The 214467-nt window shown below is 65.9% G+C and carries 182 protein-coding genes, 8 tRNA genes, 3 pseudogenes and 1 riboswitch; of the genes and pseudogenes, 128 read left to right on the forward strand and 65 right to left on the reverse strand.

The genetic code is table 11. The annotated features are described in order from the left end of the window. Positions 1 to 626: 626 nt before the first annotated feature. The 6 genes from J7I79_RS15715 to recN are packed head-to-tail and all read left to right on the forward strand — an operon-like array spanning position 627 to position 7287. On the forward strand, positions 627 to 2411 hold the full coding sequence (locus J7I79_RS15715; protein ID WP_251042870.1) for a hypothetical protein: 1785 nt from the start codon (positions 627 to 629) through the stop codon (positions 2409 to 2411). Between the two features lie 6 nt (positions 2412 to 2417). Then, on the forward strand, positions 2418 to 3410 hold the full coding sequence (locus tag J7I79_RS15720; protein ID WP_214954745.1) for an HAD-IIA family hydrolase: 993 nt from the start codon (positions 2418 to 2420) through the stop codon (positions 3408 to 3410). A gap of 22 nt (positions 3411 to 3432) precedes the next feature. Next, complete coding sequence (locus J7I79_RS15725; protein WP_214954747.1) at positions 3433 to 3693, forward strand: hypothetical protein; 261 nt, start codon at positions 3433 to 3435, stop codon at positions 3691 to 3693. 2 nt (positions 3694 to 3695) lie between these two features. Then, positions 3696 to 4508, forward strand: a complete 813-nt coding sequence (locus J7I79_RS15730) for a TlyA family RNA methyltransferase (protein ID WP_214954749.1) — start codon at positions 3696 to 3698, stop codon at positions 4506 to 4508. A gap of 13 nt (positions 4509 to 4521) precedes the next feature. Further along, positions 4522 to 5544: an NAD kinase gene (locus tag J7I79_RS15735; protein WP_214954751.1), complete on the forward strand. Its 1023-nt coding sequence runs from the start codon at positions 4522 to 4524 to the stop codon at positions 5542 to 5544. Between the two features lie 3 nt (positions 5545 to 5547). Then, positions 5548 to 7287: a DNA repair protein RecN gene (gene recN, locus J7I79_RS15740; RefSeq protein ID WP_214954753.1), complete on the forward strand. Its 1740-nt coding sequence runs from the start codon at positions 5548 to 5550 to the stop codon at positions 7285 to 7287. A gap of 23 nt (positions 7288 to 7310) precedes the next feature. Here the strand turns inward: recN and J7I79_RS15745 are convergent, their stop codons facing one another. Next, positions 7311 to 7829, reverse strand: a complete 519-nt coding sequence (locus J7I79_RS15745) for a DUF2867 domain-containing protein (RefSeq protein ID WP_311380594.1) — start codon at positions 7827 to 7829, stop codon at positions 7311 to 7313. Between the two features lie 78 nt (positions 7830 to 7907). On the opposite strand from J7I79_RS15745, the gene J7I79_RS15750 reads away from it, so the two are divergent. Genes J7I79_RS15750 through J7I79_RS15765 form a run of 4 tightly spaced genes read left to right on the forward strand, consistent with a single transcriptional unit; the run spans position 7908 to position 11958 of the window. Next, on the forward strand, positions 7908 to 9701 hold the full coding sequence (locus J7I79_RS15750) for a CTP synthase (RefSeq protein ID WP_214954757.1): 1794 nt from the start codon (positions 7908 to 7910) through the stop codon (positions 9699 to 9701). Positions 9702 to 9728: 27 nt separating this feature from the next. Next, the gene (locus J7I79_RS15755; protein ID WP_214954759.1) at positions 9729 to 10391 is read left to right on the forward strand and encodes an NUDIX hydrolase; all 663 of its coding nucleotides are present in this window, start codon (positions 9729 to 9731) and stop codon (positions 10389 to 10391) included. Further along, the gene (gene xerD, locus J7I79_RS15760) at positions 10391 to 11443 is read left to right on the forward strand and encodes a site-specific tyrosine recombinase XerD (RefSeq protein WP_285291467.1); all 1053 of its coding nucleotides are present in this window, start codon (positions 10391 to 10393) and stop codon (positions 11441 to 11443) included. The genes J7I79_RS15755 and xerD overlap by 1 nt, the downstream gene beginning before the upstream one ends. A 23-nt stretch (positions 11444 to 11466) precedes the next feature. Beyond that, a complete protein-coding gene (locus J7I79_RS15765) occupies positions 11467 to 11958 on the forward strand; it encodes an 8-oxo-dGTP diphosphatase (RefSeq protein ID WP_214954761.1) in 492 nt (163 codons plus the stop codon). 125 nt (positions 11959 to 12083) lie between these two features. On the opposite strand, the gene J7I79_RS15770 is transcribed toward J7I79_RS15765, so the two are convergent. From J7I79_RS15770 to J7I79_RS15785, 4 genes are all read right to left on the reverse strand, one after another. Further along, the gene (locus tag J7I79_RS15770; protein WP_214954763.1) at positions 12084 to 13223 is read right to left on the reverse strand and encodes a bifunctional 2-methylcitrate synthase/citrate synthase; all 1140 of its coding nucleotides are present in this window, start codon (positions 13221 to 13223) and stop codon (positions 12084 to 12086) included. 65 nt (positions 13224 to 13288) lie between these two features. Then, positions 13289 to 14194: a methylisocitrate lyase gene (prpB, locus tag J7I79_RS15775; RefSeq protein WP_214954765.1), complete on the reverse strand. Its 906-nt coding sequence runs from the start codon at positions 14192 to 14194 to the stop codon at positions 13289 to 13291. Further along, positions 14194 to 15714: an MmgE/PrpD family protein gene (locus J7I79_RS15780; protein ID WP_214954766.1), complete on the reverse strand. Its 1521-nt coding sequence runs from the start codon at positions 15712 to 15714 to the stop codon at positions 14194 to 14196. Before J7I79_RS15780 ends, prpB begins: the two co-directional genes overlap by 1 nt. Positions 15715 to 15724: 10 nt before the next feature. Beyond that, on the reverse strand, positions 15725 to 16366 hold the full coding sequence (locus J7I79_RS15785) for a GntR family transcriptional regulator (RefSeq protein ID WP_214954768.1): 642 nt from the start codon (positions 16364 to 16366) through the stop codon (positions 15725 to 15727). A gap of 175 nt (positions 16367 to 16541) precedes the next feature. Here J7I79_RS15785 and J7I79_RS15790 point away from each other — a divergent pair, with 175 nt between their 5' ends. Next, complete coding sequence (locus J7I79_RS15790; RefSeq protein WP_214954769.1) at positions 16542 to 18443, forward strand: AMP-binding protein; 1902 nt, start codon at positions 16542 to 16544, stop codon at positions 18441 to 18443. Between the two features lie 41 nt (positions 18444 to 18484). Here the strand turns inward: J7I79_RS15790 and J7I79_RS15795 are convergent, their stop codons facing one another. Both J7I79_RS15795 and J7I79_RS15800 read right to left on the reverse strand, forming a co-directional pair. Beyond that, positions 18485 to 19195, reverse strand: a complete 711-nt coding sequence (locus J7I79_RS15795; protein ID WP_104175451.1) for a response regulator — start codon at positions 19193 to 19195, stop codon at positions 18485 to 18487. After that, positions 19192 to 20880: a sensor histidine kinase gene (locus J7I79_RS15800; protein ID WP_251042871.1), complete on the reverse strand. Its 1689-nt coding sequence runs from the start codon at positions 20878 to 20880 to the stop codon at positions 19192 to 19194. The genes J7I79_RS15795 and J7I79_RS15800 overlap by 4 nt, the downstream gene beginning before the upstream one ends. Before the next feature lie 140 nt (positions 20881 to 21020). On the opposite strand from J7I79_RS15800, the gene J7I79_RS15805 reads away from it, so the two are divergent. The 10 genes from J7I79_RS15805 to J7I79_RS15850 all read left to right on the forward strand — a co-directional run bounded on the left by J7I79_RS15805 (position 21021) and on the right by J7I79_RS15850 (position 30745). Next, the gene (locus J7I79_RS15805; RefSeq protein ID WP_214954771.1) at positions 21021 to 22364 is read left to right on the forward strand and encodes a cation:dicarboxylate symporter family transporter; all 1344 of its coding nucleotides are present in this window, start codon (positions 21021 to 21023) and stop codon (positions 22362 to 22364) included. A 232-nt stretch (positions 22365 to 22596) separates the two neighbouring features. After that, positions 22597 to 23496, forward strand: coding sequence for a ParA family protein (locus J7I79_RS15810; protein ID WP_028271698.1), 900 nt, complete (start codon positions 22597 to 22599; stop codon positions 23494 to 23496). A 71-nt stretch (positions 23497 to 23567) separates the two neighbouring features. Further along, positions 23568 to 24410 (forward strand): ScpA family protein, encoded by an 843-nt coding sequence (locus J7I79_RS15815; RefSeq protein WP_251042882.1) that lies wholly within the window; start codon positions 23568 to 23570, stop codon positions 24408 to 24410. Then, the gene (locus tag J7I79_RS15820; RefSeq protein WP_311380595.1) at positions 24407 to 25081 is read left to right on the forward strand and encodes an SMC-Scp complex subunit ScpB; all 675 of its coding nucleotides are present in this window, start codon (positions 24407 to 24409) and stop codon (positions 25079 to 25081) included. Before J7I79_RS15815 ends, J7I79_RS15820 begins: the two co-directional genes overlap by 4 nt. Positions 25082 to 25190: 109 nt before the next feature. Further along, positions 25191 to 26384 carry a pseudouridine synthase gene (locus J7I79_RS15825; RefSeq protein WP_214954773.1) on the forward strand — a complete coding sequence of 398 codons (1194 nt, stop codon included), beginning with the start codon at positions 25191 to 25193 and terminating at the stop codon, positions 26382 to 26384. 3 nt (positions 26385 to 26387) lie between these two features. After that, positions 26388 to 27497, forward strand: a complete 1110-nt coding sequence (locus J7I79_RS15830; protein WP_214954775.1) for a prephenate dehydrogenase — start codon at positions 26388 to 26390, stop codon at positions 27495 to 27497. Beyond that, positions 27497 to 28210: a (d)CMP kinase gene (cmk, locus tag J7I79_RS15835; RefSeq protein WP_214954777.1), complete on the forward strand. Its 714-nt coding sequence runs from the start codon at positions 27497 to 27499 to the stop codon at positions 28208 to 28210. The genes J7I79_RS15830 and cmk overlap by 1 nt, the downstream gene beginning before the upstream one ends. A gap of 64 nt (positions 28211 to 28274) precedes the next feature. Further along, positions 28275 to 28958, forward strand: coding sequence for a 1-acyl-sn-glycerol-3-phosphate acyltransferase (locus tag J7I79_RS15840; RefSeq protein ID WP_214955040.1), 684 nt, complete (start codon positions 28275 to 28277; stop codon positions 28956 to 28958). Between the two features lie 10 nt (positions 28959 to 28968). Beyond that, positions 28969 to 30519, forward strand: coding sequence for a ribosome biogenesis GTPase Der (gene der / locus J7I79_RS15845; protein WP_104175457.1), 1551 nt, complete (start codon positions 28969 to 28971; stop codon positions 30517 to 30519). A 149-nt stretch (positions 30520 to 30668) separates the two neighbouring features. After that, positions 30669 to 30745 (forward strand) — tRNA-Pro (locus J7I79_RS15850). An 89-nt stretch (positions 30746 to 30834) separates the two neighbouring features. Here J7I79_RS15850 and J7I79_RS15855 read toward each other — a convergent pair. Then, complete coding sequence (locus J7I79_RS15855; protein ID WP_214954779.1) at positions 30835 to 31725, reverse strand: Fpg/Nei family DNA glycosylase; 891 nt, start codon at positions 31723 to 31725, stop codon at positions 30835 to 30837. Positions 31726 to 31872: 147 nt separating this feature from the next. Here J7I79_RS15855 and gcvH point away from each other — a divergent pair, with 147 nt between their 5' ends. The 5 genes from gcvH to J7I79_RS15880 all read left to right on the forward strand — a co-directional run bounded on the left by gcvH (position 31873) and on the right by J7I79_RS15880 (position 34951). Continuing rightward, positions 31873 to 32259, forward strand: a complete 387-nt coding sequence (gene gcvH, locus J7I79_RS15860; protein ID WP_104175459.1) for a glycine cleavage system protein GcvH — start codon at positions 31873 to 31875, stop codon at positions 32257 to 32259. 134 nt (positions 32260 to 32393) lie between these two features. Beyond that, a complete protein-coding gene (locus J7I79_RS15865; RefSeq protein ID WP_104175460.1) occupies positions 32394 to 32870 on the forward strand; it encodes an FHA domain-containing protein in 477 nt (158 codons plus the stop codon). 23 nt (positions 32871 to 32893) lie between these two features. Next, complete coding sequence (locus J7I79_RS15870) at positions 32894 to 33610, forward strand: MerR family transcriptional regulator (protein WP_214955041.1); 717 nt, start codon at positions 32894 to 32896, stop codon at positions 33608 to 33610. Continuing rightward, positions 33610 to 34113, forward strand: a complete 504-nt coding sequence (locus J7I79_RS15875; RefSeq protein ID WP_214954781.1) for a bifunctional nuclease family protein — start codon at positions 33610 to 33612, stop codon at positions 34111 to 34113. The genes J7I79_RS15870 and J7I79_RS15875 overlap by 1 nt, the downstream gene beginning before the upstream one ends. Before the next feature lie 241 nt (positions 34114 to 34354). Then, positions 34355 to 34951: a MerR family transcriptional regulator gene (locus J7I79_RS15880; RefSeq protein WP_214954784.1), complete on the forward strand. Its 597-nt coding sequence runs from the start codon at positions 34355 to 34357 to the stop codon at positions 34949 to 34951. A 106-nt stretch (positions 34952 to 35057) separates the two neighbouring features. On the opposite strand, the gene J7I79_RS15885 is transcribed toward J7I79_RS15880, so the two are convergent. Next, positions 35058 to 35894, reverse strand: a complete 837-nt coding sequence (locus J7I79_RS15885; RefSeq protein WP_214954786.1) for a ParA family protein — start codon at positions 35892 to 35894, stop codon at positions 35058 to 35060. 312 nt (positions 35895 to 36206) lie between these two features. Between J7I79_RS15885 and J7I79_RS15890 the strand changes: the two genes are divergently transcribed. Further along, positions 36207 to 39602: a pyruvate carboxylase gene (locus J7I79_RS15890; RefSeq protein WP_214954788.1), complete on the forward strand. Its 3396-nt coding sequence runs from the start codon at positions 36207 to 36209 to the stop codon at positions 39600 to 39602. A gap of 119 nt (positions 39603 to 39721) precedes the next feature. On the opposite strand, the gene J7I79_RS15895 is transcribed toward J7I79_RS15890, so the two are convergent. Further along, positions 39722 to 41560, reverse strand: a complete 1839-nt coding sequence (locus J7I79_RS15895; RefSeq protein WP_214954791.1) for a long-chain fatty acid--CoA ligase — start codon at positions 41558 to 41560, stop codon at positions 39722 to 39724. 225 nt (positions 41561 to 41785) lie between these two features. Between J7I79_RS15895 and J7I79_RS15900 the strand changes: the two genes are divergently transcribed. Continuing rightward, positions 41786 to 42877 (forward strand): ROK family glucokinase, encoded by a 1092-nt coding sequence (locus J7I79_RS15900; protein WP_214954793.1) that lies wholly within the window; start codon positions 41786 to 41788, stop codon positions 42875 to 42877. Between the two features lie 3 nt (positions 42878 to 42880). Here J7I79_RS15900 and J7I79_RS15905 read toward each other — a convergent pair whose 3' ends face one another. From J7I79_RS15905 to J7I79_RS15915, 3 genes are read right to left on the reverse strand one after another with little or no spacing between them, the layout of a single operon-like run. Next, a complete protein-coding gene (locus J7I79_RS15905) occupies positions 42881 to 43405 on the reverse strand; it encodes a hypothetical protein (RefSeq protein ID WP_214954795.1) in 525 nt (174 codons plus the stop codon). Then, a complete protein-coding gene (locus J7I79_RS15910) occupies positions 43405 to 44199 on the reverse strand; it encodes a carboxylesterase (protein WP_214954797.1) in 795 nt (264 codons plus the stop codon). The genes J7I79_RS15905 and J7I79_RS15910 overlap by 1 nt, the downstream gene beginning before the upstream one ends. Then, the gene (locus J7I79_RS15915) at positions 44196 to 44984 is read right to left on the reverse strand and encodes a carboxylesterase (protein WP_214954799.1); all 789 of its coding nucleotides are present in this window, start codon (positions 44982 to 44984) and stop codon (positions 44196 to 44198) included. The genes J7I79_RS15910 and J7I79_RS15915 overlap by 4 nt, the downstream gene beginning before the upstream one ends. Positions 44985 to 45095: 111 nt before the next feature. On the opposite strand from J7I79_RS15915, the gene J7I79_RS15920 reads away from it, so the two are divergent. Both J7I79_RS15920 and J7I79_RS15925 read left to right on the forward strand, forming a co-directional pair. After that, a complete protein-coding gene (locus J7I79_RS15920; RefSeq protein ID WP_214954801.1) occupies positions 45096 to 45839 on the forward strand; it encodes a 1-acyl-sn-glycerol-3-phosphate acyltransferase in 744 nt (247 codons plus the stop codon). 106 nt (positions 45840 to 45945) lie between these two features. Then, positions 45946 to 47337 carry a class II 3-deoxy-7-phosphoheptulonate synthase gene (locus tag J7I79_RS15925; RefSeq protein ID WP_214954802.1) on the forward strand — a complete coding sequence of 464 codons (1392 nt, stop codon included), beginning with the start codon at positions 45946 to 45948 and terminating at the stop codon, positions 47335 to 47337. A 71-nt stretch (positions 47338 to 47408) separates the two neighbouring features. Here the strand turns inward: J7I79_RS15925 and pknB are convergent, their stop codons facing one another. Together pknB and J7I79_RS15935 are read right to left on the reverse strand one after the other, a co-directional pair. After that, positions 47409 to 49529, reverse strand: a complete 2121-nt coding sequence (gene pknB, locus J7I79_RS15930) for a Stk1 family PASTA domain-containing Ser/Thr kinase (RefSeq protein WP_214954804.1) — start codon at positions 49527 to 49529, stop codon at positions 47409 to 47411. Between the two features lie 102 nt (positions 49530 to 49631). Then, a complete protein-coding gene (locus J7I79_RS15935) occupies positions 49632 to 50990 on the reverse strand; it encodes a lytic transglycosylase domain-containing protein (RefSeq protein WP_214954806.1) in 1359 nt (452 codons plus the stop codon). A 246-nt stretch (positions 50991 to 51236) separates the two neighbouring features. Between J7I79_RS15935 and J7I79_RS15940 the strand changes: the two genes are divergently transcribed. After that, the gene (locus J7I79_RS15940) at positions 51237 to 51590 is read left to right on the forward strand and encodes an Rv2175c family DNA-binding protein (protein ID WP_214954808.1); all 354 of its coding nucleotides are present in this window, start codon (positions 51237 to 51239) and stop codon (positions 51588 to 51590) included. Between the two features lie 54 nt (positions 51591 to 51644). Here the strand turns inward: J7I79_RS15940 and J7I79_RS15945 are convergent, their stop codons facing one another. Continuing rightward, the gene (locus tag J7I79_RS15945) at positions 51645 to 52739 is read right to left on the reverse strand and encodes a polyprenyl synthetase family protein (protein WP_214954810.1); all 1095 of its coding nucleotides are present in this window, start codon (positions 52737 to 52739) and stop codon (positions 51645 to 51647) included. Continuing rightward, on the reverse strand, positions 52736 to 53266 hold the full coding sequence (locus J7I79_RS15950; protein WP_214954812.1) for a hypothetical protein: 531 nt from the start codon (positions 53264 to 53266) through the stop codon (positions 52736 to 52738). Before J7I79_RS15950 ends, J7I79_RS15945 begins: the two co-directional genes overlap by 4 nt. A gap of 74 nt (positions 53267 to 53340) precedes the next feature. Between J7I79_RS15950 and dinB the strand changes: the two genes are divergently transcribed. The 23 genes from dinB (at position 53341) to dnaE (ending at position 80501) form a co-directional block, all read left to right on the forward strand. Beyond that, positions 53341 to 54567 carry a DNA polymerase IV gene (gene dinB, locus J7I79_RS15955; protein ID WP_214954818.1) on the forward strand — a complete coding sequence of 409 codons (1227 nt, stop codon included), beginning with the start codon at positions 53341 to 53343 and terminating at the stop codon, positions 54565 to 54567. Between the two features lie 315 nt (positions 54568 to 54882). Beyond that, positions 54883 to 55254 (forward strand): DUF3040 domain-containing protein, encoded by a 372-nt coding sequence (locus J7I79_RS15960; RefSeq protein WP_214954820.1) that lies wholly within the window; start codon positions 54883 to 54885, stop codon positions 55252 to 55254. Between the two features lie 373 nt (positions 55255 to 55627). Continuing rightward, the gene (gene mraZ / locus J7I79_RS15965; RefSeq protein WP_028271726.1) at positions 55628 to 56056 is read left to right on the forward strand and encodes a division/cell wall cluster transcriptional repressor MraZ; all 429 of its coding nucleotides are present in this window, start codon (positions 55628 to 55630) and stop codon (positions 56054 to 56056) included. Positions 56057 to 56223: 167 nt separating this feature from the next. After that, complete coding sequence (rsmH, locus tag J7I79_RS15970) at positions 56224 to 57222, forward strand: 16S rRNA (cytosine(1402)-N(4))-methyltransferase RsmH (protein WP_214954822.1); 999 nt, start codon at positions 56224 to 56226, stop codon at positions 57220 to 57222. After that, a complete protein-coding gene (locus J7I79_RS15975; protein ID WP_214954823.1) occupies positions 57219 to 57890 on the forward strand; it encodes a hypothetical protein in 672 nt (223 codons plus the stop codon). Before rsmH ends, J7I79_RS15975 begins: the two co-directional genes overlap by 4 nt. 43 nt (positions 57891 to 57933) lie before the next feature. Beyond that, on the forward strand, positions 57934 to 59736 hold the full coding sequence (locus J7I79_RS15980) for a penicillin-binding protein 2 (protein ID WP_214954825.1): 1803 nt from the start codon (positions 57934 to 57936) through the stop codon (positions 59734 to 59736). 77 nt (positions 59737 to 59813) lie between these two features. Further along, positions 59814 to 61466, forward strand: coding sequence for a UDP-N-acetylmuramoyl-L-alanyl-D-glutamate--2,6-diaminopimelate ligase (locus J7I79_RS15985; RefSeq protein WP_214954827.1), 1653 nt, complete (start codon positions 59814 to 59816; stop codon positions 61464 to 61466). A 6-nt stretch (positions 61467 to 61472) separates the two neighbouring features. Then, entirely contained in the window at positions 61473 to 62948 is a 1476-nt protein-coding gene (gene murF, locus J7I79_RS15990) for a UDP-N-acetylmuramoyl-tripeptide--D-alanyl-D-alanine ligase (protein WP_214954829.1), read from the forward strand. Next, a complete protein-coding gene (gene mraY / locus J7I79_RS15995; RefSeq protein WP_104175483.1) occupies positions 62945 to 64054 on the forward strand; it encodes a phospho-N-acetylmuramoyl-pentapeptide-transferase in 1110 nt (369 codons plus the stop codon). The genes murF and mraY overlap by 4 nt, the downstream gene beginning before the upstream one ends. After that, positions 64036 to 65637: a UDP-N-acetylmuramoyl-L-alanine--D-glutamate ligase gene (gene murD, locus J7I79_RS16000; protein ID WP_214954831.1), complete on the forward strand. Its 1602-nt coding sequence runs from the start codon at positions 64036 to 64038 to the stop codon at positions 65635 to 65637. The genes mraY and murD overlap by 19 nt, the downstream gene beginning before the upstream one ends. A 2-nt stretch (positions 65638 to 65639) precedes the next feature. Then, entirely contained in the window at positions 65640 to 67013 is a 1374-nt protein-coding gene (gene ftsW / locus J7I79_RS16005) for a putative lipid II flippase FtsW (protein WP_214954833.1), read from the forward strand. Positions 67014 to 67019: 6 nt separating this feature from the next. Then, a complete protein-coding gene (gene murG, locus J7I79_RS16010) occupies positions 67020 to 68120 on the forward strand; it encodes an undecaprenyldiphospho-muramoylpentapeptide beta-N-acetylglucosaminyltransferase (RefSeq protein WP_214954835.1) in 1101 nt (366 codons plus the stop codon). Next, the gene (gene murC, locus J7I79_RS16015) at positions 68117 to 69520 is read left to right on the forward strand and encodes a UDP-N-acetylmuramate--L-alanine ligase (protein ID WP_214954837.1); all 1404 of its coding nucleotides are present in this window, start codon (positions 68117 to 68119) and stop codon (positions 69518 to 69520) included. Before murG ends, murC begins: the two co-directional genes overlap by 4 nt. Then, positions 69513 to 70376 (forward strand): FtsQ-type POTRA domain-containing protein, encoded by an 864-nt coding sequence (locus J7I79_RS16020; RefSeq protein ID WP_214954839.1) that lies wholly within the window; start codon positions 69513 to 69515, stop codon positions 70374 to 70376. The genes murC and J7I79_RS16020 overlap by 8 nt, the downstream gene beginning before the upstream one ends. A gap of 274 nt (positions 70377 to 70650) precedes the next feature. Beyond that, the gene (gene ftsZ / locus J7I79_RS16025) at positions 70651 to 71874 is read left to right on the forward strand and encodes a cell division protein FtsZ (RefSeq protein ID WP_104175489.1); all 1224 of its coding nucleotides are present in this window, start codon (positions 70651 to 70653) and stop codon (positions 71872 to 71874) included. A gap of 46 nt (positions 71875 to 71920) precedes the next feature. Continuing rightward, positions 71921 to 72640 (forward strand): polyphenol oxidase family protein, encoded by a 720-nt coding sequence (locus J7I79_RS16030; protein WP_214954841.1) that lies wholly within the window; start codon positions 71921 to 71923, stop codon positions 72638 to 72640. Next, positions 72637 to 73383, forward strand: coding sequence for a YggS family pyridoxal phosphate-dependent enzyme (locus J7I79_RS16035; protein WP_214954843.1), 747 nt, complete (start codon positions 72637 to 72639; stop codon positions 73381 to 73383). The genes J7I79_RS16030 and J7I79_RS16035 overlap by 4 nt, the downstream gene beginning before the upstream one ends. An 88-nt stretch (positions 73384 to 73471) precedes the next feature. Continuing rightward, positions 73472 to 74008, forward strand: a complete 537-nt coding sequence (locus J7I79_RS16040) for a cell division protein SepF (RefSeq protein WP_214954845.1) — start codon at positions 73472 to 73474, stop codon at positions 74006 to 74008. A 119-nt stretch (positions 74009 to 74127) separates the two neighbouring features. After that, positions 74128 to 74415 carry a YggT family protein gene (locus J7I79_RS16045; protein ID WP_104175493.1) on the forward strand — a complete coding sequence of 96 codons (288 nt, stop codon included), beginning with the start codon at positions 74128 to 74130 and terminating at the stop codon, positions 74413 to 74415. 174 nt (positions 74416 to 74589) lie between these two features. Further along, positions 74590 to 75288, forward strand: a complete 699-nt coding sequence (locus tag J7I79_RS16050; RefSeq protein WP_104175494.1) for a DivIVA domain-containing protein — start codon at positions 74590 to 74592, stop codon at positions 75286 to 75288. Positions 75289 to 75421: 133 nt separating this feature from the next. After that, positions 75422 to 75988 carry a signal peptidase II gene (gene lspA / locus J7I79_RS16055; RefSeq protein WP_214954847.1) on the forward strand — a complete coding sequence of 189 codons (567 nt, stop codon included), beginning with the start codon at positions 75422 to 75424 and terminating at the stop codon, positions 75986 to 75988. Further along, positions 75981 to 76907 (forward strand): RluA family pseudouridine synthase, encoded by a 927-nt coding sequence (locus tag J7I79_RS16060; RefSeq protein WP_214954849.1) that lies wholly within the window; start codon positions 75981 to 75983, stop codon positions 76905 to 76907. Before lspA ends, J7I79_RS16060 begins: the two co-directional genes overlap by 8 nt. Positions 76908 to 76943: 36 nt before the next feature. After that, positions 76944 to 80501: a DNA polymerase III subunit alpha gene (gene dnaE / locus J7I79_RS16065; RefSeq protein ID WP_104175497.1), complete on the forward strand. Its 3558-nt coding sequence runs from the start codon at positions 76944 to 76946 to the stop codon at positions 80499 to 80501. 12 nt (positions 80502 to 80513) lie between these two features. On the opposite strand, the gene J7I79_RS16070 is transcribed toward dnaE, so the two are convergent. Next, the gene (locus tag J7I79_RS16070; protein ID WP_251042894.1) at positions 80514 to 80972 is read right to left on the reverse strand and encodes a flavin reductase family protein; all 459 of its coding nucleotides are present in this window, start codon (positions 80970 to 80972) and stop codon (positions 80514 to 80516) included. A 182-nt stretch (positions 80973 to 81154) separates the two neighbouring features. Here J7I79_RS16070 and J7I79_RS16075 point away from each other — a divergent pair, with 182 nt between their 5' ends. From J7I79_RS16075 to nrdR, 3 genes are all read left to right on the forward strand, one after another. Then, positions 81155 to 81799 carry a hypothetical protein gene (locus J7I79_RS16075; RefSeq protein WP_214954851.1) on the forward strand — a complete coding sequence of 215 codons (645 nt, stop codon included), beginning with the start codon at positions 81155 to 81157 and terminating at the stop codon, positions 81797 to 81799. A 95-nt stretch (positions 81800 to 81894) separates the two neighbouring features. Continuing rightward, complete coding sequence (gene hisD / locus J7I79_RS16080) at positions 81895 to 83271, forward strand: histidinol dehydrogenase (RefSeq protein ID WP_214954853.1); 1377 nt, start codon at positions 81895 to 81897, stop codon at positions 83269 to 83271. Positions 83272 to 83380: 109 nt separating this feature from the next. Next, a complete protein-coding gene (gene nrdR, locus J7I79_RS16085; RefSeq protein WP_104175501.1) occupies positions 83381 to 83875 on the forward strand; it encodes a transcriptional regulator NrdR in 495 nt (164 codons plus the stop codon). Positions 83876 to 83944: 69 nt separating this feature from the next. Here the strand turns inward: nrdR and J7I79_RS16090 are convergent, their stop codons facing one another. The 3 genes from J7I79_RS16090 to map form a co-directional block, all read right to left on the reverse strand. After that, positions 83945 to 84703 carry an SDR family oxidoreductase gene (locus J7I79_RS16090; RefSeq protein ID WP_214954856.1) on the reverse strand — a complete coding sequence of 253 codons (759 nt, stop codon included), beginning with the start codon at positions 84701 to 84703 and terminating at the stop codon, positions 83945 to 83947. Between the two features lie 16 nt (positions 84704 to 84719). Next, positions 84720 to 85523 (reverse strand): polyphosphate--glucose phosphotransferase, encoded by an 804-nt coding sequence (gene ppgK / locus J7I79_RS16095; RefSeq protein ID WP_104175503.1) that lies wholly within the window; start codon positions 85521 to 85523, stop codon positions 84720 to 84722. Between the two features lie 73 nt (positions 85524 to 85596). After that, positions 85597 to 86475: a type I methionyl aminopeptidase gene (map, locus tag J7I79_RS16100; RefSeq protein ID WP_214954858.1), complete on the reverse strand. Its 879-nt coding sequence runs from the start codon at positions 86473 to 86475 to the stop codon at positions 85597 to 85599. A gap of 125 nt (positions 86476 to 86600) precedes the next feature. Between map and J7I79_RS16105 the strand changes: the two genes are divergently transcribed. Beyond that, on the forward strand, positions 86601 to 86765 hold the full coding sequence (locus tag J7I79_RS16105) for an SPOR domain-containing protein (RefSeq protein ID WP_214954860.1): 165 nt from the start codon (positions 86601 to 86603) through the stop codon (positions 86763 to 86765). A 64-nt stretch (positions 86766 to 86829) separates the two neighbouring features. Here J7I79_RS16105 and panB read toward each other — a convergent pair whose 3' ends face one another. Then, positions 86830 to 87735, reverse strand: a complete 906-nt coding sequence (gene panB / locus J7I79_RS16110) for a 3-methyl-2-oxobutanoate hydroxymethyltransferase (protein ID WP_214954862.1) — start codon at positions 87733 to 87735, stop codon at positions 86830 to 86832. 289 nt (positions 87736 to 88024) lie between these two features. Between panB and glnA (J7I79_RS16115) the strand changes: the two genes are divergently transcribed. The 5 genes from glnA (J7I79_RS16115) to J7I79_RS16135 all read left to right on the forward strand — a co-directional run bounded on the left by glnA (J7I79_RS16115) (position 88025) and on the right by J7I79_RS16135 (position 95767). Continuing rightward, positions 88025 to 89365: a type I glutamate--ammonia ligase gene (gene glnA, locus J7I79_RS16115; protein ID WP_104175506.1), complete on the forward strand. Its 1341-nt coding sequence runs from the start codon at positions 88025 to 88027 to the stop codon at positions 89363 to 89365. Between the two features lie 9 nt (positions 89366 to 89374). Further along, entirely contained in the window at positions 89375 to 92386 is a 3012-nt protein-coding gene (locus J7I79_RS16120) for a bifunctional [glutamine synthetase] adenylyltransferase/[glutamine synthetase]-adenylyl-L-tyrosine phosphorylase (RefSeq protein WP_214954864.1), read from the forward strand. A gap of 72 nt (positions 92387 to 92458) precedes the next feature. Next, entirely contained in the window at positions 92459 to 92878 is a 420-nt protein-coding gene (locus J7I79_RS16125) for a VOC family protein (RefSeq protein WP_214954866.1), read from the forward strand. A gap of 100 nt (positions 92879 to 92978) precedes the next feature. Further along, positions 92979 to 93503: a GNAT family N-acetyltransferase gene (locus J7I79_RS16130; protein WP_214954868.1), complete on the forward strand. Its 525-nt coding sequence runs from the start codon at positions 92979 to 92981 to the stop codon at positions 93501 to 93503. 452 nt (positions 93504 to 93955) lie between these two features. After that, on the forward strand, positions 93956 to 95767 hold the full coding sequence (locus J7I79_RS16135) for an S-layer homology domain-containing protein (RefSeq protein ID WP_214954870.1): 1812 nt from the start codon (positions 93956 to 93958) through the stop codon (positions 95765 to 95767). A 132-nt stretch (positions 95768 to 95899) separates the two neighbouring features. Here J7I79_RS16135 and glnA (J7I79_RS16140) read toward each other — a convergent pair whose 3' ends face one another. Then, complete coding sequence (gene glnA, locus J7I79_RS16140; protein ID WP_214954872.1) at positions 95900 to 97324, reverse strand: type I glutamate--ammonia ligase; 1425 nt, start codon at positions 97322 to 97324, stop codon at positions 95900 to 95902. Positions 97325 to 97609: 285 nt separating this feature from the next. Between glnA (J7I79_RS16140) and J7I79_RS16145 the strand changes: the two genes are divergently transcribed. Continuing rightward, entirely contained in the window at positions 97610 to 98047 is a 438-nt protein-coding gene (locus J7I79_RS16145; RefSeq protein WP_214954874.1) for an RDD family protein, read from the forward strand. A gap of 57 nt (positions 98048 to 98104) precedes the next feature. Here the strand turns inward: J7I79_RS16145 and J7I79_RS16150 are convergent, their stop codons facing one another. The 4 genes from J7I79_RS16150 to lipB all read right to left on the reverse strand — a co-directional run bounded on the left by J7I79_RS16150 (position 98105) and on the right by lipB (position 101102). Then, positions 98105 to 98467 carry a DUF3817 domain-containing protein gene (locus J7I79_RS16150; protein ID WP_396020206.1) on the reverse strand — a complete coding sequence of 121 codons (363 nt, stop codon included), beginning with the start codon at positions 98465 to 98467 and terminating at the stop codon, positions 98105 to 98107. A 108-nt stretch (positions 98468 to 98575) separates the two neighbouring features. Continuing rightward, positions 98576 to 99340, reverse strand: a complete 765-nt coding sequence (locus J7I79_RS16155) for a DUF4191 domain-containing protein (RefSeq protein ID WP_214954876.1) — start codon at positions 99338 to 99340, stop codon at positions 98576 to 98578. Between the two features lie 89 nt (positions 99341 to 99429). After that, a complete protein-coding gene (gene lipA, locus J7I79_RS16160) occupies positions 99430 to 100437 on the reverse strand; it encodes a lipoyl synthase (RefSeq protein WP_214954884.1) in 1008 nt (335 codons plus the stop codon). Then, positions 100434 to 101102 carry a lipoyl(octanoyl) transferase LipB gene (gene lipB, locus J7I79_RS16165; RefSeq protein ID WP_214954886.1) on the reverse strand — a complete coding sequence of 223 codons (669 nt, stop codon included), beginning with the start codon at positions 101100 to 101102 and terminating at the stop codon, positions 100434 to 100436. The genes lipA and lipB overlap by 4 nt, the downstream gene beginning before the upstream one ends. A gap of 131 nt (positions 101103 to 101233) precedes the next feature. On the opposite strand from lipB, the gene J7I79_RS16170 reads away from it, so the two are divergent. Then, on the forward strand, positions 101234 to 102913 hold the full coding sequence (locus J7I79_RS16170) for a serine/threonine-protein kinase (protein WP_214954888.1): 1680 nt from the start codon (positions 101234 to 101236) through the stop codon (positions 102911 to 102913). Positions 102914 to 102918: 5 nt separating this feature from the next. Here J7I79_RS16170 and J7I79_RS16175 read toward each other — a convergent pair whose 3' ends face one another. Next, positions 102919 to 103818, reverse strand: a complete 900-nt coding sequence (locus tag J7I79_RS16175; protein ID WP_214954890.1) for a TIGR01777 family oxidoreductase — start codon at positions 103816 to 103818, stop codon at positions 102919 to 102921. 73 nt (positions 103819 to 103891) lie between these two features. On the opposite strand from J7I79_RS16175, the gene J7I79_RS16180 reads away from it, so the two are divergent. Next, a complete protein-coding gene (locus J7I79_RS16180) occupies positions 103892 to 107443 on the forward strand; it encodes a S41 family peptidase (protein ID WP_214954892.1) in 3552 nt (1183 codons plus the stop codon). 108 nt (positions 107444 to 107551) lie between these two features. Here J7I79_RS16180 and J7I79_RS16185 read toward each other — a convergent pair whose 3' ends face one another. After that, a complete protein-coding gene (locus tag J7I79_RS16185; protein ID WP_214954895.1) occupies positions 107552 to 107983 on the reverse strand; it encodes an OsmC family protein in 432 nt (143 codons plus the stop codon). A gap of 132 nt (positions 107984 to 108115) precedes the next feature. On the opposite strand from J7I79_RS16185, the gene J7I79_RS16190 reads away from it, so the two are divergent. Further along, positions 108116 to 108505: a VOC family protein gene (locus J7I79_RS16190; RefSeq protein WP_104176332.1), complete on the forward strand. Its 390-nt coding sequence runs from the start codon at positions 108116 to 108118 to the stop codon at positions 108503 to 108505. Between the two features lie 93 nt (positions 108506 to 108598). Here the strand turns inward: J7I79_RS16190 and J7I79_RS16195 are convergent, their stop codons facing one another. The 4 genes from J7I79_RS16195 to J7I79_RS16210 form a co-directional block, all read right to left on the reverse strand. Then, positions 108599 to 108949 (reverse strand): hypothetical protein, encoded by a 351-nt coding sequence (locus J7I79_RS16195; protein ID WP_104176324.1) that lies wholly within the window; start codon positions 108947 to 108949, stop codon positions 108599 to 108601. Positions 108950 to 109098: 149 nt separating this feature from the next. Next, on the reverse strand, positions 109099 to 110814 hold the full coding sequence (gene sucB, locus J7I79_RS16200) for a 2-oxoglutarate dehydrogenase, E2 component, dihydrolipoamide succinyltransferase (protein ID WP_214954897.1): 1716 nt from the start codon (positions 110812 to 110814) through the stop codon (positions 109099 to 109101). A 126-nt stretch (positions 110815 to 110940) separates the two neighbouring features. Then, positions 110941 to 112323 (reverse strand): dihydrolipoyl dehydrogenase, encoded by a 1383-nt coding sequence (gene lpdA, locus J7I79_RS16205; protein ID WP_104176326.1) that lies wholly within the window; start codon positions 112321 to 112323, stop codon positions 110941 to 110943. A 251-nt stretch (positions 112324 to 112574) separates the two neighbouring features. Beyond that, a complete protein-coding gene (locus tag J7I79_RS16210; RefSeq protein ID WP_214954899.1) occupies positions 112575 to 114101 on the reverse strand; it encodes a leucyl aminopeptidase in 1527 nt (508 codons plus the stop codon). A 357-nt stretch (positions 114102 to 114458) separates the two neighbouring features. Here J7I79_RS16210 and J7I79_RS16215 point away from each other — a divergent pair, with 357 nt between their 5' ends. The 4 genes from J7I79_RS16215 to J7I79_RS16230 all read left to right on the forward strand — a co-directional run bounded on the left by J7I79_RS16215 (position 114459) and on the right by J7I79_RS16230 (position 119761). Continuing rightward, positions 114459 to 115397: a proteasome assembly chaperone family protein gene (locus J7I79_RS16215; RefSeq protein WP_214954901.1), complete on the forward strand. Its 939-nt coding sequence runs from the start codon at positions 114459 to 114461 to the stop codon at positions 115395 to 115397. A gap of 51 nt (positions 115398 to 115448) precedes the next feature. Next, positions 115449 to 116780, forward strand: a complete 1332-nt coding sequence (locus tag J7I79_RS16220) for a nitrate/nitrite transporter (RefSeq protein WP_214954903.1) — start codon at positions 115449 to 115451, stop codon at positions 116778 to 116780. Positions 116781 to 116850: 70 nt separating this feature from the next. Next, on the forward strand, positions 116851 to 118134 hold the full coding sequence (locus J7I79_RS16225) for a DUF4192 family protein (RefSeq protein WP_214954905.1): 1284 nt from the start codon (positions 116851 to 116853) through the stop codon (positions 118132 to 118134). Positions 118135 to 118441: 307 nt separating this feature from the next. Further along, positions 118442 to 119761 carry an RNA polymerase sigma factor gene (locus J7I79_RS16230; protein ID WP_214954907.1) on the forward strand — a complete coding sequence of 440 codons (1320 nt, stop codon included), beginning with the start codon at positions 118442 to 118444 and terminating at the stop codon, positions 119759 to 119761. Between the two features lie 174 nt (positions 119762 to 119935). Here J7I79_RS16230 and J7I79_RS16235 read toward each other — a convergent pair whose 3' ends face one another. Continuing rightward, on the reverse strand, positions 119936 to 120157 hold the full coding sequence (locus J7I79_RS16235; RefSeq protein WP_104174969.1) for a hypothetical protein: 222 nt from the start codon (positions 120155 to 120157) through the stop codon (positions 119936 to 119938). 257 nt (positions 120158 to 120414) lie between these two features. Between J7I79_RS16235 and J7I79_RS16240 the strand changes: the two genes are divergently transcribed. Then, entirely contained in the window at positions 120415 to 122523 is a 2109-nt protein-coding gene (locus J7I79_RS16240) for a type IIA DNA topoisomerase subunit B (RefSeq protein WP_214954909.1), read from the forward strand. A 56-nt stretch (positions 122524 to 122579) separates the two neighbouring features. Here the strand turns inward: J7I79_RS16240 and J7I79_RS16245 are convergent, their stop codons facing one another. Together J7I79_RS16245 and J7I79_RS16250 are read right to left on the reverse strand one after the other, a co-directional pair. Beyond that, positions 122580 to 123596 carry a M56 family metallopeptidase gene (locus J7I79_RS16245; protein ID WP_214954911.1) on the reverse strand — a complete coding sequence of 339 codons (1017 nt, stop codon included), beginning with the start codon at positions 123594 to 123596 and terminating at the stop codon, positions 122580 to 122582. A gap of 6 nt (positions 123597 to 123602) precedes the next feature. Next, positions 123603 to 123989, reverse strand: a complete 387-nt coding sequence (locus tag J7I79_RS16250; protein ID WP_104174966.1) for a BlaI/MecI/CopY family transcriptional regulator — start codon at positions 123987 to 123989, stop codon at positions 123603 to 123605. A gap of 275 nt (positions 123990 to 124264) precedes the next feature. Here J7I79_RS16250 and J7I79_RS16255 point away from each other — a divergent pair, with 275 nt between their 5' ends. Genes J7I79_RS16255 through J7I79_RS16270 form a run of 4 tightly spaced genes read left to right on the forward strand, consistent with a single transcriptional unit; the run spans position 124265 to position 131656 of the window. After that, positions 124265 to 125866, forward strand: coding sequence for a cytochrome ubiquinol oxidase subunit I (locus J7I79_RS16255; protein ID WP_214954913.1), 1602 nt, complete (start codon positions 124265 to 124267; stop codon positions 125864 to 125866). A gap of 18 nt (positions 125867 to 125884) precedes the next feature. After that, complete coding sequence (cydB, locus tag J7I79_RS16260) at positions 125885 to 126934, forward strand: cytochrome d ubiquinol oxidase subunit II (protein WP_214954914.1); 1050 nt, start codon at positions 125885 to 125887, stop codon at positions 126932 to 126934. Between the two features lie 6 nt (positions 126935 to 126940). Further along, positions 126941 to 130597 (forward strand): thiol reductant ABC exporter subunit CydD, encoded by a 3657-nt coding sequence (gene cydD, locus J7I79_RS16265; RefSeq protein WP_214954916.1) that lies wholly within the window; start codon positions 126941 to 126943, stop codon positions 130595 to 130597. A 9-nt stretch (positions 130598 to 130606) separates the two neighbouring features. Then, the gene (locus J7I79_RS16270) at positions 130607 to 131656 is read left to right on the forward strand and encodes a GNAT family N-acetyltransferase (RefSeq protein WP_214954918.1); all 1050 of its coding nucleotides are present in this window, start codon (positions 130607 to 130609) and stop codon (positions 131654 to 131656) included. Positions 131657 to 131674: 18 nt separating this feature from the next. Here the strand turns inward: J7I79_RS16270 and J7I79_RS16275 are convergent, their stop codons facing one another. Both J7I79_RS16275 and J7I79_RS16280 read right to left on the reverse strand, forming a co-directional pair. After that, on the reverse strand, positions 131675 to 132193 hold the full coding sequence (locus J7I79_RS16275; RefSeq protein ID WP_214954920.1) for a DinB family protein: 519 nt from the start codon (positions 132191 to 132193) through the stop codon (positions 131675 to 131677). 9 nt (positions 132194 to 132202) lie between these two features. Beyond that, complete coding sequence (locus tag J7I79_RS16280) at positions 132203 to 134704, reverse strand: DNA topoisomerase (ATP-hydrolyzing) subunit A (RefSeq protein WP_214954922.1); 2502 nt, start codon at positions 134702 to 134704, stop codon at positions 132203 to 132205. Between the two features lie 54 nt (positions 134705 to 134758). On the opposite strand from J7I79_RS16280, the gene J7I79_RS16285 reads away from it, so the two are divergent. The 4 genes from J7I79_RS16285 (at position 134759) to J7I79_RS16300 (ending at position 140230) form a co-directional block, all read left to right on the forward strand. Beyond that, a complete protein-coding gene (locus tag J7I79_RS16285) occupies positions 134759 to 137449 on the forward strand; it encodes a GNAT family N-acetyltransferase (RefSeq protein ID WP_214954924.1) in 2691 nt (896 codons plus the stop codon). 85 nt (positions 137450 to 137534) lie between these two features. After that, a complete protein-coding gene (locus J7I79_RS16290; RefSeq protein ID WP_104174958.1) occupies positions 137535 to 138275 on the forward strand; it encodes a DUF5998 family protein in 741 nt (246 codons plus the stop codon). 1 nt (position 138276) lies between these two features. Beyond that, entirely contained in the window at positions 138277 to 139515 is a 1239-nt protein-coding gene (locus tag J7I79_RS16295; RefSeq protein WP_214954926.1) for an alkaline phosphatase family protein, read from the forward strand. Next, the gene (locus J7I79_RS16300) at positions 139508 to 140230 is read left to right on the forward strand and encodes a thymidine kinase (protein ID WP_214954928.1); all 723 of its coding nucleotides are present in this window, start codon (positions 139508 to 139510) and stop codon (positions 140228 to 140230) included. The genes J7I79_RS16295 and J7I79_RS16300 overlap by 8 nt, the downstream gene beginning before the upstream one ends. A gap of 23 nt (positions 140231 to 140253) precedes the next feature. On the opposite strand, the gene sepH is transcribed toward J7I79_RS16300, so the two are convergent. Further along, complete coding sequence (sepH, locus tag J7I79_RS16305) at positions 140254 to 141702, reverse strand: septation protein SepH (RefSeq protein WP_214954930.1); 1449 nt, start codon at positions 141700 to 141702, stop codon at positions 140254 to 140256. 366 nt (positions 141703 to 142068) lie between these two features. Between sepH and J7I79_RS16310 the strand changes: the two genes are divergently transcribed. Continuing rightward, entirely contained in the window at positions 142069 to 142368 is a 300-nt protein-coding gene (locus tag J7I79_RS16310; RefSeq protein WP_214954932.1) for a DUF4193 domain-containing protein, read from the forward strand. Positions 142369 to 142423: 55 nt separating this feature from the next. Here the strand turns inward: J7I79_RS16310 and J7I79_RS16315 are convergent, their stop codons facing one another. Continuing rightward, positions 142424 to 142912 (reverse strand): DUF3093 domain-containing protein, encoded by a 489-nt coding sequence (locus J7I79_RS16315; protein WP_214954934.1) that lies wholly within the window; start codon positions 142910 to 142912, stop codon positions 142424 to 142426. A gap of 107 nt (positions 142913 to 143019) precedes the next feature. Here J7I79_RS16315 and dut point away from each other — a divergent pair, with 107 nt between their 5' ends. The 4 genes from dut to J7I79_RS16335 all read left to right on the forward strand — a co-directional run bounded on the left by dut (position 143020) and on the right by J7I79_RS16335 (position 145528). Beyond that, complete coding sequence (dut, locus tag J7I79_RS16320) at positions 143020 to 143550, forward strand: dUTP diphosphatase (protein WP_214954936.1); 531 nt, start codon at positions 143020 to 143022, stop codon at positions 143548 to 143550. 112 nt (positions 143551 to 143662) lie between these two features. Then, positions 143663 to 144370: a DUF3710 domain-containing protein gene (locus tag J7I79_RS16325; protein ID WP_214954938.1), complete on the forward strand. Its 708-nt coding sequence runs from the start codon at positions 143663 to 143665 to the stop codon at positions 144368 to 144370. Continuing rightward, positions 144363 to 144755 (forward strand): hypothetical protein, encoded by a 393-nt coding sequence (locus J7I79_RS16330; protein ID WP_214954940.1) that lies wholly within the window; start codon positions 144363 to 144365, stop codon positions 144753 to 144755. The genes J7I79_RS16325 and J7I79_RS16330 overlap by 8 nt, the downstream gene beginning before the upstream one ends. Next, complete coding sequence (locus J7I79_RS16335; RefSeq protein WP_214954941.1) at positions 144752 to 145528, forward strand: DUF3159 domain-containing protein; 777 nt, start codon at positions 144752 to 144754, stop codon at positions 145526 to 145528. The genes J7I79_RS16330 and J7I79_RS16335 overlap by 4 nt, the downstream gene beginning before the upstream one ends. Here the strand turns inward: J7I79_RS16335 and J7I79_RS16340 are convergent. After that, positions 145525 to 146292, reverse strand: a complete 768-nt coding sequence (locus tag J7I79_RS16340) for a TrkA family potassium uptake protein (protein ID WP_214954942.1) — start codon at positions 146290 to 146292, stop codon at positions 145525 to 145527. The genes J7I79_RS16335 and J7I79_RS16340 overlap by 4 nt on opposite strands. Continuing rightward, positions 146293 to 146964: a TrkA family potassium uptake protein gene (locus J7I79_RS16345; protein ID WP_104174975.1), complete on the reverse strand. Its 672-nt coding sequence runs from the start codon at positions 146962 to 146964 to the stop codon at positions 146293 to 146295. A gap of 156 nt (positions 146965 to 147120) precedes the next feature. Here J7I79_RS16345 and J7I79_RS16350 point away from each other — a divergent pair, with 156 nt between their 5' ends. From J7I79_RS16350 to J7I79_RS16405, 12 genes are all read left to right on the forward strand, one after another. Then, positions 147121 to 149097, forward strand: a complete 1977-nt coding sequence (locus J7I79_RS16350) for an APC family permease (protein ID WP_214954944.1) — start codon at positions 147121 to 147123, stop codon at positions 149095 to 149097. Then, a complete protein-coding gene (locus tag J7I79_RS16355) occupies positions 149094 to 150479 on the forward strand; it encodes a class I SAM-dependent RNA methyltransferase (RefSeq protein WP_214954946.1) in 1386 nt (461 codons plus the stop codon). Before J7I79_RS16350 ends, J7I79_RS16355 begins: the two co-directional genes overlap by 4 nt. Before the next feature lie 154 nt (positions 150480 to 150633). Continuing rightward, the gene (gene acnA, locus J7I79_RS16360; protein ID WP_214954949.1) at positions 150634 to 153444 is read left to right on the forward strand and encodes an aconitate hydratase AcnA; all 2811 of its coding nucleotides are present in this window, start codon (positions 150634 to 150636) and stop codon (positions 153442 to 153444) included. A gap of 148 nt (positions 153445 to 153592) precedes the next feature. Beyond that, positions 153593 to 155566: a 1-deoxy-D-xylulose-5-phosphate synthase gene (dxs, locus tag J7I79_RS16365; RefSeq protein ID WP_214954951.1), complete on the forward strand. Its 1974-nt coding sequence runs from the start codon at positions 153593 to 153595 to the stop codon at positions 155564 to 155566. After that, complete coding sequence (locus J7I79_RS16370) at positions 155563 to 156123, forward strand: DUF402 domain-containing protein (RefSeq protein WP_214954953.1); 561 nt, start codon at positions 155563 to 155565, stop codon at positions 156121 to 156123. The genes dxs and J7I79_RS16370 overlap by 4 nt, the downstream gene beginning before the upstream one ends. Further along, positions 156120 to 156680 (forward strand): hypothetical protein, encoded by a 561-nt coding sequence (locus J7I79_RS16375; protein ID WP_214954955.1) that lies wholly within the window; start codon positions 156120 to 156122, stop codon positions 156678 to 156680. Before J7I79_RS16370 ends, J7I79_RS16375 begins: the two co-directional genes overlap by 4 nt. Before the next feature lie 34 nt (positions 156681 to 156714). Beyond that, a complete protein-coding gene (locus J7I79_RS16380) occupies positions 156715 to 156933 on the forward strand; it encodes a hypothetical protein (protein ID WP_104174943.1) in 219 nt (72 codons plus the stop codon). Between the two features lie 74 nt (positions 156934 to 157007). Then, a complete protein-coding gene (locus J7I79_RS16385; protein WP_214954957.1) occupies positions 157008 to 157985 on the forward strand; it encodes an aldo/keto reductase in 978 nt (325 codons plus the stop codon). Then, positions 157985 to 159040: a nucleoside hydrolase gene (locus J7I79_RS16390; RefSeq protein WP_214954959.1), complete on the forward strand. Its 1056-nt coding sequence runs from the start codon at positions 157985 to 157987 to the stop codon at positions 159038 to 159040. The genes J7I79_RS16385 and J7I79_RS16390 overlap by 1 nt, the downstream gene beginning before the upstream one ends. 120 nt (positions 159041 to 159160) lie before the next feature. After that, positions 159161 to 159982, forward strand: coding sequence for an ECF transporter S component (locus J7I79_RS16395; protein ID WP_214954961.1), 822 nt, complete (start codon positions 159161 to 159163; stop codon positions 159980 to 159982). A 4-nt stretch (positions 159983 to 159986) separates the two neighbouring features. After that, the gene (locus J7I79_RS16400) at positions 159987 to 160775 is read left to right on the forward strand and encodes an energy-coupling factor transporter transmembrane component T (protein WP_214954962.1); all 789 of its coding nucleotides are present in this window, start codon (positions 159987 to 159989) and stop codon (positions 160773 to 160775) included. Then, positions 160772 to 162319, forward strand: coding sequence for an ABC transporter ATP-binding protein (locus tag J7I79_RS16405; RefSeq protein WP_214954964.1), 1548 nt, complete (start codon positions 160772 to 160774; stop codon positions 162317 to 162319). The genes J7I79_RS16400 and J7I79_RS16405 overlap by 4 nt, the downstream gene beginning before the upstream one ends. Before the next feature lie 95 nt (positions 162320 to 162414). On the opposite strand, the gene J7I79_RS16410 is transcribed toward J7I79_RS16405, so the two are convergent. The 9 genes from J7I79_RS16410 to J7I79_RS16450 all read right to left on the reverse strand — a co-directional run bounded on the left by J7I79_RS16410 (position 162415) and on the right by J7I79_RS16450 (position 172701). Continuing rightward, positions 162415 to 164586 (reverse strand): 3-hydroxyacyl-CoA dehydrogenase NAD-binding domain-containing protein, encoded by a 2172-nt coding sequence (locus J7I79_RS16410; RefSeq protein ID WP_214954966.1) that lies wholly within the window; start codon positions 164584 to 164586, stop codon positions 162415 to 162417. Beyond that, complete coding sequence (locus tag J7I79_RS16415) at positions 164583 to 165920, reverse strand: acetyl-CoA C-acyltransferase (RefSeq protein WP_311380597.1); 1338 nt, start codon at positions 165918 to 165920, stop codon at positions 164583 to 164585. Before J7I79_RS16415 ends, J7I79_RS16410 begins: the two co-directional genes overlap by 4 nt. Positions 165921 to 166107: 187 nt before the next feature. Then, entirely contained in the window at positions 166108 to 167439 is a 1332-nt protein-coding gene (locus J7I79_RS16420) for an HRDC domain-containing protein (RefSeq protein ID WP_214954973.1), read from the reverse strand. A gap of 57 nt (positions 167440 to 167496) precedes the next feature. Continuing rightward, positions 167497 to 168147, reverse strand: a complete 651-nt coding sequence (locus tag J7I79_RS16425) for a DUF3000 domain-containing protein (RefSeq protein WP_214954975.1) — start codon at positions 168145 to 168147, stop codon at positions 167497 to 167499. 61 nt (positions 168148 to 168208) lie between these two features. Next, positions 168209 to 169297 (reverse strand): low specificity L-threonine aldolase, encoded by a 1089-nt coding sequence (locus J7I79_RS16430; RefSeq protein WP_214955047.1) that lies wholly within the window; start codon positions 169295 to 169297, stop codon positions 168209 to 168211. Positions 169298 to 169334: 37 nt separating this feature from the next. Further along, positions 169335 to 170060 carry an SDR family oxidoreductase gene (locus tag J7I79_RS16435; RefSeq protein WP_214954977.1) on the reverse strand — a complete coding sequence of 242 codons (726 nt, stop codon included), beginning with the start codon at positions 170058 to 170060 and terminating at the stop codon, positions 169335 to 169337. Then, positions 170057 to 171472, reverse strand: a complete 1416-nt coding sequence (locus J7I79_RS16440) for a DUF6421 family protein (protein ID WP_214954979.1) — start codon at positions 171470 to 171472, stop codon at positions 170057 to 170059. Before J7I79_RS16440 ends, J7I79_RS16435 begins: the two co-directional genes overlap by 4 nt. A gap of 234 nt (positions 171473 to 171706) precedes the next feature. Beyond that, positions 171707 to 172195, reverse strand: a complete 489-nt coding sequence (gene msrB, locus J7I79_RS16445; RefSeq protein WP_214954981.1) for a peptide-methionine (R)-S-oxide reductase MsrB — start codon at positions 172193 to 172195, stop codon at positions 171707 to 171709. A gap of 14 nt (positions 172196 to 172209) precedes the next feature. Then, positions 172210 to 172701: a hypothetical protein gene (locus J7I79_RS16450; protein ID WP_214954983.1), complete on the reverse strand. Its 492-nt coding sequence runs from the start codon at positions 172699 to 172701 to the stop codon at positions 172210 to 172212. A gap of 76 nt (positions 172702 to 172777) precedes the next feature. On the opposite strand from J7I79_RS16450, the gene J7I79_RS16455 reads away from it, so the two are divergent. Further along, positions 172778 to 174148, forward strand: coding sequence for an alpha/beta hydrolase family protein (locus J7I79_RS16455; protein ID WP_396020207.1), 1371 nt, complete (start codon positions 172778 to 172780; stop codon positions 174146 to 174148). Here the strand turns inward: J7I79_RS16455 and ybaK are convergent. Genes ybaK through J7I79_RS16470 form a run of 3 tightly spaced genes read right to left on the reverse strand, consistent with a single transcriptional unit; the run spans position 174132 to position 176049 of the window. Next, positions 174132 to 174644 carry a Cys-tRNA(Pro) deacylase gene (gene ybaK / locus J7I79_RS16460; protein WP_214954985.1) on the reverse strand — a complete coding sequence of 171 codons (513 nt, stop codon included), beginning with the start codon at positions 174642 to 174644 and terminating at the stop codon, positions 174132 to 174134. The genes J7I79_RS16455 and ybaK overlap by 17 nt on opposite strands. A gap of 21 nt (positions 174645 to 174665) precedes the next feature. Continuing rightward, the gene (locus J7I79_RS16465) at positions 174666 to 175127 is read right to left on the reverse strand and encodes a SufE family protein (protein ID WP_214954987.1); all 462 of its coding nucleotides are present in this window, start codon (positions 175125 to 175127) and stop codon (positions 174666 to 174668) included. A gap of 10 nt (positions 175128 to 175137) precedes the next feature. Further along, positions 175138 to 176049: a sulfurtransferase gene (locus J7I79_RS16470; RefSeq protein WP_214954989.1), complete on the reverse strand. Its 912-nt coding sequence runs from the start codon at positions 176047 to 176049 to the stop codon at positions 175138 to 175140. A gap of 219 nt (positions 176050 to 176268) precedes the next feature. On the opposite strand from J7I79_RS16470, the gene zapE reads away from it, so the two are divergent. After that, the gene (zapE, locus tag J7I79_RS16475) at positions 176269 to 177306 is read left to right on the forward strand and encodes a cell division protein ZapE (protein WP_214954991.1); all 1038 of its coding nucleotides are present in this window, start codon (positions 176269 to 176271) and stop codon (positions 177304 to 177306) included. A 104-nt stretch (positions 177307 to 177410) separates the two neighbouring features. Here zapE and J7I79_RS16480 read toward each other — a convergent pair whose 3' ends face one another. The 6 genes from J7I79_RS16480 to J7I79_RS16505 all read right to left on the reverse strand — a co-directional run bounded on the left by J7I79_RS16480 (position 177411) and on the right by J7I79_RS16505 (position 178436). After that, positions 177411 to 177677, reverse strand: a complete 267-nt coding sequence (locus tag J7I79_RS16480) for an antitoxin (RefSeq protein WP_214954993.1) — start codon at positions 177675 to 177677, stop codon at positions 177411 to 177413. Positions 177678 to 177863: 186 nt separating this feature from the next. Continuing rightward, positions 177864 to 177935 (reverse strand) — tRNA-Val (locus J7I79_RS16485). A gap of 65 nt (positions 177936 to 178000) precedes the next feature. Then, a tRNA-Gly gene (locus J7I79_RS16490) sits at positions 178001 to 178073 on the reverse strand. Positions 178074 to 178130: 57 nt separating this feature from the next. Then, positions 178131 to 178205, reverse strand: a tRNA-Val gene (locus J7I79_RS16495). A 41-nt stretch (positions 178206 to 178246) separates the two neighbouring features. Then, a tRNA-Cys gene (locus tag J7I79_RS16500) sits at positions 178247 to 178317 on the reverse strand. Positions 178318 to 178363: 46 nt separating this feature from the next. Next, positions 178364 to 178436 (reverse strand) — tRNA-Gly (locus J7I79_RS16505). Between the two features lie 284 nt (positions 178437 to 178720). Between J7I79_RS16505 and J7I79_RS16510 the strand changes: the two genes are divergently transcribed. The 14 genes from J7I79_RS16510 (at position 178721) to hisF (ending at position 189915) form a co-directional block, all read left to right on the forward strand. Further along, a tRNA-Val gene (locus J7I79_RS16510) sits at positions 178721 to 178795 on the forward strand. Positions 178796 to 178911: 116 nt separating this feature from the next. Continuing rightward, positions 178912 to 179793 carry a PD-(D/E)XK nuclease family protein gene (locus tag J7I79_RS16515; RefSeq protein ID WP_214954995.1) on the forward strand — a complete coding sequence of 294 codons (882 nt, stop codon included), beginning with the start codon at positions 178912 to 178914 and terminating at the stop codon, positions 179791 to 179793. Between the two features lie 55 nt (positions 179794 to 179848). Then, positions 179849 to 180436 (forward strand): peptide deformylase, encoded by a 588-nt coding sequence (def, locus tag J7I79_RS16520; RefSeq protein WP_214954997.1) that lies wholly within the window; start codon positions 179849 to 179851, stop codon positions 180434 to 180436. Further along, positions 180433 to 181353, forward strand: coding sequence for a methionyl-tRNA formyltransferase (fmt, locus tag J7I79_RS16525; RefSeq protein ID WP_214954999.1), 921 nt, complete (start codon positions 180433 to 180435; stop codon positions 181351 to 181353). The genes def and fmt overlap by 4 nt, the downstream gene beginning before the upstream one ends. Then, positions 181350 to 182954 carry an RsmB/NOP family class I SAM-dependent RNA methyltransferase gene (locus tag J7I79_RS16530; protein WP_214955001.1) on the forward strand — a complete coding sequence of 535 codons (1605 nt, stop codon included), beginning with the start codon at positions 181350 to 181352 and terminating at the stop codon, positions 182952 to 182954. Before fmt ends, J7I79_RS16530 begins: the two co-directional genes overlap by 4 nt. A gap of 30 nt (positions 182955 to 182984) precedes the next feature. Continuing rightward, positions 182985 to 183677, forward strand: coding sequence for a ribulose-phosphate 3-epimerase (gene rpe / locus J7I79_RS16535; protein WP_104174919.1), 693 nt, complete (start codon positions 182985 to 182987; stop codon positions 183675 to 183677). A gap of 58 nt (positions 183678 to 183735) precedes the next feature. Beyond that, positions 183736 to 183890, forward strand: a riboswitch (FMN riboswitch). Positions 183891 to 184006: 116 nt separating this feature from the next. Beyond that, positions 184007 to 185155, forward strand: coding sequence for a bifunctional diaminohydroxyphosphoribosylaminopyrimidine deaminase/5-amino-6-(5-phosphoribosylamino)uracil reductase RibD (gene ribD / locus J7I79_RS16540; protein ID WP_214955049.1), 1149 nt, complete (start codon positions 184007 to 184009; stop codon positions 185153 to 185155). Next, positions 185155 to 185811 carry a riboflavin synthase gene (locus tag J7I79_RS16545; RefSeq protein WP_214955003.1) on the forward strand — a complete coding sequence of 219 codons (657 nt, stop codon included), beginning with the start codon at positions 185155 to 185157 and terminating at the stop codon, positions 185809 to 185811. Before ribD ends, J7I79_RS16545 begins: the two co-directional genes overlap by 1 nt. Beyond that, entirely contained in the window at positions 185808 to 186533 is a 726-nt protein-coding gene (ribB, locus tag J7I79_RS16550; protein ID WP_251042878.1) for a 3,4-dihydroxy-2-butanone-4-phosphate synthase, read from the forward strand. The genes J7I79_RS16545 and ribB overlap by 4 nt, the downstream gene beginning before the upstream one ends. Beyond that, a complete protein-coding gene (gene ribA, locus J7I79_RS16555) occupies positions 186530 to 187243 on the forward strand; it encodes a GTP cyclohydrolase II (protein ID WP_214955005.1) in 714 nt (237 codons plus the stop codon). The genes ribB and ribA overlap by 4 nt, the downstream gene beginning before the upstream one ends. Positions 187244 to 187304: 61 nt before the next feature. Further along, positions 187305 to 187790, forward strand: a complete 486-nt coding sequence (gene ribH, locus J7I79_RS16560; protein ID WP_214955006.1) for a 6,7-dimethyl-8-ribityllumazine synthase — start codon at positions 187305 to 187307, stop codon at positions 187788 to 187790. A gap of 106 nt (positions 187791 to 187896) precedes the next feature. Continuing rightward, positions 187897 to 188160: a phosphoribosyl-ATP diphosphatase gene (locus tag J7I79_RS16565; protein WP_028270786.1), complete on the forward strand. Its 264-nt coding sequence runs from the start codon at positions 187897 to 187899 to the stop codon at positions 188158 to 188160. Positions 188161 to 188219: 59 nt separating this feature from the next. Then, positions 188220 to 189080 carry an ATP phosphoribosyltransferase gene (gene hisG, locus J7I79_RS16570; protein ID WP_214955008.1) on the forward strand — a complete coding sequence of 287 codons (861 nt, stop codon included), beginning with the start codon at positions 188220 to 188222 and terminating at the stop codon, positions 189078 to 189080. A gap of 58 nt (positions 189081 to 189138) precedes the next feature. Then, the gene (hisF, locus tag J7I79_RS16575) at positions 189139 to 189915 is read left to right on the forward strand and encodes an imidazole glycerol phosphate synthase subunit HisF (RefSeq protein WP_104174912.1); all 777 of its coding nucleotides are present in this window, start codon (positions 189139 to 189141) and stop codon (positions 189913 to 189915) included. A 93-nt stretch (positions 189916 to 190008) separates the two neighbouring features. Here the strand turns inward: hisF and J7I79_RS16580 are convergent, their stop codons facing one another. Next, positions 190009 to 190653: a TIGR03085 family metal-binding protein gene (locus J7I79_RS16580; RefSeq protein ID WP_214955054.1), complete on the reverse strand. Its 645-nt coding sequence runs from the start codon at positions 190651 to 190653 to the stop codon at positions 190009 to 190011. 100 nt (positions 190654 to 190753) lie between these two features. Between J7I79_RS16580 and hisI the strand changes: the two genes are divergently transcribed. The 11 genes from hisI to pyk all read left to right on the forward strand — a co-directional run bounded on the left by hisI (position 190754) and on the right by pyk (position 206087). Beyond that, a complete protein-coding gene (gene hisI / locus J7I79_RS16585; protein WP_214955010.1) occupies positions 190754 to 191227 on the forward strand; it encodes a phosphoribosyl-AMP cyclohydrolase in 474 nt (157 codons plus the stop codon). Between the two features lie 86 nt (positions 191228 to 191313). Beyond that, positions 191314 to 192921 carry an anthranilate synthase component I gene (locus J7I79_RS16590; RefSeq protein WP_214955012.1) on the forward strand — a complete coding sequence of 536 codons (1608 nt, stop codon included), beginning with the start codon at positions 191314 to 191316 and terminating at the stop codon, positions 192919 to 192921. Beyond that, the gene (locus J7I79_RS16595) at positions 192921 to 193583 is read left to right on the forward strand and encodes a Trp biosynthesis-associated membrane protein (RefSeq protein WP_251042879.1); all 663 of its coding nucleotides are present in this window, start codon (positions 192921 to 192923) and stop codon (positions 193581 to 193583) included. The genes J7I79_RS16590 and J7I79_RS16595 overlap by 1 nt, the downstream gene beginning before the upstream one ends. A 79-nt stretch (positions 193584 to 193662) precedes the next feature. Further along, positions 193663 to 193950 (forward strand): HGxxPAAW family protein, encoded by a 288-nt coding sequence (locus J7I79_RS16600; protein WP_104174908.1) that lies wholly within the window; start codon positions 193663 to 193665, stop codon positions 193948 to 193950. A 2-nt stretch (positions 193951 to 193952) separates the two neighbouring features. Further along, positions 193953 to 194771: an indole-3-glycerol phosphate synthase TrpC gene (gene trpC / locus J7I79_RS16605; RefSeq protein ID WP_214955014.1), complete on the forward strand. Its 819-nt coding sequence runs from the start codon at positions 193953 to 193955 to the stop codon at positions 194769 to 194771. Positions 194772 to 194855: 84 nt separating this feature from the next. Continuing rightward, positions 194856 to 196187, forward strand: coding sequence for a tryptophan synthase subunit beta (gene trpB / locus J7I79_RS16610; protein ID WP_214955016.1), 1332 nt, complete (start codon positions 194856 to 194858; stop codon positions 196185 to 196187). Then, a complete protein-coding gene (gene trpA, locus J7I79_RS16615) occupies positions 196184 to 197002 on the forward strand; it encodes a tryptophan synthase subunit alpha (protein WP_181038921.1) in 819 nt (272 codons plus the stop codon). Before trpB ends, trpA begins: the two co-directional genes overlap by 4 nt. 3 nt (positions 197003 to 197005) lie before the next feature. Further along, a complete protein-coding gene (gene lgt / locus J7I79_RS16620) occupies positions 197006 to 198193 on the forward strand; it encodes a prolipoprotein diacylglyceryl transferase (protein WP_214955018.1) in 1188 nt (395 codons plus the stop codon). A 263-nt stretch (positions 198194 to 198456) separates the two neighbouring features. Continuing rightward, on the forward strand, positions 198457 to 203073 hold the full coding sequence (gene gltB / locus J7I79_RS16625; protein ID WP_214955020.1) for a glutamate synthase large subunit: 4617 nt from the start codon (positions 198457 to 198459) through the stop codon (positions 203071 to 203073). Next, positions 203066 to 204523: a glutamate synthase subunit beta gene (locus J7I79_RS16630; RefSeq protein WP_214955022.1), complete on the forward strand. Its 1458-nt coding sequence runs from the start codon at positions 203066 to 203068 to the stop codon at positions 204521 to 204523. The genes gltB and J7I79_RS16630 overlap by 8 nt, the downstream gene beginning before the upstream one ends. 73 nt (positions 204524 to 204596) lie before the next feature. Further along, positions 204597 to 206087: a pyruvate kinase gene (gene pyk, locus J7I79_RS16635; RefSeq protein WP_214955023.1), complete on the forward strand. Its 1491-nt coding sequence runs from the start codon at positions 204597 to 204599 to the stop codon at positions 206085 to 206087. Between the two features lie 131 nt (positions 206088 to 206218). On the opposite strand, the gene J7I79_RS16640 is transcribed toward pyk, so the two are convergent. Then, the gene (locus J7I79_RS16640) at positions 206219 to 206824 is read right to left on the reverse strand and encodes an ANTAR domain-containing response regulator (protein ID WP_104174901.1); all 606 of its coding nucleotides are present in this window, start codon (positions 206822 to 206824) and stop codon (positions 206219 to 206221) included. A gap of 207 nt (positions 206825 to 207031) precedes the next feature. Here J7I79_RS16640 and J7I79_RS16645 point away from each other — a divergent pair. Continuing rightward, positions 207032 to 207113: transfer RNA gene (locus J7I79_RS16645), tRNA-Leu, on the forward strand. Between the two features lie 735 nt (positions 207114 to 207848). Here J7I79_RS16645 and J7I79_RS16650 read toward each other — a convergent pair. Beyond that, positions 207849 to 208880: a DUF4192 domain-containing protein gene (locus J7I79_RS16650; protein WP_214955025.1), complete on the reverse strand. Its 1032-nt coding sequence runs from the start codon at positions 208878 to 208880 to the stop codon at positions 207849 to 207851. A 758-nt stretch (positions 208881 to 209638) separates the two neighbouring features. Between J7I79_RS16650 and J7I79_RS24975 the strand changes: the two are divergent. Continuing rightward, positions 209639 to 209839 (forward strand): annotated as a pseudogene (locus J7I79_RS24975) (AAA family ATPase); the annotation flags it as partial. Between the two features lie 191 nt (positions 209840 to 210030). Here J7I79_RS24975 and J7I79_RS16660 read toward each other — a convergent pair. Continuing rightward, positions 210031 to 210412 (reverse strand): annotated as a pseudogene (locus J7I79_RS16660) (recombinase family protein); the annotation flags it as partial. Between the two features lie 155 nt (positions 210413 to 210567). On the opposite strand from J7I79_RS16660, the pseudogene J7I79_RS24980 reads away from it, so the two are divergent. Continuing rightward, a pseudogene (locus J7I79_RS24980) lies at positions 210568 to 210826 on the forward strand (DUF4193 family protein); the annotation flags it as partial. Positions 210827 to 210840: 14 nt separating this feature from the next. Here the strand turns inward: J7I79_RS24980 and J7I79_RS16670 are convergent. Further along, positions 210841 to 211749 carry a hypothetical protein gene (locus J7I79_RS16670; protein ID WP_214955030.1) on the reverse strand — a complete coding sequence of 303 codons (909 nt, stop codon included), beginning with the start codon at positions 211747 to 211749 and terminating at the stop codon, positions 210841 to 210843. Between the two features lie 1034 nt (positions 211750 to 212783). Here J7I79_RS16670 and J7I79_RS16675 point away from each other — a divergent pair. Further along, positions 212784 to 213881 (forward strand): ATP-binding protein, encoded by a 1098-nt coding sequence (locus J7I79_RS16675; protein WP_214955032.1) that lies wholly within the window; start codon positions 212784 to 212786, stop codon positions 213879 to 213881. The last annotated feature ends 586 nt before the right edge of the window (positions 213882 to 214467 follow it).

The raw sequence follows: 214467 nt of genomic DNA on the forward strand, positions 1-214467 counted from the left end.
AACCACCCCCACACCGGCCCACCCCCACACCGGCCCACCACCAAAAACCCGAACAGCCAGGACCCCCTCCCACATCCTGCACCCTATCGGGCAACCCTCTCCCACATCCTGCACCGAAAACCCCAACCCTCTCCCACATCCTGCACCGAAAACCCCAACCCGCTCTCACTCCCTGCACAGGCCGGCCGGGCAGCCAAGCCCCACACCGCCGTCGTCATTCAACGGAAACCGAGAGAGCGTCCGCGATTCTCCCGCGAAAAGTGAGCGGGCATCCGGGATTTTCCCGTGAAAAGTGAGAGAGCGTCGCCCTGAGATTTAGCTGGGATCCGGGAACCCGTTCCTCCATTGCACTGGCGCGCGCCTCGGTCCAGTGTCCCCAGGTTTCGTGCACCAGACCGAAGGAAGAACCGGCTCGCTACTGAGCTGGATTCGTTGGCCTTGTGAGGCTTGACACGAGAGTGCCTTGCGGGGCCGGGACGGTTAGTTCGTGAGCGGCGACTCGCCTAGAATTGCATGAGATGTACGGACTTGGAAGCGCTTTATTTCGGGTTGCGTAGGAAAACGAAACACGGATAAGAGCGGCTGCGATTGCGCCAGTGGTCGGCTCACAACAGGAGGAATCCAACATGGCTGAGCACAACGGCGGAAATCGAAGCGGCAAAGATCGCGGCAGTTACGGAGGCGGGCGGCCTTCAGGTGGCGGCCCGTTCCGGGCATCAAATAATTCAGGTGGCGATCCCCGCGGATTCCGCGCCAAGGATGACCGTGGCGAGCGTCCGTCGCGCGAGGGGACAGGGGATCGTAAGCCGTTTGGTGAGCGTCCGTCCCGTGAGGGTGGCGGCGATCGTGACCGTAAGCCGTTTGGTGCGGGGGATCGGGATCGTAAGCCGTTTGGTGCCGGTGACCGGGATCGTAAGCCGTTTGGTGCCGGTGACCGGGATCGTAAGCCGTTTGGTGCGGGCGACCGTGACCGTAAGCCGTTTGGTGCGGGGGATCGGGATCGTAAGCCGTTTGGTGAGCGTCCGTCCCGTGAGGGTGGCGGCGACCGTGACCGTAAACCGTTTGGTGCGGGAGACCGGGATCGTAAGCCGTTCGGTGACCGCCCGTCCCGTGAGGGCGGAGCAGAGCGTCGCAGCTTTGGTGCGGGGGACCGCGACCGCAAGCCGTACGGTGACCGTCCGCGCCGTGAAGGCGACGGCGAACGGCGCACCTTTGGCGGCGGTGACAACCGCAAGCCTTTCGGTGACCGCCGGGAACGCGCCCCCCGGAGCTTTGACCGTGGCGAATCAGGTCCCCGCGAGTTCGGCCGCGACCGTCCCGAGGACCGTCCCACCCGTGTCCCGAACGCGCGCGACCTGCGCAGCGCCAATCGTCCTGACCGTGAGCGTTCTCCCGAGATCGACGATGACGTCACGGGCCAGGAGCTGGACCGCGCTACCAAACACGAGATCAAGACCCTCGAAGCCAAGAGCGCGGAGTGGGTTGCGCGCCACCTGGTAATGGCCGGACGCCTCATCGACGAAGAACCGGAACTCGCGTTCCAGCACGCCCTTGCTGCCAGCCGCCGTGGCGGACGACTGTCTGCAGTCCGCGAAGCCGTAGGCCTGACCGCCTACGCCGCGGGCCACTACGGCGAAGCCCTGCGGGAATTCCGCACGTACCGCCGGATCAGCGGCTCCAACGTGCACCTGCCTGTCATGGCCGACTGCGAGCGGGGCCTGGGCCGTCCCGACCGCGCCCTCGACGTCGCACGCTCCGAGGAAGCCAACGACCTCGACGCACCCGGCAAGGTTGAGTTAGCCATCGTGGCCGCCGGTGCCCGCACGGACCTTGGCCAGCTGGATGCTGCCGTGGCCGAACTGGAAATCGCCCAGCTGGACATCAACCGCGCCTTCTCCTACAGCCCGCGTCTCTTCCGCGCCTACGCGGATGCCCTTACAGCTGCAGGCCGCGAACAGGAAGCCGGGAAGTGGCAGCGCCAGGCCGTTGTTGCGGAGAATGCGCTCGGTCTCGGAGGCGACGAGGAACCCGACATCATCGACCTTGGCTGGGACGAGGAAGAGGAAGCCCGCGAGGAGGAAGCACGGCGCCGCCTGCTCGCCGAGCAGAAGGCTGACAGCGCTCCCGCCCCCTCCGCGGCCGTTCAGGACGCAACTCAGGCAGCCGTTGTCGAGGCCGCCGCGTCCGACGCCGCCGCTCTCGATGAAGGTTCCGACGATGCCGAGTCCGATTACTTTGAGTCCGACGACGCTGAATCGGACGAGGACTCCGTGGAGGAAGACGAGTTCGAGGCCCGCAGCACCGATGAAGCCAGCACCGATGAAGCCGGCACCGACGAAGCAGGTACCGACGAAGGCGCCCCCGGTGCCGGCGATACGGATTCCGCACAGTCGGACAGCCAGAAGGAATAGCCGCGCATGAGCGCTGATTCATTGATCTCAAGGTTCGATGCCCTGCTGTCGGACCTCGACGGTGTTGTCTATGCCGGCCCCCACGCGATTCCGGGTGCCGTGGAGGCACTCCGCCACCTGGCCGGAATCGACGTAGGGCTTGGCTACGTGACCAACAACGCCTCCCGGACACCCGCGCAAGTGGCGGCGCACCTGCGAGATCTTGGCGCTCCCGCTGAAGACGAACAGGTTGTCAGTTCGTCGCAGGCCGCCGGCGAGCTGCTGGCCGGGCTCCTCCCTGCAGGGGCCCGGGTGCTGGTAACAGGCAGCCCGGCGTTGGCGCACGAGGTGGAGCTGGTGGGGCTGACCCCGGTTCACAGCGCAAAGGAAAATCCGGTGGCCGTGGTCCAGGGTTTCAATCCTGAGATCGGCTGGAAAGACCTCGCCGAAGCCTCGTACGTCATTGCCGGCGGCGCCCTCTGGGTGGCCACCAACACGGACATGTCCATCCCGCAGGCCCGCGGCATCGCTCCGGGCAACGGAACGCTGGTGGCTGCCGTGGCGGCGGCCACCGGGCAGCGGCCGCTGGTTGCCGGAAAACCCGAGGCCCCGCTGTTCCGCACCGCCGCCAAGAGGCTCAATTCCGAGCGGCCGCTCGTTGTCGGCGACAGGCTGGACACCGACATCCTCGGCGGGAACAACGCCGGGTTCGCCACCGTGGCGGTGCTCACCGGCGTCGACACCCGAGAGTCGATTCTCGCCGCCCGCACGGCCGAGCGGCCTGACTACCTCATCAATGACCTCAGCGATCTGTACCGCCCGTACCCCGTTGTAGAGGAGCACGACGGCGGCACGTTCCGTTGCGGTGCGGCCTCCGCCGTCGTACGGGGGGAAGCAGTCCACATCAGCGGAGTTCCGGGGGACCTGGACTCGTGGCGTGCGGCCTGCTCGGCGTGGTGGACAGCCAATCCGCAGGCAGCCGCTCCTCTGGCGCCGGCCGTCGACTGGCTGACGCACTAAGCCGACTCACTAGACTGGGAATATGACCGAGCCGAACAATTTTCCGGAAACGGACTCAGATCGGGCTGGGGTCAGCTGGCCTGCAGCTCCGACTGGCAACGGCGAGCCGGCCGGCCACAACACGGGCGCACTCCAGGACGCCACAGTTGCCGCTGTGCTGGGCCGCCTGGCCGACATTCCGGAGCTGCCCGTTGGCGGGCACGCGGAGGCCTATTCGGCACTACACGATGCACTGCTGGACGCCCTGAACGAAGACGACCCGTCGGCTGCGGGTGACGACTGAGGATGGCCAGGCTGGACCAAATGCTCGTCACCCGGGGACTGGCGAGATCACGCACCCATGCCGCGCGACTGATTGCCGAAGGCAAAGTCAGCTCGGACGGCACCGTTTTCGCAAAAGCCTCCACCCAGGTGGACGACCTCACACCCCTGGACATCGCCGACGACGGTCAGGACACCTACGTCAGCCGGGCCGGCCACAAACTGGCCGGGGCATTGGACGCCTTCCCGGAAATCACCGCGGAAGGAAAACGCTGCCTGGACGCCGGTGCCTCCACCGGCGGCTTCACGGAAGTCCTGCTTAGGCGCGGCGCGGAACACGTGGTCGCTGTCGACGTCGGGCATGGCCAGCTGGTTCCCCAGCTCAGGAACGACGCACGCGTGTCGGTGCACGAAGGCCTCAACGTGCGCTACATGACGCCGGATGAAATCGGCGGCCCGGCCGCGCTGACCGTCGCAGACCTGTCGTTCATCTCGCTGACCCTGGTCCTGGAGCCGCTCGCGGCATGCACGCATCCCGGCGGCGACCTGGTGCTGATGGTGAAGCCGCAGTTTGAGATCGGCAAGGACCGCCTGGGCCGCACCGGCGTGGTGAATTCCGAGCGCGAACGCCGGATGGCGGTGGAGAAAGTCGCCAATGCGGCGCTGGACGCCGGACTCGATCTGCACGGCCTCGCGGCAAGCCCGCTGCCGGGCCAGGACGGAAACGTCGAATACTTCCTGTGGATAAAGCGCAGGATCACCACAGTCTTGCCTAAGATCGAAGAGCGGGACGCAGCCGTTGCTGCGTTGCTCGGAACAATCTGGCCGAACCACTAGAAAGCGGAACCCGATGAGCAGGCGTGTACTGGTCCTTGCCCACACCGGCCGCGAGGAATCATTGAAGGCTGCCTGGGAGGCGTGCATCCAGCTGCATGCCTCAGGCATTGTCCCTGTGATGCAAAAATCCGAGCTCGAGGACATGGAGGCGCTTTTCGGCAGGCTCGAAGACCCCGTGGAGATCCTCCACGACCATATCCAGCTGCCCGACGTCGAACTGGTCATGGTCCTCGGCGGGGACGGCACCATCCTCCGCGCCGCCGAACTCGTCAGGGAAGTGGACGTGCCTCTTCTGGGCGTCAACCTTGGGCATGTGGGTTTCCTCGCTGAAAGCGAACGGGCCGACCTTGCCCAGACCGTCGAATGGATCGCGAGCCGCGACTACACCGTGGAAGAACGGATGACCATCGATGTCCAGGTCTGGGTCAGGGGACAGAAAATCTGGCACACGTGGGCCCTGAACGAGGCCGCCATCGAGAAGGGCAACCGCGAACGGATGCTCGAGGTGGTCACCGAAGTCGATGAGCGCCCGCTTTCGTCATTCGGCTGCGACGGCGTGGTGATGGCAACGCCCACCGGTTCAACCGCCTATGCCTTCTCCGCCGGCGGCCCGGTGGTGTGGCCGGAAGTCGAAGCCCTGGTGATCGTTCCCATCAGCGCCCACGCGCTGTTCGCCAAGCCGCTGGTGGTCTCGCCCCGTTCCCGGCTGGCCGTGGAGGTCCTGAACCGGACCGATGCCCAGGGTGTCCTGTGGTGTGACGGCCGCCGTTCGGTGGACCTCCCGCCGGGCGCCCGCGTCGAAGTGACCCGCTCGGCCACGCCGGTCAGGCTGGCGCGGACGCACCAGACACCGTTTTCGGCGAGGCTGGTCCGTAAATTCCAGCTCCCCATCCACGGCTGGCGCGGGCCCATGCCGCAGGCAGAGTCCGTCCATACCGGGCCCGTACCCATCATCCGTACCCCCAGGCCCATGATGCCGCCTACGGGTCCCCGGCCCGCCGGGACGTCCGAGACTGATCCGACGACTGCGAAGTGAACCATGCTTGAAGAACTGAGAATCCGCGACCTCGGCGTCATCACCGACGCAACCCTCCCGCTCGGCCCGGGCCTCAGCGTGGTGACCGGTGAGACCGGTGCCGGCAAGACCATGGTGGTCACCGCCGTCGGACTCCTTTTGGGTGCCCGGTCGGATGCGGGCGCTGTGCGGAGCGGCGCGAAAAGCGCCTCCGCGGAGGCCGTGCTCAAACTCGACGCCGGACACGTGGCCGTCGTACGCGCGCTGGAAGCGGGTGCGGAGGTGGAGGAGTTCGACGGCGGCGCTGAACTGATCCTTGCCCGCCGCCTAGGTGCGGATGGACGCAGCCGTGCGTACCTTGGCGGCCGCGCCGCCCCCGTGGGGGTCCTTGCTGAGATCGGCGAAAGCCTGGTGGTGGTCCATGGCCAGTCGGACCAGATCAGGCTGAAGGGGGCGCTTGCCCAGCGCGGTGCCCTGGACAAGTTTGCCGGCGACACCCTGGCAGGCCCGCTGGGTACATACCAGGCCCTGTTCAGCCACTGGAAAGCCAGCCAGGCGGAGCTGGACACGCTGCGGGGCGCAGCACGGGACAGGTTGCGGGAAGCAGAGTCGCTGGAGATCGCGCTGGCTGAAATCGATGAGGTGGACCCGCAGCCGGGCGAGGACGAGTCGCTCAAGGCGGAGGCCGTGAAACTGGCCAACGTCGAAGAACTCAGGATTGCGGCAAACACCGCGCACCAGGCGCTCATCGCGGAGGACTACGGTGATGAGGGCGACGCCACCACCTTGGTGGACTCTGCTAAGCGGACCCTGGAACATGTGGCTGAGCACGACGCCGAACTCGGCGCGGCAGCTGCCCGCCTGGCCGAGGTGGGCTTCCTGCTGAACGACATCGCCACGGAACTGGCGAGCTACCAGGCAGGGCTGGACTCAGAGGGTCCGGAGCGGCTGGCGGAAATCGAGGACCGGCGCGCCGCCCTGGCCAAGCTGGTCCGCAAGTATGCCCCAAGCATCGACGAGGTCCTGGTGTGGGCGGAGAACGCTCGCGTCCGGTTCGACGAACTGCAGGACGACTCCACCCGGATCGAGGCGCTGGACGCGGAGGTCGCCCGGACCGAGGCGGAACTGAAGAAGCAGGCCGCCGCCATCAGCAAGGTCCGTGGCAAGGCCGCCAAGGATCTCTCCGCACGGGTCAGCGCCGAACTGAAGGCGCTGGCCATGGCCGACGCGACCCTGGTGATCACCATCGAGCCCGCCGCCCAGCTGATGCCGTACGGCGCGGACGAGATCTCGTTCCTGCTCCAGCCACACTCCGGTGCGCCGGCCCGTCCGCTGGGCAAGGGCGCCTCCGGCGGTGAACTGTCCCGCGTGATGCTGGCCATCGAGGTGGTGCTCGCCGCAGTGGATCCGGTGCCCACCTTCGTGTTCGACGAAGTGGACGCCGGAGTGGGCGGACGGGCCGCCGTCGAGATCGGCCGCCGGCTGGCCATGCTGGCTCAGCATGTGCAGGTCCTGGTGGTCACGCACCTGCCTCAGGTCGCGGCGTTCGCGGACCAGCACATCACCGTCACCAAAACATCGGTCAGGGGGGCCGACGGCGGCACCGCCACCGGGTTCACCTCCAGCGACGTGCGGCTGCTCGATGGCCCCGAAAGGGTCAAGGAGCTCGCCCGGATGCTTGCCGGCCAGGAGGATTCCGAGACAGCCCAGGCGCACGCCCAGGAGCTCCTGGACGACGCCAAGCTGCTGCCCCAGCGGGCCTGAGGGCGGGAAGTGGGAGGCGCGGCCTAGGGATGCTGCAGGCGGCCCGCCGCCCGGACCATCATCGCGTGCACCACCACGGGGTGCAGCACGCGGACCGGCGCGAAGTACAGCCGGCCCCGCCAGCCCTTGAGCCGCACCGTGGTGGTGACCCGAAGGAGCCGGGCTCCGGCGTCGAACGCCACCCCGCAGCGGAAGTCCAGGTGCTTGTCGTCGGCGCTGATGAGCGCCTCCTCGCCGCGGACATCCGAGACGGCGAAGACACCCTGCGGGGTCCTGTTGATTCCGACCAGGCCCACCAAGGCCTGGCGCAGGCCCATCAGGGCCGTCACCCATGCCGGCATTGACGTCGGCGAGAAGAGCGTCTCCGCCCAGACCCGCGGATCGGAAGGGCACCCTGCCGGTACTGGGACAACAATCACATCGGCATAGTCCGGGACCGGGATTGAGTCGAGCGCGAGGGACCTGAAGACGGGGCGGGGGCCCGCCCGGGCCAGGTCCTGCGGGTGTTCCGGGGTTTCGCCGGACAGATCCTCGGTGGTCACCCCTTGATCGTAGGGGGACGGCACGGGAGACTGAAGCATTTGGGGAATCCGATTTTCGACCCGTGGAAGGCTCAATTGATGATAGGCTCGAATTCCGTGGTGCAGCGATCAAATTCCCGTGTAAATTCCCGGTTCCCGGGCTCGTCCAAGACGACCAAACACATCTTCGTCACCGGCGGTGTGGCGTCCTCGCTAGGCAAGGGACTGACGGCTTCGAGCCTCGGACACCTGCTGCGGGCACGCGGTTTGTCTGTAACTATGCAAAAGCTCGATCCTTACCTGAACGTGGATCCGGGCACGATGAACCCCTTCCAGCACGGCGAAGTCTTCGTGACTGACGACGGTGCCGAAACGGACCTCGACGTCGGCCACTACGAGCGCTTCCTCGATGAGAACCTCGAGGGCTCGGCCAATGTGACCACCGGCCAGGTCTACTCCACGGTCATCGCCAAGGAACGCCGCGGTGAGTACCTCGGCGACACCGTCCAGGTCATTCCTCACATCACCGATGAAATCAAGCGCCGCATGCGCCTGCCCGCCGAGGGCAAGAACGCCCCGGACGTCATCATCACCGAGATCGGCGGCACCGTAGGCGACATCGAGTCGCAGCCGTTCCTAGAATCCGCCCGCCAGGTGCGCCAGGACATCGGCCGCGGAAATGTCTTCTTCCTGCACGTCTCCCTCGTGCCGTACATTGGCCCGTCGCAGGAACTGAAGACCAAGCCGACGCAGCACTCCGTTGCCGCCTTGCGCTCCATCGGCATCCAGCCGGAGGCGATCGTGATCCGTTCGGACCGCGAAGTCCCGCAGCCGATGCGCGACAAGATCGGCCGCATGTGCGACGTCGACATCGACGCTGTCATCGGCTGCCCGGATGCCCCGAGCATCTACGACATCCCGAAGACCCTGCACACGCAGGGCCTGGATTCCTACATCGTCCGTGCCCTTGATCTTCCGTTCAAGGATGTTGACTGGACCAGCTGGGACAAGTTGCTCGAAGCGGTCCACAACCCCAAGCACGAGGTTGAAGTCGCCCTGGTCGGCAAGTACATCGACCTGCCGGACGCCTACCTGTCGGTCACTGAGGCCCTGCGTGCCGGCGGGTTCGCCAACGACACCAAGGTCAAGATCCGCTGGGTCCCGTCGGACGAGTGCGAAACCCACGAGGGAGCGGTCAACTCACTCTTCGGCGTTGACGCCATCTGCGTGCCCGGCGGGTTCGGCATCCGCGGCCTCGAAGGCAAACTTGGCGCGCTGAAGTTCGCCCGCGAAACCAAGCTGCCGGTCCTGGGCCTGTGCCTGGGCCTGCAGTGCATGGTCATTGAGTACGCCCGGAACGTGGTGGGACTCGAAGGCGCATCGTCCAGCGAATTCGAACCGGACTCCAAGTACCCGGTTATCGCCACTATGGAAGAGCAGCTGGACATCGTCGACGGCAAGGGCGACCTTGGCGGCACCATGCGCCTTGGCCTCTACGAAGCCAAGCTCGACGAAGGTTCCGTGATCGCCGAGACCTACGGCAAGACCACCGTCAGCGAACGGCACCGTCACCGCTACGAAGTCAACAACAAGTACCGTGACCAGATCGCGTCGAAGGGCCTCGTGTTCTCCGGAACATCCCCGGATGGCAAGCTCGTGGAGTACGTGGAGCTTCCCCGTGAAGTCCACCCGTACTATGTGGCCACCCAGGCGCACCCGGAGCTCAGCTCCCGGCCCACCCGGCCGCACCCGCTGTTCGCGGGCCTGGTCAAGGCCGCCCTGGACCACCAGAAGGGCGGGGACGTCCTTCCCGCCGCCAAGGGTGCGGCAACAACCAGTGCGGAAACACCGGCTGAGACCGGCGGCACTGCCCGCAAGGTCTCGGCCAAGTAAACACCAACTAAATCAAAGGACGGCGCGATGCCCGGTATGCCTGAAACCCCCAATGCTGCACGGCAGGTTTCGGATGCGCCGAGCCCGCGCCGTCTTTTGTCGTCCCGGAAGGTGTACGAAGGACGCATCTGGGACGTTGTCAGCGACAGCTTCCAGCTCAGTGAACACGGCGACGAACTGGTCCGTGACTACATCGACCACCCGGGGGCGGTGGCCGTCCTGCCGATGAATGACGCCGGCGAGGTGCTCCTGATGAAGCAGTACCGGCATCCCGTGGGCATGGACCTGTGGGAGATCCCGGCCGGGCTGCTGGACGTCGAGGGCGAGGACTTCGTAGTGGGCGCCGCTCGCGAGCTTGCTGAGGAAGCGGACCTGGTGGCCGGGACCTGGAACGTGCTGGCGGACTTCTTCAACTCACCGGGATCCTCCAGTGAGGCGATCCGTATTTACCTGGCCCGGGGTCTGAGCGACGTGCCCGGTCACGAACTCCACGTCCGCACGGATGAGGAAGCCGAGATCGAACTGCACTGGACGCCTTTGGACGAAGCGGTGGCGGCCGTCCTGGCGGGCAGGCTGCACAACCCGTCCGCCGTCGTCGGAATTCTTGCCGCGGCGGCTGCCCGTGCCGACGGCTTCGAGCATCTGCGTCCGGCAAACGCCCCCTGGCCCGCCCATCCTAGCCAGCGTTGATGGGCAGCACCGTCACTCCCGCGCCGGAACGTACCGGTGCCGAGAACACACTGGCGGAACGTCCCGTTGCCCCGGCTTCGATAGCCGCACCTGCGCACACCCAGCCTGACCGGCCGCGCAATGCCATTGACCGCGCCGTCAACGACTATCTCCAGCACATGGGCGTGGAGCGCGGGCTCGCAGCGAACACGCTCTCCGCCTACCGCCGGGACCTGGCCCGCTACGCAAACTACCTCGCCGCGTGCGGCCCTGAGCGCCCCGGCGAGGTCACCCGCCGGCACGTCACCGGGTTCGTGCAGGCACTCTCCGACGGCTCCGACGGCGGGACAGCCCTCGGCGTCAGGTCCGCTGCAAGGACCGTGGTGGCGGTCCGCGGCCTGCACAAGTTCTGGGCTCTGGAAGGAATCACGACGGCGGATCCCGCCAGCGATGTCCACCCGCCGATGCCCGGCAAGCGGCTGCCCAGGGCAATCAGCGTCGACGAGGTCACCCGGATCCTCGAAGCGGCCGGCACGGACACGGCAACAGGCCTGAGGGACCGGGCCCTGCTCGAATTCCTCTACTCCACCGGCGCACGCATCAGCGAGGCGGTGGGCCTGGACGTCGACGATATTTCGCTGCAGCCGGACCAGGCCGGCCCGGCGATCGTCAGGCTGTTCGGCAAGGGGTCCAAGGAACGCCTGGTGCCCCTTGGTTCCTACGGCGCACGTGCCCTTGACGCCTACCTGGTGCGCGGACGGCCGCTGCTCGCCGCCAAGGGCAAGGGCACGCCGGCGCTGTTCCTGAACGCCCGCGGCGGGCGCATCAGCAGGCAAAGCGCCTGGACCATCCTCAAAGCCGCGGCGGACAAGGCCAGCATCACCAAGGACGTTTCCCCCCACACCCTCCGCCACTCCTTTGCCACGCACCTGCTGGAAGGCGGGGCGGATGTCCGGGTGGTCCAGGAGCTCCTGGGACACGCCTCGGTCACAACCACGCAGGTCTACACGCTGGTCACGGCCGATACCCTGCGCGAGATTTACGCCGCGGCCCACCCGCGGGCGCTTGGCTGAAATCCCGGGTTAGTCTGGTTGCCATGACCTCGACCCCCGTCACCCTCTGTTTCCTGCTCCGCGATCGTCGAGACGGTGGAACAGAGGTCCTGCTCGGCCTCAAGAAGACCGGATTCGGCCGTGGCAAGATCGTTGGGCTGGGCGGTCATGTGGAGCCGGGGGAGAGCCACGCCGAAGCCGCCTGCCGGGAAGTCCAGGAAGAGGCCGGGGTGACGGTGCTGGAGCGGGACCTGCGCCCTGCCGGCGTCGTGGAATTCGTATTTCCCGCCCGCCCCGAATGGAATATGCATACCACCCTGTTCACAACCCGCCGCTGGCAGGGGGAGCCGTCCGAAAGCCTTGAGATCGCGCCCAAGTGGTTTGATGTGCTCGCTCTGCCGGTGGAGCGCATGTGGCAGGACGCCGACCACTGGCTACCGCCGGTCCTGGAAGGCGGCACAGTGGACATCGTGGTCACACTCAACCCCGACAACGAAACGGTGGCGTCTTCGGTGAGTGTTTTGCGCAATCTCTAACCGGCCGCTGCTCCCGGGGTGAGGTTCCTGGATGTGGTGAACAGCGACGCATTACGACGGCGGGCCGGCCACCTGTGAAGGTGACCGGCCTGCCGTCGAACGTGCTGTGCTTGCCGAAAACAGTTTTACGAAAGGTGCCGTTCGTCCTCGCCGTTGTACTCGCTCAACGGACGGATGAGTGAGTTGGCATCGAGCTGTTCCATGATGTGCGCGGTCCAGCCGGTGATGCGGCTGGCAACGAACAGGGGAGTGAAGGTATCAGTGTCGAAGCCCATGAGGTGGTACGTGGGGCCGGTGGGGTAGTCGAGGTTCGGCTTGATTCCCTTGGCCTCGTCCATGGCGGTCTCCAGCCCGTTGTAGAGGCCCAGGAGTTCCGGACGGCCGTAGTGGGCGATCATCTTGTCCAGCGCGGCTTTCATGGTGGGGACGCGCGAGTCGCCGTGCTTGTAGACACGGTGGCCGAAACCCATGACCTTCTTCTTCTGGGCCAGGGCATCCTCCATCCACGCCTTCGCCCGGGCGGCGGCGTCCTCCAGGGATTCCTCCGGCCGGATGCCGATCTCGTCGAAGGTGTGCATCACGGCTTCGTTGGCGCCGCCGTGGAGCGTTCCCTTAAGAGCGCCAATGGCGCCGGTCACGGCCGAATGCAGGTCCGACAGGGTGGACGTGATCACGCGGGCCGTGAACGTGGAAGCGTTGAAGGAGTGCTCCGCGTACAAAATCATGGAGACATTAAAGGCGTCGACCACTTCGGGGACGGCCTCCTCGCCGAACGTCATCCAGAGGAAATTGGCGTCGTACCCCAGGTCATCGCGGGGCTCAACCAGGTCCTGGCCGTGGCGGCGGCGCTGGTCGTAGGCCACGACGGCGGGCATCGCGGCGAACAGATCCATGGCCTTGGCCAGGTTGGCTTCGCGCGAGGAGTCCTCGGCGAGTGGGTGCCGTGCGCCCATGACCGATGCTGCTGTCCGGCAGACATCCATCGGGTGGGAGGTGGTGGGCAGGGCGTCGATCACCTGTTTGACCACCGGATCCAGGGCGCGTCCGGCGCGTTCCTTTGCCGTGAACTCGGCTAGCTGCTCCGGCGTGGGCAGTTCGCCGTTCCAGAGCAGGTAGGCCACTTCCTCGAAGCTGCACCTGGCGGCCAGTTCCTGGACGGGGTAGCCGCGGTAGAGCAGCGAGTTCGTGTCTGAATTGACCTTGGACACCGCGGTGTAGTCCACCACGACGCCGGCGAGGCCCTTTTTGATCTCATTTTCAGCCATGCTGAAACTCCTTCGTTCCTTGTGCCTGTGGGCCGGCCGAAGCCGGAAGTCCGGGATGGTTGGGGTCAGTGGGTACCTGGAATCTTGAAATTGAAGACTCCAGTGTCAAAGCGGTTGTAGGCTTCGTAATCCACAAGGTCGTACAGCCGCGCACGGGTCAGCATGCTCTCTACCTGTGCCTCCTGGGTGCCGTCGGACCTGATCGATTCCAGAGTACGCTCCGCGGCGCCCATGGCACTACGGAGCAGCGTGACCGGATAGATGACCATGTTGACGCCGACGCCCTGGAGCTGGTCGACCGTGAACAGATCGCTCTTGCCGAACTCGGTCATGTTGGCCAGGATCGGTACATCCACTGCATCACGGATGGCTTGGAATTCGCTGAGATCCTTCATGGCCTCCGGGAAGATGGCGTCCGCCCCGGCCTCGACGAGTGCCTTGGCGCGCTCCTGTGCCGCTTCCAGCCCGTCCGTGGCGCGGATATCCGTCCGGGCCATGATCAGGAAGTTGGGGTCGCGCCGGGCATCCGCCGCGGCGCGGATGCGCTTGGCGGCGGTGTCCAGGTCCACCACGTTCTTGCCGTCGAGGTGGCCGCACCGTTTGGGGTTGAACTGGTCCTCGATGTGGCAGCCGGCCAGGCCGGCGTTTTCGAGTTCCTGGACGCTGCGGGCAACGTTCATGGGCTCGCCGAAGCCGGTGTCGGCGTCCACGATGGAGGGCAGGTCGGTCATCCGGGCGATCTGCCCGGCCCGGGTTGCCACCTCGGTGAGCGTGGTCAGGCCGATGTCCGGCAGGCCGAGGTCGTTGGCCAGGACCGCGCCGGAAATGTAGACACCGGCGAAGCCTTTCTCCTCGATCAGCCGGGCCGAGAGCGGGTTGAACGCGCCGGGGAACTGCTGGATGGTCCCGGACGCCAGGAGCTCGCGGAACCGGATCCGCTTCTGTTCCGGAGTGACCTTCGAGTACAGCATCAGAAGAGTCCCTTCGGTGCTGCTGCGAGGTCGATGACGCCGTCGGCTGCCGTGATGTTGAGCTGGTCCAGCTCGCCGGCGGCCAGTTCCGGGAGCCGGGCTGCGGCGGCGAGGAACCGTTCGATCTCCTCTTCCGCCACCAGCCCCGCGGCAAGTGTCCGGAATTTGTCGACGTACTGTTCCCGGGCGAACGGCCTGGCACCGAGCGGGTGGGCGTCGGCAACGGCGATCTCGTCAGTGATGACCGTGCCGTCGTTGAGCGTGATCTCCACGGAACCGCCGAAGGCCTTTTCTGCGATGTCCAGGGAGTGATAGCGGCGGGTCCATTCCGGGTCCTCGACCGTGGTGACCTTGTGCCACAGCTCAACGGTGTCCGGCCGGGCTGCGCGTTCCGGAGCGTAAGAGTCCACATGGTGCCAGGCGCCGTCCTGCAGTGCGACCGTGAAGATGTACGGGATCGAGTGGTCCAGCGTCTCGCGGCTGGCCGTGGGGCTGTACTTCTGCGGGTCGTTCGCGCCCGAGCCGATCACGTAGTGGGTGTGGTGGCTGGTTTTGATCAGCACCGACTTCACGTTGGCGGGGTCGGTCACCTCGGGGTGTTCGCCGTGGAGCTTCCGCGCCAGGTCGATCCACGCCTGCGCCTGGTACTCGGCGGAGTGTTCCTTCGTGTAGGTGTCCAGGATGGCACGCTTGGCCTCGCCGGGCGTGGGCAGCGGCACCATGTAGGACGCGTCGGGTCCGTCCAGCATCCAGGCGATGACGCCATCTTCACCTTCGTAGATCGGAACAGGGGAGGTCTGGCCGCGCATGGAGCGGTCCACAGCCTCGACGGCCATCTTCCCGGCGAAGGCCGGGGCGTGGGCCTTCCAGGTGGAGATCTCGCCCTTGCGGGACTGGCGGGTTGCGGTGGTGGTGTGCAGCGCCTGGCCTACGGACTGGAAGATGGTCTCCACATCGAGGCCCAGCAGGGTGCCGATGCCGGCGGCGGCGGACGGGCCGAGGTGGGCCACGTGGTCGATCTTGTGCTTGTGCAGGCAGATGGCCTTGACCAGGTTCACCTGGATTTCGTAGCCGGTGGCGATGCCGCGGACCAGGTCCGCTCCGCTGGAGCCGACGTGCTGGGCGACGGCCAGGAGGGGCGGGATGTTGTCGCCCGGGTGGGAGTAGTCCGCTGCCAGGAAGGTGTCGTGGTAGTCGAGCTCGCGGACAGCGACGCCGTTGGCCCAGGCTGCCCACTCAGGGGATACCCGCTCCTCGATGCCGAAGACCTTGGATCCCTGGCCGCCGGTGGTGGGTCCGTGCGTCAGTGCCTGGGCGCGCGCTGCAACGATGGGCGCGCGGTTCAAGGAGGCGATGGCCACCGAGGCGTTGTCGATCACGCGGTTGATCACCATGTCGGTGACCTCGTCGGAAACGGCGACAGGATCGGCCGCGACCTTCGCGATCTTGTAGGCGAGCTGGTCCTCGCGCGGCAGGTTTTCCTCGCTCTTGTAAACGCGGACGTGGTGTTCCTTGACCATGGTGCTCCTTTTAGTGAGGTGTATGCGCAACTTTGACGTGGGAAAGACTTCGGTGCAGGTGAAGAGTGGTGGCAGCCTGGGCCAGGCGTGGATTACGTGCGGCGATCGCTTCTGCAATGGCGGCATGCTCGGCGGCTGCGGCCGTGAGCCGCTGCGCGTCGTCGGCGGCCAGCCTGCGGACACGGACCAGGTGCACCCGCAGGCTGCGCATCGCCTGGGCGAGGTAGGCGTTGGATATTGCCGCATCGATGGCAGCGTCGAGCCGGCCCACGAGCTCGTAGTAGGCGTGGCGGGCGGGGTCGTTGCCGTTGATCAGTGCCGGGGCCTGTAGCAGTTCGAGACGGAGTTGCTCGAAGGTCGCGGCGTCGCCGCGCTCGGCGGCCAGCGCCGCCGCCTTTCCTTCGAGGGTTTCGCGCAGTTCGAACAGTTCGTCGATGTCCTCCAGCGAAATATCGGTGACGACGACGCCGCGGCTTCCCGCCGTCGTTGTCAGGCCTTCTGCGGTAAGCCGGCTCAGGGCCTCCCGAAGGGGAGTGCGCGAGATGCCGAGCCGTGCCGACTGCTCCACTTCCGCGAGCACCGTTCCGGGCAGGAGGCGCCATTCGATGATGTCGTCGCGGAGGGCCGCGTAGGCCTTATCGCTGGCGCGCATCACTGCCTCCTTCATTGGTTGACGATCATCAGTGTATACACAGGAGGCTCATTTGCCCAGCAAAAGCCACACCTCCGCTAATTTCATCCGTCCTGTGTATACAAAGAGTCTTGTGCGTCCCGCAGCGCACGGCTAGCATGGGCGTCATCACAATGTCGTGGACGGGATGCATCTCATGGTTACCAGGAGTTATCAGGACACTTATGCACAGAGCCTGGAGGAGCCGGATGAATTCTGGCTGGATGCGGCCGGAAAGATCTCGTGGGCAAGGCCTCCGCAGCAGGCCCTGGATTCCAGCCGGGCACCGCTTTACAGCTGGTTTCCGGACGGCGTCCTGAACACTTCCTACAACGCCCTCGACCGCCACGTGGCAGCCGGGCGGGGCGAACAGGATGCGCTCATATACGACTCCGCCATGCTCGGGACCCGGCGCCGCTACAGTTATGCGGAGCTCACCGGACTGGTGGCCCGCTTTGCCGGTGTGCTGCGCAGCCAGGGCGTGGGCAAAGGGGACCGGGTGGTCATCTATATGCCAATGATTCCCGAAGCCGCCATCGCCATGCTGGCAACGGCGCGGCTTGGTGCGGTCCATTCTGTGGTCTTCGGCGGTTTCGCGCCCAAGGAGCTCGCTGCCCGTATTCGGGACGCCGCGCCATCCGTGTTGGTCACGGCGGCCGGCGGAATCGAACCTTCGCGACGGATCGAGTACCTGCCCGCAGTGGAGGAAGCCATCCGCCTGGCCGGAGCCCCCGGGCTCCCCGTGATTGTCACGGCGCGGGATGGATTTGCCTCCGCAGCGTCGGACTACGCCGGCTGGCTGGACTGGGAAACGGAGATGGCGGCCGCAGTGCCGGCAGCGCCGGTCGACGTCAAGGCCACAGATCCGCTCTACATCCTCTACACGTCCGGAACCACAGGCACTCCCAAGGGAGTGGTGCGGGACAACGGCGGCCATGCCGTAGCGCTCAGCTGGACCATGGAAAACGTCTACGACATCGGGCCCGGAGACGTTATGTGGACCGCTTCCGACGTCGGCTGGGTGGTGGGGCACTCCTACATCGTCTACGGCCCGCTGCTGGCCGGCGCCACTACTGTCCTCTACGAAGGGAAACCGGTGGGCACGCCTGATGCTGGTTCCTTCTGGCGGGTGATCCAGGATCACAAGGTCAATGTCCTTTTCACCGCGCCTACCGCGCTCCGTGCCATCCGGAAGGCCGACCCTGGCGCGACTCTGTTGGGGGACTATGACATCTCCAGCCTCCGGACACTCTTCGCAGCGGGGGAACGGCTCGACACGGATACCTTCCACTGGGCCTCACAGGCACTGGGCGTCCCCGTGGTGGACCACTGGTGGCAGACCGAGACGGGCTGGGCCATCTGCGCCAACCCACGGGGACTGGAAGAGCTGCCGATCAAGGCAGGATCGCCGAGCGTTCCAATGCCGGGGTTCAAACTCAACATCGTCGACGGACTGGGGGAGGGCGTCGGAGCCGGGACTGAAGGAAACATAGTGCTTGGGCTGCCGCTGCCGCCCGGTACGTTGACCACCCTCTGGGGCAACGACGAACGCTACGTCTCCTCCTACCTGCAGGCGTTCGAGGGGAGCTATGCCACAGGTGACTCCGGTTACCGGGACGAGGACGGCTACGTCTTCGTGATGGGCCGCACTGACGACATCATCAATGTGGCGGGACACCGGTTGTCCACCGGCGCCATGGAGCAGGTCCTCGGCCAGCACCCCGCGGTGGCCGAGTGCGCGGTGATCGGCCTCTCGGATCCGCTGAAGGGCCAGCGGCCCAGCGGATACGTAGTGCTCAAGGCGGGCGTGGACGTGCCCGAGGACATTCTGGTCAAGGACCTGATCGCGCTGGTCCGCCGGGACATCGGGGCGGTTGCGGACTTCAAGCACGTGGCAGTGGTGGAGGCCCTGCCCAAAACCCGTTCGGGCAAGATCCTCCGCAAGACCATGCGGCAGATCGCCGACGGCGAGGAGTACGTGGTGCCGTCCACGATTGAGGACGCCGGGGTCATCGACCAGCTGATCGGGACCCTTCGCCCCGCCGGCCCCCGGAAGTAACAGGCGGGATCAGCCCTGCGCCCGCCGGCAGTGTCCGGACGTCAGCCCCGGTTCCAGCGATACTCGTTCTCCGGCCTGCCCGGCGCGCCGTACCGGGCGGTCCGGGAGACGGTTCCGGCGTCCGCCAGGTATTCGAGGTAGCGCCGGGCGGTCACGCGGGACATCCCCAGGGCGTCCATCACCTCCGTGGCCGAAACTGCGTCCTGCTGCTGCTTCATGAACTCCTTCACGGCGTCGAGGGTCGACGTAGACAGGCCCTTAGGCAGCGGCAGCTCGCTCGGGGCCCGCAGGCTCGCGAAAGCCTGGTCAACGTCGCTCTGTGAGGCCCCGGACCTGGCCCCTCCCGAGCCGGCGCCGAGCTGCTCCCGGAACTGCTGGTAGCTGGCCAGCTTGTCCGCAAACGTGGCGTAGGTGAACGGCTTGATGAGGTACTGGACAACGCCAATCGACACGGCGCTGCGCACGATGTTGAGTTCGCGAACGGCCGTAATGGCAATAATGTCGGCCAGCAGTCCTGAAGCCCGCATCCGCCGGGCAATGTCCAGGCCATGGAGATCGGGAAGGTTCATGTCCAGCAGGACCAGCTCCACCGGGTTGCCGGCGGCCGAGAATTCTGCCAGCAGACGCAGCGCCGATTGACCGTCGGGGGCCGTACCGGCCAGGGAAAAGCCTTTGAGCCTCCCCACGTAGGCGCCGTGCGCCGCCGCTGCCACGGGTTCATCCTCAACGACGAGGACTCTGATATCGCTCATAAAAGCTCCTTGGTGGTCCCGGTTGTTGTGCCGGCCGCTGCGCCTGGTGGGGCGTCGGAGGCGGTGCGTGAACCGGTGGCGGCGGGGAGGTGAATGTGGAAATGCGCCCCGCGGGGATTCGTGATGGTCATGGTGCCGCCGAGCCGGTGGACCGCCTGCCGCACCAGCGCCAGGCCGAGCCCCCGTCCGTACTTGCCGGGCGCCTTTGTGCTGAAACCGTATCGGAACACGTCATCCACCGCATCGGGGTCGATTCCGCGGCCGGAGTCCTCCACGGTGATATCCACGCCCCGGACGCCCGTATCCACCGACAATTCGACCCACTTGGGGGCCGGGGCATCGGCTGCAGCGTCAATGGCGTTGTCCAGCAGGTTGCCGAGGATGGTCACCAGGTCCTGCACGGCCACGCCGGCAGTCCCGGCCGTACTGTTCGCCTGCAGGCCAAGTTCGACGCCGCGCTCGTGCGCTTCTGCCGCCTTGCCCATGACGAGGGCGCTCAGGACCGGTTCCTCCATGGAGCCCACCATCTCGTCGGTGAGCTGCTGGCTGAGCTCCAGGTCCTTGGTGGCAAAATCCAGGGCTTCGTCCGCCCGCCCCAGTTCCATCAGCGAAACGATTGTGTGTAGCCGGTTGGCGTGCTCATGGGTCTGGGCCCGCAGGGCGTCGGAAAGAGTGCGCATGGTTTCCAGTTCGCTGCCCAGGGACTCGATCTCCGTACGGTCGCGGATGGTTGCGACCGTGCCAAACACCGCCGGGCGCTGCCGGCCGGCAGAGGATGCGGGTCCCACCGCGGGCCCCTGGTTGATCACCAGGACCCGGGGTCCGGCCAAATGGATTTCATCCAGCACGGTCCTCCCGGATTCGAACAGGTCCTTCAGGCTGGTTGCCAGTGGGAGGTCACTGATCAGGACGGCGTCGGCAGAGTCGACCCCCGAGGAGCGCGGGGCCAGCCCCAGGAGTTCAGCGGCCTTGTCGTTGTACATCACCACACGGCCCTTGGGATCGATGAGGATGACCCCTTCCCGGACGGAGTGCAGGACAGACTCGTAGTACGCGAACAGCTGGGCGAGCTGTTCGGGCCCCCAGCCCCGGGTGACATTGCGCAGGTAGCGGCCCAGCAGCCAGGACGCCACGGAGCCTCCCACCAGGAGCGCAAACGCAATCGCCAGGATCGCCGGCAGCCGGCCGGCGAGGGCAACATCCACTGTATTTACCGTCACTCCGGCGGCCACCAGGGCCTTCACGTTTCCCGATGCGTCCTTGACGGGTGCGATGGTGCGTACGGACGGCCCCAGCGTGCCGGCCGTGATTTCGGTGAACACCTGGCCGTTCAAGGCGGCATCAATGGAGCCGATATAGGGCTTGCCGATTTCCTCGTCCCGCGGGTGGGTCCACCTGGTCCGGTCGGGAGCCATGATGGTGATGAAATCCGCGTCGGCGTCGCCCATGACTTCCAGCGCGTAAGGCTGAAGCAGAGCGGACGGGTCGGCCGAGCCGGCGGCCTGCAGCACGAGGGGATTGTCGGCAATGGCCGTAGCAATGCCGGACATGCGCCGTCCTGCCTCGTTGTAGGCATGGTCCCGGGCATCAATGAAGGTGGCCGTCCCTACTGTTGCGGTCAGCGCGAGCATGAACAGCAAATGCGCCACGAACAGCCGGCGCGCGATGCTCCACTTATGCCTCATTCCAACCTTTCATGACCAATATGAACGCAACGGTGAGCCAGGTCACGCCATGCCCAATGATGGATATCACACCGGACGGACGTGAAGAGCCCAGAGAATGTGCCGCAACGTCTTCCAGATTATCCATAAGGAGACACATCATGGCTTCTCAACGAGGAGAGTCAGCCGCGCCTGTGAAAGCAAAGCGCAAGGGACTCGACAAGTCGCACTACCTCTACATCGCCGTCATCGTCGCCGTCATCCTCGGTGCAGTGATCGGATTGCTGTTCCCGGAGGTCGGCAAGTCACTGAAGCCGCTGGGCGACGGCTTCATCAAGCTGATCAAGATGATGATCGCCCCCATCATTTTCTGCACCATCGTGCTCGGCATCGGTTCCATCGCCAAGGCTGCCACCGTAGGCAAAGTCGGCGGCCTGGCCCTGGGCTACTTCATCCTGATGTCCACCTTCGCCCTGGCCATCGGCCTGGTCGTAGGCAACCTCATCCACCCGGGCGAAGGGCTTAACCTGACCCCGTACGATCCCAACAAGAAGGCGGCCACGGACAGCACCGTCGACTTCCTGCTTGGCATCATCCCGGGCGACATTCCGGTGCTCCCCACACTCCTGGCCGCCATTCTGGTCGGCTTCGCCCTCCAGAAGATGGGCCCCCAGGGTGCACCCATCCTCAAAGCCATCGGGCACGGACAGGCACTGGTCTTCCGCATCCTCATCATGATCATGTGGCTTGCTCCCGTCGGCGCCTTCGGTGCGATCGCGGCGGTCGTCGGTGCCACCGGCTTCCAGGCAATCGTGAGCATGTTCACCCTCATGATCGCCTTCTACATCACCTGTGCACTGTTCATCGTCGTGATCCTGGGCGGACTGCTGCAGGTTGTGGCAGGGGTCAACATCTTCCGGCTCATGAAGTACCTGGCCCGGGAGTACCTGCTGATCTTCTCCACCTCATCCTCCGAGGCTGCGCTGCCCCGCCTGATCGCCAAGCTGGAACACCTGGGTGTCTCCAAGCCGGTTGTCGGCGTCACGGTTCCCACGGGCTACTCGTTCAACCTCGACGGAACCGCCATCTACCTGACCATGGCGTCCCTGTTCGTGGCCAACGCCATGGGCACCCCGCTGGACCTGGGCGCCCAGGTTTCCCTGCTGGTCTTCATGATCATCGCCTCCAAGGGCGCCGCCGGTGTCACCGGCGCCGGCCTGGCAACCCTGGCGGCCGGCCTCCAGGCCCATGCACCGCAGCTGCTGGGCGGCGTGGGCATGATCGTCGGAATCGACCGGTTCATGTCCGAGGCCCGCGCCCTGACCAACTTCACCGGTAACGCGGTGGCCACGGTCCTGATCGGCACCTGGGTCAAGGAGATCGACGGCGGCCAGGTGGAACGTGTCCTGTCCGGCGAAGAGCCCTTCGACGAGCAGACCATGATCGCAGGCCATCACGTCGCCGAACCGGAAGCCCCGGCCAGGCCGGTTGCCGCGAACGCCTGAGCCGGTACCTGAGCCAGAACCGAACCGCCCGTGCAGGGTCATCCTGCACGGGCGGTTTTTCGTGCCCGCGGCATCAACCTTCGACCTTTACCAGAAGGTAAAGGCTCAATCAAGGGCGCGTGTCAAGTTCCGTTGAATCACGGTTGCGGCGCTGTAACCTTGGGTGGAAGAACCATCGGCGCTGAACATTCAGCGGCAGGACATCAACGTCATCGAAAGTGTGGATAGATACGTGAGCAGCGAACAGGGTTCCGCAACTCTGGAAGGCACCGAACTCGACCTGGAAGACGCCGTCATGGGTCCCACCGGGCGCCCCTACCGCGAATTTCCCGAGCCTGCGCCGCTGTCGTCCCACGGCCCCGCCCGTGTGATCGCCATGGTGAACCAGAAGGGTGGAGTGGGTAAAACGACTTCCACCATCAATCTGGCCGCCGCGCTCGCCGAATACGGCCGCCGTGTCCTGCTGGTGGATTTCGACCCCCAAGGGGCGCTGTCCGCCGGTCTCGGGACGAATCCGCATGAACTGGACCTGACGGTCTACAACGTCCTGATGGACCGCAAAGTGGACATCCGCGACGCCATCCAGCACACCGGCGTCGAGAATGTTGACCTGTTGCCGGCCAACATTGACCTCTCCGCCGCGGAAGTGCAGCTGGTCAACGAGGTCGCGCGTGAACAGGTGCTGGACCGTGCCTTGAAGAAGGTCGAGGATGATTACGACGTCGTCCTGATCGACTGCCAGCCGTCGCTTGGCCTGCTGACGGTCAACGCTCTCACAGCCGCCCACGGCGTCATCATCCCGCTGATCTGCGAATTCTTTGCCCTGCGCGCTGTCGCGCTGCTGGTGGAAACCATCGACAAAGTCCAGGACCGGCTGAACCCCAGGCTGCAGGTGGACGGGGTGCTTGCCACGATGTACGACGCCCGCACACTGCACAGCCGCGAGGTCATCAGCAGGCTGGTGGAGGCGTTCGGGGACAAGGTCTTCGAGACCGTTATCAAGCGCTCCATTAAGTTTGCCGACGCAACAGTGGCCGCGGAACCGATCACCAGCTACGCCGCCAACCACATCGGCGCCGACGCCTACCGCCGCCTGGCCAAAGAGCTGATTTCGCGCGGCGGCGCGCCCTAGCCAAGGCTGTGGCACTGGCAGGCACCCAGCTCGCTCCCACCCGCCTCCAGGCAGAGCCGGAGGCAGGGCCGCTGGCGGATTCTCCGGCAGACCCGGCGGCGGTGCCGGCGAAAAAACCCGGCTTCGAAGTCAGGCTTGCCAACTTTACGGGTCCCTTTGACCTGCTGCTCGGCCTGATCACCAAGCACCAGCTGGACATTACGGAAGTGGCCCTGGCCACTGTGACCGATGAATTCATCAAGTACATCAAGAACCTGCAGCAGCTGGGCGAGGAATGGGCGCTCGACGAGGCCAGCGAATTCCTGGTGATCGCAGCTACCCTCCTGGACCTCAAGGCCGCCCGGCTCCTGCCGGCGGGCGAGGTTGAGGACGATGAGGACATCGCCTTGCTCGAGGCGCGGGACCTCCTCTTCGCCCGGTTGCTCCAATACAAGGCCTTCAAGCACGTGGCCGGACTGATCAATTCCACCCTGGAGCTCGAAGCCCGCAGCTACCCGCGCCAGGTGGCCCTGGAAAACCACTTCGCCGCACTGCTGCCGGAACTGGTGTGGCGCCATACGCCGGGGCAGTTCGCCGCCTTGGCGGAAGCCGCCCTGAAACCCAGGGAAGCCGCCCCGACCCAGATCGGCCTGGCACACCTCCACGGCAGCGCCGTCAGCGTCAAGGAGCAGGCCGAAATCCTTGGACTGAAGCTCCAGCAGGGAAGGCCGCTGTCCTTCCGCGCGCTGATCGCCGACGCGGAATCCACGCTCGTCATCGTGGCCCGTTTCCTGGCCCTCCTGGAAATGTTCAGGGACAAGGTGGTCGCGTTCGACCAGCTCCTGCCGCTGGGCGACCTCACGGTGCACTGGACGGCAGCGGATGATGAATGGAGCAGCCAACATCTCAGCGAGGAATACGAGGAACAGCCGTGAGCGCTACGTCGCCGGATCCAACCACCAGCGGGGACGGGGAGAGCGGACTGAATGTGGCCGATCTCCCCGGCGGCGCACGCGCCGCCATCGAAGCGGTGCTGATGGTGATTGACCAGCCGGCCACTGCCACGGAGCTCGCCGCCGGGCTGAACTTGACGGTCGACGCCGTCGAGAAGCTGCTCGCGGAACTTCAGCGCGAGTATAACGGCTATACTGTTAATGCCCCGGACACGGACGTTGCCAGCGATGCTGGCCACAAATCCAGCCCCCGGGGTTTTGAATTGCGGAATATCGCCGGAGGCTGGCGCATCTATTCCCGCACGGAGTTCGCCGACGTCGTCGGCGGGTTCGTGCTGGAGGGACAGACAGCCAGGCTGACGCAGGCGGCGTTGGAAACGCTCGCCGTCATCGCATACCGCCAGCCCGTATCAAGGGCCAGGGTGTCTGCAATTCGAGGAGTTAACGTTGACTCTGTCGTGCGGACGCTGATGCAGCGGGGACTGATCGAAGACTCGGGAACCGATCCCGAGTCCGGAGCCATCCTTTACCGCACGACGTCGTATTTCCTGGAACGCATGGGAATCGGCTCGGTGGCTGAGTTGCCGCAGCTTTCACCCCATCTTCCGGGGCTTGAAGGCATCGACGAGTTCTACGACGCCGGAAGAATGTAGGCAGTATCCCTGCCTGCGCACAAGTATCCACCAGGGCGGACTTAATCCGCCCGGCTGGCCAGTGTTGTCGGGAGACAACCTCGCCGGCCAACATAACGAAGGACGGGTCATGACACAGGCGGGACGCCAGGGTTCACCACGTAACAGTTCGGGACGCAACAGCGCCGGACAAAACAAAGCCGGACGCAATCCGGCGCAGGGCGGCAGTCGTGCAGGCGGTGCCGGCTACAAGGGCGGCGGCGACCGTCCCTTCAAGCACCCCAAGCCTCGGGAAGAGGCCTTCATCGATCCGGACCTGCAGGGTCCGGCCGGCGAACCGGCAGACCGCCCGGTATCCGGTGACTGGAAGCAGGGCAAGCCTGCAGCCCGGAAGCCCGGTTCACGCAAGCCCGGCGCCGGCAAGGTGCCCGGCACTCCCGGAGCCCTCAAGCCCAAGCCGCGGTCCGCTGCGGCCAAGACATTCGGTACGCGCGCATTCGGCGGCGAACGGTTCGGCCAGAACCTCGGAGCCGTCCGTAAGCCTTCGCGCAAGCGCGGACCCCGCGGCGATGTTCCGCAGTCTGAAATGCACGATGCCGACGGCATCCGCCTGCAGAAGGTCATGGCCTCCGCCGGCGTCGCTTCACGCCGCGTCTGCGAGGAAATGATCTCCGAAGGCCGCGTTGAAGTGGACGGCAAGGTGGTCACCGAACTCGGCGTCCGCGTCGATCCCAAGACTGCCGTGATCCACGTTGACGGCCTGCGCATCCAGCTGGACGAAAACATGGTCTACATGGTGTTCAACAAGCCCAAGGGCGTTGTGTCCACCATGGAAGATCCGGACGGCCGTCCGTGCATCAGCGATTTCGTCCGCAACAGCCACGGCGAACGCCTCTTCCACGTGGGACGCCTCGACGTCGCCACCGAGGGACTACTGCTGTTGACCAACGACGGCGAACTCGCCAACCGTTTGACGCACCCGTCCTACGAGGTGCCCAAGACCTACCTGGTCCAGGTGCGCGGCCCGTTCCCGCAGGGAATCGGCGCGCAGCTGAAGTCAGGCGTTGAACTCGAGGACGGATTCGCGTCGGTGGACTCGTTCAAGCTGGTGGACTCCACACCGGGCCACGTGCTGATCGAGGTTGTGCTGCACTCCGGCAAGAACCGCATCGTACGCCGCCTCTTCGACGCCGTCGGCTTCCCTGTCCTGCGGCTCGTGCGGGTCAAGGTGGGTCCCATCGGCCTGGGAGACCAGCGCCAGGGGAGCATCCGCAACCTCGGCAAGCAGGAAGTCGGCCACCTGCTGGCATCCGTAGGGCTATAGCGCATGTCAGCCTTTCGTACCCACGGCCGCGGGCACCTGAACGGCCCGGCGGTGGTTATCGGAACGGGACTGCTGGGAACCAGCATCGGCCTCGGACTCCGGGGGCGCGGCTTGTCCGTGTTCCTGTCCGATCCGTCACCCACCAACCAGGCGGTCGCCGTCGATATCGGGGCAGGCCTTCCCTTGTCGCGCCTTGGAGACGAACAGCCTGAACTCGTTGTGGTGGCCGCGCCGCCGGACGTAACAGCTGACGTGGTGGAACGGTCGCTGGCCGACTACCCGGCGGCAACCGTCGTGGACATCGCCAGCGTCAAGGCCGGTATCCTGGCCGACCTGCGCGGTCGCGGCGTGGACCTTTCCCGCTACGTGGGGACGCATCCGATGGCCGGCCGGGAAAAGTCCGGACCTGTGGCGGCCCGTGGCGAACTGTTCACTTCCATGCCGTGGGTGGTGTGCCCGTCGGAGGAAACGTCGCCCGGCGCACTGCAGGCCGCCCGTGCCCTGGCGACGGATCTCGGTGCCATGGTCACCCAGTTCGGCGCCGAGGAACACGACCAGGCTGTGGCACTCGTGTCGCACCTTCCCCAGGTCATGTCCTCCCTCGTTGCCAGCCGGCTGCAGGGTACGCCCATACACGCCTTGTCGCTTGCCGGCAACGGCCTGCGCGATGTCACGCGGATCGCGGCCAGCGATCCCACGCTGTGGGTCCAGATCCTTGGCGGGAACGCGGCGCAGCTGGTCGACATCCTGCACGGGGTCCGCGAGGACCTCAATCGGCTGATCGGGACCCTCGAAGATCCCACGGCACCGGGCGCCCGCCTTGACCTGGCGCAGCTGATCAGCGAGGGCAACGCCGGGCAGTCCCGCATTCCGGGCAAGCACGGCGGCCCCCCGCAGGCGTACTCATGGCTGACCGTCCTCGTGGACGACCGGCCGGGGCAGATCGCCCGCCTCCTGACGGAGATCGGCGAGATCGGGGTCAACCTCGAGGACCTGCGGCTGGACCATTCCTCCGGGCAGAATGTAGGAATGGTGGAACTGTCGGTTTTGCCCAACAAGCATGATCTGCTGATCGAAGCACTCAACGACCGTGGATGGCGGGTACTGCAGTAATGACACAGGAACTCATCGATACCGTACCCATGCTCCGTCAAGGCAGGCCGTTGGTTGTTGCCATCGACGGCCCTTCGGGGTCCGGAAAATCAAGCGTCAGCCGCGAAGTGGCACGCCGCCTGCGCCTCGCGTACCTGGACACGGGCGCCATGTATCGTGCCCTGACCTGGTACTGCCTGGAGCAGGGCATTGACCTGAACGATGCCGCCGCCATCGAGCAGGCTTCCGAAGACCTGCCGCTGGAAGTCAGCACCACCCCGACCGAGGAATACGTACGGGTCGGCGGAACAGACGTCACCCTGGCCATCCGGGAACCGGCCATCTCCTCGGCCGTCAGTGCCATCGCCACCACCCTCGGTGCGCGAAAGGAACTGGTGCGCCGGCAGCGTGAGCTGATCGAGATCCACCACCGCCGCATCGTGGTGGAAGGTCGCGACATCACTACCGTCGTCGCGCCCGGGGCAGAAGTCCGCATGCTGCTGACTGCCAGCGAGGAGGCCAGGCTTCGCCGCCGGGGCGTCCAACTGGGCGGCACGCAGACCGCAGAACAGCTGGCGGCCCAGGTCACCCAGCGCGATGCCAAGGACTCCACCGTAGTGAACTTCACCACAGCGGCGGACGGCGTTGTCACCTTGGATTCTTCGGATCTTGACTTCGACGGCACAGTTGACGCGGCCTTGGGCATAGTCAACAAGGTCGTTAATCGTGACTGACGCCGCAGGGCACGCGCCCCGCTCTTTCCCGGCGGGCGCTTGCGTCCTTCCGGGCGCCTGGACCATGGCCTGGAGCCGGCCCGTCGGCTGGTTCCTCGACCACGTTGTCTACCGGACAACTGTCCGCGGACGGGAGAACGTTCCAACGGCGGGTCCCGTGATCTTCGCAGGGAACCACATCAGTTTCCTGGACGGGCCGGTGATGTTCGGCGCCTCACCGCGCCCCATGCACATCCTGGTCAAGAAGGAAATGTTCAAGGGCTTCCTGGGGCAGGTGCTCAAGGCCTCGGGCCAGCTGCCGGTAGACCGGTCCGGTGACCGTGCCGCACTGCAGATAAGCAAGTGCGCGCTCGACGCCGGCCGCTGCGTCGGCATCCTCCCGGAAGGAACCCGGGGGAGCGGCGAGGCATCCACTATCAACAACGGGGTGGCCTGGCTCGCGCTGAACTCCGGCGCGACGGTGGTTCCGGTTGCCATCCTGGGCACCAGGATCGCCGGTGAGCACCTCGACGCAGTTCCCCGGCCCGGCCGGAGACTGCACGTCAGTTTCGGCGAGGCCGTAGCAGTGGTCCGCAGGCCCGGCGAGACAGGCCGTGTTTCAATGGACAGGGCGGGAAATGAGATCCGCGCTGCTCTGGCGCGGCATGTCCAGCAAACGATTCAACTCAGCGGGCAGCCTTTGCCCGGCGCGGATTCCCCGCAAGAACGTCATGAAGAAGTAGCCGGGACGCCGGCAGATCACCACTAAGGAAAGTGCAATGAGCGATACGACTCAAGCCTCCGGCAAATTTGGCGCCGGCGAAGACGAATACACGCCCACCGGCACGGACCAGGTGGCAGAGCATCTTGCTGCCCTGGACGATGACGAGGCCGAGCTTCGTGCTGCCTCCCTCCGGGCAGGCCTGGACGACTACGAACTGGACGAGGAAGACGCCGCCCTCCTGAGCGGCGAATATGACGACCACGACTTCGACGGCCCGGTTAAACTGGATCCCGTCCTGGCGATCATCGGCCGGCCCAACGTGGGTAAGTCCACCCTGGTGAACCGTATCCTCGGACGCCGCGAAGCCGTCGTGGAGGATACCCCCGGCGTCACGCGTGACCGTGTTATGTACTCGGCCACCTGGAACGGGCGGAACTTCACCGTCGTCGACACCGGCGGCTGGGAGCACGATGCCCGCGGCATCCACGCCCGCGTAGCCGAACAGGCCGAGATGGCCGTGGAGCTTGCCGACGCCGTGCTGTTCGTCGTTGACTCCGCCGTCGGCGCCACCGCCACGGACGAAGCCGTCGTGAAGATGCTCCGCAAGAGCAAGAAGCCGGTCATCATGGTGGCCAACAAGGTGGACGACTTTGCCCAGGAAGCCGATTCGGCAACCCTGTGGGGCCTCGGCTTCGGCGAGCCGTACCCGGTGTCCGCACTGCACGGCCGGGGCGTCGCCGACCTCCTGGACCACGTTATGGACACCCTGCCTGAGTTCTCGACGATTGAAGGCCTGGAGCGCTCCGGCGGTCCGCGCCGCATCGCCCTGATCGGGCGTCCCAACGTGGGCAAATCGTCGCTGCTGAACAAGCTGGCCGGCTCCGAGCGCGTTGTGGTGGACAACACCGCCGGCACCACGCGCGACCCGGTCGATGAGTTCATCGAGCTTGGCGGGCGCACTTGGCGCTTCGTGGATACCGCTGGTATCCGCCGCCGCCAGCACATGGCACAGGGCGCTGACTTCTATGCCTCGCTGCGTACCCAGAGCGCCCTGGAAAAGGCGGAGGTCGCCGTCGTACTCCTCGCCGTGGACGAAGTGCTCAGCGAGCAGGACGTACGCATCCTGCAGCTTGCCATCGAATCCGGCCGCGCACTGGTTCTCGCATTCAACAAGTGGGACCTGCTGGACGACGAACGCCGCAGTTACCTCGAGCGTGAAATTGAACAGGACCTGGCCCACGTGGCCTGGGCGCCGAGGGTCAACATTTCGGCACTGACCGGCTGGCATAAGGACCGTTTGGTTCCTGCCTTGGATACGGCACTGGAAAGCTGGGACAAGCGCATCCCCACAGGCCGCCTGAACGCGTTCCTCGGCGAACTGGTGGCGGCTCACCCGCACCCGGTCCGCGGCGGCAAGCAGCCCCGCATCCTTTTCGGCACCCAGGCTTCCAGCCGTCCGCCCAAGTTTGTGCTGTTCACCACCGGTTTCCTGGATCCGGGATACCGTCGTTTCATCACCCGTCGCCTCCGCGAAACCTTCGGTTTCGAGGGCACCCCCATTGAGGTCAACATGCGTGTCCGCGAAAAGCGGGGCAAGAAGCGTTAATTCCGACACACCTTGCCCGTGACACCCACAAAGTGTCACGAGCACCCTCCGGAATCGTGTAAGCTTTTGGAGGTGGTTCGGCCGGACTGCTGAGGTGAAAATCCCGGGGAAACCCGAGAGTAAACCGAGGCGGAGAACGGCGGAACTAACGGGCTGTAGCGCAGCTTGGTAGCGCACTTGACTGGGGGTCAAGGGGTCGCAGGTTCAAATCCTGTCAGCCCGACCAAAGAAACCGCTCCACCGCAGGGAAGAATCCCGGCGGCGGGGCGGTTTTTCTTTCTGCCGGTTTTTGGCGCCCCTTGCCTTTGTGCGGCGCTACTTCAGGAAACGGGAGGTCCGCCGGTCGGCCAGGATCTTGCCTCCGGTCTGGCATGTAGGGCAGTACTGCAGGGCCCTGTCGGCAAAAGACACTTCCCGGACCGTGTCCCCGCAGACGGGGCAGGGCTGCCCGGTCCGGCCGTGGACCCGCATGGTGCTCCGCTTTGCATCCTTCAGTTCGTTTGGCGCCTTTCCCACGGCGTCTGTTACGGCCGCCCCCAGGATACTGTGAACGGCGTCGTACAGGACGCGGACATTGTCCGGATCCAACGACTTTGCGATGGCGAAGGGCGAGATCCGGGCAGCGTGGAGGATTTCGTCGCTGTAGGCGTTGCCGATCCCCGCAATCACCCCCTGATTGCGTAACAGTCCCTTAATCTGCTGGGTGCTGGCGGAAAGAATTTCGGCGAACGCACCCAGGCCGAACGAATCGCCCAACGGATCGGGACCCAGGCTGGCCACCCCCGGGATATCCGTCGGATCCCTGACCACGTAAAGCGCAAGACTCTTCTTTGTGCCGGCCTCGGTCAGGTCGATTCCGAGATGGGTTTCGCCGCTGTCGGTTTCCGGGCTGTTCCTGGCGAATTCCAGCCGCGCGGCGATATACCCCTTGCCCCGCGGCAGCACGGCATTCGAGGGCGATTCCGTGTACCGCAGCCAGCCGGCCTTGGCCAGATGGAACGCCAGGTAGATTCCGCCGGTATCCAGGATGATGAACTTCCCCTGGCGCTGGACGTCGGTGATGGTCCGGCCTCCCAACGCCGTGTACGGCGGGTCCGCCGTCTTGAGGACCGCAAACGAGACGATCTGGATTTTCGTCAGCACGGCTCCGCGAAGCTGGGTGCCCAGGAAAGCGCTCAGCCCGGCCACTTCGGGAAGTTCTGGCATGTCACCACTGTGCCACAAGGGTCCGACGGGGCGCTCCCTGCCGCGGCAGTTGATATGCATATACTTTCAGCGGCGGCTTGTTCTGCAGACCTCCGATGACATTGCTGATTGACCGATATTCCTGGTTGACCCGATGAAAGGCCCCTGATGAGCAACATTCCCGAAGACCTGTCCTACACTGCCGAACACGAGTGGGTTACCGCGCCGAACGCTGACGGCGTGGTGCGCGTGGGCATCACCGATTTTGCCCAGGACGCGCTGGGTGACGTCGTCTACGCCCAGATGCCCGAAGTCGGCACGAAGGTAACCGCGAACGACGTCGTGGGCGAGGTGGAGTCCACCAAGAGCGTGAGCGACATTTATGCCCCCGTGACTGGCGAAATCGTTGCCCGGAACGAAGCGCTGGACACCGATTCGGCGCTCATTAACAGCGATCCCTACGGCGAGGGCTGGCTGATTGAAGTCAAGCTTGCAGAGGCTGATGCAGTGGAGTCCCTGCTCAGTGCATCGGAGTACGAACAACAGGTAGGCTAAAGACAACTGGCATGGCGGTCCGGCTGTTAAGCAATTGACAGCCGGACGACACGCCGATTACCGGATCAGCCAGGCTTTTCCGGAGGGTACGCGTTGTTTGCAGGGGGACATCTGCAACGGAAGAGGAGGAATCCATGGTTGGTCACGAGAAGAACCACAGCAGTGGTGATTACGGCACGGGCGGAGTGAAGGCTTCGGAGACCACCTCGATCCACCTCACGCCAATTCGTGACGAGCCGATCATTGAGCCCAGGCTGTCCCGGGAGGAACGGGTTGCCGTCGAGGCGCTTCCGTTCGGTTCGGCACTCCTGGTTGCCCACAGCGGACCCAATGCGGGCGCGCGTTTCCTGCTGGACTCGGACGTCACCACGGCCGGCCGCCACCCGGACGCGGACATCTTCCTTGACGACGTCACGGTGTCCCGCCGCCACGTCGAATTCCGCCGGACTGCCCGCAGCTTCGAGGTCGTTGACACCGGCAGCCTCAACGGCACCTACGTCAACCACGACCGCGTGGACAGCGTGGAACTCAAGTCCGGGAATGAAGTCCAGATCGGCAAGTTCCGGCTCACTTTCTACCTCAGCCCTGCCCGCGCAGCAGGCAACGTCTGATCCCGGGGTAGTTGCCTGTGGTACTGGCACAACCGGAACGGCGCGGACCCCAGGTCCTGAACATAGGGGAAGTACTCGCGCAGCTGAGCGACGACTTTCCCGGAATGACCGCGTCCAAAATCAGGTTCCTTGAAGAAAAAGGCCTGATTAACCCGCAACGCACGCCCGCCGGCTACCGGCAGTACGCGGACACCGATGTTGAGCGGCTTCGATTCGTCCTTGCCCTCCAGCGGGACCAGTATCTTCCGCTGAAGGTCATCAAGGACTATCTCGACGCCATCGACCGCGGCGAACGCCCGGAGAACCTGCCGCCTGGCGTCACGGTGTCGCCCCGGATCGTTTCCGACGAGCTCGCCACCGAACTCCAGAACAAAGTGCGCAGGCTGAGCGAGGACCAATTGCGGGCCGAGTCCGGCGCCAGCGTGCCGCTGCTGCAGTCCCTGCTGGACTTCGGCCTGATCGGCCACGTCAACGGGAAGTTCGACGAGCACGCCCTGCAGGTGGCACGCGCGTGCGTGCAGTTGGAAAGCCACGGCCTCGAACCCCGTCACCTTCGGCCGTTCCAGGCGGCCGCGGAACGGGAATTCGGGCTGGTGGAGCGGGCTGTCGCGCCGCTCACCTCGCGCAAGGACGCTGCGTCCCATGCCCGGGCCGCTGAGGCAGCCCGGGAAATCAGTGATCTGTGCCTGACGCTGCACCGTGCCCTGGTGCAGGACCGTATATCGCGAATGGACATCTGATGATTGAAGTGGAGATCGTGGGTGTGAGGATCGAGCTGCCCTCGAACCAGCCGCTGGTGCTGCTGCGGGAGATCCACGGAGAAAGGCACGTGCCCATCTGGATTGGCACCCCCGAGGCCAGCGCGATTGCGCTGGCCCAGCAGGGTGTGGTGCCGCCGCGGCCCATGACACACGACCTTCTGATCGACGTCGTCGAGTCGCTGGGTCACTCGATCGTCAGCGTGAACATCGTTGCTGTTGAAGACAACATCTTCTACGGCCAGCTGCAGTTTGAAGACGGCACCGCCGTGAGTTCCCGGGCCTCTGACGCCCTGGCTTTGGCGTTGCGGGCCAAATGCCGCATCTGGTGCGCGGACTCGGTCATGGATGAAGCCGGTGTCCGGATTACCGAACACGACGAAGGCGAGGACACCGAGCCCGGTCCCACCGTGGACGAGGAGCGCGAACTGCGGCGCTTCCGGGAGTTCCTGGACGACGTTGAACCGGAAGACTTCGACGGCTGAGATCACATTAAGGTTGAAGTTGAGCCTGAAAGTTTCGACACGCCCCCGAAATGGGGCCAACGTCTTTGACCTTGGGGCGTGGCAGGCCTAACGTCGAAGGTATCAAGTTCCCATTGCATACAACAGCCGCGCAAGTCACACTGGAATGTGCAGCCCCGGCTGAATTACACGGATGAATTTCAAATCTGTGATCGCTGTTGCTGCGACTTCCTTAGGGGAGCATACGACGAGGAGGGTCCACGTGAGTCCGAAAGGCGAAGCAGGCGAGCTAAAGCAGGCTTCAACGGCAGGCGTAGCCCTGCCGGCGAGTGGTGCCCAGGGCCTCCTCTTCACGGAAGACCTCCCCGTCCTGGACGAGGATGCAGGTTACCGCGGACCGACCGCCTGCAAGGCCGCAGGCATCACCTACCGCCAGCTCGACTACTGGGCCCGCACGGGCCTCGTTGAGCCTGCCGTGCGCGGTGCCGCCGGCTCCGGCTCGCAGCGTCTCTACGGATTCCGAGACATTCTGGTGTTGAAAGTGGTCAAGCGGCTCCTGGATACCGGCGTCTCGCTGCAGCAGATCCGTTCCGCGGTGGAGCATCTGCGCGAACGTGGCGTTGAAGACCTCGCCCAGATCACCCTGATGAGCGACGGCGCAAGCGTTTACGAGTGCACGTCCGCGGATGAGGTCATCGACCTGGTCCAGGGTGGCCAGGGCGTCTTCGGGATTGCCGTCGGCCGCGTGTGGCGCGAAGTGGAAGGCAGCCTCGCGGCGCTTCCCAGCGAGCATGTCGTCGAGCAGTCCTTCCCGGATGATGAACTCAGCAAGCGCAGGGCCGCCCGCAAGATCGGCTGACCGGAGCAGCCGGGCTGGATGTCAGGTCAACACGGGACCAACAGAAAAGGCCGTCTTCCATCAGGAAGGCGGCCTTTTCTGTGCTTAGACGGAACGCGGAAGCGCGCTACCGCAGGCTGCGTTCCCGGGCTGCCCCGGTGGAATCCGCGCCGTTGGAGGCCAGGAGGTTATCGAGCAGGGTGTTGAACAGGCTGGCGGCGTTCTTGGCGGAATCACCCGGCCAGTGATGAACAGAATGGGCGGCGCCCTGGATCTGCTGCCAGTTTGCCTGCTCCGGAATGTGCGGGGTCAGCAGCAGTTCACCGAACATGGACTGCATCTCGGCCAGGCGGAAGGCGTGCTCGGAGGAACCGGTGCGGACACGGTTCGCGATGATCCCGGCAGGGGAGAGGTTCGGGGCGAACTCCTGGCGGAAGAGCTGGATGGCGCGCATGGTGCGCTCAGTGCCGGCGACCGAAAACAATCCCGGTTCGGCGACGAGGGCCACCTTGCTGCTGGCCGACCACGCCATCCGGGTCAGGCCGTTCAGCGAGGGCGGGCAGTCGACCAGGATCAGCTGGTACTTGTCCGTGCCGGCCAGGACTGCCGAGAGCCTGCGCAGGTCCCGGCGGCCGAGGTCCGGGCGGTCGTAAATGCCGGTGTATGCGGAACCGAGGGCCACGTCCAGGACGGCGGGCCGGGCTCCGTTGTAGTTTTCGCGGGCCACCCAGCTGCTCGTGACGACGTTCTCCGCCAGGCGGGCCCGGCGCGGTGACTTGAGCATCCTGCCGATATCCAGTTGGTCATCGGGCTGGACGCCCAGTGCGGTGCTGGCGTCCGCATGGGGATCAAGGTCCACCACGAGAGTGGGGATGCCGGCGGCCAGGGCCGCAGATGCCAATCCGGTGGTGACGGAAGTTTTGCCGACCCCGCCTTTGAGGCTGCTGATGCTGACTACTTGCACTTGAAAAACCAATACCTAACGCCGGTTGCCGTGTTGGGGTAGTGCCGGCTCCGGCTTGCCCGGAGCGGAGGGCGGGCTTGCGCCACCCCCAACTCATCATATGTTGCCGCGCCGGTGAATCCCGTTTCATTGGGCGTGTGTGTGCGGCGCATCCGGCGGGACCCCGAACGCCGCTGCCTCCCCGGCGTGCCTATTCCCGCCCGCATGACGGATAATTCTGTGATGGTCGACACAATGATTTGTGTTTCCCCGCGCACGTCTTACACACTGTGACCACTTACCGATACACCCGCGCAATGATGCAGGAGAAGTATGTTTTCCAAGATTCTGGTGGCTAACCGCGGCGAGATCGCGATCCGCGCCTTCCGTGCCGGCTACGAGCTGGGCGCCAAAACTGTAGCCGTGTTCCCCAACGAGGACCGTAACTCCATCCACCGCCAGAAGGCTGATGAAGCGTACCTGATCGGCGAAGAGGGCCACCCCGTCCGCGCCTATCTCGACGTGGACGAAGTGGTGCGGGTGGCCAAGGAATCCGGGGCCGACGCAATCTACCCCGGTTACGGCTTCCTCTCGGAGAACCCGGACTTGGCCCGCGCCGCAAAAGCAGCGGGCATTACCTTCGTCGGCCCGCCGGCCGAGGTGCTTGAGCTGGCCGGCAACAAGGTTGCCGCCCTGAAGGCCGCCCGCGAAGCCGGCGTGCCCGTCCTCAAGTCCAGCGAGCCGTCCAAGGACGTGGACGAACTGATCGCCGCGGCGGACGAAATCGGCTTCCCCATCTTCGCCAAGGCCGTCGCTGGCGGCGGTGGCCGCGGCATGCGCCGCGTGGACACCCGGGATGCCCTGCCCGAGGCGCTGCAGGCCGCCATGCGCGAAGCCGACGCTGCGTTCGGGGACCCCACCATGTTCCTGGAGCAGGCAGTCCTGCGCCCCCGCCACATCGAAGTCCAGATCCTGGCCGACGCCGATGGCAACATCATGCACCTCTTCGAGCGCGACTGTTCCATCCAGCGCCGCCACCAGAAGGTCATTGAGATCGCGCCGGCACCCAACCTGGACGAAGGCATCCGCCAGGCGCTCTACCGCGATGCCGTGAAGTTCGCCAAGGCGCTCAACTACGTCAACGCCGGTACGGTGGAATTCCTCGTGGACACCGTCGGGGAACGCGCCGGCCAGCATGTGTTCATTGAGATGAACCCGCGTATCCAGGTGGAGCACACCGTCACCGAGGAAGTAACGGACGTGGACCTGGTCCAGGCGCAGCTGCGCATCGCTTCGGGCGAGACGCTCGCGGACCTGGGTCTCTCCCAGGAAACCGTCCAGCTCAAGGGTGCGGCGCTGCAGTGCCGCATCACCACCGAGGACCCGGCCAACGGCTTCCGGCCCGACGTCGGGAAGATCACCGGCTACCGCTCGGCCGGCGGCGCCGGTGTAAGGCTCGACGGCGGCACCGTCTACTCGGGTGCCGAGATCAGCCCGCACTTCGACTCGATGCTGGTCAAGCTGACCTGCCGCGGCCGCAACTACCCCGCAGCTGTGGCGCGGGCCCGGCGTGCCCTGGCGGAGTTCCGCATCCGCGGTGTGTCCACCAACATTTCCTTCCTCCAGGCCGTCCTGGACGACAAGGACTTCGTCGCGGGCGATGTGGCGACGAGCTTCATTGACGAGCGCCCCGAGCTGCTCAAGGCCCGCGTCTCCGCGGACCGCGGCACCAAACTGCTGACCTGGCTGGCAGAGGTCACCGTCAACAAGCCCAACGGCGAACTCACGGTCCACTCGAACCCCGCTGCGAAGCTGCCCGCCGTGGGGGACACCCCCGCCCCCAAGGGTTCGCGCCAGCGGCTGCTCGAGTTGGGTCCCGAGGGCTTCGCCAAGGCCCTGCGCGAGCAGACTGCCGTGGCCGTCACGGACACCACGTTCCGCGACGCCCACCAGTCGCTGCTGGCCACCCGCGTCCGCACCCGCGACCTCGTCGCGGCGGGCCCCGCCGTCTCCGCGCTGCTCCCTGAGCTGCTCTCCGTGGAGGCCTGGGGCGGAGCCACGTACGACGTCGCCCTGCGGTTCCTCGGCGAGGATCCCTGGGACCGGCTCGCAGCCCTCCGGAAGGCTCTGCCCAACATCTGTCTGCAGATGCTGCTCCGCGGCCGGAACACCGTGGGCTACACACCGTACCCGGAGGAGGTCACCGAGGCCTTCGTCAACGAGGCCGCAGCCACCGGAATCGACATCTTCCGGATCTTCGACGCCCTGAACGACGTCAACCAGATGGCTCCGGCCATCCGGGCGGTGCGGGCCACCGGCACCGCCGTCGCCGAAGTCGCCCTCTGCTACACCGGCGACATGCTCGATCCCGACGAAAAGCTCTACACGCTGGACTACTACCTGGAGCTGGCACAAAAGATCGTCGACGCCGGCGCGCACATCCTGGCAATCAAGGACATGGCGGGCCTGCTGCGCCCTGCGGCCGCTGCGAAGCTTGTCGCGGCCTTGCGGGACCGTTTCGACCTCCCGGTCCACCTGCACACCCACGACACGGCAGGCGGGCAGCTGGCCACGCTCCTGGCGGCTGTGGATGCAGGAGTGGACGCAGTGGACGTCGCGTCGGCGTCCCTGGCCGGCACCACCAGCCAGCCCTCTGCATCCGCCCTGGTTGCCGCCCTGGCCCACACCCCGCGCGACACCGGCCTGGGCCTTGCCAAGGTCAGCTCGCTGGAACCTTACTGGGAGGCCGTGCGGCGTGTCTACGCCCCGTTCGAGTCGGGCCTGCCGGGTCCCACCGGCCGCGTCTACCAGCACGAGATCCCCGGCGGCCAGCTCTCCAACCTGCGGCAGCAGGCCATGGCCCTTGGCCTCGGCGAACGCTTCGAGGCCATCGAGGACATGTACACGGCAGCCGACCGCATCCTGGGCCGGCTCGTGAAGGTCACGCCGTCCTCCAAGGTGGTGGGTGACCTCGCCCTGCACCTGGTGGGCCTCAACGCCGACCCCGCCGACTTCAACGAGAACCCGCAGAACTACGACATCCCGGACTCCGTCATCGGGTTCCTGTCCGGCGAACTCGGCGATCCTCCCGGAGGCTGGCCCGAGCCGTTCCGCACCAAGGCCCTCCAGGGCCGCAGCATCAAAGTACGCGACGCCGATCTGAGCGCCGAGGACAGCGCCGCCCTGAAGGGTGATTCCAAGACCCGTCAGCAGACCCTCAACCGGCTGCTCTTCGAAGGTCCCACCAAGGATTACCTGAAGAGCGTGGAGACCTACGGCAACCTCTCGGTCCTGGACACCCGCGACTACCTGTTCGGGCTCCAGCGCGGAGCGGAACACGAGATCGAACTCGAGAAGGGCGTGCGCCTGATCGCCTCCCTCGAAGCCGTTTCGGAACCGGACGAGAAGGGCATGCGCACCGTGATGTGCACGCTCAACGGGCAGTCCCGGCCGGTTGTGGTCCGCGACCGCTCCGTTGTCAGCAACGTCAAGGCCGCTGAAAAAGCGGACCCGACGCAGCCGGGCCACGTCGCCGCGCCGTTCGCCGGTGCCGTCACCCTGACGGTCAAGGTGGGCGACGCCGTCAACGCCGGCGATACGGTCGCCACCATCGAGGCCATGAAAATGGAGGCCTCCATCACGACGCCGGCGGCCGGCACGGTTTCCCGGCTGGCGGTATCCGCCGTGGAACAGGTCCAGGGCGGAGACCTGCTGCTCGTGGTCGAATAGGCCAGTGGAGTAAGCCACAAACGGAAAGGCCTCCCGGCGAATGCCGGGAGGCCTTTCCGTTTAATGACCGTCCCGGCAATCGCCGGGACGGTCATATGCAGCCAGTGCTAGCGCTGGATCTAGTGCTGTCCTGACGGCTCGGCACGGGCCGGGCGGGGTGCAGCGTACATGTCCACGATGACCGATTCGAAGTCCTTCATCACCTGGGCCCGCTTGACCTTCATTGACGGGGTCAGGTGGCCGGATGCCTCGGTGAAGTCGGACGGCACGATCCGGAACGACTTGATGGCCTCGGCCTGGGACACGGACTGGTTGGCGTGCGTGATCAGGTCCTGGACTGCAGCCTTGACCACGGGATGGTCCGCCGCTGCTGCAAGGGTGGTGCTGCCAGGCAGCCCGTGGCGCTGCAGCCAACCCGGCAGGGCTTCCTCGTCCAACGTCACCAACGCGCCGATGAACGGCCTGTTGTCTCCCACCACGAGGACCTGCGACACGAGAGCGTCAGCCCGGATCTGGTCTTCCAGCAGGGCAGGCACCACGTTCTTGCCGCTGGCCGTTACGATGATTTCCTTCTTGCGGCCCGTGATGGTCAGGAAGCCGTCACTGTCCATTTGGCCGATGTCGCCGGTGCGGAACCAGCCGTCCACGAAGGTGTCGGCCGCGAGGTCGTCACGCTTGTAGTAGCCGCGCATTACGCAGACGCCCTTGGCGAGGATCTCGCCGTCGTCGGCTATCTTCACCGCATTCCCGGGCAGCGGGGCACCTACCGTTCCGATCCTGATCAGCTGGGGAGTGTTCACCGTGATCGGGGCCGTGGTTTCGGTCAGGCCATAGCCTTCGAGGATCTGCATGCCGATGCCCTGGAAGAAGTGCCCCAGGCGTTCGCCCAGGGGTCCGCCGCCGGACACGGCGTGGGCCACCTCGCCACCCATGGCCGCGCGCAGCTTGCTGTAGACGAGCTTGTCGAAGAGCGCATGCCGGAGCTTGAGGCCGAATCCCACAGAGCCGGCCTGCCGGGCACGCGAGTAAGCGATGGCGGTGTCGGCCGCCTTGTGGAAAATGGCCCCCTTGCCGCCGTCCTCGGCCTTCGTCAGGGCGGAGTTGTAGACCTTTTCGAACACCCGCGGCACCGCCAGGATAAACGTCGGTTTATAGCTCTGCAGGTCCGGCAGGAGGTGCTTGATGTCCGGCGTGTGGGCCACGGTGACACCGGCAGCCACGGCCAGGACCGAGATGAAGCGGGCGAACACGTGGGCCAGCGGCAGGAACATAATGGTCCTGGCTTGCTCATGGACGATACCGGACAGCGAAGTGGCCAGGGCGTTCTCGGAAAGCTCCACGAAGTTGCCGTGCGTCAGTTCGCAGCCCTTGGGCCGGCCCGTGGTGCCCGAGGTGTAGATGATCGTGGCGACGTCAGAGAGCGAAGCCAGGCTCCTGCGTGCTTCCAGGTCTTCGTCGCTGACGGCCGTACCGGCGGCGCGCAGTTCCTCCAGGCCTGCACCATCAAGCTGCCAGACGTGGGCAAGCGAAGAGAGTCCTTCGGATGTGGCGGCCTGCCGGATGATGTCCTCGTGGTGCGCTGACTCGCCAAAGGCGGCGACTGCACCAGAGTCGCCCAGGTTCCAGGCCACCTGAGTGGGTGAGGACGTCTCGTAGATGGGAACGGAGATGCCGCCGGCGAACCAGATGGCGAAGTCCACCAGTGCCCACTCGTACCGCGTGCGGGACATGATGCCAACGCGGTCCCCGGCTGCGACGCCGCTGGCGATGAGGCCCTTGGCGAGGACGCGGACGTCTGCGAGGAAGTCGGTGGCGGAAATATCCTGCCACTGCCCGGCGGCATCGAGACGCGAATACAGGGACGGGTTCGAGGCCTTGGCGGCTTGCCGTAGCACCAGGTCGGTGATGTTGGTTTCCGGGGGTACTTTGACCAAGGGCGGAACACTGAATTCGCGCACGATAGCTCCTTTGTTATCCATAGACCCGCAGGGGGTACTGCTAACACTAGTACGCCCGTTGCGGAGGTGTGTTCTGATTAACCTACTGGCGAGTAACTTTACGGTTAAGTGCAGGAATCCCGCCAGTCCGGCCCGCCTGGAGCCATCCCTGGAGCCCTGACGGGAGCGTTTCGCGCATGGCCGGCAGCGCTGGAAAACAGGGGCCGGGCAATAGAATGGGGAACCATGCACACACCTTCGCCCGGCGACCTGCCCAGACCCTACCGACGGACAGCCGCCTGGCGGCGGAGGAAGCCTTCCGCGCAGGATTCGCTCTCTGCAAGCCAGAGCTTCCGCGAGCACCTCCGGCTGGGCCGCAAGGGGTTGGCGATCGGCGTAGACATCGGGGGAACCAAGGTTGCCGCCGGCGTGGTGGATGCCGACGGCCGGATCCTCAGCCAGGCCAGGCGTTCCACGCCCGGAAACGATCCCCGGGCAGTGGAACAGGTGATCGTGGAACTCGTGGAGGAATTGGGCCGCGGCCACCGCATCTGGTCGGTGGGAATCGGCGCGGCCGGCTGGATGGACCTCGACGGCGGGACGGTGCTGTTCAGCCCGCACCTCGCCTGGCGCAACGAACCGCTGCGGGAAAACCTCCAGCGCCTGCTGCGCCGGCCGGTCCTGCTGACCAACGACGCCGATGCTGCCGCGTGGGCGGAGTGGCGCTTCGGTGCAGGGCAGGGACAGAACAGGCTCGTCTGCATCACACTAGGCACCGGGATCGGGGGTGCCATGGTGATGGACGGCAGGGTGGAACGCGGACGGTTTGGCGTCGCGGGTGAGTTCGGCCACCAGATCATCATGCCCGGCGGGCACCGGTGCGAATGCGGAAACCGCGGCTGCTGGGAACAGTACGCGTCCGGAAACGCCCTGGGCCGCGAAGCCCGTGAGCTTGCGGCTGCCAATTCACCCGTGGCGCAGGAACTCCTGAGAGCCGTGGACGGGCAGGTGGACCGGATCACCGGGGCCATCGTGACGGATCTGGCCAAGGCAGGGGACCCCACATCGAGGGAATTGCTGGAAGACGTCGGGGGGTGGCTGGGCCTAGGCCTTGCCAACCTCGCGGCCGCGCTGGATCCCGGAAAGTTCGTGATCGGCGGGGGCCTCTGCGATGCGGGAGAACTGCTGGCGGCGCCGGCACGCAAGGCCTTTGCCCGGAACCTGACCGGGCGCGGGTTCCGGCCGGCGGCGGAGATTGCACTGGCAGCACTCGGGCCCAACGCCGGACTGATCGGCGCCGCGGACCTGTCGCGGGTCAGCAGCCGGATGCACGGCTAAACGCTAAACCCGGGCGCCGTCGTCGTGATCGTCCTTTTCCTGCGGCAGCTGCATGATCAGGTAGATCACTGACAGGACGAACGCTGCGACAATGCCCAAAATGGCCATCAGCGGCGCCGACCGCCAAAACATGGCGGCGAGCACCAGGGCCACGGGTCCGCCCACCGCCCCCAGCCAGGCCAGCATGGTCAGGGGATTTGTTCCGGCCAGGCTTGGCGGTTCCTCGGGCACGAACGGGTCGTCGTCGTCCGCTTCATAGTCCCGAGGCCCGGTGCCCGCCGCCGCGTGGTCCGAGTGGGGGAGCGGTTCATGGGAAGCGGCCTGGCGTTCCGACGCCGAGGGCTCCGTCGGGGCGGCGCCGGACAGCCCCAGCGGATCGAAGTCGCGGAACGGCCGTCTGGACGGGGCGCTGCCCTCTCCGGCCGGAGCCTCCGGGTCGCGGCCTTCGAGCCGCGAGACCAGATCCAGCCAGACGGCGTCGTCCTGGTTCGCGCTCTGGTCCGAGGAATTGGAGTCGGATCTGGTCATCAGCCGTGTCCTTCAGGGCTAGCGGGGGTAGCGTCCACGTGTCCCGGTACCACTCTGCGGATGAATTCCGCGGTCCCGCGGAAAATCTCCTCGGCATCATTGTCCAGGGTGGCCACGTGGTAGCTGTTTTCCAAGGCGCTGAGCTCCAGCGGGGCGTTGGTGAGGCCACGGCGCAGCGCCACAATGCTGGAGTCCGACACCACATGGTCGACCGTAGAGCGGAACACCCGCACGGGTGAGGTGATCAGGGGCAGCAGCCGCAGGGTGTCCTTGAACATCTTGTTGAGTTCGTGGGCCGCCGCCACCGGTGTCCGCGGGTAGGCGCCCTCGTCCATGTCCGGCTTCAGGATGTCGTTCGCAATGGCGGGAGTGCTTTTCATCACCAGCTTCAGGATGCCGGCGAGGGGGGCGCGGGGATCGTCGATGACCAGGCCCGGGTTGACCACGATTGTCCCCGCCACAGGACGCCGGGCGGCCACCCTCAGGGCGAGGGCCCCGCCCATGGACAGGCCGGCCGTGAAGACGTGGTCGCATTCGGCCTCAAGCTCCAGGTAGGCAGCGTCGAAAGCGGCATGCCAGTCCTGCCAGCGGGTCCTCGCAAGTTCCTGCCAGCTGGTGCCGTGTCCTGGCAGGAGCGGCATCCGCACGGCAAAGCCGGCGTCGGCCAGGGATTGGGCCCAGGCCCGCACGCCGTGCGGGCTCCCGGTGAAGCCATGGGAAACGGCCACGCCAACCGACGGGCCGTCGCCGGTAAACGGGCTGCGAAAGGGGCTGTGGTCGGCGGCGATGCTCATGATGTCTCCGAGGATACGTGGTGCGGCGCGTGCTCATGGAAAAAGCGGGTCGAATTCTCGAAAATCACCGGCGCATCGTTGTCCAGCGTGGCGACGTGTCCGCTGTTTGGCAGCGGGATGACGGCAAGGTCGGCTGACCCCAGCCGCCGCCTGATCATCGCCAGGGACGACGGCGGCACAACGTCGTCGTTGTCCGATTTTAAGACCAGGACCGGAGCGGTCACGCGCGGCAGTCCGCGGCGGGCGGCAGCAAACAGCTTCTTCAGTTGGTGGACGGCAGCGAGCGGTGTCTGTGAATAGTCACCATCCTCAGTCGTGGCCGCGGTGGGGTTGGCCTCCACAATCGGCAGGGTGGTCCGCTGGAAGTACTTCAGGATGCCGATGATCCGTACCCTGCGGTCGTAGAAGCTGAGCCCGGGGTTGACCACGGCCACTCCGGCAACGGGGTGGCGGGACGCCGTCCGCAGGGCGACGGCGCCTCCCATTGACAGCCCTGCGACGTAGCAGGCCTCAGTCCGGCCCGCCAGCTCAACGTAGGCGGCATCGAAGGCTCCGGCCCATTCCCGCCAGCCGGAACGGGCCAGCTCGCGCCAGTCGGTCCCATGCCCGGGCAGGAGGGGGACGGAGACCGCAAACCCCTGCTCGGCCAGGTGCAGGGCCCACGGCATGACGCTGAGGGGACTCCCGGTGAAGCCGTGGCAAATGGCAATGCCAATCCTGGCATTCCTGCCATGGCCGGGGTAACTGAAAGCGGCAGGCATCGACGGTTTGCTGCTTTCTCTCATATGCCCATCGTGTCACTCTTCGCCACAAATCTCACTAGAGTAGGGTTGCATTGAAGGCCTGGCCGGACCCGACGGAGGGCCGGTCAGACGCCCTCCGGAGAGGTACGCCACGTGTTTTATTGGTTCATGAAGACGTTCGTTCTGGGACCGGTGCTCAAGCTCCTGTTCCGGCCCTGGGTCAAGGGGCTCGACAACGTCCCCGCCGAAGGCGCAGCCATCCTGGCTTCCAACCATCTGTCCTTCTCCGACTCCATCTTTATGCCCCTTATGGTGCCGCGCCCCGTGATTTTTTTGGCGAAGTCCGAGTACTTCACCGGCAAGGGCCTCAAAGGCAGGCTGACGGCCCTCTTTTTCCGGCTGACGAACCAGCTGCCCATGGACCGTTCCGGAGGAGCGGCCTCCGCCGCTTCGCTCAACGCCGGAATGGACGTCCTCACGCACGGCTCGCTGCTTGGCATTTATCCGGAAGGAACCCGAAGCCCCGACTCGAGGCTTTACCGAGGAAAGGTCGGCGTGGCGAAACTCGCCCTACAGGCCAGGGTTCCGGTGATCCCCGTAGCAATGATCGGAACGGACAAGGTCCAGCCCATCGGGAAACGGATGCCGAGCATCCGGCGCATCGGCATGATCTTCGGTGAACCGCTGGACTTCAGCCGCTATTACGGCATGGAGGAAGACCGCCTGATCCAGCGGTCCGTCACGGACGAAATCATGTACGAACTCATGCGCCTGTCCGGGCAGGAGTACGTGGACGAATACGCGGCGGTGGTCAAACTGCGGCTGGCGGGCAAACCCACTGAGGGCTCAGGCGGTTCCGGCGGCGGCAGCGGCCCCGCGGAACCCGGGAAAGCATGACGCCGGTTCAGTGACGCTTGTTCCCGTACCCCGGTTCTGTGACGCCTGTTTGGGACGAATGACGGTTACGGTGCGGAAACCCGGATCCGGGAACTAGTCTTGTAGTGTGACTGAGCTATCTGCAAAACCTGCCTCCCTGCTGACCAGTACCGCCCAGAGCGGTGCCGCCAACTATCCGGGACTGGACCACTGGCGGGAACTGCCGGTCTCCCAGCAGCCCAGCTGGCAAAACAAAGAGGTCTTTGACGCGTCCGTGAAGGAACTTTCCGTCCTTCCGCCGCTTGTCTTCGCCGGCGAAGTGGACATCCTGCGTGAACGGCTCGCCGCTGCTGCGCAAGGCAAGGCCTTCCTGCTCCAGGGCGGGGACTGCGCGGAAACGTTCGAGGCAGCGACCGCTGACAAGATCAGCGCGCGGGTCAAGACCATCCTGCAGATGGCCGTCGTCCTCACCTACGGCGCGGCGATGCCCGTCATCAAAATGGGCCGCATGGCCGGACAGTTCGCGAAGCCGCGCTCCTCCAACGACGAAACGCGCGACGGCGTGACGCTCCCCGCCTACCGCGGCGACATCGTCAACGGCTACGACTTCACCCCGGAATCCCGCGCCCACGACGCCGGCCGGATGCTGAAGGCGTACCACACGTCCGCCTCCACGCTGAACCTCATCCGTGCCTTCACCCAGGGCGGATTCGCGGACCTCCGCCTGGTGCACCAGTGGAACAAGGGCTTCACCGAAAACCCGGCCCACGCCCGCTACGAGTCGCTGGCGCGGGACATCGACCGTGCCATCAAGTTCATGGCGTCCTGCGGTGCGGACTTCGAGGCCCTCAAGCGCGTGGAGTTCTACGCCAGCCACGAAGCGCTGCTGCTGGACTACGAACGCGCACTGACCCGCATCGACTCCCGCACGGGACTTCCGTACGACACCTCGGCGCACTTCCTCTGGATCGGGGAACGCACCCGCGAGCTCGACAACGCCCACGTCGATTTCCTCTCCCGCGTCCGCAACCCGATCGGCGTCAAGCTCGGCCCCTCGACGTCCGGCGACGACGCCCTGCGGCTGATCGACAAGCTGGATCCGAACCGCGAACCGGGCCGGCTCACCTTCATCACCCGGATGGGCGCGGGCAACATCCGCGAGAAGCTCCCCGCCATCGTCGAAAAGGTCACCGCCTCCGGCGCGCAGGTCCTCTGGGTTACCGATCCCATGCACGGGAACACGGTCACCTCGCCCAACGGCTACAAGACGCGCAACTTCGACGACGTCATTGACGAAGTGCGCGGCTTCTTCGAGGTCCACCACTCGCTGGGCACCATTCCGGGCGGCCTGCACGTCGAGATGACGGGTGACGACGTCGCAGAGTGCCTCGGCGGCGCCGACCCCATCGACCAGGAAGCATTCCTGGACCGCTACGAATCGGTCTGCGATCCGCGCCTGAACCACATGCAGTCCCTGGAAATGGCCTTCCTCGTCGCAGGGGCACTGTCCAAGCGCTGACCCCGCACCGGTTGACAGAAAAAAGCTCCGCCCGGCTTCACCAGCCGGGCGGAGCTTTTTCGTGGGTGGAACTAGACGACGGTGAGGGTTACGACGGAGCCCTCAGGCACCTGGGTGTTCACCGGATCCTGGTCCCGCACTGTTCCAAAGAAGCCGCCCAGGATGTTGTTCACCCGGACTTCGAAGCCGAGCTTCTCCAGCGCCTTGCGGGCATCATTGGCCTGTTTACCGATGTAGCTGGGGACATCCACGAGCTTGGGGCCCTTGGACACCGTGAGCGTAACGGACTCGCCGCGCGTCAGTGCGCCGGAAGACGGCTCCTGGGCTACTACAGCACCCTTGGGGACCTTCTTGTCGTTGACCGTTTCGGGCGAGATGACGGCCTTCAGGCCGGCGGCCTCAATCGCTTTGACCGCGGCACCCTGCTCCTGCCCGCGCACGTCAGGCACAGGTATGGGCTCGGGTCCCTTGGAGACGGTCAGGCTGACGGGCGTACCGCGCCGGGCGGGAGTGCCGGCCGCAGGATCCTGGGCAAGGACGGTGCCTGCGGGCTCAGTTTCGCTGAAGGTCTCGGTTACGGTGCCCAGCGCCATCTCGGCGCCGTTGAGCTCGTTCTTTGCCTCGTCCAGGGACTTGCCGCTCATTCCGGGCAGGGGAAACAGCTGGGGACCTTTGGAAACGAAGAGTGATACCGGCTGGAACTTGCGGATTTCCCGCCCCGCCTCAGGTTCGGTGCCCACCACGAGCCCGGCCCGGATGTCGTCGTCGAAAACATCCTTGGTGGTGGACTGGAATCCGGCGGTCCCCAGCAGCTGCTGGGCTTCCGCCACTGTCTTGTTGGCGACCCGGGGAATCGTCCCGGGGGAGCCGGGCCCCATACCGAAGAACCAGCCTGCGCCCGTTGCCAGCAGCGCCGCGATCACCAGGATGATGATCCAGAGGAGGCCCCGACGGCGGGGGTTGCCTTCGCGGAGCGACCGGACCGGCGTTGACGCTGCCTTTGACTGCGCCCTCGCCGCGTCGCGGTCAAGCTTGCGCTGTGCCCGTTTGCTCATCGGGGACGCGATGTCCGGTTCGTCCTCGGCATCCCCGAAAGTGGCTTCCGGCTCAGCCGGGGCCGCCAGGGCACCGAACTGGCCCGGGTGCCGCGGTGACGACGAGAGTACCGTGGTGGGATTGCTCTGGCGCGAGATGATTTCTGTTGGATGCTGTCCGGCGGACAGGACCTCTGTTTGGTCCTGATGTGCCGTGGGCGGCGACCCGCTAGGCGGGTGTGCAGGCGGGCGCAGCCCGGCCGGTGAATGGGCGACGGCGGCGATCGCGGCCGGTGGCTGAAGATCCAGTTCCGCATCGGTGAGGTTGGTACGGATGTGCCTTAGCTCCGACAGGAGCGCGTTGCCGTCCACCGGGCGCTGCTCGGGGTCCCTCGCCGTGCACCACTGCACCAGCTCGTCCACTTCGGCAGCCAGCCCCGGCACGTTGGCCGAAGGGGCTTCCACCGAGGAATTCACGTGTTGGTAGGCCACCTGGATGGGGACTTCGCCGTCGAACGGCTGCTTGCCCGTGATCATTTCGTACAGCATGATGCCCACCGAGTAGATGTCGCTGCGGGCATCCGCCGTCCTGCCAAGCACCAGCTCCGGCGACAGGTATGCCACCGTGCCGATCAGGGCTCCTGTGCTCGTTGAGGTGGTGACCGCCCGGGCCAGGCCGAAGTCACCCAGTTTGATGCGCCCGTCATCGGCGATCAGGACATTTTCCGGTTTGATGTCCCGGTGGATCAGGCCGGCTGCGTGGGCCGACCCCAGCCCTTCCACCACGGGGTCGATCAGGGCCAGGGCAAGGCGGGGAGACAGCGCGCCTTTCTCCCTGATCACGTCGCGGAGGGTGTGGCCCTTGATGTACTCCATCACCAGATAGGCGGTCGGTCCGTCGGAGCCTTGGTCCAGGACGCCAACGACATGAGGGTGGGACAGCTTGGCCGCGGCCTTGGCTTCCCGGCCCAGCCTGTCCAGGAAGTTACCGTCGTTCACCAGGTGCGGATGAAGGACCTTCAGTGCAACGTCGCGCTCGAGCCGCTGGTCCGTTGCGAGGTAAACGGTGGACATTCCGCCGCGCGCCAGTCTGGACTGGACCCGGTAACGGTTGTCCACCAGCGTTCCAACGAGGGAGTCCGACACTTTTTCCTGCACCCTACGATCCTAAGTGCTACACGGAAACGGGCCCGAATCGACATGCAATCCGGACCCGTATCGTTACCCACCCGGCACGCCTTTGACGCGTGCCGGAACGGATCAGCTGAAGTTCTTCTTGTGTGCCTTGATCGCAGCGACGTAGGACTTGGTGTCTTCGTACATGCCGTACTTGCTGACCGAGTACTGGCCCTGGTAGTACCCGGCGATGGCGTGGTCCATGTCCTTGCTGGTGCTGATCAGCTGGCGGATGATGGCCACCCCCGCCGTTGCATTGTCATACGGATCGAGCAGGTTCAGCTTGCGGCCCACCAGGTCTGATGCCCATTCGCCCGACGTCGGGATGACCTGCATGGTGCCAATCGCGTTGGCCGGTGAAACGGCGCGCTGGTCGAAACCGGACTCTTGGTACGCGAACGCCAGGGCGAGCGAGGGATCCACGCCCATCCGCCGTGCGGTGTCCGCGACGATCGACTTCATCTGTTCCCGGCTGGGCACGGGGGATGCGTTGAGCAGGGCCTTGTTCTGGTTGGCGGACGAGACCACAGCCGCGGGGTAGGTGAACCCTAGGAACGAACCCGGCACCAGGGGAGTGACGCTGGCGGCGGGCTGGATCGAGGCTCCGGGGATGACTAGCTTGTTCCCCGGGTAGATCATGCTGGACATGGTCAGCTTGTTCGCGGACAGGATGTCTGACAGCTTGACGCCGTGTTTTGCGGCAATGGCGGACAGCGTGTCGCCGGACTTGACCGTGTAGGAGCCGGAACTGGCGGCCGGTGCCGGGGCCTGCGCCGGAGCCGGTGCGGGGTTGGCGGCCGGTGCCGGGGCCGCGGACTGGCCGCTGCCGATCTTGACCTTCTGTCCCGGGTAGATGATGGAGCTCACGTTGAGGCCGTTCCAGCTCAACACTTCCGACAGCTTGACGCCGTGCCGTGCGGCGATGGCGCCCAGGGTGTCGCCGGATTTGACGGTGTAGACGCTGCCGCCGGTGCTGGCTGTGGCTGCCGCGGGGGCAGCAGGCTTGGCCGCGGGGGTGGAGGGGGCCGCAGCCGAACCGGTCAGCTTGATCTTCTGCCCCGGATAGATGACGGAGTTCGGCTGCAGGTTGTTCAGCTTCAGGACCGCGTAGGTGTCCAGGCCGTAGCGGCCCGCGATGCTGCTGATGGTGTCGCCGCGCGCAATGGTGTACTCGCCCTGCGCCGCGGGCTGGGCGGGGCGCAGGGAGCTGGGAAGGGACGTGGAAACCGACGCCGCAGGGATGACGCCTGACTTCAGTGCCGCTTCCTGGGCCTGCATGGCCGCAGCGAGCGTTGCGGGCACGGTCCGCGGGCGGGATTCGGCCGTTGCGGGCTGGGCCATGGCCAGTGAGGACAGGACGACTGCCGGGAGGGCGGCCGTAGTTGCCGCAATCACAGGCAGGCTCGGCCTGGGGTGCTGCTTTGGCGATCGGGGCGTCGTCATGGGGATGATCCTCTTCTCAGCGGCGAGTGCTGTCGGTCAGGCAGGCCTGTGTTACGAATGATACTAGTGTTACTAAAGTTAGTGTTGGTGCAAATGTGATCTATGTGAATCTCTCACGAATTACCGATTAGCACAAGAATTGTCGGGCATTGTCCATATGCCTTTTTTCGGAGTGTCGGTTTGCCGGTTCAGGCCGCCGCTTCCCGCTGACTAGGCGCAATAGCGCTTCCGTGGCAATCTTGTTCCGTGAGTACTGTAGAAAGCCTTGTAGGCGAATGGCTGCCGCTGCCCGACGTTGCAGAATTGATGAACGTTTCCATCACTAAGGTCCATGGATTGCTGGACGAAAAGGCGCTGGTCGCGCTCAGGGTCGGCGACCGTCGAATCCGCTCGGTGCCCGTCGACTTTATGCAGGACGGCCATCCGGTGGAAAGCCTCAAGGGGACCATCGTCGTCCTGTCGGATGCCGGCTACTCCGATGAGGAACTGATTACGTGGCTTTTCACTCCGGATGAATCGCTGCGGGGCCGGCCTATTGACGCACTGCGTGAAGGCCGCAAGACGGAAATCCGCCGCAGGGCACAGTCCCTCGCCTGGTAGTACTCTCCAGGATCCCCGCTAAGTCCCGATGAGCGCCGGGCCGCGCCGCTGAATTCAGGCGGCGCGGCTGACGGTTGCCTCGGCCAGCCTCCGCAAGGCCGTCTTGGGCAGGTCTTCCAGCGGCAGCAGGTCGAGTTCCGTGAATGCTGCACGACCGAATTCCTCAATCAGTACTTCAGTTGCCTGGAGTGCCCCGCAGTCCACAATGATGCGCCGGATTTCCTCCACGTCCGCATCCGAGAGGTCCGGGCTTCCGAGCTTGGCGTCAAGGAAACGGGATTCTTCCGGTGCCGCCTGGTCGAGGGCGAAGGCCACCAGGACCGTGCGCTTGCCTTCCCGGAGATCATCGCCCGCGGGCTTGCCGGTCGTGACGGGATCGCCGAATACTCCCAGGACGTCGTCCCGGAGCTGGAAGGCTTCGCCGAGGGGCAGGGCAAACGCCGAGTAGCCGCGGAGCAGTTCATCGGAGGCGCCTGCAAGCGCACCGCCCAGGGCAAGCGGGTGCTCTGTGGAATATTTTGCCGACTTGAACCGGATGATGGACTGGGCGCGGCTGACCGCTCCGGCGCGGTCGCGCATGGGTCCCGCGACCTCTTCCAGAATGTCCAGGTACTGGCCCGCCATCACTTCTGCCCGCATCAGGTTAAAGATCAGCCGTGCCTGGCTTCCCGAAGCCGCCGCCTCGCCGATGTCCGTGAACGTCTCCTCGCTGAACGAGAGGCACAAGTCCCCGGTCAGGATGGCGGCGGCATGACCGAAGCGTTCACTGTCCAGGGCCCAGCCCTGGGCTTCATGCAGCTGGCTGAAGCGGCGGTGCACACTGGGGCCTCCGCGCCGTGTGTCCGAACGGTCAATGATGTCATCGTGGATCAGTGCCGCCGCCTGGAACAGCTCCAGCGCCGATCCCGCAGTGATCACCTCGGTGGCCGCCGCATCCCCGCCGGCACCGCGCCAGCCCCAGTAGCACATGAGTGCCCGCAGCCGTTTGCCTCCGGTGACCAGATTGGAGATGGAGCCCATCAGCGGATCGATGTCCTGGGATATGGCGGACATCACGGATTGGCGGGTGGCCAGGAAGTCGTTGAGCTTGCCGGCGACGGCGGCCACGAACGCTGTCTGCTCGAGGCGCAGCTGCTCCGCGACCGTCACTTGTCGGACTCGGCTGCGACGTTGGCGCCAATCGTGAACGTGGAGACCCCGCCGGTCTCCACCACTGCTATGTTCACGGTTTCGTTGTCACCACGGAGGAAGTCCTTTGACGCCACTGCGCCCACATTCTCCCCGGGAACAGCCTTGAAGCCCTGGGCTTCCAGCTCCTTCGTATAGAAAGCCACGACGGCGGCAGCCGGGGAGGTGATGCTTCCCACCAGGGCTGCGGTCGCCGGAGTGGACGTCTTGTCGAAGCTGCTCGAGACCACCTTTGACCCGGGCATGACCGGCAGCAGTTTTTCCGGGAAGCCGGAGACGAGCGCGCCGACGGTTGCTGTGGTTCCGGGTGACGCCGAAGGGCTCGCCGGTGCAGTGGTGGATGCCTGTTCAGTGACGGAAGCTGAAGCGCTGGCCGTCCCCGAGGCCTTGGCGCCGGGATCGGCCGGGGTGCATGCCGCCAGGGCCAGCACGGCGCCGGCCATGATCACGGCACAGCCCGCAGGCTTGAGCTTTCCAATTACCTTCACAGAAACTGTCCTCCTGGTGTTGACGCCGGATTCAGCCTCCAGTTTAGTCAGTCCCACGGCATAGGATTGTAGGCGTGGGGTCGGAACAGGATAAACAGAAGCTCGAAGCGACCCTCAGGGAGCTCCGTCGAAGCAGCATCCTGCATGTGGACATGGACGCTTTTTTCGTCTCGGTGGAACTCCGGAGCCGTCCGGGCCTGCGTGGAAAACCGGTGATCGTCGGTTACCCGGCGGAGCGGTCGGTTGTCCTGTCCGCCTCCTATGAAGCCCGGGCCTTCGGGGTGAAGTCCGCGATGCCCATGGCGGTCGCGGCGCGCATGTGCCCCTCGGCAATCATCATCGAACCCCGGCACAAGCTCTACTATGAGGTTTCCGCGCAGCTGATGGCGATCTTCGGGTCCATCACGGACCTCGTGGAGCCCCTCAGCGTCGACGAAGCCTTCCTCGACGTCGGCGGGGCCATCCGGCGGCTGGGAAGTCCGCGCGAGATCGGCGAGATTATCCGCCGGCGCGTGCTGGGCGAGCTCGGCATCACCGCATCCGTCGGCATAGCTGCCAGCAAATTTGTGGCCAAGATAGCCTCCACCCGCTGCAAGCCGGACGGACTCCTGCTCATCGCGCCCGATGAGACAGTTGCCTACCTGCACAGTCTTCCGGTCAACGCGCTCTGGGGCGTCGGAGCCAAGACAGTAGAGGTATTGGCGCGTATGGGAATCCGGACTGTGGCGGATGTGGCCGCGACGCCGCCGGCCTCGCTGAAGAAATCGCTGGGGGCCTCCGGCGAGCACGTCTATAGGCTTTCGTGGGGGATTGACCCCCGGCCGGTGACTCCGGTCCGCCTGGAGAAGAGCATAGGTGCCGAGGAAACGTTCGCTGTGGATACGGCCGATGACGTGCTCCTGCACCGGGAGCTGCTGCGTTTGTCGCACCGGACGGCCGAGCGGCTCCGAAGCACAGGAATGGTTGCCAGGACCATCTCACTCAAACTCCGCTACGCCGATTTCTCCACCATCACACGCAGCAGGACCGTGCACGCCCCGGTTGACAGTGCTCAGCTGATCTATGCCGTTACCGTTCAGCTCCTCGAATCGCTGGGCACGCGGCCCATGACAGTCCGCCTTGTCGGAGTGAGGGCGGAGCAGCTCGAGGATGCCGCCCACACTTCACTGCAGCTCAGCCTGGACCGCCGCGATGACAATTGGCGAGCGGCGGAACAGGCCCTGGACAGGGTGGCTGAGAAGTTCGGCTCGAAATCGGTGCTTCCGGCGCGGCTGCTGAACCCGCTCAACACCGCCGACTGAGCGGGGTACCCGCCCCCGGAAGGGTTTCCGGGAGGCATTCCGGGCTCCCCGGCGGACAATGCCCCTGTGCCCCCGCCCGGCCCCGCCCGCAGCGTCTTTCAGAACAGGGCACAACAAACTATCCTTAGATATACGTAGATTTCGAACGTCTGGAATTACTGAACAGCCAGCTGCATCAGTCCGTCGTCCGAATGCGTGGATCCCGGGTCCTCCGGTATACGGTGGCCGGGAACCTCCTGCGCATGCCGGACGTTATCGGATTGAGAACCAGAGGCCACGGCACGTCCGGACGTTGGCCGACTTAAGGAGGTCGTGATGCCGCTCTCGGAGCACGAACAGAAGTTGCTCGAGCAGCTGGAGAAGCAGCTGCACGAGGACGATCCAAAGTTTGCCAACTCAATGGGATCGGATCCGGGCCGCAACTGGTCCACGCGCCATATCGTGATGGGCGTGCTGGCCACCCTGGCCGGTGTTCTCCTCCTGCTGGTGGGCGTATCACTTCAGAGCATTTTTGTTGGTGTCCTCGGTTTCATTGTGATGGGAGCCGGAGTCTATTTCGCAACGATGCGTAGTTCCGCCGCCGGGAAAGGGAAATCCTCCGGCGCCAAGAAAACCGGCAAGGGGCGCAGTTCATTCATGAGCGGCCTTGAGGAACGCTGGGACGAACGCCGCCGCGGCGAACCGTGACAGCCGTTCGCTAACGCTCCACTTCGCACCACCCTGCCTCCGGCAGGCGCGCATGAAGACCCGCCCCGGCGGGTCTTTTGCTTTTAAACGCCGACAATCCGGGGCGGCGTTCCCGGAGGCCCATCGTGGTGGGTGCGGACTCCTGCCGTCGTCCTCCCAGGGGACGTCCGTGTGCGCCACTCAACGCCATAACCCCTCCACTTTCCACCACGCCCCCGGACCCCTGTATTTCCGGGGGATTATTCGTCCAATCCCGGGATGAATCTTTCGTGTCGCGTTGACTGTGGAGCGATGTGGAGTAAAGTGGAGCGAGTAAGAGGGTAGTGGCAGCACAGGGGACGTGCAGCTCCTGACGACAGACAGGCGGGTGGCCATGTTTCTTGGCACTCACTCGCCGCGTTTGGACGAAAAGGGGCGGATCATCCTCCCAGCGAAGTTCCGTGAGGAACTTGCCAGCGGACTGGTACTCACAAGGGGCCAGGAACGTTGCATCTACGTCTTCAGTGAGCGGGAATTCGAACGGATTCACGAGCAAATGCGGGAGGCGCCCATCTCCTCCAAGCAGACTCGTGACTACATCCGGGTTTTCCTCTCTGGAGCCTCGGACGAGGTACCTGACAAGCAGGGGCGCGTGACTATTCCTCCCGCACTCCGGGCATATGCAGGTCTTGGCAGGGAGCTTGCCGTCATTGGCGCCGGCTCCCGGGCGGAGATCTGGGATGCCCAGGCCTGGAATGAGTACCTGGCGGAGAAGGAAACCTCCTTCTCCGAAACCGACGACGCCATCCCGGGAATCTTCTGAAGCCCGGAGGCGACGACGGAAGCGCTTCTTGAACGAGATCTCCAGCCGCCCATCCGAACGTTTTCCTGGCTCACTTCCCCGGAGCCAGGCGGACGCTGGGATAGGCGCGGATGGGGATCTGGCTTAAGAAACACCCCCGAGGCACAACGGCAAGAAAGGACAACGGTATGAGCGATCCCAACCAGCCAAAACCCACGTCCGAACGCCATGTACCGGTCCTCAAGGACCGGTGCATCAATTTGTTGGCCCCGGGTATCGAGGCAGCACGCCAACGCGGCGACAGCCCCGTGGTCATCGATGCAACCCTCGGGATGGGCGGCCACTCCGAAGCCCTGCTCCAGCGGTTCCCGGACGTACACCTGATCGGAATCGACCGCGACGAGGAAGCGCTGGCCCTCGCCGGCGAGCGTTTGAAAGCCTTCACCGGCCGGACTGACCTGGTGCACGCTGTCTACGACGAAATCCCCGATGTTCTCCGGGAGCTTGGCGTCACCGAGGTCCACGGCGTGCTCATGGACCTGGGGGTTTCCTCCCTGCAGCTCGACGAGCGTGAGCGCGGGTTTGCCTACTCCTTTGATGCGCCCCTGGATATGCGCATGGACACGAGCCGGGGACAGACGGCCGCGGACGTGGTGAACAACTACAGCGAAGAGGATCTGGTCCGCATCATCCGCAAATGGGGTGAGGAGAAGTTTGCCGGGAGAATTGCGAACCGCATAGTGGCGGCGCGCGAGGCGAAGCCTTTCGCCACCACGGGTGAACTCGTTGACACCATTCGCGCCGTTGTCCCGTCAGGGGCGGCAAAGACCGGCGGACACCCGGCCAAGCGGACCTTCCAGGCACTGCGGATCGAAGTCAACGAAGAACTCGATGTGTTGGAGCGCGCGGTGCCTGCTGCCGTGGACGCCCTGGCCATGGGAGGCCGCGTGGTGGTCATGTCGTACCACTCGCTGGAAGACAAGATCGTCAAGAAGGTCTTCCAGGCCGGCTCAAAGTCGTCGGCGCCGCTGGGCTTCCCGGTGGAGCTGGAAGAGCATAAGGCCGAACTCAAGACCTTGACCAAGGGCACCGAGGTGCCCACTGCCGACGAAATCGCCGAAAACCCACGCGCAGCGTCCGCCAGGTTGCGCGCAGTTGAACGAATCAGAGCCAGGAGGGCCGCATGAGCACCGCCGCTGCCAAGAACTTCCCAGCCGTGTCCGGCACGGCGGCCCGTGCCCTCACGGGGCTCAAGCCTGACGGAGGTTCCGAACGGAAGCTGCGGACGCCGCTGTCGGTAGTCCGCTCCACGCCGCGCAAGCGCCGGGCCCCCTTCGTTGTGCTCTGCTTCGCCCTGCTGGCTGTTGCTCTGATGGCTGTCCTGGTCCTGAACATCTCCGTCTCCACTGCCCAGTACCAGTTGGTGCAGTTGCGGAGCGACCAGTCCACGCTGACGAAACAGAACCAGGACCTGACTCAGCAGGTCCAGAACTTCGATGCTCCGCAGAACCTGGCTGCCAAGGCCGCAGAATTGGGCATGGTTGCTTCCACCGGCAAGGGCCAGATCGACCTGTCCACGTTGACGGTCAGCGGCACCCCCAAACCGGCGGCCAAGGGTGACAAGCCGGGCGCCGTCATTGCAGCGCCCGCTGTCGCCGGACAGCTCACTGTCGTCCCGCCCGCCACCACCAAGGATCCGCTGGCTGCCCGCAAACCGGCGGAAGCTGAGGCCGCTAAACAGCCCGCACCAGCGGCACCGGCGGCAGCAGCCCCGGCCGCCGCTGCGCCAAAGCCCGCGGTTGATCTCCACGGAGGTTCCGTTCCGGCGCCGAAGCAAAAGACGCCGGGACAGTAACTGACAGGACTGACCACCAGCACGCAACCAGCAAGGACTCATCGTGGCGCAGAGCACGGGCAAGAAGACAACCGCAAAAGTGCCCAACGCCACCAGGAGGCTCCGCCTCGGACTGGGCATGATGCTGGCACTGTTGCTTGTGGTTGGCGGCAAGCTGTTCATGGTCCAGGGGCTGGACATCGGCGGGATGGCTGAGGCGGCACTGAACAACCGCCTGACCCCGATCGAGCTCCCTGCCGAACGTGGCAGCATCCTGGACGCGAACGGGACGGTCCTGGCCGACAGCGTGATCCGTTACAACGTGGTGGTGGATCAGCGGGTCAACACCAAGACCGAGTCGTTCAGGCGACTGGACACCGTCGGTGAGAAGGAAGAGCTCGTTACTGTCTCCAGGGACAAGGGCATCGAGGAGCTGGCTGCTGTCCTGGGACAGAATCCCGAGGACATCAAGGACGCCCTGACGGGGGAGAAGCCCTATTACATCGTGGCGAAGGACCTCAAGCCCGACATGGAGGACCGGATCTCCAAGCTCCAGATCCCGGGAATAGTCACCGTCGGCACCAGCAAGCGCGTTTACCCGAACGGCTCAGTGGCCGGCGGGATCGTCGGATTCCTGCAGGACGGAGCCAGCGGCCAGGCGGGACTGGAACAGACCCAGGACGAAGTCCTCAAGGGAACTCCCGGCAAGCGGCTTTTTGAAATTGGCGCCGACGGCCTGCGCATCCCGGTGGGCGTGGACGAGCTGACTCCGGCCGTCAACGGCAAGGACATCAGGCTTACCCTCAATTCGGACCTCCAATACTTCGCGCAGCAGGCCATCCAGAGCCAGTCGGACAAGCTGAGCGCCGAATGGGGCGTCATCATCGTCCAGGACATCAAGACCGGCAACATCATCGCCATGGCGGACACCAACGCCCCGGATCCCAACGACCCCGGCAAGGTGGCTGCCAAGGACCGTGGCGTCCGTTCGGTGACTGCCGCCTACGAGCCCGGCTCGGTGGAAAAGATGATCACGGCGGCCGCCGTGATCGAAGAGGGCAAGTCCAGCCCGCTCGACCATTTCACGATCCCGTCATCCCTTGTAGTGGACGGCCAGGTCTTCACGGACTCCTTCGACCATGGCACCGAGGAACGGACGCTGGCCGGAATCCTTGGCTGGTCCATGAACACCGGAACTGTCATGGCGGGTTCGCGCCTCACCAAGGAACAGCGCCACGACTGGCTGCAGAAGTTCGGCATCGGCGAGGCACCCGACATCGGGCTGCCCGCCGAAGCCGGCGGCATCCTCACCCCGGCCGATCAGTGGGACGGCCGGCAGGAGTACACCGTCCTGTTCGGACAGGGGGTCTCGCAATCCACGCTGCAGACCGTCCGCGCGTACCAGTCCATTGCCAACGGCGGCGTGATGCTCCAGCCGCGCCTGATTGACAGCTACATCAACCCCGATGGAACCGAGGAAAAGGTCCCCGCGAAGGAAAGCCGTCAGGTCGTGTCTCCGGAGACCGCGAAGCAGGTGCGGGACATCCTGGAGAGCGCCGTGACCGAGGGCCAGATCAAGGACGCGGCCATTGACGGGTACCGCGTCGGGGCCAAGACCGGAACGTCCGAATCACCGTGCGACGACGGCAAGTCCGGGTACTGCGGGTACACGGCGTCCATGGTGGGGATGGCGCCGATGGACGATCCTCGGTTTATTGTTGAAGTTGTCCTGCAGCGCCCCAAAGGCAGCATCTACGGAATCACCAACGGTCCGGTGTTCCGCTCGGTGATGAGCCAGGTTCTGCGGACTTACAACGTTCCGCCATCAACGGGCGAGCCGGTCAGGCTGCCCCAGTACGTCAAGTAGCACGTCCACAACATCGCACGCATCAGGGGAACTTCCCCTACGCCCGGTGTGATCCACTAGCACCAACGGAGATCCACTTGTCAGAGCACCATGCCCCAGGCAGCACCGACGCGACGAACGGCACGGAATCCGGTTCCGGCTTCCGGCCGACGGCCGTTGCCGCGGTGCCCCTGGGCACCATCGGCGAGTCTGTCGGCGTCGTAGTTCCCGGGGCCTCCAGCTCCATACCCGTCACCGGCATTTCGCTGAACTCGCGAACGGTGCAGCCGGGCGACCTGTACGTCGCGCTGCCCGGCGCAGCCCGGCACGGGGCGGACTTCGTATCCCAGGCCGTCTCGGCGGGGGCGGTTGCGGTCGTGACGGACGACGACGGCGCGCGGCTCCTCGCGCTGTCTGCAGACACTCCCGTGCCGGTTCTGGTGGTTAACCAGCCCCGCAGCGCCGTCGGCGGCCTCGCGGCGCTGATCTACCAGAGCCGCCCGGAAACGGGCGCCGCTCCGTCACTGTTCGGCGTCACCGGCACCAACGGCAAGACCACCACCACCTACTTCATCAACGCGCTGCTTCAGGCGCTGGGCCGCAAGACCGGGCTGATCGGCACCATCGAGATCGTGGCCGGCGGCCAGCCGATTCCCAGCCTGCTCACAACGCCCGAATCCACGGACATCCACGCCCTGCTGGCGCTCATGCGCGAACGCGGCCTGGACGCTGCCTCCATGGAGGTTTCCTCGCACGCAGTGTCGTTCCACCGGGTGGACGGGGTGCAGTTCGACGTCGCCGGCTTCACCAACCTGACCCAGGACCACCTGGACCTCCACGGCACCATGGAGGACTATTTCCAGACCAAGGCGGAGCTGTTCACACCACTCCGCGCCAGGTCAGCGGTCATCACCATCGACGACGAATGGGGCAGACGCCTCGCGGCCGGCGCAGCCATTCCGGTCACCACCCTGGCCACGGCCGAAGGCACCGACCCGTCAGCATCTGCCGCCGACTGGACCGTCACTGCCACCGCACCGCGGGGGCTTGGCACTGAATTCCGGCTGAGCCACCGTGACGGCACGGAACTGCGTGTCCATACGGGCCTGCCCGGGGGCTTCAACGTCTCCAACGCGGCCCTCGCGACCCTTATGGTGCTGGCCAGCGGAGTCGACGCTGAAACGCTGCAGTCAGTGCTCGACTCGGCCGATCCGTTCACCGTAGCCGTACCCGGACGCATGCAGCTTGTTTCCACGGCACCGGCCGCCGTCGTCGACTTTGCCCACAACCCGGACGCCCTCCAGCGTGCGCTGGAAGCCGTGCGCTCACCGGAGCCCGGCTCGAGGGTGATCGTGGTCTTCGGGGCCACAGGGCAGCGGGACCAGGGCAAGCGGCCGGCCATGGGGGCCATCGCCGCGCGCCTTGCGGACGTGGTCATCGTCAGCGACGACGACCCCCACGACGAGGACGCCGCTGCCATCCGTGCCGACGTCCTGGCGGGCGCCCGGCACGCCCAGGAAACCGAAGGCCTCGGATGCACGATCCTTGAGTCGTACCCGCGCGACGCAGCCATCCGGCAAGCCGTTGACATGGCCGATCAGCGGGACACGATCCTCGTGGCCGGACGCGGCCACGAGGTCTGGCAGGAAGTCAAAGGCGTCAATCTGGCGCTCGACGACAGGGTGGAGCTCCGCGAGGCCTTGACAGACCGCGGATTCACCGTTCTGAATGACGAGCGGATAGAGTCCTAGACCGAGATGATTGCACTTACTGCGGCGGAAATTGCCGAAATTACAGACGGCCGACTTGCCGCCCTCCCGACCATCACGCCCGTCGCGGTGGTCACGGATTCCCGGGAGGCCACGGAGGGATCCCTCTATGTGGCCAAGCCCGGCGAGACCGCTGACGGCCACGACTTCATCGGTGCGGCCTTTGAACGCGGCGCTGTCCTTGCCCTGGTGGAACGTGACGTTCACGACGATTCCGGAAACCCATATCCCACCATCGTGGTGAAGGACGCTGTCCTCGCTATGGGCGCACTGGCTGCCGAACACGTCCGCCGGATCCGGGCCCGCCGTGAGGCCGAGGGCTCCGGCTTCACCGTTATTGGCATCACCGGATCCGCCGGCAAGACCACCACCAAGGACCTGCTCGCCGGAATCCTCGCCGCGGAAGGCAACACCGTTTCGCCCCAGGGCTCCTACAACGGCGAGGTGGGTGTACCGCTGACCGTTTTCAAGGCCGGATTCGACACCCGATACCTGGTGATCGAGATGGGTGCCACCGGGATCGGCCACATCCGCTATCTCGCGGACATGGTCCGGCCCCGGATCGGCGTGGTCCTGGGCATCGGAACCGCCCATGCCGGTGAATTCGGCGGAGTGGACAACATCGCCGTTGCCAAGGGGGAACTGATCGAGGCCCTCCCTGAAAGCGGAACCGCGGTCATCAACCTCGATGACGGCCGCGTTGCCGGAATGACGGGCAGGACTACCGCCAACGTGCTGGGCTTCTCCGCGCAGGCCGCCGAAGACATCCCGGACGCCGGGCTTCGCGCCACGCACGTGGAAACGAACGCAACCGGAAACCCGGAGTTTGAACTCTTCTTCCCGGATGAGGCCGCGGGGTATCAGGTCCGCAGCCGCCTCATCGGCGCGCACCACGTGACCAACCTCCTGGCAGCGGCCGGAGCGGCCTATGCGGCGGGGGTCCCGGGGGAGCGGATCGCGGCTTCCCTCAGCGCCCAGTCGGCCGCCAGCCGCTGGCGGATGGAACGCACGGAGCGCGCGGACGGCGTCACCATCATCAATGACGCCTACAACGCCAACCCCGAATCAATGCGGGCCGCCCTGCGGACGCTGGCCGACCTCGGCCGCGGCCGCCGCACCTGGGCGGTGCTCGGGGCCATGCTGGAACTGGGCTCCGATTCCATCCGGGAGCACATGGCCGTCGGCACCCAAGTGGTCAGGCTCAACATCTCCCGTCTCGTCGTGGTCGGCCGCGAGGCGCGTTCACTCTACGTCTCGGCCGTCAACGAAGGCTCCTGGGGAGACGAATGCGTCTTCACCGAGACCGCGGACGAGGCCTTTGACCTCCTCCAAAACGAGCTTGAACCCGGCGACCTGGTCCTCTTCAAGTCCTCCAACAGTGTTGGGCTGAGGCATTTAGGGGATCGGATAGCATTACCTCCACAAACCCAAGCAACCGCCACTGAAGGGAGCGAGTCGCTGTGATTGCACTGCTCATCGGCGCTGGCCTGGCCCTGCTGTTTGCCTTGGTGGGAACCCCGCTGTTTATCCGTCTCCTCGTCCGGAAGAGCTACGGCCAGTTCATCCGCGACGACGGCCCCACGTCGCACCACACCAAGCGCGGCACGCCGACCATGGGCGGCACAGTCGTCGTGTTTGCGGTACTGCTGAGCTACGCGCTGACGCACCTCATCATGTGGATGATGAACCCGCGGTCGCCCGGGCCGTCCGCCTCCGCCCTGCTCCTCCTGTTCCTGATGGTGGGCATGGGGCTGGTGGGGTTCCTGGACGACTTCATCAAGATCTCCAAGCAGCGCAGCCTCGGCCTGGACGCCAAGGCCAAACTGATACTCCAGGCAGCCGTCGGCATCATTTTCGCCGTGATGGCCCTGAACTTTCCGGATGAGAATGGCCTGACGCCGGCATCCACGCAGATCTCCCTGGTACGGGACATCCCGTGGCTGAACCTCGCCTTCGGCGGGACCGTCCTCGGTGCCATCCTGTTCGTCCTGTGGTCCAACCTGATCGTCACGGCGGCCACCAACGGCGTGAACCTGACCGACGGCCTGGACGGGCTCGCGGCCGGAGCTTCGGTCATGGTGTTCGGCGCGTACACGCTGATGGGAATCTGGCAGAGCAACCAGGCCTGCGGCTCTCCGCGGCAGGCCGGCGGCGGCTGCTACACCGTCCGCGACCCGCTGGACCTCGCGCTCCTTGCAGCCATCCTCAGCGCAGCGCTGGTGGGCTTCCTGTGGTGGAACACGTCGCCGGCCAAGATCTTCATGGGCGACACCGGTTCGCTGGCCATCGGCGGCGCGGTCGCCGGTTTCGCGATCCTGTCCCGGACCGAACTGCTGCTCGCCTTCATCGGCGGCCTCTTCGTCCTCATCACGCTGTCGGTGATCATCCAGGTGGGCTACTTCAAGATCACCAAGGGCAAGCGTTTCTTCAAAATGGCTCCGCTACAGCACCATTTTGAACTCAAGGGCTGGGCGGAAGTCACCGTTGTGGTCCGGTTCTGGATCCTCGGCGGCCTCTTCGTCGCCGCGGGCCTCGGTATCTTCTACGCAGAATGGGTGGTCCTGCTGTGAGCAGTCCTATACCTTCACCGCTGGCAACATCGCCCCGGCTCGATAACCTGGTGAGCTGGGACTCGGACTGGGCCGGACTCCGGGTCGTCGTGACGGGAATAGGCGTCTCCGGGTTCGCCGCCGCAGACACCCTGATCGAACTCGGCGCCCGGGTTGTGGTGGTTGACGCCGCCACCAGTCCCATCGCCAAGGCCCAGGCGGACACCCTGAAAATCGTCGGTGCCGTGGATGTCCTGCTCGGCGAGGACGCGGTGCACTCCATGCCGAAGATCGACGGCCAGAAACCGGAACTCATTGTGACCTCCCCGGGTTGGCGCCCGGACCAGGCCCTGCTCGCGCTGGCTGCACGGACCCATATCCCCGTCTGGGGCGACGTGGAACTCGCCTGGCGCGTGCGTGAGCGGGAGGGCCGCAAGACCGCGGACTGGCTGACCATCACCGGAACGAACGGGAAGACCACAACCGTTGGCCTGACCGAATCCATGCTGCAGGCCGCCGGGCTCAAAGCCATCGCCGTCGGCAACGTGGGAACGCCCATCCTGGACGCCCTGCGTGACCCGGTGGAGTACGACGTCCTCGCCGTGGAGCTTTCGAGCTTCCAGCTGCACTGGAGCCACTCCGTCTCACCGGTCGCCAGCGTCTGCCTCAACGTCGCTGAGGACCACGTGGACTGGCACGGCTCCTACACTTCGTACCTCGCCGACAAGGCGAAGGTCTACGAACGGACCCAAAAGGCCTGCATCTACAACGCCGAGCAGATCGAAACCGAACGCATGGTGGAGAACGCGGATGTCGTGGAAGGATGCCGGGCCGTGGGCTTCACCACCGTGACGCCCGCCATCAGCATGCTCGGGGTGGTTGAAGGCCTCCTGGTGGACCGGGCCTTCATCCCCGGACGCAAGGACAGCGCTGCCGAACTTGCCGCCATGGCGGACCTCGGCCCGGTGGCACCGCGCCACATGGTGGCCAACGCCCTTGCCGCAGCGGCCCTGGTCCGGGCCTACGACGTGGAGCCGCAGGCCGTCCGGCAGGGTCTGAAGAACTACATCCCGGGAGCCCATCGCATCCAGCTCGTCGCCCGCCACAACGATGTGCTGTGGGTCAACGACTCCAAAGCCACGAATCCGCACGCCGCGGCGGCGTCGCTGTCCGCTTTCAGCAACGTCATCTGGATCGCAGGCGGCCTCTCCAAGGGTGTGAGCTATGACGAACTTGTCAAGGACCAGGCCCCGCGGCTCAAGGCCGTAGTCCTGATCGGAGCGGACACCGCTGCGCTCACGGATGCCCTCAAGCGACACGCACCGGATGTCCCCGTTATCGGACGCGCCAAGGGCGACACTGAAAATGTGCAGTCTGCCGACGCGGCCGGTGCCGGCGCAGTGCCCTCGCCGATCTACGGGGAAACTGTGATGGCCCAGGCCGTTGCCGCTGCCGCACAGCTGGCCTCTCCGGGGGACACTGTGCTCCTGGCCCCGGCGGCTGCTTCCATGGATCAGTTCTCTTCCTACGCTCACCGTGGGGACGCCTTCATTGAAGCTGTCCGCGGGCTCGTGGAAGGGCAGGCTCAGACCGGCGAGGAGTAACAATGGTCAGCACGCCCACCCGTGCCCCGGCTGCCAAACAGCGGGGCGCAACGCGGCCCCCGGCGTCGTCGCGGACAGCCAGGACGGCCGGGTCCAAGCCAAAGGTTCAGGCGTCCGGGAGTGCCGGGAAGGGCCATGTGCCCCCGCTGGCGAAACTCCGCAGCGGGTACCGGAGCTTCTGGGCAAAGCTGGAAGGAACCGGAAAGTCACGCAACGGTTCCACTTACTACCTCATCCTTGGCTCCACCCTCGCGCTCACGGCCATCGGCATCATGATGGTGCTTTCCGCGTCCAGCGTTGAAGCCATTGCCGCCGGCGAGTCACCGTACACGGCCGCGCTCAAGCAGGGCATGTTCGCCGCCATCGGGGTTTTCCTGATGTTCGTGCTTTCGCGCGTCAATGTTGTCTGGCTCAAACGGCTCGCCTGGCCGGGGATCGCCGGGGCCTATGTCCTCCTGGTCCTTGTGCTCCTGATCGGTACGAGCACGAACGGCAACCAGAACTGGATTGAGTTCGGCGGCATCACCTTCCAGCCCTCAGAGGCGGCCAAACTGGCGCTGGCACTCTGGATGGCCACGGTCCTTGCAGTGAAGGCCAAGCTGCTCCACCGCTGGCAGCACGTGGTGGTCCCGGTCCTTCCCATAGCCGCCGGCATCATCGGGCTGGTCCTGGCAGGAAACGACCTCGGCACAGGCATGATCATCATGATGATCATGGCCGCCGCACTGTTCTTTGCCGGTGTTCCGCTGTACATGTTCGGCATTGCGGCTTTGGTCGCCGTGGCCGGCGCCGGGTTCATGGCCGTGACCAGTTCCAACCGGATGTGCCGCATCACGTCCTGGTGGACCGGAAACTCCTGTGGCGAAGGGATCGATGCCAACTACCAGTCAACCAACGGGCTATACGGCCTGGCCTCCGGCGGCTGGCTGGGCGTCGGCCTTGGCCAGAGCCGGCAGAAGTACAGCTGGATCCCCGAAGCCCACAACGACTTCATCTTCGCGATCATCGGCGAGGAACTCGGCCTCGTGGGCACCGTCGTCGTGCTCATTCTCTTCGCCATCCTAGGTGCTGCGATCTACCGCGTGGTGGTGGCGCAGGAGGATCTGTTCCACCGCGTCCTTGCCGGGACCATCATGGTGTGGCTCCTGGGCCAGGCCACCGTCAACATGTCCGTGGTCACGGGCCTCGTGCCCGTCATCGGCGTGCCGCTCCCATTCATTTCCTACGGCGGATCGGCCCTGCTGATGTCGCTGTGTGCCGTCGGCGTAGTGTTGTCGTTGGCACGGGCACAGATGGCGCCAGGCGTCCAGCCCAAACGGATGCTCAAGTTCCGCACCAAGGGCGGACGCCCACACTCCACACGAAAGCGTAAATAGCACTTAATGAATGCCGAGTCATTGTCAGTAGTCCTCGCCGGCGGCGGAACGGCGGGGCACATCAGTCCCCTCCTGGCTATAGCGGCCGCGTTGCGGGCAGTGCGCCCGGAGGTGCGCCTCCTGGCTGTGGGAACGCCCAGCGGGATGGAGACCAGACTGGTTCCTGCGGCCGGCCTGGAACTGGCCACCATCAGCCGTGTGCCGTTTCCGCGCAAGCCATCCCTGGATCTGCTGCGGCTCCCGGGACGGCTGTCCGGTGCGGTCAGGCAGGCCGGAAAAATCCTCGACGACGCTGAAGCCGACGTCCTGGTGGGCGTCGGCGGCTACGTGTGCACACCGCTCTACATCGCCGCCTGGCGGCGCAGCATCCCCATAGTTATCCATGAAGCCAACACCCGAGCCGGCCTGGCCAACAAGGTAGGCGCCCGCTTCAGCCGCCACGTTGCCGTTGCCTTCGCCGGCACGAAACTCCGCGGGGCCAGGCACGTCGGCATGCCGATGCGCAGGGAAGTCGCCGCGCTGGACCGCGCCGCCGCACGGCAGGCGGCACGTGAGCTGCTGGGGCTGGACCAGGACAGGCCAACGCTCATTGTCACCGGCGGCTCATCCGGTGCGCAGAGCATCAACCGGACGATCGCGGCGTCCGTGGAAGCCCTGGCCGCGGCAGGTGTCCAGACCCTCCATATCACCGGCAAAGGCAAGACAGTCCCCGACGCCGATGGCAAGCCCCTCGCCGCGGACGGCTACCGCCAAGTGGAGTATGTCGACGGCATGGAGAACATCTACGCGGCGGCCGACCTCCTGCTGGGCCGTGCGGGCGCGGCCACGGTCTGCGAGACCGCTGCCGTGGGGGTTCCTGCGGTCTTCGTTCCGCTCCCGATCGGCAACGGCGAGCAGGCCCTGAACGCCGCCGGCCCCGTAGCGGCGGGCGGGGCGCTGGTCGTGGACGACGCAGCGTTCACACCCGAATGGGTCAGCAAAGTGATCGTCCCCCTGCTGTCCGATCCGGCCCGGCTGGCCACGATGGCGTCGAAGTCCGAAGCCCTGGGTATCCGAAATGCCGATCGCCAAATGGCTGATCTTGTCCTGGAAGCAGTAAGCAAATGACCACATCCACCGGCGGCTCCGGTACGAGGAGCCAGGAATCCCTGGGCCGCGTGCACTTCATCGGCATTGGCGGCGTGGGCATGTCCGCCGTGGCCCGGATCATGGTGGCCCGCGGTATCCCGGTCACCGGCTCCGATGCCAAAGACCTGCCCGTCATGGCCGACCTGGCTGCCGCCGGTGCCGGCATCTTCGTGGGCTATGAGGCCGGAAACCTGGGAACCGCCCAGACGGTAGTGGCCGGCTCTGCCATCCGCGCCGACAACCCTGAGCTCCAGGCCGCGCATGCCGCCGGGCTGCCGGTGCTCCACCGCTCGGAGGCCCTCGCGGCAACCATGGCGGACGACCGCGTGGTCACGGTGGCCGGAACACACGGCAAATCGACCACGACGTCGATGATCACGGTCCTGCTGCAGGGTGCCGGCCAGGATCCCACTTTTGCCATCGGCGCCAACGTCCCGGCGCTGGGCGTCAATGCCGCCAGCGGCACGTCGGACATCTTTGTTGCCGAGGCTGACGAATCCGACGGATCGTTCCTCAACTACCGTCCGCGGATTGCCGTGGTCACCAATGTGGAACCCGACCACCTGGACTACTACGGCACCGCCGAAGCCGTGTATGCCTCGTTTGACCGCTTTACCGAACTCCTGCCAGACGACGGCGTCCTTGTGGCCTGCGCCGATGATTCCGGCGCCCGTGCCCTCGCTGAGCGAACCATTGCCCGGGGCAACACCAGGGTGGTGCTCTACGGCACCGCCGAGGATTCGCAGCTGCGGCTGCACGACGGCGGACCCGGCGATGTTTGGGTATCCACTCCTGCGGGGAAGTTTGCGCTGGAGCTCCAGGTCCCCGGCCGGCACAATGCGCTCAACGCTGCAGCAGCATTCGCCGTGGCGCTGGAGCTCGGCGTCGCGCCAGAAGCGGCATCGGCTGCACTGGCGGGTTTCTCCGGTGCGTCACGCCGTTTTGAGTTCAAGGGTGAGGGGCGGGGCGTGCGGGTCTATGACGATTATGCGCACCACCCTACGGAGGTCCGGGCGGCGCTGGCCGGGGCACGGTCCGTGGCAGGGAACCACAAGGTGCACGTGCTGTTCCAGCCGCACCTGTTTTCCCGCACCCGCGAGTTCGCGGCCGACTTTGCCGAAGCTCTCAACACAGCAGACACCGCCCTGGTCCTGGACATCTATCCGGCCCGGGAAGACCCGATTCCGGGCGTCAGCAGCCAACTGATCGGGGACCGGCTGTCCGGCGGCGGGCGGCTCGTTTCCGCCGAAGACGCAGTCCGTGCCATCGTGGCGGACGCGGCCCCTGGCGACATTGTGCTCACGGCCGGCGCCGGTGACGTCACGGCCTACGGCCCGCTGATTGTGGAGGCCCTACGGGCAGAGGCGCCCGGTGGCTAGCACCCGCCGGCCGAATTACAAGACCAGTGGCACGGTGTCGAAAGGAAAAGCCGATCCGGGCAGCGGACGCGCGGACGTGATCTCCGCGTCCAAGGCCGCGCCCGCCGCCGAAGCCGCGGCTCCTGCCGCTCCCGATAACGTCCTGTCCTTTCCGGAGCCCAAAGGCAAACGGATCCGCCGCAACATCATCCTTGCTGCGTGCATCGCAGCGGCGCTGGTCGCGGGCATGCTCGCAGCGGCCGTCTACTCGCCCGTGTTCGCCGTGCAGACCGTCTCGGTGGACGGCACCAAAATGCTGACGCCCGAGCAGGTGCAGGGGGCGCTGGAACCGCTGCACGGCAAGCCGCTGCCCCAGGTGCACGACGACGAAGTCAGGCAGCTGCTTGAGCCCCTTGTCCAGGTCAAGGAAGTGACCACGGAGGCGCGGCCGCCGTCGGTGCTGGTGGTCCACATCCGCGAACGCACACCGGTGGCCCTGGTGAAGCAAGGGGAAGTCTTCCAGCTGGTCGACGTCGACGGCGTGCAGCTTGGCACCACCGCGGATCCCGCCAGCATCCAGCTGCCGGTGATCGACGGCGGGGCAGGAGTGATCGGCAAGGATCTCTTCAAGGCCATCACGGGAGTACTGGCCGCACTGCCTGCCGATGTGCTCGCGAAGCTGTCCGATGCCTCCGCGAAGTCCGTGGACGCGGTCGAACTCAAACTGGTGGACGGACAGACAATTGTCTGGGGCAATGCGGGGGAGAAGGAGCTCAAGGCGAAGGTGCTCGAAGCCCTGCTTAAGGCGCCCGCGGACCCGAAAAACCCCGTGCAGGTCTACGATGTCAGCGTGCCGCGGCATCCCGTGACACGATAGTGGACGAAATCCCGGGATTAGCACCGGGGCGGGCATTCAGGCGCGCTGTGCAACCAGCCGGCCGGCAGCAGTGGTCCACGGCGATTTCCGCTCTATTTAGCGGGTATTCCCACGACACGCGGTGCCGGTCATTGAATGTCTCAGGCATAGGAAATAGCGTCACAGCATGAGTTACTTGACATAACTATAACCCTCAAGTCGAAGGTTAAGGTTAGAACTTTCAAGCAAGACTCCATCAGTTTTCGCAATAGGACACGAACAAGGGACACGTAACGTGGCAGCTCCGCAGAATTACTTGGCCGTCATCAAGGTCGTCGGCATCGGCGGCGGTGGCGTGAACGCAGTCAACCGCATGATCGAGGTCGGTCTTCGCGGTGTCGAATTCATCGCAATCAACACCGATGCCCAGGCCCTTCTGATGAGTGACGCAGACGTCAAACTTGACGTCGGACGCGAGCTGACCCGGGGTCTTGGCGCAGGCGCGAACCCCGAAGTGGGCAAGCAGGCGGCAGAAGACCACGCTGACGAGATCGAAGAGGTCATCCGCGGCGCGGACATGGTCTTCGTGACGGCCGGCGAGGGCGGCGGCACCGGCACGGGTGGCGCCCCTGTGGTTGCCCGCATTGCGCGCTCCCTCGGCGCCCTCACCATCGGTGTCGTCACCCGCCCGTTCACCTTCGAGGGCCGCCGTCGTGCCGGTTCCGCCGAGGCGGGCATCGACGCCCTCCGCGACGAAGTCGACACCCTGATCGTGATCCCCAACGACCGCCTGCTGTCCATCAGCGACCGCAACGTCTCTGTCCTGGATGCATTCCGCTCCGCTGACCAGGTCCTGCTGTCCGGTGTCCAGGGCATCACCGACCTGATCACCACCCCGGGCCTGATCAACCTCGACTTCGCGGACGTCAAGTCCGTGATGCAGGGTGCAGGCTCCGCGCTGATGGGCATCGGCTCGGCGCGGGGAGAGGACCGGGCAGTCAAGGCCGCGGAACTCGCCATCGCGTCACCCCTCCTGGAAGCATCGATCGACGGCGCCCACGGCGTCCTGCTGTCCATCCAGGGCGGCTCGGACCTCGGCCTCTTCGAGATCAACGAGGCGGCCCGCCTGGTGCAGGAAGTTGCCCACCCGGAGGCCAACATCATCTTCGGCGCCGTCATCGACGACGCCCTCGGCGACGAGGCCCGCGTGACCGTGATCGCAGCGGGCTTCGACGACGTCAAGGCGACGTCGCCCTCCATGGACCAGTCACTGCCGCAGGCCGCCCCCCAGCGTCCCGCCGCGCCCGCCTCCGCTCCTGCGCCCGCGCAGGCGCCGGCACAGCATGTCCAGCCCGTGCACGCCGGCATCGGGGCGTCAGGCCTGAGCAACTGGGGCCAGCAGCGCCCCTCCGCCGTCCCCGCCGACTCGGGATTCGACGTCGACCTTCCGTCCGTCGTGGAGCCGGATCTTTCCGGCAGCCGCTCGGATGACCTGGACGTCCCCGACTTCCTGAAGTAAAAATCGGCTGGACGCTTTGTCAGCTAGTCAGTTAGCGGTGTTTTGATTGTTTTGGTGGCGAACCGAGGTCCGGCCTGGCGTCTGGGTGGCATTCACCGACGCCGGAGCCGGCAACCTCGCCCTGCATGTGGGCGACGATCCGGCTGAAGTGCGTCGCCGGCGGGAACTCCTTGAAGCGGAGGTTGGCCTGGCGGCAGGCAGCTTCCAGTACATGAACCAGGTGCACGGCAATGCCGTGGCCTATATTGGCGCCACGGCAGGCAGCACCGCCGCAGGCAGTCCGACGGCAGGCGGCCCCACTGCGGACGCGATGGTGTCCGCCGGACGTCCGCTTGCCGTGATGGTGGCGGACTGCGTACCCGTGGTCCTTGCCGGAGAAACATCCGGGGGACGCCCGGTCCTGGGCGTGGCCCATGCGGGCCGGCCGGGTGTTGCCGGCGGCGTGATCCCCGCAACCTTGGCGCGCATGCGTGCCGAGGGGGCTGAAGGCATCCGGGCCTGGATCGGTCCGTCGATCTGCGGGTCCTGCTACGAGGTGCCGGAAGGCATGCGTGCGGACGTGGCGGCGGCCGTACCGGCAACCTGGGCCACAACATCATGGGGCACTCCCGGCCTTGATCTTCCGGCGGGGGCACGCAGCCAGCTGGAAGCCGACGGCGTCACCGTGGAGTACTCCGGACCGTGCACCCTCGAAAACGAGGAGCTGTTCTCCTATCGCGGCAACCCGGACACCGGACGGTTCGCCGGGCTGGTCTGGACCACATGAGCGAGCACCGCGACGTGACGGCGGCAGACGACCCGCGCCTGCTCGAACTCCAGGGGCGCCTGGCCATGGTCCGGCACCGAATTTCCGCCGCCACGGACGCCTCCGGCCGGCACGGCAACCCGCCGGAACTGATCGTAGTGACCAAATTCCACCCCGCCGATGACGTGCGGCGGCTGGCAGCCCTGGGTGTCACTGATATGGGGGAGAACAGGGACCAGGAAGCGTCAGACAAGGCAGCCCGGCTCAGCGACCTTGGGCTCCGGTGGCATTTTGTCGGCCAGCTGCAGAGCAACAAGGCCAAGTCCGTGGTGCGGTATGCCCACGCCATCCATTCCGTGGACCGGCCGCAGCTGGCAGCAGCACTCGCCCGATCCATCGTCACGGAGCAGGACCGGACCGGCCGGGACCCGCTCGAATGCTTCATCCAGGTGAGCCTGGATGACGACGCCGGCAGCCACCGCGGCGGCGCGAGCCGCTTGGACGTGCCGGCACTGGCGGACCAGCTGGCCGGATCGCAGGGGCTTGTGCTTGCCGGCCTGATGGCAGTGGCTCCGCTCGGTTCCGATCCGGATGCTGCCTTCGGCAGGCTGGCCGAAATTTCGGCGCAGCTGCTGAAGGACCACCCCTCTGCTTCCGGCATTTCCGCGGGCATGAGCCAGGACCTCGAATCCGCCGTCAGGGCAGGTGCGACACACCTGAGGATTGGCTCGGATATATTGGGTTCGCGTCCTGCGTTGCGGTAGCGTCAAAGCATTGGAAGAGAATGGCGGGGATTCCAATACTGTCAAGTCAACTCAGCGGCCCGCTTACGGACACGATTAGGAGTCGACCATGGCTGGCGCTCTGCGCAAGACAATGATCTATCTTGGGCTCGCCGATGGCGATGAACACTACGAGTCTGAGCACCACACACCGCATAGGGACGAGGACGATTCAATGGAGCATGACCGCGAGGAACGCCGGGCACCGGCGCCCGTCCGCGAGGTCGCCCGGGAGACTCCGACTCCACACGCCGCCGAAGAGGAATATCGCGCACCTGTGACACCTATCAAGCGCGCGGCCTCGAGCCGCGAAGAGACCACCGGACTCCGCCAGATCACCACGATCCACCCGCGGTCCTACAACGATGCCAAGCTGATCGGCGAAAGCTTCCGTGACGGCATCCCCGTCATCATGAACGTCACGGACATGGGAGAGGCCGACGCCAAGCGTTTGGTCGATTTCTCGGCCGGGCTCGTGTTTGGCCTCCGCGGCAGCATCGAGCGGGTCACGAACAAGGTCTTCCTGTTGTCGCCGTCGTACGTAGAGGTCATCGGTGACGACAAGAAGGTCAGCGAGACCCAGGCCAGTTTCTTCAACCAGAGCTAGCACCGGACTTACGCGGATGCCAGACAGGACACCTGTCTGGCATCTGTGCTGAAATAGATAAGAGAACGTCAACAGGGCACTTCGGTATCCGGAATGAACATGGAGATATGAGTTAAGTCATGGGAATTGTTTTCGGACTTGTCTATCTCGCTTTGTTATTCGTATTTGTGGCTTTGATCATCCGTTTGGTCTTCGACTGGGTGCAGATGTTTGCACGTGAGTGGAGGCCGCGCGGCGCCGCCCTGGTGGCTGCCCACACTGTCTACTCCGTCACAGATCCGCCCCTGAAGGTGCTGAGGCGCCTTATTCCGCCCTTGCGGCTGGGCGGCATTTCGCTGGATCTAGGGTTTTTGCTGTTGTTCATCGCTATCAGCGTGGCTATGGCAATCGTGAGGTCTTTCGCGTAATTTTCATAACAGCTTGCGGCGCAGTAACAGGGCGGGAAACCGTCATCCACAGCATCGCGTAGAAACTCCGGTTTGACACCTCAGTGTTGAATTAGAGGAACCAGACCATATTTAGGTACCGTAGTTTTGACGGCCGGAAGGCCTACTGACTAACTAGACCAACGAGGTGACCAGATGGCTTTGACGCCAGAAGACGTTGTCAACAAGCGCTTTCAGCCGACCAAGTTCCGCGAAGGCTACGACCAGGATGAAGTTGACGACTTCCTGGACGAAATCGTCGTCGAACTGCGCCGCCTGAACCAGGAGAACGACGAGCTTCGCAAGAAGCTTGCCGAGGGTGGCTCCGGCACGCCTGCCAGCTCCGCAGTAGCGGCGCCGGTAGTGGAAAAGGTCCCTGCACCGGTCAAGGCCGAAAAGGACGAGACCCGGGCCAAGGCGGAAGCCGAGGCCAAGGCCGCTGAAGCCAAGAAGAAGGCTCCCGAGCCGGCAACCGCTCTTGCAGCAGTTCCCGCCGCGGCATCCCCTGCTGTGGCTAACCCGACGGCCGAGTCGGCTGCCGGTCTCCTCGCCATGGCACAGCAGATGCACGACAAGCACGTCGCCGACGGCCAGCAGCAGAAGGACAAGATCATCGCCGAAGCGCAGATCGAAGCCAGCAGCCTGGTCAACGACGCGCAGGAGAAGTCCCGCAAGATCCTCGGCGCCCTGGAACAGCAGCGGTCCGTCCTGGAGCGCAAGGTGGAGCAGCTGCGCGGCTTCGAGCGCGACTACCGTTCACGCCTGAAGGCCTACATCGAAGGCCAGCTCCGCGACCTGGACGCCCGCGGTTCCGTAGCGGCCCCTGAGGTCGGCGACGGCAGCCCCGCCGTTTAGCAAGTATTCTGAAAGCCGGTGGCTGAGGACTCCTCGGCCACCGGCTTTTGCCATTAACCGCCACCGGTGCGACCACCGGCCGGCATGAGCACCTTCCTTCCAGTCCCGGGACTGGCTCCTGAATGAAAGCTTTATGACAGACGAAACAGCATCTGCCGCAGCGCAGCCGACACCGACGCAAGCCCGGCCGCGAAAGGCGGCCCTGCTCACGCTCTTCGCCGGCTTCGCCGTTTTCGCCTACGTTTTCGATCAGCTCACCAAACTCTGGGTCACCAGCACCATGGTGGAGGGGGAGCGGACACCGGTGCTGCCCCCGCTGCTGCACTGGTACTACATCCGGAACTCGGGTGCCGCGTTTTCCATCGGCGAGAATGTCACCTGGGTGTTCACCATCATCATGGCCGGCGTTTCGATCGCCATTCTCTTCCAGCTGCGCAAGCTCGGATCCGCCTGGTGGGCCCTGGCCCTCGGCCTGCTCCTGGGCGGCGCGCTGGGAAACCTCACGGACCGGCTGTTCCGCGAACCGTCGTTCGCCATGGGCCATGTGGTGGACTTTATCCAGCTGCCCAATTTCGCCATCTTCAATATTGCCGATTCGGCTGTTGTCTCCGCCGTCGTGATCATCTGCCTGCTGACGCTCCGGGGAATTTCCCTTGACGGTTCACGGCTCCAGAAACCGGCGGAGGACCCCAATGCCTGAGAAACTCACTGTTCCTGAAGAGCTGGCCGGCACGCGCGTTGATGCGGGGCTCGCCCGGCTGATGGGCATCTCCCGTTCGCAGGCGGCAACGCTGATCGCCGAAGGAAACGTCAGCTCCGGCGGGAAAGCCGTGGGCAAGTCCCTGAAGCTCGCCTCCGGCACCGTGCTGGATGTTGTTGTTCCCGAACGGCGGGACCCCCTGGAAGTCGTGGAGGAAGTTGTGGAAGGCCTTAAGGTACTGCTGGACGACGAGGACTTCGTGGTCATCGACAAGCCGGTGGGTGTGGCCGCGCATCCGTCCCCGGGCTGGGTGGGACCCACCGTTGTGGGCGGCCTCGCCGGGCTGGGGTACCGGATCTCGACGTCGGGCGCACCGGAACGTGCGGGCATTGTGCACCGCCTCGACGTCGGCACATCCGGGGTCATGGTGGTGGCCAAGTCGGAACGGGCCTACACGGCGCTCAAACGCGCATTCAAGGACCGCACGGTGGACAAGGTGTACCACGCAGTGGTCCAGGGACTCCCGGATCCCCTCGCGGGCACCATCGATGCACCCATCGGCCGTCATCCCGGCCATGACTGGCGCTTCGCCGTCCTCGAAGACGGCCGCGATTCCGTGACCCACTACGAAGTCATGGAGGCCTTCGGCAAGGCATCGCTCGTGGAAGTCCACCTGGAAACCGGCCGGACCCACCAGATCCGCGTGCACTTCTCCGCCCTGCGGCACCCGTGTGCGGGAGACCTGACGTACGGGGCGGACCCGCGCCTGGCCGCCACGCTGGGACTGACCCGGCAATGGCTGCACGCCAGGCAGCTCGGCTTCGACAGTCCCCGGACCGGGGAACGGGTGACAGTGACCAGCGAATACCCCCAGGACCTGGCCTACGCACTGGAGATTCTTGCCTCCGGGCAGGCCTGAGCCGGAACTGTCGCCGCTCGGCACTAGAATGGTCCGGTGACTTCCAGCAACGACTCGTTTGTCCATCTCCACAACCACACCGAGTACTCGATGCTGGACGGCGCCGCCCGGCTCGGAGAGCTCTTCGATGAAACCGAGCGGCTGGGCATGCCCGCCCTGGCCACTACGGACCATGGCTATCTCTTCGGCGCCTTCGATTTCTGGAAGAGGGCCACAGACAAGGGCATCCGGCCGATCATCGGCGTCGAAGCCTATGTGACTCCCGGAACCGCCCGCGGTGACAAGAGCCGGGTCCGCTGGGGCGAGGAAAGCCAGCGCAAGGACGACGTCTCCGGCGGTGGTTCCTACACCCACATGACCCTGCTGAGTTATAACAACGTGGGCATGCGGAACCTGTTCCGCGCCTCGTCGATCGCGTCATTGGATTCGGTCTTCGGCAAATGGCCCCGGCTGGACCGCGAGCTGCTGAACACATACTCGGAAGGGCTCATCGCCACCACCGGCTGCCCGTCCGGTGAAGTCCAGACCCGGCTGCGGCTCGGCCAGTACCGCGAAGCGCTTGAGGCTGCTTCTGAGTTCCGCGACATCTTTGGCGCGGAGAACTACTTCTGCGAGCTCATGGACCACGGCCTGGATATCGAGCGGCGTGTCACCGGCGACCTGCTGCGCCTGGCCAAGGACCTGAACCTGCCGCTGGTGGCCACCAACGACCTGCACTACACGCACGAGCACGATGCGAAGGCGCACGAGGCCCTGTTGGCCATTCAGTCGGGTTCCACCCTCCTGGAGCCGACCTACGACAACGGCGGTTCACGCTTTGCCTTCTCGGGCAGCGGCTACTACCTGAAGTCACCGCAGGAAATGCGCGAACTTTTCCGCGACCACCCGGAGGCGTGCGACAACACGCTCCTGATCGCCGAGCGCTGCGAAGTTTCATTCAACACCGGTGCCAATTACATGCCCCGGTTCCCCTGCCCGGAGGGGGAGGACGAGACGTCCTGGCTGGTCAAGGAAGTGGACAAGGGACTCCAGTACCGCTACCCCCAGGGCATCCCGGACAAGGTCCGCACGCAGGCCGACTATGAGTTGGAAGTCATTACCTCCATGGGCTTCCCGGGCTACTTCCTCGTGGTTGCCGACTTCATCAACTGGGCAAAGAACAACGGCATCCGCGTTGGTCCCGGACGTGGCTCGGGTGCAGGCTCCATGGTGGCGTATGCCATGCGCATCACCGACCTTGATCCGCTACACCACGGCCTGATCTTCGAGCGGTTCCTCAACCCGGACCGCGTCTCCATGCCTGACTTCGACGTCGACTTCGATGACCGGCGCCGCTCCGAAGTGATTGACTACGTCACGCGCAAATACGGCGACGAACGTGTCGCGATGATCGTCACCTACGGCACCATCAAGACCAAGCAGGCACTCAAGGACTCATCGCGTGTGCTGGGCTACCCTTTCAGCATGGGCGAGACGCTGACCAAGGCGCTGCCACCGGCCGTGATGGCCAAGGACATCCCGCTGGCCGACATCCAGAACAAGGAAGCCAAGCGATACAGCGAAGCCGGTGACTTCCGCCAGCTCATCAGCACTGACCCCGAGGCTGCCAAGGTTTTCGAGACGGCACTGGGCATTGAGGGCCTGAAGCGGCAATGGGGCGTCCACGCCGCTGGTGTCATCATGTCTTCGGACCCCATCATCGACGTGATTCCGATCATGCGCCGCTTCCAGGACGGCCAGGTCATCACGCAGTTCGACTATCCGACGTCCGAAGGCCTCGGCCTGATCAAGATGGACTTCCTCGGCCTGCGGAACCTGACGATCATTTCGGATGCCCTGGAAAACATCAAAATGAACCGCGGCATCGACCTGGACCTCGAAACCCTGGAACTTGACGACACCGCGTCCTACGAGCTCCTCGCCCGTGGTGACACCCTGGGCGTGTTCCAGCTCGACGGCGGCCCCATGCGTTCGCTGCTCAAGCTCATGAAGCCTGACAACTTCGAAGACATCTCCGCGGTGCTGGCCCTCTACCGGCCGGGGCCCATGGGCGCCAACGCGCACACCGACTACGCGCTGCGCAAGAACAAAATCCAGGAGGTCATCCCGATCCACCCGGAACTCGAGGAACCGCTCTCCGAGATCCTCGGTGGCACCTACGGCCTGATCGTGTACCAGGAGCAGGTCATGGCCGTGGCGCAGAAACTCGCCGGCTATACGCTCGGCCAGGCCGACATCCTGCGCCGCGCCATGGGCAAGAAGAAGAAATCCGAGCTGGACAAGCAGTTCGCCGGCTTCTCGCAGGGCATGCAGGACAACGGCTACTCCATGGCCGCCGTCAAGACCCTCTGGGACATCCTGCTCCCGTTCTCCGACTACGCCTTCAACAAGGCGCACTCGGCCGCCTACGGCGTGATCTCCTACTGGACCGCGTATCTGAAGGCCCACTACGCGCCGGAGTACATGGCTGCCCTGCTTACCTCGGTGGGCGACGACAAGGACAAGTCGGCGATCTACCTCAACGAATGCCGGCGGATGGGCATCACGGTGCTGCCGCCCGACGTCAACGAGTCAGCCCTCAACTTCACCCCTGTGGGCAACGACATCCGCTTCGGGATGGGCGCCATCCGCAACGTCGGCGTGAACGCCGTCGAGGCGATGGTGGCGGCGCGCGAAAAGGAAGGCGCCTATACGTCCTTCAAGGACTACCTCATGAAGGTCCCTGCGGTGGTCTGCAACAAGCGAACGATTGAATCATTGATCAAAGCCGGAGCGTTCGACTCCCTGAACCACCACAGGCGTGCGCTGGCCATGATCCATGAAGAAGCGATCGACTCCGTCATCACGCTCAAGCGCAACGAGGCGATCGGGCAGTTCGACCTGTTCGCCGGTTTTGACGAAGCCGAATCCGAGGCGTCCCTGAGCATCGAGATCCCCGACCTCCCCGAGTGGGAGAAGAAGGACAAGCTCTCGTTTGAACGCGACATGCTCGGGCTCTACGTCTCGGACCACCCGCTGCAGGGGCTCGAAGGCCTCCTGAGCCAGCACGCGGACCAGTCCATCACCTCGGTCATCGCGGAGGACGGCCCGCACGACGGCGCCATCATCACCATTGCGGGCATGATCACCTCGCTGAGCCGACGGATCGCAAAGGCCAGCGGCAACGCCTATGCCCGGGCGGAGATCGAAGACCTGGGTGGCTCAATTGAGGTCATGTTCTTCGGCCAGGTGTACGGTCCTATCGCGTCCGTGCTGGCCGAAGACCTGGTCGTCGTGGTCAAGGGCCGGCTGCAGCGCCGCGACGACGGCGCCGTCGCGCTGAACTGCATGGAACTGTCCGTGCCGGACCTCAGCGAAGGCCTGAACGGCCCCGTGGTCATCACCATGCAGACGCACAAGGCCACCGAGGCCGTGGTGACGGAACTCGGTGACGTGCTCCGGACCCACCGCGGCAATTCGGAGGTCAGGCTGCACCTGCAGGGCGACACCCGCGTGGAAGTCATGGCCCTGCCGGTGCACCTGAGGGTCAACCCCAGCCCGTCACTTTTCGGCGACCTGAAGGTGCTCCTCGGCCCGACCTGCCTGGACAACTGAGGCCGCGGGGACCTAGATTTCGTAGTCGAGCGGGACGGGCTGGCTGTAGGAGCCCGAGTGATAGAGCAGCGGCGAGCCGTCCTCGCCCACCTGGCCCTCCACGACCTCCACCACCACAACGGCGTTGTTCTCAAAGGAGAGGCGCATCTGGATCTTGCCGATCAGCCAGCCGGCTACGTCTTTGAGGATGGGCACTTCGTGCGGTCCGAGCTCCCAGTGGTCACCCTCGAACCGGTTCTTGGTGCGGGCGAAGCGGTCGGCGAGTTCCTGGTTCTCCAGCCCGAGCATGTGGACGCCGATGTGGGTGGTGTTGGCCACCGCGGGCCATGAACTGGAGCTGCGGGCCATGTTGAATGTGAAGCGCGGCGGCTGCGCGGACAGCGATGCCACGGAGGTGGCCGTGAAGCCGTACGGGACGCCGTTGTAGTTCACCGTGATAATTGCCACGCCGGCCGCGTGCCGGCGGAACATCTCCTTGAACGTGCCTTCGAAGGCTGCGTTGTCTGAGGTCACTGTGATCTAACTCCCTGCCAAAAACTGTTGTTTGTTGCGTCCTGCATGCCAGCGTATGGGCGCGCCCTGAAGTGGCCGTCACTTATTTACCCGCCGCGTCATTTGTATAACCACGGTGAACGTTTGTTAATGTTTGTTTCATGACACAGCCACCAGGCAACGGCCCGGTTCCACAGAATCCGAGGCATTCCAGGGATACCGGCAGCCCACCCGCTTATGGTGAACTTTACCGCGCTGAGGGAGATTCGGATTTCGGCGGGAGCGGCCGGACGGCCTGGTCCGGCGAGGAGTCCGGTCCCGGAAACGGGGAACCGGCGGCGTGGCGGCGGCCCGCAATCATTGCCGCTGCCGGGCTTCCGGTGGGACTTCTGTGGTGGCTGCTGGCGCCGGGCGGCCTAAACCTCTTGACCCGCGACCCCGCCCTGGCCACCGGCACGAATGCCGAAGGATGGCTGCCGCGGGACCTGGTGCTGGCCGGCATGTTCCTGCTGGCCGGCTGCCTGACGGGATTCCTCCTCAACGGGAAGCGAACCGGCGCTCCGGCGCCCGGAACCGTGGTTCTCGCCGTGATCGGCGGGGCGCTTGGCGCCGTCATCGCCTGGCAGGCCGGCGTGCTGGCAGGGCAATGGTGGGGCCCGGCCGAGGATACTGCCCCGAACGTCAGCATCGCCTTCTCACTTCGTTCTTACGCCGTCCTGGCAGTATGGCCGGCAGCCGTGGCCATCTCAGTGTTTGTGGTGAACCTGCTCAGCCTCCTGGGCAAACCGCCGGTACAGGACAACTAGCCCGCCCGCTGGCGGGGGAGGCCGCCGGTTAGGAGCCTGACCCACGCGGACTTAACACTGAACAAAGCTCTCCCCGCGGCACGTAAAATGGGCTGGTGACCACTTCCCCGGACAGCCCCGCACAGACCACCACGACGGCCATCAGTTACCGCACCATTGATTTGCGCGGCCAGCGGCTCTCCCTGGCCGGGCTCCGCGCTGCCGTTCCCCGGGCCCGGCACCAGACCATGGCGGACGCCGAGCAGAAAGTCTCGGACATCATCACCGCGGTCCGCACCCGGGGCTTCGCTGCGCTGAGCGAGTTCGCGAAGGCGTTCGACGGCGTCGAGCAGGAACACCCCAGGGTGCCTGCCGCCGCGCTGCGCGCGGCACTGGAGAACCTCGACCCCGCAGTCCGGGCCGCCCTGGAAGAATCCATCAACCGCGCGCGCAGGTTCGCCGACAGCCAGCGGCCGGCAAACATCGACGTCGAACTGGGCGAAGGCGCCGTCGTCAGCCAGAACTGGGTGCCGGTGGGCCGCGTGGGGCTTTACGTCCCCGGCGGCCTGGCGGTCTACCCGTCGTCGGTCATTATGAACGTAGTCCCCGCGCTGGCGGCCGGGGTTGCATCCATTGCCTTGGCGTCGCCGCCCCAGAAGGACTTCGGCGGACTCCCGCACCCCACCATCCTGGCTGCTGCTGCGCTGCTTGGCATCGAGGAGGTGTACGCCATCGGGGGCGCCCAGGCCATCGCGGCGTTCGCCTACGGTGTTCCCGCGGAGGACCCGGAGGCAGCCCTGGATCCGGTGGATGTGGTGACCGGGCCGGGCAACATATTCGTGGCCACGGCCAAGCGGCTCGTCAAGGGTGTGGTCGGCATCGATTCCGAGGCAGGCACCACGGAAATCGCCATCCTGGCGGACAGCGGGGCCCGTCCGTCGCTGGTCGCCGCTGACCTTATCAGCCAGGCTGAACACGACCCGAAGGCGGCGTCGGTCCTCATCACCGATTCCGAAGCCCTCGCCGAGGCCGTCCGCGGGGAACTCGAGGTGCAGGCGGGACTCACCAAGCACTCCGACCGGGTGCGGGAGGCCTTGTCGGGCCCGCAGTCGGGCGTGGTGCTGGTGGACGACCTGGAACAGGGAATCGCCGCCTGTGATGCCTACGCCGCGGAGCACCTCGAGATTATGACGGCGGATGCACCGGCCGTTGCGGCACGCATCCGCAACGCGGGAGCGATCTTCGTGGGGGACTACAGCCCCGTGAGCCTGGGGGATTACTGCGCCGGCTCCAACCACGTGCTGCCCACCAGCGGCACGGCTGCTTTCTCCTCCGGCCTGAACGTCACCACGTTCCTTCGCGCCATCCAGGTGGTCAACTACAGCAAGTCGGCCCTCGAAAAGGTCAGCGGGCACATCGTCAGCCTCTCCGGGGCAGAGGACCTTCCGGCCCACGGCGAGGCCGTTACGGCACGGTTCGCCGGCGACGCCTAACCACTACATGTAGTAATTACAGGCTTGTTATTCAGCTACATCTAGTCGTAAACTGAGGTTGGAAGAATGTATTCCGGCCAATCGAAGTTCGGCAGGGGAAGGAAACAACGTGTATTGTCCGTTTTGCCGCAACCCTGATTCCCGCGTCGTGGACAGCCGGATGGCCGACGACGGTTCCGCCATTCGCCGCCGCCGCCAGTGCCCGGAATGCGGCCGCCGGTTCACTACGGTGGAAACCACCAGCCTCACCGTCATCAAGCGCTCCGGCGTCGGCGAACCATTTAGCCGGAGCAAGGTGATCAATGGGGTCCGGAAAGCGTGCCAGGGCCGGCCCGTGACCGAAGACGACCTCGCCATGCTGGCGCAGGAGGTCGAAGAAACCATCCGGGCCTCCGGCGCCGCGGAAATCGACGCCCACGAGGTGGGCCTGGCCATCCTCAGCCCGCTCCAGAAACTGGACGAAGTCGCGTACCTCCGCTTTGCGAGTGTGTACCAGGCATTCGAATCCCTGGAGGACTTTGAGACGGCCATCTCCATCCTTCGCCATGAAGCGGAAGTTGAGGCGAAGGCCAAGGGCCAGAACTCCGAGAAGAGCCCGCTCTAGACTCCGGTGGTGGCAACGGAGGGGAAGCCGACGCCACCACCGGCACCACCCCAGAGGGAACGGACGCGGTCAGCGGCCGCCGGCAACAGGCAGTACGGCTCCCGTAACGTAGCCGGCTTCGCCTGACAACAGCCACATCACCGCCGCCGCCACCTCATCAGGCTCAGCGGCACGGCCCATGGGGATCGTCGGATTCAGGCGTTCCACCCGGTCAGGCATTCCCGCCGCCGCGTGCAGCCCGGTGTTGGTGCTTCCGGGCGCGACGCTGTTGACGCGGATTCCCTGCGCGGCGACCTCCGAGGCCAGACCGACGGTCAGCACATCCACGGCTCCCTTGGACGCGGCGTAGTGCGCCCAGGTGCCCGGAGACCCGGCCTTTGTGGCGGTGGATGATATGTTCACGATGGACCCGCCGGGCCCGCCCGTGCCGGTGCTGAGTCTTCGCACGGCTTCCTGGCAGACGTAGATGAGGCCGGAGACGTTGACGTCCATGACGCGGCGGACGGTGGCCGCCGGCACGTCCGCGAGATTACCGATCAGGTTGCCCGTGATACCGGCATTATTAATGACGGCGGTAACGGGGCCCAAGCCGGCGGCCCGGTCAAACATCGATCCAACGGCAGCCGGATCGCTGACATCTGCCTGGTGGGCCAGCGCATCCCCGCCGCACCCACGGATTTCCCGCACCACGGACGCGGCACCGGCGGCGTCGGCGGAGTAGTTGACCAGCACGGCGTATCCGGCTTCCGCCGCGCGGAGGGCGATCGCGGCGCCGATTCCCCGGCTTGCCCCGGTGACAATGGCAACACCCCTGCCTGCGGCAGCCACGGAACCGGCGCCCGGCCTATTTGGCCAGTTTGTGCGTCAGCGCGACCTCGATCGCGGCGCCGACAATCCCGGCGTCGTTCTTCAGTTCGGCCGGCACAATCGGCGTACGCAGTTTCATGTGCGGCAGGTACTCGTCGGCGCGCTTGGAAATGCCGCCGCCGACGATGAACAGTTCAGGGGAGAAGAGGAACTCGACGTGGGAGAAGTAGCGCTGCAGGAGCACGCTGTATTCGGTCCAGCTCAGGCCGTCCCGCTCACGGGCCACGGCGGACGCCTTGCTCTCCGCATCAAAACCGTCAATTTCGAGGTGTCCGAGTTCGGCGTTCGGGACCAGCTTGCCGTTGAAGATGAAGGCGGAGCCGATGCCTGTTCCGAGCGTAATGACGAGGACCGTGCCCGAGACGCCCTCTCCGGCGCCGTAGCGGGCTTCGGCGAGGCCGGCGGCGTCGGCGTCGTTGATGACCTCGACCGGGCGGCCCAGGCGCTTCGTCAGCAGGGCGTCAATGTCCGTGTTGAGCCAGGACTTGTCCACGTTGGCTGCAGAGTGAACCACACCGTGCTGGATGATGCCCGGGAAGGTCACGCCGATCGGGGAATCCAGGGCAGGAGCGTCCGGCCGTGCGTTGAGCTCCTCGACGACCGTGGCCACCGTTTCGGCAACGGACTCCGGCGTGGCTGGCTGCGGCGTAGGAACGCGGAAGCGGTCCCCTACGAGCTTGCCCTTCTTGAGGTCGACAATGCCGCCCTTGATTCCGGTGCCGCCGATGTCAATGCCGATCAGCGGGGCGTTCTTGGTTGACTTGTCGTCCTTCTTGGCCAATGTGATTCCGTTCGTGGCTGGTGTCGGGCAATGGGCGTAGCGGGTAAAGGTGCCGGTGGTGCCGGCCGGGAAATCAGGGCAGAGTCAGGATTTCGGCGCCCGACTCGGTGACGAGCAGGGTGTGCTCGAACTGGGCCGTGCGCTTGCGGTCCCGGGTCACCACGGTCCAGTCGTCAGCCCACATGTCCCACTCGACCGTTCCCAGCGTCAGCATCGGTTCAATGGTGAACACCATGCCCGCTTCCATGACCGTGTTGTACGCGGGAGCTGCGTCATAATGCGGAATGATCAGGCCGGTATGAAACGCCTCGCCAACACCGTGGCCGGTGAAATCCCGGACAACACCGTAGCCGAAACGTTTGGCGTAGGACTGGATGGCGCGGCCGATGACGTTTATTTCTCGCCCTGGAGCAACAGCTTTGATGGCGCGGTTGAGCGATTCCTGGGTGCGCTCCACGAGGAGCCGCGATTCTTCGTCGACGTCGCCTACCAGGAAGGTGAAGTTGGTGTCGCCATGGACGCCGCCGATGAAGGCGGTGATGTCGATGTTCAGGATGTCGCCGTCCTGGACCACCGTGGTGTCGGGTATGCCGTGGCAGATCACTTCGTTCAGGGACGAGCACAGCGATTTGGGGAAGCCCCGGTAGCCCAGGGTCGAGGGATACGCGTGGTGGTCGAGCAGGAACTCGTGGCCGATCCTGTCCAGCTGGTCCGTCGTGACGCCGGGCCGGATGTGTTTGCCAACCTCCACGATGGCCTGGGCCGCGATCCGGCTGGCGACCCTGATCTTCTCGATGGTCTCGGCGGACTTTACTTCCGAGCCGGTGAACTTCTCCGGACCAGGCTTGCCCACGTACTCGGGGCGGGGAATTGATGCCGGGACCGGCAGCTGCGGGCTGACGGTTCCGGGGACCAGCGTGCCGGTGGGTGCAGTCGAGGCAAGAGAAGGCATAGATTGATCATATAAGGCGGCATGGAAGCCCATGTAACGGAAAGTCCCATCGGAACCCGATGGAGTTTTACGTTACGTGGATCACTCTCGGCAGGCAGGGAGCCTGCAGAATGCGAGGAGCAGCGATGACCGAATACTGGTACAACGTCAAAACCCACGAGGTGGAAGAAGACGCCATGTCCGACTGGACCCAGCTGATCGGACCGTACAAGACGCGCGTGGAAGCCGAGCATGCGCTGGAGAAAGTCAAGGCACGCAATGAAGCCTGGGAAAAGGGCGACGAGGACTAGGCTGCGCTAGCAGCCCGCACCGCACCCCGAAACGCCGGCCATACGGGTGGAAGGGGCCGGAGGCTTAGAACGAGTGCTCGGGGCCGGGGAACTGGCCCGTCCGGACGTCGTCGCCATACGCCTTCGCCGCGTTGCTCAGCGACGTGCGCAGGTCGGCATACTGCTTGACGAACTTGGCCATCTTGCCGCCGCGAAGCCCGGCCATGTCCTGCCAGACCAACACCTGGCCCGTGGTGGTGTTGCCGGCACCGATGCCGACGGTCGGAACGGAAATTGCAGCGTCGACGGCGGCGGCGGTGGCGGCCGGAACCATCTCCATCAGCACGCTGAAGGCACCGGCGTCAGCGAGGGCCACGGCGTCGTCAATAAGCCGCTGTGCATCGTCGCCGCGGCCCTGGACCCGGTAACCGCCCAGGGAATGCTCGCTCTGCGGCGTGAAACCGATGTGCGCCATGACCGGAATGCCGGCCTGGACCATGGCCCGGACGGTGTCCGCATAAAACTTGCCGCCTTCAATCTTCACGGCATGCGCGAGGCCTTCCTTCAGGAAGCGGACGCCGGTGGCGACTGCCTGCTCGGCTGACACCTCGTAGCTTCCAAAGGGAAGGTCCGCGACCACCAGGGCCCGCTTGGCCGACCGTGCAACGGCCCGGCATAGCGGCAGCAGCTCGTCCACGGTGACCGGGAGGCTGGTTTCGTTGCCGAAGACGTTGTTGGAGGCGGAGTCGCCGACCAGGAGCACCTCGATGCCCGCTTCGTCGAAGATCTCGGCCGTGTACTGCTCGTAGGCCGTGAGCATCGCAAAGTGCTCACCGTTTTCCTTGGCCTGCTGCAGGTGGTGGGTCCGGATTCGGGCCACCGGCTTCCTGCCTGTGGCCGGCGTCGTTGCAGCCGGCTGGGCGGGGCCGTTGCCGTAGGGAGCAGGTACTTCAGCGGACATGCTGGAATCGGAACTGTTGCTTGTGGCCATGGCTAGAGCGTAATGCGGTACTGTGCGTCCTAGCTACCGGGCGGCCTGCCGTTGCCGGTGAATCGCGTCACAAATTGGTGTCCTGACGGCTCCTTGTCGCCGTCCCGAGGGGCCGCCGCGGGGCAATTGGCCGGTGATACGGGACCCTGTGCGTGTTAATGCTGTGTTACGCGGACCTCCGGCTCCAACATTCAGCGGGAATGCTTAGTAAAGTGAATCGTGAGCTGCCGCCGGCTCTAAGGAATACGGACCCGGGGCTTCAAAAAGTTGATCCGGAGAAGAGGCCATAATGGACCGCCAGCAAGAGTTTGTCCTGCGGACGATCGAAGAGCGCGACGTGCGGTTCGTGCGTCTGTGGTTCACGGATGTCGTGGGTTCACTCAAGTCTGTTGCGCTTGCCCCTGCCGAAGTCGAGGGTGCCTTCGAAGAGGGCCTGGGCTTTGACGGCTCCGCGATTGAGGGCCTGGCCCGCGTGTTCGAATCGGACATGCTGGCGCAGCCGGATCCCTCGACGTTCCAGATCCTGCCGTGGCGCGGGGAAACGGAACAGACCTCGCGTATGTACTGCGACATTCTGACGCCCGACGGCGAGCCCTCGGCCGCCGACCCCCGCAACGTGCTCAAGCGCACCCTGGCAAAAGCCGCGGACATGGGCTTTACCTGCTACACGCATCCCGAGATCGAGTTCTACCTGCTGAAGTCGCAGGAGCCCGGTCCGGACGGTTCGCCCATCCCCGTGGATGAGGGCGGCTACTTCGACCACGTCCCGGGCGGCGTCGCGCAGGATTTCCGGCGCACCGCAGTCACCATGCTGGAGTCCGTGGGCATCTCCGTGGAGTTCAGCCACCATGAAGCCGGGCCCGGCCAGAACGAGATCGACCTCCGTTACGCCGACGCCCTGCAGACCGCGGACAACATCATGACGTTCCGCACCGTCATCAAGGAAGTGGCCCTGCAGCAGGGCACGTACGCCACCTTCATGCCCAAGCCGTTCACGGCCCACCCGGGCTCCGGCATGCACACGCACTTCTCGCTCTTCGAAGGCGACACCAACGCCTTCTACGAAGCCGGTGCGGAGTTCCAGCTGTCCAAGACGGCCAAGCAGTTCATCGCGGGCATCCTCAAGCACGCCCCCGAATTCACGGCCGTGACCAACCAGTTCGTGAACTCCTACAAGCGGCTCTGGGGCGGCGGCGAAGCCCCGAGTTACCTGAGCTGGGGCCACAACAACCGCTCCGCACTGGTGCGCGTCCCGCTGTACAAGCCGGGCAAGGGCCAGTCCGCCCGCATCGAGTACCGCGGCATCGACTCCGCAGCCAACCCCTACCTCGCCTACGCCGTGCTGCTTGGCGCCGGACTCAAGGGCATCGAAGAAGGCTACGAGATCCCCGCCGCAGCCGAAGACGACATCTGGTCGCTGAGCTCGGCCGAGCGCCGCGCCATGGGCCACGATCCGCTGCCCGCCAGCCTGCACGACGCCATCCGGGCCATGGAGGATTCCGAGCTCATGCCGCAGATCCTCGGTGAGCAGGTCTTTGAGTACTTCCTGCGCAACAAACGCGCCGAATGGCAGGACTACCGTCTCCAGGTCACGCCCTACGAGCTGCAGCGTAATCTCGGCATCCTTTAGGCGGCAGCGGTGAGCCTTGCCCGTCGCCTCATCTCCGCCGGTTTCAGTGACCTGGAAAAGGGGGAGCGGTTCCTTGCTGCCCGCGAACTGGAAGGAATCGACCAGGAGGCACTGTTCGCGGGCTTCCACCTGGCCGCCAGCCCGGACACTGCGTTGCAGTCGCTGGTGCGCCTGATCGAAAAGCATCCCGACCTACGGAAGCTCGCGGCGGCGGACATCGATACGAGCGAGCCGCTGTACCGAGTGCTGGGGGCCTCCGAGGCCCTGGGTGAATTCCTGATCCGCCATCCGGAACACCTGGAAGCCTTCGACGTAGTGGCAAGCCCGGAGCCCGTCCCTGCCGACGCCGGAGAACTCCGCGCGCGCCTCCTGAAGTCCGTGCAGGCCGACCCGAAGGCGCGCAGGCCGGTGGCCGGGCTGTCCGGTCCGGACGCCTATGTAGCGCTGCGGACCGCATACCGGCGCGGGGTGGTGGACCTGGCCGTCAAGGACCTGTGTGCCGCTGATCCGCTGGATTTCATGCCCGCGGCGGGTGCCGAACTGGCGGACCTCGCCGGAGCGGCGATCGAGGCGGCGCTGGCCGTCTCCCGGGCCGAAGCGGGGGAGCAGTTCTCGGCGTCGGAGGTCGCCGACGTCGGCCTGGCCGTCATAGGCATGGGCAAGTGCGGTGCCCGCGAACTTAACTACATCTCCGACGTCGACGTCATCTACGTGATCGAAGCGGACGAGCTGGATGATGCCCGCGCCAACACCATCGGCACAGCCCTCGCCACCGGTATCTCCAGGGCCATCATGTCCATCGGCCGGGAACCCGGCCTGTGGGAAGTGGATGCGAACCTGCGGCCCGAAGGCAAGTCCGGACCGCTGGTGAGGACCCTGGCGTCCCATCAGAGCTACTACGCACGGTGGGCTGAAAGCTGGGAGTTCCAGGCACTCCTGAAGGCCCGGACCATCGCCGGCGACGCAGAACTGGGCGCCCGGTACGAGGCCGCAGTCCTGCCCCTGATCTGGGGTTCGGCAAACCGGGAAGGATTCGTGGAATCGGTGCAGGCCATGCGCCGCCGGGTCACGGACAACATTCCCGCGGACGAGGAACAGCGACAAATCAAGCTGGGCCGCGGCGGCCTTCGGGACGTCGAATTCACCGTGCAACTGTTGCAGCTGGTCCACGGAAAGGCCGACGAATCCCTGCGCCACCGCGACACCACCTCGGCGATTGCCGCACTCTCAGCCGGCGGCTACATCGGCCGGACGGACGCCGCGGAATTCGACCATGCCTACCGGTACCTGCGGCTCCTGGAGCACAGGATCCAGCTCTTCCAGCTGCGGCGCACGCACCTCATGCCGGTCAGGGACGAGGCCCTGCGCGCCCTCGCGAAGGCCGTGCTGGGCCCGTTCGCGCGTGAACGGCCGCACCCCGATGCGCTGCTGGCAGCCTGGCAGAAGACAAAGCGGTCCGTCCGTGAACTGCACGAGCGCATTTTTTACCGGCCGCTGCTGAACACCGCCGCAAAGCTAAGCAGCGAAGATGCACGCCTGACACCGGAGGCCGCCCAGGGCCGCCTGGCCGCCCTTGGCTACCTGGATCCGCAGGGGGCCATGCGGCACATCGAGGCGCTCACCGCGGGAGTGAGCCGGCGGGCGGCGCTGCAGCGCCAGCTCCTTCCCATCCTTCTGGGGTGGCTCGCCGACGGGGTTGACCCCGACGCCGGCCTGCTGGGTTTCCGCCGCGTCAGCGAGGCGCTCGGAACAACACACTGGTATCTGGGAATGCTGCGGGACTCGACGGCCGCCGCCGAGCGGCTTTGCCATGTGCTCTCCAACTCCCGGCTGATCGCCGACCTCCTTGAGGTCTCCCCGGAATCCGTGGCCTGGCTGGGGACGGACAAGGAACTGGCCCCGCTGGAGTTCGAGGCGCAGTGGCTGGAAATCACCTCGAAAATGTCGCGGCACGAGAACCCGGAAAGCGCCATGCGCCTCATCCGGCTGATCCGGCGGCGGGAAATCCTCAGGGTCGCCATTGCGGACAGTGCCGGCCTGCTGGACCAGGACCAGGTAGGGGCAGCCCTCGCAGACACGGACCGCGCCGCTGTCCTGGGCGCCCTGCGCGTAGCCGAAGGAATCGTGGCCGCATCGGGCCCGCTGAAGACGAGCGTCCTCGTGGTTGCCATGGGCCGGCAGGGCGGCCGCGAGATCGGGTACGGCTCGGATGCGGACGTGATGTACGTGTACCGCGGCCTGCCCGGCGTTCCCGACGAAGAGGCGCAGAACCAGGCCGCCCAGATCGTGGGCCACATTTCGAACCTGCTGACCCAGCCGCTGAAGCCGGCCATTCTCGCCGAGCGTGTACTGATGGTGGACGCCGATCTGCGCCCCGAAGGCAAAAGCGGCGCCATGGTCCGCTCCCTGAATTCGTACGCGGAGTACTACCGCAGATGGTCGCTCGTCTGGGAGGCGCAGGCGCTGCTGCGTGCACTGCCCATCGCAGGGGACGACGAGCTGGCTGACGATTTCGTGGAGCTGATCGATCCGATCCGATATCCGGCGGAACTGTCGGAGAAGGACGTCCGGGAGATACGGCGAGTCAAGGCCAGGGTCGAATCAGAGCGGCTGCCCCGGGGAGCGGACTCCGCGCGGCACCTCAAGCTGGGCCGCGGCGGCCTGAGCGACGTCGAGTGGCTCGTTCAGCTGTTGCAGCTGCAGCATGCGGGAAAGCACCCGGAACTGCGGACAACATCCACCGTGCCGGCTCTGGAAGCAGCAGCGTCACTGGGCTTCCTGGAGCCGGACGAGGCCTCGCTGCTGCTGGAGGCCTGGCGGCTGGCGAGCCGCATCAGGTCGGCCAATGTCATCTGGACGGGCCGCGCCTCCGACGTCCTGCCGTCCTCCCGCCGGGACCTGGAAGCCGTCGCCCGCTGGTGCGGCTACCAGCCGGGCAACGCGGCTGCACTCGAAGAGGACTACCTGCGGCTCAGCAGGCGGACCCGCGCGGTTTTCGAACGGGTTTTTTACGGCCAGTAGCAGGCCTCGAGACGTGTTGCGCCGGGGTGCCGGGGGCTGACAGGTAACGGGCGCCGATGTTAGTTTGAGCGCATGGCCACGCAACTCTTTCTGAATCTTCCCGTCGCAGACCTGAACAGGTCGGTCGAGTTCTTCACGGCGCTCGGCTTTTCCTTCAACCCAGATTTCACCGACGAAAACGCCACCTGCATGATCGTCAATGACGGCGCCTACGTCATGCTGCTGGTGGAAGGCTATTTCAAGACGTTCATCTCCAAGGGCATAGCGGACACCGGCGGCACCGCCGAAGCAATCGTGGCATTCTCCGTTGACAGCCGCGAAGCCGTTGACGACACGGTCCGGAAGGCCCTGACCTCGGGAGGCACCCCTGCGCAGGAAGCCCAGGACTACGGGTTTATGTACAACCACAGCTTCCAGGACCCGGACGGCCATCTCTGGGAGGTCTTCTGGATGGACCCTGCCGGACCGCCTGCCGACGCCCAGGCGCCGTAACCCCTGCACGCCAACCAACGACTACTGGCCCAAAGCGCGACGCCGGCTGTCGCCTTCCCAGGTGACGGCCGGCGTCGTGGTTTCTGGGTAGGCTCAGTCCATGCCTGATTCCGTGTGGCTCATCGCCCTAAAGAGCCTCGACGACGACGCCAAAGCCGTCAAACTGGGCGAAGTCGCCGAACTGGGACTCGCGGAAGGCCAGCAGGACTTCGCAGGGGATCCGCTGCGCATGATGCTCATAGCGCTGGAAGAGGACTCACGGTTTCCCTATGTGGTGGACTCCGGCGGAGAAGCCGTCGGTGTGTTCACGCTTCAACGCGGCGCGGCGTCCCTGGCCGGGTGGGACGACGACGACTCAGTCTGGCTCCTGCGGGGCTTCCTCATCGACCGCGCCCGCCAGGGCCGGGGGCTTGGCACCCAGGCGGCTGCGGCTGCCGTCCGTGAAGCGGCCAGACTCACCGTCCGGCTGGGCGGGGGAGAGACCGGCGTCGTGCTGTCCGTGAATGAACGCAACCCGGCAGGACAGGCCGCTTACCGGAAGGCCGGTTTCGAGGACCACGGACAGTACCTCGGCGGCGACGCCGGACCGCAGCGGACCATGTACCGGGCGTTCTGCGTTCCGTAGGCCGGCAGTCTGATTCCTTCTCCCCTCGCATACGGGTGTGCTCCATGGGGTTGCTGTGACTGGAGGGGCACATGCTATCTTTAGTGCATCCTGAATGCATCTGTGATATGGGGAACAGTAAATGTCACGCGCACAAAATAGCGGAGCGGGCCCATCAGTTGACTCCTCCACGCGCGTTTCACCCCATCGATTCGCAATCGCCTTCGTGATATTCGGCACAGTCGGCACGATCAGCGCCCGGAGCGACACATACCCTTCCCGCTTCCGGTTCGCCACCATGCGGGGCGCCGGCACCTAGCCTCCACGGGTCCGTCAATCCAGCTGCTTCGGCGCGCTGGCAATGCCGAAACGATTCCGGGATTTCGGCAGGAGCACGGACGGCACCGGAAATGGGAGACCTCCTGCAGGGCGGTCCTCCCAGGTCCCCCAAGCCCTTCATCACGAAAGTCACCATGCCTCTCTTTCAGCGATCCGCGGCCCTCGTTGCTGCCTTGCTTCTTTCGTCGGCCGTGCTGGCGTACCTGCCGGCTTCACCAACCATGGCCGCCACTGCCCCTTCACCCGGGAACGTCACTGTCGAGGAGGTCGAAGGCACTCCGCACGCCGCCCACGCTTCGGAAACGGCCGTTGCCCAACTGCCGAAGGGCCAGGAACTCGGCACCGAGGCGCTGGAACTCCAAGGTGCCGCCGGCCTCACCAGGACCGGGGACATCAAGGTGGCCCTGGTAACGGTTCAGTTGGCGGACAAGAGCGCCGCGGACACCAGCGGGATTTCCCTGGATGCGGCCAAGAACGGAATCACAGCTTCGAGCAACTATTGGAAGGCCATGTCCAACAACAGGCTTTCCATGTCAGTGGCCTCCGTTCGGACGGGCTTCAAATCCTCGGCGACCTCCAGCCAGGACTACTACACGATCACCAACACGGTGACCCGCGAACTGGGCTGGGTCAGCAGTCCCTACACCGCTTTGGTGATCTACGTCCCGGTTCCCACCCTTTCGTGGGGAGCCCTGGGCTTCGGAGCCAGCAGTGACGGCACGAGCGGGCGTATTCTGATGCCCCTGCCCAGCAAGTTCACCAACAACGTGGTGGCCCATGAATTCGGACACGTTCTCGGCCTCATGCACGCCGACAGCCTGCAATGCGGCAGCGGCATCGCCGACGTCGGCCCCAGCACCACCGGGGGATTTGCAGACACGTCCTGCAGTATCCGTGAGTACGGCGATACGACCGATCTGATGGGTGCGGCACAGTACAGCATTCCGGCCATCAGCTCCAGCTTCTGGGACCGCGGGGGATTCGGCCGAGGTGATGAGATCCTAAACGCCGGCCTGGTTTCGGGAATCACGAAATACACGCTGAAGGCCTGGGCCGGAAGCGACGCCAACCGCGCAGTGAAGTTCACCGATCCGAAGAGCAAGGAGGTCTACTACCTGGAACTGCGCCTGCCTGTCGGCTACGACACATCGACGGCCGTCAGCGGCAACCGGGGCGTCAAGATTGTCCAGTCAGGAGGAGCCACCGCCGCCAGTTCACTGATTCTCATGCCATCTACCCTCCCTTTCTCGGGCTACTACGCGCCCAACCAGACTTGGCAGGCCGGCCAGACCTTCACCACCTATACAGGCACGAGGGTGACGGTCGACTACGTGACGAGCACGTCAGCGGGCGTCACCATCAACGCCTCGCCGTTCGTTGACGCGTATCAGTCCGCATTCCAGACCCAGATCGACTGGATGTACTACCAAAAGTTGTCCACCGGCTGGGCCGACGGTACCTTCCGGCCGTTCAGCACGATGTCACGGGAGGCCATGGCCGCCTTTATGTACCGACTTGCGGGTAGCCCGGACTTCACACCGCCGACCGTGTCACCGTTCATCGACGTTCCGACCTCCCACGATTTCTACCCTCAGATTGCGTGGATGAACTACACCGAACTTTCCACGGGCTGGGCCGACAGGACCTACCGGCCTTATGAATCGATCACCCGCGAGGCGATGTCCGCCTTCATCAACCGGTACGCGGGCAAGCTCTGCCGCATAACAGACGCCGAAGTCGCTGGGCCCGTCGTTTCCCCCTTCGTCGACATGACGCCCGCTAGCGGCTTCTATCGGGAGATTTCCTGGATGAAGTCCGCCCTCATCTCAACCGGCTGGGCCGACGGCACCTACCGGCCGGCCGACGCCGTTACCCGTGAGCAGATGGCCGCTTTCATCTACCGTCTCGACAGTTACGTGGCAGCCAAGGGCGGCTGCGTGGCCTGACCCGGCCCGCCATAGCCGGAAGGGGACTGGGGGGGCAGACTGTACCTGAGACACAGAAAAGCCCGCATCTGCTGCCGAAGCAGTAGATGCGGGCTTTCTGCGGACTAAACGCGGTTTAGGCCGGGGGTCTGACTAGACGCCGTAGTAGAGCTCGAACTCGTAGGGGTTCGGGCGCAGCGAGAGCGGCTTGATCTCGTACTCGTACTTGTACTCGATCCAGGTGTCGATCAGGTCCTGGGTGAACACGCCGCCGGCCTGCAGGAACTCGTTGTCCTCGGCCAGTGCGTCCAGGGCCTCTTCGAGGGTGCCCGGAGCCTTGGGGATGTCCTTGGCTTCCTCGGCGGGGAGCTCGTAGAGGTCCTTGTCGATGGGAGCCGGCGGTTCGATGCGGTTGCGGATGCCGTCAATGCCGGCCATCAGCTGGGCAGCGAATGCCAGGTACGGGTTCGAGGAGGGGTCCGGAGCGCGGAATTCGATGCGCTTGGCCTTCGGGTTGGAACCCGTGATGGGGATACGGATACCGGCGGAGCGGTTGCCCTGCGAGTAAACCATGTTGACCGGAGCTTCGAAGCCCTTGACCAGGCGGCGGTAGGAGTTAACCGTCGGGTTGGTGAACGCGAGCACGGCGGAGGAGTGCTTCAGCAGGCCGCCGATGTACCAGCGGGCCATGTCGGACAGGCCGGCGTAACCCTTCTCGTCGTAGAACAGCGGCTCGCCGCCGTTCCACAGCGACTGGTGGCAGTGCATGCCGGAGCCGTTGTCGGCGAAGACGGGCTTCGGCATGAAGGTGACCGACTTGCCCCAGGCGTCAGCGGTGTTCTTGATGACGTACTTGAACTTCTGCAGGTCATCAGCAGCGTGGGTCAGCGTGGTGAACTTGTAGTTGATTTCAGCCTGGCCGGCGGAACCGACCTCGTGGTGGCTGCGCTCAACCTCAAGGCCGGCCTCGTCCAGGGCAACACACATGGCGTCGCGCAGGTCGGCCTGCTTGTCCGTGGGGGAAACCGGGAAGTAGCCGCCCTTGACGGGGGTCTTGTAGCCGAGGTTTCCGCCTTCTTCCTCGCGGCCGGTGTTCCAGTGCGCTTCTTCCGAGTCGATCTTGTAGAAGCTGCCCTGCGGGGAGGACTGGTACTGGACGTTGTCGAACACGAAGAACTCGGCCTCGGGTGCGAAGAATGCGGTGTCCGCAATGCCGGTGGACGCGAGGTAGGCTTCAGCCTTCTCGGCCACGCCGCGGGGGTCGCGGTGGTACGGGTCGCCCGTGCGGGGGTTCACGATGGAGAAGTTCAGCGCGAGGGTCTTCTCCATGCGGAACGTGTCCAGGAACGCCGTGGTGACATCCGGGATGAGCTGCATGTCGGACTCAGCGATGCCCTGGAAACCGCGGATGGAGGAACCGTCGAAGAGCTGGCCATTGATGAAGAAGTCTGCATCAACGCTCTTCGCCGGCACATTGAAGTGCTGCTGCACACCAGGGAGATCGGTGAAGCGGATATCGACGAATTTAATATCTTCGTCCTTGATGAACTTGAGGACTTCGTCCGCAGTCTTGAACATCTATGCTCCTTACGCATATGTAATAACTGGCTTGAAAGCCATATGGTCCAGCGCAATCCGACGGCGCGAAAACACAAAAGTGCCCCCGCTCCCAGCTCGCTAGCAACTGTTACCACCCTAGGGACACGGGGTTTCCCGTCCGTGTCCGCTTTGTTTCCGGCAGGTTACATAACCGCCTGATATGTAAACGCTATACGGTGTCCACACTGTGGTCTATCCGCATCCATAGTGTGAACTTCACCCGGAACTTCACAGTGGCCTTCCTGCAGCGGATAGTCTTGATCCGTGGTTGATCGCAAAGACATAGGCTCGTGGCTCAGTGGGCCGGACACGTCAGGCATTTCCAAATATCCCGGGGAGCGACTTGGCCTGCCCGAGGCGGGACCGGGCTCCATCGCCCGGGCGGGGCGCCGAATCCTTGCCATCTGCATCGACTGGGGCCTGGCGCTCCTGATCAGCAATTTCGCCTTAGGCGGCGACCCGTGGGCAACGCTGGCCGTGTTTGCGGCCGAACAGATCCTGCTCATCGGAACCCTCGGCTACAGCATCGGCCACCGTCTCGCTGGAATCCATGTTGTCCGCCTGGGCGGCGCTCCGGCAGGGCCGCTGGCCGCGCTGGTCCGCACCGTGCTCCTGTGCCTGGTCATCCCGGCGGTCATCTTTGACCCGGATCACCGTGGCCTGCACGACAAGGCGATGAACACCATCCTCATCCGGCTGTAGTCAGGACCGTATCCAGCGCCAGTCCGGCTGTAGCCGGGCCGTGTAGACCGCAGCGGGTCAGACGTTGGCGGTCTCGCGCTCTTGGTCTGCGGATCGTCCGATGCCGGCCGGGGTCAGGTACCCGCGCTTGCCCGCCCAGCGTTCGAACAGGACGGTGGCGAACGGGAACACTGCGGAGAGCCCGGCGAAGAACGCCACCAGGAACGGCCACCGCTGCAGCCGCCAGAGAGCCAATGCCGCCATTCCGTAGGCGATGAACAGGGCCCCGTGAACCGGTCCGGCAATCTCCACGCCCAGCTCCGAGGCCCGGGCCACCCACTTGAAGTACATTCCGGTCAGGAGGGCTGCCCAGCTGAACGCTTCGGCTATGGCGAGTATCCGGAAGAGGCGGATGACGGCTGATTTCGAGGGCAGTTTCACGATTCTCCGTTTTTCACTCTCGACATTGGTCGGCTGGTAGTGGCTGTCCCAAAGCAAACGCCCCGGTTGCCGGCCGGATGGCCGGACGCCGGGGCGTTGACGGTGCTGTTAGCGGCCGCGGGCTGCTTTGCGGTCCGGCCGGGCTTTGTAGGGGTCGATTCCCTTGGGGATGGGGAGGCGGTTTCCCAGCGAGGAGATGCGCTTGGACACTGCGCTCACTTCGAGCTTGGTGAGTTCCTTGTCCAGCTTGTTCATCTTCTTGGCGACCTGGCTGAGGGGAACCTGGCCTTCGCCGCGGCCCGTCTCGATGACGTGCACGGTGACGTTGGGCAGGATGCGCGCCAGACGCTTGCGTTCCGCATCGACCAGCGGCCTGACGCGGTGCGTGGGGCCTTCACTGACCAGGACGACGCCGGGGCGGCCGATGGCGCGGAACACGGCGTCCTGGGTGCGGGGATTGACGGCGACGGGCTGGTCTTCGGTGATCCAGCCGCGCTTCAGCGTGCCGAGGGCTGCGCCGGATGCACCGGGCTGGTTCTCGATCTGGGCAAAGGCGGCCCGCTCAGCCCGGCGGGAGAGGATCAGGGTGGCGGCAAGAAGACCAAGCGGGACACCGATGATCAGGCCCGTGATCCAGTTTTCGAGCAGGTAGCCCACCAGGAAGCTGACAGCCACGACGCCCAGGAAGGAGAGCAGCATGAGCCAGACCACCATGGGATCATGGCGGCGGGTCATCTGGAAGACTTCGTTGATCTGCTTCAGCCTGCTGGGCTTTTTGACCTTGGCTTCCTTCGGCTTGCGAGAGAAGAGGCCACGCTTCGGAGCGTCGGAGGCTGCCGGAGTCGGATTGCTGGAATCAGGGGAATTCGCCATAGTGCCTTAATTCTACGTGATTTATGCCTGAGGGCCGGACGCCGGAGTGCTCCGGTTCCGGCCCTCGGGCACGTTTGTTGCGAAAGGCCCTAGGAGTGCGCTGCGATCAGGGAGCTGGCTTCCTGGCGGGTGCTGCCTGAGCTTTCGATGTGTGCGAGTTCTGCGGGGATTTCCCAGCCCTTTTTGCGCATGGCGGTGGCCCAGAGGCGTCCGGCGCGGTAGGAGGACCGGACCAGCGGGCCGGACATGACGCCGAGGAAGCCGATTTCCTCGGCCTCGGTGGCGAGGTCGACGAATTCCTGCGGCTTGACCCAGCGGTCCACCGGGAGGTGGCGTTCGGAGGGGCGCAGGTACTGGGTGATGGTGATCAGGTCGCAGCCGGCGTCGTGCAGGTCCTGGAGGGCTTCGGAGATTTCCTCGCGGGTTTCGCCCATGCCCAGGATCAGGTTGGACTTGGTGACCATGCCCAGGTTCCGGCCCTGGGTGATGACGTCCAGGGACCGGTCGTAGCGGAACGCCGGGCGGATGCGCTTGAAGATCCGGGGCACGGTTTCGACGTTGTGGGCGAAGACCTCGGGCCTGGAGTCGCAGATCGCGGCGATGTGTTCGGGCTTGCCGGAGAAGTCCGGGATCAGCAGTTCCACGCCGGTGCCGGGGTTCAGTTCGTGGATCTTGCGGACCGTTTCGGCGTAGAGCCAGACGCCCTCGTCGGCCAGGTCGTCGCGGGCCACACCGGTGACGGTGGCGTAGCGCAGCTGCATGGCCTGGACCGAGCGGGCCACCTTGGTGGGTTCGAACATGTCCACCGGGGAGGGCTTGCCGGTGTCGATCTGGCAGAAATCGCAGCGCCTGGTGCACTCGGAGCCGCCGATCAGGAAGGTCGCTTCCTTGTCTTCCCAGCACTCGAAGATATTGGGGCAGCCGGCCTCCTCACACACGGTGTGGAGGCCCTCCTTCTTGACCAGGTTCTTGAGCTGGACGAACTCCGGGCCCATCTGGACCTTGGCCTTGATCCATTCGGGCTTACGTTCCACCGGAGTGGCCGCATTTCGCTGCTCAATGCGCAGCATCTTCCGGCCTTCTGGTGCCAGTGTCACAGTAGAGCTCCTTCGGGGATTGAAACGAGTGCTTCTTCGTGCTTGCGGAATTCTTCCACGAACCGGTCCGCGATATCGCCGGGGGCGATGTTCCTGCCCGCTTCGATCGACATCGTGGTGACGCCGGCGTCGGTAATGCCGCAGGCAATGATCTGGGCATACGGTGCCAGATCATTGTTGCAGTTCATGGCGACGCCGTGCATTGTGACCCCGTCCAGGACCCGGATGCCGATCGCGGCAATCTTTCGGTCCGGTCCCTTGCTGTCCGCCTTGATCCACACGCCGGCGCGTCCCTTGATCCGCTCGGCGTTGATGCCGTAGTCGGCCATGACTGCGATCATGACGGCTTCGAGCCGCTCCACGTAATCGCGGATGCCCGACCGGTTCTTAAGCTTGAGGATCGGGTAGGCGATCAACTGGCCGGGACCGTGCCAGGTCAGCTTGCCGCCCCGGTCAACGGCCACGACGGGTGTTCCGTCGAACGGCCGTTCGTGGTCTTCTGTGAGCTTGCCAGCCGTATAGACGGCGGCGTGCTCGAGGAGCAGGACTGTGCTGGGCGCCTCAGCTGCGACGACTTTGTCATGGAGTTCGCGCTGGATGTCCCAGCCCTTCACGTAATCAACGAAATCCGGAGAAAGACCCAGCGTGGAAAACTCAAGAGTCATGGCATCCAGCTTAGACCCCGTCCGCCGTGGTGCCCGATTCTGTGGTCAACCTCTCACCGAGGACCGCCGAAGGGTGGGGGTACCTGTGGATAACTTCTGCGGGATTCTGCCGATTCCGCTATTCCTTGGGTATGGAGAAATTCGGGCACGACGGCGGCACGTACGACGGCGATGCGGCACCTCCTGACGGGGCCGCTTCCCACGATGTGCTGGGCGGGCCGCCTGGAGGAGCGGTCCCGGAGATTTCCGGTTATGTGGTGGGCCGGGAACTCGGCCGCGGCGGAAGCGCCAGCGTGTGGCTTGTCCGGGAGGAACGGACCCTCCGTGAGTTTGCGGTGAAGTGCTTCGACCCGCCGGAAATCCTGTCACCGTCAGTGCACGACGCCGGTGATCCCGGTATGGTGCGGCGGGACAGGGAGGAGAACGTACGCCGTGAACTGAGGATTCTCTCCACGCTGGATCATGATCACCTGGTGAAGGCGCACCATGTGGTCCGGCTCCGCGGGGCAGCCTACGGCGGCCTTGGGCTGGTCATGGACTACGCGGCAGGCGGATCCCTGGCCCAACTCGTCAACTGCCGTGGCCCGCTGGGCGTGGGGGAGACGGTAACGGTCCTGACGCCCATTGCCCAGGCCCTGTGGTACCTGCACGGCAAGGGCTTCATGCACTCTGATGTCGCGCCAGGCAACGTGTTGTTCACCGCCCACGGCAAGCCCCTACTGGCGGACCTTGGCATCACTCGCATGGTGGGCGACGCAGCTGCCTCTTTCCCTGCCGGTACTGATGGGTTCCTGGACCCGGCGCCGGTGGACGCCCTGAGGGCGGGGCTGCAGCCCGAACGGGATGTCTACTCGGCTGCGGCCGTCGGCTGGTACTGCCTGACCGGGAAGGCGCCTGAACGCGGCCCAAGCCGTCCGCCGCTGTCCCTTGTGGTCCCGGATGTGCCCGCCGCCCTGGCCGCAGCGTTGGAAGCGGGCCTGAAGGAGGACCGGCGGGAACGGCCTACGGCCTTGGAATTCGCGGCTGCCATCTATAGCAGCGCGGACGCCGCCCCTGTGGACCTTGCCGGTGCCGTCCACCCCACGGTGTTGCCCGAGCTGCTGACCCGCCGCAACCTTCCGCCGTCACGCACCGCCCGCCGTGCAGCGACGCTCCGCGCCTGGCGCCGCCGCCTGGGCGCTGCAGGCGGTCCAGTCAAACGGAAAGTCCGCGCCCCGGGCCGGCATGCCGGGGGAAAACGGCCGTGGGTCCGCGCTGCGGTGGCAGCGCTCGCCTGCCCGGGGATCGCGTCCGCGTGGTTCCTGGCCGGGTCACAGCAGGCAGCCGCCCCGGATTCGGTGCAAGCGCCGCCGCGACTGGCACAAGATGTTCTGCCGGGTACCGCCGGCGACCCGGTCCAAACGGATGCCAGGCAGCTGGCGCTGTCGCAAAATCCCGAAGAGGCGGCCAGGGGGCTGGCACAGCTAAGGTCGGCTGCGTTCAGCTCAGGGAAACTCGAGCTCCTCGACGAGGTCAATCTGGAGAATTCCCCGGCAGCCGCGGCCGACGCCAGGATCAGCGGACGGCTCCGTGACACCGGACATGTCCTGGCCGGCTTCGTCACCACCCTGACGCGTGCCGAGACAGAGCCTGACGGCTCCGACTCGCGGGCCGTCGTCGCCATCACGGCGGTCACCTCCGCCTACCAGGAGACCGATGCCGGTGGAAGTGTCGTGGCCGCGGAAGCCGCCGGTTCGGAGCAGCGGCTACGCCTGGTCCTGATCAGTTCCGGCGGGCGCTGGCGGATCCAGGAGATCCTGCCTGCGAGCTAGTTGACTTACGCCTGGTTCCGGCCGGTGGCCCAGGCCGCTGCCTGGGCAAGCGAGGGATGCTGCCATTTGAATCCGGCCTCGGCCAGCATGGCGGGCTCCATGCGCTGGCTTCCCAGCAGGAGTTCATCGGCCAGTTTGCCCATGACCAGACGCAGAACCGGAGCGGGAACCCGGAACAGGGCCGGCCGGTGGAGGGCGCCGGCAAGCCTGGCAACCAGGGCATTGACGTCCACGGTTTCCGGGGCACAAAGGTTGACCGGGCCGGCCACCGGTGCCGACAACAGGAAACCGAACGCGGAGGACACGTCGGGCAGCGTCATCCAGGGCCAGCATTGCCTGCCGTTTCCCAGCGGGCCGCCGACGCCCAGCCGGAGCAAAGGCAGCAGCCGTCCCAGCGCGCCTCCGGACCTGCTGAGGACCACCCCCGTCCGGGGCGTGACAACACGGACGCCTGCCGGGGCTCCGTGTGCGGCCGCTTCCCACTCATGGCAGATCCGTGCCATGATGCCGCTGCCGTTCGGCGAGTTCTCGCGAAGCACGGCGGTACCGCGGTCACCGTAATAGTTGGAACCTGACTGGCTGATGAAGACCTGCGGCGGCTGCTCCAGCTTCGCCATCGCCGCTGCCAGGGTGCGGGTCGGGTCCAGCCTTGAGCGGAACAGCTCATCAATGCGTCGCCGGGTCCATGGGCGGTCGCCGATCCCCGCCCCGGACAGGTTGATGACGGCGTGCGCGCCTTCAAGATGGGCTGGATCAAGCTGCCCGGCCGCAGGATCCCATCGAAATTCGCCGGCCGTTGCCGGTGCCCTGCGCACCAGCCGGATGACCTCATGGCCACCGGAGCGCAGATGGGCGGACAGGTCGGTTCCGATGAGGCCTGAGGCGCCGGCCATGATGATTCGCATGATCCATCTCACCATGCCCGGCACGGCCGCGGAACCTCCCGACCGGCCCGCCGACTTTGACTATGATCGAACGATGACCTCTTCGAGCTACTTTCGTTTCCCGCATGTGCACGGCGATCTGGTCACCTTCGTGGCCGAAGACGACGTCTGGATTGCACCCCTGGACGGAGGTCGCGCCTGGCGTGTTTCCTCCCTTCAGCTGCCCGCCCGCAATCCGCGCTTTACGCCCGACGGCAAGCGCCTGGTATGGACCGTGGTGCAAGGAACGGCACCGGAAGTTGTGACCGCAGACGTCGAGGGCGGCGGATACCGGCAGCTGACGTACTTCGGCCACAGCTCGACCCGGGTCAAGGGCTTCACCGCTGCGGGCGACGTCCTCGTCACCAGTGCGTTCCGGCAGGCCGAAAGCCGCCACACGCATGCCTACAGCGTCCCGCTCGAAGGCGGCTGGTCGGAGGAACTGGCGTTCGGACCGGTCGAGTCGGTGGCGTTCGGCCCTGAGATCGGCGATGAGCGCCCCGTGGTGGTGGCCAGTGTGCTCTCACGCGAGCCTGCCTGGTGGAAGCGATACCGCGGCGGAACCGCCGGAAAGCTCTGGATCGACGCCGACGGCAACGGCGAGTTCGAACGGCTGGTCCCGGAGCTGGACGGCAACCTGGCGGATCCCATGTGGGTTGAGGGACGGGTGGCTTTCCTTTCCGACCACGAAGGCTACGGGAACCTGTACTCGGTGCTCCCCAACGGCAGGGGGCTGCGCCGCCACACCGATCACGAAGATTTCTATGTGCGCCACGCTGCCACGGACGGCAAGCGCGTGGTGTTCGAATCCGCCGGCGAGCTCTGGCTGCTTCCCGACCTGGGTGCCGACGCAGTCAAGCTCGACATTTCGCTGGGATCGGCCTCCCAGGGGCGGAGGCCGGCACTCCTGAAGACCGCCCGTCACCTTGGCGCTGTCATTCCGGACCACACCGGTTCCTCCAGCGCCGTGGAGGCGCACGGCACCATCCACTGGCTCCGCCACAAGGACGGACCGTCCCGCGTTGTGGAGGCCACACCGGGTGTTCGTGCCCGCCTGCCGAGGCCGCTGGGTGAGGGCCGCATTGCCTACGTTGCCGACCATGACGGCGTGGAGGCACTGTACATCAACGAAATCGCTCCGCAAGTGGCGAGTTCGCAGGCCGCGCCGGTCACACGGCCCCAGCCGGCAGCAGCCGGGCAGGAGCCGGGAACGCCGCTGCCCAAGCCCGTCCCGGCGTCGGGGATGAACCGTCCGGGCGTCGAGTCGCCTGCGGGGGATGACTCCGCGCCCGAGTCCGTTCCCGGCGCTGGCGGAAACACAGCCGCAGCACAGGGTGCCGAGGGCGCGGGAGACGTTGCGGGCGGAGCGCCGGCAGATGCGGCCCTCACCGCAGGCGGCGGGGCCGTCGCGGGGGCCGCGCGCCTCAAGAAGGTCGATTTCCCCAAATCCACCCGGGCGAGTGCCATGGAGGCCAGCCCGGATGGCCGCACCCTGGCCGTGGGGACCTCCTTTGGCGATGTCTACCTGGCCGACACCCGGACCGGGAGCATCAAGCTCGTCACCAGCATCGGCGAGGGCACGATCGACGGCCTGTGCTGGTCGCCGGACTCGGCCTGGCTCGGGTGGTCAGAGCCGGTCACTTCCTTTGGCTCACGCAGCCGGCTCCGGATCGTCCGGGTGGACGATCCCGAGTTCAAGGTCGTTGACGTCACGGACGGACGCTTCCGCGACGCCTCGCCGTCCTTCACCCCTGACGGCAAATTCATCGCGTTCCTCTCGAACCGCAGTTTTGACCCGGTCTACGACGGACACTCCTTTGATCTGTCCTTCCCCAGCCCCATCAAGCCCTACCTGGTTGCGCTCGCTGCCGACACGCCGTCGCCGTTTGGCCCCTCGGTGGACCTCGTGGACGGACCGGACGGTGAAAGCGGCCCGGATGCCGATGGAAACCGGGCCGGCGGAACCGGTGACGGCGTCCCTGCTGTCCGGGTGGATGCTGAAGGACTGGCCCACCGCGTGATCGGAGTCCCGGTCCCGCAGGGCAACTATTCGGCCCTCGAGGCTACGCCCGGCGCTTTGCTCTGGCTGGACAATGCACTCGCCGGCGTCACCGGCGACGGCCGGGCCACGACGGACGACAAGGACGCCGCACCGGGACTGGTGCGTTTTGACATGGCCAAGCGCAAGACGGCCACCATCGTGGACGCCCTGGACAGCTACCGGGTGTCCGGTGACGGCAGGAAAGTGGTCTTCCTGCAGGACAAGCAGATCCGGGTGGCTCCTGCCGACGCCAAGGCCGACGAGGACTCCGGCCAACTGGTGAAGGTTGATGTCAGCCGCATCCGTGTGCTCATGCATCCGCTGAGCGTGTGGGGCCAGGCGTTTGACGAAGCCTGGCGGCTCCAGCGTGACTTCTTCTGGACCGAGGACATGGCCGGACAGGACTGGGAGTCAGTGCACCGCCGTTACCGTCCCCTCGTGGACCGGCTGGGGTCGCATGACGACCTCGTGGACCTTTTGTGGGAACTGCACGGCGAACTGGGGACATCCCACGCCTATGTTCGTCCGGTGGCTGTCACTGAAAACGGCAGCAACGGGCAGGGCCGCCTGGGCGCGGACCTGGCCTTCACCGGAGCGGGCTGGGAAATCGCCCGCATCCTGGCGGGCGAGTCTTCGGATCCGCTCGCAACCTCCCCGCTGACGCGGCCGGGAGCGGACGCCAAGGCCGGGGACATCCTGCTCGCCATCGACGGGGTGGAACTTTCGCAGACACTGACTCCCGCCATGCAGCTCGTCGGTGCGGCGGGAAGGGCCGTGGAGCTGACCCTCCGCAACGGCGCAGCCCACGGCGCGGCGGCAGGCGAGCATCGCCGCATCGCCGTGGTGCCGGTCAAGGACGAGGAGCGGCTCCGCTACCAGGAGTGGGTTGCCGGCAACCGGCGGACGGTGCGGGAAGCGTCCGGCGGAACCTACGGCTACCTCCATATCCCGGACATGATGGCAAACGGCTGGGCGCAACTGCACCGCGACCTTGACACCGAGACCGCCCTGGACGGACTGATCGTGGACGTCCGGCGCAACCGCGGCGGCCACACATCCCAGCTTGTCGCCGAGCTGATCGGCCGCAAGGTGACGGGATGGAGCATGCCGCGCGGCGAAAAGCCCCGGACCTACCCGCACCACGCACCACGCGGGCCGGTGGTCATTCTGACCGACGAGTTTGCCGGTTCGGACGGGGACATCATCACCCAGGTGTCCAAGCTCCGCGGCATCGGTCCGGTCATTGGCACCCGTACCTGGGGCGGCGTGGTGGGCATCGATAACCGTTTCTCCCTCGCGGACGGAACCGGAGTGACGCAGCCGCGCTACGCCACCTGGTTCAGCGGGGGAGTGGGCTGGGGTGTTGAGAACTTCGGCGTGACCCCGGACATCGAGGTGACGTTCCCGCCGCATGCCTACGCCGCAGGCAGGGACCCCCAGCTGGAATACGGCATCGGGGCCCTGAAGGAAATGATCCAGGAACTTCCCACGGACCGTCCGCCGCTGCGTGAAGGCTACCGGCGGCTGCTCCCGGCGCCCCTGCCAGCCCGCACCAACCAGGGCTAAGCCGGCCGCCGGCCGGGACACACAAAGGCCCCGTTTCCTGCCCTGATCATCAGGGCAGGAAACGGGGCCTTTGCCGTGCGGCTGCCGGAGCGGCCGCACGGCTGAAGCCTAGGAAGCTGCGAGTGTGGCCTCCATGGTGATGTCGATGCTGGCCAGTGCGCCGGAAACAGGGCAGCCGACCTTGGCTTCCCCGGCGATCTTCTGGAAGTCCTCTTCGGAAATGCCCGGGATCTTGGCGCTCACGGTCAGGTGGCTGCCGGTGATGCCGGTGCCCGGCACGAAGGTGACATCGGCCTTGGTGTGGACCTCGTCAACGGTGAAGCCGGCCTGGCTGAGCGCGAGGCTGAACGCCATGGAGAAGCAGGCCGAGTGGGCTGCGGCGATCAGCTCTTCGGGGCTGGTCTTACCTTCCGACTGTTCTGCGCGGGCACGCCAAGTGACCTCATAGGTGCCCAGTCCGGAGCTGTCCAGCGTGGTGTTGCCGGACCCCTCGAACAGGTCGCCGTTCCATACGGTGTGCGCGGTGCGTGTTGCTGCCATATCCACTCCTCAGCTTAGATTTGATCCGGTCCGGGCTTCCGCCCAAACCTTCCGGATCAATCCTATGGATTCAGGACCCGCAGCGCACGGGCTGTCCGCTGTCAGAGGATTATGACCGTCTACACTGGCGCCATGGGAACCCAACGCCGCAGGAACCAGGCCGCTGACATTTCACCGCAGGCGCGGATCGCCGCCATCATGGTCAACGCGGGCAACGCCGAAGAGCTGGCCACATTCTGGGCGGCGCTGCTCGGCACCACCGTTTCTGCACGCTTTGACCAGTTCGTCTGGCTGAAGCCGGCATCGCCGGGAGCGCCGCAGCTGGCCTTCCAGGAGGTCCCTGATGCCACACCGGGACGGCGGCGGCTGCACCTTGATGTCCACGGCCCCGATCCGGACGGCCTGCGCGCCCACGCTGAATCGTTGGGCGCGGTCTTTGTGGAAGGACATGACATCGGCGACTTCCACTGGGACGTGATGCATGATCCCGAAGGCAACGAATTCTGCATAGCCCGGGACTGACCAGCCCGCAGTCGAGAGGCGGGAACGACGACGGCGACGCCCCCTGGCCGGGAGCATCGCCGTCGTCGTTGGTCGCCGGGGTCGTTGAAGCAGTTACTGCCAGAGAGTGGCGATAGCCACGTTCAGCAGCGCCAGGCCGCCCACGCTGTGGGCCAGGCCCTTGCTGATCGGCTCATCCTTCTTGTACTTGCGGCGGCCGATGAAGGCCAGCACGCCGACAGCCAGTGCAATGGCGAACTTGATGCCGAGCTTGAAGTAGTTCGCGTCCATGTCCAGGGCCGGGATGAGCCCCATCATCACGATGCCGGTGATGAGCTGCAGGGCGGCGCCGTCGAACTGGCGGGGGTGCACCGTGGGTTTTTTCATGTTGCCGATCCAGATGCCGACAATCATCGCTGCGCCGACGATGTGGAGGAAGACCATGATGTTATAAACGATGTCCATGGGGCCAGTCTAGCCAGAGGGTTCTACGCTTCGTAGTAAGCCCCGCGGGAAGCTTTGGCGACGATTCGGTAACCAAAAACGGCGGCGGTGCAGGCCATCCGGTGGTTTCCCACCGGGCCTGCACCGCCGCCGTTGTTTGACGCTAAGGCTTACAGCCCCAGATCCGCCTCGAAGGCACCTTCTTCAAGGCGGGCCTTCAGGGTCTGCAGGAAGCGGCCCGCATCAGCGCCGTCCACCAGGCGGTGGTCGTACGTCAGGGACAGGTACATCATGGAGCGGATGGCGATCGAGTCGTCACCGTTCTCATCGGCCACCACCACGGGGCGCTTGACGATCGCGCCGGTGCCGAGGATGCCGACCTGCGGCTGGTTGATGATCGGGGTGTCGAACAGTGCGCCGACAGAACCGATGTTTGTGATGCTGAACGTTCCGCCCGACAGCTCGTCCGGGCCGATCTTGCCGTCGCGGGTGCGGCCTGCGACGTCGGCGATCTTGCCGGCCATGCCGGCAAGGTTCAGGCTGCCGGCGTCAGAGATGACCGGAACCAGGAGGCCCTTGTCCGTGTCCACGGCGATGGCCAGGTGCTCGGCGTTGTGGTAGGTGATTTCCTGCTTGTCTTCGTCGTAGGCAGCGTTCACCTTCGGGTGCTGCTTCAGCGCCTCGGCTACCGCCTTGGCGATGAACGGCAGGAAGGTCAGCTTCACGCCGTTCTGTGCCTGGAAGGAGTTCTTTGCCTTGAGGCGCAGCTTGGCAATCTTGGTCATGTCCACTTCGTGGACCTGCGTCAACTGGGTGGAGACGTCCAGGGACTCGCGCATGCGGCGGGCAATGACCTGGCGGATGCGCGGTGCCTTCTGCACGGTGCCGCGCAGCGACGAGGCCGCGGTGGAAACCGGGGCAGCCGTTGCGGAGGATGCCGGCGCCGCGGCGGCAGGAGCCGGAGCTGCCTTGGCCTCGGCCGCAGCAATCACGTCCTGCTTGCGGATGCGACCGCCCACGCCGGTGCCGGTCAGGGAGGAGATGTCCACGCCCTGCTGGTTGGCGAGCTTGCGTACCAGGGGAGTGACGTAGCCGGACTCGGCCGGTGCTGCTTCTGCGGCAGGTGCCGCTGCGGCTTCCTGCTTCGGAGCCGGTGCGGCCGGGGCTTCCTGCTGGGGAGCTGCGGGTGCTTCGGCCTTGGCCTCGGCTGCCGGAGCTTCCTGCTTCGGAGCCGGTGCGGCGGGTGCAGCAGCGGGTGCGGCTGCGCCGGAGCCGATAACAGCAAGAACGGAACCAACTTCGGCGGTCTCGTCCTCGTTGACGCGGATCTCCTGCAGCGTGCCGGCAACCGGCGACGGGATCTCGGTGTCCACCTTGTCGGTGGATACCTCGAGGAGGGGCTCGTCAACTTCGACGGAGTCGCCGACGGCCTTCAGCCAGCGGGTCACGGTGCCTTCGGTGACGGATTCGCCGAGGGCCGGCAGGGTAACTTCGTGGCTCTCGCCGGAGGCGGCAGGAGCGGCTTCCGCGGCCGGGGCCTCGGCAGCTGCAGGAGCCTCGGTGGAGGGCGCTTCTTCAGCGGCGGGTGCTTCTTCGGCCGGCGCCTGCTCTGCGGGAGCTGCTTCTTCGGAAGCACCGGCCGAACCGGAGCCGTCACCAATGCGGACGAGCGGGGCGCCGACTTCGGCGGTCTCATCTTCGGCGACGAGGATTTCCTCAATCACGCCAGCAATCGGAGAGGGGATTTCGGTGTCTACTTTGTCGGTGGAAACCTCGAGCAGCGGCTCGTCCACCTCTACCCGGTCACCTACCTGCTTGAGCCAGCGGGTGACGGTTCCTTCGGTGACACTCTCACCGAGGGCGGGCAAGTTAACGGATTCAGACATGTCGTCCCCGTTCTCCTTATTGATCTTTAGTGCGGATGATTGCTGCCTTGTTCGAGCTTAGTGCACCCTGCGGATCATGCCGGGTGCACTAAGCTCAGTGTTCTTGCGGTGGTGCGGGCGGAATTACTACCCGTGGAGGGCTTTGCCCGCGAGGGCAAGGTGGGCCTCGCCGAGGGCCTCGTTCTGGGTCGGGTGGGCGTGCAGCAGCTGTGCCACGTCCTCCGGGTAAGCTTCCCAGTTCACGATCAGCTGGGCTTCGCCGATCTGCTCACCCATGCGGGAGCCGATCATGTGGACGCCGACGACGGGGCCGTCCTTCTGGCGGACCAGCTTGACCAGGCCGCCGGTGCCGAGGATGGAGCTCTTGCCGTTGCCGGCGAGGTTGTACTCCTGGATTTCCACCTGGTCGTCACCGAACTTTTCCTTGGCGCCCTTTTCCGTGTAGCCCACAGTGGCGATTTCGGGCTCGGAGTAGGTGACCTTGGGGATGTTGACGTCTTCAACGATGACGGGCTTCAGGCCGGCGATTTCCTCGGCCACGAAAATGCCCTGCTGGTAGCCGCGGTGGGCCAGCTGGACGCCCGGGACGATGTCGCCCACGGCGTAGACGTTGCCGACGCCGGTGTGCAGGCGCTCGTTGGTGATGACGAAGCCGCGGTCGATGGTGATGCCGGCGTCTTCGTAGCCAAGGTTGGCGGTTACCGGTCCGCGGCCGACGGCCACGAGGAGCAGTTCGGCTTCGAAGGTCTTGCCGTCGACGAGGGTGACCTTGACGCCGTCGTTGCTCTGCTCAACGCCCTGGAAGAAGACGCCGGTGGAGAACTTGATGCCGCGCTTCTTGAACGCACGCTCGAAGTTCTTGACGATCGCGGCGTCCTCGTTGGGGACCAGCGAGGGCAGGCCTTCAACGATGGTGACGTCCACGCCGAAGGACTTCCAGACCGAGGCGAACTCGACGCCGATGACGCCGCCGCCCAGGATGATCGCGCTCTTGGGGATGTAGTCCATGGTCAGTGCTTCGTCGGAGGTGATGACCTTGCCGCCGATTTCCAGTCCCGGCAGCGTGCGTGAGTACGAGCCCGTGGCGAGGACGATGTTCTTGCCCTTGTAGGCAGTGCCGTTCACGACGACGGTGTCGGTGCCCTGCAGCTTGCCTTCACCTTCGATGACGGTGATGCCCTTGGACTTGATCAGGCCCTGCAGGCCCTTGAACTTGCCGGCGACGATGCCGTCTTTGTAGGCGTTGACAGCGCTCATATCGATGCTGTCCAGGGTGACGTTGACGCCGTACTTCGCGGAGTCGCGGGCGTGGTCGGCGAGCTCGGCGGAGTGCAGGAGTGCCTTGGTGGGGATGCAGCCATTGTGCAGGCAGGTGCCCCCGAGTTTCCCCTTCTCCACGAGGCCTACGGTGAGGCCAAGTTGAACAGCGCGGAGGGCTGTGGCGTAACCGCCGCTGCCGCCGCCGAGTACCAGGATGTCGAATTCTTGCGCAGTTGCCTGATCGGCCACTTAGACGCTCCCTCGCGTGAACGATGACACGAGAGTACGCATCATCTGGTCTTGGAACTTGCTCTGCCGTGATTATGTCAGCAGGCCGGTTCTCTTGCATTTGTGACTACCGCAGTTCACCTTAGCGAACCACTTATCCATGCTCCACCTTGTCACGGCGTTTGTGGAGCGCTTGTGTCGAGTGTCACGCGGCTTTGTGGCCGACGGATCATGGACCCGGCCACAAAGCCGCGTATGACACATGCGGACGCTTAGGCGGAAGCCGCCAGGACGTCTTCGACATATGCCACGAGGGTGCGGACAGTGCAGCCCGTGCCCTGCTTGGGGGTGTATCCGTAGGGGCCGCCGTTATTAAACGACGGGCCCGCGATGTCGATGTGGGCCCACGGAATCTGCTCGCCGTCCTTGCCCTTGCCGACGAATTCACGCAGGAACACTGCGGCGGTCATCATGCCGCCGTGGCGCTCACCGATGTTGGCGAGGTCCGCCACCTCGGAATCGATGCTGGCGCGGAGCTCGTCCGGCAGGGGCATCGGCCACACCAGCTCGCCGGCGCGGTCAGCCGCAGCCTTCAGCGGGCCGGTGACGCTGTCCGAACCCATAACTCCGGCGGTCCGGTTGCCCAGGGCGATCAGCTGCGCGCCGGTCAGGGTGGCGACGTCGATGATGGCGTCCGGGTACTCCTGGCTGGCGGCCACGATGCCGTCCGCCATGACCAGGCGGCCTTCGGCATCCGTATTAAGGACCTCGACGGTTTTGCCGCCGAACATGGTGAGGACGTCCGCCGGGCGCTGCGCGGCACCGGAGGGCATGTTTTCGGCAATGCAGAGCCACGCGGTGGCTTTTACGGGCAGGCCGAGGCCTGCGATCGCCAGCACGGTGTTAAGCACGACGGCGGCGCCCGCCATGTCGCTCTTCATGTCGCCCATGCCGAGGGCGGGCTTAATGGAAATGCCGCCGGTGTCAAAGGTGATGCCCTTGCCGACGAGGGCGATCTTGGCGGTGGCCTTGGACGGCGCGTACTCCACCTTGACCAGGCGCGGCTGCCTGGTGGATCCCTTGCCAACGCCCATGATCCCGCCGAAGCCCTCCTTTTCGAGGCGCTTCTCGTCCCACACCGTCACCTTGACCGGCAAGCCCTTGGAGAGTTCCTTGGCGGCATCGGCAAAGGACTCGGGGAACAGGTGGCTGGGCGGCTGGTTCACCAGCGAGCGGGTGGCGTTGACGGCCTTCCCGATCAGGGCGGCACGGTTCAGCAGGGGCTGCAGGTCCTTGTTTCCAGCGAAGTCCGTGGAAATCACCACATTCTGCACCGGATCCTTGCGGCCGTTGGCAGATGAGCGGTACTCGGTGAAGGAGTAGGAACCCATGGCGGCGCCTTCGGCGATGGCCGCCACGTCGGCGAGTGACGCCGTCGGAAGTGCCAGCGTCACGGTGGCGAGGCCGGCAAGCTGGCGGACGGCGGAGCCCGCCGCACGCCGCAGCGCCTCCTCCGAGAGCTTGCCTCCGGGACCCGGCTTGCCGACTCCGGCCAGCACCAGGACGGCTGCGCCGGCCTCGGGAAGGCCCGGGAGCCTGTGGACCTGGTCGGCCGCGCCGGTGAGGCCAAGAACCTTCAGGGACTCCGCGATGGCCTCGGCGGACTTGGCCGTCAGCGGGTTGTCCAGCAGCACGGGACCGTCGGGCCCCTGCGCCACTCCAATGACCAGAGCGTCCGTCGGCGACTTCTTAACGTCACGCGCAACGACGCTAAGTTTGATTTCAGTATTCTTGACCACGAGGATCAGTCCTCAATTCTCTGTGATTTTCGGCAGGAAGCGCATGTTGGGCGCCCCGCCATGGGAACCGGCCGTCGTCGGCTTGAGACGCAACCCGGTGTCTGCAAGGCCGTCCGTAGGGCCAGTTCCGATCGTAGTCTCTCCGCCCGGGCCGCGCTGAATCTCATGAGACCTGCAACACACCGCCGGTGGAACGGCTCGGTGCGGAATGCTTCGGGCGGCCGGTGCGTTGTAAGAAATATCCGGCGGATCTGCGCGGAGGCCTTGGCGCACGTGCCACTGAATCTGCTTATCGGGTTGCCGCCCCTACGGTGCTGACGCACCCCGCCCCCGCCGCCACTTCGAAAGGAACATGCCGTGCTTGAACGGATTTCCGGCTCCCTGCTGGACCCCGACGCTCTCTATGTGAGCAACGCCGAGCTGTTCGACAGCCCGTCACTTCGCGGGCTCAATCTGGTGATGGGCTTCACGGGATTCGCTGACGCCGGCCACGTGGTCAAGCAGATCACCACCGAGCTGCTGGACACCCTCGATTCGGAGCCGGTCGCCGTCTTCGACGCCGACCAGCTGATCGACTACCGTACGCGCCGTCCGCACGTCACGTTCGTCGAGGACCACCTCCAGGATTACCAGGCCCCCGAGCTGGCCCTCTACCGGCTCGTCGACGGGCTGGGGAGTCCGTACCTCTTCCTGGCCGGCTTCGAACCCGACCTCCAGTGGGAACGGTTCGCCCGCGCCGTGGTCCGGATCGTCGAGCATCTGGACGTGAACCTGGTGACGTGGATCCACTCCATCCCGATGCCGGTACCCCACACCCGGCCGGTGGGGGTTACCGTTCACGGCAACCGCCCTGAGCTCATCGAGGGAATTTCGGTCTGGAAACCCACGGTGGAAGTTCCCGCGGCCGTGGGCCACATTCTTGAACTGCGTCTCACCGAAGCCGGCCGCAATATTGTCGGGTACGTCATCCACGTCCCGCATTACTTGGCCGAAGCCGAATACCCCAACGCCGCCGTTGCGGGCCTGGAGTACCTGGGGGCAGCCACCTCCCTGATGCTGCCCACCGACCGCCTGCGTGAGGCCGGCCGGGAGGTGGGGCGGCAGATCGCCGAGCAGCTTGAGGCATCCGAGGACGTGCAGCAGGTGGTGTCCCGCCTGGAGACCCGCTACGACGAGAAGGCGGAGGGGACGGTGCGCCGTTCGCTGCTCGCAGATGAAAACGATGAACTTCCCAACGCTGACGAGCTTGGTGCAGCCGTGGAGGCTTACCTTGCCCGTGAAGAACCTCGCCCGTAAAGAACCCGGACAATAAATCCTATTTTTCCTGCCGCAGGCATAATAGGGTAGGTGACTGCACCCCGCGCCTGGCTCATCTGGACCGTCGGGATATTCGCGTACCTCGTTGCCGTCAGCCAGCGCACCTCGTTTGGCGTCGTGGGCCTCGAAGCGACGGAACGGTTCCACGCCACCGCAGCGGAGATCTCCTTCTTCACCGTGCTGCAGCTCCTCGTCTACGCAGGCCTGCAGATCCCGGTAGGGGTGCTCGTTGACCGCCTGGGATCGCGGACCATGATCGCCGGCGGAGCCGTCCTGATGGGCCTTGGCCAGCTTCAGCTCGCCTTCGCGGACAACATTCCCGGCGGCGTGCTCGGCCGCGTACTGGTGGGTGCCGGCGACGCCATGACGTTCATTTCCGTGATCCGGCTGATACCCCTGTGGTTCGCCCCGGCCAGGGTACCGCTCATCACGCAGCTGACCGGAATGTCGGGCCAGCTCGGGCAGCTCTTCAGCGTGGTCCCGTTCGCGATGATCCTCCACTCCGCCGGATGGACCCCCGCGTTCCTGACCCTCGCGGCGATGTCCGCGCTCGCCGTTGTCCTGGTACTGGCCGCGCTGAAGGACCAGCCGCCCGGACACCCGCGCCCGGAACCAGGCCAGGGGCTGAAGGCCACCGGCATCTCCCTTTCCAGCGCCTGGCGGCAACCGGGCACGCGGCTGGGGCTGTGGAGCCACTTCACCATCCAGTTCAGCGGCACGGTGTTTGCCATGACCTGGGGCTACCCGTTCCTGATATCCGCGCAGGGCCTCGATACAGGCACCGTGTCCGGACTGATGGCCATATACGTCGCCGCCGCCATCGCGGCAGGACCGCTGATTGGCAGGTTCGTCTCCCGGCATCCGCTGCGGCGCTCCACCTTGGTGCTCCTGATTGCCGCCACCACCGCGGCGGCCTGGGCCGCCGTGCTGCTGATGCCGGGCCGCTCGCCGCTCTGGATGCTCGCCGGGCTGGTGGTCGTTCTGGCCATCGGTGGGCCGGGCTCCATGATCGGCTTCGACTTTGCCCGCACCTTCAATCCGGCCCACCGGATCGGAACCGCCACCGGAATCGTCAACGTCGGCGGGTTCATTGCGGCACTGGTGGCCATTTACCTCGTCGGCGTTGTGCTTGACGTCCTGCACGCCAGCGGCTTCTCCCACGGTGAGCTGTACGGCCTCGATCCGTTCCGGATTGCCCTGAGCGTCCAGTTCGTGCTGATCGGCATCGGCGCGGGAGCGATCATCATCACCCGCCGGAAGGTCCGCCGCCAGATGGCCGCCCAGGGCGTTGTGGTGCCGCCCCTGCTCAAAGCCCTCGCGCAGCAGCGCCGCCGCAACCTGGAACGCCGTCGCACGGAGTAGGTCCCTGCCTTTGTCCACATAAGCGAAGTGCCCTCTGCCGGCGGGCGGCACGCCGTTCCAGTCTGGATGCATGACACCTCCTGAACGACTGACCATCACCGGCCCCGAGGACATCCTGGGCTTCATTCCGCACTCCCTTGGCTACTGGCCGGCCAACAGCCTGGTGGCCATGACCATGCAGGGCAAACGGCTGGGGGCCACCCTCCGCGTCGACCTGCCAGGCCTCGACTCCGATTCCGGGCTGAGGCGGTTTTCGCGCACGGTCAGGGACTACCTGGAAGCGGACCATGACGCCGACGGCACCCTCCTGGTGCTCTTCAGCGACGAGGGATGGGCTGGCCGTACGGGTCCTGATTCCCGGGATGTCCCCGCCGGTGCGCCGGTGCAGGGGACTCTGGGGTGCCTGCTGGCCGCCCTCGAGGTCGAACTGGAATCCTCCGGCCGGCCGGTCCGTGACGCCTGGTACGTCGGCGAGGCCTTCTGGCGGAACGCGTACTGCCTTGATCCGTCCTGCTGTCCGTTTCCGGGCCGTTCCGTGGATGAGATCAGGGACAGCCGGCTCAACGCCGAGATGGTGTTACGCGGCAGCAGCGTGGGCGAGGATCCTGCAGGTGCAGCGGGTGTCCTGCCCGCGGACGCAGCCGCCGACCTGTCCGTGCTGGACGCCGAACAACGTTGGGCCGGGGAGTTTGCTGCGCGCCGGGGGAGCCGCTCCCAATTCGCGACCATTCTGGACGCCTGGGAGCGCGTGCTGGCCGCAAATGCGGAAACAGGCCTCCCGGCCGAGCTGGCCGGATATCTGCGGGCTTCCCTGTGCATCCCCCATTGGCGGGACGCCGTGCTGGTGATGAGTGCGGCAGGCCGGCAGGCAGCGGAGCAGGGAGCCGAGGACTTCGGGATGTTCGATCCCGACGCCGGCAAGCACGTAGTCCCGCCGCCATTTGAACCGCCTGGGCGGAAGCTGCCGGAGGGACCGCCACTGGAGCGGCTGCCGCCGGCCGGTCCGGCGGACGATGCTGCCTGCCCTGTTCCCGCGTACGGGGATGTGCTGCTGGGGCTGGCCCCGCGGTCGCCCCGCTGGGACCGGATGAGGGCCCTGGAGGGTGTGTTGCTGCAGCTCGGTGCGGCCGGCGGGGGAGAGGGCGGCGCGGCATCGCTGACGGGACGGGGCTGGATCGAGTGGTGCCGCGGCAGGGGCTCGTTCGCGCACGCGCTGTTGGATCAGGCCGTCGGTGCGCATCCCGGTTACCGGCTGGCTGAGCTCCTCGCGGAACTGGTCAGCCGCGGGACGCTGTGCGGCTGGGCCGGGCGCCGTGACGCGGCCTGGCAGAAGTTCGAACCGGATGCGGCCTAGGGACCGCCGGACTCCGGCGCGCGGCCGGGCGGGAAGCGGGCCGTCCGGCCGAAACATTCCGGCCAGCGCACCGCCCTGAGGCAGCGATTGGGAAAACCGTGAGACAATGGATGCCGAGACCCGGTTGGGTCCGTGAATCAAGTGCATGTAGTGGTGCCCGGAAACGGGAACATTACGGCCGCTCCGGCAGTTCTACTTAATGGCTCTGCTGGCCGCGATCGCACCTGATGTGAATCACGGACTTGACAGGGTCATAGTGGTGTTGCCCGTATGGTGATTCCACAGACCGCCGCTAGAAAGGTTTTCTGTGACCCCGTCTTCCGCGAAGAAGGAACCCGCCGACCAGGCCGAATTGTCCCCTGAGGAGAAGAAGGCGGCGACGAGCGCCAAGCGTGCCGCCACGCGTGCAGCCAATAAGGCTGTCAAAGATGCTTCCGCCGACGGCAGCGCCCCGGCAAAGCCCGAGCCCAAGAAGCGCGGACCCAAGCCCGGCGCCAAGGCCGCAGCTGAAGCTGCCGGCAAGTCCCGCACGTCGGACGACGACGATTCAGAGGACGAGCCGGATGAGGATCTCGACGACGTAACTCCGGATCCGTCCGAGCTGACCGAGGAAGAGGCCGCCAGCAAGACCGGCGCCGCAACCACGGGCTCAGGATTCGTATACTCCGACGCCGATGACGACGACGCCCCGGTGCAGCAGGTCATGTCCGCCGGCGCCACAGCCGACCCCGTCAAGGACTACCTGAAGCAGATCGGCAAGGTTGCCCTGCTTAACGCAGAGCAGGAAGTGGACCTTGCCCTCCGCATTGAGGCGGGCCTGTTCGCCGAGGAGAAAATCGCGGCTGACGACGGCTCCATGGATCCGAAGCTCAAGCGCGAGCTCGAATTCGTCATCCACGACGGCAAGCGTGCCAAGAACCACCTGCTGGAGGCCAACCTCCGTCTCGTCGTTTCGCTGGCCAAGCGCTACACCGGCCGCGGCATGCTGTTCCTTGACCTGATCCAGGAAGGCAACCTGGGCCTGATCCGTGCGGTCGAGAAGTTCGACTACACCAAGGGCTTCAAGTTCTCCACCTACGCCACCTGGTGGATCCGCCAGGCCATCACCCGCGCCATGGCAGACCAGGCCCGCACCATCCGCATCCCGGTGCATATGGTGGAAGTCATCAACAAGCTGGCGCGTGTCCAGCGCCAGATGCTGCAGGACCTTGGGCGCGAACCTACACCTGAGGAGCTGGCCCTCGAACTCGACATGACCCCTGAGAAGGTTGTTGAAGTCCAGAAGTACGGCCGCGAGCCCATCTCGCTGCACACTCCCCTTGGTGAGGACGGCGATTCCGAGTTCGGTGACCTCATCGAGGACTCCGAGGCCGTCGTTCCCGCCGACGCTGTCAGCTTCACCTTGCTGCAGGAGCAGCTGCACTCGGTGCTGGACACCTTGTCCGAACGCGAAGCCGGCGTCGTCGCCATGCGGTTCGGCCTCACCGACGGACAGCCGAAGACTTTAGACGAAATCGGCAAGGTCTACGGAGTGACGCGCGAGCGGATCCGCCAGATCGAATCGAAGACGATGTCCAAGCTGCGGCACCCGTCCCGGTCCCAGGTCCTGCGCGACTACCTGGACTAAATAAGGCCCGGCCTCAACCGGCCGTTCCGGATCGAATCATGGGAAAGGCCCCGCCGGCGGCGGGGCCTTTCCCATGTGTGGAGCGTCCCATGTGCGGAGCGCCGGGTAAACGAAAAGGGCAAAGAAACAGGGCCCCTCCGAAGCGGAGGAGCCCTGTTTGAGTCAGCGAGTTGCCTAGTCCACCGAAACCGTCGGCTTCTCGTGAAGCCGGCCCGTCTCATCGTGCCAGTCAGAGCTCAACGGCTTGAGCGTTGCCTCGATCGCACGGGCGTGGTGGCCGCAGAAGAGCAGCTCACCGCCGGAGGACTCGAGTACAACCCGGACATATGCCTGAGCTCCGCAACGATCGCACCGGTCCAGTGCATTGAGTGTGCGGTCTGCCACTGCTGTTGTCATGTCGGCCTCCTTAGTAGATCTGTACCTCTATGTAACCAGCATTCGTAGCAATTCCATCGCAAGGATGGGGCAAGTTCGCTGTACGCGTATCCGCAAGAATTGATCAAGGCCTGCAAATTCGGTTACCAAAAGGTAACGGGTGAGCCCGTCCGCACCCGTCGGCAGGTGTGGCAGGCGGGACGCCGGGGCAAGGCCGACTAACCTAGGAAGAGCGTCAAAAGCCATAGCTGTTCCGTCACTGAAGGAGTTCACAACCCGTGGCACCAAGTTCTGATTACACCGCCCGGCACCTGTCTGTACTGGAAGGCCTCGAGGCCGTCCGCAAGCGCCCGGGCATGTACATCGGTTCCACCGACTCCCGCGGCCTGATGCACTGCCTCTGGGAGATCATCGACAACTCCGTCGACGAGGCTTTGGCCGGTTTCGGCCATGACATCAAGATCATCCTGCACGCCGACAACTCCGTGGAAATCCACGACGACGGCCGCGGCATCCCCGTGGACATGGAGCCCAAGACCGGGCTCACGGGCGTCGAAGTGGTCTTCACCAAGCTGCATGCAGGCGGTAAGTTTGGCGGCGGCTCCTACACGGCCTCCGGCGGCCTGCACGGTGTCGGCGCTTCAGTGGTCAACGCGCTGTCGTCCCGGCTGGACGTGGAAGTGGACCGCGGCGGCAAGACGTACAAGATGTCCTTCCGGCGCGGCGAGCCCGGCCGGTTCAAAGACCCGGGGACCAAGTCCGATCCGGCGTCGGCGTTCGAACCATTCGTTAATGACTCCGTCCTAGACATCGTTGGCAAGGCTAAGCGCGGCGTCACCGGCACCCGGATCCGCTACTGGGCCGACCGCCAGATCTTCACCCCGGACGCCAAATTCTCGTATGACGAACTGGCGGCACGGGCGCGGCAGACGTCCTTCTTGATCCCGGGCCTGAAGCTGACGGTCCGCGATCAACGCAAGCTCCCGGGCACGCCCGGCGAGCTCGGCGGCCACGAAGAGATCTTCCACCACGACGGCGGGATCTCCGAGTTCGTGGACTTCCTCGCCGCGGATCCTGCGGTCACTGACACCTGGCGGCTGCACGGCTCGGGCAAGTTCAAGGAAACCGTTCCGGTGCTGGACGAGCGTGGCCACAGCCAGCTGACCGAAGTGGAGCGCGACTGTGAAGTGGACGTCGCCCTCCGCTGGGGCATCGGATACGACAGCACGGTGCGCAGCTTCGTCAACATCATCTCCACTCCCAAGGGCGGAACCCACCAGTCAGGCTTTGAGCAGGCCCTGGTCAAGACCTTCCGCAAGGCCGTGGAAACCAATGCCCGCAAGCTCAAGGCCGGCAACGACAAAATCGAAAAGGACGACATCTTCGCGGGACTGACAGCGGTGCTGACGGTGCGCCTGGCCGAGCCGCAGTTCGAAGGACAGACCAAGGAGATCCTCGGCACGTCCGCGGTCCGGGCCATCGTGGCGCGCGTGGTGGAAAAGGAGATCAACGCCAAACTGAGCTCCGCCAACCGCAATGACAAGGCCCAGTCAGCGCTGCTGCTGGAAAAAATCGTCAGCGAGATGAAGTCCCGCATATCGGCGCGGGTGCACAAGGAGACGCAGCGGCGGAAGAACGCGCTGGAGACATCCTCCATGCCCACCAAGCTCGCGGATTGCCGCACCGATGACGTGGCCCGCTCGGAACTGTTCATCGTGGAGGGCGATTCCGCGCTGGGCACCGCCAAGCTCGCGCGCTCCTCGGACTTCCAGGCACTGCTGCCGATCCGCGGCAAGATCCTCAACGTCCAGAAGGCCTCGGTGGGGGACATGCTCTCCAACGCCGAATGCGCGGCGCTCATCCAGGTGGTGGGCGCGGGGTCCGGCCGCAGCTTCGACATCGCGGCGGCACGTTACGGCAAGGTGATCCTCATGACGGATGCCGACGTTGACGGCGCTCATATCCGCACGCTGCTGCTCACGCTCTTCTTCCGCTACATGCGCCCCATGATCGATGAGGGCCGCGTGTTCGCCGCCGTCCCTCCGCTGCACCGGGTGGAGGTCATCAACGCCGGGCAGAAGGCCAACGAAATGATCTACACCTACTCCGAAGCCGAACTCCACGTCCTCCTGGCCCGGCTGGCCAAGGAGGGCAAGCGCTACAAGGAGCCCATCCAGCGCTACAAGGGCCTCGGTGAAATGGACGCCGAGCAGCTCGCGGAGACCACCATGGACCCGCGCCACCGGACGCTGCGCAAAGTGGGCATCGAAAACGCCAAGCACGCAGAGGAAACCTTCGACCTGCTGATGGGTTCCGATGTCGCACCGCGCAAGGACTTCATCATCGCCGGCGCGGCGGGCTTGGACAGGGAGCGGATCGACGCCTGAGCCGGGCGGCGCCCGGCGCCGGCTGCCCGGTGGCGGTTGCCCGGCTACCCGCCCTTCTAGCCGAGGAGCCCCGGGACAATCAGCAGTGCGGTGGGGACGGCCAGCAGCAGCAGGCAACCGGCCAAAACCACGGCCCTCAACGAGGCCGGCAGCGGTTCCTTGGGGGACAGGAGCCGGCTGACCCTCGAGGCAGTGGTCCGGGCCGAACCCGCGCCGCCGGACGCGCCCGAGATGCCGCCGTCGGCAATTCCGTCGGTGACAATTCCTTCTGTCACCAGGGGAAGCGCGCCGTCGAGCACCGCGCGGTTGCCCGCCGACCCGGACGGTCCGCTGGCAACAATTGCAATGGCCTTGATCAGCGTGGACTTGCTTTCGGTCTTGAGGGCGACGTCGTCGGCCAGCATCTCGATGAGTGAGTTGACCGCTTCCTGGGCGAGGCGCGTGGTGGGAAGCCAGGGGAGGGCCTGCCGCCATGCCGCGAAAGCCCACAACAGAAGGTGGTGGCGCTGGCTCAGGTGGGCGTTTTCGTGGATGAGCACCGCCCGCAGTTCCGCCGGTTCCAGGGCTGCCATCAGGCCGTCGCTCAGTACCGTTACCGACCGTGCACCGCCGGGCAGGCAATAGGCCACGGGGGAATCATGGTTGATGACCACCGTACCCGGCCCGTCATTGGACGGTGACGCCAAAAGGGCCAGGAGTTCCCGGTGGCGTCGGCGCTGCCGTTCGATCCGGTAGTAAGTCAGCAGCAGGGTAAAGACGAGATGTGCTGTCAGGAGTGCCGCGGCCGACAACGCGAAAAGGTGCCAGAAACCCAGCGCCGTGGTGGGTGCGTTGAACAGGACCATGCCGGCCAGTCCGCGCAGCCCGGCCAGCAGGTTGTCGCCGATCGGTTCGAGGCCGTAGGCCAGCATGGCACCGATCATGGACAGGCCGCCGGCGAGGGCGATTGCCTGCCACAGCACCATGGCCGTAAAGGGTGACCGCGCCGGCCATTGGGCGCGCGAAAGGAGGATAGGCACCGGCCACGCCAGGACTATCGCCAGGACCGCCAGAAAATATGAGGTCCAGAACATGCGCTGTTAGCTGTGGCCAAGCAATTTGCGCAGCGTTTCGGCTTCACTTTCGGTGACGGAGCCAATAAAGCGGGCGAGCACGGCTTCGCGGTCCGGCGCGGAGCCCAGCACTTCATGCATGAGTTCGGCCGTGTGGTCCGCCCGGCTGGATACCGCCTGGTACCGGTGGGGGCGCATGCCGCGTTCGCGCTCCACGAGCCCCTTCTTCTCCAGGCGTGAAAGCACGGTCAGGACGGTGGTCACCGCGAGGTCCTTGCCCTCGTGGCCGGCCGTGCCGCCCTGGGCCTGCGTGCTCAGCGCCAAGAGGTCCCTGAGGGTGTTGGCAGTGGCCGCTTCCTGGCCTGCCCAGAGCAAGTCCATCACTGCCCGTTCCAGTTCACCAAGAGTTGCCATGCCGTACATCCTTCTCAAAGGTCCGATCCGCGGGACCGGAACGGCCGTCGCGGAGCGTTGATCGAATACTTAAGTTCTAAATTTACCTCCTTTTGGATTTTCTTTCTACATGAGGTAGAACAATCGGCGCGTCGCGCCCTTGCCACCGGCTCCGGCCAATGGAACTGTTGTTTACACTGCACGCCGAAAGTGTTCTACACTCTGTAGAAGTTGATGTTCTACGTTGCGTAGAAAGACTTGGACTGTTGAGAGCCTAGCCAAAAGTAGGGACTGCCTTGGACGCTTTGGAAATCGCACGCTGGCAATTCGGAATCACCACCGTCTACCACTTCATGATGGTGCCGCTGACCATCGGGCTGGGCCTCGTGGTGGCAGTCATCCAGACAGTCTGGTACCGCACCGGCAAGCCGGAATACCTGCGCATGACCAAGTTCTGGGGGAAGCTGTTCCTGATCAACTTCATCATGGGCGTTGCCACCGGCATCGTGCAGGAGTTCCAGTTCGGAATGGCCTGGAGCGAGTACAGCCGCTTCGTGGGCGACGTGTTCGGGGCGCCGCTGGCGCTCGAGGCACTCCTGGCCTTCTTCGTGGAGTCCACATTCCTGGGCCTGTGGATCTTCGGCTGGAAACAGCTCAGGCGGGGCGTTCACCTGGCCTGCCTCTGGATTGCCGTGATCGGCTCAGTGTTCTCCGCCTACTTCATCATCGTGGCCAACAGTTGGATGCAGCATCCCGTCGGTGTGGAAATGGTCAACGGGCGGCCGGTCATGACAGATGCCTGGGCCGTCTTCACGAACAACACCGCCTTGGTGGCAGTACCGCACACCCTCTTCGGCGCCCTGGCAGTCGCCGGCGGCTTCCTGCTGGGCATTGCCTGGTACCACCTGTGGCGCCGCCGCCATGACGGCATCGACACCGTGGGATCCGACGGCAAGGTCATTCCCGGCGAAGCGGACATCCCAGGCCGGGACAAGGCTGACTACAAAGTTTGGATCACCTCGCTGCGGATCGGCGCCGTCGTCGCCATGATTTCCTTTGCAGGAACCGCGCTCACCGGTGACCTGCAGGGCAAACTGATGTTTGAACAGCAGCCCATGAAGATGGCCGCGGCGGAAGCAGCCTGCCACGACGGCACCGGCTTCTCGGTCCTCAGCGTCGGCAACGTCGGTTCGAAGAACTGCGACGACATCGTGGCGGTCATCGAAGTGCCCGGGATCCTGTCCTTCCTCGCCAAGGGCGACTTCACCACCGAGGTGAAGGGCGTCAACAGCCTGCTGGACCAGTACAAGGCCGACTATGGTACCCACCTCCCGGACAACCCCATCTACGGAGACCGTGCCGGGCAGGAAATCGAGTACGTTCCGGTCATGGAAGTGACCTACTGGGGCTTCCGGATGATGATCGGGTTCGGCGGCCTGGCAGCCCTCGCGGCCCTCGTGGCGCTCTGGGCGACCCGCAAGGGCACCGTGCCGGCGTCCCGCGGACTGATGCGGCTCGCCGTCGTCGGTATCCTGGCCCCGTTCGGAGCCAACGCTGCCGGCTGGATCTTCACCGAAATGGGCCGCCAGCCGTTCGTCGTGGCACCCAACCCCGACCCGAGCGGCATCGACCAGGTGTTCATGTTCACGGCCGCCGCCGTCTCGCCTGGTGTCTCTGCGGGAGAACTCCTCACATCGCTGGTGGTGCTGACGGCCGTCTACGCCGTGCTCCTGGTGGTGGAGGTGAAGCTGCTGGTGAAGTACATACGCGGCGGCGTCGTTTCCGCCATGCCGGAACTGGCGCACGCACCGGCGGACGAAAACGAAGACGCCACACCGGGCCCCGGCGGCACCGGCAAACCCGGTGACTCCGACGACGTCCTGGCATTCGCCTACTAAGAGCAGAGGAATTCGACAATGGAACTGCTGCCCACCATCTGGTTCATCGCCATCGCGGTGCTGTGGACGGGATACCTCTTTCTCGAAGGATTCGACCTCGGCGTCGGCATGCTGATGAAGCTCTTCGCCCGGAACAACACCGAACGCCGCGTCCTGCTCAATACAATCGGACCCGTCTGGGACGGCAACGAGGTCTGGCTGCTGACCGCCGGCGGGGCAACGTTCGCCGCCTTCCCGCTCTGGTACGCCTCCCTGTTCTCCGCCCTGTACCTTCCCCTGCTGCTGGTCCTGGTGGCGCTCATTTTCCGTGCCGTGGCCTTTGAATACCGCGGCAAGGTGGACACGGATCGCTGGCGGGCGGTGTGGGACTGGGCCATCGCCGCCGGATCCCTCGTGGCTGCTTTCGGCGTCGGCGCAGCGCTTGCCCTGACCACCACCGGGCTTCCGCTCAACGCCAACGGTGACCGCGAGGGCGGACCGTTTGCCTGGTTCAGCGGCTACGCCGTCCTGGGCGGCCTTGCCGTGGTGTGCTTCTCCCTGCTGCACGCGCTGGCGTTCCTGGCCCTGAAAACTGACGGCGATATCCGGCACCGCGCCCGCCGCTGGTTTGTCCGGCTCCTGCCGGTGCTGCTGCTGCCCATCGCCGGCTGGGCCATCTGCGTCCAGCTTCTCAGCGGCGAGGCCTGGACCATCGCAGCAGTAGCCGCGGCCGTGGTGGCTGCGGCCTTCGCCTGGCACTTCGGCAGGAACGGGCTGGAGGGGAGGGCGTTCCTGTCCCTCGGCGCGTTCCTGCTCCTCGGCAGCGCCTCGATTTTCGGTGCGGCCTTCCCGGTGGTGCTTCCCTCCACCATCAGCGCCGACTTCAACCTGACGATTTCCAATGCCTCATCCTCCGACTACACCCTGGGGCTCATGAGCATCGTGGCCTGCGTGGGACTGCCGCTGGTCCTGGCCTACCAGGCCTGGACATACTGGGTGTTCCGCCGCCGCGTCAGCGCTGCGCACATTCCGGAAGCCCACAGCTTCCTGCCCGCCATCGCCGCCAGGGCCCTGGCACCCAAGGACTAGGACCACATGAGACCGCAGTTCCCCGCCGGCCCCGCCAACCGGTCCGCGCTTTATTGGCTGGGCCTGCTCGCAGCGCTCAAGGCGCTGTCGCTGGTCCTCATGGCACAGGCGGTGGCATCCGTCCTGGCCGGGCTGGTCTCCCAGAGCCCGGCCTGGGCAGACCAGCTGGGCTGGGGACTCGCCGGCGTGGTGCTCCGGTCGCTGACCGTGTGGGCCCAGGGGGTCGCTTCACGCCGCGCGGCGCTCGGGGTCAAGGAGGAACTGCGCGCGGCGCTGCTGGAACGCGCCCTGCGGAACGGCACGCGGGCCGCGGGTCCGGCCGACGGCGGCCTGGCCATCCTGGCAACGAGGGGCCTGGACGCCCTGGACAGCTACTACACGCAGTTCCTGCCCGCCCTCGTGAACTGTGCCGCGATCCCGCTCCTGCTGGGGGCCCGCATCCTGTTCGCCGACTGGGTCAGTGCGGTGGTGATCGTCCTGACGGTGCCGCTGGTGCCGGTCTTTATGGTCCTGATCGGCCGCTACACCGAAGACCGGGTCCGGGCGGCGCAATCCGCCCTGGCCCGGCTCTCGGGCCACATGCTGGAATTGGCCAAGGGGCTTCCCGTGCTGGTGGGCCTTGGCCGGGCCACCGCCCAGCGCAAGGCACTCGAGGACATTTCGGAGCAATACCGGTCCCGGACCATGGACACGCTCCGGACGGCCTTCCTCTCCGCCCTCGCCCTGGAACTCATCGCGACGATCTCGGTGGCGGTGGTGGCAGTCTTCATCGGCGTGCGCCTGGTACATGGCGACATGGCCCTCGAAGCCGGGCTGCTGGCCCTGATCCTTGCCCCCGACTGCTACCTGCCGCTGCGCGAACTGGGCACTGCCCATCACGCCAGCGACGACGGACGCGCCGCCCTTGCCGAGGTCACCGCTGTGATGGACGCACCGGAAGCCGCCCCGTTGCAGCCCCAAAACAGCTTCGGGGCCGGGGAGAGGGCGTCCGACGGCGGCGGGGACCTTCCGGCGGTAACTGTCCGTGACCTCACGGTTGCGTACGGCGGACGCCTGGACCCAGCCGTCGGGCCGCTCAGCTTCGACGCGCCCGCGGGACGGATCACCGCCCTCGACGGCGCCAGCGGTGCAGGGAAGAGCACCATACTCGGCGTCCTGGCCGGCATCGTGGGCGCGGGCGGCGGTACGGCCGTGAGCGGCCGCATTGCCGGGTTCGCGCCCTCGGACGTCGCCTGGGTGCCGCAGCATCCGGTCATGGTGGAGACCAGCGTCCTGGCCGAAGTGCGGCTCTACTTGGAGGGTGCCGGGAATGCCAAAGCAGGGAACGCCAGGGATACCGGTGCCACCGACACCGTCGGCACTGGCACTGTTGCCGGTGATACCGCGCTGCGCTGCCTCGAGGCGGCCGGTGCCGGGCACCTGGCCGCCAAGCATCCCGCCGAGCTGAGCCCGGGGGAGCTCCGCAGGGTGGCCCTCGCGCGGGGCCTGGCCCGGATTGAAGCCGGCGCCACGCTCCTCCTGCTGGACGAGCCCACCGCACACCTGGACCGCAGCTCCGCCAATCTGGTCGACAGCGCCATCCGCACGCTGCGCGGCCGGGCCACCGTCCTGCTGGTGGCCCACGACCGGCTAACCCGGGAGCTCGCGGACCATATCGTGGCGGTGGCCCCCGGCGCCACCACGGCCGGGCGCGCCGCAGTACGCCCGGCAACGGACCCGGCGATCCCGGCAACGGACACGGCGATAGTGGCGGTCCCGGTCGTCGGTGCGGCCGCGGAACATCCCGTGGAAGCGGACCGGACCCGCACGCCCGGTTCCGCCCCGGTGCAGGGCAGCAGCACTGTACCGCCGCCGACCGGCGGCAACACACCGGCCCGGATCGTCCGGCTGCTGCGGCCGCAGTCCGTCAAATTTGGCCTCGCCGGCGTGGTGGGTGTGCTGGCCGCGCTGTTCGCCGTTGCGCTGGCCGGACTGTCCGGCTGGCTGATCATCCGGGCCGCCGGGCAGCCGCCCATTCTCTACTTGCTCACGGCAATCGTGGGCGTGCGGTTCTTCGGCATCGGCAGGGCCGTCCTGCGCTATACCGAGCGGCTCCTGCTGCATGACGCCGTCTTCGCGTCGCTGACCCGGCTGCGGGGGCGGTTGTGGGATTCGCTGAGCCGGCGGGCGCTGTCGCTGCGCCGGCTCCTGCAGGGCGGTGACGTCCTGGGAACGGTGATTGACGACGTCGACACGGTCCGGGACCTGCTGCCCCGGGTGGTCCTGCCGCCGGTCACCGCCGTGGCCGTGGGCGCGGCAGCGGTGGCTGCCACCGGCCTACTGCTGCCTGCAGCGCTGCCGGCCGTCATCGCCGCGGCGCTGGTGTCACTGGTCGCCGCGCCGGCGGCCGCCCTGCTGGCGGACAGGAAGTCGGCCCAGGCCGAACAACGGCTCCGCTCAGGGGTACTGCGTGACGTCGCCGCTGCCCTGGATGCCCGGGCCGAACTGCACGCCAACGGTGTCGCGGCACCGGTGCTCTCCGCCATCGGAGACGCAGACAAGGCGGCAACGGCCGCCACCCGGCGGTCAGCATGGGCCGAAGGGCTGGGCCAGGCCGTCACCGTCCTGGCCTGCGGTGCCGCCGCCCTCGCCAGCGCTGTGCTGGCCGGACCCCAGGTGCTGGCCGGCTCCGTAGACGCGGCCACGGCCGCCGTCGTGGTTCTCCTGCAACTGGCGCTCGTGGAACCGTATGCCGCCATGACAACAGCGGTCCGACAGTACCCTGCGCTCCGCATGGTCCTGGACCGGGTCGGCGAAGCCGGTGTGCTGGACGCCGCCGGGGCCCGGGGCCCTGGCACAACCGATTCCGACGCCGTGCCCGCCGGCGCCGTGGACTCCGGGGGACTGGAGCCCGTGGCGCATCGTCCGGATGCGCGGCCCGGGATCGAGCTAGAGGCTTTGTCCGCCGCCTGGCCCGCCGGGCCGGAAGTCTTCACGGGGGTCTCCGCAACGGCGGAACCAGGCCGCTGGCTGGCCGTGACAGGAGCTTCAGGGTCGGGGAAATCCACCCTGCTGGCCGTGATGCTCGGGTTCCTGCCGCCGCACTCCGGACGGCTCGCCGTCAGCGGGCGCGCGGCGTGGTGCCCCCAGGAGGCGCACCTTTTTGATTCCACCATCCGCGGGAACCTCATGCTCGGCCGGCCCGAGGGCAAGGCCGGCGACGCGGAACGGGAAATGGCGGACGCCCTGGCCGCCGTCGGACTGGAACCGCTGCTGCACCGGCTGGCTGACGGCGCGGACACGCGGATCGGACCCGCCGGCGCGTTCCTGAGCGGCGGGGAACGGCAACGGCTCGCGGTTGCGAGGACGCTCATGACCGGCGCCGACGTGATCCTGCTGGACGAACCTACCGCGCACCTTGACGCCGGGGCGGGCAGGGCAATGCTGGCCGACCTTCGCAGGGGCCTCACCGGACGGACTGTCGTGCTGGTGACGCACAACCCGGACGACATCGACGCGGCGGACCGCCGGCTGGACCTCGACGCAGGGTCCCACGCAGGGCTGAATACAGTGGACGGTATGGGCGGCCCCGGTACGGGCAGGGCTCCAGCTTCCAGGGAGGACGACGGCGCGCCCGTCACGGTCACGGGGCCGGTTCTGGCGCGGGGCGGGGCCGGCAGCTAGCCTGTTGGCATGCTCAACGACGACGCCCTGACGCCCGTATCCTGGCAGAAATCCCTGGTTGGCCTGGGCCTGGACTGGCGTCCCGCGGCGCAGCCTGACCTTGAGGCGTGGGCTGCCCTGATCGCACGGACGGCCGAGGTGGAGAAGCCTGTGTGGTTTGAGCGCATCGCGGACCTTGAACAGATCCTGCAGTCGAAGAAGAACCATCCCGCCGCCAACACCCTCCTGGTGCTGGACGGCCAGTCCGTTCCCCGCGCCTACGCCCGCATCACCAAGAACAAGGAGGGCGACAAGGCCTACGGCTTCGGCTGCGTCGACCCCGCCTGGCAGCGCCGGGGGATCGGCATGGCGCTGCTCGGCTGGCTCAGCGAGCGGACCATCCGGCGTTTCGCGGAAGACGGCCAGCCTGCCGGGAGCCGGCCTGACGCGGAGCGCCCCGTGCCGAGGCTGCGCATCCACATGGAGCAGCAGCACGAGCACCAGCAGCAGCTGCTCCGCCAAGCCCGGTTCGGCGTGGTGCGCTATTTCAACGAGATGCACCGTCACCTGGGCGGCGTCCCCCTCCCCGAAGTGCGGCTTGCCGACGGGCTGGACCTGGTGACCATGCGCCCGGAGCTCAGCGAGGACGTCCGGCTGGCCCACAACGCCGCCTTCCGGGACCATTGGGGGAGCGAGCCCCGGGATGAGGAGTCGTGGGGATTCACCGTCAATGATCCGCAGGCGAGGCCGGACCTGAGCGCCGTGGTCCTGGACCGCAGCACCGGAACCGTGGCGGGCTACCAGCTGGCCAGCCACGATCCGGACGGCGCGGTGTCCCGGGGCTACAGCGAGGGTTACACGGACCTGCTGGGAGTGCGCCGCGAGTACCGCGGGCGCGGCATCGCCCAGGCCCTGCTCGCCGACGCCATGCGGCGCTTCGCGGCTGCCGGCATGGACCGGGCGTCCCTGGATGTTGATTCCGAGAATCCCACCGGCGCGCTCGCGCTCTACGAAAAGATGGGCTACGCCGCCGTCAACAGAAGCCTGGCCTGGGACAAGGAACTGCCCGCGCGCACCTGACCGGGCCAGCTGATCAACTCAGGCGTCGACGTCGTTCAGGTGGTGGACGACGTCGTGCAGGAAGTACTGCGCGAGGGTCATGACCGTGAACTCCGACCCGTTGCTCCGGAGGCCCGTCCGGCCCCACTCGTCCTGGTGCACGCCGGCGAAGGACTCCGCGATCTGTTCGCCCTCGGCCGTCAGTTCGGCACTGACCACGGCGGGGTCGGCGTTGGCGTAGTCCTTCTCCACCGCTGTCTTATCCTGGTCCCAGTCCTCGAACCGGGCGTTGTCCTGGCTGAGCATGAGGTTGAGCCTGTGGTCGAAGAGGCTGAAGACGTCCCGGACGTGCGACGCGTACTCCAGCACGGACCATATGGCGTCGTCGGGCCGTTCCGCCACATCCGCCCGGCGGAGGGCCGCCCGCCAGCGGGGAAGCATGTTGGACACGCTCCCGGGAACCGTGGCCGGCGTGACTGTTGACGCGTCGAAGCCGCATTCGGGGCAGGGCCGGGTCAGCACCCAGGTCCAGTCCTTTTCGTCGGGGATGATAGGCATGCCCGTAGTCTAAGCCCAGGTCAGGCTGGGCCCAATGGCGTCCACTGCCTGTGACAGCGGGATGCCGGAACCGTCCCGGCGGCCATGCTCCTGCGGAAGCGACCGCGCCACCCCTGCCAGCGAAGACGCCTTGGCAGGGCCGTGGCCCGCCCAGGCGATGAGGAGGGTGTCTTCGCCCTTCAGGAACCGGTGTGCCCGGACGCCCGCCGTCGCCCGGCCCTTGGCCGGATACTCGGCAAACGCTGTTACTTTTCCGGCCCCGGGTGCGGTGCCCGGCAGGGCGCCGTCGGTTCCGGAAACCGTCACGACGACGGCGGCGTCGTCGCCCGGCGCGACCGTTCCGAAGAACAGGACCTGGTCCCCGGCGGCGAGCTTGATGCCGGCCATGCCGCCGGCAGTACGGCCTTGCGGCCGGACCGTGCCGGCGCTGAAGCGCAGCAGCTGGGCCTGCCGGGTGAGGAACACAAGGTCGACGTCGTCGGCCCCGGCAGGGTCGACACCCACCACGGTGTCCTTGTCCTTGAGGGCGATGACTTCCCAGTCCTCGCGGTTTAGCGGGTAATCGGGCTGCACGCGTTTGACGATGCCCTGCGCCGTGCCCACTGCCAGGACCGTGTCCAGCGGCGCGAAGGCCACGAGCGTCTCGCCCTTCAGGAGCGTGATGAAGTCCTTGGCGGGCACGCCGCCGGCCAGGTTCGGCAGCCCGGACATCGGCGGCAGTACGGGCATGTCCATGACCTGGAGACGTAGCATCCGGCCGAGGGACGTGACGGCGGCGATCTCGCCGCGGGCGGAGGTTTTCACCACGGAGCGGAAGACATCGTGCTTTGACCGCGGTCCGGACTCGGCGAGGGGCTCCTGGTTGGAGGTCCGGGCGATCTGCCCGCTGGCGGTAAGGATGGCCCAGCAGGGGTCATCGGCGATCTCCAGCGCGAGCGGGGCCGCCTTGCCCTTGCCGCCGGGTGCAGCTGCCAGGGCGGCGGCCACGGTCGGGGACACCGCCTCGGACTCGAGCAGGACCGTCCGTCGGGGTGTGCCGTACTTTTCGGCGATTTCGGCGAGCTCCTCGGAGACAAGTTCGCGCAGGCGCTGGTCCGAACCCAGGATGGCCTCCAGCTCCGCGATCTCGCGCTTTAGCTGGTCCTGCTCTTTTTCGAGCTCGATCCGGGAGTACTTGGTCAGCTGCCGCAGCCGGAGTTCCAGGATGTAGTTCGCCTGGATTTCGGTGAGGTCGTATATGGACATCAGGCGTTCCCGGGCGGCGGCCACCTCGTCCGAGGACCGGATGATCTGGATGACCTCGTCGATGTCCACGATGGCGATCAGCAGGCCCTCCACCAGGTGGAGGCGGTCCTTTTTCTTCGCCAGCCGGAACGCCGTCCGGCGCCGCACCACACTGATGCGGTGGCCGACGTAGACGGACAGCAGCTGCACTAGCCCCAGCGTCTGCGGCTGGCCGTCCACCAGCGTCACGTTGTTGATGCCGAAGGAATCTTCCATCGGCGAGTAACGGTAGAGCTGCTGGAGCACGGCGTTCGGGTTGAATCCGTTCTTCAGCTCGATGACCAGGCGGAGCCCGTGCTTGCGGTCCGTGAGGTCCACAATGTCGCTGATGCCCGTCAACTTCTTGCCGTTGACGGCGTCCTTGATCTTCTCGATCACCTTTTCCGGGCCCACCATGTAGGGAAGTTCGGTGACCACCAGGCCCGTGCGGCGGGCGGACAGCTGCTCCACTTCCACCTTGGCGCGGGTCTTGAACGAGCCGCGCCCGGTGGCGTATGCGTCGCGGATGCCGTCCAGGCCCACGATCCGTCCGCCCGTGGGCAGGTCCGGGCCGGGGACGAAGCGCATGAGGTCCTCGAGGGTGGCCTCCGGGTTCGCGATCAGGTGCCTGGCTGCGGAGATGACCTCCACCAGGTTGTGCGGGGCCATGTTGGTGGCCATGCCGACGGCGATGCCGGTGGCGCCGTTGACCAGCAGGTTGGGGAACGCGGCCGGGAGCACGTCCGGCTGGGTGAGCTGGTTGTCGTAGTTGGGGACGAAGTCCACGACGTCCTCGTCGAGGTGGTCCGTCAGGGTCAGGGCAGCCGCCGCCAGGCGGGCCTCCGTGTACCGCGGTGCTGCCGGGCCGTCGTCGAGCGAGCCGAAGTTGCCGTGACCGTCGATCAGCGGCAGCCGCAGGGAAAAGTCCTGTGCCATCCGGACCATCGCGTCGTAGATGGCTGTATCGCCGTGCGGGTGCAGCTTGCCCATGACCTCGCCCACCACACGGGCGCTTTTTACATGGCCGCGGTCCGGGCGAAGGCCCATCTCGCTCATCATGTAGAGGATGCGCCGCTGAACCGGCTTCAGGCCGTCGCGGGCGTCCGGGAGGGCCCTCGAATAGATGACCGAATATGCGTACTCGAGGAACGAGCCTTCCATTTCCGATGTGACGTCGATGTCGACAATGTTCTCGGTGTAGTCCTGGACGGCGTCCCCTGCCGGGGCGGAACTTTGGCGGCGGGCCATGGGGCTGGTGGATCCTTAACGGTTTACTGGCGGAGTTTTAGCTAGGCTAAGCCTATGGTGGATCAGCCCGGGGACGGCGTATATCCGGAATATTGGGAAGCCGATGTTGTTCTGCGGGACGGCGGGACGGCTCATTTGCGCCCCATCCACCCCCCTGATGCCGATGCGGTGCAGGCTTTCCATACCGGCCAATCGCAGAAGTCCATCTACATGCGGTTCTTCGCCTTCAAGGCGCGGCTCTCCAGCAAGGAACTGAAGCGCTTCACGGAGGTGGACTACAAGGACCGGGTGGCGCTGGTGATCACCATCGGCGGGGAAATCCTGGGCATCGGCCGCTACGACCGGCTGGCCGATCCCGAAGAAGCCGAGGTTGCCTTCAATATAGCCGACGCCCACCAGGGCCGCGGCATCGGGTCCATCCTGCTGGAGCACCTGGCCGCCGCTGCCCGCGAAAACGGCATCCGCAAATTCAGCGCCGAAGTACTGCCGGAAAACCGCAAGATGCTGATGGTCTTCTCCGACGCCGGATACGACGTCAAACGGCACTTCGACGACGGCGTGGTGAGCCTGGAGTTCAACATCGACCCCACGGAAAAGTCCCGGGCGGTGATGGAGGCACGTGAACACCGTGCGGAGGCGCGCAGCATCCAGGAGCTGCTGGCGCCGTCGTCGGTTGCCGTGATCGGTGCCAGCCGCAAATGGGGCACGGTGGGCTACCAGCTGCTCGAACACATCATTGAAGGCGGCTTCACCGGCCCCGTCTATGCCATCAATCCTGAAGCCCTCGAACTCGCCGGGATGTTGTCCTTCGCCCGGCTCGCCGAAGTGCCTGACGCCGTCCGGCTGGCGGTCATAGCCGTCCCGTACGAGGAAGTTCCGAAGGTGGTGGCGGACTGCGCTGCGGCGGGGGTCAAGGGCGTCGTCGTCGCCACGGCCGGGTACGCCGACGACGGCGAACGCGGGCTGGCACGGCAGCGCGAGCTGGTCCGGCAGGCCCGGTCCAACGGGATGCGCGTGATCGGCCCGGCGTCCCTCGGCATCGTCAACACCAACCCGGAGGTGTCCCTGAACGCGTCCATGGCACCGAGCCTGCCCCGCCGTGGCGGCCTGGGCCTGTTCAGCCAGTCCGCGGCCATCGGAGTGTCCCTCTACGCTGGCTCCAGCCGGCGCCGCGTGGGCATCTCCACCTTCCTCTCCGCCGGCAACCGCGCGGACGTCTCCGGCAACGACATGATGCAGTTCTGGGAAGACGACGCCGACACCGCAGCGGTGGGACTCTACCTCGAATCCATCGGCAACCCCCGCAAGTTCTCCCGCCTGGCACGGCGGCTGGCCCGCACCAAGCCCGTCATCGTGGCGAAGTCGGACGCCATGGGGCTCCAGTTGCCGCCGGGGCACGCCGTGCGCACCACCCAGGCGCCCTTCGGCGCCCTCGACGCCATGATGCGCCAGGCGGGTGTCATCCGGGTGGAAACCATTGAGCAGCTCATGGACGTCGCCCAGATCGTCTCCGGCCAGCCCCTGCCTGCCGGAGCGGACATCGCGGTGTTCAGCAACTCCCGGGCACTCGGCAAAGTGGTGGCGGACGCTGCCGCCGCGAACGGGCTGGGCGTTGAACGGATCGTCACCGACGTGGACTTCGACGCCGGTATGTCCCTGGCGCTGCCGGCCCTCCGCGAAAGCCTGGCCCGGACCCTCGCTTCCGACTCCGTCCACGCCGTGGTGATTGCTCTGCTCCCCGCACGCGGCCTCACCGTGGAGAAAATCGCGGGTGTCCTGGCAGAATGCTCGGCAGCGGCCGGGAAACCGGTGGTTGCCGCTTTCACGGGGATCCTGGACCCGTCCATCTACGTAGAGGGCATGGTCGGCGCAGAAGCAGCCACCGGGACCGTGCCCTGCTACTCCAACCCGGGCGCCGCCGTCGCGGCGCTCGCCGCCGTCGTGAGGTACGCCGAGTGGGTGGTCCGCGACAAGGGCCTGTTCGTGGAGCCCGAAGGCTGCGACCAGGAGAGCGTCAGGGCCGAACTGGAGGACCTGCTCCACGACGTCCCCGGTGAGCAGCTGGTGCAGCTCGCCCCGGCTACAGCAGCCACCCTGCTGGCCCATTACGGCATCCATGTGGTTCCCTCCGAAGGCTTCGAAACGCCCGACCAGGCCGTGGCGGCCGCGGACCGGCTGGGCTGGCCGGTGGTGCTCAAGACCATGGACCCCGCCCTGCGCCACAGGCTCGACCTTGGCGGCGTGCGGCTGGACATCCAGGACGCGGATTCCTTGCGGCGGAACATCATCCAGATGCACCGCGCCCTGGCGCCGTACGGCTCCCCATCGATGGAAATCCAGACCATGGCGCCGGTGGGTCAGGCCTGCACGTTCCGCGCCATTGAGGATCCGCTGCTGGGTCCCGTGGTGTCCTTCGGGCTGGCCGGCGACGCCGTGAACCTGCTGGAGGACTGGTCCCACCGGGTTCCACCGCTGTCCGGGGCCGACGTCCACGACTTTATTCGCGCGCCGCGGGCGTCCCGGAAACTGTTCGGCTACCAGGGGCTGCCGGCGGTGGATGTGGCGGCGCTGGAGGACATTGCCGCGCGGCTGACCAGGCTGAAGGACAACCACCCCGAAATCGCGTTGATTGAGTTCAACCCCGTGCTGGCCGGCCCCGGCGGTGCATCGATCCTGTCCGCCGATGTCCGGATCGCCAATGCCGCCCAGCGGACCGACAGCGCGCGGCGGGCAATGCGGAGCTAGCGCGGACTGCGGCCGCCGGCTGCCCGCTTGGCCGGGTTGGGACACACAGTTAGCAAGTGCACAGCCGATCTGTGAAAATGGGGTAATGACCCAGCCTCCCACGTCGAAGCCGCAAGCACCCCGCTCCGGTCACCAGGCCGCACCCAGCCACAGCGCACATGACCACGGTGCCCAGGGCCAGAGCCTCGAAGGGGCGCTCCAGCAGGCAGGCTTCTACCCCCGGCTTGTCGCCGATGTTGTTGACGACGCCCTGGACGGCCGCGACTGCATGGCGCACCTGGTGCACCTGGAAACCCATTTCGACCGCGCCGAGGTCCGCCGCCATATCACCGTGCTGGTGTTGACGGACGACATGCTGGTCATTGCACATGTTGACGACCAGCAGCTGGATGAGGCCGGGGAACAGATCGTTGCGCAGATTTCCACCGAGTCCGTGCCCGTGGCGCAGATCCGTTCCGTGGTGCTCAGCTACATGTACGCCCAGCCGCAGAACTACAAGCCGTCCGATCCCGTCCGCGAGCTGACCCTGTCCATTGCCTGGTCCGGCGGCCAGCGGCTGGACATGGGTCCGGCCAGCTGCGGCGACCCGCAGTGCGAAGCTGACCACGGCTACAGCGGCACCATCGCCCAGGAGGACATTGTGCTGCGCATCAGCGCCGAAGCCGACGGCCTGCAGGCCGTGCAGGACGCAAAGCTGTTCGCCCGGGCCCTGCGCGCTGTCAACACCGGCTCGGCCGCGCCCGTCCCGCACAGCGGCCCCGTGGCTGCGCCGCGTCCGCGCACCGGCGTTTTCGGAAACCGCCTCAGCCGCGGACACCAGCGCTGAGATGACGCCCGAAAACCCCTCAGAACCGTCAGTCATAGCCATCGCCGATGGTGCCCCGGCTCCGTCGCCGTTGCCACCGGCGCCCGCCTTCGGCCAACGGTCCATCGCGGAAGTCCTCACCAGTGCGGCAGCCAGCCTCGGAATCGACGGCTTTGAGAACAGGCTGAACCTGCCGGCGGCCAAAAGGGTGTGCGTTGTCCTGGCCGATGGCCTGGGCCGCAACCTGCTCAAACAGAAATCGGCGCACACCCCCTTCCTCCGGTCGGTGATGCAGCAGGGCCAAGGAGCCGTGCCGGTGGCTCTGGACTCCGCTTTTCCGTCCACCACTGCGTCCTCCCTCGCCAGCTTCGGCACCGGACTCCCGGCCGGTCAGCACGGCATGGTGGGCTACGACGTCCTGGACCCAGGGCAGGACAAGGTGGTCAACATGCTGGGCAACTGGGATGCCGGTGTGGACCCCCGCGAGTGGCAGCCGTTTCCCACCGTCTTCGAGCGGGCATCCGCCCACACGGACGTCAGCACCATCAGCCTTCCGCAGTTCGGGGCGTCACCCATGACGCAGGCCGCGCTGCGGGGAGGCCGGTTCATCGCCGCCAGCACCCCGCACGCCAGGACTGCCGCGGCGGCAGAAGCCATGCTTGGCGCCGACAGCTCCCTGATGTACTTCTACGTCAACGACCTGGACAAGGCCGGGCACCGCTACGGCTGCCAGTCGGCACAGTGGGAACACCAGCTCGAAGAACTGGACGCCACCGTACGGCGGCTCAACGCGACCCTGCCGCCGGGGACCACGGTCCTGCTGACGGCAGACCACGGCATGCTCGACGTCCCCGAATCGCAGCGTTTCGACTACTCCGCAGAGCCGGCCCTCATCGACGGGGTGCGGCACACAGCGGGGGAGCCCCGCATGGTGCACCTGTACCTTGAGCCCGGAGCCGGGGAGCAGCACCGCGCCCGGCTGATCGACGCCTGGCGTACCAGGTTCGGCGACAGGATCTGGGCGTTCACAAGGGAAGAGGCCGTGTCCGCCGGGCTGTTCGGCGACGTCCGGCCGGAGGTCAGCCCCCGGATCGGGGACGTTATGATCGCCGCCCGGGACGCCCTGGCGTTGTACGACACACGCCGCGTCCGTCCTACCGCCCTCGAGGTGGTGGGGCAGCACGGCTCACTGACCAAAGCAGAGCGTGAGGTTCCGCTGCTTTGCTTCCAGGCCCAGGGCAGAAAGGGTGCGCGTGGCTGAACTCGTCTTCTTCTCGGGCACCATGGACTGCGGAAAATCCACCCTCGCCCTGCAGATGGACCACAACCACCGGGCCCGGGGACGCGGCGGTGTCCGGTTCAGCCGTAACGACCGAGCCGGCGGTGCACGGATCTCCAGCCGCCTCGGGCTGGAGACGGACTGCGTAGAGGTCCTGGACACCACAGACTTCTGGGACGAGGTGATCGAGCGCCGGACCCGCGGCCTCCGCGTGGACTATCTCATCTGTGATGAAGCCCAGTTCTACTCGCCGTCGCAGGTGGAGCAGCTGGCCCGCGTTGTGGACGAGATCGACGTCGACGTGTTTGCGTTTGGCATCAGCGCGGACTTCCGCACCCGGCTGTTTCCGGGATCCCAACGGCTCATCGAACTCGCGGACCGTGTCCAGGTCCTGCAGGTGGAAGCGCTGTGCTGGTGCGGACGTCGGGCCACCCACAACGCCCGCACGGTCGACGGCGTGATGGTGACCGAAGGCGCGCAGGTAGTGGTGGGCGACGTCGATATGGCCGGCGACCCAACCGGTGCCGGCGAGGCGGACCACACTCCTGTGGTGGGGTACGAGACACTGTGCCGGCGGCACTTCATGCGGCGGGTCACGGCCCACGGGGCCAATGTCATGGCCCAGGAGGACCAGTTGCTGCCGTTCGAGGTGGACGCCTGCCTGTGGCGCGGCTCAGGGGAAATCCGCCGGAGCTGATTGGCTATGGAGGCCGCGGCAGATCAGTCGCCGCGTGCGCCGAAGACTATTTCATCCCAGCTGGGCACGCTGGAGCGCTTGGGCTTGGACGGCTGCCGTTCGGGCTGTTCAACCTCACGGTCGCTCCTGGTTTCATTCCTAGTACCGGCAAGTGCATCGTCCCGGCTCCGCCTGGGGCTCCCGCCGCCAAGTAGCTCATCCAGGCCGACGGTCGGAGCGGATTCGCGGTTCCAGCCGGACTGACGGCCGGGAGCCGCTTCCCGGACGGGCGTGGATTCAGGGGCGGTGACGGTTTCAGGCTGCGGGCTAGCGTCGGGTGCCGCCGGCACGGTGCCGGACTCCGCCGCGGCTGCCTCATCCGGATCCGTAACCGGGCTCAGCGGGGACGCCACAATCGTGATCTCTCGGGTCTCCGTGCTGACGCCGTCGTGAAGCTTCAGCCGGTCGTCGTCATCTTCGGAGTTCCGCGGAGCCAGGCTCAGGCGGGAAAGCATGGAGACGCGGCCCTCGCGTTTCCGGGTGAAGGAATCTCCCTTGGCTGCCGGAGCATCGGTTTCTTCGCCGCTTTGCGCGCCGGTTCCGCTCTCTTCGGCCTCGGGCTCCGCCACCACTTCCGACGGCCGGGGGTGGGCGGCCGGAACACCGTTGGTGAGCAGCATTGCCAGTGCGTCGTCGCCGTCTTCGTCCACACCCAGCCGCTGGCCGCGGCGCGAGCGGAGCATATCGAGAAGGCCGTCGGAATCCTTGCCGGATTGTCCCGACGCCGTCCGGGCGGCAGCCGCCTCGGCATCTGTTTCAAAGTCGAACGGGCGGTCTGAAACCGCTGACAGCCGGCGGGCTGGCACCGGGCCGTCAAGCGGCTCCAGTTCGCTCAGCTGCTGGGCCCAGCGGTTGGCGTTCTGCAACGATTTCCGGGCGGGACTGAAGGTCCACATGGCCGGAGGTTCCTCGCCGATGCTGGCGTGCCCGCCGGGTTTGGTCTCAAAGCGGGCAACCACGGTCCAGGTTCCGTCCGGGCGCCGCCAGGAGTCCCATTCCACGGTTGAGGATTCGATGCCATGGGCCGTCAGCCGGTGCGCCACCATGTCGCCCAGGGTGGCCGGGTTGTCTCCGAAGGCGGAGCGGTAGACATCATGGCCGGGGGCGGGTGAAGCCACTTCGATCTTCCGGGCCTGCTGGGCTACGTACTCCCGTTCGGCGAGCACCGGGCCCTCGTAGCGCTGGACCTTGGCCAGCGGAATGCCCGAGAGTTCTGAAACTTCGGCAGCCGTGGCACCGCTTCTGATGCGGGCCTGGATATCCCGAGGGGACATGGCGACGGGCGCAGCTGTAGCAGCACCCCGCGCCGGAGAGCGGCTGGCCGCGAGCCGGAGAGCTTCGTCGATCGGCAGCTGGAACATCTCGCCGCCGGTGCCGCTCAACAGGAGATGCCCTCCGTCGTCGTGGACGCCTACAAGCCGTAGATCCTGCATACAAATCCTCCACCCTGGCATTACTGACATTCGAAACTCTGCCATCCGGCAGCCGTCTTTCCGGGGAGGGGAGAGGGCGCGCCGCGATATTCCGCGACTTTCCAGGCAGTACCGTGCGCTGGGCCTGCCTCCAGCCGCCCGCCAGCCACCCTCCGGCAGGTCTCCGCCGGGAAGCAACCGGAAAACTCTCGCTTTCACGGTCCGCTTAGGGAAAAATGGGCGCCTAAGTCGGGCACAAAACCGGGCAATCCAGCGTTTACATCGGTGAACCGGACCAGGGGACAGCCAAAGGGCGCAATTGCCCGCAAGGACAGTCCCCAGGACCCGGCGATCCAACCGAACAAAGCGGAGTGTGAGCAGACAATAATGGCGACAGATTACGATGCGCCGCGGAAATCAGAAGAGGACCTGAACGAAGATTCCATTGAGGAATTGAAGACCCGGCGCTCGGACAAGCCAACGGCTGTGGTGGATGTAGACGAGACCGACCTGGCTGAAGGCTATGAACTCCCGGGTGCTGACCTGTCCGGCGAGGAACTCCTGGTCCGCGTCATGCCGGCCCAGGCTGATGAATTCACCTGCTCGTCATGCTTCCTTGTCCGTCACCGCTCGCAGATCGCCCGCGAAAAGGACGGGTTGCTCTTCTGCAAGGACTGCGAGGGCTGACAGGGCCGGCGGGAGTCGGTACTGCAATGCGACTCATGCCCTGCGCCGGCCGCCTTTACGTGTTGGTGAGGGCCGCCGTTAGTTGTGCCGGCCGCCGCGTGGACGTGAGCCAGTACGGCGTGGGATCGGAGGGATCCGTGATCTCGATCCTGACCACGGGGTCCACCCAGCCGCGGATGCAGAGATAGGCCAGTCCGTTCAGGCGGGTGCCGCGTTCGGCCGTGGCCTCCTTGCCGCTGAACGGCGTCACCGTACCGATGTAACGGCGCTCGATGGTGGCCCGCCCTACCTGGAGCGTTTCCGCGGTGACCGTGATCGACGGCGTGGACATGATGAGCAGAACCGCGATGATGACGAAGAGCACCACGGCCGCCGTAATCCCGGCCGCAATGCTAATCGGGGCGAACACCAGGATGCCGGCGCCGGAGAGTCCGGCTGCCACCAGCCAGATCCACAGATTGGGGTGGAGCTTCTCGCTGTATAGAACGGTAGTTCCATGGGGTGTGCTGTTGGGGGCAGGCACAGCTGCACTAGATTCCGGCATAGCCCCAGCTTTCCACCTTTTCCGGGGTATTTCACCTTGGCTTCAGCGCCGGCCTCGGCCCGCGGCGGCTAGGCCCAAGGCCGTTACGGGCGTTAGAGTGAATGACTGTGACTGAAGAAACTGCAGCCGTGAGTACTTTGCCGCCGAACTCCCTGGAAGGCAGCGCCGGTGCCTACGGATCGCCCACCCTGTCGGTCCAGCTGAAAATGCTCGACGCCGGCCTCGAAGCCCCCTCCTACGCCCACCCCGGCGACGCCGGAGCGGACCTCTGTGCCCGCGAGGACGTGGTCCTCGAACCGGGTGAGCGCCGGCTGGTGCCCACCGGGGTCTCCATCGCCTTGCCTAACGGCTACGTCGCCCTCATCCACCCGCGCTCGGGGCTCGCCACCAAACACGGCCTGACAGTGGTCAACGCCCCGGGAACGGTCGACGCCGGATACCGCGGCGAGATCGCCGTGACCCTCCTGAACACGGACCGCGAGAAGGCCATTGAGCTTCGGCGCGGCGATAGAATTGCCCAGATGGTCATTCAACGCGTGGAGTACGCGCAGTTTGTGGCCGTTGCGGAATTGAGCGACTCGGTCCGCGGTGACGGCGGCTTCGGTTCCACCGGCGGATTCGCGGCACCGCAGGCCTAGCCCCCGGCGCTGCTGGCTTTGCCGGTACTGCCCGGCTTTGCCGGTGCTGCATGACTTACCGCGCTGCCCAGGTGGCACGGCGGGACAAGATCACAACTAAGGAGACAACCCGATGGTTTTTGGGCGTGGCAAGAAGGCCAAGAAGGACCAGGCAGCAGAGCCCGGGGACACCCTTGAGACTGCAGAGGCCGTTGCCGCGGAAAGCACGGGCCGGGAAGCCACGGGGCCTTTCGACGTCTCGGAAATCGACAGCACCAATGGATATGTGGACCTCGGCGCCCTCCTGATTGCACCCCGTGAAGGACTCCAGCTGCGCCTCGAGGTCGAGGAAGCCACGCAGCGGGTTGTGGCCGTCACCATGGACCTCGAAGGTTCGAGCCTGCAGCTCCAGGCCTTCGCTGCCCCGCGCAGCGAGGGACTCTGGGATGAAATCCGTGAGCAGATCGGACAGTCCGTGGGAAGCCAGGGCGGCCAGGTCGAAGAGGTCCCCGGAGCCTTCGGCACCGAGCTGGTGGCGAAGCTTCCGGCAGGCACGGGCGACGGCGCCGGCGGCTACCGCGTGGCCCGGTTCATCGGCGTCGACGGTCCCCGCTGGTTCCTGCGCGGCGTTCTGGGCGGCGAGGCTGCCATTGACCGCGACGCCGCCGCAAACCTTGAATCCCTGTTCCGGCAGATCGTGGTGGTCCGGGGCGAGAGCCCGATGCCGCCGCGTGACCTGCTTCAGCTCCGCCTGCCGAAGGACTCGAGCCCTCAGCCGCCGCAGGGCGCACCCGACTTCGAGCAGCCCGAGCGCGGACCGGAGATCACCCAGATTGGCTGACCCGGCCGGCGTATTTCCGCAGCCCGAACACTCCATCAGTGGATTGCCGGACCGTGGACGTGTGCTGTGCCGTGGCTTTATCGAATCCGTGACCTACGTTCCGGCCACGCAGGTGGCCTCGTTCACCGCGATCGTCACGGACCACGATGTCCCGCGAGGCAAGGTGGGCTTCGTCCCGGCCGCCGTGGAGCCGCCGACGGCGCGGAAACCCGGGGGACGGGGCCGCCGCGACCGGCTGCGGGTCGTATGGCTCGGCCGGCGGCGGGTTTCCGGCGTGGATCCCGGCTGCGAGCTTCGGCTGGAAGGCATGCTGACGTTCCGCGACGGCCTTCCCACCATGTTCAATCCCCGCTACGAAATACTGTCCCGCCAGGAGAACCAATGACGCCGTCCGAGAACCCGGATCCCGCTGCCGGGCCCGCCAAGCCGCGGCCCACACCGGAGACCCCTTCAATGGCCGACTTCGCGGAAGACTACGCGGTCAAGGCCGGGCTGCACCGGTCCAAGGACGGCAGCATAGACGTGCTCAAGAGCGCCGGCGGGGTACAGGGCATCGCCGAGAGCATTCTTCCCGGCCTCATGTTCCTGGTGGCCTTCACCATAACGCGCGAGCTGCCACTCTCCCTGATTGCCGCCCTGGCGGCGGCGGCCGCTTTCACCGTGGCGCGGCTGGTCCAGCGGCGTCCGCTGACCCAGGCACTCGCCGGGATCGCCGGCGTCGGCATCTCCGCGTGGCTGGCCAACACCACCGGCAAGGCGGAGGACTTCTATGTCCTCGGATTCCTTACCAACGCCGCCTACATCACCGGGATGGTGATTTCCATCGCGCTCCGCTGGCCCATTGCAGGGCTGCTGTTCGGATTCATCCGGAACGAGGGCCTGGAGTGGCGCAAGGATCCCGCCCGCGTCCGGGCCTACCGCCTGGGCACGTGGGTGATCGTGGCCGTCCTCGCGCTGCGGCTGCTGGTCCAGGTGCCCCTGTATCTCCTCGGCGAGCAGGGACTGGCAGGCCTCGCGACCACGCGGCTCATCATGGGTGCCCCGCTGTACATCCTGGGCATCTGGGTTGCGTGGCTCATCACCAAGCCCGTGGCCCCGGCGTCGCCATCAGCGCAGCCGAGTGATCCTTCGCAGCCGGGTTCGCCGCCACAGCACTAGCCGTCGAAGCCGTCTTCGTCCGGAGCCTGCTGCTCCGGCCGTTCGGCGGTATCCGGGTGCCCGTCGTCTGATCCGTGCTGCCGGTCCGGTTCGTGGTCCTGCTGCTGGTCGGGGGACAGCAGCGCACGGAGGCCGTCTTCAGCGGCGATGGTGGTGACGAAAAACAGTTCGTCGCCGCCGTCGAGGACGTCGTCCCGGCTGGGCGTGATGGGCGCCTGGTCCCGGAGGATCGCCACGAGCGTGGAGTCTTCGGGCCAGTCGATGCCCCCCACGGTGAGCCCGATGACATGCGAGTCGTGGGGCACCGTGAACTCCACGAGGGACGAAACGCCCGTCTGCAGGGTGAGCAGCCGGACGAGGTCACCGATTTCCACCGCTTCCTCAACCAGCGCGGTCATGAGCTGCGGAGTGTTGACGGCGACATCGACACCCCACGAATCGTTGAACATCCAGTCGTTCTTGGGGTTGTTGACGCGCCCGACAGTACGGCCGACGCCGAACTCGGTCTTCGCCAGCAGGGACACCACAAGGTTGACCTTGTCGTCGCCCGTGGCGGAAACCACCACTTCGGCGTCTTCGAGCTTGGCGTCCTGGAGTGTGCTCAGCTCGCAGGCATCCCCGACCAGCCAGTGCGCGCCCCGGAGCCCGCTGCGCCCGATGACTTCCGGTTTCAGGTCGATCAGCAGGATCTCGTGCTTGTGGGCGAGGAGCTCACGGGCGATCGAGGAACCGACGCTGCCTGCCCCGACGATGACGACTTTCACTTACTGCTCCTTGGGGGGTTCTTTGGCGAGAATGTGGCCGACTTCGGCGCTTCGGTCCACGCGCAGCATGGCATGGACCGTGTCGCCCTCCTGGTAGGACGTACCTGCCCCGGGCAGCATGCCTTCGCCGAACCGGGTCAGGTAGGCAACCCGGATTCCGGCCACCTTCTCGATTTCGGCCACGGCGTGGCCAACCCAGGAGGGGTCGAGGTCGATTTCGGCGAGGACCAGTCGGCCCGACGGCTCACGGAAGTCCCCGGCGAGGTGCTGTTCGGGCAGGATCCGGCGCAGCACCTGGTCTGCGCTCCACCGCACCGCCGCGACCGTGGGAATGCCCAGCCGCTGGTAGATTTCGGCCCGGCCTGGGTCGTAGATCCTGGCCACGACGTGGGGCACGTGGAACGTCTCGCGGGCAACCCGGGTGGCCAGGATATTGGAGTTGTCACCGCTGGAGACTGCGGCGAAGGCGTAGGCCTCGCTCACGCCTGCCTGCTTCAGGGTTTCCCGGTCGAACCCGACTCCGGTCACCTTGCGGCCGGAAAACCCGGTGCGGAGCCTGCGGAAGGCACGGTCGTCCTGGTCGATGATGGCCACCGAGTGGCCCGCATCCTCGAGGGTGTGCGCCAGTGTTGCTCCCACGCGCCCACAACCCATGATCACGAAGTGCGCCACCCGTGCCTCCTCAGTCATTTTTCCTGTTGCTCCGTAAGACTCTACCGGCCCGCCGGGCCGCCCTGCCCAGCGTCCGGCAGATCCCTCCCGGCGCCCCCGGAGACACCGTGCGGAGGCCATCATGACATCGCGTCCGAATCAGACTAGCTTTGTGGGGTGCTGACAATATTGAATGCCGTGAAGCGGGTGCTCGTGGGGAGGCCCTTCCGGAACGACCGGCTGGCCCACACGCTGTTGCCCAAGCGGATCGCGCTTCCGGTTTTCGCCTCAGACGCGCTGTCCTCGGTGGCTTATGCGCCCGATGAAATCCTGCTGACCCTGGCCCTGGCAGGTGTCAGTGCGGTGGCGTTCTCACCGTGGGTGGGACTCGCCGTCATGGTGGTTTTGCTCACGGTCGTGGCCTCCTACCGCCAGAACGTGCACGCCTACCCGTCCGGCGGGGGCGACTACGAAATAGCCAACGTCAACCTGGGCAAATACGCCGGCCTGACTGTTGCGTCGGCACTCCTGGTGGACTACGTGCTCACCGTCGCCGTCTCGATGTCATCGGCCGCGACGTACCTCACCACCGCAGTTCCGGCACTTCACGGCCAGCAGGCGCTGATTGCCACCGTGGGCGTGGCCATCCTGGCTCTCGTGAACCTGCGCGGGATCAAGGAAGCCGGCAGCGTCTTCGCCGTTCCCACGTACATCTTCATGGCATCCATCCTGGGCATGACCGCCATCGGCGTCTTCCAGGCTGTCACCGGCCAGCTGGGGGAGGCCCCGTCCGCAGACTTCACGATCGTGCCGCAGGCCGGTTTCGACGAGGGGCTGGTGGGGCTGGCCGGCGCCTTCCTGCTGCTCCGGGCGTTCTCCTCGGGTGCCGCGGCCCTGACCGGCGTGGAAGCCATCAGCAACGGCGTCCCCAACTTCCAGAAACCCAAGAGCAAGAACGCGGCAACCACCCTGCTCCTGCTCGGCCTCATCGCCTCCTCCATGCTGGCCGGCATCATCTACCTCGCGAATGCCACCAAGGTGCACATCGTCCTGGACCCGGCCACGGAATTCCTGGTCAACGGGCAGCCCCTCCCGGAGGACTACATCCAAAGCCCAGCCATCAGCCAGATAGCCCAGACCATCTTCGGCCCCGGCTCGCTGCTGTTCTACATCGTGGTGGCCGCGACGGGCGTGATCCTGGTTTTTGCCTCCAACACCGCCTTCAACGGCTTCCCGGTCCTAGGATCCATCCTGGCGCAGGACGGCTACCTGCCGCGCCAGCTGCGCACGCGCGGTGACCGCCTGGCCTTCAGCAACGGCGTCCTGGCCCTCGCCGCCGGCGCCCTGGTGCTCATCCTGGCCTTCAACGCCGACGTCACCAAGCTCATCCAGCTCTACATCGTGGGCGTTTTCATTTCCTTCACGGCAAGCCAGCTCGGCATGGTCAGGCACTGGGGGCGCGAACTGAAGCTGGCGCGGGACAAGACGGTTCGCCGCCGGATGCTCAAGTCGCGCACCATCAACATGATCGGGTTCGGCATGACCGCCCTGGTCCTCACCATCGTCCTGATCACCAAGTTTGAGCAGGGAGCCTGGATCGCCCTGCTGGCGATGTTCGTGCTGTTCCTCATCATGTGGAGCATCCGCGCGCACTACGACAACGTAGCCAAGGAACTCGCAGTGGACGAGGATTCCTCGCCGCGCGCCCTGCCGTCCCGGGTCCATGCCGTGCTGCTGGTTTCGCACGTCCGCAAGCCCGTTCTGCGGGCCCTGGCCTACGCCCGCGCGTCGCGGCCGTCGAGGCTCGACGCCATCACAGTGGACATCAACTCCGACGAAACCGCCCACACACTTGCCGACTGGGAAAAACTGGAGATTCCGGTGCCGCTCACCGTTCTCGCCAGCCCGTACCGGGAAACCGTGACGCCCATCATGGAGTATGTGAAGAACATGCGGCGGGATTCGCCGCGCGACCTCATCGTCGTCTACATCCCCGAGTACGTCGTGGGCAAGTGGTGGGAACAACTGGTCCATAACCAGACCGCCCTGCGTATCAAGACCCGTCTCCATTTCGAGCCGGGAGTCATGGTGGCCAGTGTGCCCTGGCAGCTGAAATCGTCCGAAGAAGCAAAGAAAATGCAGGATATCCAATGAGCTCCGAGACCCAGACCCGCACACATGCCGAACTCGTGGTGGATATCGGGCCCATAGCCCACGGGGGGCACTGCGTTGCCCGCCACGAAGGCCGCGTGGTGTTCGTCCGCCACGCCATCCCGGGCGAAAGAGCCCGGATCCGGCTGACCGACGCCGGCGAGGGATCCAAATTCTGGCGTGCCGACGTCGTGGAAGTGCTCGAGGCCTCGCCCGAACGGGTACCCCATTTCTGGCACCTGGCGGACTCCTTGCGGTCGTGGTCCCACGGCCACGCGCCCGTGGGCGGTGCGGAGCTGGGCCACGTGTCCCTCGAGCACCAACGGGGCCTCAAGGCTGCAGTCCTGGCCGAACAGCTGAAGCGGCTGGCCGGCGTCGAACATCCCCCGGTGTGGACGGACCCCGCAGGGCGCGGGAACATCGTTGAACCGGTGGGTGAAGCGGCGGCCGCCGGCACAGCGGACGCACCCGGCCTGGGCTGGCGCACCAGGGCAAGCTTTGCCGTAACGCCGGGCGGCAAGCTGGGCATGCACGCCCACCGTTCCGACCAGGTCATTCCCGTCCGCGAGATGCCGCTGGCTGTGGCTGGCATCAACGACCTCCGGCTGTGGGACATCGACCTCCAGGGCATTGAGCGCGTGGAAGTTGCCGCTCCGGCCAACGGATCGCGCCCGCTGGTACTGCTGGCTCCGGCCGCAGGCACGCGGGCGAAGCGCCTCAGCGCCATCCTGGCCCAGCTGCCCGCCGACGTTTCGGTGGCCAGCTTCGACCCGGCCAAGGGCGAGGCGCTCCAGCTGCGCGGGCGCACCTGGGTGCAGGAGTCGGCCGCGGGCCACGAGTACCGGGTCACGGGGGAGGGCTTCTGGCAGATCCACCGGGACGCACCGGACACGCTCGTCGGCGCGGTCAGGGACTTCCTTCACGACGGCGGCTACCTGGAACCGGGCGCGGTGGTGGCGGACCTGTACGCAGGCGCCGGGCTGTTCACGGCCGCGCTGGCCGACGCCGTGGGCGTCACCGGTTCCGTGCTGTCCGTCGAGGGCGCCCCCGGCACCAGCCGGGATGCCCGGAAGAACCTGCACGGCGCACCGCAGGTGGAGATCGTGCAGGGACGGGTGGAACGCGTGCTGCGCCAAACGCCCCGCAACTTCGACGCCCTGGTGCTCGACCCGCCGAGGGCAGGCGCGGGCAAGGCAGTGGTCAGCCAGCTGATGGCGGCAGGTCCCCGGGCCATCGCTTACGTGTCCTGCGACCCGGCGTCGTTCGCCCGGGACCTGGGGTACTTCCAGCAGGGCGGCTGGTCACTTGCCGGGCTGCGGGCCTTCGACCTGTATCCGCACACCCACCACATGGAGACAGTGGCGTTGCTGACGCCCCGCCTCTGATGTGACTAGGATGGGCGTAGTAGTCCCACGTCGCGCGCCGGATTCCCGGCTGACCCCATGCTCTTTTGTATGACCTTGCACTAATTAGGATGGCCTAACTAGCAAGCGGTCAACCGCGCGACAAAGATGAAACTGTTGCGAGAGGAGTCCTGCGATGAGCATTGTGGACAGCTTCGGTTCAAAAGGCAAACTTAATGTAGCCGGTACCGAATACGAAATTTTCCGGTTGAACTCCGTTGAAGGTGCAGAAAACCTTCCGTTCAGCCTCAAGGTATTGCTTGAAAACCTGTTGAGGACCGAGGACGGCGCGAACATCACGGCCGATCACGTCCGAGCACTGGCCGGCTGGGATCCCAACGCCCAGCCCGACACTGAAATCCAGTTCACGCCGGCGCGCGTGATCATGCAGGACTTCACTGGCGTGCCCTGTGTTGTCGACCTCGCCACCATGCGTGAGGCCGTCAAGGAGCTCGGCGGTGACCCCAAGCGGGTGAACCCGCTGGCACCTGCCGAGATGGTGATCGACCACTCGGTGCAGATCGACGCATTCGGTAACTCCGGCGCACTGGAGCGCAACATGGAGATCGAATACCAGCGAAATGGTGAGCGTTACCAGTTCCTGCGCTGGGGCCAGACCGCGTTTGACGACTTCAAGGTCGTCCCGCCGGGAACCGGCATTGTGCACCAGGTCAACATCGAGTACCTGGCCCGCACGGTCATGACCCGCGAAATTGGTGGCGTCCTGCGTGCCTACCCGGACACCTGCGTCGGCACCGACTCGCACACCACCATGGTCAACGGCCTGGGCGTGCTGGGCTGGGGCGTTGGCGGCATCGAGGCCGAGGCCGCAATGCTGGGCCAGCCCGTTTCCATGCTGATCCCGCGCGTCGTGGGCTTCAAGCTGACCGGTTCCATCCCGGCCGGCGCCACCGCCACCGACGTCGTCCTCACCATCACCGAGCAGCTGCGCAAGCACGGTGTTGTGGGCAAGTTCGTGGAGTTCTACGGCGAGGGTGTGGCGGCAGTGCCGCTGGCCAACCGCGCCACCATCGGCAACATGAGCCCGGAGTTCGGCTCCACGGCCGCCATGTTCCCGATCGACGACGTCACCATCGAGTACCTGCGCCTCACCGGCCGCTCCGAGCAGAACGTTGCACTCGTGGAGGCCTACGCGAAGGAACAGGGCCTCTGGCACGATCCTTCGCACGAGATCAAGTTCTCCGAGTACCTCGAGCTGGACCTGTCCACGGTTGTTCCCTCCATCTCCGGCCCGAAGCGTCCCCAGGACCGCATCGAGCTCACGGATGCCAAGGAGCAGTTCCGCAAGGACATCCACAACTACGTGAGCATCGAAGACGGCAGCGTCGACGAGTCCCTGGAAGAATCCTTCCCGGCCTCCGATCCGCCCTCGTTCACCCACGCTGATTCCCACACCACGGAAACCGCACGCGTGGTCTCCGCAGCGAACGGTGCCCAGGGACGTCCTTCCACCCCGGTGCACGTTGTCACCGAAGACGGCCGCGAGTTCGAGCTGGACCACGGAGCGGTGTCCATCGCCTCGATCACGTCCTGCACCAACACGTCCAACCCGTCCGTGATGCTCGCCGCAGCGCTGCTGGCGCGCAACGCCGTGGACAAGGGCCTGACCTCGAAGCCGTGGGTCAAGACCTCAGTGGCTCCCGGTTCCAAGGTAGTCACCGACTACTACGAGAAGTCCGGCCTCACCCCGTACCTGGAGAAGCTCGGCTTCTACATCGTGGGCTACGGCTGCGCCACCTGCATCGGTAACTCGGGCCCGCTCGACGCCGAAATCTCCGAGGCCATCCAGGCCAACGACCTTTCCGTCACCGCCGTGCTGTCCGGTAACCGCAACTTCGAAGGCCGGATCAACCCGGACGTGAAGATGAACTACCTGGCCTCCCCGCCGCTGGTCATCGCCTACGCCCTGGCCGGTTCCATGGACTTCGACTTCGACACGGATTCACTCGGACAGGACGAAGCAGGCAACGAGGTCTTCCTGAAGGACATCTGGCCGAACCCGGTCGAGGTCCAGCAGGTCATCGATTCCTCCATCGACAAGGAAATGTTCGCCCGCGGCTACGAGGGCGTCTTCGACGGCGACGACCGCTGGAAGGCCCTCGACACCCCGGCCGGCGACACCTTCGCCTGGGATCCGAAGTCCACTTACGTGCGGAAGCCCCCGTACTTCGAGGGCATGAAGGCGAAGCCGGAGCCCGTCACCGACATCTCCGGTGCCCGCGTGCTGCTCAAGCTCGGCGATTCCGTCACCACGGACCACATCTCCCCGGCGGGTTCCTTCAAGTCGGACACCCCGGCCGGCCAGTACCTCCTGGCCAACGGTGTGGAGCGCAAGGACTTCAACTCCTACGGTTCACGCCGTGGCAACCACGAAGTCATGATCCGCGGCACCTTCGCGAACATCCGCATCAAGAACCAGCTGCTGGACGGCGTCGAAGGCGGTTTCACCCGCGACTTCACGCAGGCAGACGGCCCCCAGGCCTATGTCTACGACGCCGCCCAGAACTACCAGGCAGCCGGCACCCCGCTGGTGGTCCTGGCAGGCAAGGAGTACGGCTCCGGTTCGTCCCGTGACTGGGCTGCCAAGGGCACCGCGCTCCTGGGCGTCAAGGCTGTCGTGGCCGAAAGCTACGAGCGCATCCACCGCTCCAACCTGATCGGCATGGGCGTCCTGCCGCTGCAGTTCCCGGCCGGCGAATCAGCTGCCACCCTGGGCCTGACCGGTACGGAAACCTTCGCAGTCGAGGGCGTCACCGCCCTGAACGAAGGCACCACGCCGAAAACGCTCAAGGTCACCGCCACGGCCGAAGACGGCTCCGCCAAGTCCTTCGATGCGGTCCTCCGCATCGATACCCCGGGCGAGGCCGACTACTACCGCAACGGCGGCATCCTGCAGTACGTGCTGCGCCAGATCTCCGCTAACTAGCGGCAGCGGGCAACACCGGCGCCATCAAAAGCCCCGGCCTGTCTCTGACAGGCCGGGGCTTTTGCGTTGCGCCGCCCGGGTCCGGCGCCCGTCCAGCGTTCAAGGCGTTAGAGTTAAAAGGCATGTCTACCACCCGAAGGAGGCCCCGTTGGGAATTTTGGACACCATCCGGAATCCGCAGGACCTGAGCAAGTTGACCGAAGAACAGCTGTCCCAGCTGGCTACGGAGGTCAGGAGTTTCCTGATCGGCAACGTGTCGCAAACGGGTGGCCACCTCGGACCGAACCTCGGCGTCGTGGAACTGACCATCGCCGTACACCGTATTTTTGACTCTCCCCGCGACAGCATTGTCTTTGACACCGGACACCAGTCGTATGTCCACAAGCTCCTCACCGGGCGCCAGGACTTCAGCACCCTCCGCCAGGAAGGCGGAATGTCCGGTTACCCGGACCGGGCCGAGTCCGAGCACGACATCGTGGAAAGCTCCCACGCGTCCTCCTCGCTGTCCTGGGCCGACGGCATCTCCCGCGCCCGGCAGCTGACCGGCGACGGCGACCGCTATGTGATTGCCGTGGTGGGCGACGGCGCCCTGACCGGCGGCATGGCCTGGGAAGCGATCAACAACATCGCCGCGGACAAGCGCCGGCGCGTGGTCATCGTGGTCAATGACAACGGCCGGTCCTATGCACCCACCGTCGGCGGCTTTGCAGACTACCTCGCATCACTGCGTCCCACCATCGATTCCTTCCGGGCAGCCCCGGCCTACGAGGGGACCCTGGACTGGTGGAAGCGGAAGCTGCAAAACGGCGGACCGGTGGGCCAGTTCACCTACCGCAGCCTGCATGCCATGAAGAAGGGCATCAAGGACTGGTGGGCGCCCCAAGGCATGTTCGAGGACCTTGGCATGAAGTACATTGGCCCCGTCGACGGCCACAACCTCCAGGCCATGGAGCACGCACTCTCTACTGCCAGGAACTACGCCGGTCCGGTCATCGTGCACGCGATGACCGAAAAGGGCCACGGCTACGCGCCCGCGCGCGCCCACGAGGCTGACCAGTTCCACGCCGTGGGCATCATCGATCCTGAAACCGGCATGCCCACCGAAGCCGGCGGCGCCCAGTCCTGGACGTCGGTCTTCGCCGACGAGATCGCCGCCATCGCCGATGAGCGCAAGGACATCGTGGGCATCACCGGTGCCATGCTCATTCCTGTGGGCCTGCACAAATTCGCGGCACGGCACCCGGAACGCGTCTTCGACGTCGGCATTGCCGAGCAGCACGCGCTGACCTCCGCCGCCGGAATGGCCTTCGGCGGGCTCCACCCCGTGGTTGCCGTCTACGCCACGTTCCTGAACCGCGCCTTCGACCAGCTGCTGATGGACGTTGCGCTGCACCGGGCCGGCGTCACCATCGTGCTGGACCGCGCCGGGGTCACAGGACCCGACGGCGCCAGCCACCACGGCATGTGGGACATGGCCATGGTGCAGATCGTTCCGGGCCTCCACCTGGCCGCGCCCCGCGACGCCACACGGCTCCGTGAAGAACTCCGCGAAGCCGTGGCCATCAGGGACGCCCCCAGCGTTGTCCGGTATTCCAAGGGGAACGTGGGCGCCGAAGTGGAAGCCCTCGAGCGCCTCAGCGACGGCGTGGATGTGCTGGCCCGCCGTCCTGCAGGCTCCAGCGAAAATGACGTGCTGATCGTGAGCGTGGGCGCCATGTCCGAACTCGCCCTGGACGTCTCCAACCGCCTCGGTGCCCAGGGGATCAGCTCCACCGTGGTGGACCCCCGCTGGCTGCTGCCGGTCCGGAAATCCATCATTGCGCTGGCTGCCCGCCACCGCCTGGTCATCTGCATCGAAGACGGCGTCCGCGCCGGCGGTGTGGGATCACGCATCCGCCAGGAAATGCGCGCCGCCGGTGTGGACACCGCCCTGAACGAAGTGGGGCTGCCGGTGGAGTTCCTGGACCACGGCACCCGCGCCCAGGTGCTGGAACGCGTCGGTTTGACGGCACGCCAGGTCACGCACGACGTCGTTGCCCAGGTCCTGGGGACCAAGGTGCCTTTCGCACGTCCCCTGCCGGGCCAGGAGCATCCGACTACGGGCAGCCTGCCGAAACTGTGATCCCGCACGAGGCCACACCTCCCGAGAGCCTCAAACCGGGAGACCTGGTGGTGTCGCGGAACCGCAAGTGGAACGGCGGCGCCCACTGGGTGGTCCCGGGCAACTATCTAGGTGAAGACCGGCACGGCTGGTGGATCTTCCAGCCCAAGGGTTCGTTCATCTCACGGCCCGGTGCCGCCTTCCACGCCAGTTCCGATGCCGTGCTGCTCGTTCCACGCACCGGCGACTACGTGGCCACGTTTTACGACGACACCTACCCTGGGGACTTCCGCGTGTACGTGGACCTCGCCGTGGGCCACGGCTGGAACGGCATCAGGCCCGGGACCCTGGAGTTCCACGTGGTCGACATGGACTTGGACGTGATCCGGTCCGTAACCCGGGGCGTGTACGTCGACGACGAAGACGAATTCGCCGAACACCAGGTGAGCATGGAGTATCCGCGGGACGTCGTGGACCGCATGCTCCAGGAGACAGAACAGCTATATCAGGCCGTCAAGGCACAGCACGCACCGTTCGACGGCACAGACGCCGAGTGGTTCAGGAGAGGACGGGCATGAGCGGAATTATCAGGGTCTACAAACGCGACGACGAAGGGGTTCTCCAGTTCCGGGAAGCCTGGTTCGATGAGGACTACAGCCAGTTCGTGATGAATCACGGCGTGGTGGGGCACCAGAGCAAAACGGACGAAACGGATGTTGCGGATGCCGCAGCTGCGGAAGGCCTCATGGACGCCTTCGCCGTGCAGTGCGCCGAGGACGGCTACGCCGAGATCGCCGAGGAAGACCAGTTCTGGGTGGTTGCCCAGTACGCGTTGAAGACCAAGGACGGCACGGACCGCGACCGCTACCTCGAGGAAAAGGCGAAGGACGCGCTCATCAGCCACCTCGCGTGGCGCGGCCTCGGCACCGTGGAGCGGTCCGAGTTTGGCGATGCCAAACTCAACATTTTCTGCCTGTGCCCGGACGTCAACAAAGCCGTCAACGCCATCAAGGTCTGCATCCGGGGCGAGGACCTGGACTTCACGAAGCTCAGCATCGGGGCGGCGCCGTTCGGAGAACCGGAGGCGTTCAAGCTCAAGCACTCGCCGAAACCGGCTTCGGGCTTTACCCTCTAAGAGGGGGCAACCGACTTTCTGGGAGGCATCCGTAATGACGCGTAAATCCGTTCAGCCAGGCCACACCCCGATTCCCCACGGAATCGGCGCGCCTGCCCGCCGGGCCATGGCCCACGCCGGACTGGAAACCCTGGAACAGGTGGTCCAGTTCGGTAAGCGGGAACTGTCGAAGTTGCACGGAATGGGCGTCAAAACCATGGCCCAGCTTGAGGATGCCATGGACGAGCACGGACTCGAGTTCCCGGCCGCCTGACCGGGCGCAGTACCCGGCCGCTGCCCCAACGGGCAACGGCCGGTCTCTCCGTGCGGCCGTTATAGGCTGATTTCATGACTGAACAGCGCCGCCTTGGAAATTCCGGATTGACCGTCTCTGTTGTCGGCCTTGGCTGCAACAACCTTGGCCGGACCAATACGGTGACGGAGTCGCAGGAGGGGACCGACGCCGTCGTCCATGCCGCCTTGGACGCGGGCATTACGCTCTTTGACGTCGCGGACACTTACGGCCGCGAGCCCGGACTGAGCGAAACAATGCTGGGCAGGGCCCTCGCCGGCAGGCGGGAGGACGCAGTCGTTGCCACAAAATTCGGCATGGACATGCGCGGAGCCAACGGCAACGACTTCGGTGCCCGCGGCTCCCGCCGGTACATTGTCAAGGCGGCCGAGGCGTCGCTACGCCGGCTGGGGACGGACTGGATCGACCTCTACCAGTTCCATACCCCGGACCCGCTGACTCCCATCGACGAGACACTCGCCGCCCTGGACGACCTCGTCACGAGCGGCAAGGTCCGCTACATCGGGCACTCCAACCGGGCCGGCTGGCAGATTGCCGAGGCCGAATTCGTGGCCCGAGGCCGCGGCGGTTCCCGCTTCATTTCGACGCAGAACCACTACAACCTGCTGGACCGGCGCGCCGAGCTGGAAATCACTCCGGCCGCGGAAGCCTACGGCCTGGGCGTGCTGCCCTACTTCCCGCTGGCCAACGGCCTGCTGACAGGCAAGTACGCGCCGGGCAAGGCGCCGGAAGGCTCCCGCCTCAGCCACACACGCACCAACCTTGTCCACGACGCCGACTGGGACCAGCTGGAGAAGTTCAGTGCGTTCGCCGCAGAGCGCAACCTCAGCGAGATCCAGGTGGCGTTTTCGTGGCTGGCGGCCCAGCCGTCCGTGAGCAGTGTGATTGCCGGCGCCACGAGGCCTGAGCAGGTCCGCGAGAATGCCTCCGCTGTGGCCTGGGTGCCCACTGCCGACGAACGTGCCCAGCTGGATGAGATCTTCCCGCGCACGCCCAAGGTTGCTCTCTTCTGATGCATTCGGTCCTGATGGACGTCGACACCGGGATCGACGACGCACTGGCCCTGGTTTACCTCCTGTCCCGCCCCGACGTCCGGTTGCAGGCCATCACCTGCACCGCCGGAAATGTTGGCGCACGGCAGGTTGCACTGAACAACCTGGCCCTGCTTGAGCTGTGCGGCAAACCGGGGGTCGAGGTGGCCATTGGCGCAGAGGTGCCGCTGGAGATCCCGCTGGTCACCACGGAGGAAACCCACGGCCCGCAGGGCATCGGCTATGCGGAACTTCCGCCGCCGGCCGGCGCGATCTCAACGCGTCATGCCGTGGACGTGTGGGTTGACGAGGTGCGGAAGCACCCCGGCGAGATCACCGGCCTGATCACCGGCCCGTTGACGAACTTCGCCCTCGCCCTGCGCCGGGAACCGGACCTGCCACGCCTGCTCAAGGGCCTCGTGATCATGGGCGGCAGCTTCTACTACCAGGGCAACACCACGCCGACGGCGGAGTGGAACGTCTCCGTCGATCCGCATGCCGCGAAGGAGGTGTTTGCCGCCTACCGGGGCCTCCCGGAGGACAAACTGCCCGTGGTGTGCGCGCTGGAGACCACCGAGCTGATCGAGATGCGGCCCGAACACCTGCAGAAACTGGGGGAGGCCGCGGGCACCGACCTGCCGGAACTCGTCCTCCCCGAACAGCCGGAGGGCCTCCGAAGCCGCTCCGGCAACCCCCTGGTGGCCTGCCTGTCCGATGCCATCCGCTTCTACATGGAGTTCCACCGCCTCTATGGCCAGGGCTTCGTGGCACACATGCACGACGCCTTCGCCGCCTGTGTGGCCGTGGGGCGGACGGCAATCACCACGGAGCTGGCGACGGTGGACGTCGAAACCCGGTCACCGCTCCTGGTGGGCACCACCGTGGCCGACTACCGGGGACTGTGGGGGCTGCCGCCGAACGCCCGGATCGTGACGTCCAACAACCCGCAGCAGTGCTTTGACGAGCTCATCGGTTCGGTGGGGGCATTGGCCCGGCGGCTCGGCTCCGTAGAGGCCCCCGAAGAGCCCTCGAAGTAGGAAGCCCCAACGCACGGCGGCCGCTAAGATGGTAGCTGCGCCGAGGTGACATAGGCGCACGTTTGCCGGTCCCGGTACCGGTGTACCCGCGGAGCGCAGCCCACAGCCAAAGGAACAACCATGTCACAGCAGTCCCTGATCCTGCCCGCGCCCGGACAGCGGGCGGTCCGCATCCGTCGCCTGCTTGAGGTGCTCGGCGCGGTGTCCATTGCGGCCACTTTCATCTTCCTTGTCCTGACGCAGCCCGCGGACATCACCAACGGGCTGGCCAGCGGGTCCACGCTGGTGGCTCTGGGCGGGTTCCTGCTGGGAGCCATTCTCCTGATCATCGGAGTGCTGCCAACCCTTCCCACGTCCACCCTGGTGCTGATTCCGGTGGCACTGGTCCTCAACATCGCCCTGGGACAAATCATGGGATCCACCGGCCTGCCGTTCTACTTCGATGCGATCGGCACTGTGCTCATCGCCGTCCTGGCCGGCCCGGCCGCGGGCGCCGCAACGGGTGCCCTGAGCAGCATCGTCTGGTCCTTCATCAACCCCACCGTGCTGCCCTTCGCCGCCGGGGCGGCGCTCATCGGCTTCCTGGCGGGGCTGGCTGCCCGCCACGGACTGTTCCGCCGCTTCTACCTTGCCCCGGTGGCCGGTTTTGTGACGGGCATCCTGGCCGGCGTCGTCTCCGCACCCATCGCGGCCTTCGTCTTCGGCGGCACGTCCGGCGCCGGGACCGGCGCGATTGTCGGTGCCTTCCGGGCCATGGGCGACACGCTCCTCGCTGCGATCACCAAGCAGGCGCTGATTTCCGATCCCATGGACAAGGCCATTGTGTTCACCGTCGTCGCGCTGCTGGTGTACGCGCTGCCGCGCAGGACCACGCTGCAGTTCGCCTTTGTGCGGCGATTCAACGTCCTCGCCGGCAAGAAGCAGGAAACGCCGGGCGCCTGATTCCGTGCCGGCACGACTGAACCCCCTCACCGCCTTGGCGGCGGCAGCAGCCACCGCGGCGATCACGACGGCGGCGTCCAGCTGGGCCGTGTCCCTCGCCGTGATCCTTGGCGGCGTTGTGCTGGCGGTGCGTGCCGGAGTGTGCGGCCGCCTGGCGCCGGCTGCGGCCGTGATCCTGGCGCCGTTCTGGCTGTCCCTGTTGATCATGCACGGGCTGTTCTTTCCCGAGGGCCGGACGGTCCTGGCGGAATGGGGCGCGGCCCGAGTGACGACGGAAGGGCTTGGCTTCGCGCTGGACATGGGCACCCGGACGGCAGCGTACGTTGTGGTGTTCCTGCTCTTTTCGTTCACCGTCCGCGTGCCCGACCTGGTGGCGGTGATGTCAGCACGCCGCGTGCCGCCGCAGTTCGGCTACGTGCTGGCATCCACCCTCACACTGGCGCCGGCAATCTCCGGGCGGCTGGCCCGGATCCGGCAGGCCCAGGAATCACGGGGACTGGTAATCCATGGCGGACCGCTGCCCCGGCTGGCGGCAGCCCGGCTGCAAATGGTGCCGCTGGTCCTTTCGCTCATCCAGGAGGCCGGCGACCGGGCCCAGGCCCTTGATTCCCGCGGCTTCAACGGCGCCACGGCACGGACCAGCTACCGGGACGTGCCGGACACCGCCGCCCAGCGGGGCTTCCGCGCCGTCGCCCTGCTGCTGGCCGTCGCCGCGGTGGCGCTGCGGATCTCCGGACAGTGGCCCGAAATAAAGTGGCCTGACATGCAGTGGCCCGGGGGAATGCCCGGATGAGGCCGCCATTGCTGCAGGCCCGGATTACGGAATTCAGCTACCACGGGGAGGACGTGTCCGTTCTGCGGGACCTGGCGGTTGACGCGGTGCCGGGTACGCTCACTGCCGTGCTCGGCGGCTCCGGCAGCGGCAAGTCCACCCTCGGCAGGCTCCTGGCCGGCTGGCTGTCCGGAGGACACTCCGGCCGGTTCCGGGGCAGCCTCCAGCTGGGCACCGCGGCCGGCACTGCGGCAGGGGACAGCGCTCCCATCGTTTTTCACGGCAGCCCGGACGACCCGCGCATCAATCCTTCCCTGTGGTCCGAACACGTGGGCTACGTTCCGCAGGATGCGGCCGCCCTGTTGTCCACGGTCGGGTCCACCGTCGCCGAGGAACTCGCGTTCGGCCTCGAGAACCGCGGCATGGACCGGCGCCTGATGCACGACGCCGTGATGCACGCCGCCGAAGCAGCGGGACTGGCGGCCTTGCTGGAACGCGATCCCGCCACCCTCTCCGGCGGTGAATTGCGGCGCCTGGCGGTGGCGTGTGCCGCCATTACGCGCCCCGGTGTTCTGGTGCTGGATGAACCGCTCGGCTCGCTGGACCAAGCCGGCGCGGCGTCGGTCCGCTCACTGGTCCGCAGGCTGAACGGCTCAGGAACCGCCGTGATCGTACTGGGCCAGGCCGTGGACGAGCTGGTCCTCGAGGCAACCCAATGGCTGGTGCTCGACGGCGGGACGGTCACCGCCCGCGGCACGCCCGGCGAGCTGGCGGGCAGCCCCGGGCTGCTGCAATCCGGCGTCGTGACGCCCGCCGGGACGGCCGGTTCCTTCACTCCGGTCCGCCGGGCTGCTGACCCGCACACGGCCGACCACCGTCCCGGTGCAGGAACCTCTACACCTCCCGTTCTGGAGCTGGAGAGCATCGCCTTCGGCTTCCCCTCCGGACGGCGCGGAAAGGGTCCCGGTATCCTGGCCGACCTGAGCCTGGCCGTACAGGCGGGACAGATCGTGGCGGTGACGGGCCCGAACGGGGCCGGGAAGTCCACGCTGCTGCGGCATTTCAACGGCCTGCATCGTCCGGACCGGGGGTGCGTCCGGATCGGGGGCGCGGACATCGCCGGCATTCCCACCGGAAAAGTGGCGGACCGGGTGGGCCTGCTCTTCCAGCATCCGCGCGACCAGCTGTTCGAGCGGACGGTCCTGGCCGAAGTGCTCTTCGGCCTGGACCGCAGGTTCGGGCCCGAAGCGGCCACCAAGGCGCTGGCGGCGCTGGCCGCCGTCGGGCTCGCGGACCAGCTGGAGATCCATCCGCATGAACTTCCGGCGTCCCGGCAGCGGCTCCTGGCCCTCGCCACGGTACTGGCCCGGGAACCGACGCTCCTCGCGCTGGACGAACCCACCGTGGGGCTCGACCGCCACGGCCTCGAACGCCTCAACCAGGCCATTGGCGCCGCCGCGCTGCGGGGCGCCGCCGTCGTCATCGTCACGCACGAGCTCGCCTACGCCCGGGCCACCGCCCACCGCATCCTGGAGCTGAGGGACGGCACGCTGCGGGAAGAATGATGCCGGTGCGGTGGCCCGCGGGCAGCACAACGGCACCGCCGTCCGCACCGGTAGACAGTGCGGGCGGCGGCGCCGGTTGATTGGGTAGGGTGCTGCTAGGCCGCCACTGCCGCGGAGGCGACACCAGGAGCCAGGAACCGCTTGCCGTTGACGCGTTCCGAGGCGCCCACGCGGTCCAGGTACGGCGTGATGCCGCCCAGGAACATCGGCCAGCCGGCGCCGAGGATCATGCACAGATCGATGTCCTCCGGTCCGGCCACCACGCCCTCGTCCAGCATGAGCCCGATCTCTTCGGCCAGCGCGTCCTGCGTGCGGCGGAGGACCTCCTCGCCCGTGGACGGGGACGTGCCGAAGGAGAGCAGCGCCAGTGTTTCGGCCGGAATGAACGGCTTGCCGTCCGGGCCCTTCTCCGGCGCCCACAGGGACTTGACGCCGTTGTCGATCAGCTTCTGCAGGTTCTGTGAGACCGTGAACCGGTCCCCAAACGCGGCGTGCAGGGATTCCTGGACGTGCTGCGCCACCGGCAGGCCCACCATCGCACCCAGCGTGAACGGCGTCATGGGCAGGCCCATGGGCCGCAGCGCGTTGTCCGCGACCTCGGCGGGCGTTCCCTCATCGAACGCGGCCGTCACTTCGCCCATGAGCCGCAGCAGGAGGCGGTTGACCACAAACGCGGCGGCGTCCTTGACCAAAACGGCGGACTTCTTGAGTCCTTTGGCGAGCTCAAACGCGGTGGCCAGCACGGCGTCGTCGGTCTTCGGTGCACGGACGATCTCCAGCAGCGGCATCACAGCCACCGGGTTGAAGAAGTGGAATCCGACCAGCCGTTCGGGGTGGACAAGGTCCGCCGCCATGGCCGTGACTGAAAGCGACGAGGTGTTGGTGGCCAGGATGCACTCGGGCGAGACGATGGCCTCAACCTCGGCGAACACCTGCTTCTTGACGTTCAACTCTTCAAACACCGCTTCGATGACGAAGTCGGCGTCGGCAAACGCCTCCTTGGAAACCGAACCGGTAACCAGGGCCCTGGTGCGGTTGGCGGCGTCGGGGCTGATGCGCTTTTTTGCCAGCAGCTTGTCCACTTCCGCATGGACGTAGCCCACACCCTTGTCCACGCGGGCCTGGTCGATGTCCGTCATCACGACCGGCACCTTGAGCTGCCGGGCGAACAGCAGGGCCAACTGGCCGGCCATCAGGCCTGCACCGACCACGCCCACTTTGGTCACGGGGCGGGCCAGCTTGCGGTCCGGAGCGCCGGCCGGACGTTTGGTGCGCTTCTGCACAAGGTCCAGGAACGCGTACACGGTGGAGCGGAACTCATCGGTCTGCATGAGGCCGGCCAGCGTTTCGCACTCCAGCGCCGCCGAGTCCGCCTGGCTCATGGTCCTGTTGGCCTCCATGATGTCCAGCACCTTGGCCGGGGCGGGGGAGGCATTGGACGTCTTGGACTCCACAAAGGCACGCCCGGCGGCAACGGCGCCTGCCCAGCGGCCGGCAACCGCCGGGTCGGCGGGGTCGACCGCGTTGGGCCGCTCCGGGGCGACGTCGCCCGAGATGACCCCGGCAGCCCAGGCGAGGGACTGCTCCACGAAGTCGGCGGGTTCAAACACGGCGTCGGCCATTCCCAGGCCGAAGGCCTGCGGGCCGGTCAGCGTGCGGTTGTTGCTGAGCGGATTTTCGATCATCACCTTGACGGCGTTCTCCGGCCCGATCAGCCGGGGCAGGATGTAGACGCCGCCCCAGCCGGGCACCAGGCCGATGAAGGCTTCAGGAAGGGCCAGCGCGCCCGCGCCGGTCGACACCGTGCGGTAGGTGGACTGCAGGGCGATCTCCAGGCCGCCGCCGAGGGCGACGCCGTTGATGAACGCGAAGCTGGGAACGCCTAGGTTGGCCAGGGTGGCGTAGACGTCGTGGCCGAGCTGCGCCATCCAGAGGCCGTGGTCCCGGTTGTTGAGGGATTTCACGGCGGACAGGTCCGCGCCCGCCACCAGGAAGTACGGCTTGCCGGTGACGCCGACGCCCACGATTTCGCCGCGGGCCGCACGGTCCTTGAGGCCTTCGAGGACCGTGCCCAGCTCCACTAGGGTGTTGGGACCGAGCGTGGTGGGCTTGGAGTGGTCCAGGCCGTTGTCCAGGGTGATCAGGGCGAAGGTTCCGGCGCTGGGCTTCCCGCCTGCGGCGGGCAGCTGGATGTCCTGGACGTAGGAGTGCGTGACGGTCTCGTCGGGGAAGAGATCGGCAAGCTTGCGGAAATCTGCGGCGCTCATGCTGCGGCTCCTTCGGTTTCTGTGGTGGCAGGTTCGGTGGTGGCAGTTTCGGCGGTGGAATTGTCGGCTGGGAACACGGCCCCGCTGTAGTCGCCATGGTGCGGGTTTTCCCAGATGACGGTGGCGCCCATGCCCAGGCCGATGCACATGGTGGTCATGCCGTAACGGACCGAGGGGTCCTCTTCGAACTGGCGTGCCAGCTGGTTCATCAGCCGCACTCCGGACGAGGCCAGCGGATGCCCCACGGCGATCGCACCGCCGTAGCGATTGACGCGGGGATCGTCGTCGGAAATGCCGAAGTGGTCCAGGAAGCTCAGCACCTGGACGGCGAACGCCTCGTTGATTTCGAAGAGCCCGATGTCCCCGATGCCGAGGCCGGCGTTCCTGAGCGCCTTTTCCGTGGCCGGGACCGGCCCGATCCCCATGACTTCGGGCTCGACGCCGGCAAAGGCGTAGCTGACCAGGCGCATCTTCACCGGCAGGCCCAGCTCCGCTGCAGCGTCGGCGGAGGCGAGCAGGGCCGCCGTCGCGCCGTCGTTCAGTCCGGCGGCGTTGCCGGCGGTAACCCGGCCGTGGGGTCGGAAGGGGGTACGCAGCGCGGCGAGGTCCTCGAGGGAAGTTCCCGGCCGGGGCGGTTCGTCAACGGTGTTGACCGTCCAGCCCTGGCCCGGTTTCATGGTGGCCACCGGCGCAAGGTCCGGCTGGATCTGGCCTTTTCCGTAGGCGGCTGCCAGCTTGTCCTGGGAAGCTACGGCGTAGGCGTCGGTGCGGTCCTTGGTGATGGCCGGAAAGCGGTCGTGCAGGTTTTCGGCGGTATTGCCCATGTTGAGCGCTGCGGGATCCACCAAACGCTCGGACATGAACCGCGGGTTGGGATCTGCGCCCTCGCCCATCGGGTGGTTGCCCATGTGTTCCACTCCGCCGGCGATGACGACGTCGTAGGCCCCGAAGGCGATGCCGCTGGCGGTGGTTGTCACCGCGGTCATTGCACCGGCGCACATACGGTCCACGGCGAATCCCGGGACGGTGCGGGGGAGCCCCGCCAGCAGTGCCGCCGTGCGGCCGATAGTGAGGCCCTGGTCGCCGGTCTGGGTGGTGGCGGCAATTGCTACTTCATCGACGCGGTCGGCGGGAAGGGAAGGATTGCGGCGCATCAGTTCGCGGATGCACTTAACCACGAGGTCATCGGCGCGGGTTCCGGCGTAGATGCCCTTCTCGCCCGCACGGCCGAACGGCGTTCGGACACCGTCCACAAAGACGACGTCGCGGACGGTGCGGGTGTTTCCGCTGCTGTGATTTCCGCTGTTTGTTCCGCTGCTCCGGGCTTGGCTCACGTGATACTCCTCATCGAGACATTGATGCCGGACGCACGCCAGTGGCAGCAGCGGTCCGGGCGACATTGATCCCAATGTTACTCGTGAGTAACTTAGCTGGCAAGGGCCCCTGCGGCCGTTCTGTCCTTGCCTCGAAAATCATGCGATGAGGGCGGGCTAGCCTGACGCCCCGCGGCCAGCTCCCGTGCTAACTCCCGGCGGCGGGAGCGGCCTTGGGTTCCTTCGGAGGCAGCGGCTGCGGATTGAGGAACGCCGTGGTGATCAGGGGCGCCGTCAGGTCGATCTGCCATGGTCGGGCGCCGAGCTCACTGAGCTCTTCGGCGATTGCTTCTTCGCTGAGCTCCACGGGTGGACGCCAGGCCACGCGGCGCAGGAAGTCCGGCGTGAGCAGGTTCTCGACGGGAAGGTTGAGCTCATCGGCTTTGTCCTGCAGCAGCGGCCTGGCAGTCGACAGCCGTTCGGCAGCTGCCGGGTCCCGGTCGGCCCATACGCGCGGCGGTGGCGGCGCGTTCGTGGGCAGATGCAGCGGCGGCAGTTCCTCCATGGTCCGGGCAGCGGCGATGCACCGCAGCCAGCGGGGTGCCTCCCGTTGTGCGGCCCGGCCGTGGAAACCTTTGGTGCCCAGCAGTTGCGGCACCGTGGCGGGCATGGCCTTGGCAGCGGCCACAAGCGAGGAATCCGGGATGAGCCGGCCGGGGGCAACATCGCGCTTGTGGGCCAGTGAATCGCGTTCCATCCACAGTTCGCGGACCGCGGCCAGCTGGCGGCGGTCACGGATCTGGTGCAGCCCTGAGGTCTTGCGCCAGGGATCCACCCGGGGAGGGGCAAGCCCGGCCGCGAGGATGGCCGCGAATTCCTGTTCGGCGTATTCAAGCTTTCCGTCGGCCTGGAGCAGCTCGATGAGCTCCTCGCGCAGTTCCGTGAGGACCTCAACGTCCAGGGCCGCGTACCGCAGCCAGGGTTCGGGCAACGGGCGCGTGGACCAGTCGGCAGCGGAATGTTCCTTCGCGAGTCCGAAGCCGAGCAGCTGCTCAATGACGGCCGCGAGGCCTACCCGCGGCAGTCCTGCCAGCCGGGCAGCCAGTTCCGTATCGAACAGTTTGTGCGGCCACATGCCCAGCTCCGAAAGGCACGGAAGGTCCTGGCTCGCTGCGTGCAGGATCCACTCAACGCCGTCCAGGGCATCGTTGATGATCTGCAGGTCCCCGAAGGGTTCCGGATCGATGAGCCAGGTTCCCGAGCCTTCGCGCCGGATCTGGACCAGGAAGGCCCGCTGTCCGTAGCGGAAGCCGGAGGCACGTTCAGCGTCCACGCCCGCCGGACCTGTCCCGGCGGCGATGGCGGCTGCGCAGCGTTCCAGGCCGGCAGGGGTTTCAATAACGAGCGGCACTCCGTCGCGGGGGGCATCGAGGTCGATGACCTCGGGGACCAGGCTGTCGAAGCCTTCCACCGTGATGTGGGGAGTAATGTCAGCAGCCGGGACGCCGGCTGTGGTGTGTTCCGGATTTTGAGGGGTCATGATGCCTTCAGTTTACCGACATCGCGCTGAAGGGCGTCCCGCCGTGGCCAGCCATGGTCAGTTGCGCCGCCTGCGGGGCAGGGCGGTCACGCCCTCCGGCAGCGGGGGGAGTCCGGCGAAGGTGCAGACCATGTCCGACCACGCTTCGAGGTGGGACCGGATATCCGGTCCGGCGGGCGTCCAGGAGGCCCGCAGTTCGATGTCGATCGAACCGGGCCGGTCCGAGAGGGTGCCGAAGCTCTCTGACAGGACCCTGGTGGCCGTTCCGCCCGCCGCCCGGTACGGTGCCCGGTGGTTCTCCAGCGCTTCGACGAGCCAGGTCCACGCCACCGAGCCGAGCATTTCGTCGTTTCCCATTTCCGGCTCCAGCTGGGCGCGGATATAGGTCACGATCCGGAACTCCCCGTCCCACACCGCTGATCCGTCGGGGTCGTAGAGCAGGATGAAGCGGCCGGTGGCGAGTTCTTCGTTGTCATCGTCAACGGTGCCGGCAGCGCGGACGAGCGCCGCGGAAACCGGCCCGTGCACTGCTGCCGGGCCCGGGTGCGGGACGGGCCCGATGACCTCAGCGCCAAGGGCCACCGCAAAGGGTGCCAGCCTTGAGGGCGCGGGGATCTCGTCCAGGTGTAGCTCACTGCGGCACCGTGCTTTGCGAAGGGAATCCAACGCGGTAAGGAACTCCGCGGGAACCTGATCGAGTGCGTTCACCTTCGCAGGTTACGCAAGATGTGGCGCCGATCCCCGCAGGCTCGCCGCCCCGGACGCCCACTCAACCGGCCGCCAGCTCCCGCTTGATGGCGGCGACGAACGAATCCACGTCCTCTTCGCTCGTGTCGAACGAGCACATCCAGCGCACTTCCCGGGCGGCCTCGTTCCAGTCGTAGAAGCGGAAGGATTCCCGCAGCCGGTCCGCAACGCCCTCGGGCAGGATGGCGAACACTCCGTTGGATTCTGTCTTCTGGGTGGGCTCCACGCCGTCGATCGCGTCCACGGCAGCGCGCAGCCGGGCAGCCATGGCGTTGGCGTGCCTGGCTGACCGCAGCCACAGGTCGCCCTCGAGCAGCGCGATGAACTGGGCGGACATGAACCTCATTTTGGAGGCCAGCTGCATGTTCATCTTCCGCAGGTACACCAGGCCGTGGGCGGCCTCCGGGTTTAGTGCCACCACCACCTCGCCGAACAGCAGCCCGTTCTTGGTCCCGCCGAAGGAGAGGATGTCCACGCCGGCGTCGCGCGTGAACGCCCGCAGCGGCACGTCGAGGTGGGCTGCTGCGTTCGCCAGCCGGGCACCGTCCATGTGGAGCTTCATGCCCTTGGCATGGATGTGGTCGGCGATCGCGCGGACCTCTTCGGGTGTGTAACAGGTGCCAAGCTCGGTGGTCTGGGTGATGGATACGGCCAGGGGCTGGGCGCGGTGTTCGTCGCCCCAGCCCCAGGCTTCCCTGTCGATCAGCTCCGGGGTGAGCTTGCCGTCGGTGGTGGGGACCTGGAGCAGCTTGATGCCGCCGATCCGCTCGGGCGCTCCGTTCTCGTCCATGTTGATGTGCGCCGTCGACGCGCAGATCACTGCGCCCCAGCGTGGGAGCAGGGACTGGAGGGAGAGCACGTTGGCTCCGGTTCCGTTGAAGACCGGGAAGCATTCGATGCCTGCGCCGAAGTGCCCTTCCATAAGAACCTGCAGCCGTGCGGTGTAATCGTCTTCGCCGTAGGAGACCTGGTGCCCCTCGTTGGCTGCTGCCAGGGCCGCCAGGACTTCGGGGTGGACGCCTGAGTAGTTGTCGGAGGCGAAGCCCCGGACGGCGGGGTCATGGAGCCGTACCGCGGTGGCGGCAGGGGCAGTTTCAACTGTGGTTGTCATCGCTTTGGTCACGCTTTCAGTCTAGGGATGTCCGCGGTCAACGGCTAAGGAACAGCCGCTGGCCGTTCAGTTCCGCCGCGGAGGCGGTGAAAAGTCCGACGGCGGCGGCGGCCAGGTCCGCAACGTCGGTATAGCCAGGGAAGCTGCGGCCGGGGGACTTCGCGCGCATTCCGGGCTCCACGAGGCCTTTGACGACAAAGATGACCGCGGCGCTGTGCTGTTCGCCGCTGCCGCTGTGCGGTTCCGTGCTGAAGCCCTCGGCCACCGCCAGGGTCCAGGCTTCGGCGGCCGCCTTGGCCGCAACGTAGCTGGCGCCGGCCGCCGTCGGGGTGGCTACTGCCGTGGAGGTAACCATGGCAAAACGGCCGGCGTCGGAGGCCGCGAGGTCGTCGTAGAACACCCGCGTCACATTCCTCAGGGTGGTGATGGCGCCACGTTCCAGGAAGTCCCAGTCCTCGTCAGTCTGGTCCGTGATGCCGCTGGCGCCGCGCCAGCCGCCCACAAGGTGGATGACGCCGTCGACCCTTCCGGCCCTGCCGGCAATCGTGGCGTGCAGTGCCCCGACATCCGCCAGGCTGGCGAGGTCGCAGGTCAGCGGAACGACGCCGTCACCCGCTTCCGCAGCGGCGGCAGCGATCCGGGGGGCGTCCGAACCGACCGTGAAGACCGTATGGCCGGCTTCGCGCAATGCACGTGCCGTGGCGATCCCGGACGGTCCGCTGCCGCCGGTGACCACAACGTTCAATGGGCGTCCGGCACTCATCCGGCGTTGAGTGCCCGGGCAGAGCCGCCGTCGTTCGTCGCTGCTCCGGTGTCGGACGTCCCCGTGATGCCGGCCGTGGATTCGATGACCGGGCGCATCTTCTTTTCGAGTGCCTCGTAGAACATGGACAGCGGGAATTCGTCGTCGAGCACCTGGTCCGTGAGGCCGCGCGGCGGTCCGTCCAGCCGGAGGGCTGCGGGACCCTTGGCCCAGACGGAGGCCGGGTGGGGTGTGACTGTTCCGGAAATCAGCTCATAGGCGGCGAGCCAGTGGGCAGCCTTGGGGCGGTCGATCGAGCGCCAGTACAGCTCCTCGATCCGGGCGCCGAGCTCAACCACCACGTCCGCGGCCTCGTCCCAGTCGATGCTGAGCTTGCTGTCGGTCCAGTGCAGGACACGGTGCTGGTGCATCCAGGCGAACAGCAGCTGTCCGCCGAGGCCGTCATAATTGCGGACCCGGCTGCCGGTGATGGCGAAGCGGAAGATCCGGTCGAAGATGACGGCGTACTGGACCAGCTTGGCGTGCCGGCGTGCTTCCGGATCGGCGTCTTCGTCCTTTTCGATCTTCACTGATTCCCGGAAGGCCGTCAGGTCGCAGCGGAGTTCCTCCAGGGAGTACAGGAAGAAGGGCATGCGCTGCTTGATCATGAAGGGATCGAAGGGCAGGTCGCCGCGCATGTGCGTGCGGTCGTGGATGAGGTCCCACATCACGAACGTTTCCTGGGTGAGTTCCTGGTTTTCGAGGAGCTCCGCGGCCTCGGCCGGCAGTTCCAGGCGGGTGATGTCGGCGGCCGCCCGGAGGACCCGGCGGAAGCGGGCGGCCTCGCGGTCCGCGAAGATGGCGCCCCACGTGAAGGTGGGCGTTTCCCGGACCGCGACGGTTTCCGGGAACAGCACGGCCGAGTTGGTGTTGTAGCCCGGGGTGAAGTCCAGGAACCGGATTGGAACGAACAGCTTGTTGGAGTATTCGCCCTCCTCGAGGCCGGCAATGAACTCCGGCCAGATGACCTCGATGAGGACGGCCTCCACGAGGCGGCTGCTGCTGCCGTTCTGCGTGTACATGGGGAAAACCACCAGGTGCCGCAGTCCGTTGATCCGGTGCTGCTGCGGCTGGAAGGCGAGCAGCGAATCCAGGAAATCCGGTACGCCGAAGCCGCCGGCGGCCCACCGGCCGAAGTCGCGGACGAGGAGTTCGAGGTACCGGGCGTCGTGCGGGAACTCAGGGGAGAGTGCCTCCACCGCTGCGGTGATGGTGCCGACGTGTCCGGCGGCGGCCGCATGGTCAGCGGCGTCGGGCACCGAACCGTCCTGGGCCTGGAGAGCCTGCAGGGCGGTGGCGGCGGCCTTGAGCCGCACCCACTCCGGGTGGTTTTCGGTGAGTGGGGCGGCTGCGGTGAGAGCGGTCGTAGTCATGGTCGGCGATCGCCTTTCTGGTTGCTTGGAGCTTCTACGGCGAGCGTAGCAAGCAAACAGATCTTCTAATGCAAAATATGCCTGAGCATAAGTAAGTCTTGGGCAAGTGGCTCGGCAAGCCCGCCCCAGCTACAGCGGTGGGCGTGGCTGCCTGTCCCGGCGCTCGCCGGATGGGGAGCCTGGCGGTGGCCTGCTTGCGCGGCTGGCCACCGCGCGGGAGCCGGGCGGAACGGACTACTTGGCGGAGTCGTCCGCCGAAACCAGCTTCAGCGAGACGGAGTTGATGCAGAAGCGCTGGTCCGTGGGGGTGCCGTAACCCTCGCCCGCGAACACGTGGCCCAGATGGGAATCGCAGTTGGCACAGCGGACCTCCACCCGGTCCATGCCCATGGTGCGGTCATGGATGTAGCGGACGGTGCCGTCTGCAAGCGGGGCCCAGAATGACGGCCAGCCACAGTGGGAATCGAACTTTTCATTGCTGGTGAACAGTTCGGCACCGCAGGCGCGGCAGTTGTAGACACCCGCCGTGTGTGTATCCCAGTATTCGCCGGTGTACGGACGCTCGGTCCCGGCCTGGCGGAGCACCCGGTACTCCTCCGGAGTTAGCTCCCGGCGCCATTCCTCGTCTGTCTTTTCAACCGGCGGGATGGCGTTTTCGGTTCCGGGTGCGGCGCCGGGGGACGGGACGGGCGCGACTTTTGGCCTGTTGCTAAAGATGCTCATAGCTTCAATAACGCTCAGGAGTCCCCGATAAATCCCGAACCTGCGTACAGGTGCAGCACGGGCAGTCCCAGCTGGTCCTGGGCCTTGTTGGCCCAGTCGGTGTGGAAGGTGTCCGCGATGGCGTGCGGGCGGGTAATAACGACAGCCTGGCCTGCGCCGAGTTCCTTGACCTTGGCCACCAGGCCCTGGACGGCGCCGCCAGCCACCACTTCGCCGGTGACCCCGCTGCCGATCCCGGCCAGCGCGTTGAGCGACACCGCCAGGGTCTCGGCGGCGGCGGCCCGTTCTGATGCAGGGTCCGGGGAATGTGAGGTCAGCTCCCGGAAGGCCTTCGCGACGTCCAGCAGGGACAGGTTCTCGAGGAAGTCCACCAGGAGGTGCCGTTCGGTGTTGGCCGGCACCAGCACGACCAGGGGCGCGTCACCCCCGTCCACCAGGCGTTCGATGTTCACGCGGTCGTCCGCACCCAGCGGCTCTTCTGTCAGAATGACGATTGGATCGCTCATGCCCTCAGCCTAGTCCCGGCCTGACCTTCCCGCACGAATTTCGTCCGGGAGGGCCCGCAGCAGTAAGAATGGATCCATGGCATCCATTCCGGGGCTGCGCCCGGCCACCACAGCGAATCCGCCCCTGGCAACGGGCAAGGTCCCGGCCCCCACTGAAGCCGGCATGTCCTCGAGCGCCAAGTGGGCCCTGGGGGGCGTCATCGCAGGAAGTGCGGCCGCCGGCCTGCTGGGAGCCGGATCCTCGGCGCTCGCCCTGTACTTTGCCAGGCGGGTCATCACTCCTGTGCGGGTCCGGGACGAGAACCAGGAGGTACTGGCTGTCATCCGTGCCGCCGGCGGCCTCCAGGTCATCCTTGCCGCGACAGACGACGCCACCGTGCAAGGCGTCTACGGGCTGTTTTTCGACGGCGGCCGCGGCCACGCACGGATCGGCAGGATCATTTCGTACTCACCTGCGGAACGCACCGTTCTGCGCGAAGTCGAAGCGGTCTATGCCGGAGACCTCACCACCGCCCGCCGCGGCTACTGGAGCGGCGCCGCCTACCCGGATGCGGCTTCCATCGGACTGTCCGCCGAGGATGTACAGATCGACGTTGAAGGCGGGACCGCGCCGGCCTGGCTGGTGCGCGGGGCGCCGTCGTCGGACATCTGGGCGATCATGGTCCACGGCCGCGGCGCCAGCCGTCAGGAATGCCTGCGCGCCCTGCAGCCGGCGCAGGAGCTCGGCATGACAAGCCTGGTGATCTCCTACCGCAACGACGGCCTGGCGCCGTCGGCCCCCGACGGGCGCTACGGCCTGGGCTCCACCGAATGGCGCGACGTCGAGGCAGCGATCAGTTTCGCCGTAGCCAACGGCGCAAAGGAAGTTGTCCTGTTTGGCTGGTCCATGGGCGGCGCGATCTGTTTGCAGACGGCCGACCTCTCCCGGCACCACCAACGGATCCGGGCCATGGTGCTGGACGCACCGGTGGTGGACTGGGTCAACGTCCTGGCGCACCATGCGCAGCTGAACCGCATCCCATCCGCGGTGGGACGCTACGGACAGCTGATGATGAGCCACCCGCTGGGCCGCCGCCTGACCGGGCTGGCGGCACCGGTGGACCTGAAGTCGATGGACTGGATCTCCCGGGCCGTGGAACTCAGGACCCCCACGCTGATCCTGCACAGCGTCGACGACGAATACGTCCCCTACGGACCGTCAGCAACCATCGCGGAGAAAAACCCGGAGATGGTCACCTTCGAGACCTTCCGGGACGCCCGGCACACCAAGGAATGGAACGTCGATCCGGAGCGCTGGGAAGGCCTGGTCACCGCGTGGCTGCGGCGGCAGCTGGCGCCGCGGGCCAATCCGGGTTCCCGCTCCCGGGAGCGCGATGACGCCGGACCGCGCCCCGCAACGGACGCCCCGGGGACAACCGCCGGCCCTGCCGCTAACGGTCCGGAGTAGCTTTCGGCCCGGTCCCAATGCGGGCCGTGACTGCACCGGTGAGCCGCACCAGGTGGTCCGGACCCAGTTCTATGTCCAGGCCGCGCCGGCCGCCGGAGACCAGGATGCTGTCCTGGCCCAGGGCGCTCTCGTCCAGGACCGTGGGGGACGGCTGGCGCTGCCCCAGCGGGGAAATTCCGCCCAGCACATAGCCGGTCCTGCGCTGGGCCGTGGCCGGATCCGCCATGGCGGCCTTCTTGCCGCCGAGGGCAGCAGCTATGGCTTTCAGGTCAAGGTTTCCGTTGACCGGGACGATCCCCACCGCGAGCCTGCCGTCGACCTCCACCATGAGCGTCTTGAAGACCTTGGCGGGATCCACGCCCAGTACCTCAGCGGCCTCCATGCCGTAGCTGGCGGCCGAGGGATCGTGGACGTACGGATGCAGCACGAAGGGAACGCCGGCTGCAGCGAGTGCTGCTGTAGCCGGCGTTCCCTGGGAAACCTGTTTGCGCGCCATGCGGTGCCTGGGCCTTCCGGCTCAGGCTTTCAGTGCGGCGGAGGCAGCGACCTTGCGCTTGATCCGACCCAGCATGGCCGTCATTCCCCGCATGCGCAGGGGAGTGATGGCACGCGTGAGCCCCAGGAGCTCGGGCATGTCATCCGGCACCGCCAGGATCTCCGGGGCCGTCAGGCCGTCGAGGCCCTCATGCAGGACACCTGCGAAGCCGCGTGTGGTCGGTGCTTCCGGCGGCGCCTTGAAGAACAGCCGCACGCTCTCCGGAGAACCGCCGCCCGGCCTTTCCGTCTCAATGGTCAGGAACAAGGGCGACTGGCACTCCACGACCTGCTCCAGCAGTTCCGGATGGTCCTTCAACCGGTCCGGAAGCTCAGGGAGCCCCTGCGAGAACTCCAGCAGCAATTGCAGCCGCTCGGGTTCGGTAAGGGCCTGGAAGTCGTCAACTATTTCCGCCAGTGCGGCGGGAAGGGCTTGGTTACTCATCGAGTCCAGTTTACGCCGGTACCGTGCCGCGCTCGGCGCCCTTGGCGATCGGCACGCGGACGGCGTTGCCCCACTCGGTCCACGAGCCGTCATAGTTACGCACGGTATCGAAGCCCAGCAGGTACTTCAGGGCGAACCAGGTGTGGCTGGAACGCTCGCCGATGCGGCAGTACGCCACGACGTCGTCGCCCGCCTTGAGGCCGGCTTCGCCGAGGTAGAGGGCTTCCAGTTCGCCGCGGTTCCGGTAGGTGCCGTCCTCGGCAGCCGCGCGGGCCCAGGGAATCGACGCCGCAGTGGGGATGTGGCCGCCGCGCAGGGCGCCTTCCTCGGGGTACGCAGGCATGTGGGTGCGCTGGCCGGTGTATTCCTCGGGGGAGCGGACATCGATCAGCGGCTTGCCGAAGTGCGCCAGCACGTCTTCCTTGAAGGCGCGGATGGGGGCATCGTTGCGCTCCACCTCGGGGTATTCGGCGGGGGAGGGGACCGTAACGTCGGTGGTGAGGGCACGTCCTTCGGCGATCCACTTGTCCCGGCCGCCGTCGAGCAGCCGGACGTCCTCGTGGCCGAACAGGGTGAAAACCCACAGTGCATAGGCAGCCCACCAGTTGGACTTGTCACCGTAGATCACCACGGTGCTGTCCCGTGAAATGCCCTTCGCCGCCGCCAGGGCCGCAAATGCCTTGCCGTCAACGTAGTCACGGGTGACCTCGTCGTTCAGGTCGGTGTGCCAGTCGATCTTGACGGACCCCGGGATGTGGCCGGTTTCGTAGAGCAGAACATCTTCATCGGACTCCACCACCACGAGCTTGCCGTCGGCCAGGGCTCCGCCCTCGAGGGCTGCCGCGAGCCAATCGGTGGAAACGAGACGCTCGGGGGACGCGTACGCGGAGAACTTGTCGTTATGTTCAACTGGGTAGGACATTGAGATGGCCTTTCACTGAAACGGTCAGGGGACCCGTGCCACCGGGAGGCGTCGCTGCGGCCGGGCCAGTTCCAACACTAGCCACGGGCCGGAAGTATTGCGCCCCTGCGTTCACAGAGGGAAATATGGCCTTCGTCACGTGGGCTGCCCGGCCAATGAACCCGGCGCCGCATTGCCGGTATCCTTTCTGGGGACACGAGACCAGCAGAACGGACCACCTTGGTACAGATCGAACAGCTCTCCGCGCGGACACCGGCGGTTTCCGTGGATGAACTCCTCAAGGGTTTCTATCCCTCGCCGCGCTTCGGGGAGGTTTCCTTCGCCAGTTACCGGCCGGACTCCTCGCAGCCGAGCCAGGCGGGTGCAGTGACTGCGCTGGAGTCGTTCGCGACAGGCGTTGGAGCCAACGGCAGCTCCGGTCTCTTCAAGAAGTTTTTTGCGAAGAAGGACAATTCCCGTGCCGGGATCTACCTCGACGGCGGCTTCGGCGTGGGCAAGACCCACCTGCTGGCGTCCCTGTGGCATGCGTCCCCGGGCCCCAAGGCTTTCGGCACGTTCGTTGAATACACCAACCTCGTGGGCGCCCTGTCGTTCCGCAAGACGGTGGAAGCGCTCAGCCACTACAAGCTGGTGTGCATCGATGAGTTCGAGCTCGACGATCCGGGCGACACAGTCCTGATGTCCCGGCTGATGCGGGAACTGGCCGACGCCGGCGTCAAGCTCGCCGCGACCTCGAACACGCTTCCCGGATCGCTCGGTGACGGACGGTTCGCCGCCGTCGACTTCCAGCGCGAGATCCAGGTGCTGGCTGACCAGTTCGACGTCGTCAGGATCGACGGCGAGGATTTCCGCCACCGCGGACTCCCGGCAGCTCCGGCTCCCCTGAAGAACGAGGACCTGACGCACCACATGCAGTCGGAGTTCCACGGCAAGACGGTGGCCCGGGATGACTTCAAGACCCTGATCAACCATCTTGCGGGTGTCCACCCCAGCCGCTACCGGCAGCTCCTGGCCGGGATCGAAGGCGTGGTGTGGCGTGACGTGGAAACCATTACCGAGCAGGCTGTTGCCCTGCGGTTCGTGGTGCTGGCGGACCGGCTCTATGACAAGGATGTCCCCATCCTTGCCAGCGGCGTCCCCTTCGACCAGCTCTTCACCGACGAGATGATGACCGGCGGCTACACGAAGAAGTACTACCGGGCGGTTTCCCGGCTGACGGCACTGGCCCGCGAGGGGCAGAACCACGAACCGTCCTGACTGTTGAACACGGCCCTTGAACGCCGCGCCCAGACACCGCCTTAAACGCCAAAGGTGCCGGCGCCGCCTCACGGCGGGACCGGCACCTCGCTGACGTTCCTGGGTTAGAGGCCCTGCTGCCGGGGTTCCCCGGCTACAGGTGGCTCTCCGGCGACGGGAGGTTCTTCGACAGGAGCCGTGTCCGGCTTCGGGTCGACCTTATCCACGAGGCCGGTTGCGCCCTTCTGGACGGTATCGATCTTACCGGCGTACTTTCCGCCGGTCTTTGAGTCGATGAAATCACCGGCTTTACCGATGCCGTCCTTGATGGCCTGTTCATTGCCACCGACCAGTCGCTGAGCCTTGCCCTTCAGATCGTCAAGAATACCCACGGGCACCTCCCTTCTGTCGCGGAGCCAGATCGCTCCTCCGCATTCGATCCTAGCCCCAGACCCTGGGTGTGCCAAGGGCAGGGCCAAAGGTGCGCGCCGGTGTTTGTCCAGGGTCTTGTTGCCCTATCAGGGGCCGGTCGGCGGATTCGGGCAACAAAAAAGCAGCTCCGGGGAGCTGCTTCGTAGTGGGCGATACTGGGATCGAACCAGTGACCTCTTCCGTGTCAGGGAAGCGCGCTACCGCTGCGCCAATCGCCCGCGCCCGGAAGAATCCGGCGGGAACATCCGGCGTGGCCGGGGTGTTGCGTCATTAAAGAAAAGAGAGCGGACGACGAGATTCGAACTCGCGACATCCACCTTGGCAAGGTGGTGCTCTACCAGCTGAGCTACGTCCGCACATGAAGCACGTACCGGTGCGACCGGCCGTTCAACAACAAGCAAGTTGCCTTGCTCTGGTGGGCGATACTGGGATCGAACCAGTGACCTCTTCCGTGTCAGGGAAGCGCGCTACCGCTGCGCCAATCGCCCAAATGTTCTCCGGGATTAACCGGAAACCAAGGTTTTCACCGAGGTGGGTACGGGATTCGAACCCGTGTATACGGCTTTGCAGGCCGCTGCCTCGCCTCTCGGCCAACCCACCGTGTAAGCCAGATTCCTGGGAATCTTTGCCTTGACAGTGTCCTGCGAGCGGACGACGAGATTCGAACTCGCGACATCCACCTTGGCAAGGTGGTGCTCTACCAGCTGAGCTACGTCCGCATTATTGTCAGCATTTCCGTGCCGCATTCGGCATTTCCTCGCGTTCCAACGAGTAAGAACTCTATAGGAGGTTCAGGGAACTTACAAATCGGGACGGCGTCACAAGCGCCCGATGGCTCCGCTTCCTTGAAATCTAGCGGATTTTACTAATTACAGGCGTGTAATTTGGGCTGGTGCTCCGACTGGTGCCACTCATGCCTAGGCGACGCAATCGGACGCTGCGCCGGCGTCGAACGGCCCGATTTCCAAATGCCGCCAGGGTGGGCTAGCATTCAATGGCATTGGGGCGATTGGCGCAGTGGTAGCGCGCTTCGTTCACACCGAAGAGGTCACTGGTTCGAACCCAGTATCGCCCACCAATGAATGGCCCGTTCTGCTGAATCAGCGGAACGGGCCATTTCGCTTTTGTGGCGGCCTGGTCCCGTCAGCACATCACGCACATATTCCTGTCAGCCCTTCATGAAAGAGTATTTGCATGACTGATCCACTCCTTGCCCACGCCACGGAATATGGGCGGATGTATGCACGCTCAACAGCCGACGCATTCTCCGTTCCGTCCATTACGACGGTCATCGGCCAGCAGCCGCACGGCCTTGACGGCTGGTTCGGGTACATGGGGGCGAACAGCCTTGCCAACGATCCGGCGCTCCCCGCCATCCTGGGAAGTCCGGCCAAAGTCCGCCAGGCGGTCAGCCGGGCAGCCAAAGCCGCAGAAACCTACCGCGACGACGCCGCGAAGCGCGGGGACCGGGTGCACAACTACTGCGAACAGGTTGCGCTCAGGGCCCTCGGCCGGCCCCATCAGATGAAGGAAATGCGGGAGGCGCTGGCCGCCAACGGCGAGGAAGCCTTTGCCGCGCGCTTCGATGAGTGGTGGGAACTCTTTGGTGTGGAACCCATCGCACCGGAAGTCACGGTCTGGAACAAGACAGTGGGCTACGCGGGCACCCTTGACCTGGTGGCAAAGATCAACGGCAGGACCTGCATCATCGACTACAAGACCAAAGGCACCACGCGGGACGGCGCCGTCAAGCCGCTGGACGACAAAGTGGTGATGCAGCTGGTGGCAGGAATGAAAGCCGAGGAGAGCCTGGTTGATCCCGTCGCGGGGGAGTGGGAGCCGTGGAAGCACGGTGATTCCCCGGTGCTGCTGGCGGTAGCCGTGGGCGAAACTGAGGTCCGGCCGATGCGGGCCAACCCGGATGTGCTCAAGCACCACTGGTGGAAGTTCTGCTCCCTCCGCCGGGTCTGGGAGATGTCTGCCGACACGGTCAGCGCCGGCACGGCACTGCTTCCGGTGGCGCCGCCGTCGCTTCCCGTGCCAGCGCCAGCGCTGCAGGCTGTGCCCGGAAGGTAGCGGGCCAACTAAACTGGACTGGATCCCGTAGCGCCCACCGAAGGACAGATTGCACATGGCCATTTTGAATATCCGCATCATCGGCGACCCCGTGCTGCGCACAGTGGCCGATCCTGTGACGGAATTCGGGCCGGAACTCGCAAAACTGGTTGCCGACATGACGGAAACCATGGAGGACGTCGACGGCGCAGGCCTGGCCGCGCCGCAGGTCGGTGTCAGCAAGAGGGTTTTTACCTACCGCATCGACGGCGTGGAGGGCCACATCATCAACCCCGTGCTGGAGAACAGCGACGACTTCCAGCCCGATGAGGTGGAAGGCTGCCTGTCCATCCCGGGCCTTGGCTTCCCTGTCCGCCGCCGCCGGGCCACCCGCGTTACCGGCGTCGACCTGCACGGCAACCCCGTCTCGGTGGACGGCGAGGGCATGCTTGCCCGCTGCTTCCAGCATGAAACGGACCACCTCGACGGCATTCTCTTCACCGACAGGCTCGAAGGCGAAGACCGCAAGGCCGCGCTGCGCTCCATCCGCAATGCCAACTACGACGCCATCACCGAAAAGACGACGTCGAAGCGGGCGAAGACGGTGGGCTCCAGCTTCGGTGGCGGAAGCTTTGGCAGCGGCAGTTTCGGCGCCGGCGAGTGAGGGTACTCTTTGCCGGCACCCCGGCTGTTGCAGTACCGTCCCTCGACGCATTGGTACAGGCCGGCTTTGACGTCGTTGCCGTCCTGACCCGGCCGGATGCGCCGATTGGACGCAAACGCGTGCTGACGCCGTCGCCCGTTGCCGCCCGCGCCGCCGAACTGGGTATTGAAGTGATCCACGCCGCCAAAGTGGATGCGGATGTCACGGCAAGGATCGCCGCAGTCGCGCCGGATGTCGCGGCGATCGTCGCGTACGGCGGCCTGATCCCGCGCGCGGCCCTGGACGTTCCGCGGCACGGCTGGATCAACCTGCACTTCTCCCTGCTGCCCGCCTGGCGCGGCGCCGCGCCAGTGCAGCGCGCCGTCATGGCCGGCGATGACATCACCGGCGCTGTCACGTTCCTCCTCGAGGAAGGGCTGGACACCGGCCCGGTGTTCGGGACCCTCACCGAGGCCGTCCGCCCGGAGGACACCGCCGGTGATCTCCTGGAACGCCTCTCGCACAGCGGCGCGGTCCTGCTGGCCCAGACTCTATCTGCAATTGAATCCGGGCGGACGGCAGCCGTCCCCCAGGCGGGGGACGTGTCCCTGGCGCCCAAACTGGGCATCGAGGATGGCCGGATTGACTGGCACGAGCCTGCCCTCGCGATTGGGCGCAGGGCGCGCGGCGTCACGCCCGAACCCGGCGCCTGGACCACGCTTGAAGGGCAGCGCGTCAAACTCGAACCGGTGGTGCTCCGCGCCGCGGGCCCGGAACTGAAGCCGGGGCAGGTGCTGCTGGACGGAAGAAGCGTGCTGGTAGGGACGGGCTCCCACCCTGTTGAGCTGACGCGGATACAGCCCTCGGGCAAAAAGATGATGGCCGCCGCTGATTGGGCGCGCGGACAAGCGGCACTGGAAGGCGTGGTATTCGAATGAGCGAGTCCGGAACGGGCGGCAGCAGCCGCGGCAGGGATCCCCGGCACGGGAAAGCAAGCGGCGGAGGGCAATCCGGAGGGCTCTCCGGCGGCAGCCGCCATGGCAGCCAGCGGGACGCCCAGGGCCGGGAGCGCAACCGCGGCCCGAAGCGGAACTTCACCGAGAACGCACCCTCCCAGCGCACCCGCCGGGCCGATCCGGCCCGCCTGGTGGCTTTTGAAGTGCTGCGTGCCGTCGCCTCGGACGATGCCTACGCAAACCTCGTGCTGCCGGCCCGGATCCGCCACCATGGGCTGGACAAGCGGGACGCCGGTTTCGCCACGGAGCTGAGCTACGGGGCCCTGCGCGGCCAGGGGACGTATGACGCCGTCCTGGCACGCTGCGTCGACCGCCCGCTGGACCAACTGGACCCCGCCATCCTGGACGCCCTGCGGATTGGCGCCCACCAGCTGCTGGCCATGCGCGTCCCCGCCCACGCTGCCCTGGACCAGACCGTGGGGCTGGCCCGCGCTGTCATTGGCGCCGGGCCGTCGGCCCTCATCAACGCGGTACTCCGCAAAGTCTCCGCCCACACCCTCGAGGAGTGGCTGGAGCTGCTCCTCAGTGACGAGACGGACGAGACCCGGATCGCTTCCATCCGCTACGCCCACCCGGAGTGGATTGTCCGCGCGTTGAGGCAGTCCCTCGTGGCACACGGCCGCCCCGTCACCGAAATCAACGAACTCCTCGAGGCGGACAACGCAGCCCCGGTGGTGAACCTCGTGGCGCTGCCCGGGCTGGGCAGCCTGGACGAGGCGCTGGAAGGCGGAGCAACCGCAGGCGAGCTCGTGGAAGGCTCGGCGCTCTCCAGCGGAGGAGACCTCGGCCGGCTGGCGTCCGTGCGCGAAGGCAGCACCAGGGTCCAGGATGTGGGCTCGCAGCTGGTGGCCCGCGCCATGGCCGCCGTGGACCTGGCTGCCGTCGATGGGGAGCGTGCGGACCTTGCGGTCACCGGCCAGGCCGGCGAAAAATGGCTGGACCTCTGCGCCGGACCGGGCGGCAAGGCGGCGCTGCTGGGTGCCCTCGCCCGTGAGCAAGGCGCCACCCTGCTGGCCAACGAACCCGCACCACACCGTGCCAAGCTGGTACGGCAGGCACTTGCCGCGGTTCCGCACGGGGTCTGGCATGTCCGGACCGGAGACGGCCGCGACGTGGGCACGGAGATGGCGGAGACTTTCGACCGCGTACTGGTGGACGTCCCCTGCAGCGGGCTCGGTGCCCTGCGGCGCCGGCCCGAGTCGAGATGGCGGCGCACCCCCAAGGACCTCGCGGACCTTGGCCCCCTCCAGCGTGAACTGCTCAAGTCGGCACTGGATGCCGTCCGGCCCGGCGGCGTGGTGGCCTACGTGACCTGCTCGCCGCACCCCGCCGAAACAACCGCCGTCGTCACCGATGCGCTGCGCAAGCGCGATGACCTCGAACTGCTTGACGCCGGCGCCGCCCTGGACAAGGTGAGCCTGCCCGGCCACCTTGAAGCCGGGCATGAACTGACGGCCCAGCTGTGGCCCCATGTGCACCGGACCGACGCCATGTTCCTGGCCCTCATCCACAAGAAACCCTGATCCCTCCGCCCTTTTGTGAAAGGAGCCGACATGGCTCAGTGCTGCATCAACCCCAGCATCCTCTCCGCCGACTTCGTCAACCTCGAGGCGGAGCTGCGTAGAATCAGCAACGCCGATGCCGTCCACGTCGACGTCATGGACAACCACTTTGTGCCGAACCTGACCCTCGGCCTGCCTGTGGTCCAGCGCATCCAGGCCGTCAGCCCGGTGCCGCTGGATGCGCACCTGATGATCGCTGACGCCGACCGCTGGGCACCCGCCTACGCCGATGCCGGCGTCGCCTCCGTGACGTTCCACGTCGAAGCCTCGATCGCGCCCATCAAGCTGGCGCGCGAACTCCGGGCCCGCGGCGCCAAGGCCGGAATGGCACTGCGCCCCGGCACCCCGGTGGAGCCGTACCTGGACATGCTTTCCGAACTGGACCTGCTCCTGATCATGACCGTGGAGCCGGGTTTCGGCGGCCAGTCATTCCTTGACCTCACCCTCCCCAAGATCAGGCGGGCCCGGGCAGCCATCGATGGTTCCGGCACCGGCGTGGCGCTGCAGGTGGACGGCGGCATCACCGAAGAGACGATCGTCCGGGCAGCCGAGGCCGGCGCCAATGTCTTCGTCGCTGGGTCCGCCGTGTACGGTGCGGACGACCCCGCAACGGCGATTGACCGACTCAGGGCCGCCGGCTCGCGCCCGGTTTCGGCCGGGGCGCATGCCGTCCCGGAATCATGACGGAGTCTGACGGGAATAGCAGGACGAGTCATTCAGTTGTGACAGAATAACAACACACATACGTGCTCCGGGGTCGGTGTAAGTCCGAACCGGCGGTGACAGTCCGCGACCCGCGAGCCGGCACAGGTCCTATCCAGGAGCTGTTCCGCCGGACGGTTGAACCGGTGAAATTCCGGTACCGACAGTTAAAGTCTGGATGAGAGAAGCACGTACAGCTGTTACTGCAGCGCCCTTCAGGCGGTGCGGTATTGCGCTGTCGTATACCCCCGGAGCCAACGCGGTTCTTGAGGGAAGGAACGACGAACGCTTTGACGCCGCAGACAACAGCCATGTTCAGCGCTGCCGAGATCGGTGCCATGGAGGCCGCCCTCGACGTGGCCCTCCAGGGTCCCCGCGGGGCAAACCCGCTGGTGGGCGCCGTCGTCGTCGGCTCCGACGGCCAGAGGCTGGTGACCGGATACCACCGCGGCGCCGGTACCGCCCACGCGGAGGCCGACGCCATTGCCCAGGCAGGCATGAAAGGCATCGACCTGGCCGGGTCCACCATGGTGGTCAGCCTGGAACCCTGCAACCACTGCGGACGGACCGGGCCGTGTGCCCAGGCAATCATCGACGCCGGCATCGCGTCCGTGGTGTACGCCGTGGACGACCCCCACGATCCTGCCGCGGGCGGAGCCGCAACGCTGCGGGCCGCCGGAGTCGACGTCCGTTCCGGGCTGTCCGCCCGGGCCGCGTTCGAGCTGAACCGCCGGTGGTTTGAAGCCGTCCTCGCCAAGCGCCCCTTCGTCACCCTCCACATCGCCCAGACGCTGGACAGCCGCATCGCAGCAGCGGACGGCACCAGCCAGTGGATCTCCAGCCCGGAATCCCTGGCTGACAACCACGGGCTCCGCAGCCGGGTTGATGCCATCCTGGTGGGCACCCAAACACTCCTGGTGGACAATCCCCGGCTCACCGCCCGCGACGCCTCGGGCGAGACGGCCGGCAGCCAGCCGCTGCGGGCGGTCATGGGGCTCCGCGGGATTCCCGACGACGCCGCCATCCACGGGGACGACGGCCGCGTGCTGCACCTGCCCACCCGCGACCCGAACAAGGCCCTGGAGCAGCTCTTCGCCGCCGGCGTCCGGCACGTCATGGTGGAAGGCGGTTCCCGGATCCTGAGCGCCTTCCTCGCCGCCGGACTCGTGGACGAACTGATCGTCTACCTGGCACCCACCCTGCTCGGATCCGGCACGGCAGCCCTCGGCGACCTCGGCATCACCACCCTGGCGGAGGCCCAGGGCTGGGAATGGGATGCGGCGTCCGGGGGAGCCGTGCAGACCCTCGGCCGGGACCTGAGGCTGCACCTAAGCCCGGGGCATCCCGAACCCGCCGGCCTGGCAGTCGATCCCGGCCCCGAACTTTTCCCATCCGAAATCCACCCACCCGAACCCTTACCGCACCGCACCGGCGCGGGCACCGCCACAGGAGGCCACTGATGTTTACCGGAATTATTGCCGAACAGGGCAAGGTCCTGTCCGTTGAACGCAACGGCGACGTCAGCGCCACCGTGCGCCTGCACGCGCCCGGCAGCACCGAGGGACTGGCACTTGGCGGCTCGGTGGCCGTCAACGGAGTGTGCCTGACCGCCACCGCCATTGACGGCAAGGACTTCAGCGTGGACGTCATGGGCGAGACCCTGGTGCGCAGCACCATCGGAGAGCTCGACGCCGGCGACACCGTCAACCTGGAACGCTGCGTTCCTGCCGGCGGACGCCTGGACGGACACGTTGTCCAGGGACACGTGGACGGAGTCGGCGAACTCCTCGAACGTGAGGGCCTGGGCAATTGGGACCGGCTGCGGTTCGGCGTGCCTGTACGGCTGGCGCGCTACATTGCCGAAAAGGGCTCCATCGCCGTCGACGGCGTCTCCCTCACGGTCACGGCCGTCAGCGACGCCTCGGAACCGGCCCCGTGGTTCGAGGTGGGCCTCATCCCCACCACCCTCGCCGAAACCGGGCTGGGGGCGAAGGGCCTAGGCGGCAGGGTCAACGTTGAAGTTGATGTGCTCGCCAAGTACACCGAGCGCCTGCTCGCCTTCGCCGGCGGCACAGCAGCCGGCAACGTGGCTGCCGGAACGGGGGACTCAAAATGAGCCAGGTCAAGCACACCCCCGAACTGCGCACCGAAGAACTGGGCACCGAAGAACTGGGCGCGAGGACCGGGCTGGATCCGATCGAAGTCGCCGTCCGTGCGATGGCTGCCGGCCGTCCGGTTTTGGTGGTGGACAACGAGGACCGTGAAAACGAAGGCGACATCATTTTTGCCGCCCAGCACGCCACCCCCGCCCTGATGGGCTGGACCGTCCGGTACAGCTCCGGGGTGATCTGCGTACCGCTCGACGGCGCCCGCGCCGACGCCCTGCTGCTGCCGCCCATGGTGGAGGTCAACGAGGACTCCAAGCGTACTGCCTACACGGTGTCCTGCGATGCCGCCGTCGGCGGCAGCACGGGAATCTCCGCAACGGACCGGGCACTCACGGCCCGGGTGCTGGCGGACCCCGGGAGCAGTCCGGGATCAATCACCCGTCCCGGGCATGTTTTTCCTCTGCGCGCCGTTAACGGTGGAGTGCGTGAACGTCCGGGCCACACCGAGGCGGCCGTGGATTTGTGCCGGCTTGCCGGACTGGAACCGGTGGGCGTGATCGCGGAGGTTGTGTACGACGACGGAGAAATGATGCGCCTGGACGGGCTTCGCGGCTTCGCAGCAGAACATGGCTGCCCCCTGATCTCGATCGAGGATCTGGTGGCATACCTGGACGCAGTACAGGCCGGCGGACCAGCAGCGATCCCGGCAGGGAGTGAGGAGATACGATGACGACTTCAGAGGCACGAAACGAGGTCAGGGCCGAGCGCGGGACCCACCCGGTGAGCGGGGGTCCCATCGTCCAGCTGCCCAGTGAGTTCGGCGAATTCGTGGCACAGGCCTGGACAGACCTGGTGACCGGTGCGGAACACCTGGCGATCAGCTCCCCCCTCCCGCCCGTCGACGGAAAAGCGCCGTTGGTGCGACTGCACTCGGAGTGCCTGACCGGAGACGTCTTCGGCTCCTACCGCTGCGACTGCGGTGAACAGCTGGCGTACGCGCTCGAAAAGATTAATGAAGAGGGCGGAACCCTGCTGTACCTGCGGGGCCAGGAGGGCCGCGGTATTGGCCTGGCCAACAAGATCAAGGCCTACGCCCTGCAGGAAGCCGGTTTCGACACCGTGGAAGCCAACGAACACCTGGGCCTGCCTGTTGACGCGCGGCGATACAACGCCGCCGCCCAGATTCTGGCTGAGATGGGCCTCCACGATGTGCGGTTGCTGAGCAACAACCCGGACAAGCAGAACCGATTGGCGGATGCCGGCGTCAACGTGGTGGAAATGGTCCCCACCGAGGTTCCGTCGCGCGAGCAGAACATCCGCTACCTGCAGACCAAGAAAGACCGGATGGACCACCGGCTGGTCCTGGACACCCAGACGGCGGAACCGGTGACTGCACTGCCGGCGGCCGGCCAGGGCCGCTTCCAGCACGAGCAAGACTGACCCGAACACGACTGACCCCCCACACGACTGACCCGATACAGAAACGAACCAGGAGACTTTAATGAGTGGACACGGCGCACCGGAGATCGACCTCACCACCCTCGACCCGGCGGAGACGTCGCAGCTGAAGCTGGCCATCGTGGCCGCCAGCTGGCACACCCAGATCATGGACGGACTACTGGATGGCGCGCTCCGCGGCGCGAAGGACGCCGGCATCAATGAACCCACTGTCCTGCGGGTGCCGGGCAGCTTCGAGCTCCCCGTGGCCGCCGCCCGGCTTGCCAAGCACTTCGACGCCGTCGTGGCGCTCGGCGTCGTGATCCGCGGCGGCACGCCGCACTTCGAATACGTCTGCGAGGCAGCCACGATGGGCCTGACCGACGTCAGCGTCAACACCGGCGTACCCGTTGGCTTCGGCGTGCTCACGTGCGATACCGAACAGCAGGGCCTGGACCGTGCGGGACTTCCCGGCTCCTCCGAGGACAAGGGCCACGAGGCCGTCACCGCTGCGCTGGCCACCGCCGTTACCCTCAAGCAGTACCGGTAGGCGTCCCCCCCTTGCTTGCCCCGGTCCTGTGTGTTGCCTCACATCCGCGCCGTCATGGAACGGCCCGACAGGCGGGGTCAGGGCCGGAGCAAGTAGGCTGGAGGGCGTGAAGAATTTCGAGACGCTGTTCGCAGAACTGAGTGAGAAGGCAGCCACCCGTCCGGCAGGCTCCCGCACCGTCGCAGAATTGGAGTCCGGAGTCCACGGCATCGGCAAGAAGGTCGTGGAGGAAGCCGCCGAAGTCTGGATGGCCGCCGAGTACGAATCCGATGAGGCCGCAGCCGAGGAAATCTCCCAGCTCCTGTACCACCTGCAGGTTCTGATGCTCGCCAAAGGCCTGACCCTGGAAGACGTCTACAAGCATCTGTAGCCATGCTGAGCGTGGCCGATTGCCTGTAACCAAGACTTCCTAACCCAGAAAGACCCCTCATGCTGCGAGTTGCCGTCCCCAACAAGGGATCCCTGTCCGAAGCGGCTTCGGCCATGCTGTCCGAAGCCGGCTACCGCCAGCGCCGCGATACCCGCGAACTGGTCATGGTGGACCCGGACAACGACATTGAATTCTTCTTCCTCCGCCCGCGGGACATTGCTGTCTACGTCGGCCGGGGAACGCTCGACGTCGGCATCACCGGCCGCGACCTGCTCCTCGACGCCGAGGTGGAAGCCGAAGAGCTGCTGCCGCTGGGCTTTGCCGCCTCAACGTTCCGCTTCGCCGGCCCGGTGGGCGATTTCAGCGCAGCTGAACAGCTCGAAGGCAAGCGCCTGGCCACCAGCTATGACGGCCTCCTGCGCGGCTACCTCGCCGAGCGCGGCATCAACGCCAAAGTTGTCCGCCTGGACGGCGCCGTCGAATCATCGGTGCGCCTCGGCGTCGCCGATGCGATTGCCGACGTCGTCGAAACCGGCAACACGCTGAAGGCCGCCGGAATGGAAATCTTCGGCGAACCGATCCTCAAGTCGGAGGCGGTGCTGATCCGCCGCACCGGCCAGGAGGGCACTGCGAACGGCACGGCCAAGGAGATCGAGGTGCTGATCCGCCGTCTGCAGGGCGTGCTGGTGGCCCGGCAGTATGTCCTGATGGACTACGACATCCGCAAGGAACTCGTGGAGCAGGCCGCAGCCCTGACGCCGGGCCTGGAATCACCCACGGTGTCGCCGCTGCGCGATTCGGAATGGGTTGCCGTCCGGTCCATGGTTCCCAAGAAGGAAACCAACCGGATCATGGATGAGCTCTACGACCTGGGCGCCCGCGCCATCCTGGTCAGCAGCATCCACGCCTGCCGGATCTGATCCGGGCCCGCCCAACGGCCCTCACCGAATCCCCTCCAGCGAATCCTCAGGAGTAATCATGGCTGTAGCAGTGCGCGTCATTCCGTGCCTGGACGTTGACGCCGGCCGCGTGGTCAAGGGCATCAACTTCGAGGGCCTCCGGGACGCCGGGGACCCCGTCGAGCTGGCACACCGCTATGACAACGGCGGAGCCGACGAACTGACGTTCCTGGACGTGACCGCGTCATCGGGCAACCGCGAGACCACCTTCGACGTGGTCCGCCGCACCGCCGAGGAAGTCTTCATTCCGCTGACAGTCGGTGGCGGTGTCCGCGGCGTCGCCGAAGTGGACAAGCTCCTGCGCTTCGGGGCGGACAAGGCCTCCATCAACACGGCTGCCGTCGCCCGGCCCGACGTCATTGACGAAATAACCCGGCACTTCGGCTCGCAGGTCCTGGTGCTCTCGGTGGACGCCCGGCGCACCCGCCCCGGATCCGAGCCGACGGCGTCGGGTTTTGAAGTGACCACGCACGGCGGCCGGCAGGGGACCGGCATTGACGCCATTGCGTGGGCACGTGAGGCCGCGGAGCGCGGCGTCGGCGAAATCCTGCTCAACTCCATCGATGCGGACGGCACCAAGGACGGCTTCGACATCGAACTGATCCGCCTGGTCCGCGGTGCAGTCAAGGTGCCCATCATCGCATCCGGCGGCGCGGGCAAGCCCGAACATTTTCCGCCTGCTGTCGCTGCCGGGGCGGACGCCGTCCTGGCGGCGTCGATCTTCCACTTCGGACCCGACGACATGATTTCGCAGGTCAAGACCGCCATCCGTGCGGCAGGCTTCGAAGTCCGCTAGCCAACAGCCTTAAGAAACGCGGGGCCACGTGCGCCGTCATCCCTTGACCGGATGGCGCAACGTGACCCCGCGTTTCCCGTTAAACGGGGTTAGTTAGAGGCCGACTTCAGCTGACTGCAGCAGCGCGACGGCATCCGGCTGGCCTTCGAAGGTGACCAGCGCGTGGCGGGTGCGCCCGTGGGCGTGCATCAGCAGTTCGCCGGGTTCGCCGACAATGGCCACCGACACGGGGGCGCGCTTGGCGACGTGGCGCGGGCCGGACGGACGCACCAGCACGATGCCCAGGTCCACTCCGCGGTACAGGATGGCTGCGCGCTTGACGAGTTCGTCCCACAGCGCGTCTGAATATTCCTCGTCCAGGGCCCGCGGCGCCCAGCGGTCCACTGCACGGCGGACGTCCTCGGTGTGCACGAAGTACTCAATGAGGTTGGAGCTTTCGGCCAGGGCTTTGATCCGCAACGGCGACAGTGCCGGAGGGCCGCCCCGGAAGGTGTTGACCAGGCGGGAGTAGTCCTCGGGGGTCTTGACCTTCGCGGCCAATTTCGCGGTGGCCTCATCGGAGGCTTTGGCCAGTCTCTTGATGATGAGGCCAAGCCCGACGCCGGCCTTGCGTTCGCGCAGGTAAAGGTGCGCGGCGAGGTCACGGGTGTGCCAGCCCCGGCAGAGCGTGGGGGAGTCAGGACCGGCCGCCAACAGGGTTTCGGCCAGGACTTCTCGGGACGGATCGACGAAATGCATCACTTGTGAAACTAGCACGAGAGACCGCGAGTTGCGCAGTGGAGGCGTTGCGAATTTCGAGCTGATCGTCACACTGCAGTGAGGCACTAGACTTGGTCTGATGTCTGAGCAGCCCGCCCCCGCCCCAGTACCTTCTGCAGTGCCCGTTTCGGCACCCGATACTGCACGCGCTGCTGCGCCGGCTGCTGCACACAACGGCAGCGTTCTTCCTGCCGACGTAGCTGCCGCCCTCAAGCGCGACGGCGCCGGCCTGGTGGCCGCCATCGTCCAGCAGTTCGACACCAACGAGGTCCTTATGCTCGGCTGGATGGACGACGAGGCACTGCGGCGCACCATGACCACCGGGCGCGTGACGTTCTACTCCCGCTCCCGCCAGGAATATTGGCGCAAGGGCGATACGTCCGGCCACGTGCAATGGGTCAAGTCGGTTGCACTGGACTGCGACGGCGACGCCCTGCTGGTCCGCGTCGACCAGGTCGGCGCGGCCTGCCACACAGGCACGCGGACCTGCTTCGACGGCCGTGGGCTGTCCGTTGTTGCCGGCGAAGCCAGCGTCACCGGAAACGCCAGCTAGGACGTTCCAGGCCGGGAGCGGCGCAGCCGCCGGCTCCCACCCACAAGATTCAGGCAACACTTACGAAGAGGCGGACAACCATAGCCATGCAGGACCTTGGAATCATCAGCCCGGGCCTCGAGGAATTCCGGGAACTCGCCAGCCACAGCCGCGTCATCCCCGTCCGGCTCAAGGTACTGGCCGACGCAGAGACGCCCATCGGGCTCTACCGGAAGCTGGCGAACGGCCAGCCCGGCACCTTCCTGATGGAATCCGCCGCCGTGGGCGGGGCCTGGTCCCGCTATTCCTTTATCGGCGCCAAATCCCGCGCCACCCTGACCACCAAGGACGGGCAGGCGCACTGGCTGGGCCAGCCACCGGCCGGCGTACCCGTCGACGGCAACCCTGTGGATGCCATCCGGGACACAGTGGAGGCCCTGCGCACCGACCGGTTCGACGGGCTGCCGCCCTTCACCTCCGGCCTGGTCGGCTTCCTCGGCTGGGAAACCGTGCGGCACTGGGAAAAACTCACCAGCCCGCCCGAAGACGACCTGCAGCTGCCGGAACTGGCCCTGAACCTGGTCACCGACATGGCAGTGCACGACAACATGGACGGCACGGTCCTGCTGATCGCCAACGCCATCAACTTCGACAACAGCTCCGAGCGCGTGGATGAGGCCTGGCATGACGCCGTGGCCCGGGTCAAGGCACTCCTGGCCAAGGTCAGCACGCCCGTGGAACAGCCGATTTCGGTCCTGGAACCCGCCGCACTGGACTTTGCCTCCAGCGTGCAGGAGCGCTGGAACGAGCCCGACTACCTCGCCGCGCTGGACCGCGGCAAGGAAGCGATCGTTGACGGTGAAGTGTTCCAGGTGGTCATCTCACGCCGCTTCGAAATGGAGTGCGGTGCCGATCCGCTGGATGTGTACCGGGTCCTGCGGAACACCAACCCCAGCCCGTACATGTACATCTTCAGCCTGGAGGACGCGGCCGGCCGGGAGTACTCCATCGTGGGGTCTTCCCCGGAGGCTCTCGTGACGGTCACGGGCGAGGAAGTCATCACGCACCCCATCGCCGGTTCCCGTCCGCGGGGCAAGACCGTGGAGGCGGACAAGGTGTTCGCCGAGGAGCTGCTGGCGGACCAGAAGGAACGCGCCGAACACCTCATGCTGGTGGACCTGTCCCGCAACGACCTGTCCAAGGTGTGCGTTGCCGGCACGGTGGATGTCACGCAGTTCATGGAAGTGGAGCGGTTCAGCCATATCATGCACCTGGTCTCAACGGTGGTGGGCAAGCTCGCCCCCGTCGCCAAGGCCTACGACGTCCTGAAGGCCACATTCCCCGCCGGCACGCTCTCCGGAGCCCCGAAGCCCCGCGCGCTTCGGCTCCTGGACGAGCTGGAACCGCACCGCCGCGGCATATACGGCGGGGTGGTGGGCTACCTGGACTTCGCCGGCGACATGGACATGGCCATCGCCATCCGTTCGGCACTGCTCCGCGAAGGCCGGGCCTACGTCCAGGCCGGCGGCGGCATCGTGGCCGACTCGGTCAACCCGACGGAAGCCCTGGAAACCGTCAACAAGGCTGCCGCTCCGCTGCGCGCCGTGCACACTGCCGGATCCCTGCACAACATCACTGCCGAGTCCGTTCCGGAGCCGGGACACGCAGCCGGCGGAGACGCCGGCGGCACACCAAGCCAAAGTGCAGGCCGCTGATGGGTGTCCGGGAAGACGGTACCGAGGATGGCGCCGTGCAGGAAGGTGGGGCCATTCAGCCGGCGGCCGCCAAGCGCACCGGGGCCCCGGTGTGGGCGCGGAAGTCCTCACTGGTGCTGATCATTGCGGCCATGGCCCTCGCGGCCTTCGGCAGTACCACCCAGACCTGGCTGACCGTCCACCTTGACCCGGCCCAGCTGGGCCAGGCGGTCAACAGCCAAGACGGCCTGCGGGTGCAGGGCAGCAAGGCAGCCACCACTGTCACCGCGTTGGCCCTGGTGGCGCTGGCGGGCGGCCTGGCCGCCTCGATCGCCGGCCGGATTGCCCGTTGGATCATCACCGCCATCATCGTCCTGGCCTCGGCAGGCATCGTCACCGCGGCCGTCACGGTAATGGCCGACCCGCTCGCCGCTGCCCAGGGCTCCATCGCGGCAGCCACCGGGATCACCGGGAGCAGCGTGCAGGTGAGCGTTTCCGCATTTCCCGCACTCGCCGTCGTCGCCGGAATTCTGCTGGGGCTGAGCGCCCTGCTGATCATCCCGGCGGGACGCTACTGGAAGACCCGGACCAAGTATGACGCCGCAGCGGCCGGCGCAGCCGAGGGCCCGGCGGACGAGATCGACAGCTGGGACAGGCTGTCCCGGGGCGACGATCCCACGTAGGTAGGCCGGGCCCGCCGATGTCCAAGGCACGGCCAAAAAATGGCAGAATGTAAGCAGTATTCATCCTGAGGAGATTTCCATGAGCAAAGCCACTGTTTCCGCATCCAAATCCGCTGCTGCGGAAAACGTCAACACCGGCGTCGACCACAGCGCAGACCTCGGCCACGGCAACAGCCCGGCAGCCTGGACGTGTGTGATCGTTATGCTGATCGGCGCACTCATCGCGTCCATCGCCTTTGTCATCGCCAGCACGCCCATTTTCATTGCCGGCGCAGCCGTGATGGTCATCGGCCTGCTTGCCGGCTGGATCATGCGCAAGGCCGGCTACGGCGTGGACGGCAGCAAGCTGAAGAACTCCGGCCACTAGCAGTGACTGTCCTCGACGACATCAATGCCGGCGCCCGGGAAGACCTGGAGGCCCGCCGGCGCCAGGTGTCCCTCGCTGAGCTGAAGGAACGCGCCGCGGCGGCCGCCCCTGCGCGTGACGCGTGGGCTGCCCTCGGCGGCGATTCCTCGCCGCGGAACCAGCTGAAGGTCATCGCCGAAATCAAGCGGCGCAGCCCGTCCAAAGGCGACCTGGCGAGCATCGCCGATCCCGCCGACCTGGCTGTCCAGTACGCCGACGGCGGAGCTTCCGTCATCAGCGTGCTCACCGAACAGCGCCGCTTCAACGGGTCCCTCGCCGACTTCGACGCCGTCCGCAAGGCGGTGGATGTTCCGCTCCTGCGCAAGGACTTCACCGTTGACGAATACCAGATCTGGGAAGCCCGCGCCCACGGCGCCGACGTGATCCTGCTGATCGTGGCGTCACTGACCGACGCGGAGCTGCGCGACTTCAGCCAGCTCACCCGTGAACTGGGCATGAACGCCCTGGTGGAGACGCACACGGCCGGGGAGATTGAGCGTGCCGTCGCTGTGGAGGCCCGGATCATCGGCGTCAACGTGCGCAACCTCAAGACGCTCGACGTCGACCGTTCCGTTTTCGCCTCCCTGGCCGGCAGCATCCCTCCGGAAGCTGTCATCGTTGCCGAGTCCGGAGTCCGCGGTGCAGACGATGTCCGGCACTACGCCGCGAACGGCGCCAACGCCGTGCTGGTGGGCGAGGCGCTCGTGAGCGACGCAACGCCGCGGGAGCGGATTGCCGAATTTACCGCTGCCGGGGCGGAAGCCATCGCAGCAAGGGTCTGACGACCGGGGCTCCCGCCCGCAGGAAGCTGCGGCCGGGCGCCACCCGATATTTCTTAAGAACAGTGGAACAGGATGGTGAGACCAATGGTCGACGCGCCAACAACCGGCTCTGACGAGGGCACCGCGGACGCATTTCTTCAAGGAGACCGGTCCCTGCGCCACGCGCCAGGTCCCTATTTCGGCTCCTACGGCGGGCGCTGGATGCCCGAATCCCTCATCGCGGCCCTGGATGAGCTGGAGGACACGTTCGAAAAGGCCAAGGCCGACCCGGACTTCGTCGCCCAGATCGCGGACCTGAACAAGAACTACTCCGGGCGCCCATCCCTGCTCACCGAGGCCAAGCGCTTCGCCGAGCACGCCGGGGGAGTCCGCATCTTCCTCAAGCGCGAGGACCTCAACCACACGGGCTCGCACAAGATCAACAACGTCATCGGCCAGGCCCTGCTGGCCAAGCGCATGGGCAAGACCCGCGTGATTGCTGAGACCGGCGCCGGCCAGCACGGCGTGGCCAGTGCCACCGCCGCGGCCCTGCTGGGCCTCGAGTGCGTGGTGTACATGGGCGCCGAGGACTGCCGCCGCCAGGCGCTGAACGTGGCCCGCATGGAACTCCTGGGTGCAACTGTCATTCCCGTGACCAGCGGCTCGCAGACCCTCAAGGACGCCATCAACGAGGCACTCCGCGACTGGGTGGCAAACGTCGGCCACACCCACTACCTCCTCGGTACCGCCGCCGGAGCCCACCCGTTCCCGGCCATGGTGCGGTACTTCCACGAGGTCATCGGCGAGGAAGCCCGCGGCCAGATCCTGGACCAGACCGGCCGGCTGCCCGACGCCGTCTGCGCCTGCATCGGCGGTGGCTCCAACGCCATCGGCATCTTCCACGGCTTCCTGGACGATCCCTCCGTCAGGATCTACGGCTTCGAGGCCGGCGGCGACGGCGTGGACAGCGGACGCCACGCCGCCACCATCACGCTGGGCAAGCCGGGCGTGCTCCACGGCGCACGCTCCTACCTGATGCAGGACGACGACGGCCAGACCATCGAGTCGCACTCCATCTCGGCCGGACTGGACTACCCGGGCGTCGGCCCGGAACACTCCTACCTCGCGGACATCGGCCGCGTCAGCTACGAGCCCATCACGGACTCGGAGGCTATGGACGCCTTCCGGCTCCTCTGCCGCACCGAGGGCATCATCCCCGCCATCGAGTCCGCCCACGCACTTGCCGGCGCCATCAAGGTGGGCCAGCGCCTCGCGGCGGAGGCAAGCAGCGCAGGCGAAGCCGCAGCCGACAAGATCGTGATCGTGAACCTTTCCGGCCGCGGCGACAAGGACGTGGCCACGGCCGCTGAATGGTTCGACCTGCTGGACAAGGATTCCGTAGAGGCCGAGATCGGCAAAGAGGGGGAGCAGCTGTGACCGGCGTTCAGGACATCACCAGCACCAGCAAATCGGCAGCCGCCATCGACAAGGCACGCGCTGAAGGACGGGCAGCCCTGATCGGCTACCTGCCCGCCGGCTACCCCGACGTGGAGCAGACCATCGCAGCCGGTATCGCACTGGCTGAGAACGGCGCCGACCTGATCGAGATCGGGATCCCGTACTCCGACCCCGTCATGGACGGAGTGGTCATCCAGGCCGCCACCACCGAAGCCCTCGCCAAGGGATTCCACGTCCGCCAGGTCTTCGACGTCGTCCGCGGCATCACCAGCAAGACCGACGCCGCCGTATTGGTGATGACCTACTGGAACCCCGTCATCCGGATGGGCGTGGACGAATTCTCCCGTCTCCTGGCCGAGGCCGGGGGAGCCGGACTCATCACCCCTGACCTGATTCCCGACGAAGCCGCTGAGTGGATGGCCGCCTCGGACAAGTACGGACTGGACCGCGTATTCCTCGTGGCCCCGTCCTCCTCGCCGGAACGGATGAAGCGCACGGTGGATGCCAGCCGCGGCTTCGTCTACGCCGTGTCCATCATGGGCGTCACCGGTGCCCGCGAATCCGTCAGCAGCGCTGCCCAAGGCGTCGTAGCTGCCGCGCACGCGGCAGGAGCGGAACGCGTCTGTGTGGGGCTCGGCGTCTCCAATGCGGGCCAGGTCCGCGAGATCGCGGCCTACGCCGACGGCGTGATCGTGGGGACGGCGCTCGTCGCCGCCATCCGCGACGGCGGCGTGGAGGCTGTGGCGGCCCTCACCAAAGACCTCAGCGCCGGCCTGACCAGGGAAGAAGCCTAAACAATGCAGACTGTCCTCCACGCGGCGGCCATGCTCCCCGCCAGTATTCCGAGTCCGGACTGGTCCGGGTTCGACATTCCGCTGCCGTGGGGGTCACTGCGGATCCACGCGTACGCGCTGTGCATCCTGGCCGGAATCGTCGTTGGCCTCTGGCTGACGTCGGTCCGCTGGAACAAGCGTGGCACGCCGGAGGGCAGCCTGTGGGACATCGCCATCTGGGCGATCCCGTTCGGCATCATCGGCGGCCGCCTCTACCACGTGTTCTCGTCACCGGACGCTTACTTCGGGCCCGGCTTCGACGGCACGGGTGACCTTTCCCTGATCCCGCAGATCCAGCGCGGGGGATTGGGAATCTGGGGTGCTGTCCTCCTCGGCGCAGTCGGCGCCTGGATCGGCTGCCGCCGCGCCGGGGTCAAGCTCACAGCGTTCCTGGACGCCGCCGCTCCTGGGCTGCTGCTGGCCCAGGCCGTCGGGCGCTGGGGAAACTACTTCAACCAGGAACTCTTCGGCGGACCCACCACTCTTCCCTGGGGCCTGCAGATCGACGCCGACAACGCGAACTTCCCGGCTGGAATGCCGGCCGACACGCTGTTCCACCCCACGTTCCTCTATGAATCCCTGTGGAACATCGCGGGTGTGGTGATCCTGCTGGCCCTGGACCGGAAGTTCAACTTCCGCCGCGGACGGCTGTTCTGGATCTACGCCATGTACTACACGCTGGGCCGGGTCTGGATCGAAGCCATGCGGATCGACGATGCCGAACAGATCAACCTGTTCGGCATCACCACCCGACTCAACGTCTGGACCAGCATCGTGGTGTTCCTGGCGGCCCTGATCGTGTTCGTGGTGCTGGGCCTCCGCAAGCGCGATGAGCCGGATACCCCGTACCTTGCCGGTCACATTCCGGCGGAGAAGGACGGCGACGCTGACGCCGGGAACGGTGAGGACGCCGAATTGGAGGCAGTTCCTGCGCACGGCAAAAGCATCCGGCATTCGGACAAGAGTGTCTCAGATAGTGAGTCCCGTGGTAATCTCCCAGATAACCAAAGCGGTCCGGGGCACACTTCCGCCCCAACTGAAGCGGTGACGGATTCATCTGTCGGCACCAAGCCCGTCAAAGGCTCGCCGGCAGCAGGAAACCCCGATCACCAGGACTCCGGATCCGCGCCGGGCACTGACGGCACCAAGTAGTCAGTTCCGGCAACCGGGCCGCAGAGCTACCGCTCGCAGCGCCCGTTCCCACAGCGTCGTGGCACCAGGGCCCCGTACCCGTCAGCACAGAGCTGCCGACGGGTCAAGCCCGGGTCAGGGGCCTGCGTAACTGTTAGTTCAGCAGGCCGGGCTGACCTACAATTTCCAGTAAGTAACACTTTGTTGTGCCCATCACACCGGCATCGCGAGTGGGGCCAACGTTGTCCCTTCCATACGCACGATCAGGAGGAAGGACGTCTCCCATGACCCAAACTCTTCACAGCCCCAGTTGGTCCGAGCCGAACCAGCCGGCTGCTGCCATGTCACCGTTCAAACGGTTCGCGGCGCTGCCGGAGGCCGCAGGACTGTACAACCCGGAGCAGGAGAAGGACGCCTGCGGCCTCGCCATCATCGCAACGCTCCGTGGTGAGCCCGGCTATGACATCGTCGACGCCGCCCTGACCGCCCTTCGCAACCTGGAGCACCGCGGTGCCGTGGGCGCCGACGAAGGAACGGGCGACGGCGCCGGGCTGCTGATGCAGATCCCGGACGAGTTCTTCCGTGCCGTCACTGAATTCGAGCTTCCGGCGCCCGGACAGTACGTCGCCGGTACGGCCTTCCTTCCGGCCGAGCAGCGCGAAGCCGATGCCGCCAAAGCCGGCATCGAAGGCCTCGCAGCCGATGAGGGCCTGACCGTCCTGGGCTGGCGTGAAGTCCCGATCGTGGCCGACCTTGTCGGTGCCATGGCCCGGGCCTGCATGCCGTACTTCTCCCAACCGTTCTTTGCCTCCAGCACCGGGGAAGTGCTGGAGCGCAACGAACTGGATTCCCGGGCCTGGCGCATCCGCAAGCGCGCCCAGAACAAGTTCGGCGTGTACTTCCCGTCGCTGTCCTCCCGGACCATCGTCTACAAGGGCATGCTGACCACCGCGCAGCTGGAGCCGTTCTACCCGGACCTCTCGGACAAGCGCTTCAAGACCAAGCTCGCGATTGTCCACTCGCGCTTCTCCACCAACACCTTCCCGTCCTGGCCGCTCGCGCAGCCGTTCCGCACCATCGCCCACAACGGTGAAATCAACACCGTCAAGGGCAACCGGAACTGGATGCGTGCCCGCCAGTCACAGCTGGCCAACCCGCTGCTGGGGGATTCCCCCGAGGAGCTGTACCCCATCTGCACCCCGGGTGCCTCCGACTCGGCGTCGTTCGACGAAGTGGCCGAGCTGCTCTGGCTGTCGGGCCGGCCCATCACGCACTCGATCATGATGATGATCCCCGAGGCCTGGGAAAACCACGCCACGATGGATCCGGCCCGCAAGGCCTTCTACGAATACCACTCCCTGCTGATGGAACCGTGGGACGGCCCGGCCGCTGTGTCCTTTACTGATGGCAGCCTGGTGGGCGCAACCCTTGACCGCAACGGGCTGCGCCCGGGGCGCTACTGGATCACCGAGGACGGACTGGTGGTCTTCGCCTCCGAGGTGGGTGTCATCGACGTCGAACCCTCCAAGGTGGTCAAAAAAGGCCGCGTCTCGCCGGGCAAGATGTTCCTGGTGGACACCGAAGCCGGCCGGATCATCGACGACGAAGAGGTCAAGGCCGAAGTCGCCGCCGCCAACCCGTGGGCGGAGTGGGTCAAGGACAACCTGATCGACCTCGACGAGCTGCCGGAACGCGAGCATGTGGTGCACACGGCCGCGTCCGTGAACATCCGCCAGCGGACCTTCGGCTACACCACCGAGGAACTGAAGATCCTGCTGGGCCCGATGGCCCGGACCGGTGCCGAGCCCCTCGGCGCCATGGGGTCCGATACTCCGGTGGCCGTGCTGTCCAAGCGCCCGCGGCTCCTCTTCGACTACTTCGTGCAGTCCTTCGCGCAGGTGACCAACCCGCCGCTGGACGCCATCCGCGAAGAGCTGGTCACGTCGCTGATGTGTGCCATCGGCCCGAACGGCAACCTGCTGGACACCAAGCAGGTCCGGCAGCCGCAGGTTTCACTGCCGTTCCCGGTGATCAACAACGACCAGCTTGCCAAGATCGCCAACATCGAAAGCCCGGACGGCGACAGGATCGCCATGAAGGTCCGCGGCCTGTACCGCCCCGAAGGTGGCGAAAACGCCCTGCGTGCCCGCCTGACCGAAATCTGCGAGCAGGTTTCCGGTGCCATCAACCGCGGCGTGCAGTACGTGGTGCTCTCTGACCGCGACTCGAACGCCCAGTGGGCGCCCATCCCGTCGCTGCTGCTGGTTAGCGCCGTGCACCACCACCTGCTGCGCAGCGCCAACCGGACCAAGACCGCCCTCGTAGTCGAGGCCGGCGACGTCCGCGAGACGCACCACGTGGCCGTCCTGATCGGCTACGGCGCGTCCGCCGTCAACCCGTACCTGGCCATGGAATCCGTGGAACAGCTCATCAGCAGCGGAGACGTTGTTGGCGTGACTGCCCAGGACGGTGTCTACAACCTGATCAAGGGCCTCGGCAAGGGTGTCCTGAAGATCATGTCCAAGATGGGCATCTCCACGGTTGCCTCCTACACCGGTGCGCAGACGTTCGAAGCCCTTGGCCTCGGCCAGGAGTTGGTGGACGAATTCTTTGCCGGTACCCACTCCCAGCTCGGCGGCGTAGGACTCGACGTCATCGCCGCTGAAGTGTCCGCGCGGCACCAGATGGCCTACCCCGAAGGCGGCATCGAGCAGCCGCACCGCCCGCTGCTCGGCGGCGGCGAGTACCAGTGGCGCCGTGACGGCGAACCCCACCTGTTCAACCCGGAGACGGTTTTCCGGCTGCAGCACGCCACGCGTGAACGCCGCTACGACATCTTCAAGTCCTACACCCGGGGCGTGGACGACCAGTCCGAGAACCTCATGACCCTTCGTGGGCTGCTGAAGTTCAAGACCGATGCGCGTCCGGCGGTACCGCTTGAAGAAGTGGAGCCCGTCTCCAGCATTGTGAAGCGCTTCTCCACCGGCGCCATGAGCTACGGGTCCATCTCGAAGGAAGCCCACGAGACCCTGGCAATCGCCATGAACCGGCTGGGCGGCAAGTCCAACACCGGTGAAGGCGGCGAGGACGTGGACCGCCTGCTGGATCCCGAGCGCCGCTCGGCCGTCAAGCAGATCGCCTCGGGCCGCTTCGGCGTCACGAGCCTGTACCTGACCAACGCAGACGACATCCAGATCAAGATGGCACAGGGTGCCAAGCCCGGCGAAGGCGGCCAGCTGATGGCGCAGAAGGTGTACCCCTGGGTTGCCCGGACGCGCCACTCGACCCCCGGCGTCGGACTGATTTCCCCGCCCCCGCACCATGACATCTACTCGATCGAAGACCTCGCCCAGCTCATTTATGACGCGAAGCGCGCCAATCCTTCGGCCCGGGTGCACGTCAAGCTCGTTTCCGAGGTGGGAATCGGAACAGTTGCCGCCGGTGTCACCAAGGCGAAGGCCGACGTCGTACTGGTTTCCGGTCACGACGGCGGTACCGGCGCCTCGCCGCTGAACTCGCTCAAGCACGCCGGTGTTCCGTGGGAGCTGGGTCTCGCAGAGACCCAGCAGACCCTGATGCTCAACGGCCTGCGCGACCGCGTGGTGGTGCAGGTGGACGGCCAGCTCAAGACCGGCCGCGACGTCGTCATCGCCGCGCTGCTCGGCGGCGAGGAATTCGGCTTCGCCACGGCACCGCTGGTGGTGGAAGGCTGCATCATGATGCGCGTCTGCCACCTGGACACCTGCCCGGTGGGCGTCGCGACGCAGAACCCCGAACTGCGCGCCCGCTTCAGCGGCAAGCCGGAGTTCGTGGTCAACTTCTTCGAGTTCCTGGCCGAGGAAGTCCGCGAAATCCTGTCGGAGCTCGGTTTCCGCAGCATCGAAGAGGCCATCGGCCACGCCGAAATGCTGGACACCCGTGAAGCGATCAACCACTGGAAGGCCGAAGGGCTGGACCTGGACCCGATCCTGCACGGACTCGAGTTCGACGACGACGCTCCGCTGCGCAACCTGACCGGCCAGAACCACGAGCTGGACAAGCACTTCGACCAGCGGCTCATCACCATGGCCGCCGAGGCGCTGACCGACCGCAGCCCGGTGAAGATCGCCGTGGACGTCATCAACACGGACCGCTCCGTCGGCACCATGCTGGGCCACGTCGTCACCAAGACGTTCAGCACGGACGTGCTGGCCACGGACACGATCGACATCACGCTGACCGGAACCGCAGGCCAGTCGCTGGGCGCCTTCCTGCCCGCCGGCATCACCCTGCGTATGTACGGCGACTCCAACGACTACGTGGGCAAGGGCCTCTCCGGCGGCCGCATCATCGTCCGCCCGGACCGCACCAATGTGTTCCAGGCCGAGAGCAACGTGATCGCCGGTAACGTGATCGGTTACGGCGCCACCAGCGGCGAGATGTTCTTGCGCGGCCAGGTGGGCGAACGCTTCCTGGTCCGTAACTCCGGCGCCACGGCGGTTGTCGAAGGCATCGGCGACCACGGCTGTGAGTACATGACCGGTGGCCAGACCCTGATCATCGGTCGCACGGGCCGCAACTTCGGCGCGGGCATGTCCGGCGGAACGGCCTATGTGCTGGACCTGCGGACCACCCGCGTGAACAAGCAGGCGCTGGAGTCCGGCGAACTGCAGCTCCGCGAACTGGATGCCGAAGACCGCGACATCGTGCACGGCCTGCTGGTCAAGCACGTCGAGGAAACCGAATCGCAGCTCGCGGCACGGCTGCTCGAGAACTTCGATGACACCGCTGCCCGCATTACCAAAGTCCTGCCGCGCGACTACGCGGCCGTATTGCAAACCCGTCTTGACGCGATCGAAGAGGGCCTGGACCCCGATGGCGAAGAAGTATGGTCTCGAATCCTGGAGGTGACCGGTGGCTGATCCACGCGGATTTCTGAAAGTACGTCAGCGTGAAACCCAGCCGCGCCGTCCCGTTCCGGTCCGCATCATGGACTGGAAGGAAGTCTACGAGGCTCAGGAAAAGGGTGTCCTGAAAAGCCAGGCCGGCCGCTGCATGGACTGCGGCGTGCCGTTCTGCCACCAGGGCTGCCCGCTGGGCAACCTGATTCCCGAGTGGAACGACCTCGTGTGGCGGGACAAGGGCGAGGAAGCGATTGAGCGGCTGCATGCCACCAACAACTTCCCCGAATTCACCGGCCGGCTGTGCCCGGCTCCGTGTGAGGCCTCCTGCGTGCTGGGGATCAACCAGCCCGCAGTGACCATCAAGCAGGTTGAGGTCTCCATCATCGATGAAGCCTTCGACAACGGCTGGGTCAACCCGCTGCCGCCGACCCGCCTGACCGGCAAGACCGTGGCAGTGGTGGGCTCGGGCCCCGCAGGCATGGCCGTTGCCCAGCAGCTGACCCGGGTGGGCCACACTGTCGCTGTTTACGAACGCGACGACAAGATCGGCGGACTGCTGCGGTACGGCATCCCCGACTTCAAGATGGAAAAGGAGCAGGTTGACCGCCGTCTTGAGCAGATGAAGGCCGAAGGCACCCGCTTCCGGACCGGAGTCGCCGTCGGCACCGACGTGACCTGGGAGCAGCTCCGCCGCCGTTACGACGCCGTGGTTGTTGCCACCGGCGCCACGGTGCCGCGCGACCTGCCCATCCCGGGCCGCGGGCTCGATGGCGTCCACTACGCCATGGATTACCTCGTTCCGGCCAACCGCGTGGTGGCGGGGGAGCAGGTGGAGAAACAGATCCACGCCAAGGGCAAGCACGTTGTGATCCTGGGCGGCGGCGACACCGGGGCTGACTGCCTTGGTACCGCCCACCGCCACGGCGCCGCCTCCGTGACCACTCTCGCGATCGGCAAGCAGCCGTCCGTGGAGCGCACCCCGAACCAGCCATGGCCCACGTTCCCCACCCTCTTTGAGGTTGCGAGTGCACACGAAGAAGGCGGCGAGCGTACGTACCTTGCCTCTACCGTGGAGTTCGTTGGCGAAAACGGCAAGCTCACCGGTGTGAAGGTTGCCGAGACTGAATTCGTGGACGGCAAGCGGCTTCCCAAGGCCGGCACCGAGCGGATCATTCCCGCGGACCTGGTATTCCTGTCCCTGGGCTTCACCGGTGCAGAGCCTGCCGGCATCACCGAGCAGGTCCACGCCGAATTCGACGGCCGCGGCAACGTGGCGCGTGACGGCTACTACATGACCAACACCGAGGGTGTGTTCGTTGCCGGTGACGCCGGCCGCGGGCAGTCGCTTATTGTGTGGGCCATCGCCGAAGGCCGCGCCTGCGCGGCGGCTGTTGACAAGTTCCTGATGGGAACAACGATCTTGCCTGCCCCGGTTGCCCCAACCGACCGGGCGATCGCCGTTCTCTAGTCACAAACGGGGGACCACGGAAGTTCACCTGCGGTACAACTCCAAACCAGAAACACACCAATAGGGTAGGTATATGAGACGCGCTAAGATCGTGGCAACATTCGGACCGGCCATTTCCAGCTTCGAGAACACCCTCGCAGTTATTGAAGCCGGCGTCGATGTTGCCCGCATGAACATGAGCCACGGAGACTACTCCGTGCATGACGGCACTTACGAGAACGTCCGTAAGGCCTCGAAGCAGCTGGGCAAGCCCGTTGCCATCATGGCCGACCTCCAGGGCCCCAAGATCCGTCTTGGCCGCTTTGTCGACGGCCCGCACGAACTGTTCGTCGGCGACATCTTCACCATCACCACCGAAGATGTGCCGGGCACCAAGGAGATCTGCTCCACCACGCTCAAGAGCCTCACCGACGACGTCAACGTCGGCGATGCGCTGCTGATCGACGACGGCAAGGTGGCGTTGCGCGCCATCGAGGTCGACGCCGTTAAGGTGGTCGCCCAGGTGACCGTCGGTGGCATGGTCTCCAACAACAAGGGCATCAACCTGCCCGGCGTTGCCGTCAACGTTCCCGCCCTGAGCGAAAAGGACGAGGACGATCTCCGCTGGGCCATGCGCCGCGGCGTGGACATGGTTGCCCTCTCCTTCGTCCGGGACGCCTCGGACATCAAGCGCGTTCACGAAATCATGGACGAAGAAGGCAGCCGCGTGCCGGTGATCGCCAAGATCGAAAAGCCGCAGGCCGTGGAGCAGTTGCACGAGATCATCGACGCCTTCGACGCCATCATGGTGGCCCGTGGCGACCTTGGTGTGGAGCTTCCCCTCGAAGAGGTGCCGATCGTCCAGAAGCGCGCCATCGAACTGGCCCGCCGCTGGGCCAAGCCGGTCATCGTCGCCACCCAGGTGCTCGAGTCCATGATCGACAACCCGCGCCCCACCCGCGCTGAGGCCTCCGACTGCGCCAACGCGGTGCTCGACGGCGCCGACGCAGTGATGCTGTCGGGCGAGACCAGCGTGGGCAAGTACCCGATCGAAACGGTAAAGGTCATGGCCCGGATCATCGAGTCCACCGAAGTCCACGGCCTTGAGCGCGTTCCTCCGCTGGGCACCAAGCCCAAGACCCGCGGCGGCGCCATCACCCGCGCCGCCGTCGAAATCGCCGATCAGCTGGACGCAAAGTACATCTGTGCGTTCACGCAGTCCGGTGACTCCGCGCGCCGGCTCTCGCGCCTGCGCCCGATCAAGCCGGTCTTCGCCTTCACCCCGGTGGAGCACGTCTGGAACCAGCTCGCGCTGACCTGGGGCATTCAGCCGGTCCTGGTCCCCATGGTGGACCACACGGATGAAATGACCGCACAGGTGGACCGCAGCCTGCTGGAACTGAACCTGGTGGAAGACGGTGACCTGGTGGTCATCGCCGCCGGTTCCCCTCCCGGAAGGGCCGGTTCCACGAACTCCCTGAAGGTCCACAAGGTGGGCGACCTCGCTGACACCACGTTCGTGGGCGAAGCTGCCAGCAACAAGGAAAAGCTCGGACCGTGGCCGGAAAAGAAGAAGAAGGCCTAGTCTTCTAGACAAAAGGAAGGATCCCCGCCAGTTGGCGGGGATCCTTCCTTTTTTGTCTCTGCCTACCGGCCGGCGGGCCGGCTGCCGACCCGGCAGCCCGCCGTCGTGCGGTGCCTGCCGGGCCGGTGTGGTTAGTTGACCTGGTTGATGATGGTTTCGGCGACCTCGCGCATGCTGAGGCGGCGGTCCATGGAGGTCTTCTGGATCCAGCGGAAGGCCTCGGGCTCGGTGAGGCCCATCTTGGTGGTCAGCAGGCTCTTGGCGCGCTCCACGAGCTTGCGTGTGGCGAACTGCTCCTGCAGGTCCGAGACCTCGTTTTCGAGGGCCTTGATTTCTTCGTGGCGCGAGAGTGCGATCTCCAGGGCGGGGATCAGGTCCGCTGGTGTGAAGGGCTTGACGACGTAGGCCATGGCGCCGGCGTCGCGGGCGCGCTCCACGAGTTCCTTCTGGCTGAAGGCCGTCAGGAGCACGACGGGGGCGATGCGGGCCTTGACGATCTTTTCGGCGGCCGTGATGCCGTCCATGACGGGCATCTTGACGTCCATCAGGACGAGGTCGGGCTTGAGTTCCTCGGCGAGTTGGACGGCCTTCTCGCCGTTGTCCGCTTCGCCGATGACGTCATAGCCTTCGCCCCGGAGAATTTCGATGATGTCCAGGCGGATAAGGGTCTCGTCCTCGGCGACAATCACGCGGCGGGCCGGCTGGGTGTTGGGGTTTGACTCCGTCTGTTCTGACACGGGAACTCCTTGAAAGGTACGGCGGGAACTAGTCCATCTTAGTTGTGCCCGCTGTTGTACTTGGAACTGCTTGGGTTCGTTGCGGCGGCGCTGGCGCGATTCTGGAATTCAGCCTATCTGCATGTAGAGTAATTTCGCGCACTGGAAGCGATCGCGTTGCTCACAACGGAGCTGTGAGCTTAAGATTGTTACTTCGGTGTAATCCGCGCCCGAGTGGCGGAATTGGCAGACGCGCCGCACTCAAAATGCGGTATCGAAAGGTGTGTGGGTTCGAGTCCCACCTCGGGCACAGTGTTTTTCCCTCGTCAGGGGAGTTTTTGCGTTAATGTGTGGACATTGTCCCACTGCGGGTCCTGACACTGGCCGCGGACTGTGCCTGGCGCCGCGGTGACCTGTTCGGTTATGTGGGAGGCGGGTTCAGGGTCTTGGCTCGTGGGCCCTCCGCCTGCTGGGATCTAGGGTCCTTCGGACCTCCTCTCGAGATCGCTGTGGTGGCCAGTTGGTCTATCACCTATTCATGGGCTGGGGTTGTACTGACGGCATGACTAGGACGAGTTTTCTTCGAGATATTTCTTCGTTGTTCGAGTCTGTTGGGCGCCTCGGTGACCGCTGCGGCATGCGTTGGTCCGGCCAAAGGAGTGTGGACAGTGTCCACACCATCTCTCAGTGATTCGCTGGCTCATCCGAGGGCCCCCAGTTTGGCTGATTTCCGCTGACATAACTTCATGCACTTTGGCCTCAGTAACGACATGATTACCACGAAATGCACCGGCGTGCCACGCAATTCGCAGATCTAAGGCTGCTGATCGATGGACCCGTTGTCGACCGGAAGAGGTGCGCTGTTGGCCAAGGGTCCGGTCCAAGATGCTGCATCGGCTGGTTTCAGGGCTGCGTTGCTGACCTATCCCTCCGCCCACTACGCGCAGGAGTGGAATTCTGATCCGGAGGGGTGGGATGCGGCGGTGTTCGACTGGCTCCGGAACGAACCGTTGTCGTCTGCCGCCGTATCCCCATGAGTTCGGGCTTATGACGCTTCGAGGCCCCAATGCCGGAAGGCGCGGTCTTTGTCCATGTTCCAGCCGGCAACCATTCCGGAGCCGATCATTTGGTCGCTGAGCCTGGCCAAACGATGGGCGGGGTCGGCTTCGAGGGCGAGTTCCAGGAACTGGTGGGCTTTGCTGCCTCGGCCTTCCCACCAGTTGACGAAGGCGATGGCGGTGAGGATGGGTGCGGAGTGTTTGGTGCTGCTGTGCGTGTACGCGTGGAGCAGCAGCTGCTGTGCCCATTCGACCCGGGACCACTGAGGGGTGCCGTGCGTTTGGGCCAGGAGAACCCGGTCCATCGGTTCGTCGATTCCGGGGATATCGGCCATGAGCTGGTCCCTGATCGCGGGGACCTGGAAGTTGGCAATCAGGCTGATGGTCTCATCGTCATCCGGATAGGAGACCGCGTCCAGCATGCTGTCCCAAAGTGTCCGGGCTTGTTCGAGCGCTTCGCCTGCGTTCATAGTGTGAATTGCTTTCACACGGTCATTGACGGCGTCTGCTGTGCGGGCTTCTTTGGTTGAGGCGGGGAGGGTGATGCGGTTTGTCGGTTCGATGGTGCTGCCGCGGTAGACGAATTCGGCGTTGATCTGGCTGGACTGGGTCGCCGTCAGCGGCAGTGTCAGTCCGTCCCGGGGATCGCCGTCGTACGGGGAAACGGTCTCGTCTCCGACCAGGAGCCCGTCGCGGATGGTCATTCCGCGTTCGGCCAGCGCACAGGTCAGTGCTGCGATGGTGGCTGCGTGCGGTTTGGGTTGCCCGGGTTTCTGGGGCTCGGAGGTGTACACCGCGAAGAGCACATTGGCGGCGCCGGTGTCGTGGGCGAGGTAGTCGGCGACGGTGCGTGCGTACCTGATCCCGCCCTCGCGGATGGGGAGGTCAACCCTTAGCGTTGCACCGACACGGTTGGCGTCCAGGGTGATGCACACGAGGCTCTCGTGCGGCCAGAACCCGAGCGTGTGCCCTACGAAACTGAGGACATCGGCAGGGGTCTTGATGGTGAGCGGTTCCATGTTCCTTCTCCTTCAGCGGCTAACGGGCACCGGATGTGCCTGTCAGAGTTCGGCGTCGTTCTGATAACGGAGCCACCGCTGGGTAAGAGGGTCCGCAGTGCAACTTGGGGAACCGGGAGCGATCCAGAATTTCGCGAGGAAATAAGCGACGGAGGAGCGCCGAACGAAACTTTGGGTCGTGAGCGGCGCGAAGCGCCCTGGCTGCGCGGAGGACCCGCCCAGCGATGATGGGGATCAGAATGACAAACAGCGAAGATGCTTCTGGTCGTTCATGGCTACGGGGGAGTGGGGCGGCATGACTGCTGGGGTAGAGGGCTCTCGCACTTGTCCAAAGCGCTTTGGCTAGTCGGGGGTTGCGATGCGACACGGCCGGCACGGCCGCAGGAGGCTTCTTCAGCTATCTGATGTCGCAGAACGACTCGCTTGGACACTGCAAGGACGGATATCCAGGCGCTACATAGGACCTGTGACCCACAAACCAACTCGGGATCACCGATAATGACCCTTTCGTCAACTAGTCCGTGAACAACCGAAGCATGTTGTTTTCATGGGCGGCGTCACGGAAGCGCGTCCGACGCTGATGATCTTTAGGTGGAAGTTGGAGATGCCCTCGGACAGCTAGCCAAACGGCCCGACTGAGGCGCTGTTTCACGACTGGTCGCCATTGTTGGCCGTGGAGCTTCCCTTAAGGGCGGGTCAGCTACGGCACCGTTTCGGCCACAATCCCGTTATCCACTACCTTGGTTAGACACGGCTTGGTGTGCGCGGCGACTATATCGACGCTAGCACTAGGCGTCGAAACATGGGGGCAAGAATTGCATATCAACCGCATTACCATCTCTGGATTCCGTGGTCTGGAGACGTCGGTTTCAATCAGTGAAGGTTTGGCGCTGATTGCCGGACCTAACAACGCAGGTAAGACCTCGATCATTGATGCCATCCGATCGGCGCTGCTACCCTTCAGCGACCGGCAGGGCGACCGTTGGGTTGGGGCGTCCGACTTCACCCGGCCCGTCACAGCCGTCCGCGAGCCGGTAGTGAACGACATGCCTCCCACTAACTTGTCCTACATGTACCCCGGGGAAGTGGTAGGTGCGAGTCACGCGGCAGAAAACCGCCTTGCCGGGCTCCCCTCACGCATCCTGGATCCGCGCTGGCGTTCACGGATCAAGGATCGTTCAAGTTCAGCGAAGGCGCCCATGACCGAGCGCATGAGGTTCGCCATGGGGGAGTCCTCGCCGGTGAAGCCCTGCCGTTCTTTGAGGAACTCCACCCGCACCCCTCGCCGGGTGAGGCCCTGCACCAGGGAACGTAGGTCATCAAGGTTCCTGGCAAGCCGGTCCATGCTGTGCACAACCACCGTGTCGCCGAGCACGGACGAACCGCAGCAACTCGATCAGCGCCGGCCGGACGGCGTCCCTGCCGGAGGCCTTGTCGGTGAAAAACCGGTCCAGAACCTGGCCCTCGAGCTGGCGCAATTCATTTTGGTCAAGCGTGCTTACCCGCACGTATCCGATTCGCCGTCCATTCACGGCGGCCTCCAACCCCTTGAGTGTGAGATCGAGTGTCGGGGCGCACATGGAAGAACGTCAAGAGACGGCGTAGCGGCTGTCGATCAGCCCTCGTTCCGGCGTGAACGGGAGAACGGATCCGACGGGAACAACCGCAGTATGGTGTACGTTGCTCTCTGGTCAGGAAAGAACCGGCGGAGAACAGAAAAGAGAACCGCCTCACGTGGCTACCGACCGACGTAGTCCGCTCCGACGTCAAGGAATCCCAGGACCGCTCCCTGGAGGCCTTGAAGTCCGCCAGCGCACCGGATGCCCGCAGTGTCGTCACCGAGCTGGACGAAGCCGACGCCCTCGCTGACTCCCGGCGGGGAAATTGTCTCCAAGGAACTCCCCGTCCAGGTCATCCCGCAGGGCGCGGACGAGATCACCTGCCACATCCAACAACGGCGTCAATCAGACTCGAACGACCAGCGGAAACCGATCATAGTTCCGGCCAGCTTTCTGGCCACTTTTGTGACTGACCCGTCGGTGCCCAGCCGAACGGGCTCCTCGGAGATCACTTGCCCTTCCAGTCCCGCCCACTTGCACCACCAGACGCGGGTAGGCAGGCGATCGTGATGGAAGCTAACGCAAATTTCGAGCGTCTCCACACCTGTGGTGGCGACGCCTCTTCGGAACTCCGGGGGCGGAGTGGAGACGTATAGGAAGTGTGTCAGGTACTCCAGCGACACGGTTTCGCCACGCAGTACGGGCTCGTCCAACCTGATGTTTACAGCGGTGAGTTCACTATTTACTTTGTACGGCTTCCCCACGACCCGGGCCCCACGCATCGGCTCGACGGACACCGCATCAGTATTGGAAATGAAGGGATAGAAACTGAGCCTGTCGGTGGCCTCCAAGATGAGGTTTGTCCGGTGTTCATGGGGAATCCCGTCAGGGCCGAGCCGGTGGATCTCTTGAGCTGTCACAGTTCGATAGTCCCGAGGGGGCGGAACGCCGATCTCCTTCGAACCTAAGAGTGTGACGCCGCTGCCATCAAGGTCCGTTGCGCTCCATAGGTACTGGGCATCCTCGGGCGTCATTGCGAAACCGGCGATGAACCACCGGAGGGTCTCGCCGCTAATCGACCCGGGCCGGGGACCGATGGCCCGGCTCACTCTGTCTTTGAGCTGTCGTGGTGTTTGGTCAAAGCCGTCTTCCCAAGCCTGCTTGGCGAGCACTTCGCAGACCGCCTTCTGGTTGAGCCCCGCACTCATGATTCTCGTGCCAGCCTTAGCTTTCCACCTCCTGCGGTAGGTGGGCCTGTCCAGTAACAGTTCGATGAGGCGTCGGTTAATTTCGGCGCTTCTACTTTCCATGTGTCGCCTCTCTGAAGGGCATGCCTCCCGCGAGACAGTGTTGCGACATTTTAGCGACAAACACGAGACTGCGGGGTGCGACCCTTCTTGCATCGGTAGGACCTGAAGGCAAAATGCCGCAGGCAGCCGAGTCAAAAAGGAGGCAGACAATGGCCAGTCTGAACGCGGCGCCCACCGGACGCCCTTCCGCTACACCTCTGGACCGCCGAAACGTCAGGGGCCTAATCGCCCGTCTTGGGGTTGTCGCGGCACTACTGGTAGGGCTCATCGCGGGTGGCGGCGGTCTTGCTTCCGCCCAAGCAGCAGAGGCTTCCCACGGGATGGTTTCGGCTTCAACTGCCTTGGCCGCACACCCTAACCCAGTGATGAGCGTTGGCGCTCCAGCCAGGACGGGCGGGGCCGTACCAGCGGTTAGCTACCGCCCGGGCGCTGGGTGGGGACAGATCGACATCCTTATGGACGAGTATGAAACGGCCATGGTGGCGAAGTCCTTTTGGGGCGGCAGCGTCGTATGCTGGCCTGCGGCCGTAGCTGGTTTTGCTGGCGGATTTGCCGGGTCGGCGGGTGCCTTTGGAGCTTGCATCACCATGGCAACTGTCTGCGCAGCGCGCGCTTACCTCTCACAGCCCAGAAAGCGTGCAGCAATGACTATGACCGTCTGGGGTTATGGCTGGTGCTGGAAGTATTGAACCGCTGAAGAGGAAAAGGGGCTGGCTGAAGCCGGCCCCCTTTTTGGTGCGAAACGGCGAGGCCGGGCTCTCGGAGCAGCGCCCGTGCCCAGCTGAACGCAAGGTCCAGTTCGATCCAGGCCATGATTCCACCTTAACTGGGCTTTCGGTGATCTTGCCCAATTTGTCCAGACACCATCTGGACAAATGCCGAAGCAGATATGGTCCCAACTTTCCTACCCCTGCCGACAGGGGAGACAAGGCCAAAACAGGGCGTGCCGAACTGTGCTTTCCCGGCCGCGCCTCACCCTGTACAGTGGGATTCACAAGATTCACAAGATTCACAGACATTCACAGGGAGCGCCCATGGAAAACCCGTTTCGCCCAACAGCAGGGGCGGCCCCGCCCGATCTGGTCGGGCGCGGGGGAGTGCTCGACGAGTTCGCCTACGGACTCCGCCTCGGTTCAGGGGCCCCGGGCCTCTTGACAATCTTCACCGGAGCGCGGGGAATCGGCAAGACCGTCATGCTGGGCGCAGCCGAAGACCTGGCAATAGCACACGGCTGGGCGGTCGTTTCCGAGACGGCCACCGGAGGGTTCCTGAGCCGGATTGGTGAGGCAATGCGTCGGCTGACCGATGAACTGGGCGATGGACCCACAGGCCGGCGCGTCACGGCATTGTCGGTTGCCGGCTTCGCCGTCACGACTCAACTCGCTCCTGAGGAGCAGGTGGACTGGCGTGTCCGCGGCTCGAAGCTTCTCCGTTTACTGGCGCAACGGGGTACCGGCCTGGTCATCACTGTTGACGAAATCCATGCCGCTGACCGCACGGAGCTTTCCCAACTTGCAGCCGACGTACAGCACTTCATCCGCGAGGGCCTGCCTATCGGACTGATCTTCGCCGGCCTACCGGCCGCAGTCTCCGACCTGCTCAATGAAGGCGTCGCCACGTTCCTGCGCAGGGCGGACCGCATCGACCTCCATGCTGCTTCGATCGCCGAAGTCGAACGTTCCTTTACCGAAACCTTCGAAGGCGCCGGTACGATTCTGGGCGGAGATCTGGCCAGGCAAGCGGCCGAAGCCACCGGCGGGTATCCCTTTCTGATCCAACTCGTTGGCTACTACCTCTGGCAAGAAGCGGAAAAGGCCCCTGCAGGCCTGGACGTCGCAGCCGTCGACCGGGCAGTCATGGCTGCCCGTCGACGAAACGAACGCGTGGTCATCGAAGCTGCCCTGTCAACAACCTCCGGGAGAGATCGGGACTTCCTGCAGGCCATGGCAGGGGACTCCGGACCCTCTTCCACCGCGGACATCGGGAAGCGAACAGGTATGCGGCCCAACGCCGTGGGAAACTACCGAACCCGATTGCTGGACGCCGGGCTCATAGAACCTGCAGGACATGGGCTTGTCGACTTCGCAATCCCGGGATTACGCGAATACCTGACCCGGCGTCCCGCGCATTAGCAGATGACCGCGGAATTACAGCGCTGGCACCCCATCATCACCAAAGCGTGCTCTGCAGGCCGCAGCCTGGCTCCTGCTCCAGCCACCGGGAGGACCCTGACGAGCCCCGGCATAGACCGCGTCGAAGACCCGCCAACGGGATGACGGTCCAGACTGGCCCCACCATCGGGGACGCTGGAGATTTGTTTTGCGGGCTTCGACTGCGACGACGTCCCTGCTCGTTGGGCGTCGATGCCTCTGATGAGATACGCAGCTTTACATAACGTCGATTATCGGCGTTCTAGGAATACCTGGAGAGGGCCGCGATAAATGTCATTCGAACCCCCTCTGAAAACGCCAAGACGATCCGGGTTTTCCGCGAACTCCCTCCCAGTCCACGTTCGTGAGGTTGAGATTGTTGTCGACCGCCCGGAGTTCCCCGTCGACAAAAGTCGTGCGATCAAGCAGCGAGTTCCCCAGGCCAGGAAGGCTTAGCACGCTGCGCAGCCGAACTTAGTTGACATAACTCTGCGCGGTTTGGTCCCATCCACCCCATTTGGCCCACGCCTAGCTGTATTAACCACCGACGTTAGTGACGGTCGGCGTG

This window comes from Arthrobacter sp. ISL-69 (assembly GCF_018613775.1).
Lineage (GTDB): Bacteria > Actinomycetota > Actinomycetes > Actinomycetales > Micrococcaceae > Arthrobacter.

What these genes read in the sequence shown, in the direction of transcription:
- lgt (WP_214955018.1), top strand. Translation starts at nt 197,006, where the DNA reads ATGCAGACTGTCCTCCACGCGGCGGCCATGCTCCCCGCCAGTATTCCG.
- J7I79_RS15770 (WP_214954763.1), bottom strand. Translation starts at nt 13,223, where the DNA reads ATGGCTGAAAATGAGATCAAAAAGGGCCTCGCCGGCGTCGTGGTGGAC.
- J7I79_RS15765 (WP_214954761.1), top strand. Translation starts at nt 11,467, where the DNA reads ATGACCTCGACCCCCGTCACCCTCTGTTTCCTGCTCCGCGATCGTCGA.
- J7I79_RS16125 (WP_214954866.1), top strand. Translation starts at nt 92,459, where the DNA reads ATGGCCACGCAACTCTTTCTGAATCTTCCCGTCGCAGACCTGAACAGG.
- ribD (WP_214955049.1), top strand. Translation starts at nt 184,007, where the DNA reads ATGTTCAGCGCTGCCGAGATCGGTGCCATGGAGGCCGCCCTCGACGTG.
- J7I79_RS16455 (WP_396020207.1), top strand. Translation starts at nt 172,778, where the DNA reads ATGGCATCCATTCCGGGGCTGCGCCCGGCCACCACAGCGAATCCGCCC.
- J7I79_RS15825 (WP_214954773.1), top strand. Translation starts at nt 25,191, where the DNA reads ATGACACAGGCGGGACGCCAGGGTTCACCACGTAACAGTTCGGGACGC.
- J7I79_RS16070 (WP_251042894.1), bottom strand. Translation starts at nt 80,972, where the DNA reads ATGTTCCGCCGGCACGCGGCCGGCGTGGCAATTATCACGGTGAACTAC.
- J7I79_RS16390 (WP_214954959.1), top strand. Translation starts at nt 157,985, where the DNA reads ATGCATTCGGTCCTGATGGACGTCGACACCGGGATCGACGACGCACTG.
- J7I79_RS16190 (WP_104176332.1), top strand. Translation starts at nt 108,116, where the DNA reads ATGGGAACCCAACGCCGCAGGAACCAGGCCGCTGACATTTCACCGCAG.
- ftsW (WP_214954833.1), top strand. Translation starts at nt 65,640, where the DNA reads ATGGTCAGCACGCCCACCCGTGCCCCGGCTGCCAAACAGCGGGGCGCA.
- J7I79_RS16405 (WP_214954964.1), top strand. Translation starts at nt 160,772, where the DNA reads ATGAGGCCGCCATTGCTGCAGGCCCGGATTACGGAATTCAGCTACCAC.
- J7I79_RS16590 (WP_214955012.1), top strand. Translation starts at nt 191,314, where the DNA reads ATGCAGGACCTTGGAATCATCAGCCCGGGCCTCGAGGAATTCCGGGAA.
- J7I79_RS16280 (WP_214954922.1), bottom strand. Translation starts at nt 134,704, where the DNA reads ATGGCCCGCCGCCAAAGTTCCGCCCCGGCAGGGGACGCCGTCCAGGAC.
- murD (WP_214954831.1), top strand. Translation starts at nt 64,036, where the DNA reads ATGGGTGGTCCTGCTGTGAGCAGTCCTATACCTTCACCGCTGGCAACA.
- hisI (WP_214955010.1), top strand. Translation starts at nt 190,754, where the DNA reads ATGTCTGAGCAGCCCGCCCCCGCCCCAGTACCTTCTGCAGTGCCCGTT.
- J7I79_RS15905 (WP_214954795.1), bottom strand. Translation starts at nt 43,405, where the DNA reads ATGACCAGATCCGACTCCAATTCCTCGGACCAGAGCGCGAACCAGGAC.
- ribA (WP_214955005.1), top strand. Translation starts at nt 186,530, where the DNA reads ATGACGACTTCAGAGGCACGAAACGAGGTCAGGGCCGAGCGCGGGACC.
- J7I79_RS15750 (WP_214954757.1), top strand. Translation starts at nt 7,908, where the DNA reads ATGATAGGCTCGAATTCCGTGGTGCAGCGATCAAATTCCCGTGTAAAT.
- J7I79_RS16375 (WP_214954955.1), top strand. Translation starts at nt 156,120, where the DNA reads ATGAGCGGAATTATCAGGGTCTACAAACGCGACGACGAAGGGGTTCTC.
- J7I79_RS16250 (WP_104174966.1), bottom strand. Translation starts at nt 123,989, where the DNA reads ATGGCAACTCTTGGTGAACTGGAACGGGCAGTGATGGACTTGCTCTGG.
- J7I79_RS16410 (WP_214954966.1), bottom strand. Translation starts at nt 164,586, where the DNA reads ATGAGCGCCGCAGATTTCCGCAAGCTTGCCGATCTCTTCCCCGACGAG.
- xerD (WP_285291467.1), top strand. Translation starts at nt 10,391, where the DNA reads ATGGGCAGCACCGTCACTCCCGCGCCGGAACGTACCGGTGCCGAGAAC.
- J7I79_RS16385 (WP_214954957.1), top strand. Translation starts at nt 157,008, where the DNA reads ATGACTGAACAGCGCCGCCTTGGAAATTCCGGATTGACCGTCTCTGTT.
- J7I79_RS16470 (WP_214954989.1), bottom strand. Translation starts at nt 176,049, where the DNA reads ATGTCCTACCCAGTTGAACATAACGACAAGTTCTCCGCGTACGCGTCC.
- glnA (WP_104175506.1), top strand. Translation starts at nt 88,025, where the DNA reads ATGGACCGCCAGCAAGAGTTTGTCCTGCGGACGATCGAAGAGCGCGAC.
- J7I79_RS16050 (WP_104175494.1), top strand. Translation starts at nt 74,590, where the DNA reads ATGGCTTTGACGCCAGAAGACGTTGTCAACAAGCGCTTTCAGCCGACC.
- J7I79_RS16440 (WP_214954979.1), bottom strand. Translation starts at nt 171,472, where the DNA reads ATGACTACGACCGCTCTCACCGCAGCCGCCCCACTCACCGAAAACCAC.
- der (WP_104175457.1), top strand. Translation starts at nt 28,969, where the DNA reads ATGAGCGATACGACTCAAGCCTCCGGCAAATTTGGCGCCGGCGAAGAC.
- J7I79_RS16175 (WP_214954890.1), bottom strand. Translation starts at nt 103,818, where the DNA reads ATGCGAATCATCATGGCCGGCGCCTCAGGCCTCATCGGAACCGACCTG.
- J7I79_RS16170 (WP_214954888.1), top strand. Translation starts at nt 101,234, where the DNA reads ATGGAGAAATTCGGGCACGACGGCGGCACGTACGACGGCGATGCGGCA.
- J7I79_RS16270 (WP_214954918.1), top strand. Translation starts at nt 130,607, where the DNA reads ATGCTCAACGACGACGCCCTGACGCCCGTATCCTGGCAGAAATCCCTG.
- J7I79_RS16245 (WP_214954911.1), bottom strand. Translation starts at nt 123,596, where the DNA reads ATGTTCTGGACCTCATATTTTCTGGCGGTCCTGGCGATAGTCCTGGCG.
- J7I79_RS15975 (WP_214954823.1), top strand. Translation starts at nt 57,219, where the DNA reads ATGAGCACCGCCGCTGCCAAGAACTTCCCAGCCGTGTCCGGCACGGCG.
- J7I79_RS16670 (WP_214955030.1), bottom strand. Translation starts at nt 211,749, where the DNA reads ATGGAAAGTAGAAGCGCCGAAATTAACCGACGCCTCATCGAACTGTTA.
- J7I79_RS16355 (WP_214954946.1), top strand. Translation starts at nt 149,094, where the DNA reads ATGAGCTCCGAGACCCAGACCCGCACACATGCCGAACTCGTGGTGGAT.
- mraZ (WP_028271726.1), top strand. Translation starts at nt 55,628, where the DNA reads ATGTTTCTTGGCACTCACTCGCCGCGTTTGGACGAAAAGGGGCGGATC.
- J7I79_RS15730 (WP_214954749.1), top strand. Translation starts at nt 3,696, where the DNA reads ATGGCCAGGCTGGACCAAATGCTCGTCACCCGGGGACTGGCGAGATCA.
- J7I79_RS15830 (WP_214954775.1), top strand. Translation starts at nt 26,388, where the DNA reads ATGTCAGCCTTTCGTACCCACGGCCGCGGGCACCTGAACGGCCCGGCG.
- J7I79_RS16045 (WP_104175493.1), top strand. Translation starts at nt 74,128, where the DNA reads ATGGGAATTGTTTTCGGACTTGTCTATCTCGCTTTGTTATTCGTATTT.
- cydD (WP_214954916.1), top strand. Translation starts at nt 126,941, where the DNA reads ATGAGACCGCAGTTCCCCGCCGGCCCCGCCAACCGGTCCGCGCTTTAT.
- trpB (WP_214955016.1), top strand. Translation starts at nt 194,856, where the DNA reads ATGGTCGACGCGCCAACAACCGGCTCTGACGAGGGCACCGCGGACGCA.
- murC (WP_214954837.1), top strand. Translation starts at nt 68,117, where the DNA reads ATGACCACATCCACCGGCGGCTCCGGTACGAGGAGCCAGGAATCCCTG.
- J7I79_RS16595 (WP_251042879.1), top strand. Translation starts at nt 192,921, where the DNA reads ATGGGTGTCCGGGAAGACGGTACCGAGGATGGCGCCGTGCAGGAAGGT.
- J7I79_RS15960 (WP_214954820.1), top strand. Translation starts at nt 54,883, where the DNA reads ATGCCGCTCTCGGAGCACGAACAGAAGTTGCTCGAGCAGCTGGAGAAG.
- J7I79_RS16650 (WP_214955025.1), bottom strand. Translation starts at nt 208,880, where the DNA reads ATGGAACCGCTCACCATCAAGACCCCTGCCGATGTCCTCAGTTTCGTA.
- ribB (WP_251042878.1), top strand. Translation starts at nt 185,808, where the DNA reads ATGAGCCAGGTCAAGCACACCCCCGAACTGCGCACCGAAGAACTGGGC.
- recN (WP_214954753.1), top strand. Translation starts at nt 5,548, where the DNA reads ATGCTTGAAGAACTGAGAATCCGCGACCTCGGCGTCATCACCGACGCA.
- cydB (WP_214954914.1), top strand. Translation starts at nt 125,885, where the DNA reads ATGGAACTGCTGCCCACCATCTGGTTCATCGCCATCGCGGTGCTGTGG.
- J7I79_RS16195 (WP_104176324.1), bottom strand. Translation starts at nt 108,949, where the DNA reads ATGGACATCGTTTATAACATCATGGTCTTCCTCCACATCGTCGGCGCA.
- J7I79_RS16430 (WP_214955047.1), bottom strand. Translation starts at nt 169,297, where the DNA reads ATGACAACCACAGTTGAAACTGCCCCTGCCGCCACCGCGGTACGGCTC.
- J7I79_RS16130 (WP_214954868.1), top strand. Translation starts at nt 92,979, where the DNA reads ATGCCTGATTCCGTGTGGCTCATCGCCCTAAAGAGCCTCGACGACGAC.
- J7I79_RS15780 (WP_214954766.1), bottom strand. Translation starts at nt 15,714, where the DNA reads ATGGTCAAGGAACACCACGTCCGCGTTTACAAGAGCGAGGAAAACCTG.
- J7I79_RS16225 (WP_214954905.1), top strand. Translation starts at nt 116,851, where the DNA reads ATGACACCTCCTGAACGACTGACCATCACCGGCCCCGAGGACATCCTG.
- J7I79_RS15790 (WP_214954769.1), top strand. Translation starts at nt 16,542, where the DNA reads ATGGTTACCAGGAGTTATCAGGACACTTATGCACAGAGCCTGGAGGAG.
- rsmH (WP_214954822.1), top strand. Translation starts at nt 56,224, where the DNA reads ATGAGCGATCCCAACCAGCCAAAACCCACGTCCGAACGCCATGTACCG.
- J7I79_RS16185 (WP_214954895.1), bottom strand. Translation starts at nt 107,983, where the DNA reads ATGGCAGCAACACGCACCGCGCACACCGTATGGAACGGCGACCTGTTC.
- J7I79_RS15865 (WP_104175460.1), top strand. Translation starts at nt 32,394, where the DNA reads ATGGTTGGTCACGAGAAGAACCACAGCAGTGGTGATTACGGCACGGGC.
- J7I79_RS16040 (WP_214954845.1), top strand. Translation starts at nt 73,472, where the DNA reads ATGGCTGGCGCTCTGCGCAAGACAATGATCTATCTTGGGCTCGCCGAT.
- gltB (WP_214955020.1), top strand. Translation starts at nt 198,457, where the DNA reads ATGACCCAAACTCTTCACAGCCCCAGTTGGTCCGAGCCGAACCAGCCG.
- J7I79_RS16465 (WP_214954987.1), bottom strand. Translation starts at nt 175,127, where the DNA reads ATGAGTAACCAAGCCCTTCCCGCCGCACTGGCGGAAATAGTTGACGAC.
- murF (WP_214954829.1), top strand. Translation starts at nt 61,473, where the DNA reads ATGATTGCACTTACTGCGGCGGAAATTGCCGAAATTACAGACGGCCGA.
- J7I79_RS16180 (WP_214954892.1), top strand. Translation starts at nt 103,892, where the DNA reads ATGACCTCTTCGAGCTACTTTCGTTTCCCGCATGTGCACGGCGATCTG.
- glnA (WP_214954872.1), bottom strand. Translation starts at nt 97,324, where the DNA reads ATGTTCAAGACTGCGGACGAAGTCCTCAAGTTCATCAAGGACGAAGAT.
- hisG (WP_214955008.1), top strand. Translation starts at nt 188,220, where the DNA reads ATGCTGCGAGTTGCCGTCCCCAACAAGGGATCCCTGTCCGAAGCGGCT.
- J7I79_RS16285 (WP_214954924.1), top strand. Translation starts at nt 134,759, where the DNA reads ATGGTGGATCAGCCCGGGGACGGCGTATATCCGGAATATTGGGAAGCC.
- J7I79_RS16315 (WP_214954934.1), bottom strand. Translation starts at nt 142,912, where the DNA reads ATGCCGGAATCTAGTGCAGCTGTGCCTGCCCCCAACAGCACACCCCAT.
- J7I79_RS16545 (WP_214955003.1), top strand. Translation starts at nt 185,155, where the DNA reads ATGTTTACCGGAATTATTGCCGAACAGGGCAAGGTCCTGTCCGTTGAA.
- sucB (WP_214954897.1), bottom strand. Translation starts at nt 110,814, where the DNA reads ATGTCTGAATCCGTTAACTTGCCCGCCCTCGGTGAGAGTGTCACCGAA.
- J7I79_RS16335 (WP_214954941.1), top strand. Translation starts at nt 144,752, where the DNA reads ATGACGCCGTCCGAGAACCCGGATCCCGCTGCCGGGCCCGCCAAGCCG.
- J7I79_RS16060 (WP_214954849.1), top strand. Translation starts at nt 75,981, where the DNA reads ATGCCTGAGAAACTCACTGTTCCTGAAGAGCTGGCCGGCACGCGCGTT.
- J7I79_RS15915 (WP_214954799.1), bottom strand. Translation starts at nt 44,984, where the DNA reads ATGAGAGAAAGCAGCAAACCGTCGATGCCTGCCGCTTTCAGTTACCCC.
- panB (WP_214954862.1), bottom strand. Translation starts at nt 87,735, where the DNA reads ATGGCCACAAGCAACAGTTCCGATTCCAGCATGTCCGCTGAAGTACCT.
- J7I79_RS15795 (WP_104175451.1), bottom strand. Translation starts at nt 19,195, where the DNA reads ATGAGCGATATCAGAGTCCTCGTCGTTGAGGATGAACCCGTGGCAGCG.
- J7I79_RS16435 (WP_214954977.1), bottom strand. Translation starts at nt 170,060, where the DNA reads ATGAGTGCCGGACGCCCATTGAACGTTGTGGTCACCGGCGGCAGCGGA.
- ybaK (WP_214954985.1), bottom strand. Translation starts at nt 174,644, where the DNA reads ATGGCGCGCAAACAGGTTTCCCAGGGAACGCCGGCTACAGCAGCACTC.
- lspA (WP_214954847.1), top strand. Translation starts at nt 75,422, where the DNA reads ATGACAGACGAAACAGCATCTGCCGCAGCGCAGCCGACACCGACGCAA.
- J7I79_RS16675 (WP_214955032.1), top strand. Translation starts at nt 212,784, where the DNA reads ATGGAAAACCCGTTTCGCCCAACAGCAGGGGCGGCCCCGCCCGATCTG.
- J7I79_RS15785 (WP_214954768.1), bottom strand. Translation starts at nt 16,366, where the DNA reads ATGCGCGCCAGCGATAAGGCCTACGCGGCCCTCCGCGACGACATCATC.
- J7I79_RS15735 (WP_214954751.1), top strand. Translation starts at nt 4,522, where the DNA reads ATGAGCAGGCGTGTACTGGTCCTTGCCCACACCGGCCGCGAGGAATCA.
- J7I79_RS15720 (WP_214954745.1), top strand. Translation starts at nt 2,418, where the DNA reads ATGAGCGCTGATTCATTGATCTCAAGGTTCGATGCCCTGCTGTCGGAC.
- J7I79_RS16075 (WP_214954851.1), top strand. Translation starts at nt 81,155, where the DNA reads ATGACACAGCCACCAGGCAACGGCCCGGTTCCACAGAATCCGAGGCAT.
- J7I79_RS16155 (WP_214954876.1), bottom strand. Translation starts at nt 99,340, where the DNA reads ATGGCGAATTCCCCTGATTCCAGCAATCCGACTCCGGCAGCCTCCGAC.
- prpB (WP_214954765.1), bottom strand. Translation starts at nt 14,194, where the DNA reads ATGCTGTACTCGAAGGTCACTCCGGAACAGAAGCGGATCCGGTTCCGC.
- J7I79_RS15755 (WP_214954759.1), top strand. Translation starts at nt 9,729, where the DNA reads ATGCCCGGTATGCCTGAAACCCCCAATGCTGCACGGCAGGTTTCGGAT.
- J7I79_RS16325 (WP_214954938.1), top strand. Translation starts at nt 143,663, where the DNA reads ATGGTTTTTGGGCGTGGCAAGAAGGCCAAGAAGGACCAGGCAGCAGAG.
- J7I79_RS16600 (WP_104174908.1), top strand. Translation starts at nt 193,663, where the DNA reads ATGAGCAAAGCCACTGTTTCCGCATCCAAATCCGCTGCTGCGGAAAAC.
- J7I79_RS16310 (WP_214954932.1), top strand. Translation starts at nt 142,069, where the DNA reads ATGGCGACAGATTACGATGCGCCGCGGAAATCAGAAGAGGACCTGAAC.
- J7I79_RS15725 (WP_214954747.1), top strand. Translation starts at nt 3,433, where the DNA reads ATGACCGAGCCGAACAATTTTCCGGAAACGGACTCAGATCGGGCTGGG.
- J7I79_RS15890 (WP_214954788.1), top strand. Translation starts at nt 36,207, where the DNA reads ATGTTTTCCAAGATTCTGGTGGCTAACCGCGGCGAGATCGCGATCCGC.
- J7I79_RS15900 (WP_214954793.1), top strand. Translation starts at nt 41,786, where the DNA reads ATGCACACACCTTCGCCCGGCGACCTGCCCAGACCCTACCGACGGACA.
- acnA (WP_214954949.1), top strand. Translation starts at nt 150,634, where the DNA reads ATGAGCATTGTGGACAGCTTCGGTTCAAAAGGCAAACTTAATGTAGCC.
- J7I79_RS16395 (WP_214954961.1), top strand. Translation starts at nt 159,161, where the DNA reads ATGTCACAGCAGTCCCTGATCCTGCCCGCGCCCGGACAGCGGGCGGTC.
- J7I79_RS16105 (WP_214954860.1), top strand. Translation starts at nt 86,601, where the DNA reads ATGACCGAATACTGGTACAACGTCAAAACCCACGAGGTGGAAGAAGAC.
- sepH (WP_214954930.1), bottom strand. Translation starts at nt 141,702, where the DNA reads ATGCAGGATCTACGGCTTGTAGGCGTCCACGACGACGGAGGGCATCTC.
- hisF (WP_104174912.1), top strand. Translation starts at nt 189,139, where the DNA reads ATGGCTGTAGCAGTGCGCGTCATTCCGTGCCTGGACGTTGACGCCGGC.
- J7I79_RS16035 (WP_214954843.1), top strand. Translation starts at nt 72,637, where the DNA reads ATGAGCGAGCACCGCGACGTGACGGCGGCAGACGACCCGCGCCTGCTC.
- msrB (WP_214954981.1), bottom strand. Translation starts at nt 172,195, where the DNA reads ATGAGCATCTTTAGCAACAGGCCAAAAGTCGCGCCCGTCCCGTCCCCC.
- J7I79_RS16290 (WP_104174958.1), top strand. Translation starts at nt 137,535, where the DNA reads ATGACCCAGCCTCCCACGTCGAAGCCGCAAGCACCCCGCTCCGGTCAC.
- J7I79_RS16580 (WP_214955054.1), bottom strand. Translation starts at nt 190,653, where the DNA reads ATGCATTTCGTCGATCCGTCCCGAGAAGTCCTGGCCGAAACCCTGTTG.
- J7I79_RS15715 (WP_251042870.1), top strand. Translation starts at nt 627, where the DNA reads ATGGCTGAGCACAACGGCGGAAATCGAAGCGGCAAAGATCGCGGCAGT.
- J7I79_RS16530 (WP_214955001.1), top strand. Translation starts at nt 181,350, where the DNA reads ATGAGCGAGTCCGGAACGGGCGGCAGCAGCCGCGGCAGGGATCCCCGG.
- J7I79_RS15935 (WP_214954806.1), bottom strand. Translation starts at nt 50,990, where the DNA reads ATGACGACGCCCCGATCGCCAAAGCAGCACCCCAGGCCGAGCCTGCCT.
- J7I79_RS15875 (WP_214954781.1), top strand. Translation starts at nt 33,610, where the DNA reads ATGATTGAAGTGGAGATCGTGGGTGTGAGGATCGAGCTGCCCTCGAAC.
- rpe (WP_104174919.1), top strand. Translation starts at nt 182,985, where the DNA reads ATGGCTCAGTGCTGCATCAACCCCAGCATCCTCTCCGCCGACTTCGTC.
- pyk (WP_214955023.1), top strand. Translation starts at nt 204,597, where the DNA reads ATGAGACGCGCTAAGATCGTGGCAACATTCGGACCGGCCATTTCCAGC.
- J7I79_RS16135 (WP_214954870.1), top strand. Translation starts at nt 93,956, where the DNA reads ATGCCTCTCTTTCAGCGATCCGCGGCCCTCGTTGCTGCCTTGCTTCTT.
- J7I79_RS15840 (WP_214955040.1), top strand. Translation starts at nt 28,275, where the DNA reads ATGGCCTGGAGCCGGCCCGTCGGCTGGTTCCTCGACCACGTTGTCTAC.
- J7I79_RS15855 (WP_214954779.1), bottom strand. Translation starts at nt 31,725, where the DNA reads ATGCCAGAACTTCCCGAAGTGGCCGGGCTGAGCGCTTTCCTGGGCACC.
- murG (WP_214954835.1), top strand. Translation starts at nt 67,020, where the DNA reads ATGAATGCCGAGTCATTGTCAGTAGTCCTCGCCGGCGGCGGAACGGCG.
- cmk (WP_214954777.1), top strand. Translation starts at nt 27,497, where the DNA reads ATGACACAGGAACTCATCGATACCGTACCCATGCTCCGTCAAGGCAGG.
- J7I79_RS16275 (WP_214954920.1), bottom strand. Translation starts at nt 132,193, where the DNA reads ATGCCTATCATCCCCGACGAAAAGGACTGGACCTGGGTGCTGACCCGG.
- J7I79_RS15910 (WP_214954797.1), bottom strand. Translation starts at nt 44,199, where the DNA reads ATGAGCATCGCCGCCGACCACAGCCCCTTTCGCAGCCCGTTTACCGGC.
- J7I79_RS16295 (WP_214954926.1), top strand. Translation starts at nt 138,277, where the DNA reads ATGACGCCCGAAAACCCCTCAGAACCGTCAGTCATAGCCATCGCCGAT.
- ribH (WP_214955006.1), top strand. Translation starts at nt 187,305, where the DNA reads ATGAGTGGACACGGCGCACCGGAGATCGACCTCACCACCCTCGACCCG.
- gcvH (WP_104175459.1), top strand. Translation starts at nt 31,873, where the DNA reads ATGAGCAACATTCCCGAAGACCTGTCCTACACTGCCGAACACGAGTGG.
- J7I79_RS16420 (WP_214954973.1), bottom strand. Translation starts at nt 167,439, where the DNA reads ATGACCCCTCAAAATCCGGAACACACCACAGCCGGCGTCCCGGCTGCT.
- J7I79_RS15800 (WP_251042871.1), bottom strand. Translation starts at nt 20,880, where the DNA reads ATGAGGCATAAGTGGAGCATCGCGCGCCGGCTGTTCGTGGCGCATTTG.
- map (WP_214954858.1), bottom strand. Translation starts at nt 86,475, where the DNA reads ATGCCTTCTCTTGCCTCGACTGCACCCACCGGCACGCTGGTCCCCGGA.
- J7I79_RS16235 (WP_104174969.1), bottom strand. Translation starts at nt 120,157, where the DNA reads ATGACAACAGCAGTGGCAGACCGCACACTCAATGCACTGGACCGGTGC.
- lipB (WP_214954886.1), bottom strand. Translation starts at nt 101,102, where the DNA reads ATGACTCTTGAGTTTTCCACGCTGGGTCTTTCTCCGGATTTCGTTGAT.
- J7I79_RS16515 (WP_214954995.1), top strand. Translation starts at nt 178,912, where the DNA reads ATGACTGATCCACTCCTTGCCCACGCCACGGAATATGGGCGGATGTAT.
- J7I79_RS15805 (WP_214954771.1), top strand. Translation starts at nt 21,021, where the DNA reads ATGGCTTCTCAACGAGGAGAGTCAGCCGCGCCTGTGAAAGCAAAGCGC.
- J7I79_RS16450 (WP_214954983.1), bottom strand. Translation starts at nt 172,701, where the DNA reads ATGAGCGATCCAATCGTCATTCTGACAGAAGAGCCGCTGGGTGCGGAC.
- J7I79_RS16380 (WP_104174943.1), top strand. Translation starts at nt 156,715, where the DNA reads ATGACGCGTAAATCCGTTCAGCCAGGCCACACCCCGATTCCCCACGGA.
- def (WP_214954997.1), top strand. Translation starts at nt 179,849, where the DNA reads ATGGCCATTTTGAATATCCGCATCATCGGCGACCCCGTGCTGCGCACA.